Origin of the sequence: Bdellovibrio bacteriovorus, assembly GCF_001592755.1 — a bacterium.
GTDB classification, from domain to species: Bacteria; Bdellovibrionota; Bdellovibrionia; order Bdellovibrionales; family Bdellovibrionaceae; genus Bdellovibrio; species Bdellovibrio bacteriovorus_E.
In genome coordinates this window covers 348,029-573,188 of sequence record NZ_LUKF01000001.1, presented here as the reverse complement: position 1 = coordinate 573,188, position 225,160 = coordinate 348,029, and the positions used below count along the sequence as shown (strand labels likewise).

At 44.6% G+C, this 225,160-nt stretch carries 214 protein-coding genes and 2 tRNA genes; 108 read left to right on the top strand and 108 right to left on the bottom strand.

Annotation, left to right across the window (positions count from 1 at the left end):
* The 4 genes from AZI85_RS02845 to AZI85_RS02830 form a co-directional block, all read left to right on the top strand.
* Positions 1-972, top strand: a 972-nt coding sequence (locus AZI85_RS02845; protein WP_253720806.1) for a peptidylprolyl isomerase, incomplete at its 5' end; no start/stop codon positions are given.
* A complete protein-coding gene (locus AZI85_RS02840) occupies positions 965-1,909 on the top strand; it encodes a peptidylprolyl isomerase (protein ID WP_063242619.1) in 945 nt (314 codons plus the stop codon). The genes AZI85_RS02845 and AZI85_RS02840, both read left to right, overlap by 8 nt.
* Positions 1,902-2,858 carry a 4-hydroxythreonine-4-phosphate dehydrogenase PdxA gene (locus AZI85_RS02835; RefSeq protein ID WP_063242618.1) on the top strand — a complete coding sequence of 319 codons (957 nt, stop codon included), beginning with the start codon at positions 1,902-1,904 and terminating at the stop codon, positions 2,856-2,858. Before AZI85_RS02840 ends, AZI85_RS02835 begins: the two co-directional genes overlap by 8 nt.
* A 45-nt stretch (positions 2,859-2,903) precedes the next feature.
* A complete protein-coding gene (locus tag AZI85_RS02830; RefSeq protein WP_063242617.1) occupies positions 2,904-4,274 on the top strand; it encodes a phosphomannomutase/phosphoglucomutase in 1,371 nt (456 codons plus the stop codon).
* Between the two features lie 435 nt (positions 4,275-4,709).
* On the opposite strand, the gene AZI85_RS02825 is transcribed toward AZI85_RS02830, so the two are convergent.
* The 10 genes from AZI85_RS02825 to dnaA all read right to left on the bottom strand — a co-directional run bounded on the left by AZI85_RS02825 (position 4,710) and on the right by dnaA (position 15,984).
* Entirely contained in the window at positions 4,710-5,030 is a 321-nt protein-coding gene (locus tag AZI85_RS02825) for an ATP synthase F0 subunit C (protein ID WP_041875746.1), read from the bottom strand.
* A 37-nt stretch (positions 5,031-5,067) separates the two neighbouring features.
* Positions 5,068-5,757 (bottom strand): F0F1 ATP synthase subunit A, encoded by a 690-nt coding sequence (gene atpB / locus AZI85_RS02820; protein ID WP_041875744.1) that lies wholly within the window; start codon positions 5,755-5,757, stop codon positions 5,068-5,070.
* Positions 5,747-6,103 (bottom strand): hypothetical protein, encoded by a 357-nt coding sequence (locus tag AZI85_RS02815; protein ID WP_063205777.1) that lies wholly within the window; start codon positions 6,101-6,103, stop codon positions 5,747-5,749. Before AZI85_RS02815 ends, atpB begins: the two co-directional genes overlap by 11 nt.
* Positions 6,104-6,109: 6 nt before the next feature.
* On the bottom strand, positions 6,110-6,334 hold the full coding sequence (locus tag AZI85_RS02810; protein ID WP_063205775.1) for an AtpZ/AtpI family protein: 225 nt from the start codon (positions 6,332-6,334) through the stop codon (positions 6,110-6,112).
* On the bottom strand, positions 6,334-7,131 hold the full coding sequence (locus tag AZI85_RS02805) for a tetratricopeptide repeat protein (RefSeq protein ID WP_063205773.1): 798 nt from the start codon (positions 7,129-7,131) through the stop codon (positions 6,334-6,336). The genes AZI85_RS02810 and AZI85_RS02805 overlap by 1 nt, the downstream gene beginning before the upstream one ends.
* 1 nt (position 7,132) lies before the next feature.
* On the bottom strand, positions 7,133-9,616 hold the full coding sequence (gyrA, locus tag AZI85_RS02800; RefSeq protein ID WP_063242616.1) for a DNA gyrase subunit A: 2,484 nt from the start codon (positions 9,614-9,616) through the stop codon (positions 7,133-7,135).
* 26 nt (positions 9,617-9,642) lie between these two features.
* A complete protein-coding gene (gene gyrB / locus AZI85_RS02795) occupies positions 9,643-12,060 on the bottom strand; it encodes a DNA topoisomerase (ATP-hydrolyzing) subunit B (protein ID WP_063242615.1) in 2,418 nt (805 codons plus the stop codon).
* A 47-nt stretch (positions 12,061-12,107) separates the two neighbouring features.
* Entirely contained in the window at positions 12,108-13,235 is a 1,128-nt protein-coding gene (gene recF, locus AZI85_RS02790) for a DNA replication/repair protein RecF (protein WP_063242614.1), read from the bottom strand.
* Positions 13,235-14,341, bottom strand: coding sequence for a DNA polymerase III subunit beta (gene dnaN, locus AZI85_RS02785; protein WP_063242613.1), 1,107 nt, complete (start codon positions 14,339-14,341; stop codon positions 13,235-13,237). Before dnaN ends, recF begins: the two co-directional genes overlap by 1 nt.
* A gap of 227 nt (positions 14,342-14,568) precedes the next feature.
* Positions 14,569-15,984, bottom strand: a complete 1,416-nt coding sequence (gene dnaA / locus AZI85_RS02780) for a chromosomal replication initiator protein DnaA (RefSeq protein ID WP_063242612.1) — start codon at positions 15,982-15,984, stop codon at positions 14,569-14,571.
* Between the two features lie 184 nt (positions 15,985-16,168).
* Between dnaA and rpmH the strand changes: the two genes are divergently transcribed.
* From rpmH to rsmG, 8 genes are all read left to right on the top strand, one after another.
* Entirely contained in the window at positions 16,169-16,318 is a 150-nt protein-coding gene (rpmH, locus tag AZI85_RS02775) for a 50S ribosomal protein L34 (RefSeq protein WP_011166211.1), read from the top strand.
* A complete protein-coding gene (gene rnpA, locus AZI85_RS02770) occupies positions 16,308-16,667 on the top strand; it encodes a ribonuclease P protein component (RefSeq protein WP_063205761.1) in 360 nt (119 codons plus the stop codon). Before rpmH ends, rnpA begins: the two co-directional genes overlap by 11 nt.
* Positions 16,636-16,902 carry a membrane protein insertion efficiency factor YidD gene (yidD, locus tag AZI85_RS17995; protein WP_367613628.1) on the top strand — a complete coding sequence of 89 codons (267 nt, stop codon included), beginning with the start codon at positions 16,636-16,638 and terminating at the stop codon, positions 16,900-16,902. The genes rnpA and yidD overlap by 32 nt, the downstream gene beginning before the upstream one ends.
* Positions 16,886-18,526: a membrane protein insertase YidC gene (gene yidC / locus AZI85_RS02765; RefSeq protein WP_063242611.1), complete on the top strand. Its 1,641-nt coding sequence runs from the start codon at positions 16,886-16,888 to the stop codon at positions 18,524-18,526. Before yidD ends, yidC begins: the two co-directional genes overlap by 17 nt.
* 50 nt (positions 18,527-18,576) lie before the next feature.
* On the top strand, positions 18,577-19,137 hold the full coding sequence (locus tag AZI85_RS02760; protein ID WP_063242610.1) for a protein jag: 561 nt from the start codon (positions 18,577-18,579) through the stop codon (positions 19,135-19,137).
* Between the two features lie 70 nt (positions 19,138-19,207).
* A complete protein-coding gene (gene mnmE, locus AZI85_RS02755) occupies positions 19,208-20,650 on the top strand; it encodes a tRNA uridine-5-carboxymethylaminomethyl(34) synthesis GTPase MnmE (protein WP_063242609.1) in 1,443 nt (480 codons plus the stop codon).
* 2 nt (positions 20,651-20,652) lie between these two features.
* Positions 20,653-22,581, top strand: a complete 1,929-nt coding sequence (gene mnmG / locus AZI85_RS02750; RefSeq protein ID WP_063242608.1) for a tRNA uridine-5-carboxymethylaminomethyl(34) synthesis enzyme MnmG — start codon at positions 20,653-20,655, stop codon at positions 22,579-22,581.
* The gene (gene rsmG / locus AZI85_RS02745; RefSeq protein WP_063242607.1) at positions 22,532-23,197 is read left to right on the top strand and encodes a 16S rRNA (guanine(527)-N(7))-methyltransferase RsmG; all 666 of its coding nucleotides are present in this window, start codon (positions 22,532-22,534) and stop codon (positions 23,195-23,197) included. Before mnmG ends, rsmG begins: the two co-directional genes overlap by 50 nt.
* A 25-nt stretch (positions 23,198-23,222) precedes the next feature.
* Here the strand turns inward: rsmG and AZI85_RS02740 are convergent, their stop codons facing one another.
* The gene (locus AZI85_RS02740) at positions 23,223-23,723 is read right to left on the bottom strand and encodes a hypothetical protein (protein ID WP_155723895.1); all 501 of its coding nucleotides are present in this window, start codon (positions 23,721-23,723) and stop codon (positions 23,223-23,225) included.
* Between the two features lie 121 nt (positions 23,724-23,844).
* On the opposite strand from AZI85_RS02740, the gene AZI85_RS02735 reads away from it, so the two are divergent.
* The 10 genes from AZI85_RS02735 to atpC all read left to right on the top strand — a co-directional run bounded on the left by AZI85_RS02735 (position 23,845) and on the right by atpC (position 32,005).
* Positions 23,845-24,678: a ParA family protein gene (locus AZI85_RS02735; protein WP_063242672.1), complete on the top strand. Its 834-nt coding sequence runs from the start codon at positions 23,845-23,847 to the stop codon at positions 24,676-24,678.
* Positions 24,671-25,696 carry a ParB/RepB/Spo0J family partition protein gene (locus tag AZI85_RS02730; RefSeq protein WP_063242606.1) on the top strand — a complete coding sequence of 342 codons (1,026 nt, stop codon included), beginning with the start codon at positions 24,671-24,673 and terminating at the stop codon, positions 25,694-25,696. The genes AZI85_RS02735 and AZI85_RS02730 overlap by 8 nt, the downstream gene beginning before the upstream one ends.
* Complete coding sequence (locus AZI85_RS02725; protein WP_041875711.1) at positions 25,687-26,052, top strand: bactofilin family protein; 366 nt, start codon at positions 25,687-25,689, stop codon at positions 26,050-26,052. Before AZI85_RS02730 ends, AZI85_RS02725 begins: the two co-directional genes overlap by 10 nt.
* Positions 26,053-26,146: 94 nt before the next feature.
* Positions 26,147-26,578, top strand: a complete 432-nt coding sequence (locus AZI85_RS02720; RefSeq protein ID WP_063205747.1) for an ATP synthase F0 subunit B — start codon at positions 26,147-26,149, stop codon at positions 26,576-26,578.
* A 10-nt stretch (positions 26,579-26,588) separates the two neighbouring features.
* Complete coding sequence (locus AZI85_RS02715) at positions 26,589-27,137, top strand: ATP synthase F0 subunit B (RefSeq protein ID WP_063242605.1); 549 nt, start codon at positions 26,589-26,591, stop codon at positions 27,135-27,137.
* A gap of 3 nt (positions 27,138-27,140) precedes the next feature.
* Positions 27,141-27,689, top strand: coding sequence for an ATP synthase F1 subunit delta (gene atpH, locus AZI85_RS02710; protein WP_063242604.1), 549 nt, complete (start codon positions 27,141-27,143; stop codon positions 27,687-27,689).
* Between the two features lie 2 nt (positions 27,690-27,691).
* A complete protein-coding gene (gene atpA / locus AZI85_RS02705; RefSeq protein WP_063242603.1) occupies positions 27,692-29,215 on the top strand; it encodes a F0F1 ATP synthase subunit alpha in 1,524 nt (507 codons plus the stop codon).
* A 12-nt stretch (positions 29,216-29,227) separates the two neighbouring features.
* Complete coding sequence (atpG, locus tag AZI85_RS02700; RefSeq protein WP_063242602.1) at positions 29,228-30,115, top strand: ATP synthase F1 subunit gamma; 888 nt, start codon at positions 29,228-29,230, stop codon at positions 30,113-30,115.
* Positions 30,116-30,126: 11 nt separating this feature from the next.
* Positions 30,127-31,533: a F0F1 ATP synthase subunit beta gene (gene atpD / locus AZI85_RS02695; RefSeq protein WP_063205738.1), complete on the top strand. Its 1,407-nt coding sequence runs from the start codon at positions 30,127-30,129 to the stop codon at positions 31,531-31,533.
* Positions 31,534-31,591: 58 nt separating this feature from the next.
* On the top strand, positions 31,592-32,005 hold the full coding sequence (gene atpC / locus AZI85_RS02690) for an ATP synthase F1 subunit epsilon (protein WP_063242601.1): 414 nt from the start codon (positions 31,592-31,594) through the stop codon (positions 32,003-32,005).
* A 73-nt stretch (positions 32,006-32,078) separates the two neighbouring features.
* On the opposite strand, the gene AZI85_RS02685 is transcribed toward atpC, so the two are convergent.
* A complete protein-coding gene (locus tag AZI85_RS02685; RefSeq protein WP_063242600.1) occupies positions 32,079-33,041 on the bottom strand; it encodes a hypothetical protein in 963 nt (320 codons plus the stop codon).
* A 235-nt stretch (positions 33,042-33,276) separates the two neighbouring features.
* Complete coding sequence (locus AZI85_RS02680; RefSeq protein WP_253720804.1) at positions 33,277-34,821, bottom strand: glycoside hydrolase family 3 protein; 1,545 nt, start codon at positions 34,819-34,821, stop codon at positions 33,277-33,279.
* Positions 34,822-35,002: 181 nt separating this feature from the next.
* On the opposite strand from AZI85_RS02680, the gene AZI85_RS02675 reads away from it, so the two are divergent.
* Positions 35,003-35,758: a hypothetical protein gene (locus AZI85_RS02675; RefSeq protein ID WP_063242599.1), complete on the top strand. Its 756-nt coding sequence runs from the start codon at positions 35,003-35,005 to the stop codon at positions 35,756-35,758.
* Here the strand turns inward: AZI85_RS02675 and mfd are convergent.
* On the bottom strand, positions 35,755-39,279 hold the full coding sequence (mfd, locus tag AZI85_RS02670) for a transcription-repair coupling factor (RefSeq protein WP_063242598.1): 3,525 nt from the start codon (positions 39,277-39,279) through the stop codon (positions 35,755-35,757). The genes AZI85_RS02675 and mfd overlap by 4 nt on opposite strands.
* Positions 39,280-39,400: 121 nt before the next feature.
* Here mfd and AZI85_RS02665 point away from each other — a divergent pair, with 121 nt between their 5' ends.
* The 10 genes from AZI85_RS02665 (at position 39,401) to AZI85_RS02620 (ending at position 50,606) form a co-directional block, all read left to right on the top strand.
* Entirely contained in the window at positions 39,401-39,769 is a 369-nt protein-coding gene (locus tag AZI85_RS02665) for an NADH-quinone oxidoreductase subunit A (protein ID WP_063205729.1), read from the top strand.
* 3 nt (positions 39,770-39,772) lie between these two features.
* Positions 39,773-40,930, top strand: a complete 1,158-nt coding sequence (locus tag AZI85_RS02660; RefSeq protein WP_063242597.1) for a complex I subunit 1/NuoH family protein — start codon at positions 39,773-39,775, stop codon at positions 40,928-40,930.
* A 10-nt stretch (positions 40,931-40,940) separates the two neighbouring features.
* The gene (locus AZI85_RS02655; RefSeq protein WP_063242596.1) at positions 40,941-41,477 is read left to right on the top strand and encodes an NADH-quinone oxidoreductase subunit J; all 537 of its coding nucleotides are present in this window, start codon (positions 40,941-40,943) and stop codon (positions 41,475-41,477) included.
* Positions 41,467-41,790: an NADH-quinone oxidoreductase subunit NuoK gene (gene nuoK / locus AZI85_RS02650; RefSeq protein WP_041875668.1), complete on the top strand. Its 324-nt coding sequence runs from the start codon at positions 41,467-41,469 to the stop codon at positions 41,788-41,790. The genes AZI85_RS02655 and nuoK overlap by 11 nt, the downstream gene beginning before the upstream one ends.
* A gap of 28 nt (positions 41,791-41,818) precedes the next feature.
* The gene (gene nuoL, locus AZI85_RS02645; protein WP_063242595.1) at positions 41,819-43,732 is read left to right on the top strand and encodes an NADH-quinone oxidoreductase subunit L; all 1,914 of its coding nucleotides are present in this window, start codon (positions 41,819-41,821) and stop codon (positions 43,730-43,732) included.
* 3 nt (positions 43,733-43,735) lie between these two features.
* Positions 43,736-45,289 carry a complex I subunit 4 family protein gene (locus AZI85_RS02640; protein ID WP_063205722.1) on the top strand — a complete coding sequence of 518 codons (1,554 nt, stop codon included), beginning with the start codon at positions 43,736-43,738 and terminating at the stop codon, positions 45,287-45,289.
* Positions 45,289-46,749, top strand: coding sequence for an NADH-quinone oxidoreductase subunit N (locus AZI85_RS02635; RefSeq protein ID WP_063242594.1), 1,461 nt, complete (start codon positions 45,289-45,291; stop codon positions 46,747-46,749). The genes AZI85_RS02640 and AZI85_RS02635 overlap by 1 nt, the downstream gene beginning before the upstream one ends.
* 137 nt (positions 46,750-46,886) lie before the next feature.
* Positions 46,887-47,801 carry an AAA family ATPase gene (locus AZI85_RS02630; RefSeq protein ID WP_063242593.1) on the top strand — a complete coding sequence of 305 codons (915 nt, stop codon included), beginning with the start codon at positions 46,887-46,889 and terminating at the stop codon, positions 47,799-47,801.
* Entirely contained in the window at positions 47,737-48,681 is a 945-nt protein-coding gene (locus AZI85_RS02625; RefSeq protein WP_063242592.1) for a DUF58 domain-containing protein, read from the top strand. Before AZI85_RS02630 ends, AZI85_RS02625 begins: the two co-directional genes overlap by 65 nt.
* Positions 48,678-50,606 (top strand): transglutaminaseTgpA domain-containing protein, encoded by a 1,929-nt coding sequence (locus AZI85_RS02620; protein WP_063242591.1) that lies wholly within the window; start codon positions 48,678-48,680, stop codon positions 50,604-50,606. The genes AZI85_RS02625 and AZI85_RS02620 overlap by 4 nt, the downstream gene beginning before the upstream one ends.
* Here AZI85_RS02620 and AZI85_RS02615 read toward each other — a convergent pair.
* Positions 50,603-51,802, bottom strand: coding sequence for a patatin-like phospholipase family protein (locus AZI85_RS02615; RefSeq protein WP_063242590.1), 1,200 nt, complete (start codon positions 51,800-51,802; stop codon positions 50,603-50,605). The two genes, AZI85_RS02620 and AZI85_RS02615, sit on opposite strands and share 4 nt — an antisense overlap.
* A gap of 271 nt (positions 51,803-52,073) precedes the next feature.
* On the opposite strand from AZI85_RS02615, the gene AZI85_RS02610 reads away from it, so the two are divergent.
* On the top strand, positions 52,074-52,565 hold the full coding sequence (locus AZI85_RS02610; RefSeq protein ID WP_063205710.1) for a hypothetical protein: 492 nt from the start codon (positions 52,074-52,076) through the stop codon (positions 52,563-52,565).
* Here the strand turns inward: AZI85_RS02610 and AZI85_RS02605 are convergent.
* Positions 52,555-53,856, bottom strand: coding sequence for an MFS transporter (locus AZI85_RS02605; RefSeq protein WP_155723894.1), 1,302 nt, complete (start codon positions 53,854-53,856; stop codon positions 52,555-52,557). The two genes, AZI85_RS02610 and AZI85_RS02605, sit on opposite strands and share 11 nt — an antisense overlap.
* A 65-nt stretch (positions 53,857-53,921) precedes the next feature.
* Positions 53,922-55,043 carry a hypothetical protein gene (locus tag AZI85_RS02600; protein ID WP_063242588.1) on the bottom strand — a complete coding sequence of 374 codons (1,122 nt, stop codon included), beginning with the start codon at positions 55,041-55,043 and terminating at the stop codon, positions 53,922-53,924.
* Positions 55,044-55,163: 120 nt separating this feature from the next.
* Between AZI85_RS02600 and AZI85_RS02595 the strand changes: the two genes are divergently transcribed.
* Positions 55,164-55,787: a L,D-transpeptidase gene (locus AZI85_RS02595; protein WP_253720802.1), complete on the top strand. Its 624-nt coding sequence runs from the start codon at positions 55,164-55,166 to the stop codon at positions 55,785-55,787.
* 88 nt (positions 55,788-55,875) lie between these two features.
* Here AZI85_RS02595 and lon (AZI85_RS02590) read toward each other — a convergent pair whose 3' ends face one another.
* The 7 genes from lon (AZI85_RS02590) to hemW form a co-directional block, all read right to left on the bottom strand.
* Positions 55,876-58,281, bottom strand: coding sequence for an endopeptidase La (gene lon, locus AZI85_RS02590; RefSeq protein ID WP_063242587.1), 2,406 nt, complete (start codon positions 58,279-58,281; stop codon positions 55,876-55,878).
* Positions 58,282-58,421: 140 nt separating this feature from the next.
* Positions 58,422-58,793 carry a TraR/DksA family transcriptional regulator gene (locus AZI85_RS02585; protein ID WP_063205704.1) on the bottom strand — a complete coding sequence of 124 codons (372 nt, stop codon included), beginning with the start codon at positions 58,791-58,793 and terminating at the stop codon, positions 58,422-58,424.
* Between the two features lie 117 nt (positions 58,794-58,910).
* Positions 58,911-59,282 carry a TraR/DksA family transcriptional regulator gene (locus AZI85_RS02580; protein WP_063242586.1) on the bottom strand — a complete coding sequence of 124 codons (372 nt, stop codon included), beginning with the start codon at positions 59,280-59,282 and terminating at the stop codon, positions 58,911-58,913.
* Between the two features lie 108 nt (positions 59,283-59,390).
* Complete coding sequence (locus tag AZI85_RS02575; protein ID WP_063242585.1) at positions 59,391-61,067, bottom strand: penicillin-binding protein activator; 1,677 nt, start codon at positions 61,065-61,067, stop codon at positions 59,391-59,393.
* Entirely contained in the window at positions 61,064-62,074 is a 1,011-nt protein-coding gene (locus AZI85_RS02570; RefSeq protein WP_063242584.1) for a DnaJ C-terminal domain-containing protein, read from the bottom strand. Before AZI85_RS02570 ends, AZI85_RS02575 begins: the two co-directional genes overlap by 4 nt.
* Positions 62,075-62,083: 9 nt before the next feature.
* Positions 62,084-62,608, bottom strand: a complete 525-nt coding sequence (grpE, locus tag AZI85_RS02565) for a nucleotide exchange factor GrpE (RefSeq protein WP_063242583.1) — start codon at positions 62,606-62,608, stop codon at positions 62,084-62,086.
* Between the two features lie 73 nt (positions 62,609-62,681).
* Positions 62,682-63,854 (bottom strand): radical SAM family heme chaperone HemW, encoded by a 1,173-nt coding sequence (gene hemW / locus AZI85_RS02560; RefSeq protein WP_063242582.1) that lies wholly within the window; start codon positions 63,852-63,854, stop codon positions 62,682-62,684.
* 16 nt (positions 63,855-63,870) lie between these two features.
* Here hemW and AZI85_RS02555 point away from each other — a divergent pair, with 16 nt between their 5' ends.
* Complete coding sequence (locus AZI85_RS02555; RefSeq protein WP_063242581.1) at positions 63,871-66,474, top strand: M16 family metallopeptidase; 2,604 nt, start codon at positions 63,871-63,873, stop codon at positions 66,472-66,474.
* Here AZI85_RS02555 and AZI85_RS02550 read toward each other — a convergent pair.
* Positions 66,469-67,524: a hypothetical protein gene (locus AZI85_RS02550; protein WP_155723893.1), complete on the bottom strand. Its 1,056-nt coding sequence runs from the start codon at positions 67,522-67,524 to the stop codon at positions 66,469-66,471. The two genes, AZI85_RS02555 and AZI85_RS02550, sit on opposite strands and share 6 nt — an antisense overlap.
* Before the next feature lie 228 nt (positions 67,525-67,752).
* Here AZI85_RS02550 and AZI85_RS02545 point away from each other — a divergent pair, with 228 nt between their 5' ends.
* The 7 genes from AZI85_RS02545 to AZI85_RS02510 all read left to right on the top strand — a co-directional run bounded on the left by AZI85_RS02545 (position 67,753) and on the right by AZI85_RS02510 (position 73,761).
* Entirely contained in the window at positions 67,753-68,322 is a 570-nt protein-coding gene (locus AZI85_RS02545; RefSeq protein ID WP_253720801.1) for a hypothetical protein, read from the top strand.
* Positions 68,323-68,355: 33 nt separating this feature from the next.
* Positions 68,356-68,661 carry a Sec-independent protein translocase subunit TatA/TatB gene (locus AZI85_RS02540; RefSeq protein ID WP_081110890.1) on the top strand — a complete coding sequence of 102 codons (306 nt, stop codon included), beginning with the start codon at positions 68,356-68,358 and terminating at the stop codon, positions 68,659-68,661.
* Positions 68,658-69,419 (top strand): twin-arginine translocase subunit TatC, encoded by a 762-nt coding sequence (gene tatC / locus AZI85_RS02535; RefSeq protein ID WP_063242577.1) that lies wholly within the window; start codon positions 68,658-68,660, stop codon positions 69,417-69,419. Before AZI85_RS02540 ends, tatC begins: the two co-directional genes overlap by 4 nt.
* Before the next feature lie 71 nt (positions 69,420-69,490).
* Positions 69,491-70,180, top strand: a complete 690-nt coding sequence (locus tag AZI85_RS02530; protein ID WP_063242576.1) for a hypothetical protein — start codon at positions 69,491-69,493, stop codon at positions 70,178-70,180.
* A 77-nt stretch (positions 70,181-70,257) separates the two neighbouring features.
* Positions 70,258-71,859 carry a hypothetical protein gene (locus AZI85_RS02525; RefSeq protein WP_063242575.1) on the top strand — a complete coding sequence of 534 codons (1,602 nt, stop codon included), beginning with the start codon at positions 70,258-70,260 and terminating at the stop codon, positions 71,857-71,859.
* A gap of 419 nt (positions 71,860-72,278) precedes the next feature.
* The gene (locus tag AZI85_RS02515) at positions 72,279-73,208 is read left to right on the top strand and encodes a hypothetical protein (RefSeq protein ID WP_063242573.1); all 930 of its coding nucleotides are present in this window, start codon (positions 72,279-72,281) and stop codon (positions 73,206-73,208) included.
* 148 nt (positions 73,209-73,356) lie between these two features.
* Positions 73,357-73,761 (top strand): hypothetical protein, encoded by a 405-nt coding sequence (locus tag AZI85_RS02510; protein WP_063242572.1) that lies wholly within the window; start codon positions 73,357-73,359, stop codon positions 73,759-73,761.
* A 192-nt stretch (positions 73,762-73,953) separates the two neighbouring features.
* On the opposite strand, the gene AZI85_RS02505 is transcribed toward AZI85_RS02510, so the two are convergent.
* The 7 genes from AZI85_RS02505 to deoC form a co-directional block, all read right to left on the bottom strand.
* Positions 73,954-74,481, bottom strand: a complete 528-nt coding sequence (locus AZI85_RS02505) for an acetyl-CoA carboxylase biotin carboxyl carrier protein subunit (RefSeq protein WP_063205676.1) — start codon at positions 74,479-74,481, stop codon at positions 73,954-73,956.
* A gap of 1 nt (position 74,482) precedes the next feature.
* Entirely contained in the window at positions 74,483-75,985 is a 1,503-nt protein-coding gene (accC, locus tag AZI85_RS02500; RefSeq protein ID WP_063242571.1) for an acetyl-CoA carboxylase biotin carboxylase subunit, read from the bottom strand.
* Between the two features lie 24 nt (positions 75,986-76,009).
* Entirely contained in the window at positions 76,010-77,578 is a 1,569-nt protein-coding gene (locus AZI85_RS02495; RefSeq protein WP_063205673.1) for an acyl-CoA carboxylase subunit beta, read from the bottom strand.
* Between the two features lie 138 nt (positions 77,579-77,716).
* On the bottom strand, positions 77,717-78,946 hold the full coding sequence (locus tag AZI85_RS02490) for a S8 family peptidase (RefSeq protein WP_063242570.1): 1,230 nt from the start codon (positions 78,944-78,946) through the stop codon (positions 77,717-77,719).
* A 229-nt stretch (positions 78,947-79,175) separates the two neighbouring features.
* Positions 79,176-79,991, bottom strand: a complete 816-nt coding sequence (locus AZI85_RS02485) for a purine-nucleoside phosphorylase (protein WP_063205669.1) — start codon at positions 79,989-79,991, stop codon at positions 79,176-79,178.
* Between the two features lie 27 nt (positions 79,992-80,018).
* Complete coding sequence (locus AZI85_RS02480) at positions 80,019-81,338, bottom strand: thymidine phosphorylase (RefSeq protein WP_063242569.1); 1,320 nt, start codon at positions 81,336-81,338, stop codon at positions 80,019-80,021.
* The gene (deoC, locus tag AZI85_RS02475) at positions 81,338-82,000 is read right to left on the bottom strand and encodes a deoxyribose-phosphate aldolase (RefSeq protein WP_063242568.1); all 663 of its coding nucleotides are present in this window, start codon (positions 81,998-82,000) and stop codon (positions 81,338-81,340) included. Before deoC ends, AZI85_RS02480 begins: the two co-directional genes overlap by 1 nt.
* A 60-nt stretch (positions 82,001-82,060) precedes the next feature.
* Between deoC and AZI85_RS02470 the strand changes: the two genes are divergently transcribed.
* Positions 82,061-82,435, top strand: coding sequence for a hypothetical protein (locus AZI85_RS02470; protein WP_063242567.1), 375 nt, complete (start codon positions 82,061-82,063; stop codon positions 82,433-82,435).
* Between the two features lies 1 nt (position 82,436).
* Here AZI85_RS02470 and AZI85_RS02465 read toward each other — a convergent pair whose 3' ends face one another.
* The gene (locus tag AZI85_RS02465; RefSeq protein WP_063242669.1) at positions 82,437-83,534 is read right to left on the bottom strand and encodes a type IV pilus twitching motility protein PilT; all 1,098 of its coding nucleotides are present in this window, start codon (positions 83,532-83,534) and stop codon (positions 82,437-82,439) included.
* A gap of 118 nt (positions 83,535-83,652) precedes the next feature.
* Between AZI85_RS02465 and AZI85_RS02460 the strand changes: the two genes are divergently transcribed.
* Complete coding sequence (locus AZI85_RS02460) at positions 83,653-85,173, top strand: Rne/Rng family ribonuclease (RefSeq protein ID WP_063242566.1); 1,521 nt, start codon at positions 83,653-83,655, stop codon at positions 85,171-85,173.
* Here AZI85_RS02460 and AZI85_RS02455 read toward each other — a convergent pair.
* Positions 85,133-85,444: a helix-turn-helix domain-containing protein gene (locus AZI85_RS02455; RefSeq protein WP_063242565.1), complete on the bottom strand. Its 312-nt coding sequence runs from the start codon at positions 85,442-85,444 to the stop codon at positions 85,133-85,135. The genes AZI85_RS02460 and AZI85_RS02455 overlap by 41 nt on opposite strands.
* Before the next feature lie 158 nt (positions 85,445-85,602).
* On the opposite strand from AZI85_RS02455, the gene AZI85_RS02450 reads away from it, so the two are divergent.
* The 6 genes from AZI85_RS02450 (at position 85,603) to AZI85_RS02425 (ending at position 90,856) form a co-directional block, all read left to right on the top strand.
* A complete protein-coding gene (locus AZI85_RS02450; RefSeq protein ID WP_172795290.1) occupies positions 85,603-87,078 on the top strand; it encodes a hypothetical protein in 1,476 nt (491 codons plus the stop codon).
* Positions 87,079-87,286: 208 nt separating this feature from the next.
* Entirely contained in the window at positions 87,287-87,844 is a 558-nt protein-coding gene (gene rplU / locus AZI85_RS02445) for a 50S ribosomal protein L21 (RefSeq protein WP_063205655.1), read from the top strand.
* Between the two features lie 26 nt (positions 87,845-87,870).
* Entirely contained in the window at positions 87,871-88,131 is a 261-nt protein-coding gene (rpmA, locus tag AZI85_RS02440; protein WP_011166148.1) for a 50S ribosomal protein L27, read from the top strand.
* Positions 88,132-88,319: 188 nt separating this feature from the next.
* Positions 88,320-89,351, top strand: coding sequence for a GTPase ObgE (gene obgE, locus AZI85_RS02435; RefSeq protein WP_063205651.1), 1,032 nt, complete (start codon positions 88,320-88,322; stop codon positions 89,349-89,351).
* Entirely contained in the window at positions 89,351-90,382 is a 1,032-nt protein-coding gene (gene nadD, locus AZI85_RS02430; protein ID WP_063205649.1) for a nicotinate (nicotinamide) nucleotide adenylyltransferase, read from the top strand. The genes obgE and nadD overlap by 1 nt, the downstream gene beginning before the upstream one ends.
* 3 nt (positions 90,383-90,385) lie before the next feature.
* Entirely contained in the window at positions 90,386-90,856 is a 471-nt protein-coding gene (locus AZI85_RS02425) for a 23S rRNA (pseudouridine(1915)-N(3))-methyltransferase RlmH (RefSeq protein WP_063242563.1), read from the top strand.
* Here AZI85_RS02425 and AZI85_RS02420 read toward each other — a convergent pair.
* On the bottom strand, positions 90,853-91,677 hold the full coding sequence (locus AZI85_RS02420; protein WP_063242562.1) for a protein-glutamine glutaminase family protein: 825 nt from the start codon (positions 91,675-91,677) through the stop codon (positions 90,853-90,855). The two genes, AZI85_RS02425 and AZI85_RS02420, sit on opposite strands and share 4 nt — an antisense overlap.
* Positions 91,678-92,424: 747 nt before the next feature.
* Between AZI85_RS02420 and AZI85_RS02410 the strand changes: the two genes are divergently transcribed.
* Together AZI85_RS02410 and rimO are read left to right on the top strand one after the other, a co-directional pair.
* Positions 92,425-93,072: a LolA family protein gene (locus tag AZI85_RS02410; RefSeq protein ID WP_063205641.1), complete on the top strand. Its 648-nt coding sequence runs from the start codon at positions 92,425-92,427 to the stop codon at positions 93,070-93,072.
* A complete protein-coding gene (gene rimO / locus AZI85_RS02405; protein WP_063242560.1) occupies positions 93,069-94,442 on the top strand; it encodes a 30S ribosomal protein S12 methylthiotransferase RimO in 1,374 nt (457 codons plus the stop codon). Before AZI85_RS02410 ends, rimO begins: the two co-directional genes overlap by 4 nt.
* Here the strand turns inward: rimO and AZI85_RS02400 are convergent.
* On the bottom strand, positions 94,439-95,815 hold the full coding sequence (locus tag AZI85_RS02400; protein WP_063242559.1) for a tetratricopeptide repeat protein: 1,377 nt from the start codon (positions 95,813-95,815) through the stop codon (positions 94,439-94,441). The genes rimO and AZI85_RS02400 overlap by 4 nt on opposite strands.
* Before the next feature lie 82 nt (positions 95,816-95,897).
* On the opposite strand from AZI85_RS02400, the gene AZI85_RS02395 reads away from it, so the two are divergent.
* The 3 genes from AZI85_RS02395 to AZI85_RS02385 all read left to right on the top strand — a co-directional run bounded on the left by AZI85_RS02395 (position 95,898) and on the right by AZI85_RS02385 (position 98,813).
* The gene (locus AZI85_RS02395; RefSeq protein WP_253720800.1) at positions 95,898-96,710 is read left to right on the top strand and encodes a hypothetical protein; all 813 of its coding nucleotides are present in this window, start codon (positions 95,898-95,900) and stop codon (positions 96,708-96,710) included.
* A gap of 133 nt (positions 96,711-96,843) precedes the next feature.
* Entirely contained in the window at positions 96,844-97,197 is a 354-nt protein-coding gene (locus AZI85_RS02390) for a DUF2203 domain-containing protein (protein ID WP_253720807.1), read from the top strand.
* Complete coding sequence (locus tag AZI85_RS02385; RefSeq protein WP_063242556.1) at positions 97,194-98,813, top strand: NAD+ synthase; 1,620 nt, start codon at positions 97,194-97,196, stop codon at positions 98,811-98,813. The genes AZI85_RS02390 and AZI85_RS02385 overlap by 4 nt, the downstream gene beginning before the upstream one ends.
* Positions 98,814-98,865: 52 nt before the next feature.
* Here AZI85_RS02385 and AZI85_RS02380 read toward each other — a convergent pair whose 3' ends face one another.
* The gene (locus tag AZI85_RS02380) at positions 98,866-99,480 is read right to left on the bottom strand and encodes a 3'-5' exonuclease (RefSeq protein WP_063206602.1); all 615 of its coding nucleotides are present in this window, start codon (positions 99,478-99,480) and stop codon (positions 98,866-98,868) included.
* A gap of 129 nt (positions 99,481-99,609) precedes the next feature.
* Between AZI85_RS02380 and AZI85_RS02375 the strand changes: the two genes are divergently transcribed.
* The gene (locus AZI85_RS02375) at positions 99,610-99,861 is read left to right on the top strand and encodes a 2Fe-2S iron-sulfur cluster-binding protein (RefSeq protein WP_063242668.1); all 252 of its coding nucleotides are present in this window, start codon (positions 99,610-99,612) and stop codon (positions 99,859-99,861) included.
* On the opposite strand, the gene AZI85_RS02370 is transcribed toward AZI85_RS02375, so the two are convergent.
* The 10 genes from AZI85_RS02370 to AZI85_RS02325 form a co-directional block, all read right to left on the bottom strand.
* Positions 99,851-101,062, bottom strand: a complete 1,212-nt coding sequence (locus AZI85_RS02370; protein WP_155723892.1) for a hypothetical protein — start codon at positions 101,060-101,062, stop codon at positions 99,851-99,853. The genes AZI85_RS02375 and AZI85_RS02370 overlap by 11 nt on opposite strands.
* Positions 101,059-102,372 (bottom strand): ArnT family glycosyltransferase, encoded by a 1,314-nt coding sequence (locus AZI85_RS02365; RefSeq protein ID WP_063242555.1) that lies wholly within the window; start codon positions 102,370-102,372, stop codon positions 101,059-101,061. Before AZI85_RS02365 ends, AZI85_RS02370 begins: the two co-directional genes overlap by 4 nt.
* Before the next feature lie 2 nt (positions 102,373-102,374).
* A complete protein-coding gene (locus AZI85_RS02360) occupies positions 102,375-103,484 on the bottom strand; it encodes a helix-turn-helix domain-containing protein (RefSeq protein ID WP_063242554.1) in 1,110 nt (369 codons plus the stop codon).
* A complete protein-coding gene (locus tag AZI85_RS02355) occupies positions 103,484-104,230 on the bottom strand; it encodes a tetratricopeptide repeat protein (protein ID WP_063242553.1) in 747 nt (248 codons plus the stop codon). The genes AZI85_RS02360 and AZI85_RS02355 overlap by 1 nt, the downstream gene beginning before the upstream one ends.
* Positions 104,231-104,253: 23 nt before the next feature.
* Positions 104,254-105,435 (bottom strand): class I SAM-dependent RNA methyltransferase, encoded by a 1,182-nt coding sequence (locus AZI85_RS02350; RefSeq protein ID WP_063242552.1) that lies wholly within the window; start codon positions 105,433-105,435, stop codon positions 104,254-104,256.
* A gap of 27 nt (positions 105,436-105,462) precedes the next feature.
* The gene (gene ndk, locus AZI85_RS02345; RefSeq protein WP_063242551.1) at positions 105,463-105,888 is read right to left on the bottom strand and encodes a nucleoside-diphosphate kinase; all 426 of its coding nucleotides are present in this window, start codon (positions 105,886-105,888) and stop codon (positions 105,463-105,465) included.
* A gap of 13 nt (positions 105,889-105,901) precedes the next feature.
* Positions 105,902-106,204 (bottom strand): hypothetical protein, encoded by a 303-nt coding sequence (locus AZI85_RS02340; protein ID WP_063242550.1) that lies wholly within the window; start codon positions 106,202-106,204, stop codon positions 105,902-105,904.
* A 92-nt stretch (positions 106,205-106,296) separates the two neighbouring features.
* Complete coding sequence (locus AZI85_RS02335; RefSeq protein WP_063242549.1) at positions 106,297-107,046, bottom strand: hypothetical protein; 750 nt, start codon at positions 107,044-107,046, stop codon at positions 106,297-106,299.
* Between the two features lie 123 nt (positions 107,047-107,169).
* A complete protein-coding gene (locus AZI85_RS02330; protein WP_063242548.1) occupies positions 107,170-108,840 on the bottom strand; it encodes a hypothetical protein in 1,671 nt (556 codons plus the stop codon).
* 104 nt (positions 108,841-108,944) lie between these two features.
* Positions 108,945-109,307, bottom strand: coding sequence for a hypothetical protein (locus AZI85_RS02325; protein WP_063242547.1), 363 nt, complete (start codon positions 109,305-109,307; stop codon positions 108,945-108,947).
* A 159-nt stretch (positions 109,308-109,466) separates the two neighbouring features.
* Here AZI85_RS02325 and AZI85_RS02320 point away from each other — a divergent pair, with 159 nt between their 5' ends.
* Positions 109,467-110,204, top strand: coding sequence for a substrate-binding periplasmic protein (locus AZI85_RS02320; protein WP_063242546.1), 738 nt, complete (start codon positions 109,467-109,469; stop codon positions 110,202-110,204).
* 15 nt (positions 110,205-110,219) lie between these two features.
* On the opposite strand, the gene AZI85_RS02315 is transcribed toward AZI85_RS02320, so the two are convergent.
* The 4 genes from AZI85_RS02315 to mdh form a co-directional block, all read right to left on the bottom strand.
* Positions 110,220-110,600, bottom strand: coding sequence for a hypothetical protein (locus AZI85_RS02315; RefSeq protein ID WP_063242545.1), 381 nt, complete (start codon positions 110,598-110,600; stop codon positions 110,220-110,222).
* A 209-nt stretch (positions 110,601-110,809) separates the two neighbouring features.
* The gene (gene sucD, locus AZI85_RS02310) at positions 110,810-111,679 is read right to left on the bottom strand and encodes a succinate--CoA ligase subunit alpha (RefSeq protein WP_063242544.1); all 870 of its coding nucleotides are present in this window, start codon (positions 111,677-111,679) and stop codon (positions 110,810-110,812) included.
* 5 nt (positions 111,680-111,684) lie between these two features.
* Positions 111,685-112,848 carry an ADP-forming succinate--CoA ligase subunit beta gene (gene sucC, locus AZI85_RS02305; protein ID WP_063242543.1) on the bottom strand — a complete coding sequence of 388 codons (1,164 nt, stop codon included), beginning with the start codon at positions 112,846-112,848 and terminating at the stop codon, positions 111,685-111,687.
* A 66-nt stretch (positions 112,849-112,914) separates the two neighbouring features.
* The gene (mdh, locus tag AZI85_RS02300; RefSeq protein WP_063242542.1) at positions 112,915-113,859 is read right to left on the bottom strand and encodes a malate dehydrogenase; all 945 of its coding nucleotides are present in this window, start codon (positions 113,857-113,859) and stop codon (positions 112,915-112,917) included.
* Between the two features lie 136 nt (positions 113,860-113,995).
* Here mdh and AZI85_RS02295 point away from each other — a divergent pair, with 136 nt between their 5' ends.
* From AZI85_RS02295 to AZI85_RS02230, 13 genes are all read left to right on the top strand, one after another.
* Entirely contained in the window at positions 113,996-114,751 is a 756-nt protein-coding gene (locus AZI85_RS02295; protein WP_063242541.1) for an ABC transporter ATP-binding protein, read from the top strand.
* Between the two features lie 73 nt (positions 114,752-114,824).
* A complete protein-coding gene (locus AZI85_RS02290) occupies positions 114,825-115,220 on the top strand; it encodes a DUF2784 domain-containing protein (RefSeq protein WP_063242540.1) in 396 nt (131 codons plus the stop codon).
* A gap of 43 nt (positions 115,221-115,263) precedes the next feature.
* On the top strand, positions 115,264-115,995 hold the full coding sequence (locus AZI85_RS02285) for an ABC transporter ATP-binding protein (RefSeq protein ID WP_063242539.1): 732 nt from the start codon (positions 115,264-115,266) through the stop codon (positions 115,993-115,995).
* On the top strand, positions 115,992-116,771 hold the full coding sequence (locus tag AZI85_RS02280; RefSeq protein ID WP_063242538.1) for an MlaE family ABC transporter permease: 780 nt from the start codon (positions 115,992-115,994) through the stop codon (positions 116,769-116,771). The genes AZI85_RS02285 and AZI85_RS02280 overlap by 4 nt, the downstream gene beginning before the upstream one ends.
* On the top strand, positions 116,768-117,487 hold the full coding sequence (locus AZI85_RS02275) for an MlaE family ABC transporter permease (RefSeq protein WP_063242537.1): 720 nt from the start codon (positions 116,768-116,770) through the stop codon (positions 117,485-117,487). Before AZI85_RS02280 ends, AZI85_RS02275 begins: the two co-directional genes overlap by 4 nt.
* 8 nt (positions 117,488-117,495) lie before the next feature.
* Complete coding sequence (locus AZI85_RS02270) at positions 117,496-118,272, top strand: MlaD family protein (protein ID WP_063242536.1); 777 nt, start codon at positions 117,496-117,498, stop codon at positions 118,270-118,272.
* A 21-nt stretch (positions 118,273-118,293) separates the two neighbouring features.
* Positions 118,294-119,127 (top strand): hypothetical protein, encoded by an 834-nt coding sequence (locus tag AZI85_RS02265; protein ID WP_063242535.1) that lies wholly within the window; start codon positions 118,294-118,296, stop codon positions 119,125-119,127.
* Positions 119,128-119,828: 701 nt separating this feature from the next.
* Positions 119,829-120,320, top strand: coding sequence for a hypothetical protein (locus tag AZI85_RS02255; protein WP_172795289.1), 492 nt, complete (start codon positions 119,829-119,831; stop codon positions 120,318-120,320).
* Complete coding sequence (locus AZI85_RS02250) at positions 120,308-120,745, top strand: hypothetical protein (protein WP_063242533.1); 438 nt, start codon at positions 120,308-120,310, stop codon at positions 120,743-120,745. Before AZI85_RS02255 ends, AZI85_RS02250 begins: the two co-directional genes overlap by 13 nt.
* A 27-nt stretch (positions 120,746-120,772) precedes the next feature.
* Positions 120,773-120,985, top strand: a complete 213-nt coding sequence (locus AZI85_RS02245) for a hypothetical protein (protein ID WP_063205586.1) — start codon at positions 120,773-120,775, stop codon at positions 120,983-120,985.
* A gap of 6 nt (positions 120,986-120,991) precedes the next feature.
* Positions 120,992-122,038, top strand: a complete 1,047-nt coding sequence (locus tag AZI85_RS02240; RefSeq protein ID WP_063242532.1) for a PLP-dependent cysteine synthase family protein — start codon at positions 120,992-120,994, stop codon at positions 122,036-122,038.
* A gap of 8 nt (positions 122,039-122,046) precedes the next feature.
* Positions 122,047-123,210, top strand: coding sequence for a cystathionine gamma-synthase (locus tag AZI85_RS02235; RefSeq protein ID WP_081110880.1), 1,164 nt, complete (start codon positions 122,047-122,049; stop codon positions 123,208-123,210).
* Between the two features lie 53 nt (positions 123,211-123,263).
* Positions 123,264-123,339, top strand: a tRNA-Phe gene (locus AZI85_RS02230).
* Between the two features lie 101 nt (positions 123,340-123,440).
* Here AZI85_RS02230 and AZI85_RS02225 read toward each other — a convergent pair.
* From AZI85_RS02225 to rpsB, 15 genes are all read right to left on the bottom strand, one after another.
* Positions 123,441-124,541: an alkaline phosphatase D family protein gene (locus AZI85_RS02225; RefSeq protein ID WP_253720798.1), complete on the bottom strand. Its 1,101-nt coding sequence runs from the start codon at positions 124,539-124,541 to the stop codon at positions 123,441-123,443.
* 86 nt (positions 124,542-124,627) lie between these two features.
* Entirely contained in the window at positions 124,628-125,263 is a 636-nt protein-coding gene (gene trhA, locus AZI85_RS02220; protein WP_063242531.1) for a PAQR family membrane homeostasis protein TrhA, read from the bottom strand.
* A 137-nt stretch (positions 125,264-125,400) separates the two neighbouring features.
* Positions 125,401-125,982, bottom strand: a complete 582-nt coding sequence (locus AZI85_RS02215; RefSeq protein WP_063242530.1) for a DNA-3-methyladenine glycosylase — start codon at positions 125,980-125,982, stop codon at positions 125,401-125,403.
* Positions 125,979-126,677 carry a peptidoglycan editing factor PgeF gene (gene pgeF, locus AZI85_RS02210; protein ID WP_063242664.1) on the bottom strand — a complete coding sequence of 233 codons (699 nt, stop codon included), beginning with the start codon at positions 126,675-126,677 and terminating at the stop codon, positions 125,979-125,981. Before pgeF ends, AZI85_RS02215 begins: the two co-directional genes overlap by 4 nt.
* Complete coding sequence (locus AZI85_RS02205) at positions 126,674-127,687, bottom strand: RluA family pseudouridine synthase (protein ID WP_253720796.1); 1,014 nt, start codon at positions 127,685-127,687, stop codon at positions 126,674-126,676. Before AZI85_RS02205 ends, pgeF begins: the two co-directional genes overlap by 4 nt.
* Positions 127,677-128,303 (bottom strand): helix-turn-helix domain-containing protein, encoded by a 627-nt coding sequence (locus AZI85_RS02200; RefSeq protein ID WP_063242529.1) that lies wholly within the window; start codon positions 128,301-128,303, stop codon positions 127,677-127,679. Before AZI85_RS02200 ends, AZI85_RS02205 begins: the two co-directional genes overlap by 11 nt.
* A gap of 8 nt (positions 128,304-128,311) precedes the next feature.
* A complete protein-coding gene (locus AZI85_RS02195) occupies positions 128,312-129,283 on the bottom strand; it encodes a P-loop NTPase (protein ID WP_063242528.1) in 972 nt (323 codons plus the stop codon).
* Between the two features lie 10 nt (positions 129,284-129,293).
* Positions 129,294-129,983: a tRNA (adenosine(37)-N6)-threonylcarbamoyltransferase complex dimerization subunit type 1 TsaB gene (gene tsaB, locus AZI85_RS02190; protein WP_253720794.1), complete on the bottom strand. Its 690-nt coding sequence runs from the start codon at positions 129,981-129,983 to the stop codon at positions 129,294-129,296.
* A gap of 11 nt (positions 129,984-129,994) precedes the next feature.
* On the bottom strand, positions 129,995-131,668 hold the full coding sequence (gene rseP / locus AZI85_RS02185) for an RIP metalloprotease RseP (protein ID WP_063242526.1): 1,674 nt from the start codon (positions 131,666-131,668) through the stop codon (positions 129,995-129,997).
* Positions 131,669-131,743: 75 nt separating this feature from the next.
* Complete coding sequence (locus AZI85_RS02180) at positions 131,744-132,577, bottom strand: phosphatidate cytidylyltransferase (protein WP_063242525.1); 834 nt, start codon at positions 132,575-132,577, stop codon at positions 131,744-131,746.
* The gene (locus AZI85_RS02175) at positions 132,549-133,280 is read right to left on the bottom strand and encodes an isoprenyl transferase (protein ID WP_063242662.1); all 732 of its coding nucleotides are present in this window, start codon (positions 133,278-133,280) and stop codon (positions 132,549-132,551) included. Before AZI85_RS02175 ends, AZI85_RS02180 begins: the two co-directional genes overlap by 29 nt.
* An 18-nt stretch (positions 133,281-133,298) precedes the next feature.
* Positions 133,299-133,859 (bottom strand): ribosome recycling factor, encoded by a 561-nt coding sequence (gene frr, locus AZI85_RS02170; protein WP_063205563.1) that lies wholly within the window; start codon positions 133,857-133,859, stop codon positions 133,299-133,301.
* Between the two features lie 30 nt (positions 133,860-133,889).
* Complete coding sequence (gene pyrH, locus AZI85_RS02165) at positions 133,890-134,603, bottom strand: UMP kinase (RefSeq protein ID WP_063242524.1); 714 nt, start codon at positions 134,601-134,603, stop codon at positions 133,890-133,892.
* Between the two features lies 1 nt (position 134,604).
* Positions 134,605-135,531 carry a translation elongation factor Ts gene (tsf, locus tag AZI85_RS02160; protein WP_063242523.1) on the bottom strand — a complete coding sequence of 309 codons (927 nt, stop codon included), beginning with the start codon at positions 135,529-135,531 and terminating at the stop codon, positions 134,605-134,607.
* 134 nt (positions 135,532-135,665) lie between these two features.
* Positions 135,666-136,598, bottom strand: coding sequence for a 30S ribosomal protein S2 (rpsB, locus tag AZI85_RS02155; protein ID WP_063205557.1), 933 nt, complete (start codon positions 136,596-136,598; stop codon positions 135,666-135,668).
* 223 nt (positions 136,599-136,821) lie between these two features.
* Here rpsB and AZI85_RS02150 point away from each other — a divergent pair, with 223 nt between their 5' ends.
* Positions 136,822-138,234 (top strand): sensor histidine kinase, encoded by a 1,413-nt coding sequence (locus AZI85_RS02150; RefSeq protein WP_253720792.1) that lies wholly within the window; start codon positions 136,822-136,824, stop codon positions 138,232-138,234.
* A 49-nt stretch (positions 138,235-138,283) separates the two neighbouring features.
* Here the strand turns inward: AZI85_RS02150 and AZI85_RS02145 are convergent, their stop codons facing one another.
* From AZI85_RS02145 to galU, 5 genes are read right to left on the bottom strand one after another with little or no spacing between them, the layout of a single operon-like run.
* A complete protein-coding gene (locus AZI85_RS02145) occupies positions 138,284-139,408 on the bottom strand; it encodes an NAD(P)-binding protein (RefSeq protein WP_063242522.1) in 1,125 nt (374 codons plus the stop codon).
* A 55-nt stretch (positions 139,409-139,463) separates the two neighbouring features.
* Entirely contained in the window at positions 139,464-140,300 is an 837-nt protein-coding gene (locus tag AZI85_RS02140; RefSeq protein ID WP_063242521.1) for a CFI-box-CTERM domain-containing protein, read from the bottom strand.
* Positions 140,301-140,344: 44 nt separating this feature from the next.
* Entirely contained in the window at positions 140,345-142,384 is a 2,040-nt protein-coding gene (gene priA, locus AZI85_RS02135) for a replication restart helicase PriA (protein WP_063242520.1), read from the bottom strand.
* On the bottom strand, positions 142,381-143,229 hold the full coding sequence (locus tag AZI85_RS02130) for a hypothetical protein (protein ID WP_063242519.1): 849 nt from the start codon (positions 143,227-143,229) through the stop codon (positions 142,381-142,383). Before AZI85_RS02130 ends, priA begins: the two co-directional genes overlap by 4 nt.
* Before the next feature lie 9 nt (positions 143,230-143,238).
* Positions 143,239-144,123 (bottom strand): UTP--glucose-1-phosphate uridylyltransferase GalU, encoded by an 885-nt coding sequence (gene galU / locus AZI85_RS02125; RefSeq protein ID WP_063242518.1) that lies wholly within the window; start codon positions 144,121-144,123, stop codon positions 143,239-143,241.
* Positions 144,124-144,275: 152 nt separating this feature from the next.
* Here galU and AZI85_RS02120 point away from each other — a divergent pair, with 152 nt between their 5' ends.
* Positions 144,276-145,535, top strand: a complete 1,260-nt coding sequence (locus tag AZI85_RS02120) for a hypothetical protein (protein ID WP_063242517.1) — start codon at positions 144,276-144,278, stop codon at positions 145,533-145,535.
* On the opposite strand, the gene AZI85_RS02115 is transcribed toward AZI85_RS02120, so the two are convergent.
* On the bottom strand, positions 145,532-146,638 hold the full coding sequence (locus AZI85_RS02115; RefSeq protein ID WP_063242516.1) for a M23 family metallopeptidase: 1,107 nt from the start codon (positions 146,636-146,638) through the stop codon (positions 145,532-145,534). The genes AZI85_RS02120 and AZI85_RS02115 overlap by 4 nt on opposite strands.
* Here AZI85_RS02115 and AZI85_RS02110 point away from each other — a divergent pair.
* Positions 146,637-147,461 carry a hypothetical protein gene (locus AZI85_RS02110; protein ID WP_063242515.1) on the top strand — a complete coding sequence of 275 codons (825 nt, stop codon included), beginning with the start codon at positions 146,637-146,639 and terminating at the stop codon, positions 147,459-147,461. The genes AZI85_RS02115 and AZI85_RS02110 overlap by 2 nt on opposite strands.
* A gap of 36 nt (positions 147,462-147,497) precedes the next feature.
* Positions 147,498-147,626: a hypothetical protein gene (locus AZI85_RS17915; RefSeq protein ID WP_291516163.1), complete on the top strand. Its 129-nt coding sequence runs from the start codon at positions 147,498-147,500 to the stop codon at positions 147,624-147,626.
* Between the two features lie 130 nt (positions 147,627-147,756).
* On the opposite strand, the gene AZI85_RS02105 is transcribed toward AZI85_RS17915, so the two are convergent.
* From AZI85_RS02105 to AZI85_RS02070, 8 genes are all read right to left on the bottom strand, one after another.
* Entirely contained in the window at positions 147,757-149,106 is a 1,350-nt protein-coding gene (locus AZI85_RS02105) for an energy transducer TonB (RefSeq protein WP_063242514.1), read from the bottom strand.
* Between the two features lie 148 nt (positions 149,107-149,254).
* Entirely contained in the window at positions 149,255-150,229 is a 975-nt protein-coding gene (locus AZI85_RS02100; RefSeq protein ID WP_063242513.1) for an SDR family oxidoreductase, read from the bottom strand.
* 91 nt (positions 150,230-150,320) lie between these two features.
* A complete protein-coding gene (pdeM, locus tag AZI85_RS02095) occupies positions 150,321-150,974 on the bottom strand; it encodes a ligase-associated DNA damage response endonuclease PdeM (protein WP_063242512.1) in 654 nt (217 codons plus the stop codon).
* Complete coding sequence (locus AZI85_RS02090; RefSeq protein WP_063242511.1) at positions 150,943-153,384, bottom strand: ligase-associated DNA damage response DEXH box helicase; 2,442 nt, start codon at positions 153,382-153,384, stop codon at positions 150,943-150,945. The genes pdeM and AZI85_RS02090 overlap by 32 nt, the downstream gene beginning before the upstream one ends.
* Complete coding sequence (locus tag AZI85_RS02085; RefSeq protein WP_063242510.1) at positions 153,381-155,003, bottom strand: ATP-dependent DNA ligase; 1,623 nt, start codon at positions 155,001-155,003, stop codon at positions 153,381-153,383. The genes AZI85_RS02090 and AZI85_RS02085 overlap by 4 nt, the downstream gene beginning before the upstream one ends.
* The gene (locus AZI85_RS02080; protein WP_063242509.1) at positions 155,000-155,992 is read right to left on the bottom strand and encodes a ligase-associated DNA damage response exonuclease; all 993 of its coding nucleotides are present in this window, start codon (positions 155,990-155,992) and stop codon (positions 155,000-155,002) included. The genes AZI85_RS02085 and AZI85_RS02080 overlap by 4 nt, the downstream gene beginning before the upstream one ends.
* A 66-nt stretch (positions 155,993-156,058) precedes the next feature.
* Positions 156,059-157,174, bottom strand: a complete 1,116-nt coding sequence (nagZ, locus tag AZI85_RS02075; RefSeq protein ID WP_063242508.1) for a beta-N-acetylhexosaminidase — start codon at positions 157,172-157,174, stop codon at positions 156,059-156,061.
* Positions 157,175-157,177: 3 nt separating this feature from the next.
* Positions 157,178-158,056 (bottom strand): hypothetical protein, encoded by an 879-nt coding sequence (locus tag AZI85_RS02070; RefSeq protein WP_063242507.1) that lies wholly within the window; start codon positions 158,054-158,056, stop codon positions 157,178-157,180.
* Positions 158,057-158,177: 121 nt separating this feature from the next.
* Here AZI85_RS02070 and AZI85_RS02065 point away from each other — a divergent pair, with 121 nt between their 5' ends.
* The 3 genes from AZI85_RS02065 to AZI85_RS02055 all read left to right on the top strand — a co-directional run bounded on the left by AZI85_RS02065 (position 158,178) and on the right by AZI85_RS02055 (position 163,148).
* Positions 158,178-160,406, top strand: coding sequence for a Tad domain-containing protein (locus AZI85_RS02065; protein WP_063242506.1), 2,229 nt, complete (start codon positions 158,178-158,180; stop codon positions 160,404-160,406).
* A gap of 93 nt (positions 160,407-160,499) precedes the next feature.
* Complete coding sequence (locus AZI85_RS02060; protein WP_063242505.1) at positions 160,500-162,104, top strand: hypothetical protein; 1,605 nt, start codon at positions 160,500-160,502, stop codon at positions 162,102-162,104.
* A gap of 9 nt (positions 162,105-162,113) precedes the next feature.
* Entirely contained in the window at positions 162,114-163,148 is a 1,035-nt protein-coding gene (locus tag AZI85_RS02055) for a hypothetical protein (RefSeq protein WP_063242504.1), read from the top strand.
* Between the two features lie 56 nt (positions 163,149-163,204).
* Here the strand turns inward: AZI85_RS02055 and AZI85_RS02050 are convergent, their stop codons facing one another.
* From AZI85_RS02050 to AZI85_RS02005, 10 genes are all read right to left on the bottom strand, one after another.
* Positions 163,205-164,209, bottom strand: coding sequence for a sugar phosphate nucleotidyltransferase (locus AZI85_RS02050; protein WP_063242503.1), 1,005 nt, complete (start codon positions 164,207-164,209; stop codon positions 163,205-163,207).
* On the bottom strand, positions 164,206-165,240 hold the full coding sequence (locus AZI85_RS02045; protein WP_253720790.1) for an aminoglycoside phosphotransferase family protein: 1,035 nt from the start codon (positions 165,238-165,240) through the stop codon (positions 164,206-164,208). The genes AZI85_RS02050 and AZI85_RS02045 overlap by 4 nt, the downstream gene beginning before the upstream one ends.
* A 32-nt stretch (positions 165,241-165,272) precedes the next feature.
* Positions 165,273-166,142: a hypothetical protein gene (locus tag AZI85_RS02040; protein WP_063242501.1), complete on the bottom strand. Its 870-nt coding sequence runs from the start codon at positions 166,140-166,142 to the stop codon at positions 165,273-165,275.
* Positions 166,143-166,408: 266 nt separating this feature from the next.
* Positions 166,409-167,965 carry a sigma 54-interacting transcriptional regulator gene (locus AZI85_RS02035; RefSeq protein WP_063242500.1) on the bottom strand — a complete coding sequence of 519 codons (1,557 nt, stop codon included), beginning with the start codon at positions 167,963-167,965 and terminating at the stop codon, positions 166,409-166,411.
* Positions 167,966-168,103: 138 nt separating this feature from the next.
* Positions 168,104-169,822, bottom strand: a complete 1,719-nt coding sequence (locus tag AZI85_RS02030) for an ABC transporter ATP-binding protein (protein WP_063242499.1) — start codon at positions 169,820-169,822, stop codon at positions 168,104-168,106.
* A 12-nt stretch (positions 169,823-169,834) separates the two neighbouring features.
* Positions 169,835-172,780 carry an excinuclease ABC subunit UvrA gene (uvrA, locus tag AZI85_RS02025; protein ID WP_063242498.1) on the bottom strand — a complete coding sequence of 982 codons (2,946 nt, stop codon included), beginning with the start codon at positions 172,778-172,780 and terminating at the stop codon, positions 169,835-169,837.
* A complete protein-coding gene (locus tag AZI85_RS02020) occupies positions 172,777-175,437 on the bottom strand; it encodes a penicillin-binding protein 1A (RefSeq protein ID WP_063242497.1) in 2,661 nt (886 codons plus the stop codon). The genes uvrA and AZI85_RS02020 overlap by 4 nt, the downstream gene beginning before the upstream one ends.
* Before the next feature lie 83 nt (positions 175,438-175,520).
* Positions 175,521-176,945, bottom strand: coding sequence for a hypothetical protein (locus AZI85_RS02015; RefSeq protein WP_063242496.1), 1,425 nt, complete (start codon positions 176,943-176,945; stop codon positions 175,521-175,523).
* Between the two features lie 149 nt (positions 176,946-177,094).
* Positions 177,095-177,529 carry a large conductance mechanosensitive channel protein MscL gene (gene mscL, locus AZI85_RS02010; protein ID WP_063242495.1) on the bottom strand — a complete coding sequence of 145 codons (435 nt, stop codon included), beginning with the start codon at positions 177,527-177,529 and terminating at the stop codon, positions 177,095-177,097.
* Positions 177,530-177,544: 15 nt separating this feature from the next.
* A complete protein-coding gene (locus AZI85_RS02005) occupies positions 177,545-178,270 on the bottom strand; it encodes a DUF481 domain-containing protein (RefSeq protein ID WP_081110879.1) in 726 nt (241 codons plus the stop codon).
* A gap of 114 nt (positions 178,271-178,384) precedes the next feature.
* Here AZI85_RS02005 and AZI85_RS02000 point away from each other — a divergent pair, with 114 nt between their 5' ends.
* The 7 genes from AZI85_RS02000 to AZI85_RS01970 all read left to right on the top strand — a co-directional run bounded on the left by AZI85_RS02000 (position 178,385) and on the right by AZI85_RS01970 (position 183,847).
* Entirely contained in the window at positions 178,385-178,639 is a 255-nt protein-coding gene (locus AZI85_RS02000; RefSeq protein WP_253720788.1) for a hypothetical protein, read from the top strand.
* Between the two features lie 82 nt (positions 178,640-178,721).
* On the top strand, positions 178,722-179,384 hold the full coding sequence (gene ftsE, locus AZI85_RS01995) for a cell division ATP-binding protein FtsE (protein ID WP_063242493.1): 663 nt from the start codon (positions 178,722-178,724) through the stop codon (positions 179,382-179,384).
* Positions 179,381-180,274 (top strand): cell division protein FtsX, encoded by an 894-nt coding sequence (locus AZI85_RS01990; RefSeq protein WP_063242492.1) that lies wholly within the window; start codon positions 179,381-179,383, stop codon positions 180,272-180,274. Before ftsE ends, AZI85_RS01990 begins: the two co-directional genes overlap by 4 nt.
* A 2-nt stretch (positions 180,275-180,276) precedes the next feature.
* Positions 180,277-181,392 (top strand): murein hydrolase activator EnvC family protein, encoded by a 1,116-nt coding sequence (locus AZI85_RS01985; RefSeq protein WP_063242491.1) that lies wholly within the window; start codon positions 180,277-180,279, stop codon positions 181,390-181,392.
* A 6-nt stretch (positions 181,393-181,398) separates the two neighbouring features.
* Positions 181,399-182,778, top strand: a complete 1,380-nt coding sequence (locus AZI85_RS01980) for a S41 family peptidase (protein WP_063242490.1) — start codon at positions 181,399-181,401, stop codon at positions 182,776-182,778.
* Positions 182,779-182,849: 71 nt separating this feature from the next.
* Positions 182,850-183,413 (top strand): hypothetical protein, encoded by a 564-nt coding sequence (locus AZI85_RS01975; RefSeq protein WP_063242489.1) that lies wholly within the window; start codon positions 182,850-182,852, stop codon positions 183,411-183,413.
* Positions 183,414-183,511: 98 nt separating this feature from the next.
* Positions 183,512-183,847, top strand: coding sequence for a KH domain-containing protein (locus tag AZI85_RS01970; RefSeq protein ID WP_063242488.1), 336 nt, complete (start codon positions 183,512-183,514; stop codon positions 183,845-183,847).
* Here the strand turns inward: AZI85_RS01970 and AZI85_RS01965 are convergent.
* Together AZI85_RS01965 and AZI85_RS01960 are read right to left on the bottom strand one after the other, a co-directional pair.
* Positions 183,844-185,028 carry a helix-turn-helix domain-containing protein gene (locus tag AZI85_RS01965; protein WP_155723889.1) on the bottom strand — a complete coding sequence of 395 codons (1,185 nt, stop codon included), beginning with the start codon at positions 185,026-185,028 and terminating at the stop codon, positions 183,844-183,846. The two genes, AZI85_RS01970 and AZI85_RS01965, sit on opposite strands and share 4 nt — an antisense overlap.
* Positions 185,029-185,039: 11 nt before the next feature.
* Complete coding sequence (locus AZI85_RS01960) at positions 185,040-185,336, bottom strand: hypothetical protein (protein ID WP_063242486.1); 297 nt, start codon at positions 185,334-185,336, stop codon at positions 185,040-185,042.
* 89 nt (positions 185,337-185,425) lie between these two features.
* On the opposite strand from AZI85_RS01960, the gene AZI85_RS01955 reads away from it, so the two are divergent.
* The gene (locus AZI85_RS01955) at positions 185,426-186,283 is read left to right on the top strand and encodes a LysR family transcriptional regulator (protein WP_063242485.1); all 858 of its coding nucleotides are present in this window, start codon (positions 185,426-185,428) and stop codon (positions 186,281-186,283) included.
* Positions 186,284-186,333: 50 nt separating this feature from the next.
* Here the strand turns inward: AZI85_RS01955 and tig are convergent, their stop codons facing one another.
* The gene (gene tig, locus AZI85_RS01950; protein ID WP_063242484.1) at positions 186,334-187,647 is read right to left on the bottom strand and encodes a trigger factor; all 1,314 of its coding nucleotides are present in this window, start codon (positions 187,645-187,647) and stop codon (positions 186,334-186,336) included.
* A gap of 115 nt (positions 187,648-187,762) precedes the next feature.
* Between tig and AZI85_RS01945 the strand changes: the two genes are divergently transcribed.
* From AZI85_RS01945 to gshA, 4 genes are read left to right on the top strand one after another with little or no spacing between them, the layout of a single operon-like run.
* Positions 187,763-188,629, top strand: a complete 867-nt coding sequence (locus tag AZI85_RS01945; RefSeq protein WP_063242483.1) for an ArsA family ATPase — start codon at positions 187,763-187,765, stop codon at positions 188,627-188,629.
* Positions 188,626-189,705, top strand: coding sequence for an ArsA family ATPase (locus tag AZI85_RS01940; protein ID WP_063242482.1), 1,080 nt, complete (start codon positions 188,626-188,628; stop codon positions 189,703-189,705). The genes AZI85_RS01945 and AZI85_RS01940 overlap by 4 nt, the downstream gene beginning before the upstream one ends.
* Positions 189,702-190,826, top strand: coding sequence for a tetratricopeptide repeat protein (locus AZI85_RS01935; RefSeq protein WP_063242481.1), 1,125 nt, complete (start codon positions 189,702-189,704; stop codon positions 190,824-190,826). Before AZI85_RS01940 ends, AZI85_RS01935 begins: the two co-directional genes overlap by 4 nt.
* A 23-nt stretch (positions 190,827-190,849) precedes the next feature.
* Positions 190,850-192,109, top strand: a complete 1,260-nt coding sequence (gene gshA, locus AZI85_RS01930) for a glutamate--cysteine ligase (RefSeq protein ID WP_063242480.1) — start codon at positions 190,850-190,852, stop codon at positions 192,107-192,109.
* A 3-nt stretch (positions 192,110-192,112) separates the two neighbouring features.
* Here the strand turns inward: gshA and AZI85_RS01925 are convergent, their stop codons facing one another.
* Entirely contained in the window at positions 192,113-193,369 is a 1,257-nt protein-coding gene (locus AZI85_RS01925; protein ID WP_063242479.1) for a hypothetical protein, read from the bottom strand.
* Positions 193,366-194,115: a TIGR02147 family protein gene (locus AZI85_RS01920; RefSeq protein WP_063242478.1), complete on the bottom strand. Its 750-nt coding sequence runs from the start codon at positions 194,113-194,115 to the stop codon at positions 193,366-193,368. The genes AZI85_RS01925 and AZI85_RS01920 overlap by 4 nt, the downstream gene beginning before the upstream one ends.
* Before the next feature lie 247 nt (positions 194,116-194,362).
* Between AZI85_RS01920 and AZI85_RS01915 the strand changes: the two genes are divergently transcribed.
* The gene (locus tag AZI85_RS01915; RefSeq protein WP_063205509.1) at positions 194,363-194,995 is read left to right on the top strand and encodes a hypothetical protein; all 633 of its coding nucleotides are present in this window, start codon (positions 194,363-194,365) and stop codon (positions 194,993-194,995) included.
* A 77-nt stretch (positions 194,996-195,072) separates the two neighbouring features.
* On the opposite strand, the gene AZI85_RS01910 is transcribed toward AZI85_RS01915, so the two are convergent.
* Positions 195,073-196,569, bottom strand: coding sequence for a leucyl aminopeptidase (locus tag AZI85_RS01910; protein WP_063242477.1), 1,497 nt, complete (start codon positions 196,567-196,569; stop codon positions 195,073-195,075).
* 152 nt (positions 196,570-196,721) lie between these two features.
* On the opposite strand from AZI85_RS01910, the gene AZI85_RS01905 reads away from it, so the two are divergent.
* Both AZI85_RS01905 and clpX read left to right on the top strand, forming a co-directional pair.
* Entirely contained in the window at positions 196,722-197,327 is a 606-nt protein-coding gene (locus AZI85_RS01905; RefSeq protein WP_063205507.1) for an ATP-dependent Clp protease proteolytic subunit, read from the top strand.
* A 6-nt stretch (positions 197,328-197,333) separates the two neighbouring features.
* A complete protein-coding gene (gene clpX / locus AZI85_RS01900; RefSeq protein ID WP_063205506.1) occupies positions 197,334-198,626 on the top strand; it encodes an ATP-dependent Clp protease ATP-binding subunit ClpX in 1,293 nt (430 codons plus the stop codon).
* A gap of 89 nt (positions 198,627-198,715) precedes the next feature.
* Here clpX and AZI85_RS01895 read toward each other — a convergent pair whose 3' ends face one another.
* The gene (locus tag AZI85_RS01895) at positions 198,716-199,162 is read right to left on the bottom strand and encodes a hypothetical protein (protein WP_063242476.1); all 447 of its coding nucleotides are present in this window, start codon (positions 199,160-199,162) and stop codon (positions 198,716-198,718) included.
* A complete protein-coding gene (locus AZI85_RS01890; protein ID WP_063242475.1) occupies positions 199,159-200,961 on the bottom strand; it encodes a DeoR family transcriptional regulator in 1,803 nt (600 codons plus the stop codon). The genes AZI85_RS01895 and AZI85_RS01890 overlap by 4 nt, the downstream gene beginning before the upstream one ends.
* 99 nt (positions 200,962-201,060) lie before the next feature.
* On the opposite strand from AZI85_RS01890, the gene AZI85_RS01885 reads away from it, so the two are divergent.
* The 4 genes from AZI85_RS01885 to AZI85_RS01870 all read left to right on the top strand — a co-directional run bounded on the left by AZI85_RS01885 (position 201,061) and on the right by AZI85_RS01870 (position 203,986).
* A complete protein-coding gene (locus tag AZI85_RS01885; protein WP_063242474.1) occupies positions 201,061-201,744 on the top strand; it encodes a hypothetical protein in 684 nt (227 codons plus the stop codon).
* Positions 201,745-201,753: 9 nt separating this feature from the next.
* Complete coding sequence (locus AZI85_RS01880; RefSeq protein WP_063242473.1) at positions 201,754-202,320, top strand: YceI family protein; 567 nt, start codon at positions 201,754-201,756, stop codon at positions 202,318-202,320.
* Positions 202,321-203,412 carry a hypothetical protein gene (locus AZI85_RS01875; RefSeq protein ID WP_063242472.1) on the top strand — a complete coding sequence of 364 codons (1,092 nt, stop codon included), beginning with the start codon at positions 202,321-202,323 and terminating at the stop codon, positions 203,410-203,412.
* 151 nt (positions 203,413-203,563) lie between these two features.
* Complete coding sequence (locus AZI85_RS01870; RefSeq protein ID WP_063242471.1) at positions 203,564-203,986, top strand: cysteine rich repeat-containing protein; 423 nt, start codon at positions 203,564-203,566, stop codon at positions 203,984-203,986.
* A 52-nt stretch (positions 203,987-204,038) separates the two neighbouring features.
* Here the strand turns inward: AZI85_RS01870 and AZI85_RS01865 are convergent, their stop codons facing one another.
* Together AZI85_RS01865 and AZI85_RS01860 are read right to left on the bottom strand one after the other, a co-directional pair.
* Complete coding sequence (locus tag AZI85_RS01865) at positions 204,039-204,431, bottom strand: response regulator (RefSeq protein ID WP_063242470.1); 393 nt, start codon at positions 204,429-204,431, stop codon at positions 204,039-204,041.
* Positions 204,431-205,882: a sensor histidine kinase gene (locus tag AZI85_RS01860; RefSeq protein ID WP_253720785.1), complete on the bottom strand. Its 1,452-nt coding sequence runs from the start codon at positions 205,880-205,882 to the stop codon at positions 204,431-204,433. The genes AZI85_RS01865 and AZI85_RS01860 overlap by 1 nt, the downstream gene beginning before the upstream one ends.
* Before the next feature lie 406 nt (positions 205,883-206,288).
* Here AZI85_RS01860 and lon (AZI85_RS01855) point away from each other — a divergent pair, with 406 nt between their 5' ends.
* Positions 206,289-208,793: an endopeptidase La gene (gene lon / locus AZI85_RS01855; RefSeq protein ID WP_063242469.1), complete on the top strand. Its 2,505-nt coding sequence runs from the start codon at positions 206,289-206,291 to the stop codon at positions 208,791-208,793.
* Between the two features lie 77 nt (positions 208,794-208,870).
* Here the strand turns inward: lon (AZI85_RS01855) and AZI85_RS01850 are convergent, their stop codons facing one another.
* Positions 208,871-209,350: a hypothetical protein gene (locus AZI85_RS01850; RefSeq protein ID WP_063242468.1), complete on the bottom strand. Its 480-nt coding sequence runs from the start codon at positions 209,348-209,350 to the stop codon at positions 208,871-208,873.
* 251 nt (positions 209,351-209,601) lie between these two features.
* Positions 209,602-210,864, bottom strand: a complete 1,263-nt coding sequence (locus AZI85_RS17605) for an SUMF1/EgtB/PvdO family nonheme iron enzyme (protein WP_155723888.1) — start codon at positions 210,862-210,864, stop codon at positions 209,602-209,604.
* 355 nt (positions 210,865-211,219) lie between these two features.
* Between AZI85_RS17605 and AZI85_RS01830 the strand changes: the two genes are divergently transcribed.
* The 7 genes from AZI85_RS01830 to AZI85_RS01800 all read left to right on the top strand — a co-directional run bounded on the left by AZI85_RS01830 (position 211,220) and on the right by AZI85_RS01800 (position 216,951).
* A complete protein-coding gene (locus tag AZI85_RS01830; RefSeq protein WP_063242464.1) occupies positions 211,220-212,323 on the top strand; it encodes a winged helix-turn-helix domain-containing protein in 1,104 nt (367 codons plus the stop codon).
* Positions 212,324-212,332: 9 nt separating this feature from the next.
* Positions 212,333-212,911 (top strand): hypothetical protein, encoded by a 579-nt coding sequence (locus AZI85_RS01825; protein WP_063242463.1) that lies wholly within the window; start codon positions 212,333-212,335, stop codon positions 212,909-212,911.
* 65 nt (positions 212,912-212,976) lie between these two features.
* A tRNA-Val gene (locus AZI85_RS01820) sits at positions 212,977-213,052 on the top strand.
* Between the two features lie 157 nt (positions 213,053-213,209).
* Positions 213,210-213,737 carry a hypothetical protein gene (locus AZI85_RS01815; RefSeq protein WP_155723887.1) on the top strand — a complete coding sequence of 176 codons (528 nt, stop codon included), beginning with the start codon at positions 213,210-213,212 and terminating at the stop codon, positions 213,735-213,737.
* The gene (locus AZI85_RS01810) at positions 213,731-214,930 is read left to right on the top strand and encodes a PilW family protein (RefSeq protein WP_063242461.1); all 1,200 of its coding nucleotides are present in this window, start codon (positions 213,731-213,733) and stop codon (positions 214,928-214,930) included. The genes AZI85_RS01815 and AZI85_RS01810 overlap by 7 nt, the downstream gene beginning before the upstream one ends.
* On the top strand, positions 214,914-216,260 hold the full coding sequence (locus tag AZI85_RS01805) for a hypothetical protein (RefSeq protein ID WP_063242460.1): 1,347 nt from the start codon (positions 214,914-214,916) through the stop codon (positions 216,258-216,260). Before AZI85_RS01810 ends, AZI85_RS01805 begins: the two co-directional genes overlap by 17 nt.
* Positions 216,261-216,411: 151 nt before the next feature.
* Positions 216,412-216,951 carry a hypothetical protein gene (locus AZI85_RS01800; RefSeq protein WP_155723885.1) on the top strand — a complete coding sequence of 180 codons (540 nt, stop codon included), beginning with the start codon at positions 216,412-216,414 and terminating at the stop codon, positions 216,949-216,951.
* Between the two features lie 34 nt (positions 216,952-216,985).
* On the opposite strand, the gene fghA is transcribed toward AZI85_RS01800, so the two are convergent.
* Together fghA and AZI85_RS01790 are read right to left on the bottom strand one after the other, a co-directional pair.
* Positions 216,986-217,822, bottom strand: a complete 837-nt coding sequence (gene fghA, locus AZI85_RS01795; RefSeq protein WP_063242458.1) for an S-formylglutathione hydrolase — start codon at positions 217,820-217,822, stop codon at positions 216,986-216,988.
* A gap of 12 nt (positions 217,823-217,834) precedes the next feature.
* Positions 217,835-218,947 carry an S-(hydroxymethyl)glutathione dehydrogenase/class III alcohol dehydrogenase gene (locus AZI85_RS01790; protein ID WP_063242457.1) on the bottom strand — a complete coding sequence of 371 codons (1,113 nt, stop codon included), beginning with the start codon at positions 218,945-218,947 and terminating at the stop codon, positions 217,835-217,837.
* 82 nt (positions 218,948-219,029) lie between these two features.
* Here AZI85_RS01790 and AZI85_RS01785 point away from each other — a divergent pair, with 82 nt between their 5' ends.
* Entirely contained in the window at positions 219,030-219,926 is an 897-nt protein-coding gene (locus AZI85_RS01785) for a LysR family transcriptional regulator (RefSeq protein ID WP_063242456.1), read from the top strand.
* Positions 219,927-219,962: 36 nt separating this feature from the next.
* On the opposite strand, the gene AZI85_RS01780 is transcribed toward AZI85_RS01785, so the two are convergent.
* Positions 219,963-221,165, bottom strand: coding sequence for a hypothetical protein (locus AZI85_RS01780; protein ID WP_172795288.1), 1,203 nt, complete (start codon positions 221,163-221,165; stop codon positions 219,963-219,965).
* Between the two features lie 268 nt (positions 221,166-221,433).
* On the opposite strand from AZI85_RS01780, the gene AZI85_RS01775 reads away from it, so the two are divergent.
* Both AZI85_RS01775 and AZI85_RS01770 read left to right on the top strand, forming a co-directional pair.
* Complete coding sequence (locus AZI85_RS01775; RefSeq protein WP_063242454.1) at positions 221,434-222,174, top strand: L,D-transpeptidase; 741 nt, start codon at positions 221,434-221,436, stop codon at positions 222,172-222,174.
* Between the two features lie 102 nt (positions 222,175-222,276).
* Positions 222,277-222,912: a hypothetical protein gene (locus AZI85_RS01770; protein ID WP_063242453.1), complete on the top strand. Its 636-nt coding sequence runs from the start codon at positions 222,277-222,279 to the stop codon at positions 222,910-222,912.
* Positions 222,913-222,983: 71 nt separating this feature from the next.
* Here the strand turns inward: AZI85_RS01770 and AZI85_RS01765 are convergent, their stop codons facing one another.
* The 3 genes from AZI85_RS01765 to nadA form a co-directional block, all read right to left on the bottom strand.
* Entirely contained in the window at positions 222,984-223,376 is a 393-nt protein-coding gene (locus tag AZI85_RS01765; protein WP_063205485.1) for a hypothetical protein, read from the bottom strand.
* A 66-nt stretch (positions 223,377-223,442) separates the two neighbouring features.
* Entirely contained in the window at positions 223,443-223,973 is a 531-nt protein-coding gene (locus AZI85_RS01760) for a 4'-phosphopantetheinyl transferase superfamily protein (RefSeq protein ID WP_063242658.1), read from the bottom strand.
* Between the two features lie 23 nt (positions 223,974-223,996).
* On the bottom strand, positions 223,997-224,962 hold the full coding sequence (nadA, locus tag AZI85_RS01755; protein WP_063242452.1) for a quinolinate synthase NadA: 966 nt from the start codon (positions 224,960-224,962) through the stop codon (positions 223,997-223,999).
* Positions 224,963-225,160: the final 198 nt, after the last annotated feature.

Below are 225,160 nucleotides of genomic sequence, written 5' to 3'. Positions count from 1 at the left end.
CTTATGAAATTTCTAAAGAGCCCCGCAAGTACGGGGCTTTTTATTTTAATGGCCTTCACCTTGGCGGGTTGTCCTTCCAGTTACCAAAAGATCTCTACTAAACCCGTAGAGAAGGTGAATGATCACGTTTTAACTTCAAAACAGTTCGCCAATCAGTTAGCCCGTCGTCTGCGAAACTTTGATGCTTTAGCGGCCAAAGATCCCAACAATATTCATCGTGTGAAAGAAGAAATTTTACGCGATTTCTTAGTGAAAAGTTTAACTCTGGATTGGGCTCGCTCACAAAGCATCGTGATTTCTGAAAACATGCTGGATAAAGAAGTCGACAAGCTTCGCGCGAATTATCCCGATGATCTTTCCTTCCGTCGTGCTTTAGCCTTAGAAAACCTTTCTTTCTCTGAGTGGCGCGAAGAACTTCGTTACGGTTTGGTTGAAAAAGAAGTTTTTAAAAAACTGAATGAAAAAATTAAAACTCCCACCGATGAAGAGATCAAACGCTACTACGAAGACAATAAAGACCGCTGGAAACGTAAAGAGCGCATTTACATTCGTCAAATCGTGGTCGATGAAGATGCTAAAGCCGATGCTATCAGAACTGACTTAAAAACGTCCGATTTTGGTGAACTGGCTCGTAAGTTTTCAATCACTCCTGAGGGTAAAACGGGTGGTGTCGTTGGTTGGATTGAAAAGGGCAGTGTGGATTACTTTGACCCGTTATTTAGCGCCGGCGCTGGCTTACAAACCGTGAAAAGCCCCTTTGGTGTTCACCTAATTCGTGTAGAAAAAAAGGCCCCTGCAACGACTCAGCCCCTAGAAGAGGTCAAATCACAGATAATTCGTGCACTTCGTGCTCAACGCGAGCAGGCGGAATATGTAGCTTGGCTTGATGCTCAGCTCAGAAGTAGTAAAGTCCTAAAGGACTACGATTTAATGAACTCGATTACGGTTGATACGCGAGGACCCAATGATTAGTTTTCTTTTTCCATTTTTGATCGCTACACCTGTTCACGCTGAGCTTGTGGAAAAAACTGTGGCTATCGTGAATACCGAGCTTGTTTTGGAATCCGATTTTAAAGAACTGCAAAATCGTATCGGCAAACCAGGCTTAATCGATGAAGCTTTGCTCTTTGATAAATCACCAACAAGTCTTAAGGGTGATCGTAAAGCTCAACTAAATTATCTGATTAACGAAAAGATTTTGGAATCTGAAGTAAAGCGTTTGAATCTTTCAGTCACTTCAGATCGCGTAGAGTCCGAGCTGAAGAGCATGGCGAAAAGAAACAATGTCTCTGAGGCTGAGCTTTTAAACATCATTAAAGGCCAAGGAATTTCAGCAACTGAATACAAAACTTTCCTAAAACACAGCATTGAAAAACAATCTTTAATGGATTCAGAGATCATTTCAAAACTTCGTATCTCTGACGAAGATGCTTTGAACGAATACTTAAAAACAAATCCTAGCAGCCGTCCTTCGATTGACGAGTTCTCCGTTTCACACATTTTCTTTAACCCGAAAAAGGGTGGCGCTGAAGCGGCTCTGCAAAGAGCGCAAGCAGCCGCGGGTAAAGTTCGTGGCGGCGACAACTTTGAAACTTTGGCCCAACAATTCAGCGAAGATCCGAATTTTTCTTCTGGCGGAAGTTTAGGTACATTTAAATCCGGTGAATTCTTGCCAGAGATTGAAGAAGCCATTTCAAACTTGAAAGTGGGCGAGACAACTCCGGTGGTTAAATCGCGCATGGGTTATCACATTGTGAAGCTCACTGGTAAAAAACTGACGACAGATCCAAAGTTTGAAAGAGCGAAAGATCGCATCAAAGCTCAACTTTTAGAAGCGAGCTTTAAACGCCAACTTAAAACTTGGCTGCAAAGCAAACGCGACGAGATCTTTGTTCGTATCAATGAGTAGACTTAGAATCGCTCTTACCACCGGAGACGTCGATGGCATTGGCTTTGAGGTCACTGCTAAAGCTCTTCATCACCTTGGCCCACAAAAAAACGTTCAATTTATTTTGTGGCGCCCAGAAGACGCCGATAAAAAATATCTCCGTCTTATCGACAAGAAGTTCGAACGCATTACTGTCGACTCTCTTCAAGAGGCCTTGAAGATCGATGGCCCTTATTTAATCGATATCGCTTCTGATGAATCTCCAGCTCAATGGGTGGAAACAAGTGCTGAAGCCTGTCTAGAAAAAGTTCTGGATGGGATCGCCACAGCTCCTCTTTCAAAAACCAGTATAAAAGAAGCTGGATTTAAGGATCTGGGGCATACGGATATTTTAAAAAGACTTTCTGGTGCTAAATACGTGAACATGGGTTTTGTTGGAGAAAAATTCAGTGTGGTTCTTGCCACCGCACATACGCCCATCAAGGACGTAACGAAGCATCTTAGCTTTACGGTGCTTGCGGAAACATTAAAAAATGCCAATGAACTACGTAAGAAACTTCCGGCAGCGCAAGCCAAGCGACCGATTGCCGTTTTGGGATTAAATCCTCACGCTGGCGAAGAAGGCCTTATCGGAAAAGAAGAACTTCTGCTTTTCCCTCAGCTTTCAGCCTTTGCGAAGGAAAATAGAATCCCGGTGGAAGGTCCTTTGGTCCCCGATGCCGCATTTTTCCCTTCAAATTGGCAGCGCTATTCGGTTTATGTGGCGCTTTATCATGACCAGGGCCTCATTCCGTTTAAAACAATTCACGGGCAAGATAGTGGCGTTCATATTAGTTTGGGCATTCCCTTTGTCAGAACCAGTGTCGATCACGGGACGGCGAAGGATATTTTCGGTTTAAATAAAGCCAATCCGCACTCGATGATTGATGCCATTCGCTGGGCTATAAAATTAGCTCGACTCTCGCGTTAAAAAATCATATTTCTAAATACTTCCACTTATTTACAGAGGTGACTTATGTTTCAACCGGTTATTTTTAGAGAGTACGATATCCGTGGGGTTTACAACGGACAATTCGACGATAATTTCGCATACCTCTTAGGCCGCGCTTACGTTGTTTACATGAAACAAAATAAAGGCCTTACAAATCCAACAGTGGCTTTGGGTTGTGATGCGCGTGAAAGTTCTCCAGCAATCATCAAGAATCTTGCAAAAGGTATGATGGACTCTGGCGCTAAAGTTATTCACTTGGGTCTTGTTACAACACCTGTTTGTTATTTTTCAACTTTTGAATTGAAAGGCGTTGATGGCGCGATTCAGGTTACAGGTTCGCACAATCCTCCAGAGTACAACGGCTTTAAAATTTCTGTAGGCAAAGGCACAATCTTCGGTGCGGAAATTCAAAAACTACGCGAGATTATCCAAAAAGGTGAGTACATCGATGGCAAAGGTTCTGAAGAACACTTCGACATCAAACCGATGTACTACGAGCGCTACAAAAAAGAATTCGGCACAATCAAAGACACAAAAGTCGTTCTTGATTGCGGTAACGGCGCTGGTGGATCCGTAGTTCGCGGACTATTCAATGCTGTTGGTTTAAATCCAACAATTCTATTTGAACAACCAGATGGAACATTCCCGAATCACCATCCAGATCCAACTGTAGAAGAAAATCTAGAAGATCTAAAAAAACAAGTCGCTAAAGAAGGTGCCGTTTGCGGTATCGGCTTTGATGGTGACGCCGATCGTATCGGTGTTGTCGATCACACGGGTCGCATGGTTTACGGTGACGAGTTGATGGTGATCATCGCTCGCTCTATCTTGGCTGAACAAAAAGGCGCGAAAATCATCGGTGATGTTAAATGTTCGGATCGCTTGTACCACGATGTTTCTGAACACGGCGGTCAACCGATCATGTGGAAGACAGGTCACTCTTTGGTAAAAGAAAAAATCAAAGTAGAAAAAGCTCCCTTCGGTGGAGAAATGTCAGGTCACGTCTTCTTCGCGGACCGCAACTACGGTTACGACGATGCTCCTTACGCAGCTTTGCGCTTGGTAGAGATCTTAGCAAAAACTGGAAAAACAATTCCGCAATTGCTTGAAGGTTTACCGCCAGCTTTCAACACGCCAGAAATCCGTATCGACACAACTGAAGAGAAAAAAGTTTTGATCGTAGAAAAAATGATCGAAGCCTTCCCGAACAAACCAGACGCCGACTACAAAGTGGACTTCACTGATGGCATCCGTTTATCTTTCGAAGACGGTTGGGCTCTATGCCGCTCATCAAACACACAACCGGTTGTTGTCGTACGCTACGAATCCACAACTCAAGCCGGCCTCGACAAAATCCGCAGCCGCGTAGAAGCCGTAGTAAACAAGTACCTCTAAAAGGTACCTGCTTCCCATCGCTTCAAAAAAGTACCAGGTTAAAAAAAGAAAAGCCCGTTCCAAAAGAGCGGGCTTTTTTATTTGGAGCCTTCACCAGACTCGTCCGTGTTTCACTCCTGCCGTGTTAATAGCCCGATTCCCAGTCACCGGTCCTTAGGCTATGTATACGTTGGAGGTATTACTTCAGATACCTAATACTTAAAAATAGTCAGGATCAGCAAAATAATCACAAGGATTACTTTAGTAATCTCAAGAATACGCCGAATACGTAAGTACGTGTTTTTACGCATCGGATACCTCCTGTTTTATCGGACAGGAGATCCACCAAAAGCGAGTCTGGCAAAGGCCTGATTCGCTTTTGCATTTTTTAAGCCCTGAAAATAAAAAAGGCCGGGGGATACCCAGCCTTTTTATTTGATCGGTCTTGTTAGACGATTACGCCAAACGCAATGCGATGATCAACGCGTAGATAACCAATGACTCGATAAGAGCTAGACCCAAGATCATTGGGATCAATAGTTTACCAGAAGCTGCTGGGTTACGAGCGATACCATCAAGAGCTGTAGAAGCTGTTTTACCTTGAGCCATTGCACCTGCGAATACAGACAATGCGATAGCGATAGCAGCTGCGATAGCAACCAAACCGCGGTCAGTAGCAACAGAAGCAGCAGCTTCAGTAGCAGCTGGAGCAGCTTCTTGTGCGAATGCAGATACAGAAGCCAACAAAGCAACCATAGCAACGATCATTTTTTTCATGTGATTTCTCCTCAATATGAGTGGTTAAGTTTGCTCTCTAGTGATCGTGTGCAATCGCGAATGCCACGTAGACCATTGAAAGCAATGTAAATACAAAAGCCTGAACAAAACATACGAACAATCCCATGATGTAGAATGGGATAGGTACACCAATTGGTACTAGATCCAAGAACACAGACAATACTGTGTGGTCACCCATCATAACGTTCGCAAGACGAAGACCCAAAGAGAACGGACGAACAAAGTGTGAAACTAGTTCGATCACGAACATCAAAGGAGCAAGGAAAAGAACCGGACCCATGAAGTGTTTAAGATAAGCGAACACGCCGTTTTCTTTCACACCTTGGAAGTTATAGAACAAGAACATCAAAACACCGAAACCGAATGTCGTGTTGATGTTTTCAGTTGCAGGAGTCATCCCTGGAATCATCCCGATCAAGTTGTTCAAAAGAATAAAGAAGAAAACAGAAGTGAAGAAAGGAACATAGTGTTTACCGTGTTCACCGATAACCATCTCTGCAAGTCCATCCATCATTTCGGTCAACATTTCCATGATGCCACGAAGAGAGAATTTGCTTGCTGGAAGAACTGCCGTTTCACCTTTACCAAGTGAAGCGCGAGCTGCCATACCGATAGCCATTGTTGCTACTGTAGCGGCACCAAGAGTTGCAACGTGTGCGTACTCGTGACCAACACCAGGAATGAGTTGTGTCCAGTTAAATGACATGGTCTTTTCCCTCTCGTAAGGCTTCTTTCACCGCATACACAAACGCTGAAAGAATAAAACTAGCAACCCCCATTGCGAACCATAAGGTATCGAACCATGGCATGGCTGTTAGCTTAAAGATAATAATCCCTAAAATCGCGTACTTAAATACAATGATACCGATAGACAGGGCAACCAATTTCTTCTGGAAGATAAGGCTCCAGCCCCAACCCAGTAATAAAAAGCTAAGAAAGATGGTTGAAGACCCCGCCACAAAGGATAGCGCGTGTTGCGGTGCGGAAAAAAGATGCAAAAGCAGGCCGCCAAGAACGATCACAAAGATTTGCGCTATTAAAATAGGTTTCATGGCTTCCTAGGGTTTGTCGGAATCTGAATTCTTCTCATCCTCTTTTTGCAGCTTACGAAGAAGCCAGATGACTCTCCATAACCAACCAATCAAAGCCGCAAAGGTCAAACCCACAAAGATAAGGCCTTTTGTTTGATACTTTTGATCGAGGAATTGCCCTAGGTAAAAACACCCCAAGATCAAACCGACAAGTTCAAAGCCCATGGATGCAAAAATTATATACTTCTTCATTACTTCCTAAAGCCTTTCGCTCCCGGAGCATTTTTCATGCGCTCTTGCATGCGCTTGATTCGAAGTTCGATGTATTCAGGTGGATTGTATTTTTCTTTATGGGCTTCAAGAACGGCAATGGCACTCTTAAAATCCAAATTTTCTTCATAACAAACAGCCAAAGTCAGCGCGACGTTTTCTTGAATCGCCTTTTCAGGATACTTTTGAATGAGCTCTTTAAATATCTCTGCTGCTTTTGCGAAGTCTTTGCGCGCGACCAAGATATTTCCTTTTAACATCAAAGCACTAAAGCGAGTGTTTTCATCACCTTTAAGTTTTAAGAGTGAATCAATCTCGGACTCAGCTTGAAAGAAATTATTCTGATAGTACTGAGCACGCGCGATGTTCATCTTATATTGAGCCGCCTCTAGATCCGTGTGAGGCATCTGTTGAAGCTTACTATATTCAATGATCGACTGCTGATAGTTCTGAAGATTATTAAAATAAATCGCCGCTATTTGCTTTTGCGATTCTAGGCGCTCTTTTTCGTCGGTGGAATGCAAAACAATGAAATGATGATAATCAACGGCTTTATTGAAATCTTTGATCTCAAAAAACGAAATGCGTGCAGCTTCGCGAGCGGCTTCTAAAGGATATTTTGTCGGAGCATTTCTTTTGATGACTCGATCTAAATAGCTCAGGCCAATACGGTAATGTTCCTGAGCTATTTCTTTTTGGGCTTGCTTATAATCCGCCTCCTCTTGGGAAGAGCAGGCGGTGAGGGCCAGCACTAAGACAATCAGAAGGCCTCTGACCATCTTAGTGAGTGACTCCTGCCGGAGCCGGTGTTGATTCTTCAGTTGCATCATCTTCTTCAACGACTGCAACACCTGTCACGGTTTCTTCTTTTTCATCGATATTGATCAAACGGACACCTTGAGTGTTGCGTCCTAGAACAGAGATGTCCGTCACTTTCATGCGGATAACTTGTCCTTTATCAGTGGAAAGAATAAGTTCCATTTTTTCTGAAACTTTCTTCGTACCGATAACCACGCCCACTTTTTCCGTCGTTTTCTGAGTGATAATACCAACACCACCACGAGATTGGATGCGGTATTCGCCTGTTTCAGAGCGTTTACCGTAACCTTTTGATGTCACCATCAAGATAGTGTCTTTCGTGTTTTTCTCTAAAACTTCCATCGCCACAACGATGTCGTCTTTAGCTAAAGTGATAGCTTTCACACCACGAGCCGTACGACCCATTTCGCGCACGTCGGCTTCGTTAAAGCGGATCGACATACCTTCTTTAGTCGCAATGAAGATATCACTTTGACCGTCAGAGATCTTAACGTCGATAACGCCGTCTTCAAGATCTGTCGTCAAAGCTATGATACCAGCGGCTCTTGGATTCGCGAATGAATCTAAAGATGTTTTCTTAATCACACCTTTTTCAGTCAACATAACAACGTATTTGTTTTCGCTGAATTCATCCACCGGAAGAATCGCACGAACACTTTCACCACTTGCTAGCTGAACGACGTTTGCCAAAGATTTACCCTTAGAAGTGCGGCTTCCTAGAGGAAGTTTATGCACTTTACACCAGTAAACTTTACCCTTGTCCGTGAAGACAAGAAGCATAGTCTTAGTCGAAGCGGAGAATAGATCTGTAACGTAGTCTTCTTCTTTCGTTTCCATGCCTTTTAAGCCTTTACCACCACGTTTTTGCACGCGGTATTCAGCTGTCGGCATACGTTTGATAAGACCTGTGTTGGTAACAGTGACAACCATGTCTTCATCAGCGATCAAATCTTCGTCTTCAATATCATCAAGGTTACCTTGGATTTGAGTACGACGAGGATCTGCGTAACGTTTTTTAATATCTTCTAGTTCGCCCACGATAATTTTGTAAATTTCGCGAACATCAGCAAGAACGAACTTCAACCAGTCGATTTGTTTCATCAACTCTGCAAGTTCTTGGATGATTTTATCACGTTCTAAACCCGTCAAACGTTGCAAACGCATTTCAAGAATCGCAACGGCTTGGCGTTCTGAGAATTCAAATTTCGACATCAAGGCTTCACGAGCCGTCGTCGCTTCTTTGGAAGCGCGGATCGTTTTGATCACTTCTTCGATGTGATCCAGGGCTTTTTTCAAACCTTCCAAAATGTGCGCGCGCTCTTGGGCTTTTTTAAGTTCGAAGATACAACGTTTCGTAACAACGTCACGACGGTGATCAACGAAAGCTTCAAGCATGCCTTTAAGATCGAAAGTAACCGGTTGGTTTTTCGCATCCAAAGCCAGCATGATGATACCCAAGCTGATTTGCATTTGCGTATATTTGTAAAGGCGATTCAAGATCACGCTGGCGTTTTCACCGCGTTTCAATTGAATCACGATACGCATACCTTCACGAGAAGACTCATCGCGGATATCAGAGATACCTTCAATTTGTTTGTCGCGAACAAGGTCTGCAATGCTTTCGATCAATTTTGCTTTATTAACTTGGTAAGGGATCTCAGTAACGATGATCTCTTCACGGTCTTTACCCGGTACAATTTCCGCAACCGCTTTCAGTGTGATGATACCACGGCCTTTTTTATAGGCCTGCAAGATACCTTCACGACCTGCGATCACACCGTAAGACGGGAAGTCCGGGCCCTTAATGTGAACCATCAAGTCTTCAAGAGTACATTCAGGTTTATTGATAAGTTCAATACAACCATCAATCACTTCGCCCAAATTGTGCGGAGGAATATTTGTCGCCATACCAACGGCGATACCGGAAGAACCGTTCACCAAAAGATTTGGGAACTTCGCAGGAAGAACTAGAGGAATCTGCAAAGAGTCGTCGTAGTTCGGTCCGAATGGAATAGTTTCTTTATCGATATCTTGCAGAAGTTCTTCCGCAAGGTGAGTCATACGGATCTCAGTGTAACGCATAGCTGCCGCGCTATCACCGTCGATAGAACCGAAGTTTCCTTGTCCATCCTCAAGTGGATATCTCAAAGAGAAATCCTGGGCCATACGAACCATAGTTTCGTAAACCGCAGAGTCACCGTGAGGATGGTATTTACCGATTACGTCTCCGACCACACGAGCAGACTTCAAGTAAGGTCTGCCAGGTCGGTTGTTCATTTCACTTTGTGCAAACAAGACACGGCGATGAACAGGTTTTAGACCGTCACGAACATCGGGTAGGGCACGACCCACGATAACGGACATCGAGTACTGAAGGTAGGCATCACGCATTTCCTTACTGACATCGACGCGGGTTACGCCTTTTTCTTCATTATTATTTTCCATAACTTCACCAACTTAAAAAACTAAAATTAAACGTCCAAACTACGAGCAAGAAGGGCATTGTCATGGATGAACTGACGACGCGGTTCAACCATTTCACCCATCAAGATTGAGAATGTCTCATCCGCTGCAACAGCATCATCGATATTTACTTGAAGAAGAGTGCGGTTTTCCTTATTCAGCGTAGTTTCCCACAACTGCTCAGGATTCATCTCGCCCAATCCTTTGTAACGTTGGATGTACATTCCTTTTTTCGTAGATTCCATCACGTGAGTGTAGAATTCGTTGTAGTTATCGAATTCGATTTCTGTTTCACCTTCCAGGATTGTCATTGGAAGAGTGCTGACACCTTGGATGTCATTCCAGATTTTACGAAGCTCGATGATTTCCGAAGAACGCAAGCTTTCAAGACTGAATTTCGTCGTCATGCGATCTGCGTAACGAACAGTGTAGATGTCAGCATAAGGTTTTCCTGTAGCTTCATCTGTTTTAACTTCGCCTTTGTATTCAGTGATACCCAGCTTTTGATTTCCTTTAATCCAGTCGCCTAGATCATTCAAAGATGTTTGGATTTTTCCAGCATCTGCAAAAGTCTTTTCGAAATCACCAATTTTGCTTAACAAGAAATACAAAACGTCTCTGTCGTATTTTTTCGAAGACACACGTAAAAGATCGTTGAATCTTTGGATGTTCAAAATCAGTTGGCGAAGATCTGCTTCTTTCAAGCTCTCTTTCCCTTTGATTTTGAAAGCATTAAGACCAGAACTCAAAAGGAACTCAGTCAATGCCGCTTCGTTTTTCAGATAAGTTTCTTCTTTACCTTTTTTCGCACGGTAAAGAGGTGGCTGAGCAATGTAAACATAACCGCGCTCAAGAACTTCTGGCATTTGACGATAGAAGAATGTCAAAAGCAGAGTCATGATATGCGATCCATCGACGTCGGCATCGGTCATGATGATGATTTTGTGATAGCGGATTTTATCCACGTTCACGTTGTCTTTGCCGATACCCGTTCCTAAAGCCGAGATGATAACTTTGATCTCTTCAGAAGAAATAATTTTATCAAAACGCGCTTTTTCCACGTTCAAGATTTTACCTTTCAAAGGCAAAATCGCTTGCGTACGACGGTCACGTCCTTGTTTCGCGGATCCACCGGCAGAGTCTCCCTCCACCAGGTAAAGTTCGCAAAGTGCAGGATCACGTTCTTGGCAGTCCGCCATTTTACCTGGCAAAGATCCACCATCCAACGCCGTCTTACGACGAGTTAAATCACGAGCTTTACGAGCGGCTTCACGGGCACGCGCTGACTCCACACACTTAGAAATAATATTTTTAGCAACCGAAGGATTGCGATCCATCCAGTCGGCTAATTTTTCATTTACCAGAGCTTCAACGATACCTTTGACTTCCGTGTTACCCAGTTTGGTTTTCGTTTGCCCTTCGAATTGAGGTTCACGAACTTTCACCGAGATAACCGCTGCCAAACCTTCACGAATGTCTTCACCCTCAAGGTTTGCTTTCAAATCTTTCAAAAGATTTTTTTCAGTCGCGTAAGCATTCGTTGTACGAGTTAAGGCCGCACGGAAACCCACAAGGTGAGTACCACCTTCGTGAGTGTTGATGTTGTTACAGTATGTGAAAATGGATTCCGAATAAGAGTCATTCCACTGCAAAGCGATTTCAACATCGACGTTGTCTTTTTCACCTCGGAAATAAACAACTTCATTGTGAAGAGATTTCTTAGATTGATTCATGTACTGAACGAATTCAGCCACGCCATTAGCGTATTGGAAATCTTGTTTTTTACCTGAACGCTCATCTTTCAAAGAAATATGAAGACCTGCATTTAGGAACGCAAGTTCACGAAAACGATTCGCAAGGGTTGCGAAATCGTAGATGACTGTTTCGTCTTTGAAGATTTGACGATCTGGTTTGAACGTCACTGTCGTTCCAGTTTTAGCGGAAGCTTCACCTTGAGCAACCGGCGCCACAATACGGCCGCGCTCGTAGTTTTGTCTCCATACGAAACCTTCACGATGAACTTCAACAGAAACACGATCAGAAAGCGCATTTACGACGGAAGCACCCACACCATGTAGACCACCGGATACTTTGTAACCACCACCGTCGAATTTACCGCCGGCGTGAAGTACGGTCATAACGATTTCAAGAGCAGATTTTCCATTTTTATGAGCGCCCACAGGAATACCGCGGCCATCATCTTCCACTGAAACTGATTCATCGGCATTGATCGTGACGTAAATGTGTTTGCAATGACCTGCAAGATGTTCGTCTACCGAGTTATCCACAATCTCATACACAAGATGGTGATAACCTTTGAAACCGGTATCACCGATATACATCCCTGGACGTTTACGAACCGCTTCAAGTCCTTCAAGAACCTGAATCGAGTCGGCGGAATATGTTTTTTGTTCTTCGACTGACACTGTGTACCCCTCACTGACTGCATACACTCTGGAAACCCAGAGCGAAGTTATTCATCGAGGATGTGACCATCCTTGATGCGCAAAACGGAAAGCTGATCGAGGCTGAAAGATTCAGGCAATGTGAAATCTGTCGTCGTCACAAAAATCTGCGTATTGATCTCGTGTAAGAACGTAATCAGTGCATCTCTTTTGGCTTTATCGAGTTCAGATAAAACATCGTCTAACATCAAAACCGGATAGGTTCCGTGAGCCTTCCTATGATACACAATTTGGGCCATTTTGAAAGACAATATGATGGCTCTTTGCTGCCCTTGGCTACAATAAAATCTTGAGTCTTTTTGCCCATATAGGAACACAATATCGTGCTTGTGAGGGCCTACCAGACTGGTTCCAGATGAGAGCTCCGCATCATGCAGTTCATTCATCCTTTTTTGCAGAGCAAATTGGACTTGTTCTCGGGAAAAACCCACCGCATTTTGATCCGAAATCACGTATTCCACCGAGATATCCACAGCGTCATTCTTCGAAATGTACTGCATGGCATTATTAAAGTCTTTGGAAAGACCAGCCAGTGCCGTGATCCGGGCGTAGCTTAAATCGGCCGCTAAACGCAAGAATTGGGGGTTTAGAGCGTCCAAAAGGTTCACCGTGACCGTTTTGTCGTTCAAACCCTCCAAATAGTTTTTAAGGATCTTATTGCGCGTTTTCAAAGCTTTGCGATATTCCGCGATCAAATCCGCATTTTTTCGTTCAAAGGTGATGAGCAACTCATCCACAAGTTCGCGGCGATGATCCGCACCTTCTTTGATCGATGCTAAACTTTCAGGACTGAACACGACACTAGCAAAAATTTTGCGAACATCGGTTGAAGAAACCTTCTTGTCATTCAAAGTTAAAACTTTGCGACTTTTGCTTAATCCAAGTTTGAGTTTGTAGTGAAGATCATTTTGAGTAATCAGCGCTTGAATCAATGCCTCTTGGTTATTCGAGTTGATCAAAGTGCGATTGTCACTGTAGCGGAAGGAGTCTCCTTGAGAAATTAGATACATCGCCTCAAGAAGATTTGTTTTACCCTGACCATTTTCACCGACGAACACATTCACACGCGGAGAGAATGGAACCACTACGTCCCGATAATTACGAAAATTAACAAGACGTAGCTTTTCAAAAATCATCAGATTCTCATAGGCATCACAACGCAAGTGTAAGACGTGTCGTTGTGAGGACGGATCAATCCCGGAGAAAGATGATCATTCAATTCGAAATCAATTTTGTCTTGGCTCATGCTCGTCAAGATATCAGTCACATACTTCGCGTTGAAACCGATTTTGATTTCTCCGCCTGCGTATTCAACTTCGATTTCTTCTTTCGCATCACCAAGCTCTGGGTTGTTTGAAGAAATTTCCATGCGGCCGTTTGAAAGATTCAATAACACCGCTTTGGATTTTACGTTCGCTAAAAGTGATACACGTTTTAGCGAAGTCAAAAATGCTTCACGGTGGATCATCACTTTTTGCGGAAGTTTCTGTGGAATAAATTGTTGATAATTCGGGTACTTTCCTTCGATCAAACGAATCATCAAAATTGTTGATGAATGTTTAAGTACGAATTGAGAACCTTCAATCGCGATTTCCACATTGCCATCGATGCCTTCTAAAATCTTTTTGATTTCATGAAGACCTTTACGAGGAATGATAACACCTTGAGTAGCTGCCACTTTCACTTCCGAAAGTGGTTTATTCACTAGACTCATACGGTGACCATCTGTTGCCACCATTTTAAATCCGCCTTGAGGTGAAAGTTCAAAGAACACACCGTTCAAGTGGTAACGAGTTTCATCGTTAGAAACTGAGTAGATTGTTTTATCAATCATCTCTTTCAACACACCGGCACTGATGCTGATGAAACCTTGAGAGTTGTATGTTGGGAAGATCGGATATTCTTCAGCAGAGATACCTACGATTTTTGAAGTGTACTTCCCTTGCTTGATTTCCAACCAGTTGTTTTCTTTTTTGATTAAAGTAATGGGACCTTCAGAAAGTTCTTTTGCGATTTCAAAAAGACTTTTTGCAGATACTGCCACTTTACCTGGCTGATGAACTTGAACCTTGGTTTGGTCAGTAAGGCTGACTTCCAAATCTGTGGCAAAGACTTTCAAAGCATTTTGGTCAGCTTCCAAAAGAACGTTGATAAGAATGGGCATTGTATTGCGCTTCTCAACAATGTTCTGTGTCTTTCCGATAAGGCTTAATAAATCTCTTTTATCAATTTCAAGTTTCATACAACCTCTTGAGCCCTCTTATTAACTATTACTATTAATATAAATAACTAGTAGTAGTAGTAGGGGCGTGGAAAACCTAACAAATCCCCTAAACCCATGTAAACACTAAAAAACACTTGTGGATAAAGACTCTGCATAAATCGTCTTAAACTCGGTTGATTTTGGGGGTAACTTGGATCCACATTTTAAGCCCCAATTTTTTCCTCAACCTTATCCACAGTCCACATTCACACCCCTGTGATATTGTGGATTCTCTGTTCTAAATCTTCGATATCTTTAGAAATATCTTGATCCGTGGATTGTAGATTCTTGACGCGTTCTAGGGCATTCATCACCGTAGTGTGATCTTTTCCGCCAAAAGCCTTCCCGATATCCACCAAAGATTTATCTAAGAACTTCTTTATCAAATACATCGCAATTTGACGTGGAACGACAATTGGTTTGGCGCGAGTCGAGGATTTAAGATCCAAAACACGCACTTTAAAATGATCAGCCACAAGCTTCATGATCTCTTCAACAGAGATCGTTGATTGCGTTTCATGGTGCGAAAGAATGCGTTTAACGAGCTCATGATCAATCGGCAGGCCTTGTAGTTCCGAGAACATTTTGACCTTTTTAAGATTGCCTTCAAGCTCTCTGATTGAACGTTTCGAGATTCTTGCGATGTAGTTCACAACATCTTCCGGCAAACGAACGTTAAATTTTTCGGCTTTATAACGCAGAATCGCAATACGCGTTTCTAAATCAGGCATGGTGATATCAGCAATCAGACCACGCTCAAGACGGGTGCGACTGCGGTCTTCTAAACCATGGATATCTTTCGGCATACGGTCGCTGGCCAAAATAACTTGCTTACGACTATCGATGAAGCTGTTGACGGTGTGAAAGAATTCTTCCTGAACCGCCTCACCGCGAGCAATAAATTGGACGTCGTCCACCAAAAGGATGTCTGAATTTTCACGGTATTTTTGACGAAACTTATCCATTTCGTGGCGGCGAATCGCTGAGATACATTCATTCATAAAGCGTTCAGCCGAGATGTAGGTAATTCTAAGTTGCGGATATTGCTCACGAATATGGTTCCCAGCGGCGTGAAGTAAATGCGTTTTACCCATTCCGACCGGTCCATATATATAGAGTGGATTGTAATCATCAGCTCCAGGATTGCGGGCGACGTTAAAACAAGCCGCATGGGCGAACTCAGAGTTTTTACCCACAACGAATGTGGAGAAGGTGAGTTCCTGATTAAGCGCATCTTGCCCGGACCTTGGTTGAGTAATCTGGATATTCTGAGCACGAGCTAGCTGAGCTTGAAGGATTTCAGTACCACCCATGACCTCATCAGGGATGTGAGAAGTCTCGATATGAGTATTTACTTTGTTCCCCGTAATACTAAACTCGACTTCGAAAGGCTTACCGTAAGTATCGGAAATCTCTGTGTAAATTTTATCTTGTAGGTTCTCAATCACAAAATATTGGTGAAGAGCATTTGGGACCCCAAGTATTATTCTGGGACGCTCTTGAGTACCCGCGGTATTCACGTATTCAATAGGGTCTAGCCAGGTATCCAATAACTTATTGTTATCGTTCCGGCTTTTCATCTTGGTTTTGATTAGTGTCCAAAAAGACGAGTTTAACTCCACGTGATTCCCCTCAAGCAGGGCAGGTCTTAACAAGGGGAGCTGAAGTTTTCAACAGTTGACCTTATTGCCGCAACGTGCTTTATTAGTGCCCCACGTATCTAGTTGTGAACAACTTTGTGGCATACATATATAGATGTAACTGACGTCATTTAGCGTCGTAATTTTCTGTCCGGGGAGAAGAGTAATGAAACGTACATACCAACCTTCAAATAAACGTCGTAAAACTACACACGGTTTCCGCGCTCGTATGGCTACAAAAGCTGGCCAAGAAGTTCTTAATCGTCGTCGCGCTAAAGGAAGAAAGCGTTTGACGGTTTCTACAGGTGGAAAATAGTTCTCCACTAGTTATTAAGCGAAGTTCTGATTTTCTCTCTCTAAAACAAACGGGAAAAAGATACTGGCCTACTAAATGGTTGCTTCTGAATTATCAGAAGAACTCTGTGGGTCAGTTGCGTTTCGGAGTTACGGCCAGTCGTAAAATCGGCTCGGCAGTTGTTCGAAATAAATTGAAACGTTGGTCACGGGAATATTTCAGGGCTTCACTTGTGGCGGGAAAACCTATTGAAGCCGACATCAACATCATCTTTAAACCTATTGATACAAACTTTTATAAAGGCCTCCCACACGAGGAATTTGTCAAAGCTTTGGATCGTGGTTTGGAAGTCCTTCGAAAAAATATCTAAGGCCGTGCTTTGGTTATTTATCGGGGCTTATCGAACATTAGGGACTACTCATTTGGGTGGTTCTTGTCGCTTTGAACCTAGTTGTTCCGCCTACGCATTAGAGGCCATTCAAACTCATCATACTCATAAAGCTCTTTGGTTAATCACGAAGAGAGTATGTAAATGTCGTCCGGGCGGGCCTTATGGGTACGATCCGGTTCCTCAAAAAGGAAGTATCCATGCAACAAAAGAATGACAACCCCTCCTTCTTTGATCCTAAAACACTTATTGCCGTAGCCGCTGTTGCTATCGTGTACTTCGGTTGGCAGACATATCTTGGCAAAAAATATCCAGGATATAACCAACCAAAAACTGAGCAAACAGAAGCTCAGAAAACAGAATCAGCTGCGACTCCTGCAGCAACTGCCACTCCAGGTAGCGCGATCGAAACTAAATCTGAAGTCGTAGCGGCTCCTGAAGCTCAAGAACAAATCTTCAATTTCAAAACTGATAAAGTCTCTTTTGCTCTGACTAATCACGGGATGGGTCTTAAGAACTTCACGGTGAATAACTACCAGGATAAAGAAAAGAACAACATCAAGATTGGTCAATCTGACAAACTTGCGATGTTTGAAATGCGTTGGGCAGGGGATGAAAAACCTGTGACTTTCAACGTGGTTGAAGAAGCTCCTGGCCACTATGTTGGAACTGCGGCTGTCGGTGCAACAACAGTGAAAAGAGAATTAAAATTCAATCCAGAAAATTCATCTTTCACAAATACAATCACTGTTTCAAATCCAACTGAAGACTTTAAAAAGGGCTTCTCTTTGATGATTCCTGAAACTGTGCACGTGAAAGGTTCTTCTTCATTCTTCTTCCCATCATACGAGCATCAAGATTTCTTCATCGTTCATTCTGGTGGGACTCATGAGACTGTGAACTTTAGCAACGCAAAAGAAAACGTTGTTCAGCAGTTCCAATCTACTTCTATCTTGTCAGTAAGCTCTCAATACTTTGCAGCTGCGATTCTTGATAAATCAGAAATCATTCCTGAAGTGAAAGTTTCTTCTGAGGTTGCAAATAAATCTGCTCTGGCAGAACTAGTTTATAAGCCGGTACAATTGAAGTCAGAGATGAATTTCTCTGAAATTTTCTATGCGGGTCCTAAATCCATCGACGCTTTAAAAGCCGTAGATCCAGAACTTGCGCAGATCATTGATTTCGGTTTCTTTGGTTTTATCGCGCGCCCTCTTCTTTATGTGATGAAGGCTTTCCACTCAATGGTGGGTAACTGGGGTTTTGCGATCATTCTTCTGACGCTTTTGGTTCGTCTGTGTGTTCTTCCTTTCAATATCATGTCTTTCAAATCCATGAAGGCGATGCAAAAGGTTCAACCTATCATCCAAAACCTTCGTGAAAAGTATAAAGACGATCCAATGCGTTTGAATACAGAGATGATGGCTGTGATGAAACAAAACGGCGCGAACCCACTAGGTGGCTGTTTGCCGATGCTTTTGCAGATTCCGGTTTTCTTCGCTCTATATCGTGTTATCGGTTCAAGTATTGAGCTTTATAATTCTCCGTTCGTGCTTTGGATCCACGATCTAAGTGCGCATGACCCGTTCTATGTATTGCCAGTATTGATGTCCGTGTTCATGTTCATTCAACAAAAGATCACGCCATCAACGATGGATCCGATGCAGGCAAAAATCATGTTGTTCTTGCCGGTTGTGTTCTCATTGTTCATGTTGCAGCTTCCAAGTGGTTTGACTCTTTATATGGTTGTCTCCACTTTGTTCGGTATCATTCAACAATGGTTGATTATGCGTGATAAGTCGCCAGCTCCTGCACCTGCAGTTGTTGCTAAGGCGAAGAAGTAAGAGCTTTTAAGGGCTCTGTTTGAAATAGACTTTTATACCTAGGAGGTAAAATGGGTTTTTTTAGCAAGCTTTTCGGGGGAAAAAGCAAAGGTGCTAACAGCGAAGTTGAGGCACTTATTCAAAAGACCTTAGAGGGGATCATCGAAAAAGCACAATTCGATCTTACTTTCGAACTCAGAACTGAGAAGGAAGAAGACGGCGGATCTACACTAGCTGTAGAATTCAACGGTGCTGACGAAGAAATCCTTAAAGATAAAAAAGGTCAGATGCTAGACGCTTTCCAATTGTTCCTTAAGCGCGTCGTTCAACACAATTTCCCAGAAGACAAAACGAACATCACAGTAGACTGTGGTGGATACCGTGATGAGTCTGCAAATGCATTGATTGAGCGTGCAGAAAACTTAAAAGCTATCTGCATCGAACAAGGTAAATCAGTTTACTACCGTGCATTGCCACCAAAAGATCGCAAAGTTGTTCACCAATATCTTGCGAAAGATCCACGCGTAAAAAGCCGCTCATTAGGTGATGGCCTTTACAAAAAGATCAAAATTTATCCAGCAAAAGGACAATCTCAAGGCTCTGCAGACGACTCTGCAGTAGTACAGGATTAATCGGCGGCAGCCGGCAGAGCTGAAGCGCCTTCGGGCGCGTAGGCTGAAGCAGTAATCAAGAGGAGTTTCAATGTTTCGTGGGGATCGTGATAAAGACACAATTTGTGCGGTCTCCACTCCTCACGGAGTCGGCGGTATTTCCGTCATTCGTGTGAGTGGTCCCAACACTTATTCCATCGTTTCAAAAATCTGTTCTTTTTTGCCTGAACATCCTGAGTCTCATAAAGCTTATTTTGGTAGTTTAAAATCCCTTGCTCAAGGGAACCAAGAAGCTGAAGAGATTGACGAGGTTTTGGCAACCTACTTCAAACACGGCCGCTCTTTCACTGGCGAAGAAGTTATCGAAATTTCCTGCCATGGAAGTCCGGTGATTTGCCAAAGCATTCTTCAACAGTTAGTTCTTCTTGGCGCACGTCCCGCAGATCGCGGTGAGTTCACTTATCGTGCGTTCATGAATGGAAAATTAGATTTAGTTCAGGCGGAAAGCGTTCTTTCTTTGATTGAAAGTCAAAGTCAGCAAGCGGCTCGCCTGGCGCTTCGTCAGCTTAAAGGATCTGTGTCGCAAAAACTAGAAGTCATCGAAGATGATATGACTTGGGTTCTGGCATTGGCTGAAGCAGGAATTGATTTTTCGACTGAAGGTATTCAGGTTGTTGAAGACAGCGTTGTGATCGCACGTCTTGAAAAAATTCAAAGTGGACTTGAAGAATTGGTTTCTACTTTCAAGGTGGGACGCCTTTTAAAAGATGGTTTCCGCGTTGTTTTAACGGGTCTTCCGAACGTGGGTAAATCGAGCCTTTTAAATCTTTTCTTAGAAGACGAAAGAGCTATCGTCACAGATATCCCAGGAACCACTCGTGATGTGATTCATGGAGACACAAGCTATAAGGGCGTGAAATTCACGTTCCTAGATACGGCCGGTCTACGCGAATCCGTGTCGGACTTAGTTGAAAAGATCGGTATTCAAAGAAGCCGTGAGGCCACTGGTGAATCGGATGTCGTGTTCTTCGTCTTTGATATTGAAAAAGGGATTTCGCCAGAAGAAGTCACCATTTTGGATGGTTTAGACCCTCAAAGAACTTATATTTTAGCTAATAAAACAGACCGTTTATCGGGTCTTCCTGATAGAAAAACTGTCGAAAATGCCCTTAAAAACAGTAAATTTTTCCAAAAAATCGGGGACTTAGAAGGCTTCTTCAAAAGAAAAGTGTTCTTTGTAAGCGCTCTTGATAAAAAGGTGCGTGCCCAAGTCCTTGATGAACTCGTGAATGAATTTGCAGACTTGCAGATGGAAAACACTGTTTTGATTTCCAACTCTCGTCATCTCGAAAATCTTTCGCGAGCTCTTGAGAACACAAAGCGCGCTAAGAGTGTTGTTGAAGACGGCTTAGGTGAAGAGTTCCTGGCATTGGAATTTAAAGAAGCCTTGATCGCCATCCAAGAAACTTTAGGCAAACGCTTTGATGATCAAATCATGGATCGTGTGTTTAAAGAGTTTTGTATCGGGAAGTAACTATGAATTCTAAAAAGTATGATGTGATTGTCGTCGGTGCAGGACATGCAGGCGTTGAAGCTTGTTTGGCTTCAGCACGCCTTGGACTTCAAACATTGATGATTACTTCCAACATCAACCGCATCGCTTACATGAGCTGCAATCCTTCTATCGGTGGTTTAGCAAAAGGCCACATGGTTCGTGAACTTGATGTGTTGGGCGGACAAATGGGTGTGGCGGCCGATGAAACCACGATCCAGTACAAACGCTTGAACTCTTCTAAAGGCCCTGCGGTTCGCGGAACTCGTGTTCAAAACGACAAACATCTTTATTCTCAATTTCAAACCGACGCTTTGAAAAACCAACCGAACTTGGATCTTCTTGAGGGTGAAGTAAAACGCCTTATCCTAGAAAAAGATCTTTGCGTTGGTGTGGTTCTTCAGGACGGATCTGAAATTTTCGCCAAGGCGACCATCATCACAACTGGCACCTTCATGAATGGTGTTATGCATATCGGTCTTCGCCAAGAGGCGGGCGGCCGTGTGGGTGATAAGCCTTCAATTGGTCTCTCAGATCAGTTGGCGCAATTCGGTTTTGAAGTGAAGCGCTTAAAAACGGGAACACCAGCACGTCTACATAAAGACAGTATTGATTGGGCTAAAACGATTCCTCAAGCAGGCGATGAAAAGGTTTATCCTTTTAGCTATCGCTCTTCCAATCAATTAAAGCTTCCGCAAATTCTTTGTTATCTGACTCGTACAACCGAACAAACTCACGAAATTATTCGCGCGAACTTAGATAAATCTCCTATGTTCTGCGGAATTATTGAAGGAGTGGGGCCTCGCTATTGTCCTTCGATTGAAGATAAGATCACTCGTTTCGCAGAAAAAAACAGCCATCAGACTTTCTTAGAGCCTGAGGGTTTAAATACGGATCTTATTTATCTTCAGGGAATTTCAACTAGCTTGCCTGAAGATGTTCAAGATGCGTTTTTAAAGACTATCCCTGGTTTAGAAAACGTAAAGGTAGTTCGTTACGGATATGCTGTTGAGTACGACTATATTGAACCGACACAGATTTGGCATCGCCTTGAAACACGCACGATTCGTCAGCTCTTTTTAGCAGGTCAAATCAATGGAACTTCTGGTTATGAAGAAGCGGCCGTTCAAGGATTTGTTGCCGGCGTAAACGCGGCTCACAGTATTTTGGGTCGTGATGAGTTTATTTTGAACCGCGACGAAGCCTATATTGGCGTACTTATCGATGATCTTGTGACGAAAGGAACGCGCGAACCTTATCGCATGTTCACGTCACGCGCAGAACATCGTTTGGTTCTGAGAGAAGATAATACTATCGACAGGTTAGGGGCTATCGCTTCAAAGATCGGTATTGTTTCTGAAGCTTCTTTGCAAATCTTGGGTGATCTTCAGTCGAAACGTAAAAACTTGCTTGAAAGACTGCGCTCTGAAAAGGTTTATCCAACTAAAGATGTTCAAGAGTTGTTGGCGACATTTCCGACTCCAGAACTAACAAAGTCTTTAACTTTCGAAGAGTTGCTGCGCCGACCTGAAATTTCTTGTTCGCACTTAGAACAGCTTAATTTCACCGTGGATGCGGACCCAAATGTCAGCGAACCTGTTGAAATTGAGGTGAAATACTCTGGTTACGTAAAAAGACAGATGGAGCTCATCAATCAGTCGAAAAGATTAGAAGAAATGGTGCTTCCGGAAGATCTTATTTATGCCGATATCCGCGGTCTCTCTAATGAAGAGAAGGATAAGCTGCAACGCGTTAAGCCACGTACCTTAGGCCAAGCCCAACGCATAAGTGGTGTCAATCCATCTGCAATTCAGGCTATAATGATCCATCTAAAAGGTCACAAAAAGATCAAGGAGATGGGACTTGAACAACAAGGATCAGCAGGACGCTCCGACCATATATTGGCGAATTGATGAATGGTTTCCAGATCTAAGTCCTGAGGTTAAGACTCGACTTAAGGCTTATCACGAAGAGCTTCTTAAATTTAATCGTACGCTCAGCTTGATTTCACCGAAGACGGTGTTTGTCGCTGATGCCATTCATTTCGCAGACTCTATCTTGGCGTCGCAAGCAATTCATAAATCAAATGCGAAGATCGATAAGATATTTGATCTTGGAAGCGGTAATGGATTTCCGGGGTTGGTGTTTGCGATTCTGAACCCACAAGTTCAGGTCGTTCTGGTCGAAGTCGATCAAAAAAAGTGTGAGTTCTTAAGTCACGTGGCCTCATCGTTAAAACTCTCGAATGTGTCCGTTGAAAATAAAACGGTGGAGTCTTTGGCGGAAAACAGTGTGAACTTTGCTATCACTCGTGGATTTGCGAATATTTCCCGTACGATTCTTCTTGCTCGTAGATTTATGCCAAAAGGTGGTTCTTTGTACCATTTAAAGAGTGAAGAGTGGGGTATTGAGGTCGGAGAGATTCCAACCCAGCTTTGCTCTATATGGACGCCATCACTTGTGGGCGAATACAAACTTCCAGTGGGAGCGGTGAAGTTTTCGGTCGTTAAAACAGAGAAAATCGCCTAAACGCCAATGTTCCACGTGGAACATTCTAATGTTGAGCCTCAGCCGGTGCCGCTGGGGCTTTTTCTTCTCCAACACCCAGCTCTTGCATTCGTTGTTTCACGTCCCAGGTTCTTTTGGCCTCTCGAAACTTCTTTTCGGCCTGATAATCTTCGAATTCTTTGGGATTGGGCCAGGATTCACCCTTTTTAAAGGCCGCCATATAAGATTTCCTCGATGATTTCTTTCGAGCTTCGATTTTTAGTTCGTAGTAGTGCTGTTCTTGTTCTAGGCGTGCGATCTTTTGTTGAGAGTCGAAAACTCTCTTCTGCGCGTACTTGATTTGCCCCGTTTGCGGAACTACTTCAGACAGTTCTTTCTGAAATCCCTCAAGAGCTTTCTTTTCAGCTTCAATCGCTTGAGTTGTTGCTGCGAGAGTCGCTGATAGGTCTGAATAAATAGGATCCTTCAGCTCGGGGTTTGGATCCGGCTTATTACACGCAGAAAGTGCGAAAGAAAGAATGATTAGGCAGATAATTCGTAAAAACATGGTTGTTCCACGTGGAACATCGGCTGATTTTCAAAAAATCATAAGGTGTGGCGCGAAAAACTAGTCTTTATTCTTGCAAGTTTTTCCAAAAAGTCCGACTTTTGAGTCTCAAGGAGGAAAAATGGCAAAAACGATCTGTATAGCTAACCAAAAAGGTGGCGTAGGCAAGACAACGACGTCTGTTAATATCTCTTCTGCCCTGGCTACTCTCGGAAAAAGAGTTCTTTTGATCGATATGGATCCTCAAGGTAATGCTTCGAGCGGTTTGGGTATCAAAAGGTACGAAAGCCAGGATGCGAATAGCTACCACGTACTCATCGGCGAAAAAACTTTGACCGAGGCTACTCAAAATACAGCAAATGGTAACTTGAAGGTATCCACGGCTAATCCTGATCTAGTCGGAGCAGAGATTGAACTTGTTGATATGCCGCATCGTGAATATCGCCTTAAACAAGCGATCGCGACAGTGGCTGATCAATATGACTTCGTGATTATCGACTGCCCACCATCATTAGGTCTAATTACTTTAAATGCTTTGAATGCGGCAGATAGTTTCTTAGTACCACTTCAGTGTGAGTACTATGCACTTGAAGGATTGAGCCAACTTCTAAATACAGCGGGCTTAATCAAAAAGAATTTGAATCCGCAATTGCATATCGAAGGCATCGTTCTAACGATGTTCGATAGCCGTAACAATCTTAGCCATCAAGTCGTGACTGAGATTAAGAACCACTTTGGCGATAAAGTATTTAACGCCATCATTCCAAGAAATGTACGCCTCAGCGAGGCACCGAGCCATGGTCAATCCATCTTCGAATACGACAGCAAATCCATCGGCGCGACAAGATATTTGGAGCTAGCTAAAGAAGTCATTGCGCGTTCTGTGCAAAAAACGACTTCAGAAGTGGCGCCACAGACTGAACAAAATGCTTACGAAGGGGAAGTAAATGTCTGATTTTGCTGTTGAATCTTCAAACAAAAAGAAGGGTTTGGGTCGCGGCCTAGGCTCTTTATTGGGTGGACCTGCTCCGACAGAAATTCCAGCCAAAACTCCTTCGGCATCAGCTCCGGCTGGTGCGACAGCATCTAATAATGTAGCAACTTCATCAACACCCACTGCTCCTGTGAGCTCTCAACAAGCGACACCCGTCGCCCCTCCCGTAGATCCTGAGAGCAAAATCTGGAAAGTGGGAATTGATAAACTTTCTCCAGGTAAGTATCAGCCGCGTACTTCATTTGAAAAAGAGCCGCTTCAAGAGCTGTCTCAGTCTATTAAAGAGAATGGAATTCTTCAGCCGATCGTGGCTCGTCGTACGACGGCAGGAAAACTTGAAATCGTAGCCGGTGAACGTCGCTGGAGAGCGGCTCAGCTTGCGGGACTTCATGAGGTTCCAGTTATCCTTAAGAATTACGATGACAAACAAGCCCTTGAGTTGGCGATTGTTGAGAATATTCAACGTGAAGATTTGAATCCGATTGAAGAGGCAGAAGGTTATTCTCGCCTCATCACAGAGTTTAAATTATCTCAACAGCAAGTAGCTGAAAAAGTAGGTAAAGATCGTGCGACCGTCGCAAATGCCGTGCGCCTTCTTTCTTTATCTGAAGAAATCAAAAACATGATTTCTGAAAACACTTTATCTGTTGGACACGCAAAAGTTCTTTTGGCTTTGCCGGATCCAAAGAAGCAGCTTGAGTTCGCGAAAAAAGTTGTGAACGAAAAAATCGCGGTTCGTAAGCTCGAGAAAATGGTGCAGGCCGTTGTAAAAGGAACAGAAGAAAAAGAGGAGCCAGTTTCCTTTGATTCTAATGTTACGCAACGTTTGATTGCAGGTCTTGGCGACGAACTACAAAAGATCCTGGGCACGAAAGTGAACATTGATTATTCCAACTCAAAAGGTAAGATTAGTATTCACTTCTATTCAGACGATGAACTTACTAACTTAGTAGATAGGCTTAAAGAAGGATGGCAGTAGCATTTCCTCCGTCATTACAAGAAGATCTCCTCTCTGGTCATGTCACTGCGATTCTTGACCAGGGTACGCATTTCGAAGGAAAGCTCAGCTTCGAGGGCACCGTGCAAATCGGTGGGGATTTTAAGGGGGAAATCTTTACTAAAGATACCATCGTTATCAATGAGGGCGCTTTTGTAACCGCCCAAATTGAGGCTGATACTATAGTTATTAGTGGCCGGGTTGAGGGAAATCTCTTTGCCCGCCGCAGAGTTATTATGCACCCACCCGCTGTGTTTAAAGGCACGGTGACAAGCCCTAGTTTGCGTATCGATGAAGGGGTTGTTTTCGAGGGTGCGTCCTATATGCCTAAGTCTTAGGCACTAACATTATCAAGTAGTAAAATTACGTTGACCAGTTCCAAGCGCGAATGCTAATCCCAAAGCTCAAAAAATCAGTAGGGATTTCAACCAAATGGACATTTTTGGACAATTAGGTATCAATACCACAGCAGCCTTTCAGTTTGTTCTTTTTGCTATTGCTTTGATCTTTCTAAGCAAAGTCGTGTTCGCACCATATGCACACGCTTTGGACGAAAGACAAAGAAGAACAAAGGGGGGCGAAGATCTTGCTCTTGAATATCAAAATAAATCCGTAGAGTTACAAACAGAGTACGAAACAAAAACTCGTGACCTGAACTCTCAGATTAAGAGCATCGTGGATGCTGCAAAATCTCAAGCAAACAAAGACTATGAAGCTCTTGTTGCTAAAGCTCGTTCTGAATCAGAACAGCTTGTTCAATCCAATCGCACAAAAATCACATCTGCAGTTCAAGCAGCAGCGTCTGAGTTAAAAACTCAAACAAGTGCTGTGGCGATGGCAATTACTACTAAGTTGTTAAAATAAGAGGGCAGACATGAAGTTGCTTGTATCACTTTTTATTATCACAGCTCCTGCGCTAGCGCTTGCTGCTGGCGGTGGTCACCATGATGGCATTCCATCAGCGGTTATGTACCAGGCTATCAACGTAGCTATCTTGGTTGCGGGTCTTATCTATTTCACTAAAGACGGAATCGTTTCTTTCTTCTCTGGAAGAAAAGCTGCTTACCTAGAGGCGGCTCAGAAATCTGCATTCGCTCGTGAGCAAGCAGAAAAAGAATTCGTTGATATCAAAAACAAACTTGCGAACTTGGATGCGACTCGTGAAGAGTCTCTTCGTAAAGCCCAAGCTCATGCTGATGACATGAAAAAACAAATCTTAGACGAAGCGAACGAAGTTACAAAACGCATTCGTCAAGATGCCGAGCTAACGGCAAAGCTTGAAGTTCAACGTGCCCAAAACGAATTGCGCACGCAACTTTTGAAAGACTCTATGGAAGCGGCTCGCACTGTTTTGACAAAAGACATCGGTTCCGCTGATCAACAAAAACTTCAAAAAGATTTTATCAACCACGTTGGAGTGTAGCCGATGAGAATTAGTGAAGTAGCAAAAAGTTACGCGAAAGCCCTTTTGGCCGTAGCAAAACAACAAGGCACACACTCAAAAGTGTTCGGTGAATTGAAAGCAATTTCTGAAGCTTTCAAAATGGACACTGCTGTAAAAAGTTATTTTGCAAATCCGATGATTTCGTCTGATCAAAAAGTCGCGGCTGTAAAAGCGGCCTTGACTGGAAAAGGCGTTTCTCAGGAAGTCCTTAACACATTGGTATTGATGGGTGAAAAAGGTCGTCTTGAGGCTCTTGATCAAGTTGTTCACGCATTCCAAGAAATGTTGGACCTTGAAGAGGGCATCACTCGTGGTGTGATTCGTTCTGCTCAGCCGCTGTCAGCTGAAGCGCAAAAAGAAATCGAACAAAAGATCAATAAGGTTCTTAATAAGAAGATCGTATTGACTTACCAACAAGATCCGAAGCTTTTGGGCGGCGTTGTTGCTCAAGTGGGCGGATGGACTTTTGATGACAGTATCGACACGCACTTAAAAAAATTGAATGAAGAATTAAACAGGAGAGCCAACTAAAAATGGAAACACAAATCCGTGCCGACGAAATCAGTCGCGTTCTCAAAGAGCAAATCAATCAATACAATAAAAAGATTGAAGTAAGTGAAACAGGTAGCGTTCTTGCAGTAGGGGACGGGGTTGCTCGTATCTACGGTCTTGAAAACGCAATGGCTGGTGAACTTGTTGAGTTCCCAGGCGAAGTATACGGAATGGTATTGAACCTTGAAGAAGGTCACGTTGGTACCGTTTTGTTCGGTGAAGATCGCCAAATCAAAGAAGGCGACACTGTTAAAAGAACTAAAAAAATCGTTTCCGTTCCAGTTGGTGAAGCTCTTCTTGGTCGCGTGGTAGACGCTCTTGGTAACCCGATCGACGGTCGCGGTCCTATCAACACGCCTCACTCTCGTATCGTTGAAACTAAAGCTCCTGGTATCGTATACCGTCACCCAGTTGAAGAGCCTCTTCAAACAGGTATCAAAGCTATCGACGCTCTAGTACCAATCGGTCGCGGTCAACGTGAGTTGATCATCGGAGACCGTCAAACTGGTAAAACGACTATCGCGGTTGATGCTATCATCAATCAAAAAGGTCAAAACGTTCATTGCTTCTACGTAGCTATCGGTCAAAAACAATCGACTGTTGCTCTAGTAGTTGAAAAATTGCGTGCAGCGGGTGCTCTTGAGTACACGACTGTTATCGCGGCGAATGCTTCTGATCCAGCTCCACTTCAATACCTTGCTGCTTACTCTGGTACAGCAATGGCGGAATACTTCCGTGATACTGGCAGACATGCATTGATCGTTTATGATGACTTGACGAAACAAGCTCAAGCTTACCGTCAATTATCTCTTCTTCTTCGTCGTCCTCCAGGACGTGAAGCTTACCCAGGCGACGTGTTCTATTGCCATAGCCGTCTTCTTGAGCGTGCTTCTAAATTGTCAGCTGATAAAGGCGGCGGTTCATTGACTGCATTGCCAATCATCGAGACACAAGCGGGCGATATCTCTGCTTATATCCCAACGAACGTGATCTCTATCACTGACGGTCAGATCTTCCTTGAATCAGATCTATTCTACAAAGGTGTGCGTCCAGCTATCTCTGTAGGTAAATCAGTTTCTCGCGTGGGTGGTGCGGCTCAAATTAAAGCGATGAAACAAGTTGCGGGTTCTTTGAAACTTGAACTTGCTCAGTTCCGTTCTATGGAAGCATTCGCGGCGTTTGCATCTGACTTGGATAAAGCGTCTCAACAACAGTTGGCGCGTGGTCGTCGTTTGATCGAAGTGTTGAAACAACCTCAATACTCTCCAGTAAAAGTTGAAGAGCAAATCGTTATGATCTTCGCAGCTGGAAATGCGTTCGTTGATGCTTACCCAGAGACAGACGTTAAGAGATACGAAAAAGAGATGATCGAGTTCTTGAAAAACAAGCACTCTGACATCATCAAAACTATTAGCGAGAAGAAAGCAATTGCGGACGACACTAAAAAAGCGTTGTTGGCAGCTCTTGAAGAGTTCAAAGCTATCTTCCAACCTTCTAACAAGTAATTTGGTGCTTAAATGGCAAGCTTGAAGGATATCCGGGCTCAGATTGAGTCCACTAAAAACACCCAGCAGATCACGAAAGCGATGAAGCTCGTGTCTGCTGCGAAGTTGAGAAAGGCGCAGAATAACATCGTTAATATGCGTCCTTATGCTCTGACTTTGCGTAAGGTGATTGCGGATATCGCTGTGACAAACAAGGTGACGCACCCGTTGATGGAAAAGAAAGAACAAGTAAAGAAAGTTTTGCTTGTTGTTATCACTTCTGATCGCGGTCTTTGTGGCGCCTTCAACAGCAATATCAATAAATTCACTGAAGCTTATTATAATAGTAATAAAGCAAACCTTGAGAAGATTGATTTCCTTTTCGTAGGTCGTCGTGGTCATGACTACTTCGCCAGAAGAGGTATTAAGCCGGTTGATTACATCACGAAGCTTGATAAAGACATCTCTTATGAGTTGGCTTCTAAAGTTGCGAATCGCGTGATGAATGACTACCTTGAAGGTGCATACGACGAAGTTCGTGTGATTCATAACGAATTCAAATCTGCAATCTCTCAAGTTGTAACGGCTGAAACTCTTCTTCCAATTGATCTTGGATTGACGACTTTCAACACAGAAGCTGAGACTGCATCGAACTTTTCTGTAGATATGATTTTCGAACCAGCTCCAGAGCAAATCATTAAAGAGTTGCTTGAAAAGCATTTCGATCTTCAAGTTTACAGATGTATGTCCGAGTCTGTTGCGGGTGAACATGGTGCTCGTATGAGCGCGATGGAAAACGCGACAAACAACGCGAAAGAGATGATCAACAAGCTCACTCTGACGTACAACAAATTGAGACAAGAAAAAATTACTACAGAATTGATTGAAATCGTATCTGGCGCTGAAGCGCTTAAAGGATAGGGAGCTGAATAATGGCATTCGGTAAAGTAAAACAGGTAATGGGTCCCGTAGTGGACGTAGAGTTCGAAGGTGGAGAACTTCCAGCGATCAACTCTGCTCTTCGTGTATCTAATAAATTTATCTCTGACGTTGAATACAACCTAGTTCTTGAAGTTGCTCAGCACTTGGGTGACGGTGTTGTAAGAACGATCTCTATGGACCAAACTGAAGGTTTAGTTCGTGGTGAAAAAGTTAAAGCATTGGGAACTCAAATCACAGCGCCAGTAGGCCGCGAAGCTTTGGGTCGTATCATCAACGTAGTTGGTGAGCCTATCGACGAAATGGGTCCAGTAAACGCAAAAGAACATTGGGGTATCCACAGAACGGCTCCTAAGTTCGAAGACCAAGCAACTGCAGCTGCGATGTTGATGACGGGTATTAAAGTCGTTGACCTTCTTGCTCCATACGCAAAGGGTGGAAAGATCGGTTTGTTCGGTGGTGCGGGTGTTGGTAAAACAGTTCTTATCCAAGAACTTATCCGTAACATCGCTACTGAGCACGGTGGTTTCTCTGTATTCGCCGGCGTAGGTGAGCGTACTCGTGAAGGTAATGACTTGTGGCAAGAGATGAAACAGTCTGGCGTATTGGCTAAGACTTCTCTAGTTTTCGGTCAAATGAATGAACCACCAGGAGCACGTGCGCGTGTTGCTTTGACTGGTTTGACTGTTGCTGAATACTTCCGTGACGTTGAAAACCAAGACGTTCTTTTCTTCGTTGATAACATCTTCCGCTTTACTCAAGCGGGTGCCGAAGTTTCCGCACTTCTTGGTCGTATCCCTTCTGCCGTTGGTTACCAACCAACATTGTCTACAGAGATGGGTACTCTTCAAGAGCGTATTACTTCTACTAAAAAAGGTTCGATCACGTCAGTTCAAGCGGTTTACGTACCTGCCGATGACTATACGGATCCAGCTCCTGCAACTACATTTACTCACTTGGATGCGACTACGAATCTTGACCGTGATATCGCAGCTATGGCGATCTTCCCTGCGGTTCACCCATTGACGTCAACTTCACGTCTTTTGGATCCAAGCGTAATTGGCGAAGAACACTACAGATGTGCTCGTGACGTTCAAGCATTGTTGCAACGTAACCGTGAGCTTCAAGATATCATCGCGATCTTGGGTATGGACGAGTTGTCTGAAGCAGATAAACTTGTTGTATCTCGTTCTCGTAAAATTCAACGTTTCTTGTCTCAGCCATTCTTCGTTGCTGAGCAGTTCACTGGTTTGCCAGGCCGTTACGTTGATATCAAAGACACTGTTAAAGGTTTCCGCGAGATCCTTGATGGTAAACACGATGCTCTTCCAGAGCAGGCGTTCTACCTTGTTGGAACTATCGAAGACGTTATCGAGAAAGCGAAGAAGTTGCAGGCGTAATACCTGCGCTTCCCATCGGCAGGCTGCCTAAAGCGTCTGCCGCTTGAAAGGGCGAGATATGTTTAAATTAACGATCGTGACTCCGGAAAAGCGCATCCTCGTAGGCCAAGAGGTTGAAGAGGTGACTGTTCCTGCATTTAAGGGAGAGCTTAATATTCTTCCTGGTCACGCGCCTTTGATCACGACTTTGGAAACAGGCGTGATGAAATGGAAACTTAAGGGAAAAGAAAGGCAAGAAACGGCTGTTATCAGCTGGGGCTATTGCCAAGTAAGTCCTGAAGGCGTGAACATCTTAGCGAATATCGCTGATTTGCCAGAAGAGATCGACCTTGAAATGACTAAAGCCTACCTTGCGGAATCAGAGAAGAAAGTGATGAATGAAGTCATCACTGACGAAGACTGGGTAGAGTTCCAACGTGAATGGGCTCGCGCAAGAGCGAAAATCGAAGTTGCTTCTCAAGCTAAGAAGTAATCGAAGTTTCAAATTGAAAAATAAAAAAGGCTCTCTGAAAAGAGGGCCTTTTTCTTTTTCTAAGACATGAAGACTATCTTAATCCGCGTGGACGCGCCGCCGGCGCTGGGATCTTCATTTCCGAAAGCGGAACTGCGGCTTCTGGTGGAGTTACCGAGTAGTCGATATTTGAGAAACGTGGGTTCTCCGCTGGAACTGGTCCCAGCTCTGGAAGAAGCATTTTGAAATCATTGCTCTCATCAATTTGCTCTTCATCTGAATCTTCAACCGCGTTGATGTCATCATCTTCGTCATGCTCTAAGATAGAATCTGGATCTTCACACGATACATTTAAATCGTCTGAGTTTCTAAAAAGCTTATTCTTAAAGTAAGCATATGAATCCGGGCAGTGCTTAGCCAAGAAATCAGGATTCACCACATAGGCTTCGAAAACTTCCGCGAATTCTTCATTCAAGCTTTTTCCACAATAAGTCGTGATCATACATTTTTTCCCGCGCATGTGCTTGCGGTACTCGTTGTAGTTTTCGTTGTTGTTAGCGTGACCAAAGCGATGACCCAACTCATGCATCATGCGGCCCGTAAGCTGACCCTTAAGAGATCCGCGAGGGCGCTTTACAGTCACGAAACCGCGACGAGAAATTCCAGAGTTCCAAGGGCCTGAAGCTTCGATCCATTGATAGTCATATTGATAATCGCGGGGAATCGGTTGACCTAAAAGGCGCTCGACTTGCGCGACACCTTTAGCCAGCGCGATTTTTTCTTTGTCGTTAGCCTTAACGGTGTCAATTCCGTTGCGATCTAAAATCGTGTCGGCAGATTCAACCAGACGAGGTAAGCATTTTCCGTAACCAAAAACAGGGTTTTGATAAAGGGCAAAAACTCCTGCCGGAGTTCCCTTATTACGAACAGCTCGGGCCGCTGATTTGCGTGTTTGTTTGCGAGCCGCTTCGGATTCCACCGCGTGAAATGTTAGGCCCGCAGAAAGAAGTAGCGCTAATGCCAAAAGACTTTTTGATACTAGTTTAATTCCAGACACGTTACCGCCTCTCTAAATCTATAAAGAGACAATGCAAATTCAGACCCATTCATACCGGGATTTAGACCCTTGAAGACGAATTAAATTCGTCTCCAAGCCATACATATTAAGCTCTCCCGAAACGTCGACCTCCAGAGCGACATCCCGCGCCCTTACTGTCAAAAGTTTAGTCACCCAAAAGGTGCCAGGGGGACTTTTGGTAACCCGGTACCTTTTAGAAAGGGAAGCTGGTACCTTAGCGGAGGACGTAGGATGCGGCGGAGGAGGCTAAGATGTCGTCGAGGTGTTGGGCTACTTTTTGGCCCGAGTCTTTGTGATTGAAGTAAAGCTGAAGGACTCGGAGGTAGCCTTTTTCTTTGGTTAATAATTTAGGTGCACCTAGATTCACGACGATGACGGATTTCTTTTCTTGTGCGGTCAGAGACTTTACGAGGGCTGCGGTTTTCGGACCGGTGATCGCAATGACAGAAAGGGGGCACTTCATTGTGGTCATCCAATCTGTCGCAAGATCTTTATTAAAATCGCCAGTTAGATATTTTGATGAGACCGGTCTACCAGCCGATTTTTTAAACGAAGAGATGAAGGCGCTTGAGGGTGCCAGCACGCACACCTTATTTACGGAAGCGACCTTTCTTTTCTGTGGCTCCTTCTTGCCGGGCAGAGCGCGCGGAATTAAGTTTGTGCGAAGATTCTGATCAAGAATATTGGCTTCAACCTCAGAATAATCTTTCGAAGTTAATGTCAGACCTTGAGTCAACGAAGGTAAGGCTGGGTTCTTTCGGTACAGATTAGCGAAGGCCTTAACTGTTAAGATGCGATGAAGCTTTTCATTCAAAAGATCTTCTTTGAAATCACCAGAGCGCACCGCTTTTCTAACGAACTCGAAAGCTTTTCCTTGATCTGCAAAAGACCAAGTCAGCATAACGATATCAGCGCCTGATTGAAGTGCCTTTAAAGCCGCGACTTCAGGCCGAAGAAGTTGTTTTGATCCCTGCATCTGAAGATCGTCAGTAATTACCAAACCTTTGTATTTCATTTCCTCACGCAAAAGATCTTGAGCAATGGGTTTTGAAAAACTCGCAGGTTCGCGAGATTTATCTAAAGCCGGATAGATCAGGTGCGAAAGCATTAAAGCAACTTTATCACCCAGTTTCGCGTAGGCTTCAAAGGGCTTAAGATCTGTTTGTTTTAAAGCCTCTAAAGAAGAATTATTCTGAACCACACTAAGATGTGGATCGGCTTTAAGATTACCCGTACCTGGAAAATGCTTGGCCGTAGGAATCACGCGCGCTTTTAATAAACCTTTAGAGTAGGCAACACCCAGCTCACTCACAACATCGGGATCTGATCCAAAAGATCTTACACCGATGAAGCTCCCACTTAAGGGATCGGTCACATCTAGCACCGGTGCAAGATTCATGTTGAATCCGACTTCGCGCAAAAAGAGTCCTGTTTGATAACCCATTTCTTCCGCTAGCAACGGCGACTGTGTTTGCCCAATGGCCAAAGCATTTGGTGGAGCGGGATAAATAGGTAAACGAGAGACAGACCCACCTTCTTGATCGATAGAGATCAAGGGCGGAAGCTTTGAATACTTAAAGCTTGTTCGATACAACTGCGTATTCAAATTTCTGATTTGTTCAATAGAAAGAATGTTTCTTTTGAAAAGTAAAAATGAACCCGGCTTATTGGCAGCGATGAATTTTTCCAAATCAGGAGTGACAGTTTTCTGTGGAAATCCAACGATAAAAAGCTGTCCCACTTTTTCTTCAACCGTCATGGCGGCAATCTTTTTATCGATTATTTGTGTAAGGGTGGTCGGGGCAGCTAGCACAAGGTAGGGAAAGAGAAGCGCGAGCAGAGTAACACTCAAAATTCGATTTAAATCTCTGATATACTTGCTCATAGATAAAAGAATATCATTCGCCACTTTTGAAGGTAGGCGATATTTGCGAGACAACATGAAATTGCACCTAAGTCTGATATCCAAAGTCTGCTTCGTTCTTGCCGTCCTTGCGGGATCGTTGTCTTTCGCTCAAGAAGAAGCTCTTCCGTCGACACCTCAAGATGAAAATGTTCCGTTAGTGGAAGTCGAAGTTGTTCAAGACAACCTTGCGCCTTACAAGGAACGACGCGAGACCCACGGCATGTATTTCGGTGTTGATTACGAAGGCCTGGATCTAAAAAACTATATCTCGACTTTAGATAATTTAAGTTACGGCGATCTTTTTGGGACTGATCCCATTCCCCTGATCCGTGTGAGTATTGATTATAAATATAATTTTGCCTTAGGCGCATTGGCGCTGGGTTTAGACTATGGCATGGGTAAAATTGAAGACAATCGTTCGGGCTCTGATCGTTCTTTAGAAGTTACTAAGTACGGAATTGGATTAAAATTTGTTGCCGATAACTTTATGGCCGAGCCCTACGTAGCCCCTTATCTGGGACTGAATATCTGGCAAATGGGTCTTTCAGAGTCATCGCCAACAGATTCTTTTTCGGCGACAACACAAATGGGATTTAATTACACCATCGGATTTTTGTTGCAGCTTGATTGGTTGGATTATCAAACCGCAAAGCAAACCACATTTAACTGGGGTTTAGAAAATACTTTTATCGATGTGTACGCCACACAATATGCCGCCACTTCAGCAGAAGATGATCCCGACACGACGACGGATTTTCTTTACGGCGCCGGTCTTCGCTTAGAATTTTAAATTAGCTTCAAAAGAGTCTCGAGTTCTTCGTGAACGGCAGACCATGAGATATTCGGCAGCTTGATATTCAAGCGATTGTCCGGAGTTAAAGAATATTTCTTACTTTCACGAACCGCCAATTGAATTACCGTCTCTGGTTTCAATTTTGTTTTTTCAGTGAAGATCAACGAAACAGATTTTACGCCAGCGCTGATATCGCGTACACCCAACTCTTTACATTGACGGCGAATTAACATCAAGCCCATCAAGTTCACAGTCGGTTCAGGGATAGCGCCGAACTGATCGCGCAATTCTTCTTCGATGCGATCCAAATCTTCGTTCGACGTAATATCTGCCAAGGCCTTATAGTAGCTAAGGCGGATGCGAATATCTGAAATATAGTTATCAGGAATCATCGCAGGGATGCGCAAGTTGATTTCTGGATCTAGTTCCATGTCGTCGACGGCTTCGCCTTTAGCTTCAGCCAACGCTTCATTTAGAAGATCCATGTACATTTCATAACCGACAGAGTTGATATGACCGGATTGTTCTTCGCCCAGAATATTTCCGGCGCCGCGAAGCTCAAGATCGTACTGCGCAATCTTAATACCGCTACCCAAAGCGGTGTTCTCTTGAATGATCTTTAAGCGCTCTTGCTGCTCTTTATCGAGTTTGCGATTTCGCGGCATCATCAGATAACAATAAGCGCGCGTTTTGCTTCGACCTACGCGGCCACGCAATTGATAAAGCTGAGACAGCCCAAACATGTGCGCGGAATCGATGAACATCGTGTTCGCTCTTGGCACGTCCATTCCTGATTCGACAATCGCAGTACAAATAAGGACGTCGATTTCGTGATGGAAAAAGGCAAGCATGGTTTTTTCAAGCTCGTGCTCTTCCATCTGGCCGTGACCGATACGAATACGTGCTTCGGGAACGATATTGCGAATTTCATCCGCCAACCCGTAGATAGATTCAATACGATTGTGAATAAAATAAATCTGGCCACCACGAGAAATTTCAGCGGTGATCGCTTTACGAATCGTCTCTTCATCAAACTTTGTGACAAAGGTACGCGTTGGCAAACGATCGACCGGAGCCGTGTTAATCAAGCTCAAGTCGCGAATTCCCACCAAGGCCATATTCAAAGTTCTAGGAATGGGCGTTGCCGACAAGGTCAAAGTATCAACGCTGACCTTCATCTTTTTAATTTTCTCTTTATGAGTAACACCGAACTTTTGCTCTTCATCGACAATCAGAAGACCTAAGTCTTTATACTGAATTGTTGATCCTAATAACTTATGTGTTCCGACGATGATATCAACCTTGCCGTCTTTAAGATCCTGCAAAGTCTTTTTGACTTCCGATGGAGTTACGAAGCGATTTAAAACTCGGATATCCACCGGCCAACCTTCAAAACGTTTTTTCAAAGTTTCAAAGTGCTGGAATGTAAGGACAGTTGTCGGAGCGAGTAAAGCGACTTGACGACGAGCTTGCACAGCAAAGAAGGCCGCGCGCATAGCGACCTCGGTTTTACCAAAACCCACATCGCCGCAGACCAAACGATCCATCGGTTTTGTGGATTTTAAGTCGCGCATGATGTCGTTGATTGCGCGCATTTGATCGTCAGTTTCCTCATATGGGAAACTGTTTTCAAACATCTGAATTTCACTATCTTTAAACACAAAAGGCGGACGATGAAGCTCAGCCCGTTTCGCATAAAGAGCCAAAAGATCAGCCGCGATATCGCGAACGTGGGCTTTAACCTTTGCTTTGGTCTTTTCCCAAGCGGTGCCACCCAGTTTATCAAGAATTGTTGTGCTTGCCGCGCCAGAGAATTTCTGTAGTTGGCCCACACGGTAAACAGGAAGATAAAGTTTATCCTTATCCTTGTAGCCGACCTGAATGTACTCAGACTCGACCCCGCCAATATTCATGATCTTAAGACCTTCATATTGACCCACACCATGTTTAACGTGGGCAACAAGATCGCCCGGTTTTAAATCACCGAACGCCAGGCGCTTGGCTTGCTTTTGAAAGTCTTGCGCACCGGAAGATTCACGAGAACGCTGCTTCTTTCCGTAGAAGTCTTCATCGCGCAGGAAAATAACTTTTTCTTCGTCTAGACGAAGGCTTTCAGTCAGATAGCGAGGAATAACGTGAACAAGATGAGTGGCACTGTCTTGCTCCATCAACCAAGAATCCCAACGATACTCATCTTCATTCGCGCGTGCGACCTTCAGACCCAGCTTATCAAAGATTAATTTTAAGCGCTCAATGTGGGATTGATTTTTCGTACCAATGAAAATGCGATAACCGTCGTCACGCCATTTGTTCAGCTTGTTGGTAGCCGCCTGCAGCCACATCTCAGAGCCAACGGCGTTATTTAAACTTAGGTTCGTGAAGTCTTGAGTCAGTGCCGTACGATATTCGACTCTGCCATCTTCGCTGGTCTCGGCGTTTTCTAAATATTCTAATGAAGAGAAATAAACTTCGCGCGATCCGGCAGGGAAACTTAAAGTTTCAAATGGAGAGTAAAGTAATTCCAACTCAGGTCGAATCACGTGTTGCGTGCTTGAAGCGTAGTCCGCTTTAATCTCGGCCCAAACTTCATCTGTCCATCTGGAAATTTCAATCGGATCTAAAAACCATACATTCACCGCAGATGAAAAATGTTCTAGCGGACTAGCAAGTTCTCCATAAAAGTAGGGAAGTAAGAATTCAATTCCAGGGAATGAGTTTTTTAAAACCAAAGAGCGCAGAGTTTCTTCGGCCTCGGCCTTATCAACCTCGCGGCCATCAATCATCGCGCGGACTCTTTGCAAAAGTCTTTCGTGATTTTCATCGCGGAAAAGAATCTCGCGCGCTGGAGTTAAGACGAATGAAGCAACTTCATCGGTGCTTCGTTGATCTGAAACATTGAAGTGACGAATAGACTCAATTTGATCGCCGAATAAATCTAAGCGAACCGGTTCATCTTCTGTCGGCGGGAAAATATCAACGATACCTCCGCGCAAAGCATACTGACCTTTATCTTCCACCATCGGTGCTGAAGAATAGCCAAGCGAGTTTAAATACTCTGCGATGTCTTCAGGAAGTTCGTCGCTGGGTTTTAGAAGACGCGAATATTCTTTCAGGATTTTCACCGGCAAAGTCTTTTGTGTCAGCGCGTCAGAAACAGATATGAAGATTTCTCCAGCCTTCGCTTGTTGGGCTCGAGACAAGAATCGAACGCGATCACTAACGACTCTCGAGTTTGGATAAAGACCGGAATAAGGTGAAACATCGAAAGCAGGTAAAATCGTGCTGTGACGAGATGGGTCAAAGAACTCTAAAAGCTGCTGAAGTTTGTTCGCTTCGGAAAGACTGCTAACAACAACTAAGTGCGGCAAGCTGTTGATTTTTTTAGAGTAAGTCTGCGACAAAAAGTAAGCAAGCGCGAGCGGAGATGCAGCTCCGGTCACTTGAATTTTTCCGCGTGTTGTTTCGAAGGCCCTTTCCAGGATGGATTCAAGCCTTGTATGAGTCATTTCGGCTTTCATTCGGTGGGCTCATCTTGCCATGCTTATCGCCTTGTTTCCATTCATATTTCTTGGTTTTCACAGACGACACATATATAACTAATTGAAATCCAAATAATAACGACAACTTTGGAGGGGTACAGTGCCACTCGGTGGAGTCATTTTCATCGTCATCTTCATCGCTCTATTCGGAGCATTTTTAGTATGGGTCGCGTCCAAAACAGGCGGCAAACCCGTTTATAACTCTATCAAGTACGAGCCTTACGAGTGCGGTATTCCTGCTCTTGATAAGAAAGATACAAAGGTTTCAGTAAAGTATTATCTTACTGCGATCCTCTTCATCCTTTTCGATATCGAGATCATTTTCATGTATCCATGGGCAACTTCTTTCCGTGATTTCTTATCATCAGGACAAGGTCTGTTCGTGCTTATTTCGATGATGGTCTTCATCGGAATTTTCATCTTCGGACTTTTCTGGGAAGTAAAATCAAAAGCATTGGAATGGGACTAATCAATGGGAATGGGTAAAGATCTTTTTGAAATTACCGTTAACGGTTTAAAACTTGTCGTCATCTTTTTGATGATGGTTCAAGCAGTTCCTATTCTTGTATGGCTAGAGCGCCGTGGTTCCGCATTCATTCAAAATCGTTTGGGACCCAACCGCGTAGGACCTTTGGGCTTGATGCAACTTTTGGCTGACGCTGTGAAATTCTTGACGAAAGAAAACTTCGTTCCAGATACCGCAAAACCATTGTTGTACTATGCAGCTCCGGTATTTGCGTTGATTCCAGGTGCGGTGGCGTTCTCTGCCATCCCAATGTCGACACCGATTCAAGTAGGAACATTTGAAATGTTTGGATCTACTTGGGGTCCGTACACTTTCTTGGTTCAAGGTTATGATATCGGCGTTGGTATCGTATTCATCTTGGGTGTTTCTTCTTTGGCTGCTTACACTTTGTTGATGGCGGGTTGGGGTTCAGGAAATAAGTACTCTTTGATGGGTGCTCTTCGTGCTTCGGCGCAAACAATCTCTTACGAGTTGGCTTTGGGTCTTTCTATCGTGGGCGTGATCATGCTTTACGGTACGTTCAACCTTCAAGACATGACGGTGGCTCAACAAGGTCCCCTTCAATTCGTCTTCTTGGGTCACACAATCACTGCAAGTTGGCTTCCAAACTGGGGGATTTTCTATCAACCATTGGCAGCTCTTTTGTTCTTCACAACAGCATTTGCCGAATCAAATCGTCTTCCATTCGACTTGGCAGAGGGTGAATCTGAACTTGTTGCCGGTTTCCATACAGAGTACGGCGGCTTCAAATTCAACATGTTCTTCATCGGTGAATACGGTCACATGATGATCGCCTCAGGCTTGATGGCTTTGTTCTTCTTCGGTGGTTACGGTATTCCGTACGTATCCGTTGAACAAGTTCAAGAGTGGGCGGCTTCGGTAACGTCTTCTGCGGGCTGGGCAAGTGCTTTGGTGGCATTGATCCACTTCCTTGTTTTCAATATCAAGTTTGCATTCTTCTTGTGGGTTTTCATCTGGGTTCGTTGGACGCTTCCACGCTTCCGTTATGACCAATTGATGGATTTCGGTTGGAAGACTTTGCTTCCTTGGGCGCTAGCAAACACGATCATTACCGCGTTTGTGATCTACATCGCATCTTTGTGAGGAGAATAACGTGACAGCAGATGCATTTCTTTTTTGGTTCTTAGCGATTGTCACTCTGGTCAGCGGCCTGAGTGTCATTCTTTTATCTAACCCGATTTATTCATCGCTTTGTTTGGCGATGACGATGGTGGGTATCTCCGCGTTGTTCGTGACTTTGAATGCTTACTTTATTGCAGGTGTTCAGTTGATCGTTTACGCCGGCGCCGTGATGGTTCTTTTCGTCATGGTGATCATGCTCTTCGACTTGAAGAAAGATCTTCAAGCTTTCACGAAGGGAAAGTTTTCTGGAGCAGTTAAAATTGCTTCCGTAGGTTTGTTGGCAGGCCTGGTTGTCGGCGCCATTGCGATGTCTGTAGGTCTTTTGACTGAAAAAACTACGGACAACCCAGTGACTGCGGGAACAGGCATGGAAACAACAAAACAGTTGGGCCAGATTTTGTTTTCTAAATACATCTTCGGCTTTGAAGCATTGGGCGTTCTTTTGCTAGTGATCGCAGTTGGTGCGGTGGCTCTAGCGCGCAGTAAAGGTGGAACACATGAACACTGATTTCATTAACAACATTGGCCTGACTCACTATTTAGTTCTGGCAGCACTTTTGTTCATGATGGGTATGGCCGGAGTTCTTCTTCGCCGTAACGTGATCGTACTTTTGATGTCTGTAGAGTTGATGTTGAATTCTGTGAATTTAACCTTCATCGCATTCAGCAAGTACTTAGGCATTCTTGATGGTCACATCATGGTTTTCTTTGTCATGACAATCGCCGCGGCAGAAGCGGCGGTAGGTTTGGCATTGGCCGTTTCAATCTTTAAACGCTTTAACGAAGTGAATATTCGCTTCTTTGAACACTTGAAAGGATAAGGGAGCAGCCGTGAATCATTCTCTTTTAATGGCCCTTTTGATCCTAGCTCCGTTCGTTGGTTTCTTGATCAACGGAGTTCGTTATAAAAAGCACTCTGCAAACGTGGCGGGTGTGATTGCCACATCAGCAATTGCGATCTCTTTCATCAGCGCGATCTTATTGGTGTTAGACGTTGTTGCGATGCCAGCGGAATCTCGCAAAATTGCGGTGAGCTTCTTTGAGTGGATGGCAGTTGATAAGTTTAAAGTTAATGCCGGATTCGTTGTTGATCAAATCAGCTCTATCATGATCTTGGTGATCACGGGCGTTGGTACTTTGATCCACTTATTCTCGATCGGTTACATGCACCACGATAAAGGTGCGGCAAAATACTTTGCTTACCTGAACCTTTTTATCTTCAACATGTTGTTGCTAGTTCTTGGCGACAGCTTGCTTGTGATGTTCGTGGGTTGGGAAGGCGTTGGTCTTTGCTCTTACTTGTTAATCGGCTTCTGGTTCACAGACAAAGAAAAAGCTGCAGCTGGTATGAAAGCCTTTATCACAAACCGTGTGGGTGACGCTGCTTTCCTACTTGGAATGTTCATCCTTTTCATCACTTTCGGAACTTTGAATTTCTCTGAGTTGAATGCTTTGGCGCCAACAACAGCAGAGGCTTCTTGGTTGGGTGCGGTGACTTTGGGAACTTTGTTCCTCTTCATCGGCGCAACAGGTAAGTCGGCACAGATTCCACTGTATGTTTGGCTTCCAGACGCGATGGCCGGTCCAACACCCGTATCCGCTCTTATCCATGCGGCGACGATGGTAACTGCCGGTGTTTACATGATCGTGCGTTTGAATCCGTTGTTCATCATGGCTCCGAACACAATGATGGTGATTGCTATCATCGGTGCGGCGACAGCCGTTTTAGCAGCGACAATCGGTATGACCCAATGGGATATCAAAAAAGTACTAGCGTACTCAACAGTCTCTCAACTTGGTTACATGTTCTTGGCTTGCGGTGTGGGTGCTTTCGGAGCAGCGATGTTCCACTTGATGACTCACGCATTCTTTAAAGCCCTGATGTTCTTGGGCTCGGGTTCAGTGATCCATGCGATGCACGAAGAACAAGATATACGTAAGATGGGCGGACTTAAAAAGTACATGCCAATCACGCACGTGACGTTCTTCTTGGGATGGCTTGCGATCATCGGTATGCCGCCGTTCGCGGGTTTCTTCTCTAAAGATGAAATCTTAGCTTACACGTTCAACTCTCCACTAGGTTCTCCGATCTTGTGGGCGATGGGGGCGTTGGGTGCGACTTTGACAGCGTTCTACATGACTCGTTTGATGGCGTTGACATTCTGGGGTAAGAGCCGCGTTCCAAGCGATGTTCACCCGCATGAATCTCCAGCGCTTATGACGATTCCATTGATCGTTTTAGGTATTCTTTCTGTGATCGGTGGTTGGATCGGTATTCCTCACGTGATCGGTGAACATTTGGGTCACCTTCCAAACGTGTGGGAGCACTGGTTGCATCCAATGATCTCTCCAATCCCAGGTTGGACAGCGATTGATCACACGACGGAATGGACTTTGATGGGTGTTTCTGTTGGTTTGGCTTTGATCTCTGCGATCGTAGCGTACCAATTCTACGTGAAGTCTCCAGAGACTCCGAAGAAAATCGCCGACAGCATCAAGCCTGTGTACAACCTTGTGTATAACAAATATTTCGTTGATGAAGCTTACTTCGGATTCATCATCAATCCACTTGTTAGCATCAGCAAAAACACTTGGTATTACATCGATGTGAATTTCATCGATAAAGCGACTTACTTGGCCGGCGACTTAGCTCGCGGTATGGGCTCGTTCGTTCGCTCTATCCAAACTGGTAATATGCAACAGTACGCGATGTACATCGGTATCGGTGTTGTTGTGGCTCTTTCATTTGTGATCATGAGGTAATGTATGATCCTGAGTAGCATTGTTTTCCTACCTCTTTTGTTCGCGTTGATCGTCGCTGTTTGGCCAAAGTCGAATACAATTCGTCACTTGGCCCTAGGCCTTTCAATCGTTGAATTCATTTTGAGCTTAGCATTGTTCAGACAGTTTGATCCGAACTCTGCAGGCCTTCAGATGGTTGAAAAGTTCATGTGGATTGAGCGCTTCGGCATTCAATACTTCATGGGTATCGACGGTATTTCGTTGTGGTTGGTTCTTTTAACGACGTTCCTTACACCGATCATCATCTTGGGTTCTTGGACGTCGATCACAGAAAGAGTTAAAGGCTTCCACGTCGCGATGTTTGTTCTGCAAACAGCGATGCTTGGAACGTTCTTGGCAATGGATGCGATCTTCTTCTACGTGTTCTGGGAGCTTTCTCTGGTACCAATGTACTTCATGGTTGGTATCTGGGGTGGTGCTCGTCGTATCTATGCAACCGTGAAGTTCTTCATCTATACATTCGCTGGCTCTGTGATGATGCTCGTTGCGATCATCTATATGATGTACCTAACTCAAGAAGCGACAGGCACAATGAGTGCAAGTCTTCTTGATTTCTACAAACTTAAAATTCCGTTTGTAGGTGGGACATTCTTCAGCCTTCAAACTTTATTGTTCTTCGCGTTTGCTTTGGCCTTTGCGATCAAAGTTCCGGCATTCCCAGTTCATACTTGGTTGCCTGATGCCCACGTTGAAGCCCCAACACCAGGTTCTGTAATTCTAGCCGGTGTGATGCTTAAGATGGGTACTTACGGTTTCATGCGCTGGGTGATTCCATTATTCCCAGAAGCTTCTGAATACTGGGCATGGTTGTTCATGTTGATCGGTACAGTCGGAATCATCTACGGAGCCCTGGTTGCGATGGTTCAACCGGATGTGAAAAAACTTGTGGCGTACTCTTCGGTGTCGCACATGGGTTACATCTTAGTCGGTCTATTTGCATTCAATGCTTACGGGATGTCCGGTGGTCTTTATCAAATGTTGAACCACGGTATTTCTACAGGTGCACTCTTCTTGTTGATCGGTATGATCTACGAAAGAACGCACTCTCGTGAAATCAGCAAGTACGGTGGATTAGCAGGAGTTCTTCCGCTTTTCACAATCTTTTTCTTTATCATCACTTTGTCTTCGATCGCAGTTCCATTGACGAACGGTTTCGTGGGTGAGTTCTTGATTCTTCTTGGCACTTTCCAAGCAGAACCAGTATTTGCTTACTTCGCGGTGTCAGGTGTGATCTTGGGAGCCGTTTATATGCTTTGGATGTTCAAACGCGTATTCTTCGGCGAAAAAGGCGAGTTGGTGAAAGACGAACATCACCCACTTCACGACTTGAATGCGCGTGAAATCGCGGTTCTTGTTCCTCTTGTTATCATGGTGTTCTGGATGGGTCTTTTCCCGAATCATTTCTTGAACTATTCAAAGGCAAGTATTGATTATCTAGTGAACAACAGAAGTAACTATAACCTGACGATTGTAGAGCCTGGCGCAACTTCCACTCAGCACGCGCAAGGAGGTAACTAATGAATATGAATATCGGTCTTAGTGACGTTTTGTTGATTTCTCCGATGATCGCCTTGTTCCTAGTAAGCTTGATTCCGATCACGGCTAAAGTTCTTCGCGGCAACCGCGAACAACCTCATGCTGTGACTTTGGCGCAAGCCCTTATCGGTATTGTGATCGCGATTGGTCTTTTGATTGTGTTTGGTGGCGGCGGTAAGACAGCGTTTAATAACGGTCTTATCTTTGACGGTGTGACTCAGTGGATGGGTATCATTGCTTTGGGCGCTGCGGGAGCGGCGATGGTGATGATGTATGAAAATCCATCGACGACAGGAAAACAGTTCTCTGAGTTGATTTTCTTAGCGATGAGTTCTGCTGTAGGTATGTTGATCCTGGTTTCTGCTGTGGATCTTTTGATGGTTTTCATCGGCCTAGAGATGATGTCTTTGGCATTGTATCTGATGATTGCGATGAGCCACGAAGAGAAGCTTTCTAAAGAAGCCGCTTTGAAATACTTCATCTTGGGTTCTTTTGCTTCGGCATTGTTCCTTTATGGTGTGGCATTTATCTTCGGTTCAACGGGTGGAACAAACATCCTGGCATTCATGGATAGCGCGGCAGAGCTAGTACAAACTAGTCGTCTTTTCTTGTTTGGTATCACTTTCGTTATCTTGGGCTTCTGCTTTAAGGTTTCGATTGCACCATTCCATGCTTGGACTCCAGATGTGTATCAAGGGGCTCCAACTCCGCACACGGCTTTCATGGCGACAGCGGTTAAGACAGTTTCTTTCGCCGCTTTCTTGCGTGTGATTGCAACGAAGTCTTTGATCGGTTCAGATCACTTGTTTGATATCTTGCAATGGTTGGCTGTGATCACAATGATCTTGGGTAACACGGCAGCGATCATTCAGAATAACTTTAAGCGTATGATTGCGTATTCATCAGTAGCGCACTCTGGTTACTTGTTGATCGGTATCATCACGGCCGGCGTTAGCGATAACGGTGCGTTCGGTGCTTCGGGAGTTATCTTCTATCTTCTAAGCTATGCTTTGATGACTTTGGGTGCGTTCGCGATTGCAAGCATGCTTGAAAAATCAGAGAACCACATCGTGAACGTGGATGACCTTGCTGGCTTTGCGAAACAAAGACCAATGTTAGCTCTTTGCTTAACGGTGTTCTTGTTATCGTTAGCAGGTATTCCGCCGACTCTTGGATTCTTCGGTAAGTTCTATCTGTTCAACGCGGCTATCGGTGAAGGTCTGTTGTGGTTGGCGATCTGGGGTATGATTAGCTCTGTGATTGGTGTTTACTACTACCTGCGCCCGGTCGTTGTTATGTACATGAAAGAAGGTAACGCGGAAGTTGCAAGTCATTCACTGAATGCAACAACAGTGACGACTGTGATCATGGCTCTAGCGATTGTGATCATGGGATTTGTCTCTGGCCCGATTTTCTCGGCTGTAGAAAAAAGCTTGTTCTAAGCTGACTGCACTTCGATAAAAAACATACTAAGCCCTGGCAACTACCAGGGCTTTTTTATTTGTAAATCGCTAGTCTTTCATCGGGACTTCGGGGAATAGCTACTCCCGTGCAGTAAGACCTAATATCCTTATTGAGCATGAATCAGAAGTTTCACGAACTCATTGCTCAGGCCTCGAAGGTCGTTCTGGATAAGAATGTTGAAATTCGTTTGGCCATCACCTGCCTTCTGGCGGGCGGCCATTTGCTTATTGAAGACTTGCCCGGAGTTGGAAAAACCACTCTTGTTCAGGTGCTAGGGAAGCTCACCGGATTAAAAACTCGTCGCGTGCAATTCACGATTGATCTTTTACCAGCGGATGTAATTGGCGGACAGATCTATCATCCGCAAGAACATAAATTCGTTTTTCATCAAGGGCCGTTATTTTCACAGATGGTGATGGCGGATGAGTTGAATCGCGCAAGCCCGCGCACCCAAAGTGCTTTGCTACAAGCGATGGAAGAAGGCGAAGTGTCTGTTGAAGGTGTGACCTGGCCACTGCCGCATCCATTCTATGTGATCGCAACTCAGAACCCGCATCAACAGACCGGCACCTTTCCTTTACCAGAAAGTCAGCTAGATCGTTTTCTAATGAGTTTAGAACTACATCCGGCCTCTAAAGAAACCGAAGTGCGCATTTTACAAGGTGATGATCCTCGACATTTGCTGCAAAAAATTCATCCGCTATTTAGTGAAACTGAAATTGCAGAAGCTTTGATTGAAGTTACAAAAGTGCAAGTGTCCGCTAATGTCGCTCAGTACATCGCGGATCTTTTAGAGCGATCTCGTCGTCCCGGATTTGAAGGAGCACCACTTTCAACTCGTGCAGGAATGGCTTTAGCGAAAGCCGCGAAGGCTTGGGCCTTTATGGATGGAAGAAACTATTTACGACCTGAAGATGTTCAACAAGTTTTGATTCCTGTATTAGGACATCGTCTTGGAGGCAATCATGGCATCAAACGCGGCCGTGAGTGGGCAGGGGCTTTACAAAAAAGCACGCCAGTTCCTGTCTAAAAAGAAAACGCGAACCTATATTCTGCCGACAGGATTTGGCGTCGCCTTTGGGTTGATGTCGCTAGTTCTATTTTTTATGGCGGTTGGATACTCCAACAATTTGATTTACATTTTCTTCTTTTTCTTAATCTCTGTGGCTTTCACAGGAACTTTTATCACCAATAAAAATGTCGATGGCGTTGATGTTATTGATGTTCACATTGACGAAGCTTTTTGCGACGAGACATCGGCCTTAAGCGTAACATTGAAAAATAATGCAAAGTCGCCGTGTTTTCAGATCGAAAGCTATTTCGAAAAGTATCCTGAAACCTCTTCGCGCACGGATCTTGAGCCACAGGAAGAAGACGTGGTTCTTGTTCCCTTTGTTTTTAAAAAACGCGGCCGACATCTTCTTCCCAGAATAGCGGTTCAAAGTACATTTCCTTTTTCTTTGTTAAGAGCGTGGAGAGTCTTTAAAACTCCTCGAGAAATCACAGTTTATCCGGCAAGAAAAGGCGAAGAGGCTTTTCCACAAAACTCTTATGCGGAAACAGACAGTGAAAATACAGGCTTATTCAGGGAGCATCGTACTTACCAAAGCACGGATTCTTTAAGGCGAATAGATTGGAAAGCGACAGCACGCAGGCAGGAACTGCTTGTAAAAAATTTTGAAGAGTCCGAGAAGCCTTCGCTGCATTTTTCTTGGAAACAGACAGCTCATTTGCATGATGAAGAAGCAAGAATTTCGCAACTGTGTTTGTGGATTGATGAAGCACACAAGCTAGGCCATTCATTTTCTCTCGAAGTCGGAAAGCATCATATCGCTAAAGATCAAAGTTCTGCTCATCGCAAGATGTGCCTAGAGGTCCTTGCTCACCTAAGCAGGGAAGATCTTTTATGACAAAAAGGTTCTACTCTCAGAAAGCACTCGCCGTTTCATTTATTATCGCCATGGCGATGGTAGCGCTTGAGGTTTCAGCATGGATAGCTGTTTTCAGCTTCGTCATGCTTTTTTGGAAGTGGGGCGTAGAAAATCTTCAGTGGAAACCTTTATCTAGAAAGGCCACGGGAATCCTAAGTGTTCTTTTGTTAATTCAAGTGCTTGTTCAATTTCGCACTTTGATTGGCCAGGAGCCCGCGTATACATTTTTGTTAGCTCTTTCTTCATTAAGAATCATGGACTATCAGAACGAACGCGATCATAAATTTGTGATCCTTCTGGGCTTTCTTTTGATTTCAGTGAAGGCGCTTTTTAGTTTAGATATATATTGGATAATTCCTTCCGTTTTGGCCTTTGTCGGGCTTTGGTATTCGCTCTTGCCTGAATCGCTGCCGGCTCGCGCGAAAGTACTATTAAAGATATTCATTCTTTCAGTGCCGATGGCTGTGATTTTATTTTTTGCCTTTCCGCGCTTTGTTTTACCGTGGGCGATGTCGCGCGGTTCTGCGCAGTTCGGAGAAATTGGCTTTACCGATGAAATAAACCCCGGGATGGTGGCGGAACTTGCAACGAACACGGCAACAGCATTTCGGGCCAAGATTGAAAATCTGCCGATAAATAAATCGGTAGATCTCTATTGGCGTGGATCGGTTTTGACTCAATCGCGGGGTTTGAGCTGGCGTCCGCGACGCTTGGGATTTAGAGCTCCTTCAACAGAAGACTATAAATCTTTGCCAACTTATGAGGTCGCAATTGAGCCCACATCTCAGCTCTATCTTTTTGTTTTAGAGGGAACAAAGCATGTCGACTTAGACGTGAATCAAGTTCTAGCGCTTCCTCAGAACATCTATCGGTCAATTCGGCCATTAAATAAATCTTCAATGTATCGGGGATATTATGAGCATGACTATAAGGACAGAGCGACTCCGCAGGATGAAGATCTTCAGGTTCCTCCCGTACAAGGACGTGTTCACGCATGGGTCGACGGTGTCTTAAGCAGAAATCTTTCTATTCCCCAAAAGGTCGAAGAACTGCAAAAACTTTTTGTAGATAACGGATTCGTCTACACGCTATCTCCCGGCGTTTATGGTCCAAACGATCTAGAAACTTTTCTTTTTGAAAGAAAACGAGGGTTTTGTGAGCATTTTGCGGGAGCTTACGCGACTCTTGCAAGATCCTTAGGAATTCCCGCGCGAGTGATCGTCGGATATCAAGGCGGCCGTTTTAATCCTTTGGGCAACTTTTGGAAAGTTTCGCAAAAAGATGCTCACGCCTGGGTTGAAATCTTTAATGAAGGACAGTGGCAGCGAATCGATCCAACTTTATGGGTTGCGCCTCTTCGTTTGGTGATCGGTGCAGAAGAATTTTTTGGACTTTCGGAAGAAGATCAGCGGGCCTTTGCGCGCGCCGTGGATTGGCGTCCGCCAGCGAAAGAAGATTTTCTTCTATGGGATGAAGTCAGTTTTTGGGTGGAAGATATCAACTATCGATGGACTTATTTCCTTATCGATTTTGATAAAACGTCTCAACAAAGTTTTTGGAGTGCTTTGTTGAATTACAGAATTCAATCCACTTTCTTACTTGTCGTTGTTATTGCCGCACTTGTTTTAATTTTCCGCAGTCTTTTCAAACAGAAAAGAAACCTTAATGAAGCACAAGTTCTGTTGCAAGCCGTGGAAAAGTGGGCCGAAAAAAAGAATATCCAGCGCGAAAATTCAGAGCCTCCGCTGGAGTTTCTAAAAAAGCTGCAGGCACAGTTTCCTTATTTGAAAATGATTCTTCAAGAAATCGAAACGTTTTATGACGAACAAACTTATGCTGGTAAAACAGCTTCGTCGGGCAAAGAGCTTTTAACAAACTGGAAAAATGAAATTCGCAGCCACTAAACGTCGTAGTGGCGAAGAACGTTGATCGCGGATTTAAATCCGATACGCACAATGCGCGCTAAAATCTCTGGATTTAAACTGAAGTGATCAACGAAAAACATTTCATAGTTGTTCGGGCGTGGAGCAATATAGATGTAATCCACTTCCGGGCGATAGTTCACACGATTGCGAATGATTTCAAGCAGTTTGTCGCGATGCTCAGCCGGCAAGTTCATCTGTTTGAAGTAACCATCTACGGCGTTATAGATACCGCGAATGTCATTCTTGTATTGAATATGGCGCATGATTTTTTGCTGAACGACTTGGTAAAGAGCCTGATTTGCGATCAGTGGAATTCCATAGTCATGCAACGAACCCATCTCTTCCGTGTAGTGATAAGGCTGAATTGAAAAAGAAGAAATCACCAGATCCGCGCCATAATCTGCCGCCACGTGCGTGGAAAGAGTGTCGCGAATTTCGCCGTCATAATAATACATCTCTTTTCCGTCGGGACGTTTGATTCCGTAAGGAGCAAAGACCGGAGGCAAGGCCGTTGAACAAGCCACGGCATCACTGATCGTTGCGTAGTTGATGTATTTCGTGTTTTCCGTTTTATAGGATTCCGGGAAGTTACCAAAGATGGCTTTGCGGGTGTGGTTTAACTGGGTTCCGATAATAAAAAGACCCACACCCAAACGAGCGAAGTCATTGTCCAGCAAAACCTCTTTGCGCAAATAGCCTTCAATACCCTTGGTTGAAAAAAGGCCGTTTAACTTAAGACCGTTTTTTAAAAGGGATTCAAGACCACCGGTGACCAAGGCCTTTTCCATCAAAGTGCGCGGAATAAACTTCAACAAACCGCTGGAGTTTAAATTAAAAATATCGCGGTAGCTGATGGGTTTTAAATACCGTAAATCCGACTTATCAAAAGAAGGATGACTGCCCGAACCGATTTGGAATGCGTTGACGAGGGACTCAATCGGGTAGCCAGCGGCAAGGATTGAAGCTACGAAAGCGCCGGCGCTAGAGCCTACATAAAGACGGATTGTAAATGGATCGTCTTCACCGAAGTTCTGACGCACCATCTCTTTGGTACCTCCGGCAAAGCGAAAGCCTTTTTCTTGTAAAGCTAAGCAAACCCCAATGTGAAAGGCCGCCGCTTTAATGCCGCCTCCACTTAATACTAGGGCCACTTTTTTCTTATCTCTAATCCGCATAGTGTTATCTTTAAGTATGAGAGTTCTTGGACTTTCGGGCAAAGGATTCTTTGGAACTTAAGAAAATCCATGACTTAGGGTTGCTTAGTCAGACGAAGGTCTAGTTGGATAGGCTAAAAAAGTTGTGGATAGCCAGATCAAGGTCCTGAATTTTGTTGAATTTGGATAACTACTCACACAAAATTTGACAGACCGAAGTCGTGTGTTAATGTTGGATACGCAAGCTGAGTAGGGCGACCACCCCGAAAAGTTTGGCTAGTAAGGAAATTTGATGAACGTTGAAGCAACTGGTTCATGGTTACCGCTAACGGATTACTCTACTAAATACAAAATTAGTGTGAGCACACTCCGCCGTCGAATCAAAGCTGACGACATCAAATTCCGATTTGAAGACGGCAAGTACTTCATCATGGACGAACCGATGGGTACCCATCAACGAGTACATCGCCCCTCCCAAGACAGCGACGCCTTGGTGGGTGCTCATCATGGAATGATGAAAGGTAACGACACTATGTCCGCTTCTTCAAAAGACGACCTTCTGAAAGCTCAGGACCTTCAAGATAAATCAATGAAGGCCAACAAAGATGAGCCCATCTTAACCGCTGCCAACAAACTTCTGAACGAACTTAAAAAAGCCTACACCCAAATCCTTCAAGACAAAGAAGAAACTATTCTTCAACTGAAAGACGAAGTGGCAGATCTAAAGACTCTGGTTCGTGTTTTGGAATCTGAAAACGACCGCCTTAAAGGTTTTAAGCAGTAGTTCTTTTGGGGCGAATCAGGTAGCTGATTCCGCCTGCTAAAGTAGCGACAATCAAAGCCGCATAAATTCCGCCATAGATCGAAGCATTCTTATCATAGAAATAGCTCCCGGCGATTTGCAGCAGGGACGGTATAAACGAAAAGCCGATATTGTAGATAACGCCGAAAGAGACGGCTCTATAACGAGGCTCCACAGAATCACAAACTAAAGCGACAACGGGGGCGTAACTAAGTGTGATTACAAATCCGGTGAGGACCATAATTATAATCAGCGCTGCTTTATTGGCGCCGATCCCGCCAACACCCGCGAATTTCTGCATAAAATAAAAGTAAGGAAAAATCACCGCAATTCCTAAAAAGGCCCCGGCCAGGCACATTTTTGTTCGACCCACTCTATCAGAAATAACTCCGAAAAGAGGATAAAGCGGCAGCAGAAACAAACTTGAGATCGCTACAATAAATCCGATGGCATCGGATGGGACTTTTAACAGAGGGCCTAAGAAATAGAGTCGGTAAAGATTAAAGAAATAAGCAAGAACACCCACGTTAATGGCGATAAAAAGTGCAAACGTAAAGATTCTTTTAAGCGCTGATTTGTCGCTCAAAAGATTTTTTAGATGGCTGATCGCTGAGGTCTCACGGTCATAGGTCAAAGGTACATCGGGAAATTTTCTGTCGATGTAAACTGCGAGGGGATAGATAAGACCACTCAACAGAAAGCAAACTCTCCAGCCCCATATTCCCAAATCTTCAGCAGACACAAATAGCTTAAATAGAATCACAATGGCCATCGCAATCAAATAACCAGATGGAGCTGCCATTTGAAGCCAAGAAGTAAAACGTCCTTTTTCTAAAGTGGGCGCCAAATCATAGATGTAGGCAATAGCACATGTAACGGTTCCTGCGGTCGCAAATCCTTGCAGTAAGCGAACAATGATCACGAATACTGAGACTACGTTTGCTGGCATGTACGATTCGTGAAGCAAAGCCATGCATAAAGAAACAACCCCTAGCATCTTAAAGGATTTCACCAAGGCGCGTTTTTTGCCCGCGGTGTCCGCTAGAGCACCAAAATAAATCGCACCTAAAGGCCTAAATATAAATCCCGTAGCAAAGCTTAAGTAGGAGGCGACAACGCTAAGGCCTGATGACGATTCTTTTGTTTGCGAGGTTTCAAAATGAAGAATTCCCGTCAGATAGTAACAATAAAAAACAAGAATCACTCCGAGAGAAACCATCCCGGTAACGTCCCATAAACCTTTGACTGTTGTTTCGTATTTGTATTTATCCAAGCGGACTCAATTTATCTCATGAAGGAAGCAATGGGGATAGTTTCAATTTGTATTGTGTTAACGCATTACTTTGTGACGACAGCTTTGCTTGTGTACCAGTACGCACCAAGTTTTCCTTTTTGAAGTTCATAGTGATAGAAGAGGTTCGACATAGATCTTTTTTGCTTCAACTCATTACAGAACTCAGGATAGTAATCCTCGCGCAATATCTTTTGGGACTCGACGGGATTCTGACTTTGAACCATGCACACGTATCGAGATGAATTTTTAGATTTACGAAGCACGACTTCGAACGAATAGATAGGAGCATCGACGGATTTGAAGAAGGTCGACTCCGCATAATTAATATACTTCGCACCAGAATATACTAAAGCCGGAGAGATAAATAACGACAAGATCAGAAACGGAATAAGAAATCGTAAGGTCCACGATGAACCTCTCATCCATAACAATCCTAGGCCTATCAAGATAACAAAAGTGATAAGACTGGGTAAAATACCATAGACAAAAAACTGAAGTGAGTCGACGAGATGTCCGTATTTATCCTCAATAAGGAATTTATTTAAAAAATACATTAAGAGCAGTGCAGAGGTGACGCCAATGGCATTTAATATAAGACCCTTGGCGATACCTCTTCCATCCCAATTGAAAGCATCGTGTCCCCAGTTGTGAAGCAGAATTTCTCTAAATTCGATGAGATTTGTAGCTGTGGTTTTGTAGCACTCAAACTGATATGAAAAATCAATCTTAGGAAATATTGCGCCCCAAGCGCCCTCTGTGTTTCGCTGTTTTCCATAAGCTCGTGTGCGAAGAAATACCTGTCCATCTTCAACTTCAACAGATTGAACTTCTTCATTGGCAAGCATGTTTCCAATAGCCTGACGCAAAGAAGAGTTGCTTTTAAGAAGTCTGTGGATATGCGGGCTGTCGGTATTAATATAGACCAAATCATCAAAAGTTTTATCGCCGGTTTGGCATTCTACGACGCCCAAACCTTTCACGAAATCAGACCAGCCAGATTCTCTTACAAAACGCAGTCGAACATTTTGGTGAGGAAATTCCAGCGCGATCTTTAGTTTTACGTACGACCCTTGGTGTTTATCCTGACCCGTACTTCCTGATAAAATCCAGGTTTCCCCAAGGGATTCCACCGCATTTTCGCCGCGTGCTGGTTTCGTTCTGCTCATTATTGAATGCTAAATAAAAAGGTATGTTGTGTCATCAAAGAGCGGCGCGTTCCTTACAACATCTTCATTGCCAAACCGTAACACAATCGATATTTCGACCTCTGACTTGAAGGGGGTCAAATGTTTAAATCTTTAATGACAGCGTTCTTCTTAGTTTCTTCGTTGGCAATCTCTGCGCAAGCCCAAGAGGTGGAAGTTGCGGACAACGAAAACGTGATGGATGAACTTAATCCGTTTGATGCCAATATCGAAGAAACTCTTCAACAAATGGATCAAATCTATTTCGAAGAAACAGGCTCTTCTCCGTTTATTGAAAACCTGATCGGCCCGATGGGTCCTTCTTGTTATCGCAGTTCTTGCAAAGTGTGGGCGCAAGTTTCTAGATCACAACAAAAAATGTATTTGTATATCGATGGTGTTCACACGAATACGTGGGCAGTTTCTACAGGAACTCCAGGTCATGGAACTCCGAACTTTGATACTCATCCTAACGGACGTATCTATGACAAATACACTTCTACGAAATATCCGGGTGGGGATTACAACGGTCTTGGCAACATGCCTTACGCAGTATTTATTTCTGGTGGATTTGCGATTCATGGAACGGGCACTAGCAACTGGAAAAAGCTAGGTTCTAGAGCTTCTCATGGTTGCATTCGTGTTCATCCAGACAATGCTTTCAAGTTCAACCGTCTAGTGCGCGAACATGGCATCTACAAAACTTGGATCACGGTTCACGAATAGATATTTAAATTCTGATTTTGAAAATAAAAAAGGACCGATTTCTCGGTCCTTTTCTATTTTTGGGAGGGGCGATGGGCTTGGGCTACTATTAAGCAGCCAAGCTCTTCGATTTTTTTGGATCTTTTTTCGTTGCTGTCTTCTTGTCTTGGCTTCTCGCTTCTTTATCGAAAGCGACCGCGAACACCTCATCTAAGTTTTCAGCGAAGATGAAGTTGATCTTGTCTTTGAAGACCTTAGGGATATCAGCGATATCTTTCTTACAAGCCATCGGGATGATGATGTTTGTAATACCTAGGTTCAAAGCTGCCAAACACTTCTCACGGATACCACCGACTGGAAGTACGCGACCTTGTAGAGTCACTTCACCAGTCATCGCGATATCGTGACGAACTGGAGTTCCTGTCATCAAACTTACAAGCGCTGTTGTAAGAGTGATACCTGCAGAAGGACCGTCTTTAGGGATTGCACCCGCTGGCAAGTGAACATGCACATCGTACTTTTCAAAGAAGTCTTCAGGGATACCCAATTCTTCTTGGTGAGCACGAGCATATGACATTGCTGCGTGAGCTGACTCTTTCATCACGTCGCCAAGTTGGCCCGTCAATGCAAGATGTCCTTTACCTTTCATTTTCAAAGCTTCGATAGTAAGAACTTCACCACCGGCTTGTGTCCAAGCAAGACCTTGCACAACACCTACTTGAGAGTCGGCAAACTTGTCGTCACGTTGGAAGCGTGGAGGACCTAACAACTCTGGAACCACTGCTGGAGTGATTTCGACAAAGTTAGCTTCACCCATCACAACCATTTTAGCCACTTTACGGCAGACAGAACCGACTTCACGCTCGAGGTTACGAAGACCTGCTTCACGAGTGTAACCCGCGATCAAGTACTTGATACCTTCGTCAGTGAACTTGATGTTCTCTTCAGTGATACCGTTGGCTTCAATTTGTCTTCTGATCAAATGTTTCTTCGTGATCAAAAGTTTGTCGTTCTCTGTGTAACCAGGAATGTTCAAGATTTCCATACGATCGCGAAGAGCTGGTGGGATATTTTCCAACACGTTAGCTGTTGCGATGAACAACACATTTGAAAGGTCGAAATCGACGTTCAAGTAGTTGTCACGGAAAGTTGCATTTTGTTCTGGATCCAAAACCTCAAGCATTGCTGCTGATGGGTCACCACGGAAGTCCGAACCTAATTTATCAACTTCATCTAGAACGATAACTGGGTTGTTTGTCTTAGCTTGGCGAAGTGCTTGGATGATTTTACCAGGCATTGCACCAACATAAGTTCTTCTGTGACCGCGGATCTCTGCTTCGTCTTTCACGCCGCCAAGAGCGATACGGAAGTACTCACGACCCATCGCACGAGCGATAGATTTACCAAGAGACGTTTTACCTACGCCCGGAGGACCACCGAAGCAAAGGATTGGGCCTTTAAGGTTCGGCTTTAATTTTCTAACCGCCAAGAATTCCATGATACGGTCTTTAGCTTTTTCTAGTTCGTAGTGATCTTCGTCCAAAATTTCTTTGGCACGTTTAAGATCAATCACGTCGTCAGATTTTTTGCTCCAAGGAAGATCCGCCATCCAGTCTAGGTATGTGCGAACCATTGTAGCTTCAGAAGCATCTGGATGCATACGCTCCAAACGTCCAAGCTGTTTCAAAGCTTCAGCTTCTACTTGTGGAGGCATTCCCGCGTTCACAAGTTTTTCGCGAAGTTCGTCCATCTCTTCAGATTTAGAATCGCCTTCACCAAGCTCATTCTTTATAGCCTTCATTTGCTCGCGCAAGAAGTATTCGCGTTGAGACTTGGACATGTCTTCCTTGCCACCAGTGCGACCTTTTTGCTGAGTCTGCATGACTTCAAGTTCTTGAGCCAAGATCTCGTTAACAAGTTTAAGTCTTTCTGTAGCATCAGAAGTCTCAAGAACTTTTTGAGCGTCTTGAACTTTGATACCCAAGTTAGAAGCGATAAGGTCTGCGATACGACCTGGATCAGAAACATCATCCAACACCAATAAGATGTCTGGAGAAAGAGGGCGACCTAAAGCGATGATACGCTCGATATGCTCTTTCGCTGTTCTGATAAGGGCTTCATTTTCAACAACAGTTTTTTGTGTTGGGATTTCTTCGATTTTTTCTACAGCCACTTCGAAAGAAGGAGATGTTTTCGTGAAATTCTTAACACGACCCTTAGCTACACCTTGGATCAAGATTTTCACGCGACCGTCAGAAAGTTTTCTCATTCTCATGATCATCGCCACAGTACCTACTGTGTAGATGTTGTCAGGAGACGGATTCTCTTCGGAAATGTCTTTTTGGGAAGCTAAAAAGATCAAACGATTCTTCGCCAAAGCTTCTTCCACTGAGCGGATCGAGGCGTCGCGGCCTACGAACAACGGAATAATCATATACGGAAATACAACGATGTCTCTCACAGGTAACATAGGAAGTGTCTGTGGGATTTCTAGGACTTTATCGTCAAAACTCATACCGCTCCTCCGCGTAATGCGGGCATTTATGTTTCTAGTATGAAACTTCTCGGCATGAGACAGTGGGAGCTTGAATCAAAAAATAAAATTTGGACTGACATCCATGTCAGCGGACCTCGTCCAATGAGTGAATTCAGAAATTATTGGAATAGATTGGAATGGCTCTCTTGTTCTTCCATACATTCAATACAAAGAGCGGTGAACGGTCTGGCCTGAAGTCGACGTGCCCCGATGATTTCACCACAAGACTCGCACTGGCCGTACGTCCCGTCAGCGATTTTTGAAAGAGCTCTTTCAATCGCGTAAAGTGCGGTGCGATCTCTTTCATGAAGATGGATAGAGATATTATTAGAGATATCTTGAGAAGCCGCTTCAGCTTCATCCGCAACGTTTCCGATGCTGGATTGTTCGGCTTTAAACTCGTGCGTTTTATTAAGAATCGAGCTCTTTTGGAAAAGCAAAGATTCACGCAAATTTTGAAGTTCTTGTTCTGTAAGTTCGGTTACGTTCATCTCACCCCCCGATATGATGATCTGGCCGAATGTGGCTTCCTTATTACGGGGGTTTGAGATCATGTCATCAAAAAAGCGCTGCGTGACGTTTTAGTAAGCAGGCTCTTGGCGCGGCGCCTATCGAGCGAATTTACGACCTACTGCTTCTCGCATCTCGGCACCTTCGATACTGAGGCGTGTCCAAGGAATCGCAAGCAAGCGATCTGTCTCAATCATTTCTTCCGTTTCTTCGCAGACTCCGAAAGTGCCTTGTTCGATGCGAGCCAGGGCCATCTCGATCTCGACAAGTTGGTTTCTCATGCGCTCTTGAGTTACTAAAAAAGAATGCTCAGCCATATGAGCGACAGATTGATCGGCTTCGTCTCCGCCGCGCTCGGCGTGAACAAGTTCGCGTTGGGCTGTTCTGAATCTATTCAAAACATCCTGTTTCGCAATAAGAAGTTTCTTTCTACACTCCATCACTAAGTTTTCAGAAATACGACTTGTCATAACAACCCCCTTCTTTAGATTTTTGCGACTGCGTCGTCGCTGGTGTACCTATGACAGGCACACCCCAGGGGGAGGTTAAAAAATCGTCATTAATTTATTTTATGGAAGCTATTTAACTTCAGATTTAAAGGGAATTACTTCGCCTTTTTCGATAGTTAGGGCGGTGACAGGGCGCTCGATTTCACGCTCTGCATTCATGGAAAGAGGCCCTAAGGCGCCAGGGAAGCGGCTGAGCTGGCTTAGCTTTTGTGTGAGTTCCTCACGACTGTCGGCTCCGGCAACGATAAGTTGGCGCAAAATAAGGCCTGCATCGTAAGCCTGAACTTCGATCAAAGAAGGATCTTCATTATACAAAGCTTTGTATTCAGCAACGAAGCGCGACTTGTCTTGAGCTGTCGGAGTTAAGCTATCTACAAAAAGCAGATTGTTTGAAAAGTTCCCCGCACGGCGAGCGACGTCTTTTGTATTCCACAGATTTGTGCCCATCAATTTCACGTTTTTAACGTCATTATATGAAAGCATGGCAGAGATCTGACCCATGGCTTTTACGCTATCGGGAATGAAGATCGCATCAAAGTCGGTGATAGGAGGAAGAATATTTTCTAGATTCGACTGACGCACGGATCTTTTTTTATCACTGTGTTGAAGCTCTTTCAGGCGAAGATTGAACTCGTCTTGGCGTGCTTCGCCAAAGTAAGTTCCCACAAGCCTTTGCACGACCAGACGGAAATCCGTTTCTTTCGTCGAATAATTCTGAACCGCGGTGATTTGTCCCCCGCGAGCTAAAACTTCATCCCAGAAGATGTTTGCAAACTCAACACCGTAAGCATCATTAGGATAAAGAATTGCGAACTTCTTCATGCCTAAGTTATCCATTGCTGTGCGGACCAAAGCGCGTACTTGCATGCCACTTGTCAGAGAATTTCTAAATACTGTAGGGCCGATCTCAGTAAGACCAGATCTTTGCGAAAGAGCGACCGTAGGAACACCCAGCTCATCTGATTTCGCCGCCACCGCCGGAGCAGTTTTACTTAATAAGCTTCCAACAATGGCGATGACATTGTCTTCTTTAACTAGTCGCTCAACACCGCGGCGAGCAGAGTCGGGGTTGCCTTCACTGTCCATGACCGCAAGCTTAAATCCAGAGCCAGGAATATGAAGTCCTAGACCCATCTCCAGTCCGCGAAGCGCGCGTTGACCGACGGGAGCATTTCTTCCGCTTAAAGGAAGAACAACTCCGACCGTTTCTGTGTGCACGTTTTTAGAGGCGTCTAATTGCTGGATCATTTCTTGTGCGCGAATGGCTTGATCTGTACCGGGAACGAAATCTTCAACCGCGGCGAAGTATTTCTTTGCGGCGGAAGTGTCTTTTCTATCTAAAGCAAGTTCGCCCAAGCGATACATGGCGTGTGCGCGCAGAAATCCGAAGTCAGAACTATCTGCCACATCTTCAAGTTGATCTTCGTTTAACTTATTCTCGACAATATCAATGGCATGAAGACGATTGGCATCTTGTTCCGCCTTAGTGGGGGCTTGCACAGATTTATTTACAAGAACTTTTAAATACTCAAGCGCATCTTCTGTTTTTGGTTGCTCTGGTAAAGTCAAAGTCTCGCTTTGAATTTGCTCTGGAGGACGACCCGCCGTCATGCCTGCCATCGACTTAGGTTTTTTTGTCGTTGTCGTCACCGGAGTCGGTTTGTACGGAGGACGCTTTTTTGTTGCGACCGTCGTGCAAGAGGCTAAGAGGCAGGCGCTTAACAGAAGTGCGAATCGAGATGTCATTTTCTATTCCTCATAATTTGCGAGACTTTTTCTTGGAAGGCTTTTACTAGGGGCGAGGACTCGGTCGACTTCGCAAGCTCTTCAATAAGTTCTTTTTGTCGAGATGAGATATGATGAGGCGTATCCACGAGAACCTTCACCAACATATCTCCAGAACCAAATCCACCCAATTTTGGAAAGCCTTTGCCTTTAAGGCGGAAAGTCTGACCAGAGTGTGTTCCTGGCGGAATTCGAATCATTGCCTTACCTGTGAGTGTTGGAACTTCGATATTAGTTCCCAAGATCGCATCCGTATAAACGATCGGAAGGTCCAAGATCACATCGTTTTCGTTTCGTTTAAAAAGAGGATGCTCTTGAATATTGATAATGACGTAGAGATCACCGGCAGAAGCGCCAGCAGGGGAGTCTCCCTCTCCTGCGAGTTTAAGTCTTTGACCCTCTTTAACGCCGGCAGGGACGTTGACAGAAAGTTTTGCAGTCTCTTCCTTGCCGCCCTTTTGGCGAACAAAGCTGATTACTTTCTCTGCGCCTAAAGCAGAATCTTCAAAAGAAATATTTAAAGTGTAGCGAAGGTCGGTGCCTTTAGCTTGTTGACGACGTCCGCGAGTATTCGTACCACCGCGAGCGTTGCCAAAAATTTCCCCGAAGACATCACCAAAGATATCTTGAAACGGATCGCCACCAGTTTGTTGGCCGCCTTGGTTGCCAAAACCACCAAAGCCTCCGAATCCACCTGCACCTGCACCACCGCCAAATCCGCCGGGTCCAGCACCACCGAACCCTTGGGCTCCGGCGTGACCGAACTGATCGTACATTTCGCGTTTTTTCGTGTCGCTTAGAACATCATAGGCCTGACTGATCTCTTTGAATTTTTCTTCGGCTTTTTTATCGCCGGGATTTTTGTCAGGATGATATTGCATCGCAAGCTTGCGATAAGCTTTTTTGATCTCGTCTGCCGAAGCGGATCGAGAGACACCTAATGTGGAGTATAAGTCTTTTTTAGACAATCAACCCTCTTATTCTGGTTTCTTAGCAACCACCACTTGGCCTGTGCGAATCACTTTATCATGAAGCTTGTAAGGCTTTTTAAATACACGAACAACGTGACCTGGCGCCACTTGTTCTGTCGCCTCGCTGCTTAAGGCTTCATGAACATTAGGATCAAACGGAACACCCTGTGCAGGTATTTCTTGAACAGAATGACGTTGCAGCAAAGATTTTAGCTCCTGTGCGGTCATATCAACACCTTGACGGAATGTTGCAAAGTTTTCGGCCGTGACATTTGTTTGCAACGCACGCTCGAAATTATCCACCACCTCAAGTAAGTCGCGGATAAATCTTTCGCCGCCGTATTTCACAAGATCTGAGCGCTCTTTGATGGCATTACGTTTGTAATTCTCAAACTCCGCACGAAGGTAAAGGAAATCGTTTTTAAATTTTTCCGCTTGTTCTTGAAGTTTCTGAATTTCAGAAGAGCCGTTCGCGGCTGCAGTTTCTGGATTGGCAGAATTGGAATTTTGAGAGTTATTTTCTTCTGACATGACAGTTCCTTTCGCAATACTTAAGATTGTGTATTCGTTTGGGATTGTCAATGTCCGGTGCCCTAGCAGGCCCTTAAATATCCTCTGGCAGGAAGGTCAATTCTTGAAAAACTTTGTTGCTCAAAACTAAGCCATCACGAGTGAGCGACCAGTGCTCGTTGTCATACTGAACCCAGTTCTTTTTGATCAGGCCGTTTAAAAGAGTTTGTACTTTGCTTGAAATCTCTGGCGGGAATTTTTTAGAGAGCTTTTCCTGGCTGAGCCCGCGCATTAAACGCATTGAAGTATGACAAAAGTCTGTGAGAGCTTGATGCATTTCTAGAACTTCATGTTGTGCAGCAGGCAAATGCTTTGCGGGCGAATCAAACTCTTGTCCATCAAAAGCTAAAATTTGCTTTTGGTATTCGTTGATAGAATTGATGTTCCAATAGCGAGTGCCCCACGCGGATTCAAGACTGTAAGAATGCGCGCTGAGTCCTAAGCCCCAATAAGGTTCGTCCACCCAATAAAGCATATTGTGGCGCGATTCAAAACCGGGAAGAGCGAAGTTTGAAATTTCGTATTGCTTAAAACCTTTTGCCGTCAGTTCATCGGCGATGATGTCAAACATCTCTACTTGCTCATCATCCAAAGGGCGGCCCTTAGAAAGGGGATGACCATCTGGAACAGTCAGGCAGTAGGGGCTGATATGTTTTGCGCCTTGTTCAATGGCGATTTTCACATCGTTTTTCAAACCGGCGACAGTCTGTGACGGCAGCGCAAAAAGAATGTCGAAGCTGAAGTTCAAATTGTGCGCTCGCAAAAGGTCCAGGGTTTCCAATGTTTGTTTCGCAGAGTGTTCGCGATGCACCATTTTCAACAAACGATCATCAAAGGTTTGAGCACCAACACTGAATCGGTTCACCCCATGATCCAAATACATTTTTAGTTTGTCTTCGTTGATTGTTGCCGGATTGATCTCGATAGTGATTTCAGTATCGGGTCTAGTTGTAAATCCGTATCTACCCAGCTCTTTTATAATCGATACAATGAGAGGAGCAGGGATCAAGCTCGGCGTTCCTCCGCCAAAGTAAAGGGTGTCCAAACTTTGCGGGGTGTAATAGCGATGCTTCTGGCGAATTTCTTTAAACAGCAATTCGACGTACTGATCCGGAGGCAAAATCTTACTTTGCTCATAAGTCGCGAAGTCACAATAAGTGCAGCGCTGAATACAGTAAGGAATGTGAACGTAGACACCAAATGCCATGGGAGTTATCTAGAGTATGTCTAAAAAATTTCAACTAAAAAACGGTATGAAAGTCCTTTTCTTAGAGAGTCATAAGTCACCTGTCGTCTCAGTTCAAATGTGGGTGAAAACAGGCTCGGCCGATGAAAAAAAGGGTGAAGAGGGTCTTTCACATTTCATCGAGCACTTGGTCTTTAAAGGGACTCGCAAGTACAATGTCGGCGAAATTGCAGCCACAGTGGAAGGATCCGGCGGGGAGCTTAACGCCTACACTTCTTTTGACCAAACCGTCTTTTACGTGACTATTTCAAAACAATTTTCCGACGTCGCACTGGATGTAATTAGCGAAATGATGGGTTTTCCCACTTTCGACCCTAAAGAAATCGATAACGAACGTGAAGTCGTTATTGAAGAGATTAAACGCGGGCAAGACAGCCCGGGCCGTCGCGCCAGCCAGTTGTTATTCACAAACGTGTTTAAAAAACATCCTTATGGCCGCCCGGTGATTGGTTACGACAAAGTCGTTAACGGAGTGTCTCCTAAAAAAATTCTTCAGTACTACCACAGTCGCTATGTCCCTTCGAACATGTTCCTGGTCGTGGCCGGGGATTTTGAGTCGAAAGACATGAAGAAAAAAGTCGAAGAACTTTTTGGTGCGTTTGCGCCTTACAAACTAAAAAAAGTAGCGCGCACGAAAGAACCTGCGCAAAAAGCAATTCGCATTAAAGTTGAGCAAACTAAATTTGAGCAAACGACAGGTTATCTGACTTGGCGTATTCCCAGCGTAAAGCATAAAGACATTGCAGCCCTGGAAGTCTTGTCGGCGATTCTGGGACAAGGGGACTCCTGCCGCCTGATGCAAAGCCTGCGTATCCGCGAGCCGCTAACAAACTCAGTAGGTTCTTTTAGCTATTCCATGCAGGACGACGGACTTTTTGCGGTTTCATTTAATCTTGAAAAAGAGAACCTCGCGAAGGCGCTTACTAAAGTAACGCCAGAGCTTGTGAAATTGATCGAAGAACCGCCGACATCCGCAGAAATGCAAAAAGCCATTACGAATTTTGCAAGCCACGAAGTTTATTCGATGGAGACTGTGGATAACATTGCCAGAAAAGCCGGAAGTAATGAGTTCTATTACAACGACCATGACTACTACCGCAAATACATGAAAGAAGTTTATGCCCTAAAGCCTGAAGACATTCAGAAAGTGGCAAAAAAATACTTTAAGCCAGATAACTTCGGCCTTTCATTAATGACGAACATGGATAAAAAAGAAGCCGAGCAGATTTTGAAGTCCTTCGCGAAGGATCTAAAAAAAGCCCTTCAAGGCGCGAAGCTTTCTAAAGACACCATGAAGTTTAAGGCTAAGAAATTTAACATCAACGTCGGAGCGGTTAAGCACACGCCTGAAACTGAAAAAATCACTTTATCTTCAGGCGCGACTCTTTTGATTCGTGATCAAAAAGACACTCCTTATGTCGCAATGAAAGCGGCGTTTTTAGGGGGAACTCGAGTTGAGGAAGAAAATCAGACCGGATTAACAGAGCTCTTTTCTCGTAACTGGCTTTCAGGTTCAAAGAACTTTACGGAAGATGATATCAACTTAAAGGTGGATGAACTGGCGGCTGGCTTTGGTGCCTTCGGGGGCAGAAACTCGGCCGGTCTTTCGATGGATTATCTTTCTCCATTTGAAGATAAAATGCTTGAGATCTATGCCGACTCGCTTTTACATCCGCTTTTCCCGCAAGACATTCTTGAAAGGGAAAAAGTCGTTATCAAAAATCAGATCAAAGCCCGTAATGACAATCCGGCACAGCTGTGTGTTCTTAGTTTCCTTCAAGAAATTTTTAAAGGGCACCCGTACGCGCGTGACATGATTGGAACGGAAGCTTCCATCAACGCGATTAATTCAGAACATTTAATGGCCTATTACAAGAAAATTGCCCACGCAAAAAATCTGACTTTCTGTGTGGTGGGTGATGTGAATAAAGATAAATGGGTCAATAAGCTTGAAGAAATCACTAAGCTTTTACCGAAAGGCGAAAGAGTTGCTAATAAGTTTCCAATTGCCGAGCTTAAAGAAGGTAAGAAACTTTACCAACCTCTTAAGAAAGAACAAAGTCACATCATCGTAGGATATCGTGGTTTGACCTTGAAGGATCCGAATCGTTTCACGCTAGAAATTATTCAATCCATTTTGAGCGGCCAGGGTGGACGACTCTTTATCGAACTTCGTGATAAAAACTCTTTGGCTTATTCCGTGTCGCCTATGCACATGGAAGGTTTAGAGTGTGGATATTTCGGTGGATATATCGGTTGCTCTCCTGAAAAATCCGAAAAGGCCATTCAGATGTTGAAAGCGGAGTTTCAAAAACTTGCTGACACAAAAGTCAGCGAAGAGGAGTTGGGACGCGCCCAAAGATATTTGATCGGACGTCACGATATCGAATTGCAAAGAAAAAGCACTATCTGCAATGCCCTTTTATTCGATGATATCTATGGTCTTGATTATAAAGACACGTTGGATGTTGCCGATAAATATTTCGCCGTAACACCAGAAGACGTGCAAAAGCTTGCACAAAAGATTTTCTCTCAGCCTTCGGTTATCAGTCTTGTGGGACCTTCGGACGTTGAACTATAGTTCGCGTCTGAAGTCTTCGATGATTTGATCGTTCATGCGTTGAATATCTTTAAGGCCCGTGGGACCCACAGTTTCCGGGCTGAGCGCCAACGACTCGGATAGATTTCTTTCAAGAATTGAAAAGACTTTATAAGGAAGTTCCTTTCGATAGTTTTCACTGTCGATTTTATTCTTCACAATATTCCAAAGTTCCCAACGTGCCGGTAAAAATGAGTAATACACATCGGCCGCGAACTCCGTATAAAAAGGATGTTCTTTCTTCCACGTCTGTTCATTGCGGTGATGGCGACCATCGGTGAAGTCTCGCAGAATAATATCATTTGAACTAAATTCTTTATTCTTTTCTTCTTTTGATTTTAAAAGAGTAGCAATGCTTTTGGGGTCGCGTGTGTATGTCAGCGCAACGGAGTCCGCAAAGAGTTCGTGAAAGGCCGTGCGGATAATCCAATAGCGTTGAAAGGCTTTGAACTCTTTTTTTAAAGATTTTGATTCCAGCATCTTTTCGATGGCTTGCCACTGAAGCTGTTGCTTCTTCTTTTTGTCAAACGTGACGTCGGAACGATACACTAGATTTTTCGACTCACGAGCTGCCGCCTCGACTTGTGCTTCCAGATTAACGGCTTTGTTGCGAAGTGATTTATAGCTTTCTAGATCTTTAATAAGGTTGTGTTCAAAGATCGCGTGGGCGTATTCATGCGCCATGGTTGTTTGATTGACCTTGGGGTTCATCTTTCCCATAGAGTCGGGACGTACACCGATGTAAATAGAGAAATCACCGGCGTTGAAGTGCGAAAACTTAAAAGCCGTACCGACAGATACTTTTACCTGACCAGGAATTTCTAAGGGAGCGATTAAAGAATTTATTTCGGTGATCGTATTTGCGTATTCGGTAGCTGTTTTTGCGCTACGAACTGCAGGAAGGTCCACCTCCACCTTGCCATCTAAAGCGTATTGCGAAGAAAAAATGCTTGAGCATTTCTGCGCAAATGCAGGCTCGGCACAAAATGCGCCGATCGATGACAAAACTATAGCCAGAAGAAGGGGCTTCAAAGCGGGCTCCTTGCCTTTCAAAAATTCAAAAAGGCCTTTAGGACGATGAATTCAAGGGGTGTGCCGGAAATATGTTTCAGAATGAGACATCCTGAGACTTAGGCCTAGAATACAAAAAAACAATTAACCGTATCCCCCCTCAGTTTTGTTAAACTCTTAGGTATGAGGGAAAAGCGTTCGACCGACTCAGTAGAACTTTTTGTAAGTCCTGAGGGCTATTTCCAAGAAATGGTCCAAAAGGGTTTAAGCCAAAGAAAGATTCAAACCTTTCCTTTGGTGGAAAACTATCTTGTAAATCTTCTGCAGCATTACTTGGATGCTCGCAATCTTTTTGAAAGCGAATACGCCAACGAGGCGGGCCAGAAGAATCCCACCACACTGGCTGAAATGTATTTAACAGCGCAAAATTCTGATGCTGTAACCAAGACCGAATTACTTAGAAAACTAGGTGATCGCACTCTTTACATCAGCGGTTTTTTTGGAGACTCCCTTTCACGTAAAATAGTGGATGTGGATTACTATGCGGAAATCGGCGGAGCTGCTTACGCCTCGCTAGCTCACTGCACACGCGAAGATACTTTGGCTAAAGTTTATAATACGTTCTCTAGACAGTTTTTGGATTTCGTGGACGTACTCACATATATCAGCCACCACTCATTTATTAAGAGCGATGAAAGTATTCTTCGTCTCTATGACCGCTATATGCGAACGGGGTCGGAACTGGCGCGTGAAAAACTCGTCGAAATGGGTGTTTTGACTCTGCCGCAAGACCAAGTAAAGCTTGGCAAGCAAGGCTGATTCCACTATGCTGACGCCATGTTTGGCTTAGGCATGTCAGAACTCATTTTCCTTGGTGTATTGGCCCTGATCGTAATCGGGCCGAAAGAGCTTCCAGAGTTAGCTCGCACCCTGGGTCGTTTTATCAACGAGCTTAAACGCAGCACGAATATTTTGGGTGAAGACCTAAAACAGCAAGCGCGTTTTGATCGCATTGATTTCAACGAACCGCCTAAGAAACAATCTCAGCCACCTTCTTACGATCACCATCCCACTATCAGTGAAGAAGCTTCCGATCCTCAACAGATGGAACTTACTGAACAAAAAAACACCGAAGATAAAGAGCACAAACCCTCATGAGAAGCGAAGAATTAGATTCACGAGCGCAATCGTTGTATGAGCATTTGGCTGATTTGCGTAAGCGTCTGATCAATTGTGCTTTTATTTTGGTGATTGCAACGGGAATTTGTTACGGCTTCAGTGATCAGATTTTTAACTTCGTGCGCGCCCCGATTGCGCCGTATTTGCCAGGTGGCGGTCTGATCTACACGGGTCCGTTAGACAAGTTCATCGCGCATCTTAAGCTTGCCTTTGTTTGCGGTATCTTGATTTCATGCCCTTTCTGGCTTCATCAAGTTTGGCTTTTTGTAGCGCCCGGTCTTTATTCTAAAGAGCGCAAGTATACTTTAGGTTTTATCGTCTCTGGCACTGTCCTTTTTGTTTTGGGTGCCGCCTTTTCATACTACATCGCTTTGCCGATGGCGTTTGAGTTTCTGATGCACTTTGGTGGCGACGTCGATAAGCCGATGATTTCCATCGATCAATACATGGGTTTTTTCACGCAAATGTGTTTGATGTTCGGTGTGGCGTTTGAGTTGCCATTAGTCATCGTGGTGCTTGGCATGTTGGGAATTGTTTCCCAGTCTTTCCTCCGTAAGAACCGTCGTTATGCGGTAATGACTATCGCCGTGATCGCGGCCATTATCACACCTCCAGATCTATTAAGCATGGTGATGATGCTTACACCCATGTGGGTGCTTTTTGAAATCGCTGTGATTATCGTAGGCGTTTTTGAAAAGAAGCGAGAGTTCACTGAGAGAGTGAACGAGCGCGAATAGATTTTCAGGACCCGTCGTCCGTCAAATTGACAAGTGTTCCGCCATAAGGTCAGCTATTTCCAGGGGGATCCATGTCATTCTTGTTAAGTCTTATTTTATCTGTAGGAATAGCCCACGCTGCGGATCAGGCAAGCTGCCCTGACATCGCTGAACGCCGTGATGGAACAAAAATCCAACAAATGTTGTCAGGAAATGGAGAGTGTTTTTTCTCTGTCACGCCAGACGACGCCTGGAAAGACTTGATCTATCGCGACCATCTTTTCACTTCAGAAGGCATGTTCATGGTCTTTAACTCATTTGGGCCAGGTGACGAATCCCAAACAACGGGGGCTCGTGAGTTCTACCTTTTCCCAAGAAATACCGAAGCTTTTTCCTACGAATGGAAAGACGACACCCGTGAATTGATCGTCACCCACGTGACGGGTGACAAGTTCGTATTTGAATCCAAGAAAGCTCGTTTAAAAAGCATCACGCGCGCAAATGTTGTAGTGGCTGATTATGTCGAGCCCTCCAACCGCGGTGGCATTGAAATCACAAACTTCCAAGGGATTGTGTTGGATGGTGGATTTAAATTAGGTTCTCCTCCCACGTCGAATTCAAACGCAAATTCTGTTTTTAAAGATGTGAACAACACGTCATGTTCCGTGAAGAACTCAGAACTTTTTAAGTACACAAGCGATGGCGACATTTATCTTAAGTACAATGACAAAGCGATGCTGACGTTTATTCAAAAACGTTGTCCAAAGCTCAAACTCCCATAGATAAAAAGAAGGGCGCCTAGACCAGTTCTTTTGGCGCCCTATTCCTTACACTATCTCCCTTCGATATTCTAAAAGGGATGAAATCTATTTTTTCGATATTGCTGACATTCTGGTGCGTTTCTTCATTTGCTGGCGATAAGGTGGCCGTGCTTTTTGTCGGAGACTCCCATCCAGTATTAAAAGAACGAGAAGCATCCGCGATTAAGTTCTATGAAACCTACGGCTATAAAATCGTACGTCTTTCTCCCGGTGCGAAAACCAAAGCAGAGAAATCTAATTTTGAAAAAAGCTTAAAACAATTAAAGAACGTGGATTCACTTCACGTTGAATTTTTAGGCCACGGGATTGTAAAGGATGACAAGTATTACCTGGCTGTTTCAGACGGCATTAATACAGATTATAAAAAATCTATTGAAGTCCAAGATCTTAAAAATTCTCTCCAAGCTTTTCAAAAAAGCAACCCCCAAGCAGAAACTACGGTTTATGCACTGAACTGTTATAGTGGCAAGATACCTGAAGCTCTTTCCGATCTTCCTAAGACACAAGCCTTTGCTTCCACAAGATCGGACTTAAAAGCTTGGACCATGAAAGTGGCTGGAGACGAAGTCATGGCTCATGACTTTCCAGTATTTTTTCAGCGTGCGCTTGATCAAGGCAGCAGTTATGAAGAGGCGTTCTTAAAAGCTAGCGAAGACTATAAAAAAATTCAGATGGGACATCCGGCGCAATTTCCATTCACGAATCCGGCCGTATTCTCATTACCACGTAGTCAGGCCCAGGCGTTTGTCGAAAACCGGTGCCGTGACTCGAAAGAAAATTCATCACTAAAAATCAGCGAGAAGCGAGGGAAGATTGTTAAAAACCTTCTGTCGCAGAACACTTTGAATTTGAAATACCTCAGTGATTTAAAAAATAAAACAGGTTGCAGTAAAAAGGAAATGGTAGAGGCCGAAAAGAACGAACTTAAAAAGAACCGGTCCGCTTTTGAGGCCGCGGCCATTGAACAGCTGAAGGCCTTGATTCAAAACGGAAATATGGAAACCGACCTTCCACGCATGATTGAAAATCTTCAAGGGGAGATGGATTTTTATCGCGAAAGTGATGATGAAGCTTCGGAGTTACGTAAAGCAGAAATACGCAATCGCTTGGAAGAACTTTATGCGATTAACGATGAAGCGGGATTTGAAGAATATAAGAAAAGAAAAATTGAAGATTTAGCTAAAGACTTAAAGGCCTGTGATCAGAAACCGGTTCCGTCGGCATGTGCTCAAGGAAAAGCAGCCTACATGGAAACGGTATTTATGGATTGGTCGAAAACTTCACTAAATCCAAGACATGTCATAAATAAGTGTGCTCGTCCAATTCCCGCCTTAGCTAGCGCCGAACAAACATTTAAAGAGTCACAAAGAAGACAAGATTGCTTCAAGCAGCATGTAGGAAAAAACGCGGTTGATACTTATCTGGCGTTTACAAGCAATTCAAAACCCATTGCTAGCTATTGCGAGATGATTAAACCGCACGAAGATTTTTATTCTGAAGAAGCTCGATGTATAGAAAAGTTCGCAGCGGGGGCTTCCGAAAAATCCTGGGCGCGACTTGAAGAAATCGCGCAAATGGGATTTGAGAAAATAAATGAACAAAGCTCCAGTCGTGAAAAAAGTAAGTCGGGGGTACGATGAGGTCAATAATCTTTACTTCGATATTGCTATTTTCGGCTTCTGTTTTCGCTAAGAACACGAAGGTGGAAGGATATGTCTTTCAAGAAAATGGAAAGGTGTGGTTAAGTCAGGCCCCGACATCCACTGATCCCCGCTATCGTATTAACTGGCACGCAAAACAGCGCCAGGGGCAGATTTGCTATTACGAAGAAAACCAAGCGTGTCCAAAATATATCTTAGCTTGCGGCCAACAAAAGACGGTCAAACACGTGGTAGAGCTTTCTAGTTGTCGGATTGTTTCGCGAATTAAGCCCTAAATTTCCTGAGGAAAACACTTTAAGGTCCAGATTTGAAGGTATGGGAATGTAGAACCACAGTATTCCCATTATCCTAATTAAGTTCGTATTTCAAAAAATTTACTGGAACTATCGGGAGGAACAATGTTTAAAACAGTTCTTGGCTTGGTCATGTTAGCAGGTTCTGCGCATGCAACAACAATGGGTTATTTTGGCGATAAGTGTGTCATGGCTGCTAATGGTGCTGTCCAAGATTTTACTTATGGAATGGATGCCGACGGCTCATCACTCTATTTCGATGCGAATGGCGCTACTCAGGTTTTGCGCCCGGAAAACATCGTGTCTCGTAACAACAAAGATGGCGTAGAGACCATCGTGTATAAAACGAAACAAATGAAAATGGGCACTGGCATGGGAAAGCCAGAGTTTGAAACTGTTCAGCGCGTAATTCACGTAAAAAGACAGGACGGAAAAATCGTTTCTGTGAATAAAGAATTCGACATCACTGAACAAAAGAAATACCGCGAAGAAGCTAAGAAGAACGGCTGGAACTTGCCAATCACAAAAGCCACCGAGACTACTTTTGAGCGCAACGGTTCTGAATGCGATATCAAGCAAAGTCTGATGTATCAAATGCCTGACGATAAAAAAGTGGAAGCGAAAGTTACTTACGATAAAGACTTCTGCGCAAAAATCGAACCGATGATGAAACAAATCGGCAGCCAGAACGCAAGCCAATGCGTGGGTTTGATCGCTTCCGCACAGATGGCCTTTGATCAAAGAAAAAAGGAACTAGCTAAAGAAGGAAAATCTTTTGCCACCTTTGAATGGGCGGGAAAACCAAAACAAGAAATCGGCGGCAACATGGACGTCTCAGGTTTCATCACAGCCTGCGCAATGGGCGGTCAAATGTATCCAGGAATGGGCGTTTACGGTGGTGGCATGGGTATGATGATCGGCGGTGGCGGTACAGGTGCTATGATGGGTGCTACCGGCGGTATGAATGCTGGCGGAATGATGGGGAACCCCGCAAGCCCCGCACCGAAAGAGAAAAAATCCAGCGGTACGAAATAAGCGCTAACGAATATAGAAATAAAAAAGGGGCTTCATTAGCCGCGGCGGTTATGTGTGCTGCGGTTACAGCGGGAATAACTGCGATCTTGTTGAAAATTACGATCCAAAAAGATGCTTTGGATAAGCTAGCTGACGAGCAAGGCAAGTAATGATGAAATCTATTTATCATAGAAAACAGACTACAGTAGGAGTTATTCTTATTTCTCTGATCCTTTTCTTTAGTGCTTTGCCAGAAGAAAATTTAACATACAAGGCAATTTACATCTGCTTGGGAGTGGTACTTTTAACATTTTCTTTATGTGCAGTTAGAATTCCTGCAGTTAAAATTGAAGATTTGCATATATATGTACGCCACTTTTTTAGTCTTAACTTCAAGGCGATTAAGAAGACTAGTTTTTCTTCTTATAAAAAGATCGGCAAATCAAGATTGTTTCTCTATCGAAACGATGGTCTTCCAATGTTAAAGCTGGGTTTTTTAAATGAATCTGACCTCAATTACATTTTACAGTCGCTCAACTTAAAGCCACATGAAGTTGAAGATGGAAAGCCTTAATAGAGCAACGGTAGGATATTTGCGCACATGCTCTCCCTACTGCTGGCGCATCGGCACAAAGGGATTGTTGGTTAATGGTCAGAACCAAAACTCAGATTCACCAGTTGAAGTTAATAGACCTAATTCTCTGCTCAGAAATACAATCAAATTCTAACAAAAAAGGGGCTTCATCAGCCCCTTTTTCTTTAAGCCCTAAGGCTCTTCAAACTTAATCAACACAGCCCCGGATTCAACCGAGTCGCCTTGCTTAACTTTGATTTCTTTGATCTTCACGTCGCGAGTGGCGCGCATTTCGTTTTCCATTTTCATCGCTTCCATAATTAGAAGCGGCTTATTGGCTTTAACGATTTCGCCTTCTTTTGCAAAGATCTCGATGATCTTACCAGGCATGCCGGATTTCAGCTCTTGGTCGGCGCCGAAGTTGCCGCCCTTTTTCAAAGATTCATGCAGAAGCATTTCATCATTGAACACCTTGATTGTACGGAATGAGTTACGAGTAAACACAGTGTATTCAGTGTCTTGCCCGATCACGTCAATCAAGTAAGATTTCCCTTCAAAAAGGAAGCTGATGTATTGCTCGGCCTCTTTAAAGTCACGTTTAGAAATGTCGTAGTGAAGCCAGTTTTTACCTTCTTCTTGTAAAGAAACTTTCCAAGTAGAGCGCTGTTCAGTCACGTCGACTTTATATTTTTTGCCGTTAAGTTCTGCTTCAAAATACATGTTACGTCCTTAATTGAAGTTTACGACCGACGCGTTTCCAGTTTGAAGTCAGGTTCAACTGACGAACATCTTTGGATTTACGGTCATTGTAAGCAGTGATAGCCGCTGCAATCAAAAACACCGGATCTTCAACTTCTTTAAAGAGCTGTGGTTCGATCACTTCAAAGTTCTTTTCAATAAACTGAGTCGTATAAGATCCATCGCGGAATTTCGGATGATCCAAGATCGTTTTATGAAGAACGATGTTGGTTTTAATTCCGGTTAGAACAAACTCTGACAACGCACGCTGCATTCTATCGATAGCTTCGTCACGCTTATCACCCCAAGTGATGACTTTCGCGATCATTGGGTCATAGAAGATAGGAACTTCGTAACCAGGATATGCGTAAGAATCCACGCGCATGAACGGACCTTGCGGATGGCGACAAGCGCGAATCACACCAGGGTGAGGTTTATACGTGATAGGATCTTCAGCACAGATACGCGCTTCGATCGCATGACCTTTTTGTTTGATATCTTCCTGTTTGAAAGAAAGAGGTCTGCCGGCCGCTACATTGATTTGTTCTTTTACTAAGTCAAAACCAGTCACGATTTCAGTGATCGGGTGTTCTACTTGAAGACGAGTGTTCATCTCCATGAAGTAGAATTCCTTTGTCGTGTTATCGAAAATGAATTCGATAGTACCCGCACCCACGTAATTGATCTGCTTAGCTGCGCGAACAGCCGCATCACCCATGCGCAAACGAACATCGTTCGGCACTGAAGGGGATGGACATTCTTCAATGATCTTTTGGTGACGACGTTGAACCGAGCACTCACGCTCAAACAAGTGAACGTGGTTGCCGTGTTGATCGCCGAACACTTGAATCTCGATGTGTTTTGGATCGTTGATGAATTTTTCGATGTACACGGTAGGATCTGCGAAATAGTTCTGACCTTCAGAGCGGCACGCACGGAACGCACTTTCAAGTTCATCCATCTTACGAACAACACGCATCCCTTTACCACCACCACCGGCAGAGGCTTTGATGATGACAGGTAGACCGATTTTTTCAGCAATAGCTTGCGCCTGCTCGACCGTCTCAACACCGCCGTCACTGCCTGGAACCGTCGGAACACCGGCTTTTTTCATCAAGGCTTTTGCTGAAAGCTTATCACCCATGGATTCAATATTAGAAACCGTAGGGCCGATGAATGTAATGCCCGCTTCTTCCAAAGCTTTGGCAAAAACAGTGTTTTCAGAAAGAAAACCGTAACCCGGGTGAATCGCATCCACGCCAGCTTGTTTTGCCACTTCGATGATTTTTTTGTAGTTCAAATAGCTTTCTTTCGAAGGAGAAGGCCCAATGTGATAAGCCTCATCCGCCAAGAAAACGTGAAGACTGTCACGATCCGCATCAGAGAAAACCGCAACAGATCCGATACCCAACTCACGACAAGCGCGAGTGATACGGATAGCGATTTCTCCACGGTTCGCAATCAGAATTTTTTTAAATAATGCCATATAAAGCTTTCCTTCACTCTCTCATTAAAGAGGAATATTTCCGTGCTTTTTAGCCGGCATAATGTCGCGTTTATGTTTCAACATCTCGAGTGAATCAATGATGCGTTTACGAGTCATAGCTGGCTCGATCACTTCATCTGTGTATCCAAGTTCTGCAGAAACATATGGATTGCTGAACTTCGCTTCGTACTCTGCTGTGAGGCGAGCTTTTTCTGCGACAGGATCTTTAGCTTTCGAGATCTCTTCGCGGCTGATGATGCTAACGGCACCTTCAGCACCCATCACCGCGATTTCCGCAGATGGGTAAGCAAGATTCACGTCAGAACGAAGAAGTTTAGAGCCCATGACGATGTAAGCACCACCGTAAGCTTTACGAGTGATGATCGTGATCTTAGGCACAGTCGCTTCGGCATAAGCGTAAAGAAGTTTTGCACCGTGAGTGATGATACCGTTCCACTCTTGGTCTTTACCCGGCAAGAAGCCCGGAACGTCGACGAAAGAAACGATAGGAATGTTGAAAGCATCACAGAAACGGATGAAACGAGCCGCTTTACGAGAAGCTTCGATATTCAAGCAACCTGCAAGTACGTTCGGCTGATTTGCGACGATACCTACAGGGCGTCCGTTGAAGCGTGCAAAACCCACGATCACGTTTTGCGCGAAGTGCTTATGAACCTCAAGGAAGTAACCTTCATCCACACACTCAGTGATAACACCCAACATGTCATAAGGTTTTTTTGGATTTTCTGGAATCAATGTATTCAAAGATTCAGTCACGCGGTCCGGACGATCATTCGTCGGAAGAACGGGAGCATCATCCAAATTATTTGAAGGAAGGAAGTTCATCAATTCACGAATCAACAACAAGCAGTGCTTGTCATCTTCGGCTGCGAAGTGAGCCACACCTGATTTCGCAGAGTGAGTCGTTGCGCCACCCAAGTCTTCTTTCGTCACTTCTTCGTGAGTCACAGTCTTAATAACGTCAGGGCCTGTCACAAACATATAGCTTGTGTTTTTAACCATGAAGACAAAATCAGTGATGGAAGGGGAGTAAACGGCACCACCCGCACAAGGGCCCATGATCGCCGTGATTTGCGGGATCAATCCAGAAGCCATTGTATTGCGAGTGAAGATGTCCGCGTAACCACCCAAGGATTCAATACCTTCTTGGATACGAGCTCCGCCGGAGTCGTTGATAGAGATAAAAGGCGCACCATTTTTCATCGCCAAATCCATCACTTTACAGATTTTATTAGCTTGAGTGCGCGACATAGATCCACCGATGACAGTGAAATCTTGAGAAGAGACATAAACGAGTTTGCCGTTGATACGACCGTAACCAGTGATAACACCGTCACCAGGAACAACAGTTTTATCCATACCGAAATTAGTACAACGGTGAGTAACAAAACGGTCCATCTCGACAAAGCTGCCTGGATCGACAAGAACATCAATTCTTTCGCGGGCAGTAAGACGTCCACCTTGTTTGTGTTTCGCAATACGTGCAGCGCCACCACCGGCCATTGCAGCTTCATTACGTTTTTCAAGATCGTTGAGGCGAGCTTGAATGCCAGATGAAATTTCTGTGCTCATATGATTCCTTTTTATGAAGGGGAAGACCCTTAAAAAACAAGGGACCAATCTATCATGAGGTTGTTAGGAATCACCTTAAAATTAGAGACGCGCCGCCTACTATTTATGCGACGCGCGATTGAGGCTATGTTATTGAATTTATGGAACTAACTGCTTTAAGACTTCAAACGCCTTTTCTACGTTAATGCGTCCTTGAGTTTTTACTTTAAATTCGTGTCCTGGAACGACATCGACGGACTGCAAAATCGACTGCTTAATTTGCGCTGCCGAAGCGGTCGGGCGAGCACTCCACAAAAGCGCTGCCGCACCAGAAACCATCGGAGCTGCCATGCTTGTGCCGTCCATATAAGCTGTCGAGTTACCAGGAACCGTACTTAGAATTCTTTCTCCCGGAGCCGCGACGTGAACAAGATTGAATCCACTGTTTGACCAAGAGGTCATGAAATCAGACACCGAAGAAGCAGCGACTGTGATTTGATTTGCTAAACCAAATGAAGCGGGGAACTCAGGGTAAACATCGACATCACGTCCATCATTACCAGCGGCAACAATAACTAAGATGCCTTTTCCTTGAAGTTCAACGAAGGCATTTCTTAGAGAAGCCACACACGGAGCTCCACCCCAGCTTGCGTTAATAATTTTAGCTCCACGCGAAGCCGAGTATTGCAAAGCCAGAACCGCATCACCTAACGAACCACCACCATCATTGGCAATAAATTGCGCAGGAATCAGTTGCGATCGAGGAGCGACACCTTGGACAGAACCATAGCGTTCGTCCGCAGCGATAATACCTGCCACATGAGTTCCATGCGAGCTGGGTGTTGGATTGTTATTTGGAATAGAGACAAATGAAGCTCCATAATAGTCATCAACAATGCCGTTACCGTCATCGTCTTTGCCATTATTGGGAATCTCTGCCGTGTTCACAGCAATACGCGGTTTGATTTGCGGATGGCTTGTGTCGACGAACGCATCAACAACGGCGATTTTAACATTCTGTCCTTGAATGCCTTGAGCCCACAAAGAAGGCGCACCTATCTTTGTCTGCCCCCAACTATCGGAATAGGCATTGGCTTGAATTTCATCAGTTTTAGATGTTTGAATTTGACGGTCGAACTCCACATAGCGGATCTTCTCTAGCTGTGGCTCGATAAAATTTTTCGTAAATTCGTCAGCGTTTGCGGCCTGTTCCACCGTAAATTTTCCATCTTCCCATTGGACGATGAATTTATTCTGGATTGCTTGGCCCGTGCATGCGCTCGAGTCCATCGCTCCATTTTCCGGAAATACGGTGCTAGGCGATTTGTTGCCACAAGATGCTAATACGAAGATGCAGACAACCGCCGAGAGAATTTTTTGAACATCCATGTTCACTCCCTGTGCGGGCCATCCTGGTCCCTATTAGTGAGACGCAATCGGTTGGCCCAATCGGTTAGCTCTTCGGTAATTATATGTCTTAATTTGAGGCTAGAACGGTTTAAACTGGACCTGGACCCAAGGATCTAAAGGTAAGCCTAGTGCTGAAAAATTACGGCTCCACAGTCACTAAATAATGACATTAAGAAGCCTCATGTTTTGTAGGGAAATAAGACCTGATTTAGATCTGTCCGATAAATTCTTTTAGGAAAGATAAAAACTGAATTTCGACACGTTTTGCGGTCTCAGTCACTTCATCGTGCGAAAGTTTTTGCGATGAAATTCCCGCCGCCAAATTCGTGATACAGCTTAAAGCCGCCACGCGAAGACCCAAGTGGTTTGCTGCAATTGTTTCTGGAACCGTACTCATACCGACAGCTTTGCCGCCAATAAGTTTCAAGTAACGGACTTCAGAAGGCGTTTCATAAGTAGGGCCACTCACGCCACAGTAAACACCTTTGTGAAAGCGTGTGCCTTGCTTTAACAAAACTTGCTCCATGATAGAGATCAAACGCTTGTCATAAGCTTCTGTCATATCAGGGAAACGAGGACCCAGTTCTTTAATGTTCGGGCCCATCAAGGGATTCGTACCCATCAAGTTGATGTGATCTTCAATAATCATGAAGTCACCAGCTTGCATGTTTTCGCCAAAACCACCGGCAGAGTTTGTCAGGATCAAAGTTTCAATACCCAACATCGCTAATGTACGAGTAGGGAACACAACACTTTCCATGCTGTGTCCTTCGTAATAATGATTGCGACCTTGAAGAATCACAATCTGTTGACCGTTCACTTTACCGAAAATCAAATTTCCAGAGTGGCCTTCAACTGTCGGGGGAGAAAAGTGCGGGATGTCTTTGTAAGGAAGTGTGATTTCAACTTCCACATCCTTCACGAAAGCACCAAGACCGGAACCTAAAACAACACCGATCTTCGGTTTAGCCGAAGTTTTAGTACGGATATAGGTGATGGTTTCTTGAAGCTTATTTAATACCAAAATTTTCTCCTCTGCGTCCCTCGAGTATTAGCTCAAAGTCTTCAGTATCAAACTAGGCTTTGCAATTTTTGGCAAGGAAATATTCACCGCTGATTTCAACAGGGGAACTGCCGATTGCAGCAAGTCTTTGTCATCGCCGTGCAACGTGAACACAGTGTCGCCAGCCTTCACTTCGTCGCCGACTTTAACATGAAATTCTATCCCGGCTGTAGGCGCGATCACGTCGGTGGTCTGTGCACGTCCGGCTTTAATAATAATGCCCGCAATACCAATGCTTTCTGTGTGGAAGCCGTGCACATAACCGGCCTTTTCTGCGGTAATAGTCATTTTGTGTTGTGGTTTTGGAAGGGCTTTCAGATTTCCGCCATGGATCCCGCAAAGCTCTTCAAACTTCGCCATCGCCTTTCCTGAAGTCAGCATATCTAAGGCAATTTTATAAGATTCTTCAGCCGTGCGGCCAACTCCTGCCAAAAGCAGCATGTGAGCAGAAAGCTGAAGGCTGAGTTCGCGCGTGTCCTCATAAAGATCGTAACCACCCGGCCCCATGAACTTTTCATTCTTCATGATTGCAACGCATTCTTCGACTTCCAAAGAATTTCCGGCAAAGCGACCCAAGGGTTGGTCCATATTCGTTAGCAAAGATGTAACTTTCTTTCCATAACCTTTAGCAATCGCCATCAAATTCAAAGCGAGTTCTTCTGCTAAGGCTGGAGTTTTCATGAAAGCGCCAGAGCCGAACTTCACGTCCAGCACCAAACCATCAATGCCTTCGGCCAATTTCTTAGACATGATAGAAGCACAAATCAGTGGAAGGCTTTCCACTGTCGCCGTCACGTCACGAAGAGCATAGATCTTTTTATCCGCAGGGCAGATTTCTTTTGTTTGACCGATAAAACAAATCGCATGTTTGCGAACAAGCTCTACGAATTCAGGCAAAGATTTTTGCGTATTGAATCCAGGAATAGATTCAAGCTTATCTAAAGTTCCACCGGTATGGCCTAAGCCGCGGCCGGAGATCATCGGTACGGGCACACCAGCTGCGGCAACGATGGGACCAAGGATCAAACTGGTCTTATCACCCACGCCGCCAGTAGAGTGTTTATCGACTTTAAATCCCGGTACGGAAGAAAAATCCACAACTTCACCAGAGTGAAGCATGGCTTTCGTGAGTGAGAGAGTTTCCTCCGTCGTCATGCCCTTAAAAAAGGTCGCCATCAAAAGCGCCGACATTTGATAATCAGGAATCTGACCGCGCGCATATCCTAGAATAAATTCATTGATCTCGTCGTAAGAAAGTTCGCGACCGTTGCGCTTCGCTTTAATAATTTCTGCCGGAAGAAATGCCATTAGTAACCTCCTTGAACGGTGCCGCCCTGTACGATGATGATTCCAGAGCTTGTTCCCAAGCGAGTTGCCCCTGCATCAATCATCGCTTTGGCTTGAGCGATATCTTTAATGCCACCAGAAGCTTTTACTTCCAGCGCATCACCAACAACTGATTTCATGAGTTTGACATCATCGACGGTCGCACCACCACCGCCAAATCCTGTGGATGTTTTCACAAAGTGAGCCCCGGCTTCCATCGCCGCTTTGCACGCCAACACCTTGTCTTCGTTATTAAGAAGGGATGTCTCGATGATCACTTTCACCGTGCGACCTTGCGCCGCTTTCACGACGGCTTTGATATCATCTCGCACATAGTCTAAGCGACGGTCTTTCAAAGCGCCGACATGGATCACCATATCGATTTCGCCAGCACCGTTTTTAATAGCCGTTGAAGTTTCAAAAGCTTTGCTTTCTGTATCCATCGCTCCCAAAGGAAAGCCGACAACGCAGCAAACTTTGACGGAAGAGTCTTTCAGAAGTTCCGCACATGCTGGAACATAGGAGGTATTCACGCAAACGCTGAAAAAGCCGTGTTCTTTGGCTTCTGCACAGAGTTTTTCGATTTGCGCTAACTGCGCTTCAGGTTTCAAAAGAGTATGATCAATATAACGACTTAGTTGCACCGGGCACCTCAAGAGTGTTTAAATAAGAAAAGTTATCTTAGTTCGTTGCAGGAGGCAATCATGACGCCACAGAAGTGGACCTCAGTTTTATTAACATCCGTGATTTTGTTCACTTCCTCAGCTTCTTTTGCGCAAGCAGACAGAACGGTAAAAAGAAGTATCGCCACTGTTTTGTTTTCCAGTCTTGGCGGAGCCATCCTGGGGCTGAGCACACTTTCATTCTACGGTGAACCCGAAGAGCACACGAATAATATTACGACCGGAGCTTTGATCGGATTTGCGGCGGGCTTGGGTTACGTTGTTTATGACTCCTCGCGCCCCGCAGCTAAAACTTATGATTATTCCAATGTGTTTGATCAAGAGTTGAAAAGCAGAAGAGCCCTGGCAAATCTTGCCAAGGCTCCCTCAATAGTTCATTTTTCTTACGATTTCTAAATTAGCCAACTTTGGTGCGTGGGGCAGAGCCTCCGGCCATAGTTCCTTGAATCGTCGTATCTCCACCGCCAGCTTGACCCAAGAAAGTTTTTGCATCGGCTGCAGAAACTTTTCCTTTGCGAACCAAGTCTTCGATGTATTTTTCGAAAAGCACCATACCCTGACTTGAGCCTGTTTGCATGGCTGAAGGGATTTGATGGACTTTACCTTCACGAATCAAGTTCGAGATGGCTTTTGTATTACGCATGATTTCGTAAGCAGCCACACGACCTTGTCCATCGGCGCGCGAGAAAAGTGTTTGCGCGACAACTCCGCGCAAGCTTTCCGCTAGCATCGTACGGATTTGTTGTTGTTGGCCTGCAGGGAAAACGTCGATGATACGATCGACAGTTTTCGCGGCACTGTTCGTGTGAAGAGTACCAAATACGATGTGACCTGTTTCCGCTGCCGTTAATGCTAACGAAATAGTTTCTAAGTCACGCAACTCACCGACCAGCAAGATATCTGGATCTTCACGCAAGGCCGCTTTCAAGGCGTTCGCGAAACTTTTCGTGTGACTTCCCACTTCACGTTGATTCACCAAGGCTTTTAAGTTGGGATGCACGAACTCGATCGGGTCTTCCACCGTGATGATGTGCGCTTCACGAGTGGCGTTGATCTGATGGATCATCGCTGCAAGCGTTGTTGATTTACCGGAACCCGTAGGACCCGTAACTAAGATCAAACCACGATCGCAATCAATCATATCCATTACTGCTGGAGGTAAACCCAATTCTTGTGCCGTTTTAATTTTTTCTGGAATGATACGCATAACGGCGCCAAGACCTTTTCTTTGCATAAAGATATTGCAACGAAAACGTCCAATGCCTGAAAGAGTGTAAGCGAAATCCAGTTCCCATTTTTCGACAAAGGCTTTTTTCTGCTTCTCAGAAAGAATCTCGAAGAGCAAACCTTGTACGTCTTGGTTCGTCAATTCGCGATAGTTCAACGGAATCATGTTTCCATGGAGACGCAAATACGGAGGTGCACCGCTTGTAATGTGCAAGTCGGAGGCTCCTTGTTCCACCATGAGTTTGAACAGTTCATCAATTGTTGCCATCGTAATCTCCGGTAAAGGCTCTATTTCCATGATCTTTTCGGCCAGATGTGTTTCAATATTAAATATTATTTGCTCTCGGTCTTGTTTCTGGACTAATGAACTAGGGTAGGAGGTTGTTGTGTCAGCTGAAATTCTCATCAATGTGAGACCTCAAGAAACTCGTGTGGCCTATGTCGATGGCGGCATTCTTTCTGATTTAAAAATTGAACGTAAAACTTCGCCGACCTTGGTCGGGTCGATCCATCGCGGGACCGTCTTAAGAGTTCTTCCTGGTATGCAGGCGGCTTTCGTGGATATTGGTTTAGAAAAAGCGGCTTTCCTTTATGTGGGCGACATTCGTGAAGACGTGGACGACAACTTCCTTTCTGACGTCGATCGTGAGGAACCCTTGGAAATGGAAGGGGACGACGACAAACTTCCTTCTCACCAAAACAAGACTCCGATTCAGGATTTATTGAAAGAGGGTCAGTCCATTTTAGTTCAGGTGGCGAAAGATCCGCTGGGCACCAAGGGCGCGCGTTTAACGACACATCTTTCACTGCCCGGCCGTTTCGTGGTGTTTTTACCGACGGTGCGCCACTTGGGAATTTCTCGTCGTATCGAAGATGAAACAGAACGTGAACGTCTGCGTAAGCTTGTTCAAAAAATCAATCCTTCCGGCGGCGTGATCGTACGTACGGCAGGGGAGGGCGCATCGGAAGAGATGTTGAAGGCCGACATCGAATACCTAGATCGTCTTAGCAAAGAGATTTTCAAAAACTACGAAAAGAAAAAAACACCAGGCATGGTTCACACGGAGCTCGATGTTGAGTTGCGTGCGCTTCGTGATTTGATGTCCGAAGATGTGACAAGCGTGTGGGTTGATAGTATCGAGATTCATAAAAAAGTTGTGAAGTTCGTGTCCCAGTTCATGCCTAAGTACAAGCAGAACATCGTCCTTTACGAAGAGCAAAAACCTCTTTTTGATTTGTACGACATCGATATTGAAATTTCTCGCTCGATGGAAAGAAAAATCTGGTTAAAGTCCGGCGGTTACATTGTGATTGATGAAGCCGAAGCCCTTGTCGTTATCGACGTAAATACCGGTAAATTCGTCGGTAAAAAAGACCTGGAAGACACCATCTTAAAAACCAATCTGGAAGCGGTTCGCGAGACGGCCCACCAACTGCGCATTCGTAACTGCGGCGGTATCATCATCATCGATTTCATCGACATGGAAAAAGAATCTCACCGCGAAAAAGTTTTAGAAGCTTTAGCGGAAGAGTTGGGTCGCGACCGTGCACGCACAAATATCGTTTCAATGTCGCAATTGGGACTTGTGGAAATGACTCGTAAGCGCATTCGTCCAAGTCTTATTAAGACTTTGTGTGAGCCTTGCTCTTACTGTGATGGCAAAGGTTATATTAAGCGCAAATCAACTGTCGCGAATGAAATCTTCCGTGAGCTTGAGCGCGATGCCGACATGCTTATCAATAAGAAAACAAATGTCGTCATTCATTGCCATAGTGGCGTGGTGGATTGGATTTATGAAGTTGAGGGTGAAAGTCTTGAAAGCATCGAGAAAAAACTCGGTCGTTCAGTGGCTTTCAAGATCGAGCCTAACTACCACTTAGAGCAGTACGAGATTTTCTTTGTTTAGAATATTTTAGATTCTCTTCCTCAAATTTTTGGCGAAGAGATTCTGCTGTTTGTTCAAGGTGCTCTTCCAAAATCATTTGAAAAAGTTCGTCAGCATTTATTTTGTAAAGTTTTGCGAGGCTTTTTAGAGTGGTGACGGGGGGAAGAGAAAGACCGCGTTCCCAATTTGAGATGAACTGAGGGGTGTTGTAGCCGAGGTGGGTGGAAACATCTCCCTGAGAGAGATTTCTAGCCTCGCGAGATTTTTTCAGAAACTCCCCAACCTTCTTCATCGAGAACTCCTCACCTTGTTTTCAATAACCCTAAAATTTCTTTTTAGAGATTGCATCACGCGCAGCAGTACCTACCTAGCCTAGACCGGGTTACCTTCCGTCCATAGTTATTCCATAAAAGCGGTTTAGAACCATGATCAAATGCCGATGTAATGTTTATGAAGGCGATTCAACTCCTTATTCTAACTTTGCTTTTTCCATTGTCGGTGCTTTCTGCCGACATCAGTTTGTCATGTTCGAAATTTTTAGGAGATTGCGAACGAATTCCTGAACCCTTAAAGCTGGCCTCGGAAATGTGTAAGGCCGAGCAAAAGCTTGCGGGCTGCGAAAACCTGGCGAAGTCCGACCCCGAAGTCGCTTCTTCTATTCGTTCATGCTCCCCAGGTGCAGTTTGTGATTCAGGTCTAATGAGACCCATAGATCAGTTGAAGGGATGTTTTTCCGGCGCTGTCGAAGTAGGTAAAGATTTTTGGGAAGCTCTTTCTTCAATCCCTGATTTAGCAGGAAAGGGAGCAGCCAATATTCGTGAATGTTGGAACAGTCCCGAGTGCCGCTCAAGCACGTTTGATTCATCAATCAAAACATATTCAAAGGCTGTGATGTTCTCAAATCCGATTTTAGCACCACTGGCTTTATGGAGAATGCGCCAAGATGGTTCGCTTAGCGACGCCGACCTTAAGAAGATGTCTGAGGTTTCATTAAACCTTTTAGAAAAAGGAAAGCAATACCTAGAAAAGCAAGGTGTGAAGCTTGCGTGTTTTAATAACGAAGCTCAAGCCGAGATGCTTTGTTACGGTGTTCTTTCTGTCGTGAGCCCTGGAAAAGCAGTGAATGTTTTAGCGAAAGCGCCGAAGCTTGCAAAACTTCTGCAAGCGGGTGGATTGGCCGCTAAAGAAACGGCGGTCGCAAGTAAAGCAGGCGAAGCGGCCGTGGATTTAGCAAAGATGGCCAAGCTTTCAAACGCCGAACGTATCGCAGAGGCTGAAAAATCTTTGGGCCGTGCTTTGACAGCGGAACAAAAAGAGGCCTTGGTCAAAGCTCACGAAATAGCTTCAGAGACCGGGCGTGGTTACGGAACTTATTCTGCAGCCGACTTAAAACAGAAAGCAGATCTTTTAAAGGCCGCAGGTTTTTCTGATGTTGAACGAAATCAACTGATGCGCCAAGGAATTGCCGGCATGTATGGCGATAGCTATAAAGCTCGAGTCTACTTCAATCAAACACGCTTGGAAGCCGACAAGCTTCGCACGTCCAATAAGATAGAAGAAGCGACGAAGAAGTATAAAGAGTCTGCTGATTCTTATGAAGTCTATTTGAAAGATGCGAAAGTGCAGAAGTCTGAACGGGATTATCTAGTAGGTTCAGGCATTAATGCCCAGGCCGGCCGTTACGATAAAGCGGCGGAATATTTCCTGGAAAGCAAAAGTGCCATCAGAAACAGCAGTGAGAAGGCCGAAGTCATCTTTGAATCTTTGCGCCGAGAAAAAGATGAGCTGCGCGTTATTGCCGCCAAAGCTCGTACAGCGGGTACTGAGAAGGCATATAAAGATCACATGGAGATGATTAAAGCTCTTGTAAACAACCCGAAGGTGCAACTGAGCGACGCGATTAAGCGTGAACTTTTAAGGCCCTAAAAGTAGCTAAGTTGCTGAAAAAACAGGCTTTTCTTTTAACCCTAGACCCCTCTAAAAAACTGCAACAATGATTTGCATTTAAGGGGGGCCAAAGCTATTCTCTTTTTCTCCCTTTTAAAGCTGAAAAAAATAGCATGTATTAGGTTGACAAAACCTAGTGCGAGGTGGCATTTACCATTGGCTTAATTCGGGTAGCTGGAGGTATTTCATGTACGCGATTATTCGTACAGGCGGTAAGCAATATAAAGTTCAAGCTGGTGACGTTCTTCAAGTAGATAAGCTTGAGCAAGCACTTGGCGCAGAGTTTGAAATCAACGAAGTTTTGATGGTTGGTGGTGAGTCCACTGCTGTTGGTCAACCTCTTGTAAAAGGCGCGAAAGTAACTGTTGTAGTTACAAAACAAGCTAAAACAAGAAAACAAATCGTCTTCAAAAAGAAGCGTCGTCAAGGTTACAGAAAGTTTGCAACTCACAAACAAGAGTTCACAGAGCTTTTTGTTAAGGCGATCTCTTTCGACGGTAAAACTGCGAAAACAGATGAATCTGCAAAAGTAGTAGACGTAGCAGCAGTTCGTGCAGAAAAAGCACAAGCTCGCGTAGCAGCTCGTAAAGAGCGCGCAGCGAACAAAGGAACTGCAGAAGTTGTTAAAAAAGCGGCTAAAAAAGTAGCGAAAAAGAAAGTTGCTAAAAAAGCAGTTAAAAAGACTGCAAAAAAAGCAACTGGCGCTAAGAAAAAAGCAGCTAAGAAAACTTCTAAGAAAGCATAATTTTTAATTCTTAAGAGAGGTTAGTCATGGCAAGTAAAAAAGCCGGTGGTAGTACAAAGAACGGTCGTGATTCACAGAGTAAACGCTTAGGTGTAAAACGCTTTGGTGGTGAAAAAGTTCTTCCGGGAACAATCATTGTTCGTCAACGTGGAACAAAATTCCACTTGGGTAACAATGTTAAAATGGGTCGCGATTACACGATCTATTCTGTTGTCGAAGGTCTTGTTAAGTTTGAACGTTTCTCTAAAGAGCGTTTCAAAGTTAGTGTTTATCCAAAAGCTGTTTAATCGTTTCGATTAATCAGTTCTGATAAGCATCAAGAATTTTTCATACTGAAAAGGAGCCACCTCAAACTGGCTCCTTTTTCTGTTTGGGCCTCACCCCACATCTTTTCCCCCTATAACGCTTTCAATGTCCTTACTCTGGCATGCCCATCTCAGTGAATCTGTGATACAGCCGTGACCGTTGGTGCTATATGAAGTTTATCGATGAAGTAAAAATATCTCTTGCGTCAGGCCGAGGTGGTCCTGGTTGCGTCAGCTATCGCCGTGAATCGCTTATGCCTCGCGGTGGTCCTGATGGTGGTAACGGCGGAAAAGGCGGCGACGTCATTATCCGCACGTCTAAACATATCAATTCTCTTGTCGATATTCGTCAGAACAAAAGATATGCGGCACAAAATGGCCAGATGGGTATGGGTCGACAAAAATCCGGTCACAACGGTGAAGACCTTGTGATGATTGTTCCTGAAGGAACAGTGATTCGTACTCTTGAAGGCGAAATCATTGTCGATATGACGGGAATTTCTGAATACGTTTTGCTTAAAGGCGGACGTGGCGGAATGGGTAACGAGTTTTTCAAAACAAGTGTGAATCAAGCTCCGGACTACGCACAACCTGGCGAAGACGGTGAAGAGATTGAAGTTAAGCTTGAGTTGAAATTGATCGCCGACGTGGGAATCATTGGTTTTCCAAATGCTGGAAAGTCCACTTTGATTTCGCGCATCTCTGCGGCTCGTCCGAAGATCGCGGATTATCCTTTTACAACTTTGACTCCGAACTTGGGTGTCGTCAAAGCCGGTGACTACACGTCATTCGTCGTTGCGGATATCCCAGGATTAGTGAAGGGCGCGCACGAAGGTGTGGGATTAGGAATTCAATTCCTAAAACACATCGAACGCACACGTCTTTTCATTCACTTGATTGATGCTTCCGGGATGTCGGGACGTGATCCAGTGGAAGACTATTTAGATATTAATAACGAGCTTAAGATGTACGACACCAACAACGAAGACAAAGAAGGATTCTTCCCTCTTGCCACGCGTCCTCAGTTTGTTGTGCTCAACAAGATCGACACATTAAGCGAAACACAACTGATGAAACTTAAAAATAAGTTCAAAGATATTTCGGGCCAAGAGCCTTACGCAATCTCGGCAGTGACGGGCAAAAATATCAAAGAATTTATTCAAGAACTTGCTCGTCAAATCATGCAAGAGGAAGAAGAATAATGAAAATAGGTATTTTTGGTGGAAGTTTTAATCCACCGCATATGGGCCACATCAACGCTATTCAAACAGTAGCGAAAAAAGTCGGCCTTCAAAAAGTTCACATCGTTCCTGCAGCTCAAAATCCTTTGAAAACTCCGGTTGAGGGTCCAACAGCAGAACAACGTTTGGAACTAACTCGCCTAGCCTTTGAACAATATGGCGAGACTTACTTCGTAGACGATCAAGAAATCAAACGCGGTGGCATGAGCTACACGATTGATACAGTTTTGAATCTTCGTAAAACTTACGATGCGAACGATCTTTATTTGGTTGTTGGTGCAGATAAGTTCGAAGAGCTTTCGCAATGGAAAGACTATCAAAAGCTTCTTTCAGAAGTGAATTTGGTTGTAACAACTCGTCCTGGTTACGAAACTCCAGAGTCTTTGGATGAAATGCCTGGCTACTTAAAGCCAATGGTTTCCGACTTTGACTTCAACTTTATCGAGTTGAACACGGGTCGTAACATTCAGTTCATCACTTTGCGTGATATCGAAATTTCTGCAAGTGAACTTCGTAAGTGGTTGCGCACGGGTAAACCGGTAGAAAAATATCTTCCGCTAGCCGTTGAATCTTATATCAAAGATCACAAGCTTTACCGTAACTTGGGTGACCGTATCGGAGACTTCAAAAAGTTCTCTGAATTCTGCGCGAATGTTTTGTTCGCAAAGAAAGGCATCAATGTACGTGGTTTTGATTTAACTGGTATTGCCGCGCCAAGTGAATACACTTTGATTGCTTCAGGTACTTCGACTCGTCACGCGGCTGCTATGGCTGAAAACATCGTGATGGCGGTAAAAGAAGAATACAACGTGCATCCACAAAGTGTGGAAGGTATCGACGAAGGACGTTGGGTTCTTGTGGACTACGGTTCTTTGATCGTTCACATCTTCTATGATTTCGTACGTCAGGAATACAGTCTTGAAAACCTTTGGAGAGAAGGCAAAGACCTTGGTTTCAAAGATCCTTACTTGGGTAAGGGCGAGGCTCAGTAATCTATGAAATTCATTTTGTACAATCTCGCGACGGCCAAAGAGGCTTGGGCTGATGAGGTCAGCGAGTTGTACAAAAAGAAGATCTCTTTCTTTATTCCTTTTGAAATTCAAAGTTTGAAAGCAAAAAAATCCGCGCGCGAAGATGCGGATTTTAAACGCAACGAAGAATCCGAACTCATTCTTAAAAATATCAATAGCGATGACTTCGTCGTTCTTTTTGACGAACGCGGCTCTGCTTTTGATTCGATTCAGTTTTCTAAAAAAATCGAAAATATTCTGGGAAGCTCTAAGAAGCGCGCTATTTTTATTATTGGTGGCGCTTTCGGTGTGAACGAAGACGTTCGCAAAAGAGCCGATCTGAAGGTGGCTTTGTCACCGATGGTGATGAATCACTTAATGGCGCAGGCGATGAGCTTAGAGCAAATCTACCGCGCCTTTACGATCATCAAAAAAATTCCATATCACAATATCTAGTGAGCTACCGACCAAGGCGGGAATTCACCCAATTCCTTGTAAGGATCACGACCCAACTCTTTTACGCGGTCCCATTCGTATTCCAAGAAGGAAACTTGTTCGCTCACAGCTTCTTTTTCAGTCAAAGCATGAGGCTTCACGCAATCTTGCGAAGGATCGAAAGTATCTTTGTGACAGATTGTATACTGAACGTTGGAGCGGCTGCCGCCGACTTTGTCGTTCCACTCTGTTAATTTCAATGGACGGGATGGCTCAATTGCAGGATCAAAAACGTAGGCTTCGTTGCCCACTCTGTAAGTGACAGCTACGTGATACCACCACATAACATCACCGGTGGGTGAGTTCTTAGTGATTGCGTGCAAATTTCCGAATACGAAAATCTTCTTAGGTGCCGGGAAGTTGTGCTCAACCAATCCGATCTTTGCCATTTCCGCGCGAGCATAACAGCCGTCATCAGGATACATCCAAGTCAAACGACGAGGGAATGAGGGATCTTCTGTTTGAAGAAAACGAGTGTCGCGAACATACTTGAATTCACGCTCAAGATCCGCGTAAGAACCCACGTCCGGGATTTCGCTAAGATCCAAATTCTTCAAAGGTTTTTTATATCTATCAACCGGAGAACCAAAAGACATCTCCTCTTGATGATCATCAAACGGCGATGGAAATGGAGATGGAATTTTGAAGTTCCAATTGAAGAGATGGCGATCACGAGCTTGTTGATAAGTTTCACCGGACTTGCGCACTGGCGAAAGACCACGATGAGCCGCGAAGGCTTGAAGTGAAAGACCTAAAGTCAGAATCAGAGCAAAAAGTTTCATGATTTCCCCTCTAGTCAGTTTCTAGGCCTGGCCGCAAAAGCTGTCAAAGAATTTGCAGTAGAAGCACTGTGATGAATCCAACATTTAATTTATTTAAGAAACACCTGTCGTGCTGTCTGAATTGCGGATCTTTCTTGGTCACGAAGGGAAGGTTTTGTAGATATTGTGCTCTAAAACTCGATCGCTGGGAGCAATCCACTCCGATTTTGGTGCCGCCATTTCAAGTGCGCGCTCACTATAGTTGGGATCCAGGAAGAAGTGACATTCTTTCTCAACTCGTTTTATCGCTGAAGGGAACCGGAAACGAAGAGGCTTGGAGGTATTACGCCCAAGATTTCGCTCGAAAAAATTTATCGAACCTCACTTCCAACCGTCGTATCCAAGTGGTGCCTGCCCCGGCAAAACGTATCGATCAAAAGGACCACTCTTTTGCCTGGGCCCAAGGGCTTGCGGAGTCATTGGGAGCGAGTTTGCACCCCTGTTTGGAGAAGCTTTCCAAGCACCACCAGAGGGGTGCGGACCGTGCCGAGAGGGCTCTCATCGAGATGAGGCTTCGTGAAAAATCTACAAGCCCTGTGGACTTTGCGCCTGAGACGCTTTGGATTTTTGCCGATGATGTCTTAACTACGGGGGCTACAGCGAGGGCGGCTCACATAGCCTTGGGGTGCCCGGCCCATTTTGAGGTTTGGGTGCTAGCCCATAGGAGGCTCTCTTGCGGAGCGTCCAGACATCTGCTATAAATCGCGAATGTTTAAAAGAATCAGTATCTTGTTTTTCCTTATGACCTTTTCCTGGGGTGTTTTTGCAGCAACGGGGAATGGGACTCTTCAAAAAGTATCTAAGAAATATCGTAACGCCAAGCTTGTGGAAATGAGCGTGGAAAAGTCTGTGAAGTCAGAACTTCTAGGCAAAGAAACAAAGCACGAAGGAAAAATCTTTTTAGCAAACGGTAAGTTCCGTTGGGAAAACACGAAACCAGAGCAAACTCTTTTGGTTTTCGATGGTTCCACAATTTGGAGCGAGCAAACTCCTCCAAAAGAATTCGGCGGGCCTGTCCAAGTAGCTAAAGGCAAGGTCGATAAAAAAACCAGGTCGCATATTTTGATTTCTTCGCTTCTGGGAACGGATCTAGAAAAGAACTTCAAGGTTCAGAAGGAAGAAAAAGCGGGCGACCTTGTAAAGCTCGATGTAACCCCGCTATACGACGATCTGACGGTGAAGTCGATGCAAGTCGTGATAAACCCGAAAGACAGCACACTGAACGAGATTTCTTATAAAGACGATATCGGAAATCTAACGACGCTGAAGTTTTCGGACATCGAGTTTAAGAAAAAAGAAAAGAAAAGTTTATTTAAATACCAACCGCCTAAAGGTGCACAGGTGACGGATCTATGAAACAAGAGACAACTCAAAACAACAAAGTTCATTTTATCTCTTTAGGTTGTCCAAAGAATCTTGTCGACAGTGAGATCATGGCTGGCACTTTGATGAAAGACGGCTACCAAGTTGTTGGCGAGGCTGAAGATGCGGACACCGTGATCGTAAATACTTGTGGTTTCATCGAAGATTCTAAAAAGGAATCCATCCAAAGAATTTTGGATATGAGTGATCTAAAGCAAGAAGGCAAAATTAAAAAAGTCGTTGTCGCTGGTTGCTTAACTCAGCGCTATAAAGACGACCTTGTTGAAGGTTTGCCGGAAGCTGATCTTTTCGTAGGTTCGGGTGAATTCCAAAATATCGCTAAGATCCTAAAAAATTCAGAAGCTGGTGACACGAAGAAAACTTTCTTCAACCTTCCTACTTATCTTCAAGAGGAAGCGACTCCACGCGTGAACTCGCAACCGGGTCATCGTGCTTATTTGAAAATCTCTGAAGGCTGCATGAAGCGTTGTGCTTTCTGTGCCATTCCTTTGATTCGCGGAAATCTTCAATCTCGTTCTATCGACGCCATCGTGGCCGAAGCAAGGCTTCTAGTTGCGGGTGGTGTGAAAGAGCTTATTATTATCAGCCATGACTTCACGGACTACGGCTGGGACATCCGTCGCAAAGATCCAACGCGCAAAGAAAGCCCGGTTGAGTTATTGAAAGCTTTGGATCAAGTTGAAGGTCTTCAGTGGATCCGTTTGATGTACTTGTATCCAGATGGAATCACTCCAGAGATGGTTCAAGTAATTAAAAATAGCAAAAAGATCGTGAAGTACTTCGACATGCCTTTGCAGCACATCAACGACGCTGTTCTTAAGAGCATGAACCGTAAGATGACTCGTGACGAAGTCGAAACGGCGTTGATGAATATCCGCGAGCACATCCCTGAAGCTGTGATCCGCACTCAGTTCATCGTAGGTTTCCCAGGCGAAACCCAAGAACAGTTCGAAGAACTTTTGCAATTCGTCGCTGAACAACAATTCGACCGCGTAGGTTGCTTTAAGTATTCTCCAGAAGAGAATACTCCAGGTGGCCGCATGGAAAATCAAATTGATGAAGAAACAAAACAGTATCGTCACGATGCTTTGATGGAAATTCAGCAGAATATTTCTCGCGAAAAACATGCGGATTTCGTAGGTAAAACTATCGACGTGATCGTTGAAGGTTTTAGTGAAGAGACAGACTTGCTATTGCAAGGCCGTTTCTGGGGTCAAGCTCCGGATATCGATGGTGTTGTGCTTATCAATGAAGGTGATGCGCAAGTCGGCGATATGGTTAAAGTTCACATCACCGACAGCATGGAATACGACCTTTTAGGTGGTATCGTTACTGAAAACTAGAACGTACAGGTTTCGGAAGCGTCTTCAAACTTTCCGATCCACTGAGAGTTCTTCTGGTTTCTTAAAATTGTCGTGGCTTTTCTAAAGGCCACGGCATTTTTTTTGTCATACTTGCAGGCGTTCTTAAACGCGATCAAAGCCAGATCAAATTTGCGAATTTCAAACGACGAAGTAGCAAGTCCCAACCAAGAGCGGGCCGCTTGCGGATCTGCCTCTGTACCTGCCTTATACTGTTTCATCGCATCGACATAGTTCTTTTGATCTTCTAAGAGCTTTCCATACTGATATTGCGCCAACTCTGACTTAGGAAAGTCTTTAGAAGCTTTCTTGAGCGTTTTTAAAGCCACGTCGTCTTCACCCAAGGCCTTCTGGCTAATCCCAAGGTAAACGTAACCGTCAGCGACTTTAGGGTCTTTACGAATGGCTTCATTGCAGGCATGAACCGCTGGCTCATAAGTAGCATCCATCGTATTGATTTCGCAAAGTTTGCGCAGATATTGAGGACGAGGTCCGATGTTCTGAACCATGTCTTGATAAAGGATGCGCAACTCATAAAGATTTGGCGGCTCTCGTTTTTCGTAAAGGTCAATCAAGCCATCATAAGCCGGCTCATACTGGGGATTCAGTTCGGTGGCTTTTTTATAGCTTTCCATCGCGTCTTTGGTTTTGCGGCTCATGACATAGGCATTACCCATGAGTGAATAAGCTTCAAAATCTTTTTCGTCTTTTCCGATAAGGACATTCAAAGCACGCAACATCTCGTTCGGTTCTTTGCGTTTTTCATGGGCCTTTGCTAGCAGAACCAAACCTTTGCGATCAATTTTATCGACGTGTTTCCACAGAAGCAGCGTCGCTTTTTCGTAATCTTCTTTTTTGTAAAATTCTTCTGCTAGTTGAACGATCAAAGCGCCATTTTTAGGGCCGCTGCGGATTTCCTTTTTTAAGCGCTCAATCTTTTGATCTGAAGTTTCTTCGCTGGAATTTGTAGATACGGTAGCCGCCACGGTTTCTGGGATTTTCGCATCAACCGGAGTGGGTGTAGTTTGCGTTTGAGCCGCAGGACTTACTGGAGCCGGAGATTCTTTAGTTGGTTGTAGGGCCGTCTTAGCTGCGGGTGCTGGTATAGGCGACGGAGCTGGAGTGGCTTTCGCTGCCGGAGCAGAAATTGCTTTCGCCGGAGTCGAAGTCTTTTTCTCTGTAGACTTCGGCGCCGATGAAGGTTTTACCTCCGCAGAAGAGTTTGCGTCGAGCTCTTTTTCGAAGAGAGAGAATTCATCCTTACTCTGGCCTAAAGCCTGGGGAGTGTATGAATATGAGACAAAAGCCAAGAACAGGATAAATAAGGAACGATTGAAATTCAGTCCAGTCATCATATGTTGTATTATGACCTAAATGCTCGTACGAGTGAAGAAATCTCAATTTACTTCTAGACTTGGGAATAAACAAGGTCAGGCCGTGATCGAATACGTTCTGATGTTGGTTATTACTGTCTCTCTGATTTTGATGTTAGCAAATCAGATCTTCAAACCGTTTGGGCAATTTGTTGATAACTACATGGGAAAATACGTCGCCTGTCTTCTTGAGTACGGCGAACTTCCTACTCTTGGCAGCGATACACCCTCTGTCGTTGATGAAGATTCTGAGTGCGATAAAAAATTTCAGCCGGGGACCCTGACTAGTGGAAGACCCCCTAGTAATAACAACGGCGGTGGCTCATCGGGCGATGGCTCTTCATCCAAGAACAACTCTAGTTCGAGCAGTTCCTCTGATGGAAGTAGCGGCGGATCTGGTGGAACATACGCCGGTTCTTCTTCTCGCCGCGGCAGCTCCTACATGAACCGAGGACGTCGTCCTTCTTCTGGTGTGGAAACTGGGGGGAATGCGCAAGGGGGCGGTAAGGTCGTTGAAATCGCCTTGGACAATGGTGGTAATGGGGGCTTCTTTAGAGCGAGCAATGGGGGCCGTTACGTCGCTCCTCAAAGAAAAAGAATGTCTGTGGGCATAACCGGTCTGACAGAGTCAGAAAGAAAGAAACTTGAAAAGAAGGCCGACGGCACAGGGGGGCGTATTGTTGCCGGCGAATCCGTAAAGCCACCACCTAAGAAAATTCTAGTTAAAAAGCCCGAAATTAAAACGACGGTCCAAGAAGATGAACCCATGACGATTGGAAATTTTATACGTTATTTGTTCATTGCGGCGTTGGTCATTGCGCTTGTGATCTTTATTGGCGGTCAGGCACTGCAAATGTCTAAGAGCGATTCCGGATAATCTGCGTCGCGTTTAGAAATTCTTCATATAAATTCTTAAGTTATCTGTCTTTGCTTTAATTGCTTGAAACACTCCGATCTTTCATGGATACAGCCTTCATCGACATAAGGGTGGGGGATCGTCTTTGGAAAATGTGGTTGAAATCAATCGCAAAAAAACATTCACGTTGCAGGAAGCGCGACGTCTTTTGCCGCTGATCTATCGCATGACTGATGAGGCAAGCCGCCAAGTCAAAACTCACCTGAATCGCATTGATGCCTTTTCCGACAAGTCGCATCCATCAGTGGGAGCTATCGAAGCTGAAATCAACGTCATTATTGACCGTTGGCAAGTCAAAGTCGAAAAGTTGGGAGCCGAACCGAAGGGTCTTTGGATGGCGGACTTTGACAACGGCGATGGCTTCTATTGCTGGAAGTTTCCAGAAGTCGAGATTAATCACTGGCATGGCTACCAAGACGGGTTTTCTGGGCGTATAGTGATTGAATGAGAATCGCTATTGCCCAAATAAATCCGACACTCGCCGACTTCCAGTTTAATAAAGAAAAAATTTTAGACTTCATTCGCCAAGCGCAACAGCGCAAGTGTGATCTTGTCGTATTTCCTGAGTGCGCATTGTTCGGCTATCATCCTTTCGATCTTTTAGAGCGTTCAAAGGTCGTTGCTAAACAAGAACAAGAATTAAAATCCCTGCTTTCAAAAATTCCCAAAGACATCGGCGTTATTTTTGGATTGATTACGAAGAATCCGAAAAAAATGGGACGTCCCTATTTCAATAGCGCTGTCTTTGCGGCAAAAGGTCAAAAACCTCGATTTTTCCACAAACAACTTTTGCCTACAGGCGATGTTTTCGACGAAGCCCGCTTCATTCAACCCGGTGATCTTTCTAAGAACTACTTCACTTGGAAGGGGAAAAAATTCTTTCTTACAATTTGTGAAGATATTTGGGGCTGGCCAGACAAAGAAGGTCGTTCGCCGTATGTGGTGAATCCATTAGCGCAGGTAAAAAAACAAAAGATCGACATGGTGATCAACCTTAGCGCGTCTCCTTATTTTGTCGGCAAGATGAAGCAGCGGGAATATGTCGTCAGTAAGACAGCTCGGTATTTCAAAGCACCGATGATGTATGTGAATCTTGTAGGTGCTCAGGATGAAATTATTTTTGATGGCGCAAGCTTCGTTATCGATAAAAACGGAAAGAAAGTTCTAACGTGTCAGTCCTTTGAAGAAGATATCAACGTTATTGATATCGACACGATGGAAGTGTGGAATAAAACGCCGAAAATAGATGTGACAGAAGAACTTCGTCGCGCACTGGTATTAGGCATTCGTGATTTCTGTGCAAAAACGGGAATGAAAAAAGTGCATCTTGGACTTAGCGGAGGAATCGACTCTGCGGTTGTTGCCGCATTGGCAGTGGATGCGCTAGGTCCGTCGAATGTAACAACGATTGGACTGCCTGGTCCTTTCAACGCTGAAAAAAGTCTGACTTTGGCGAAAGACTTAGCAAAAAACTTGGGTGTTGATTTCAAGGTTGTCGAGATCGGCCCTATGTATGATCAGGTTGTCAAAGGCCTTGAAAAAGGAATCGATCTAAAAGATTTCGGATTGGTTCATGAAAACCTGCAAGCTCGCTTGCGGGGCTTAACTTTGATGGCGTTTTCAAATAAAGAAAACAGCATGCTTTTAACAACGGGAAATAAAAGCGAATACGCCGCGGGATATTCCACATTGTACGGAGACATGTGTGGTGGTTTAGCTCCTCTGGGAGATCTAACTAAAGAACAAGTCTATGCCTTGGCTCGTTATTACAACCAACAAGGTGAAGTGATTCCAGAAGAGATCATCACGCGCGCTCCTTCCGCAGAACTTCGTCCAAATCAAAAAGACCAAGACAGTCTGCCGCCGTATGAAGATCTTGATAAATCTGTGGCTTACTTAGTGGAAAGATCAGGTCCGGCGAAGACGGAGACCGACAAATGGTTGTTGCCTGTACTTATGCGCACGGAGTTTAAGCGTTGGCAGGCTCCGCCCATATTGAAAGTATCACCACATTCTTTTGGTCGCGGTCGTCGCTATCCGATTGCTCACAAAGCTAAAGAATAAAAAAAAGCCCTGATCACTCAGGGCTTTTTAGTTTTAAATTTTCAAAGAAAAATTAAACGCCGAAGAAATCCATTTGTTTTGGCTGGCGCACGATTTGTGGGAAGCGAAGTTCTGGTTTGCCTGTTAGTGCCACAAGGTTTGTCACTTGTGGAGGTTGGCCGCCGATAGAAATTCTTTTCACCATTTGGTGGAACAAGTGACCGCAATAAGAGGCATCTTCTTCTGCTCTATGGAAATCCGTTGTCGGGATTTTCAAGTGCTGAACCAAAGTTCCAAGTTTGTAGTTTGGAAGACCCGGGAACACTTTTCTTGCGATAGGAAGTGTATCAAGGATCAAACCTTTAGGAGCCGCAGCTTCATACTTTTTGATATCCGCAGTTAAAAACTGAGAGTCAAACGGCGCATTGTGCGCGACAAGAATATCGTCACCACAGAATTCTGCAAACATCGGCAAAAGACTTTCAATGAAAGGCTTACCTTTAACCATGTCGTCACTAATACCATTCACCGCCGAAGCGCCTGGAGGAATAGGACGTTGTGGGTCTACAAGTGTTGCGAAGATCGCCTCAGGTTGGCCGTCAATGAAGCGAACAGCCCCGATTTCAACGATTTGGTCTACGCCAGGAACAGTTCCAGTGGTCTCTAAGTCAAAAGCTATGAATCTCATGGATTTATTGATACAAAATGGAGAGAGCGGTTTCAACAAAAGAGTCGTTCTTTGAAGGAGTTCCTAGCCGTGAAAGGCACTAAGTCTGGAATATATATAACCTTTTTACCAGACCACCCAGATGTCCCGGTGAGTCATAAGGATGAAACCGTCCTGGAAGTCGCTTTGCGCGCGGGAATTAAGATCAGCCATACCTGTGGCGGCAATGGAACTTGTGGAACATGTTTAGTCCATGTCCGTAAAGGTCTTTCGGACGTCGGTCCTCGTAACGAAATAGAAAGCGAAATGGCGGAAGACCGAAAATTTTTAGATGAGGAGCGCTTAGCCTGCCAAACTCCACCGATTCAGGGTTTGGAAGTTGAAATAAGACTTAAGGAGTAACGTAAAAAGGATTCGTGTAAATCCAAGTGATCCATTTTTTGGCGTCAGGAAGTGGTAGCATCGGGCTGACACGCACCTGCACTCGGTAAACTCCCGGCTCGGGGATCTGATAAACAGTTTCGGGATCGTTGATTCGTGCCGCCACTTCGCCGTTCTTAATTATGATGATTTCAAAAAAATCTTTGGGTTTGACCGGCAAGCTCACTTTCAAAGACATGTTTTTTGAAAACTTTATTTCCGAACCCATTAAGTGAGATTTGTTTTCGCTCTCGATGGTAGCGACGAATCCTTTGGGATCTCCAAGCATATCAAGAGCGATATAAAAATTCCCGCTTTTTAAAGCATTGAAAATTTTCGTGCGATCACTGTTGAAGCTACCGGTGAGCTCCGACTTCATTAAAACGTGATTGCTCATAAATTCAAAAGAGCGCTTGTAGCTAGGAAAGCGAATGAAATAATTCGCGAGTGGAATAACTCGGGCTGAAGCTTCGGTTCCGCCATAGACGATAATGCGACGTTGCTGACTCATTTTATCTAACAACGCGATTTCATCTGTGGGCTCAGTGTAAAGCCGAAGGAATGACAAGCGTGGATTAAATGGATAGATCAATAAACTCCAGATCGTGGAAATTTTTGATTCTTCCCAGGCACGATTCACCAAGCTCTTCATATTTAGAAGTTCAAAACCATCAAGGCCTTCGGGAATTTCACCACTCCAAGAATAGCCGGCTTTGTAGGGATGAGTGAGAATCGTTAATGATTCTTTGCTGGCGCCCGTTTTTTGCGAAAGCAGATCGGCAAGTTTTACTTGAGCTTCGCCCAAATTACTTCCGATGCTTTCTTGATTTAACGAATAATAAATTAAACGAGAATCAAGATAACTGTACTTACCAGCAGAAAAAACCAAAAGATTTCCGTGATAGGATTCAAACGTCGTCGGCATATTGAAGATGTTCAAGTCGGTGAACATCAAAAAATCCAAGTTCGCTAATTTTGCAGAGGCGATAACGAAACTTGCCGGGGCTGAACCACTGCTTAAATCTGTGTGAACATTCATCACGCCTTTGTAGTCATTTAAATTCTTGGCGTGCTCACGCGTGATCTGTTGGGGCACGACGGAAACTTCGTACTGATTTATATAAAATCCGTAAAGGAAGTAAGTAACAAGCAAGAATGAAAAAGCACCAAAGAGTTTGATCATTTTGTGAATTCCAACAAGACAAAATCTGGAGATATCTTTTTAATCTCTTTCATCTGCCATTGTTGTTCGGAAATCCAAGAAGGTAAACCATTTCTCTCGCGCTTCACTAAATAAAATCTGCCTGATGTGGGTTGCGCTTCAGGAAGAGTGTCAAAAAAATCAAAACGACTGATGTCTTTTAATTTAAATGTTGGAACTTTGCTGAAATACCATAATGAAGCCGCCATTTGATAGGAGCTTGCGTACAGCGGGCTGTATTCGCGAGCCACGGCACTGAGTTCTTGAAACTCATAAGGTTCGTTAACTTTATCATTCATCTTGCGAAGTGTGGGTGTAAAAAGTGTTGCAAGCACAATAGCGATAATGCTTCCCCAAAAAATGACATAATACTTAAGCCACTTCTGAATTTTTTCGTGAAACAAGGCTAGGCCTAAAACCGCAGGATAACCGATGATCGGCCAATTGGCTTCCACAAGGGCGCGGAAAGAAGTCAGAAAGAAGAACAAAAGAGGTCCCCAACCGAAGTAATAAAGCCAACGCAAACTTGCAGGAACTTTTGAACGCAAAGCCGCCCAGAATACTAACGGGAAAAGAATCAGTATTTGGCCAAGGACGTAAGAAAGCGTCCATTCAGGATTATAGCTGCTTTTTTCTAAGCCGTGTTTCAACTGAAATTCAAAAGAGGCGAAGTTGTTTTGAACGTTCCAAAGAATCACTGGTGCACAGAAAATTAAACCCGTGATGACCGTAAGTACCACACCTGAAATGCGCACGTCTTTCCATTTTCTTTCGGCAAAGAGATAAACTAAAAGGCAGGGTACAAAGAGAACGATGTGATATTTTGCGCAGAAGCCTAAGCCTAAACTTGCCCCTAAGGCGGCGTAAATTCCCAGTGATTTTCCTTGAAGTGCTTTGAGTGCCAATAAAATCGATAGCGACCAAAAGAACATCACCGGCAAGTCGGGCGTAACGATCAAAGATCCAAATCCTAAAAGGGGAGAGAATAAGGCCAGATAAACCCACACCTTGATCTTTTCAAACGGAACATGATCTTTCAGGATGTAATACCAAACCGCCAACATTCCATGACCTAAAATCACGGCGGGCCAACGAACGGCGTGCATGAAAGGTTCAAAAATTTGACCTAGATAAAATAGCCAAGCGACCATCGGCGGATGATCGAAATAACTTAGCTGAAGTCTTTGTGACCAAACCCAGTAATAGGCTTCGTCGGCACTTAGCGGAATAAGTGCCGCCAGAATCAGTTTTACAATAAGGCTGATAGCCCAAATGCGGCGGAAGTCTTTCAAGTTTAGTAGCTCAACTTAATGGGCTTACCCAAATCACCTGGGATGCCGATTTCTCTTCCATTGTGGATCAAGTTGACAGCGCCACCGTTAGAAAAGCTGATGCGAAGGCCACTTTTGCTTTTAAAAGTATGAACTTGCTCAGCAGATAGACGGATCTTTTGCGGCTTGCCGTTTGGAGCAGAGTACTCAATTTCCACTGTATCCAAAGCTTCTACGATAAGTTCGACGGGTTTATTCGTCTCTTTCGGTGTGGGCGACGGAGTCGGCGAAGGACTTGGTGTTGGACTTGCCGTCGCTACCGGAGTAGCCGTCGGGCTTGGCGTAGGACTTGCCTTCGGAGTCGCTGTTGGAGTTGGTGATGCCGCAGCAACCGGTGTTGGTGAAGGCGTTGGAGTTGGCGTCGACACAAGAGGCGAGGCTGTTGGTGTTGGAGAAGCTTGGCTTGATGGCGCTGCTGGAGTTGGGCTTGCCGTTAAGTTCGTCAGGGGACTTGCATCTCCATTGGTATCAACATCAGTCACTGTCGGCGTTTCAGCCGTTACCGGTGTTGCACCTTCCATTGTTTGCGCAACTTCACCGCTTGGAACTTCAGCTTCTTTTGAATACTTGTCGATCATCTTTTTTGTGAAAAGAATAAGACCGATAAGCACGACCCCTACGCCAATAATAGCGATGGTCTTCGTGGACTTATTTTCTTGAAGGGATTTTAAATCCGATTTTCCAGACGAAGCAGGCGCGGTACGACGAATCGGCGTGACCGTGGCTTCGGCATCCGTCTCTGCTGGTTTCTCAGTGCTTGTAACACTTGAACTAGTACGTGTTTCCGTAACTTCAGATTTAGGAGTTTCTACTTCACGGATATAAGGTTTTGGTTTTGTTGAACCCATCTCTTCATAGAACACTTCCAAAACCTTGTCTGAATCCAGTTGCAGGAAATTTGCGTAACTTTGTACGAAACCGCGCAAGAAAGTTTTCGCAGGCAATTGAGAATCATCACCTTCTTCGATGGCTTTTAAAACCTTGCTGTTGATTTTCAAAGAAAGACCAATTTCATGCAGAGACAGGCCTTTTTGCTCACGGGCTTTCTTTAAAATTTCACCGGTTTTTTTCATTAATGTCCCTTTCGAATCAAGCTGAGCATGCCTTTGGCTTTTTCACGGTATTTCCCAGTAGGGTAATACTTTATAAGCTCTTCAAAGCGAGCCACCGATTTGGATTTGTCTCCAAGGCGGTAGTAAGCCAAAGCACTGTAGTAGTGAGGTTCATCATAAAGGCTTTTTTGACAGAAGCCGATCGCGCGATCCAAAGTTTCTGCCGCGCGAGCATAATCTTCAGTTTCAAAGAACGTACGGCCGAAGTAAGTGTTCCCAATGCAGTCATCGGGATTTACGTTGAGTACTTTTGTGAAAGCACTGCGCGAACCAGTGAAGTCCTTTTGATTGAATTTCGCCAGACCCAAATTAATGTAGGCTTTTTCTGGTGTCGGGTAAGTGAGATCTGCTAAAACAACGCGAAGTTCTTTTTCCGCATCCGCATATTTTCCTTGTTCAATTAAGACGCGAGAAAGATTGTTGCGGGCTTCAGTGTACTTGGGCTCAAGCTCTAAAGCTTGGTGCAAATGTTTTTCGGCTAAATCATAACGTTCACGGAAAAAGTAGACGAGACCCAAGTTGTTCTGAGTCGCCGCATTTTTAGGATCAAGTTCTTCTGCTTTAAGAAGGTCGCGAAGCGCATACGGATAGTTACCGCTTTCCATTTGAGCAGCACCCATTCGCAAGTACAAATCAGCTTTTTGCTTGTCCTGACTGGCACATCCAAGTGCAGATAAAAGAGTCAGTGCGAGAATCCATTTACGCATGTTAAAAAGGTATCATTTGAAGACTAAGAGTCAACCCTGAGCTCTGCAATAGTCTCAACATGGTCGGTCTGAGGGAACATTTCAAAGGTTTGCACCCTTGCTAACTTCGCCGATTTTCCTAGCTTCTGCGCCCAAGCAAAGAACCAGTTAAGATCGCGGGCCAAAGACACCGGATGACAGCTGATGTAGATGATTCTTTTCGGAGCCGCCGAGGCCAGGGCTCGCATGATGTATTCACTGGCTCCCGCACGAGGAGGATCCAGTAAAACCAAGTCTTCAGTCCCGATTTGAGCGCGTCGCATGTAGTTTTCAACGTCGGAAAGGAAGTACTTCATACGTTTTTCTTTGATTTTGCTTTTCGCGCGTTCAACGAGCTTGGGATTTAGCTCCACTCCGGTGATCATGGAAGACGAATACTTTTGTGCCAAAGGAAATGTGAAATTTCCCGCGCCGGCATAAAGATCGAAAACATTTTTGAATTCATAATCACCAGCCCAGTCTAGGGCGGTGCGAACCAGGTCTTCGTTCTGAAAGCGATTCACTTGAGAAAAGCCAATGCCGTCGTCCTCATCCGTGATAAGGCCGTGGCGAACTAGACCTTCCTCCGAGATGTACATTTCAAGACGAAGCAGTTCTTTGGTATTCTTTTGCTGAGCCCAAGCTTTCACTTCCGCGAACTTTTCGGTCAAGGCCTCTTCAGTAATCGGACAGTCGGTGATTTCAACAATATCGTGAGAGTTTCGTGCAAAGAAACCAAAACGACCGTGTTGGAACTTTGGTTGAATGCGGTTGCGATATCTTAAAGAACGGGGACTTTTTTGAATTGGCAGATATTCAAATTCCAAAGAGGGATTGAACTTTTTTAGAGTTTCAAAAACCAATTTCTCTTTTTGTGCGAGCTGTTCTTCTTCGGTGATGTGCTGCCAGTTACAGCCACCACAAACGTTGGCAACCGGGCAAGGAGGCGTTCGGCGAGATGCTCCCGGATTTAGAACTTCCAGGATTTTTGCTTCGACAAAATTCTTTTTGACCAAAGTGACTTCGGCCAAAACTTCTTCATTAGGCGCTGCTTGAGGAACGAAGACAACCATGCCCTCGTGTCGAGCGACTCCAGCACCGCCAATGGCAAGCTTTTCAATATTCAATCTGATCTTTGAACCAAGAAGGGGAGCTTGCGCTCCCCCCTTGTTTGATTTTGCAGACATTTAAAATCGCAATTTCAGTTTAAATAATTAAACGTTGCAGATTTCTTGTTTTTCGAAGAACAAAGCAAGTTCGCGAGCTGCAGAAGCTGCAGAGTCAGAACCGTGAACTGCGTTTTCACCAACGTTGTCGCCGAATTTAGCGCGAACTGTTCCAGCGTTAGCTTTTTTAGGATCAGTAGCACCCATGATTTCGCGGTTTTTCAAAACTGCGTTTTCGCCTTGCAAACACATCAAGCAAACGGGGCCTGAAGTCATGAAAGAAACTAGTTCGCCAAAGAAAGGACGTTCTTTGTGTTCAGCATAGAACTCTTCAGCTTTAGCTTTAGAAAGAATAGTGATTTTCGCAGCAGCGATTTTCAAGCCGTTTGCTTCAAACATGCTGATGATGTCGCCGATAGCGTTTTTCTTCATTGCATTTGGCTTGATGATTGAGAATGTTTGCTCGATAGCCATGGTATCTCCTTGTTTATTTACAATCTGTTTTAGAAACGTCAAAGAACCTAGGAGTTTTAACGAATTGAGTGACACATGTCCACTCTTGGTTTTGGCTCTCGCGGACATTCTTTACGTTGAGCTTGGTTTTCACCGCAAGGTCAAATCCTTGGTCCGGCGTTGTGAAATCCTGATAAGTGATTTCATACGTTTTATCAGCGTTCCAAAGATCCAAAGTCTCTTCCACGCTTTCAGTCGTCATGATCACGATTTCATCAATACGGCCGGCGAAAGCAGGGCTTGCTGCCAACAGAATAAAAATTAATAGTTTCTTCATCTTAGCTCCCAGAGTTGGGGCTTTTAATAGGATTTTTGCTGCAAATAGTCAAACGAAAATTGGGCGGAAATAATCCCGCCCTCTGCTTGATTTTAAAAGCGAATCACGACGCTTAAACCGAGGCGAATAACATCTTCATTAGGACAGAAGCGATTGGCATCGCAAGCATCTGGAGGAACGAAGACATCTAAGGAAACACGCGGCGAAGTGATATTTTGAACGGCACCATTGATGGCATCAATAATGTTCGAGGCTTTGGTGGCGATGGATTTGTACTGTGACTGAGTTAATTCCGTCGCACCACGATTGTAGACCAAGCGACGATCAATGGAAGAAGCCACGCGCTGATCCTGCAATCCCTGAGAGCCCGTATTTTTCATCACGAAAGACATGATAAGAAAGCGTTCGCGACGCTCATCCATCGCACCAAAATCACTTTCGCGGAAGACCGTGATCGACATGCGATCGCGGCGTGCAGAAATGCGAAAGTATGTTTCCGTGTCGCGATCATGCGGCAGAGTCATAATCACGGACCTGTCAGAGCGAGCCGCGCGCGCATTCGAGCCGTGTTTATTTGTGACTTCAGAAAGAAATTCGAATTCATCAATAGGAACGGTGATCACCGCCACGGCAAAAGGATTACGGCCGTCTTGAGCACACAAGCTTGAGATTTTCAGGCCGGTGGCGCCAGAAACTCTTAAGAAGGCTTGTTCACACGCTTTGTGATCGCGGGTGTCGACAGCAATAAGGAAGCCTCGGGCAAACGACTCTTCAGAATTTGCAAATGAGTTGAAGGCGCAAAGGACGATAGCACTAATAATTAAAATGCACGTTCTTTTCATGAGGTCTTTTTAACATAAGCCAGGTGCTCATGTGGGCCCCGAAATGTTTTCAGAAAAGAATTCTGAAGCTGTCGAAAGTATCGACAGCCTTGAATGTGGATAACCCCGTGGAATTCGCGACCACTAGAGAGTTTGCAAGAAAAGGATCAAATTGCGCTTATCCGCACTAGACAGAATTTCTTTTCCGTCTTTAAGGAAAATGCGCTCGTCATGACCTTTGTTACTCATGCCCTTTTTTCGAGTGTCAAAATAATGGTCACGCGTTTGCCATGACTTCGGAGTTTTATCTCCCAAAGGATAGCCATTGCACTCTAAATCGAAGTCTATGGCAGGATTCAGAGCGTCTCCGGAATAGTAAGCGACCGGACGACGATCCGACGGAGTCAAAAGAGCACAAAGGTTCGGAACCGAGTTGTTATGCAGGTACGGCCAACGAGCCCAGATACCTACAAGCGGTGGCGGTACATATCCTTCTTGGGCTTTAATCACGATGCCGTTCTTTTTTGAAATCGCAAGGTCATTGAGTTGCTCTAAAGACTTCATCCCCAGACGACGATAGGGATCTGTTCCCACATCGACAACAGGTGTGGATTGTTTGTAGCGAACTTGCACCGTTTTAAGCTGCTCTTTAAGCGGCAAGTTTTCTGAGCCTGCAAGGCTCCAGGCTTTATCGTAATTTCCATGGCATTTTGCGCAGTTCGTATTGAAGATTTGTTCTCCCAATTTCGCGCGGCCAAGATCAATTTTCTCTGCAGGAATGAAATCAGTAATCAAAGGTGCTTCTGAAGAAAACACAGCTGTTGTTAGCTCTTCGATAACGGCGCTGTTTTCTGCAAGCCATTTTTCTAATTGAACGAGATCTGCACCACGGCCTACCTCATTCCAGATGATATTAGTGAAAATAGGATTTCCACTTAAAACACTTCCGTCGGAAAGCCAGCGATTTTTGTATTTTAAATTCCACCACACAGCGGGCTTCGAATCGGCTGGATTATTATCTAAGATCGCATCATGACGAGGAAAGCGGGCATACCACTCGCTATAGCTTGCATAAGCATCTTTAGATCGACGATTTAATGACAAAGCCACTTGCGCCAAAGACGTATCTAGCCCCAAAGCAACAGGCTGCTTTAAAGAGACAAAACGCAGATGATCTTGCGCCTCAGATAGTAATTCGCGCTCGGCGTTCGTCGCTCCAGTATAGGCTTGGAAAAGATACGGATCTGTCACGGCCATCAACTTTTTAGCTTTGATGAAAAACTCATTCGCTTTTGGAAAACGATTGGTCATTCCTAAAACTGTTTTACCAAAAAGATTGCTCGAGTGGCAGGCGGCGCAACTGAAAGTGAATCCTTCAGCTCCATTTCGCTGAATTAGTCCCAAACCCATCAGATCATCAGGGCCGATGTTGTCTGGATAAGGAACGGCGTAGACTCCTTCATCCGTCTTTTTTGGATAGGGATGCAGGCCAAGGTTTTTTAGAACGTCGTTAAAAGAATCAAAGCCACTGACTCCGTGAAGAATGGACTGCACCCATTTTTTAAATGGATTCTTACTATCCTCTTCAATCAACCGCACCGTCGGCCAATAGGGCGGTAGCATCCCAGTCACTGTCACGGGATAGATCTGCGTATGGAGTTTTCCACGGTTTTTAATTTGGACAAAATCTTCATCCGGCCATTGATAGATGTTGTGGCGTCCATTTGTCGGGATGGCCACGCCGGCGGACCAATCTGGAGAAGACGCGAATGAATGGGAAGAAAGAATCAATAACAAGATCGTAATGAACTTCATGGCCCCAAGTTTATTCCTTGGGGACCATTACAAGACAATAATATTCTGAGCTTTTACAAAGATTAGCGGACGCTTTTTTGAAAATACTTCAGGGTGAGGACGACCTATTCGCCGTCATAGTTCGCAGTTACATTTCCTGCGCAATCAATTTCGTAATAGCCCCAGCAACTTGCTCCCGCGGCACAATAGCCTTCGGTCACTGCCGTAGACTGGTAGTTGAAGGCTTTTTGATTCCATTTCAATGAGCGAAGTGCGCGAGTCACGTCTTCTTGTGTAACTTCTTCGTCAGCCCACTCGAAGTCGTCAGAGGGCACAGTGCCAATGAGGGGAGTTAGGTAGTTGTTCAAAGCAACTGCGGCTTCTTGAACTGAAATGCATTGTATAGGTTGAAGAGGAAGTTCCAATTGTTGGGCAAAGCTTGTAGTTGAAAAAAGAGATACTAATGCCGTGAAAACCAACTTTTTCATGAAAGACTCCTTAATTTTCAGAGGCTTCTATCATGACCTTTAGGTGCAACCTAGTCTTTATCGAAGCCTTAATGGAATCTTAAAGAACAGTGAAATATTTCAACGCCAGCTGCAGTATGCTTTTGATAAACACCCTGTTTTGCAGCAAGCTCAAACTAAATGCGCCTATTTATAATTGCATCCATACTTTTCGCAGCGGCAAAAGCTTTTGCCTTCGATGTTCAGGAAGTTCGAATCGGAATTCCTGCGGGACTAGCTCCGCCTTTGCTTTTTGATGAAAAGTCCCCCGAAACAAAAGGACTCGTGGCTGAATACGCGGCGGCCTTGGCGCAGGCTATGGGGCGAACCAGCACCTTTAGCATTATCACGCGTTATCGTCTGGACAGCTATTTGCTGAAGGGCCAAGTGGATATGATGTGCTACACCAGTAAGGTGTGGGCGAGTAATCAAGATCAAATGGATTTCTCTAAAACTTTGTTTATAAAACGAGAAATTATTCTTGGGCCCGAGACTATGCCGAAAAAGGTTTCGGATCTAAAAGGGAAAACTATCGGGACCATGCTTCAGTACGTGTACCCGAAGTTAGATCCTTTGTTTCAGTCTAAACAACTTTTTCGGGAAGACAGCCTCAGTGAAGAGGCGAATTTAAAAAAGCTCCTCAACGGTCGTATCGACTATATTGTCACCGATGAAATTTTTGTGGACTATTTTAAGTTAAAGCATCCAAAAATCGATCGCAATCGCCAGCGCTTTTTTATGCAGGAATATCCGATTTCGTGTGCGGTCAGTCGCAAGGGGCGGGTGAAAGAAAAAGAAGTGAATGCCGCCGTTGATAAAATAAAATCCGACGGCACTCTACAGACGATCTTTAAAAAATATGGAGCGACATTAAGATAAATCCTGACGAAGGATTTATTCTTCACCATCCATACGCGCTTCGATTTTACCAGCGCAATCAACAACGTACCAACCCCAGCAAGAAGCACCCGCTGCGCAGTAACCGTCATAGACTGCGGAAGATTGATAGACTAAACCACGAGCGTCCCACTCGAGGGATTTAACTGCGTGAGCGACGTCTCTCGCTGTTAGAGGAACGTCGTCTTCTTTCAACCAGTTAAAATCATCAACAGGCACTGTACCCACAAGCGGATTCATATATTTTGCTAAAGAAGATTGCGCGTCTTGCAGGCTAATACACGCTCTAGGCTCAAGAGGAAGCTCAAGCTGTTCAGCCAAAGAAACTTGAGAAAAAGAAACCAAAACTGCCAAGAAAAGGAAAGCCACCGATTTCACAAAAGACCTCCGTCTAATTAGTTATATGGACGGGGAAGGGTGTACCAATACTTCCTGGAAATTGAAAGAGCAGCCTGTCAAGATTACATGCTGGATTTGGTTTAGATTTGGTTAAGATGGGCTCTTAAGAAGTAGGTTCTATTTGGAAGAAAAAAAACCCACGATGTTTTCACCGTGGGTTTTGATTTTTAAACCTAATCGCGAAGAAATTACTTCAACATAGATTTCAAAGTGATTCCCATCTCTGCTGGAGAGCGAGAAATCTTACAGCCTGCAGACATCAAAGCTTCGAACTTCGCTTCTGCTGTGCCTTTGCCGCCGCTGATGATTGCACCAGCGTGACCCATACGTTTACCTGCTGGAGCTGCTGCACCTGCGATGAACGCTGTCACTGGCTTTTTGAATTCACGTTTGATGTACTCTGCAGCTTCTTCTTCTGCAGATCCACCGATTTCACCGATCATGATCACGGCGTCAGTGTCTTTGTCTTTGTTGTACATCTCTAGAACGTCGATAAAGTTTGTTCCATTCACTGGGTCACCACCGATACCTACGCAAGTAGATTGGCCAAGGCCCAACGCCGTCAATTGACCAACAGCTTCGTAAGTCAATGTGCCAGAGCGTGAAAGAACGCCGATACGACCTGGTTTGTGAATGTGACCAGGCATGATACCGATTTTACATTCACCTGGAGTGATCACGCCCGGGCAGTTCGGACCCACCAAGCGAGTCTTTTTACCTTGCATGAATTTTTTCACTTTCACCATGTCTAGAACAGGAATGCCTTCAGTGATACAGATCACAAGGTCCAATTCAGCATCAACGGCTTCCATGATAGAGTCCGCTGCAAATGGAGGCGGAACGAAAATCACAGACGCATTACAGCCTGTTTTTTCTTTCGCATCCGCCACTGTGTTGAACACAGGAAGACCGATATGAGTTGTGCCACCTTTACCCGGAGTCACACCACCCACCATTTTTGTTCCGTAAGCAATAGCTTGCTCAGAGTGGAAAGTACCTTGAGCACCAGTGAAACCTTGGCAGATAACTTTAGTGTCTTTGTTAATAAGAATTGCCATGTCGATTATCCTTTTACCGCAGCAACGATCTTTTTAGCTGCATCTGTGAGGTCGTCAGCAGGAGTGATGTTCAATCCGCTTTCTCTCAACATTTTTTTACCAAGTTCTACGTTTGTACCTTCAAGACGGCACACAAGAGGAACTTTCAAGCCCAACTCTTTAGAAGCCGCGATCACACCTTCCGCGATGATGTCACATTTCATGATACCACCGAAGATGTTCACCAAGATCCCTTTTACGTTTGGATCTTTAAGGATGATTTTGAAAGCCGCAGTTACTTTTTCTTTATTGGCGCCGCCGCCAACATCCAAGAAGTTCGCCGGAGAAGCTCCGTGAAGTTTGATGATGTCTAGAGTTGCCATCGCAAGACCCGCACCGTTAACCAAGCAACCGATGTTTCCATCAAGCTTGATGAACGCAAGATCGTACTTAGAAGCTTCAATTTCAGAAGGTTCTTCTTCGTTCAGGTCACGAAGTTCGACGATGTCTTGGTGTCTGAAAAGAGCGTTGGAATCGAAGTTCATTTTCGCATCCAAGCAAAGAACTTCGCCTTCTTTAGTCACAACAAGCGGATTGATCTCTGCGATCGAACAATCTGTTGTGATGAATGCGTTGTAAAGACCTTGGAAGAACTTAACCGCTTTATTTACGATCTCTGGAGACATACCAATTTGGAAAGCCAACTGGCGAGCTTGGAAAGGCATCAAACCTACAGTAGGGTCGATGTCGACTTTTTTGATCGCGTTTGGATTGTGTTCAGCAACTTCCTCGATATCCATACCACCTTCAGAAGAAGCCATCATTGCAGCTCTTCCTGTAGCACGGTCGATCAAGCATGCAACGTAGTATTCTTTAGCGATGTTGCAACCTTGCTCGATGAAAACTTTTTGAACTACTTTACCTTCAGGACCTGTTTGGTGAGTCACCAAAGTCATGCCGATCATTTTTTTAGTTAGATCTTCAACTTCTTGCAAAGTCTTAGCAATCTTAACACCGCCGCCTTTACCGCGGCCACCAGCGTGAATCTGAGCTTTTACAACCCAAATATTTCCACCGATTTCTTTTGCAGCAGCCACTGCCTCTTCAGGTGAGTGCGCGACTTTACCTTTTAACGTCGCTACGCCAAATTTTCTGAGAATCTCTTTGGCCTGATACTCATGAATATTCATTTTATCTCCAATTCTAATTCAGAAAAGGCCTCTTTTGGAGGCCTTTAATCTTGGGCTGAAGCCCGATTACTGTACGTTTTTAAGAGCAGACACAAGCGCGCGAACGGCGTCTACTGACTTTTTGAATTCTTCTTGTTCCGCTGGGTTCATTTCGAACTTGTGAACTTTTTCGATACCTTTGCCACCGATAGTAGCAAGAACACCAACCATCAAACCTTCGTTCACACCGAACTCACCAGTCAACTCAACAGCCACTGGAAGAACGCGTTTTTGGTCTTTCAAGATAGCTTCAGCCATTTCGATCGCACCACGTGAAGGAGCGTAGTATGCAGAACCTGTTTTCAAGTGGCCGCCGATTTCAGCACCCGCTTGTTTCGTACGAGCTACGATGGCTGCGATTTTGTCAGCAGGAAGAAGCTCTGTCAGAGGAATACCAGAAACTGAAGCGTGACGAACTAGAGGCATCATCGCATCACCGTGGTTACCGATAACGATACCGTTGACGTCTTTAACAGACACGTTCAACTCTTCAGCGATGAATTCGCGGAAGCGAGCTGAATCCAAGCAACCGCCCATTCCGATAACGCGCTCACGAGGGAAGCCCAAGATTTGTTTTGCGTAAACGGCCATAACGTCCATTGGGTTACAAACTACGATCACGAAAGAATTTGGAGCGTATTTTTTTACGCCTTCACAAACATCTTTTACGATTTTCGCGTTGATACCAACAAGCTCATCGCGGCTCATGCCTGGTTTACGTGGCATACCTGCAGTGATGATAACAACGTCAGAGTCTGCGATATCTTCGTACTTGTTTGTGCCTTTGATTTTAGTATCGAACATTTCGATAGGACCTGCTTGAGCTAGATCCAAAGCTTTACCGATGGCTGCACCTTCATTGATGTCCAAGATAACAACATCGCCAAGTTCTTTTTGTGCTGCCCAGTGAGCAGTAGTTGAACCAACGAAACCCGCGCCGATAACGGCAATTTTATTTCTTTTGTGAGCCATGTAAATCTCCTTAAGGCTTCAAAACGAATGGAAAAAATTTAAACTTGCGTTCGATCACACATTCAATATCAAATCGTATTTAGAGACAACACTTACCGCTCGGCGCAGAGGCGTCGGCAGAAGAACTGGACGAAGCATGAGTATGATCCGCCTGCAAGACATCAAGGTCGCGTTCGACAATCACGTGGTGCTAAAAAGTGTCAGTCTTGATATCGCAATCGGTGAGTGCTTCGTCATTGTGGGTCCCAGCGGGCAGGGGAAGACCACCTTATTAAAAACCATGTCAGGACTTGTAACCCCTCAGAATGGCAAAGTTTTTATTGAACAAAAGGACTGGTTAACGCTAAGCAACAAAGAAAAGCTCCCGCTGCTGAAGCGCATGGGAATCTTGTTTCAAAAGAATGCTCTTTTTGACTCCCTGACTTGTGTTGAAAACATCTGCTTTCCTTTGCGCGAAACAACGAAACTGACGGATTGGGAAATTACAAAGAAAGCAGAGTATTTCTTGGATGCCGTGGGGATTCCTCACGCGCGTGATTTGTACCCCGACGAAATCAGCGGCGGGATGCAAAAACGCCTCGGAATTGCTAGAGCGCTCGCTCTAGACCCCGAGATCATTTTCTATGATGACCCAACGGCGGGGCTGGATCCCATCACGTCAAAAAAAATCATCGAACTGATTCTAAAACTGAAAAAAGAAAAAAACTCGACAGTCGTTGCAATTACAAACGACATGAATCGCGCTTATCAAATGGCCGATCGAATCGGAGTCGTTGTTGATCAGGAGCTCATCATTACGGGAACGCCTGAAGAAACACAGAAGCATTCAGATCCACGTGTGCATCAATTTGTCAGAGGCTTGCTGGACGGGCCTTTGACAGCGATGAACTGATTTTCTTTTTCGTAACAATCTGTATTCATTCACTGGATCTTTTGCGTTTCGTACGAGTGCGTATTCTAAAATCATGATTCAAGAATACAGTGCCGACTTCGTTCTTTATTGCCATTTTCTTTATGTTCTAGGAGTGCTTGTGCCTATTCCGCTCATTCTTATAGGTGGATGGCTTGATTGGCGTTGGGTTCGCAATCTGTGGCTTCGTCGCTTGCATCTTGCGATGATAGGAATCGTCGTTATCGAATCTGTTTTTGGAATTGCGTGCCCATTGACTGTGTGGGAAGAGCATTTAAGACAGGGAACCGGCGCTGAAGTGTCTTATCCTTCTGGATTTATCGCGGAATGGATTTCAAAAATTCTGTTTCAGGATTTTGAACCATGGGTGTTCATAGTTATGTACTTAGTGGGAGCCGCAGTGATAGCTGGACTCTACTTAAAAGTTCCTCCGCAAAAGCCCCAATACTAAATGCAGGTTGACCCGCTAAGTTTCCGACAACTAACATTGAGTTGTGATCGAATTTAAGAACCTCGTTAAGAGATTTGGAACAAGAACGGTGCTCAACGGATTAAGCTTGAAAATCCGCGAGGGCGAGATCATCTTCATTCTGGGGACATCCGGGACAGGAAAATCAGTTCTATTGAAAAATCTCGTAGGTCTTTTAACTCCCGACGAAGGTGAAATCTGGATCGACGATCAAGAGGTTTCTAAATTCACTGAGGAACAATATCTGCCGATTCGCAAAAAATGCGGCATGGTTTTTCAACATCCTGCTCTTTTTGATTCGTTGACTGTCTTCGAGAACGTGGCCTTCGGGCTTCGTCGCCACTACAACTTTGATGAAGCGACGATACAGGAAAAAGTAACGAAGGCTTTACGTCTTGTAAACTTGCAGGGAATCGAACAAAAAACTCCAGCGCAAATTTCTTATGGAATGCAAAAACGCGTGAGCCTCGCTCGCACCGTCGCTTTAGAGCCGCGCATTCTTCTTTTTGACGAACCTACCACGGGACTAGATCCGGTAACGACAACGGCCGTGAACCAACTGATCTTGGATCTTTCCCGAACTTTAAAAACAACGTCCTTAGTGGTCAGTCACGATATGAATTGTGCGCTTTCCATCGCCGACCGTATTGTGGTTTTAGATAAAGGGCAGATTGTTGCGCAAGGAACGCCGGATGAACTAAAAAAATCCGAAATCCCCCTCGTCAAAGATTTCTTGTCTGAGGTTTTAAGCGCATGACGGTCTTCATTTCTATTTTGGATGAAGTCGGGGGAGCCCTTCTTTTCCTACAGAAAATTCTCAGATCTCTTTTTTATAAAAAGATTAAAACCCATGAAGTTTTCGAACAAATATGGAAAGTCACGGCCGAAAGTTTTTTCACAACAGCGATGGCGGGATTTTTCGTCGGCGCAATTATGACTGTCCAGTTTGCCTTGCAGATGAAAGAGTTCGGCGCTTTAGGATATCTGGGTGGACTTGCAACCAGTGGAACATTCCGTGAAGTCGGGCCGTTACTTATCGCCTTTATGTTGAGCGGAAAAGTGGGAGCCTTTACTTCCGCAGAGTTAGGAACCATGCGTGTTACCGAACAAATCGATGCGGTTCGCTGTTTGGGCGCTGATCCCATGCAAGAAATCATCGCACCCAGATTTTTAGGGATCATCATCTCCAGTTTCTTCCTGCTGGGCGGCGGTCTTATTATGTCCGTGTTCGGTGGAATGTTGATGGGTTACGCGTTTGCTGGTGTGAACTTTGAAGAATATCTTCGTCATGTTCCCATGATCGTCAGTCCGGTTTCTATTTTAAGTGGTGTGATTAAGTGCGGCGCCTTTGCCCTTGTTTTAGCAACCATCTGTACTTTCAAGGGGTTCACTACTGCGGGCGGAGCCAAAGGTGTGGGTCGCGCGGTGGTCGCAACATCCGTTAGCACCATGATTTGCATCGTCGTTGTGGATTGGATGACAAGCTTTTTAGGCGAAGTGATCTTGCAAATGGTTCGAGGATATCGCTCATGATTACTTTAATCGCCGAAACCATGACAGGTGTTTTTAGTCCTCCTTTCCGCAGAAAAGAGTTCTTTCAACAGCTTTATTTCGTAGCGAACAAAAGTTTGATCATCATTCTTTTTTGCGTTTCTTTTGCCGCCATCGTAACTATTTTGGAATCATCATTCCACATGAAGCTAGTTATCCAAAATGACTCGATGGTGCCAGGCTTCGCAGCACTGCTTATTCTGCGTGAACTGGGAGCTATCCTTACCGCGCTTCTTCTGACATCGCGAGTGGGTGCGGGTTACGCCTCGGAAGTAGGTTCAATGCAAATCACTGAGCAGGTGGATGCATTTAAAATGCTGGGTATTGATCCCGTGAACTATCTTGTTGTACCGAGATTTCTGGCGTGCGTGCTGGGTTGTATGATGTTGACGATCATCGCGAATATGACGTGCATTTTTTCTGCTATCATCGTCAGCCAGCAATACTTAGGCTACACACCTTCCATGTTTCTAGCTTCGATGGATCGCTTCGTGCAATTTCAGGATTTGGTTTTTGCCGCCATAAAAGGTGCTTGCTTCGGTGGAGTGATTCCAATTGTAGCTTGTTACTTCGGGTTCCGGTGTCAACAAGGTGCCGAAGGTGTCGGGCGAGCGACGACGAACACCGTGGTCGTGGCTTCGATCGCAATTATTGTGATTGATTTTATTTTATCCTATACTTTTAGTTATCTTTATTAGGAGAACGTATGAAGGTTGAAACCAAGGTAGGTTTGCTGGCTCTTGTCTCTGTAGCGCTCATTGTGGTGTTCGCTTACTTTATGGGTTTCATTTCTCCTTTCTCAAACGCTAAAGAACTCAATGTCATGTACAACTATGCTGGCGGAATCGAAGAAGGATCTCCGGTCCGCGTGATGGGTATTAAAGTGGGCAAGGTAAAATCAATCCACTTCGACCCTTCTTATAAAATGGCGAACGGTGAAGAAGTGAAACTGCGTTTGACGATCACCGTGGATAAAAAAGCCTGGACTAGCGTCCGTAAAGATTCCAAGTTTTTCATCAACCTTGCAGGTGTGATCGGGGAAAAATTTTTAGAAATCTCTCCGGGAAGTGGTGAAGCGGCTGAATTTTCTTCGGGTGACTATGTTCGTGGAGAAGATCCTCCGCGTATCGATCAGTTGATCTCGCAAAGCTATGGTTTAGCGGGAAAGTTAATTGATCTTGTAGAAAAAAATGAAGGTTCGGTCAGCAATATGATTCAGCAGTTGGATAGACTGACGACAAACTTCAACAAAACGCTGGTTCTTTTGGATAAAACCACCAAGAATCAAGATGTGGCAAGATTGCTTGATAACGCGGTCAAAATCAGCGATGACATGGCATATTTTACTCACAATATGAGATCTAAGAAAGCGGAAGAAACTTATGACCTTGTTCATAAGCTCCTTTTTAGATTGGAACCATTAGATGGTCCCGCGATTAAAAAGTTCTTTCAGGAAGAAGGCGTAAGAGCCCGTATTTTTTAGATCTCCCAATAAGGAGGTCCTATGTTAAAAGTTTCAGTGTGTTCCTTGGGAGCACTCCTTTTCTTGAGCTTTGTTCAGGCCCATGCGGCGCCGTTGAATCTAGGCTCTGATGCCGCAACTATTAAATCCAAATCAAAATCTATCGAAGCGGAATATGCGCGCGACATTCGCATGCAACATCAATCCAATGCCTTCGAAGAACGCCCGCAACAAGGGGCTTTGGTGATCGAACAGGGAAATGTGGAAGAGGAAGAAGCGCCCGTCGCAACAGCGCCGACGATGCACTCAGTCCCGCAAAGATCCACTTCAAGTGACGTGATCCATTCAATTCCAGGAGCCGCGAACACTTATTACTCAGGCTCAAACGGTTATTCTTACGACACGACGTTAAAGATGCGTGCGGAAAGAAAAGTGGGGGCAGGAGTTGCTATCGGCGGCACATTAGGAGTTGCCGGCTTCAACATGGAACTTAATTTTGAAGAAGCAGATGGAGTTGTTGCGGGATTTGGCACAGGACCTGGTTACAACACCTTTCAAGTAGCGTGGAAACATGCTTTTGATGGAGATTTCTTGGCGCCTTACACAACAGTGGGCTATTCGCGCTGGTACAACTCGCGCGGAAGATCCAGCGACTACGAAAACTCTGACATCCTGGACCGTGTTTTGACCGAAAGCGAGAAAAAAACCGGTCGTTTTGGCACGGATTTTGTTAATGCGTCAGCAGGTCTTCAATACAATCAGTTAAACGGAGAGTTCGCCGGATTGTCTTTCTTTGGTGAGTTGACCGGTATGTGGGAAGTAAAACGTTCAATGATTTTGCCGAACGGTTCAGTTGGCGCCATCTACTATTTCTAGTCCGCGAAATTTGAAAATTTAAAATGTGTTTCTTAGAAAAATCCTGAAGGTGAAAGCTTTCGGGATTTTTTATTTGCGGAGTTTATAGAAAATATCCGTCGACCGGAAATGCGCGTCCAGAGCGGGTTTCAGGGCATAAAAAAACCCCAGAGTTTCCTCTGGGGTTTCCGTTAAGAACTAAACTAGTTCCGTAAGAATTACTTCTTAGAAGCTTTTTTAGTAGCTTTCTTTGTAGTTTTCTTAGCGGCTTTCTTAGTAGTTTTTTTAGCTGCTTTTTTTGTAGCTTTTTTTGCTGCTTTCTTTGCCATGTGCTCCTCCTAGGATGCAAACGTTGTTGTTGTTTCTAACATAAAAACTTTTCTTAACTTAAGTCTTCAACAATTAGACCAGCCTCGTCAACAAAAAATTTACCTTGCATATTTTTTGCGAACATCAAGATCCGGTGGAGGTGCCCTTTGCTCATCATTTTTATGATTTCGCTGATCGGACATGTGCTCGTTCATCGAATTCTTTCATCGATGGCGCGTGAATTCGCTTTCTCTCAACGACTTGTTCGAAATCTTTCGATCTTGAACCTTGTTGTGATCTGCTTTTTCACCGCGAACATGCCAACCGCACCTTCACTGTGGCTTTTCATCGGCATTCTTTTGATAACTTTAAAGTTTTTTCCGCGAATTTTGCGTTTTTTCCTGATGAAACGAATGCGAAGCGCACTGATTCCACTGTTGGATGCGGTGATTTTGGGTCTGCAAACGGGAAAATCTTTCCGCTCATCGTTGTATGCAGCCATCGAAAATCAATCAGGTTGGATGCGCCATCAACTGATGGAGCTGTATCAATCGTTGGCGATGTCGGAAAATGTCATCGCCATGAAATCCGCTCTGCTACAGGATTTCCGGGATGAGATTTTAGAAATTGATCGTTCGCAAAGTCGTTGCATCGATCAAGTAAGGGCGCTTCGACGAGAATTAAAAATGCACGAAGATTTTCGACGTAGGTCTGGACAGGTGAGTCAGCAACTGAAGATGCAGGCGATAATTGTCACCGCTCTTTATGTCGCGCTTCTTTTCTTTGTGATCATGCAATTTGGATTCAAAGAGCACGGAAAACTTATCTTAATGTCGTGTTTAATCTTTTTAAGCGGACTAATTTGGATATTTGCGATGGGAAGGAGATTGAAATGGAAGGTTTAGCGCCGCCGTTGGAGCTTTTAAGTTCCGTTAAACGAGCTATCGAAAAGGGACAATCGGTCAAACAAGGTGTTTTGCATTATATTAAAAAGCACGACGGGGAATTTCCGCTGATCGTGACGCAATGGCTGGCTCTTTTACAGCAGGGACAAGATCCTAAAGAGTGCATTCAAGGCCTTTCTTCCCTGCATCGGCGCACACTTTTGCAGATTTTAGAGCGCGGACTGCGCGGTGAGGCCATCCACGGTGTCCTTGTTCGCTTAGAAGAGGAGCTGATCGAAGCCTGTAACGAAGAAATCACAAATAAAATTGCGCGATTGCCATTTATAATGCTGGTGCCCCTCTTAATCTTCCAATTTCCCGCATTTTTGATGCTCCTTTTTGGACCGCTTCTGCAAAATTTTTTTCACTCTTTAGGAGGGGGGTGATAGAGTGGCCGTGTTGGAGGAAAGCCCATGGCACAATCAGACAAAAAACAGGCTGCTTTAGAAAAATTGGTGGACGAATTGATGAAAGATCAACCGAGCCGTCAACTTGTAAAGCAACTGACGACTGAGCTTGGCATGGACTATTCCGTAGATCCTTTGACTCAAATGAATACAGTTTTGCAGTCGATGAATTCAGTCCTTCTTCGTCCCAACAGAAGAAGAAATGACTTAGAAAGATAGTAAATCATGTCACACATCTATAATTCGATTTTGGATACTGTCGGCGACACGCCGATAGTGGCTCTTCACAACGTTACGAAGGGTTCTAAGCATAAATTCTTCGCGAAAGTGGAATATTTCAATCCAGGCGGCAGCATTAAGGACCGCGTTGCGGTTGCGATGATTGAAGAAGCCGAAAAACGTGGCGATCTAAAACCAGGTGGCACCATCGTGGAAGCAACTTCCGGGAACACCGGTGTGGGCCTGGCTTTAGCGGCGGCAGTTAAAGGTTATAAGTGTATTTTCGTGATGCCTGAAAAGATGAGCGAAGAAAAACGCGCCTTGTTGCGTGCTTACGGAGCTCAAGTTGTAATTACTCCGATGGTTGAGCCAGAAGATCCCCTCAGTCATTACTCTGTCTCAAAAAAGATCGCAGAACAGACTCCGGGAGCTTTCCTGGCGAATCAGTTCTTCAATCCGGATAATCCAACTCGCCATTACAAAACAACAGGTCCAGAAATCTGGGAACAGATGGATGGAAAAATTGATATGTTAGTCGGCGGAGCTGGCACGGGTGGAACTCTTTCAGGTTGTGCGAAATTCCTTAAAGAGAAGAAGTCTGATGTAAAAGTGATATGCGCGGACCCGATCGGAAGCATTCTTTACGATCTTTTCTATCATAAAAAGATCGTGGATCCGCCAGGATCGTACAAAGTGGAAGGTATCGGCGAAGATATGCTTCCAGGAAACGTGCACTTGGATATTTATGATGGGTTTGTTCGCGTCAGTGACCCTGAAGCTTTTGATATGACACGTCGTTTGGTCTCTGAAGAAGGTTTGTTAGTCGGACCTTCCAGTGCCACAGCCCTTGTCGGCGCGTTGAAAGCCTCTGAAAAGCTTGAGAAACCTTCGAACATCGTCGTGATCTTCCCAGATAGCGGTCGCCAATATCTGAGCAAAGCCTTCAACGACAAATGGATGATTGAAAACGGTTTCCTTAAAGAAGCTGATGTGAAAACTGCATTTAATCGCGTGATCAGTGCTGAAGAGGCATTGAAGAATCTAAAAAAATAGGTGTCGCTATGAAAAAGACAACAGAGAACTTGGGTTTTGCAACAAGAGCTATTCATGCCGGTCAATCGCCGGATCCAACAACCGGTGCCATCATGACGCCTGTTTATTTGACCTCGACTTATGTACAAGAATCTCCGGGTGTGCATAAGGGGTGGGAATATTCACGCACACACAATCCCACTCGTCGCGCTTACGAAAATTGTATGGCGAGCCTTGAAAGTGGTAAGTACGGATTCGCCTTTGCTTCCGGTTGTGCAGCGACAACAACCATCCTGCACATCCTAAAAGGTGGCGATCATGTGATCGCTATGGATGACATGTACGGCGGTACTTTCCGTCTGTTCGACAAAGTCCTTAAGCATGATGGAATCGACTTTTCTTATACGGATTTGACGAAGGTAGAAAATTTCGAAAAGGCGATCAAAGCCACTACGAAAATGGTGTGGTTGGAAACTCCGACGAATCCTACTTTGAAACTTGTTGATATCAAACGCATCTCTGCGATTGCGAAATCTAAAGGTATCATCGTTGCGGTCGATAATACGTTTATGAGCCCGTACTTCCAACGTCCTTTAGAGTTGGGAGCTGACATCGTCGTTCACTCTGCAACGAAGTATATCGGTGGCCACAGTGACGTGGTTGGTGGGATTGCGGTGACCTCTCGTGATGACTTGGCAGAAAAATTGGCTTTCTTAAGCAACGGTATGGGCGCGATTCAAGGACCTTTTGATTCGTTTATGTGTTTAAGAAGTTTGAAAACTTTGCCATTGCGTATGAAGGCCCATCAGGAAAATGCGATGGCGATTGCGAAGTTTTTGGAAAACCATCCCAAAGTGGACAAAGTCATCTATCCAGGTCTTGAGAGCCATCCTCAACATGCTTTGGCCAAAGAACAGATGCACGGTTTTGGCGGAATGATTACTTTCTACATCAAGGGAGGCATGGATTCTGCCCGCAAGTTCCTTGAAAATGTGAATGTTTTCTCTTTGGCAGAGAGCTTGGGGGGCGTAGAGAGCCTTATCGAGCATCCGGCGATTATGACGCATGCCTCCGTTCCAGCAGAAAACCGCAAGGCTTTAGGGATCGATGATTCGTTGATTCGCCTCTCTGTAGGGGTGGAAGACTTGAACGATCTACTAAACGACTTAAAAAACGCCTTCGATAAAGCCTAGTTGTTGACATCAAAGAGGCCAAAAGATACACATTTGGTCTCTTTGATTTCCGTGGCTTGGTAGCTCAGTTGGTAGAGCAGAGGACTGAAAATCCTTGTGTCGGCGGTTCAATTCCGTCTCAAGCCACCATTTTTCTTTCGAATCTTCAATCCCGCTTCTTCAGCGGGATTTTTTTTGCCTAAAAGGTACCTGCTTCCCATCGTTGGGAAAAGGAACCAGGTTCTTTCTAGTTAAATATTGATACGAAGGTCTTTAGCGAGCTTGTTGTCGCGATCAAAGATTTTTAAGTGCAGTGTCTGACGTTTCCAATCCCATTCCAGCATTCCAAAATTTCCCGAGGCCACAGAATCGCCGATGTAGTGGCGATCTTTTTCAGAACTCATAACGGATTCATTGAAAGGTCCCACAGTTAAATCATACAGAGGACCATAGTTTTCCATATCGACTTTACCTAAAGCACCAAAGTTACGATTGCCACTGACGACAACGACTTTTTTTGCTCCGGCATTGCGAATCGTATCAAAAAGTTTTTGGCGATCGTGAGGATAAAGTCCCCAGCGCTCTCCTTCATCGGTGTTTGCAGCAAGTTGAAGGGATGAAACAATCACTTTGAAGTCGGAATCTTTTCTAAGCTCGTTCGCTAACCAATTCCATTGTTGAGCACCTAACAAGCTTGCGGATTTAGACCAATTCTTTTTGAACTTTCCATCAGAACCGTTTTCGGTCCATGGTGTTGCATAGTAACGAGTGTCGAGCACGATGATTTGCACACGTTTTCCAGCTGGGCCCAGAATGATAGAATGCTCAATGCCTTTTGCGGATTTTGGTTGAAGCTTCGGGATGTAATTCCAGTACTTAAGAAAAGCATCACGGCTTTCGTTCTTACTTTGAAAAGAAGAGTCTCCATGGCGTATTCCGAAATCAAGCTCATCCCACGTTGCCATGAATGGAACGCTCTGACGGATTTTGCGATAGTCTTCGTTTTCATCCAATTTCTTGTATTGGGAAAGCAAAGGTTTTTCGAAAGCTTTCGTAGAATGAACAGTATTTCCTGTTGCGATGACCAAGTCGGGTTTGTGAGATGCGATGGAATTCCAAAAACTTTGATCAGCAGATTGATCAATACCTGAAACCAAGGCGACTCTTTGCACACTCTTTACGGACGCAGGATTTTGAACGATGTCTGTTTGATAATTTGCTTCGGCTTGCATTCTAAGAAGCTTCAAGTTCATTGATTCTGGAGCCTGACTTTTTTCTGCGCACGAAAGATTTAAAACAAGCAAAGAACCAATAATGGAAACAGCGAAGAAATATCTCAGTTGCATCATCATACCCTTCCAGACATCGACCTGAATTCAGTTGTATGATTAAATTGTATGGAATGCGAAGGAACTGTCACTTACTAATGACAAAAAGGCTAGGTCAGATAGATTAAAACGCAGAGATATTGAAAGGCTGTTCCAGCCATCACGCACAGGTGCCACATTCCGTGACCGTGTTTGATTTTAGTATCATTGAAAAAGAAATAAACGCCGACAGCGTAAGAAATAAAACCCGCCATGATCATCGCAAAACCCATTGGAGGAATTGCATCCATCAGTTGTTTCAAAGCAGGTAAAACTGTGACACTCATAATCCCATAAAGCGCGAAAGAAAAATTGCGATTCTTCGAAGTGGCAACAAGCTCCCACATAATTCCTAAGACTGCCAGTGCCCACACGACACCTAGAACAATCCAGCCGGTATTTCCTCGCAAAGCTAAAATCGCGTAGGGAGTATAATTGCCGGCGATCTTTAAATAAATGCCGATGTAATCAAGCTTGCGATAGAAGTCTTTCTTCTGTCCCTGGGATCCGTGATACATCGTCGAAATGCAGTAAAGACCCACGGTTGTAAAGGCATACACCGAGAAAGAAAACAGTCGCCACGTATCTTGTTTTGAAGCGGCAAGTCCGATTAAAAGAACAGAACCAAGAAGGGCAAGAAACGCACCCAAAGCGTGCGAAAAAGTATTGAAACGTTCCCCATATTCAACTTGCTGTAAGACCTTCATGCTTACAATATTAGCATTGTTCAGAAATGAGGACCAAAGAAAACTTTATTTTCGGCGCGCACTTATCACTACGCTTTCAAACATTGGTCCTGCTATTTGCTTCGAAATGAAACAAGCGGTCAGAGTGTCATCCTGAATTAGGGGCGTGAAATAAAAAGATTATCTTTAAGATAGAAGCGAAGCGGCCACTGGGCGGCTTCTCCCGCATAGTCGACTCCGATACGGGGTCGTGCGATAATCTGTTTGGATTTTACGATATGATCATCTTCACTCACAAAAAGGGGAGATGTGTTCTTCCAGAGCTTTAAACCGTCATGCTCTTTAGTAATTTCATAGTGCTTACAAAGCTTTCCGGGTCCATTCGTTTTAATATCTTTTTTCTTTACGTGTGTGTCGGCGTTAAGAGGCTGCACACCGCGAATCAAAACGGCTTCTGGAAATTCTTCTGTGCGAGTGACGAAGTTTAAGCAATAGTACATGCCATAGATCATGTAAACGTAGCTATGTCCTCCGTCGAGATACATTGATTTTGTGCGGGGAGTTTTTCGATCTCCGAAAGTGTGGCAGGCAGGATCTTCAATTCCTAAGTAGGCTTCGACTTCCACGATACGCGCTTTAAATTCTTCTTTGCCTTTTTTGACATGCAAGATTTTTCCCAACAGAGCCTTAGCTACAGTCGTAGTGTCTTCCATGTAAAATTCTTGTGGCAGGATTTTCATGATGTTCGGCAGATAAAACTAATTTGTCTTCCCGATTTATCTTTATCGCGACGATAAGAGTGAAATCTTGAATCGGTCACCGTGTCGATGTGTAAAAGGAATACATTGTCGGCAGGAACACCTTCTTGCTGAAGCTGCGTTCGGACAACTTGGTTAAGGTCTACAAGAGCTTTATTATCAGGAAGAGTTTCAAAATAAACCGCGCGCTCTTCAGGACTTAAAGGCCCTAAGCTAGAAAGAATTTGGTCACGAACATCGATACCCACTTCGAAGCTGGGTTTTTGAATGTGAGGCCCCACCACGACGTGAAGATTTTGAGCTTTTGCTCCGGCAGCGATTAACTTTTCAATGGTTTTAGGGATAATGCGGGAGGCGACTCCGCGCCAACCGGCATGAATGCCCGCAATTAAGTTTGTCGTTGGATCAAATATAAGGGCCGGCACACAGTCAGCGGTGATCACACACAACGCCAAGTTCTTTTCGCGAGTGAAGTGCGCATCCGCGATGGTCTGATAGTCAAGCTGAACATCTTTACTTTCGACAACGGCATCGCTGTGAATTTGCTTAACGCGCACGAAGTTGTATTGAGGATACGCCGCTTTGAGCTGAGTTAGCTGGGCATTAACGCCACCTAGAAAAACCGTGAAATGCGGGGTGCGCATTTCATATCCAAGTTCGGTTTGTTCTAGATTCATCGCAATCCCCATTTATTAATTAAAACTAAAACATCCTCTGGCCAGTCTTGTTGAAAGAACATTCGTTCTTGAGTGCGAGGGTGAGTAAACCCTAACTCTGCAGCGTGCAGCAAGAACCTATTCAAACTGCGAATAGATTCTTGCGTTTCACGAGCTTCGATATTTTTTGTCTTCTTATCCGCACCGTAAAGAATATCGCCCGCAATCGGCAGACCATTTTCAGAAAGATGCACACGAATTTGGTGTGTTCTTCCAGTTTCTAGTTTTAGTTTTAGATAACTGAGGCCACTTTTGCGATTTAAAACTTCGTAATGAGTGACGGCCCACTTTCCGACAGTGGGTGGATCGTCTTTATCGGTGTAAGGTTTTCTTTCATCATCTAAAACGGAAGCATAACGTTTTCGATCTGTTGGATGACGGGCCAAGAAGCTCTTGATTGTTCCAGATGACAATGTTCTTGCAGTTCCAATAGCCACTGCATAGTAAATGCGATGAGTGCTGCGTTCTTTGAATTGCGCGGTCAAAGATTCATGAGCTTTATCGTTTTTTGCAATGACGATCACGCCGCTGGTTTCTTTATCGAGACGATGGACGATTCCGGGACGCTCTTCCCCAAACTTCATAGATAAGTCTTCGGTGTGCGCAATCAAAGCATTTACTAAAGTATCATGAGCGTGTCCCGCAGCCGGGTGAACCACAAGACCTGCGGGTTTATTGATGACGATCAGATCTTCGTCTTCAAAAAGGATGTCCAATTTAAGATCGTAAGGCTGAAGTTCGGTAGGGACGGGCTCGGGTAAGGTGATTTCAATTTCATCACCTTCTTTAACTGAAGCAGAAGCTTTGGCGGTCTTTCCATTGAGCAAGACGGCAGAAGCATCAATTAAGTGAGAAGCGCGCGAGCGTGTTCCAACATCCTCAATAAGTGCCAATGCCTTATCCAGGCGAAGCCCATGCATGTCCGATGTCGCGGTGACATTGATTTTTTGCAAAGTGGATTTACTTTCCAAGACCGTTCTTGAAGTTCTTCATGTACGAGTCGGCGACTTTTTTATCGTCCAAACCCAAAGCTTTAGCGATTTGAACTACGTAACCACGAACGAACACAACAGCTGGAAGACCCGATGGATCCATACTTTCTACAGCGGTAACATAGTAAGAATTGATCTTTGTGATCTCGCTCATGCGTTGCACAGAGATCTGTTTGTACTCACGTACTTTTTGTAAGAAAGCTCCGTCCCAGTTTTCTTTCGCAGCGATCTCTTTTTCAAAAGCTTCGTCTTTTTTGAAAGTAGGAATAGGCTTTTCAACTTTTTGCTCGGGGAAGACTTGTTTGCTCGCTTCAATAATCGAAGCGTAAGTCAGATCGTTCAATGAAGCTCGACCACTGAGCAGGCGTTGATCGTAGATGTTTCTAAGAATTTTATTTCCAAGAACTTGGTAAGCTTCCTCGATCAAAACCAAAAGCTCACGGGCTTCTTGTTCAGAGAAGATTGTATAGATCGCAGGATTTTCACCGGAGTACGTTGTGCGCGCGCGTTCATAGGCAGCACTCACCTCGTGTTGAGGTGCATTTGCTGTCAGCTCTAGAATCTCGTAGTAGTTATACCGTGACGTCGCTTGCATCGTAGCTATTATACTACGGCGCGAAGCTCCTCGGGATCAATAAGTTGTTTGCAGGTAGTTAAAAATTGTCCCGCTAAAGCAGTGAAAGGCTGAGCTACCAAGACATGTTCGCGTGAACGAATCGACTGCCACACAGCGTTGTCGAAGTCGATCGCACCCGCAAAATCAATACCTAAGTCGTAGTACTTATTGCAGACACTCTTAATGGAATGACCCAAATCCGCATTAGATTGGCTGCGAGCAGAGTTCACAATCAAGCGAACGGGAGTCGATGAAAGAGCTTCAAAGAAGTCATATTGAAAACCCGTTTGCTCTTTCAAATAAGATCTAAACGAAAAAGGTTTTTCCAAAGTTCTTTGGCGGTGATTTCTTAAAGTGGAAATCATATTGCCGTAAGCATCCGGAGTCGAACTTTGGCGCAATGAATGGCAGACAAAAGCTTCGATAAAACGATACGTCTTTTCGATGCTTGTCGGTTCAGGAGTCGTAATCAGAAATTTTTCATCAGCGGCTTTGAAAAGTTCCAAGTGCGCTTCTAAAGCACCGGCACCCATGTCAACGATCACGTAATCAGCGCGCAATTTCTTAAGCTCAGGCAAAAGATTTTGAACTTGGGCATAAGAAAAATCTGTCGGAGTCCAAGAATCCCAAAAACCCTGAACATAAGAAAGATGCGGGAAAGGTGTTGGAATCACCAGCTCTTGAAGCGTTTTAACGCCTTCAAAAAAATGGCGAACATTCATGTGTGAAGGTGGAAGACCCAAAGAAGTGTGAATATTGGCGCCACTCAAGTCAAGATCAACGATGACAACCGAGTGACCAAGTTTTGAAAGAGTGATTCCCAAACTGGAAGAAACAAAGGTTTTACCTACGCCACCTTTACCGGAAGCAACAACCCATAATTTGGTGTCTGTGTTTTCACTCGAAGTTTTTTGAAACTCCAAAGATTCCAAATAGGCCTTATGAAGATCTCTTTCCATGATGCATCCTCTACTTAAGCGGCGAGATTAAAATTCCTTTTTTTGTCTCTTCGGCTTCGGAGGCACGGATATAAAGGGGAACAAAAGATTTCCAGTCCAAGGTTTGGCCCGATAAAGCACGGCGTTCCGCCATCAATCCCAGTGTCGACGCCAAAGCGTGATCGGGAAGTTGCGGATCGCGAGAAAACTTTTTCATTAATTCTTCAGGGAAGTATTCGCTGTAGGCTTCCCACCCGTCGCCAACAACCAAACAATCTGAATGGATGTGGTTCTTAAGTTCACGCACGGGAACAGCGTCTGGACCTTTGATATAAGTCGGCTCAGCACCGGTGATATCGAAAAGACCCATGTACACCATGTTTTTATAAGCGTTGATAATGGAAAGAACGGGTTTGCTTTTGTCTTTCACCTGAGCCGCTAACAACATCAAGGTGTCGATAGTGACCATGGGTTTATTAAAGCTATAGGCAAAAGTTTTTCCGGCATTGGCGGCGACACGAATTCCAGTGAAGCTGCCAGGCCCCTGGCCCACGGCAAAGACGTCGATATCTTCAAGTTTTAAGTGGGCTTTTTTTAGACAATGATCAACAAAAGGACTGATGTTTTCGCTATGGGTTTTCTGGCGCAAGGAAGATTCCTCTGCAACCACTTGTCCATCGATGACAACAGCAACTCCGCCAAGCAGAGTGCTGGTTTCCATAGCTAAAACCTTCATAGACCAAGAATACGAGTGAAGTCGTTAAATAGAGCAAAGATCATGAGGCTCATCAGTAACGCAAGACCCACTTGTTGAGCAAGCTCCATCTTACGCATGCTCAGCGGCGCACCTTTCACAACTTCGATGGCATAGAACACCAAGTGTCCACCATCCAAAACTGGAATCGGCAACAAGTTCAGGATGAAAAGATTGACGGAAATAATCGCCATCATTTGCAAGAACTGAGTCAAACCGATCTTGAAAGTTTCGCTAGCCGCTTGACCGATAGAGATCACGCCACCGATGTTTTTTGGAGAGATCTTCGCTTGGAACAAACGAACGAAACTCATCACGGTCATTACCGACACGTCCCAAGTTTTTTCCACTCCGCGAACGAAGGCTTGTCCAAGATTCTCTGAACGAACCACCATCAACTCAGGTGCCGCGATATTTGCGATCGGTGCAATTCCGATCGTATAGCGTTTTTCTTCAGTACCTGTTGGAAGCATCTGAGTCGTCATCTTAGGGGTGATGTTCAAATTCAAATTCTGACCATCACGCAAAACCGTTACTGCAACCGGGTTTTTGCCGTCGAAGGACTTGATGTTGTTGATAACATCTTCCCACTTTTTCAGTGTCACATTGTTGATGGAGACCAAACGATCCATCGCATGCAGACCGGCTGCTTTCGCTGGAGAGTTATCCATCACTTTGCTTAGGTAAAGCTCAGAGCTTTCAAAACCCAGGCTCGCCATCGAATAAGTTTTGATTGATTCCGTTGGGGCCAAAGTCACCGTGATAGGTTTTGCTTCCTTATCACCTTCACGCATCCCCAGAACTTCTAACGTCAAAGCTTCCTTGGAATTTTGCTTAGCCAAAGTATCTTCCAGCTGACGCCAGTAAGCGACTTTTTGGCCATTGATTGAAGTGATGGAGTCACCTGTTTGCACACCCAAGGCGGCTAGTGGCGAACCTTGAAGCACACCAATAGTTGTTCCCGCAGAGTACGGAGTCAGTCCATCAACATTTGCCACATATTCATATGAACTGAGGACATTCGGGTTTGGCTCTGCTTTCGCATCCGTCGCAATTTTCGTAGTTTCTTCAGAACCCTCACGTTGAACGACAACGTCGATGTGAAGATTGTGATTTTCTTTAAGGCTTAAAGCGCGTTGCAAATCTTCCCAAGTGTTCACTTGAGTTTCATTGATAGAAACGATTTTATCGCCCGAACGGAAACCTGCCGCGTAAGCGGGAGTATTCTGAGCAACGTCACCAACCACTGGCGTCTTAGCGTCTTCACCAATCAAAGCCACCGCAAAGAAGATCAGGACTGCAAAGAAAAAGTTCATCAAAGGACCCGCGATCACAACCGCGATTCTTTGCCACACATTTTTGTGAGTGAATGAGTGCTTCTTATCTTCTTCAGAAATATTATCGCCCGGCTGCTCGCCAAACATTTTCACGTAGCCGCCTAGTGGGATCAGTGAAAGCGCATAAGTCGTGTCGCCTTTTTTATATTTCAAAAGCTTTTTGCCAAATCCCAAACTGAAAACTTCAACACGAACGCCACACCAACGAGCGACAAGGAAGTGTCCAAGCTCATGCACGAAAATCAAAATTCCGAGCAAGATAACGAAGGGGATGATTGCTGATAAACCTGATTGAAGATAAGAAAAGATATTCATTCGAATATTCTAGAGTTTCGATGAGTCGTGAGCTAGGAAATAAAAATGTTAATGCTCGAGGGCTCGACCTTCCGATTACGACAAAAGATGAGACAAAATCAAAATTCCCGCAAGAACAACAGGACTTGCGAATAGGACACCATCAATACGATCGAGGACACCGCCGTGACCCGGCATAATTTTCCCAGAGTCCTTAACATCGGCGACTCGTTTTAAGAGAGATTCAAAGAAATCACCAAACTGTCCCACGAATCCAGAAATGCCTGCAAGTATCAAAAAGAGACCCAAAGGCTGTTCTGAAAAGAGAAATTGCCAGCAAATATATCCCGCAATCATCGAACCGATGATACCACCCACAGAGCCTTGCCAGGTTTTCTTCGGGGAAACTGAAGGCATGACTTTATGTTTTCCGATCAAGACACCAAAGACGTAAGCCATTGTGTCGCCGGCAAAAACAACCGCTAACAAATAGACAAACCAAGCAATGCCATGCGCTTGATCTAAAATGCGAAACGCAAATGCTGGCAGAAGTCCCATGTAAAAGAATCCCAAAGCAGCTTTAGCTTGAGCGTCCGCCATGTAACTCAAATTACCTTCTTTGTGCGCTGACAAAAGAACGGCTATAATCATAATGATCAAAGCGATTGAATAAATAATTCCACCGGTGCTTAAAGAAGTTAAAGTCGCACCGAAAATCGCAAGCGTCAGAAAATAAAAAAGGCCTTTTAATAGAATTGATTTTTCGTTCTTAAAAAGAATCGTGATCAATTCCCAAGTGCCAACAGCAACAACGAAAGCGATCGCGATTTTCAGCCCTTGAACATTTAAAGTAATATAAAGGCCGATAATCAGTGCCAGAGCCACTGCAGCCGAAACAGCTCTAGTTTGAAAGCTTTTCCACGTTGTCATTCGCTGTAACCTTGCCAAAGCGGCGTTGTCTCATCGAAAAAGCGTTCAAAGCTTCCTCTAAATGAGACTCAGTGAAGTTGGGCCATAACACATCAGTAAAATAAAACTCTGAATAGGCCGCTTGCCACAACAAGAAATTTGACAGTCTTTGTTCGCCACTTGTGCGAATGATCAAATCCGGATCCGGAGTAGGATACGTGCTGAGCGCTGAATTGATAACAGACTCGTCAATATCTTCGGGGTTGATTTCACCGGCCGCCACACGTGCAGCAATATCGCGAACGGCTTCTGTGATCTCTTGTCGAGAACCATAGCTCAACGCAAAGACCAGGTTAAGGCCTGTGCACTGAGCTGTAGCTTCGATAGATTTACCAATGGCTTCAGCAACGTCCGAAGGAATGCGCGACATATCACCAATGACAGAGAAACGGATATTCTCTTTAACTAGGTTTTCGGTCTCGCGCTTAAGGTAACGACGAAGAATTTGCATCAGCAAACTGACTTCAGCCTGAGGGCGAAACCAGTTTTCAGTGCTGAATGCATACAATGTTAGATTTTTGATTCCGCGTCGCGAACAATCGGTGATGATTTTTTTCGCGACACGAGTTCCTTTGATATGTCCGAACGTGCGAGGACGACGTTTGAGCTGAGCCCAACGACCGTTACCATCCATAATAATAGCTATGTGTTTCGGTAGAGTCATCGCAACCAATACAAAGGCTTAGATAGTCAAAATGGACTTTTCTTTTTCATCAGCCACTTGGTCTACTTTTTTGATGAAATCGTCAGTCACTTTTTGAACATCTGCTTCTGCTTTTTTGCCTTCGTCTTCGCTGATAGCTTTATCTTTTTGAAGTTTTTTAACTTCGTCATTGGCATCACGACGAGCCATACGAACAGCCACACGTGCTTCTTCAGCGATTTTCTTAACTTGTTTTGCGAGGTCTTTACGACGCTCTTCTGTTAAATCTGGAACTTTCAAGCGGATCACTTTACCGTCGTTCATTGGAGCCATGCCCAACTCAGACTTGATGATAGCTTGTTCGATATCTTTAAGAATTGAAACTTCCCAAGGAGCGATCAAGAATGATTTTGCATCCGGAGTAGAGATAGACGCTACCTGAGAAAGAGGAGATGGAGTGCCGTAGTAGTTTACGCGGATATTATCAAGCATAGACACTTGAGCACGACCTGTACGGATTTTTTTAAGCTCTTCGCCTAAAGCCGCCAAAGTCTTTTCCATTTTTGCTTGAGCATTCTTTTTTACATCTGCTACTGACATAGTTGTCTCCTTTTTGCTCTATGCGGGGTTCTAGTGAACCAATGTTCCGATACTTTCACCTTGAACAGCTTTTAGGATGTTGCCTGGCTGAGTCAGGTCGAAAGTGATGATTGGAAGTTTGTTATCCATACACATGCTGATCGCTGTAGAGTCCATCACCTGCAAACCGCGGTTCAGAACGTCAATGTAGCTGATCTTATCGAATTTTTTTGCATCCGTATGTTTTGCAGGATCTTTATCGTAGATTCCGTCGACCTTTGTCGCCTTCATGATGACCTGTGCATTGATCTCCATAGCGCGAAGAGAAGCAGCAGTGTCTGTCGTGAAGAATGGATTTCCCGTTCCTGCACCGAAAATCACAATACGCTCTTTTTCTAAATGGCGGATAGCTCTGCGACGGATGTAAGGTTCTGCGATTTCAGCCATTTCAATAGCTGTTTGTACGCGAGTAGGGACGCCTTCTTTTTCAAGAGCGTCTTGAAGGGCCAAAGCATTGATACAAGTCGCAAGCATACCCATGTAGTCAGCACTTGCGCGATCCATGCCTTCAGCAGAAGCGGCAACACCACGATAGATGTTACCGCCACCGATGACGATACCCATTTGAACGCCTGCTTTATAAGCCTCTGCTACGTCTTGCGCGATTTGTTTAATCGTCGCTGTATTGATACCAGTCCCTTGCTTACCCGCAAGAGCTTCACCACTTAACTTTAGCAAAATGCGTTTATAGACAGGCTCTTTCAAACTAGTGTCCTTTCATTTGAGCTGCAACTTCAGCTGCGAAGTCATTAGACTTCTTTTCGATACCAGCGCCCAATTCATAACGTACGAAACGTTTGATTGTAACGTCAGCGCCGATCTCTTTACCAACAGTTTTCGCCAAATCAGACACTTTCATGTCCGGATTTTTAACGAAAGCTTGGTCCATCAAGCAGTTTTCAGCCAAGAATTTACGGATTTGACCTTCAACGATCTTTTCGATCATTTCTGGTTTTTTACCTGATTCAAGGTTTTTAGCAGTCAAAATTTCTTTTTCTTTAGAAACAACATCCGCAGGGATTTGATCTGAAGAAATAGCCATTGGGTTCATAGCAGCGATGTGCAATGAAACGTCTTGAGCGAAAGTTTTCAAAGCTGGGTTCGTTACAGCTTCTGGTTTAGAAGCAGCAACTTCGATCAATACGCCGATTTTACCTTCACCGTGGATGTAAGTGTGAACCAAAGTGTTAGCAGAAGCCGTGTACTTCTCTGAACGGCGAAGAACGATTTTTTCACCGATAGTAGCAGTAGCTTCAGTGAAAAGGTCTGCCATTTTTTTAGAAGGATCTTTAGTGAAAGCTTGTTCCAAAACGTCGCCAGTAGCTGTCGTTTTAACCAAGTGTTCAGCAACGTCAGCAACTAGAGCTTTGAAGCCATCGTTACGTGCAACGAAGTCAGTTTCAGAGTTGATTTCAACAACAACACCTGTGTTACCCACAACTTGTGCGAACACTGTACCTTCAGCAGCGATACGGTCAGCTTTCTTTGCAGCAGCGCCAAGACCTTTTACGCGCAACCATTCAACAGCAGCATTGAAATCGCCAGAAGTCGCCTCAAGCGCCTTTTTGCAATCCATCATACCTGCGTTTGTTTTTTCTCTTAGCTCTTTAACAAGAGTAGCGGAAATAGACATTAGGAAGTCTCCTTACAATAGATTTTAAAAACGAATTCGATCAGACACGAAGAAACCGCCGTTGCGGAAAAGCGAGAGCGGCTACTTATGAAAAAGGTGGCTAGGCCACCTTTTTCATTTCAATTACAGAGGAATTACTCCGCTGAATCGTCTTCTTTGTTCTCAAGCTCAGCTTGGATTTCAACTTCTTCTGCTGTACCAGCAGCAACAAGTTTACGACCTTTAGTTGCTTTAACAACTGCAGGACCCGCTGATTTCTTAGGAGCATCTTTCGCGCCACCACGAGGGCCTGCGCCACGACGCTTAGGAGCTTCTTCTTTACCTTCAGAAGCTTCTTTAGCAACGTCAGATTGTTTGTCTGTCATTGTGCGAAGTTTTTGTTCCCAAGTTTTAGCACCTTCTAGGTAAGCTTCAGCAACTAGGTTTGCGAACAATTTGATTGAACGGATCGCATCGTCGTTACCTGGAATCGCGTACTCAACAGACTCTGGATCAGAGTTTGTATCAGCGATAGCAACAACTGGGATGCCCAAGCGTTTAGCTTCAGCAACAGCGATGTGTTCTTTAGGAAGGTCTACTACGAACATAGCAGATGGCATTTCCTTCATTTCACGGATACCAGACAAGAACTCAGTCAAACGAAGGTATTCTTTTTCAAGCTTCGCGCGCTCTTTCTTAGTCAAGTAGTTGAATTCGCCTTTTTCTTTCATTGTGTCGATTTTGCGAAGACGATCGATAGAAGATTTGATCGTTTCGAAATTCGTCATCATACCACCCAACCAACGCTTAGTTACGTAGTACTGACCGCATTTTTGAGCCGCTTCTTGGATAGGCTCAATAGCTTGCTTTTTCGTTCCAACGAAGATCAAACGACCACCGTTAGCAGCAACTTCTTTTACGAAATCAGCAGCTTTGTTAGCGCGTACAACAGTCTTTTGAAGGTCAATGATATGAATGCCTCCGCGAGCTGTGTAAACATAAGGTTTCATTTTTGGGTTCCAACGCTGAGTTTGATGTCCGAAGTGGACGCCAGCGTCTAACATTTCTTTCATGGTCACTTGTGCCATGGTAGTACTTCCTTTCTGGTTAATCGTCCCCGCAGGTAGAGCCAGCTTTTTTTGATTCGCCGGAAGACCCCCTTTTTCAGTACTTGGGGGACCAGTTAGTGCCTACGAGTGCTTATTGTTTGGAGTTTGGGGATATCACAGGGTGACATGGCACGCAAGCAGTCTTTCGTGGACTCCCCCTTTGATACATCAGGATTACATTAGAAACCTCGCGTATTAAGAAATGTTTAGACGCGATGGATTGACTCCGATAAATAGTCTAGCCAATCCCAATATTTATGAACGTGAGCGTGAGGGAATGACAGTACAGGACGACCCAAGATTCCACTCTGAGGTGGAGAAAATCTTTAAAAATCAGGCCCAGGATATCTGCGTCCGCGTAGATCGCGGTTTTGCATATCTCATGTTATTTCAATGGGTTGGCTGCGTGCTCTTAGGGGCTTTTGTCACTCCGTCGACTTGGCTGGGACAGATGAGCGGCTCAAAGGAAAACGCCTTCATCGGCCTTATCTTTGGCGCTCTTTTCGCGGCTCCTCCTATCTATGCGGCTTGGATGTTTCCTGGAGAAAAGGTCACTCGTTGTCTGATCGCTCTTGGTCAGATGTTGTTTTCGACCCTTATCGTCTACCTTACCGGCGGAAGAATCGAATCGCATTTCCATATCTTCGTCTCGTTGGCGGCGTTGGCTTTTTATATGGATATTTCCGTCCTATGGGTGGGAGCTTCCATCGTTATCGTGGATCATCTTCTGCGCGGTTTTTATATTCCAATGTCTATATATGGAGTCTCTGCCGGGGTTGAGTGGCGGTGGATTGAGCACACGGCTTGGGTCATCTTCGAAAACTTCGTTTTAATTCTGGGAATTCAACGCCATCGAAAAGAACTGCGCGAAGTTGCAAATTCAAAAGTGCAAATGATGCACGCTCGGGAAGAGGCTTTGCGCCTGGCTTCGGTGAAATCCAGCTTCTTAAGCAATGTCAGCCATGAAATTCGCACACCTTTGAACAGTATCATGGGATTTTCAGATATTCTTCGCGACACGAAGCTCGATGAAGAACAACAAGAGTACGTGAACACTATCCATCGTTGTTCGGAGTCTCTGCTGCATCTTGTGAATGACATTTTAGATGTTTCAAAAATCGAAAATGGACTTTTACAGGTCGATAGTCATCCCTTTGATCTCAAAGAACTTCATAGCGATATTCAAAAAATGTTTTCAATCAAGTGTCAGGAAAAAGGTCTATCGCTAGAGTTACACATGGATGAAGACATCCCATCGAAAGCCAAAGGTGATTCGCATCGTTTGCGCCAAGTTTTGATGAACCTTGTCGGCAATGCTGTGAAGTTTACTGAAAAAGGCAAAGTGCGGATTGAAGTAAAGAAAGATTCTATTGCGAAGACTTATTCATGGCACATTATTGATACAGGTCGCGGCATTAAACGGGAAAATATCAAAAAGCTTTTCCGCAGTTTCTATCAAGAAGATCCCTCCATCGCCCGTCAGTATGGTGGTACCGGTTTAGGCCTTATGATCTCAAAGAACTTGGTAGAGATTATGGGCGGGCAGATTTCCGTCACCAGCAATTACGGTGAAGGAACGACCTTTTCATTTTCACTTCCCTTAGAAGAAATTTAATTTTTTAAGTAAGAGTGAAGAAGGGTGCTTTGCGCACCCTTTTTGTATTTTAAATTGTAGCTTCTGTCGTTGGTGCTTCTTCCGAAGCTTCGACTTTAAATCCTAAAGACGCGACGATCATCTCCGCTTGAAGCAAAGAACCGACAAGATTCTTTTGTTCATTCACTGTTGATGAAGCAATCCAAAGGTTTTCAAGCTCTGGAATTGTCATATTCGCGCTCAACTTGATATCGCCGTTGCCAGCGATGATCGGAGCGACGAAAATTCTTTCCAATTTCAAATTGTCCAAAGCTTCAGGGTAGGCGCGTTTGATTTGACGTTTGATTTTTTTCAAAGCCATACCAACGACTTCAGAATCTTCAGTCACTTCTTGCTCGATGAAAGTCATCCATTGTGAAGCTTGAAGTGGACCATTTTCTGTTTCTACCGAAGGCAGGAAACGACCTGCGCATGGGCCGATTTCATCTTGTGTGGTTCCATTCAAGATGTGCATCGCTGTAGATTCGGTCACCGGTTTTGCGTGACAGATGTCCAGGCATAAAGCCGTCCAGTAAGTATTCTTAGAAAGTTTTGAACGAGCGCGAATAGAGATGGCGTCATCTGGAAGAAGAATCGCCAAGTCTTTCACAGTGCCTGCAAAAATAAAGTTGTGAGCATGCAATGTTTTAGAACCATTGATCGTCACGTGAGTGACCTTTTCACCTTCTTGATGAAACTTCGTCACGTAAGAGCGTTGCATGAACTCGCCTTGAAATTTTTCAAACAAAGCTTGAGTCCACTCGTAAGGCTCCATCGCTAGATCCAAACGCTTGCTCGATGTGAAGTAAGCAAGCTCTTCGTAGAATGCCGGAGGGGTATCTCCGAAACCTAAGAAAGTTTTAAAGCCGCCAGATTCGTACGTGATCGGAGCTTCCTCAGAAACTGTGTCGACAACTTTTGTATTCAAAAGATTTTCTAAAAAGCGCAAAGCTTTTTCGGACAACACTGAATCAGGAACAAAACGCAGGCCATTGTTCATCGGGCCTGTAGGGAAGTTGACTTTCTTGTTCACGCCAAACGGAACATCCGCACCTTCAATAAGCGCGATGTTTTTTGTTTCACGGCTAAGAGCCGCTGCGATGCTGAGACCAGTTAAACCGCTACCAATAATTGCATAGTCGTAGATATGAGCCATGCAAATACCTTCCCTTAAAACGTAGCCGCTTTGCAAGCATCAAAGCGTGGGAAACTTAGCTAACGCATTTAATCAAAAGACGGAGAAGTGCTCTGACTGCGGGTTTCATGCGCGGTTGCTTATCGAGTAAGCAAGCAATGTGAGGAGAGAACTTATAGTAAATGGCAATAAATTTACGTCCCCATGCTGACTGACGAAGAGTGAAGTCACGGAAAGCTCGCAAACTCATCACCTCAGGTGCCTGAGAATTTTCAAAGGCCGCCGTGGCGATGAAACAGCGAGGACGTTCTTTATCGGACATCTTCAAGAACTGTTTCACGATATGCGGATTGCGTGCGGTTTTTTGGAAGGACTCTGCCTTACGAATGATGTCTGGGTAGATCGGCGTGAATTGAATAAACATCGCCAGTTGTTTTGCGGCATTCGTCATACGGTCCGCGTATTTTTCGTGGGTATCGTAAATACGCATTAAGTCCCAGTACACAGAGGCCACTACGGTCAGTTCTGTCGTACGAGCACTGTCTTTGAAAGCTTCGGGCTTAAGACGTTCGCCTTTTTTGATATCGAAAACGATGTCGAGAATTTTTAAATACTTTTCGTACGACATCGCCGCTTCAGAATAAAGCTTTTGAGTCATGCACAGGCGCGCTTTCTTAATCAGCATCACGCGACTTTTCCAAAGCTGAAGACGATGTTGTTCTTTGGCGCGTTCTTGCGCCATAAGAATACCGCCGCTGCTTGAGGCGACTGTGCGGCGTAAATCGGAAATACATCCTGCGCAGACTTGTGGAGGTAAATTAGCTTCACCAATAGATTGCAACTTCGTGATGAGGTCAGCATCTACCGGATGAAGTTCAGTAACTTGTATTCCACAGCGGGGACATTGGATCATGAATCAAGGTTTCCTTAACTTCCCATTTTAGGAAAGTAAGGGAATTAAAGCAAACTCATTGGGTCGATATCGATCAAAATTTTTATGCCGGAGGGAATCCACTCTTGGTCGCCCAAAAGTTGTCTTGAAAAGGGATTGGCCGCTGCGACCTGAGTCGTTTTTATGAGCAGATGAAATCGGAATTGTCCTCTTAATTTCGAAAGCGGCGCCTCGGCAGGCCCTAAAATCTCAATGGAGTTGTACTGCGGAAACTGAGCTTTCAAAGCATGCGCTCGTCTCGCTAAAAGTCCGGCTGTGTCTTCCACTTTTCCTAAATGCGTGCCTTGAATTCTAAAACTCACCAAACGTCCAACAGGTGGATAGCTAAGCTGCCCGCGAATATCGAGCTCATGTTTGGCGAAGCCTTCGAAGTCGTGATTTCGGGCGAAAGTGATGCTGTCATGTTCCGCATTGAATGTTTGAATAATCACCATTCCCGGAGCTTCACCTTCTTGAACGTGGCGACCCGCGCGACCACTCATCTGCGTGATCAACTGAAAGCTTCGTTCGGTCGCACGAAAATCGGGAAGATTAAATCCCACATCAGCCAGGACAAGTCCCACCAACTTCAATTTTGGAAAGTCTAAGCCTTTTGCGATCATTTGAGTTCCGACTAAAATGTCGATCTCTCCTGTTTCCATTTTTTGAACTAGGTCTTCAAGATCGGCGCGGCTTTGAATCTCATCGCGATCGGCACGGGCAATGGTTTTACCAGGGAATAGACGAGTCAGATCTGTTTCAACAAGTTCGGTGCCAAGGCCGATGGCTTCTAGTTGTCCTTCTTTGCAGTCAGGACATTTCGTTTTAAAATTTTCGTGATAGTCGCAATAGTGACAGATCAAATGAGAATGCGCATGCAAGGTCAGTGAAATATCACAATTAGGACATTCTCGAGTGTGACCACAGGCTGGGCACACCACCATTTGCGCGATTCCACGACGATTTAAGAAAAGAGCTGCTTGATCACCACGATCTAAAACTTCGTGCATGCGCTCATAAAGTTTTGGACTTAACCAAAACGGAAGGTGCGAATACTTTTCGATGATTTTTTTCTGTTCATCGCTGTCATCTTTTTGCTTACGAAGATCAATGACTTCAATTTCAGGTAAAGCGCGATTAGCGACACGATGACGAAGAGTGTGCAGATGGTATTTCCCGTCCACTGCGTTCTTCCAAGTTTCAAGGCTTGGCGTTGCAGAACCTAGAACGACGGGGCAATTCATCATTTTACCCATCATCACGGCGGCATCACGTCCGTTGTACTTTAATTTTTCATCTTGTTTAAAGCTGGGCTCGTGCTCTTCATCGACAATAATAAGTCCCAAGTCTTCAATCGGACAGAACAAGGCCGATCGAGCGCCGATCAGAATAGATTTTCTGCCCTCGACAATATCCCACCACTGATTTGTGCGTTCGCGATCCGTCAGTTGAGAATGAAGAGCTGCAATCTTATCACCAAAGCGTCGAGCAAAACGTTGAATCAATTGTGGCGTCAAAGAAATCTCGGGCACCAGCACAAGGCCGCGCTTTCCTTCACTAAGAACTTTTTCCAGCAAGCGCAAATAGACTTCGGTTTTTCCCGAGCCCGTCACGCCAAACAGAAGATGCGTTGAAAAATTATGATGTTGCGAAATACTTTCGAAGCAAGCGCTTTGCTCTTCCGTTAAGTTTAAATTGGTATCACTTTCCAACTTTGGAATAACGGGTGGGCGCTTTGACTGACGTTGTTTATCTGTCTTTTTCAGAGGAGGAAAAGCGGACTGCACAACTTGTCCAATGGGATGGATATAGTACTGCGCCAGCCACTCTAACCACTTCATAAAGGGTTCTGGAAGGGGAGAGTACTCTTCGTCAATCGAATCTATGCTTTTGATTTCAAAGTCAGGAACTTTATCCGTTGGACCTAGAACAAGGCCTTTAACTTTTCGACGGCCGAGGGGAACATTCACAAGCTGGCCGCGTTTTAAAGGATGTGCAAAGCTGTACGTCAAAGCCTCTGGGAGAGGAGCGTCGACGGCCACTCTCCACAGTTGAGCATCACTCATCTAAACCTCGTGTAGAACTCCGTAACGACATCTTTGGCGGGAAGGCCGTTAATGCCATCCCACTTCAGGTTTGTATCTAGTGAAGAAGGCTGAAACAAGCTGACGGCCGTTTGTGGACGAGCCGAAGCACTGATCAAACGAATGGTGACAGTGTTGTTTCCCCAGCGAATGGTGCGCGCACGAGGATAAGAAAGATTCTTGGCAAATTGATTGTAGTTATCTGCACTCATTTCAACCTGGCTAGGCAGGCGGAGCTTGCGAACCACGAACTGATCTTGCTCAATCCACAATCCAGGATAGTTGATTTCTTTTTCAACCGGAGTCGGGATTCCCAAGGCGTAATTTACCACGCCCCCTGTGCGAGAATAACGAACCCAAGTTTCAGGTTCGTACTTGATTTCAGCGCCCGTGCGAGCCAAGGGCTTTTTATTGTAAGCCGTTGTCGGAATAATTTTGAAATGCGCTAAGGTGTTGGCGAAAATCTCTGCGTTGCGGAAGTTCAGATACTTTTCAAGGAAATCATCGGGAGACTTTTCACTCTTGCGATTGTTGCCGACCATGCTCCACTTTTGCCCGCCGTTATAAAGAAACTGCAAGCGAAAGCTGTTCTGCAAATCTTTTCCACCGGTCACCGTCAGGCGCATAGTGCGATCGCTGTCGATCAACCAAGTTTCTTTTACAGATAAAGTGTCGTCACCGTTTGAAAACTGAACTTCCTGTTCGATGGCGTAAATACCCGATCCCGCGTTTTCCACAGTTTTTTGCAGAATAGTGCGAGTGGGTGGAATGTAAGCCCAAGCTTGAGCTGAAACTAAAACGGACAACAAAAGGATGAACTTTTTCATGTCTTGATCCTAATTCAATTTTTGCGCGAGTTGCAAAATATAGTGCTTCATCTCAGGCCCAAGCTCCGGGTTTTGCAAGGCCAGCTCAATATTTGCCTGAAGATAGCCCAACTTATCGCCTGCGTCGTAGCGTTCAGCCGTAAACGTCATGGCGTTAAGCCCTTTGTCATTGCAAAGCACCTTCATGCTGTCTGTCAGCTGAATTTCGCCATTTAAAGAAGGCTTCGCATTGTGAAGAATATCCATAATGTGATTATCAAAGACATAACGACCCGGCAAAGCCCAGCGGCTTTTCGTTTCGGTGGGTTTTGGCTTTTCCATCAGAGAAGTCACCTGGAAATAACCTTTGTTCGTGTCTTCAACTTCGGCAATACCGTATTTTGAAACATCTTTGTCTGAAACTTTCATCACAGAAATTGTGGATGTCCCAGTTTCTTCAAAAGACTTTACAAGTTGAGAAGTCACGTTCGGCTGTCCGTGAAACCCCATAGTAATTTCATCGCCTAGTAGTACGGCGAAAGGCTCTTTCCCGATAATCGGTAAGCCGCAATGAACGGCGTGACCTAAACCCAGCGCGTGTTTTTGGCGGATGCTGATGATGTTGGCTTTGTCGCGGATTTTTATCACGCGTTCAAGAAGCTTTTCTTTTCCGTCTTTGTGAAGCTTGTCTTCAAGCTCATAAGATGTATCGAAGAAATCTTCGATCGCATATTTATAGCGACCCGCAATCAAAACGATGTCTTCAATGCCTGCCTGCACAGCTTCTTCGACGACATACAGAATGATGGGAGCGTCTACGATGGTAAGCATCTCTTTAGGAACTGTTTTCGTCGCGGGAAGAAAACGTGTTCCAAGTCCGGCAGCTGGTATGATGGCTTTTTTAATTTTAGACATGCTTAATTGATCTCAAACGTTTCAATTTAAGACAAGTCTTAACGGGGCCCGGCTTCATTAAAACAATGTCCGTTCCAGAGTGAGAATCCTTGTTAATTTTAGTAAATCTGCCGAAAAGTTGTGTGATAGCCTTGTGTTTGGGGGAGTAATCCATGAAAGTACGTTTGAATAAAACGGCGTGGCGTGCAGCAGGTGGCATTCTTGCCTCATTTGTGCTCGTAGTGTCGTTTCAAAACTGCGGTAAAGCGGGCTTTGATGCAGAACTAGATAGTACTCTGGATTCTGGAATGTCAGATGCGGCTCTTGCTGCAAAATATGGTGAATCCACAGCGGCGAAGGTTCAGGCGATTCCTTTTGCCTTTGAATCGACGATCGACACAATCACATACAATTCCTGTGCGGATACGAGTTTACGCAATAACACGGCTTTTTCTTCCCTCAAAGTCGGTGCGTTTACTTCCGGTGGTATCAAAATTAAGGATGAGTTTTTTAATTACGCAGATCAAAACTTTAAACCCGTTTATCCAGAACCTACTTTGACTGAAAATCAGTACAAAGAATATTTGGCGGATTCTCCAGCAAACAACGGTGCTGTGGCGAATATGGCGATCCGTGTGAAAAACAGTCTGACGGATGTTTACACAGCAACAAACAACGTTGTTTTGTGGACTGACATCGTTCCTTTAGTAGGAAATTTGACAGACAGCTTGGTGATGGATGCTTACGGCACTAAAGGAGTGACGGCGAACTATTTCCCATTCTCTCCAGAAGCGCGTGTTATGGAAGCGGCTTTGAACTTCAACACGAGCGAAGAATTGGCGGAAGAGTACCGCAATATTTTCATGTCTTCAGGTGTGCTCGCTTTAACTTACATGGCAGACAACGCCGAAATTTATAAAGTGCGTGCAGCGACAGATGCTTATCCAGTGAAATCTGCTTACGGTAAGGGTTATTCATTGGCATTCGTGCCGGGCTCTTCGGCTGCGGGTGTTCACTCGGGAAATCCAAATCGCGTCCTAGCTTCTGTTTTGGAAACAGATCTTTCTGGTTCGGGTGTTGGTGCGAAGAACTGGAATTGCAGCCGCGCCTATCGCGTGGTTCGTAAAGAAGACCGTGCTTCGTATTGCCCAGAGCATTCATTTAACGATCTTTCCGTAAAGGCAATTAGGGATGAACTAGCAGTCATGCGCCGTCATCTTCGCGCGGACCAATGGGATGTGAACGTCTCTTACCGTTGTGTAGTTCCTAAGGGAGCCACGTCTTGCTACAAAGAAGAAAACATGGCGGCTAAAGGCTTTGCGGAAGTTGAGTACGATACGACAAAAGAGTGCTTCAGAACCAACGGCACTTACAGTGGTGCTATTCCCAGCAGTAAGTGCATGCACTACGTAACTGTGTGTACGCGTGACTAGTTACTAGCAACGCGCGCTTCTAACAGCTGCTCCATTTGGGGTGGAAAAGGTTTAATGTATTTCACAGGGTCGACCATTCGGCCCTTTTTCTTTACTGCGAAGTGCAAGTGAGCACGCGTGCAGTACCCAGTGCAACCGACCTCTCCGATTCTTTCGCCAGCCTTTACCGACAAGCCACGACGAATGCGCTTATCAATGCGATGAAGATGATTGTAAGCCGTCTCCATGCCGTTTGAGTGCAAAAGAATTATATAATTTCCAGCGGCGCGATTGTGACCGTAGCGAACCACGATACCTTTGCGTGGCGCAAAGATCGGTTCACCCACCGGAAGTTCAAAATCAATCCCCAAGTGAGGTTGAAGACGTTTCGTAATCGGGTGAAGGCGATTGGGTTTAAAGCGACTTGCAACTTTGATGTACTCAACAGGGGCATAAAAAGGGCGATCTTCCAAAAGATCTTGGGCATTGAAGAAAACCCCGCCGTCTTTATAACGAACAAACTTTTTTTGAACTGGGGCGCCATCAATCTCTAGCGAAGTCTGCAGAACTTCTCCATATTTTACAAACTGACCGGCTTCAAATTTCTTTTCAACTGTAAACCAAAAACGCGCACCGCGGGCCACGTCGCGTGAGTTTTCCATATCAAAAACATAAGCGTCCATAAAGCGGGTCGCCACCCAGTTGGAATTGATTTTCGCTAAGATACTTCCCAGCAAAGAACCGTACACGCGGCCGTCAATGCGAATCAAAGAAGTTTTATACTCTGGATTGTAGGGAAGAGCCGTCACTTTCTTGCCTGATTTTAGAATACGAAAGGCATCTGAAGTTTGCGAGTCGAACATGCGCAACTCAGTTTCGCCCGCCGTACGGCGCACTAAGTATTTCGTATCTAAGGTTAGGAAAAGGTGGCGCAGTCCTTTGTGTGAAGCAAGAACTTGCTCGCGCTCTTTTTCAGAAAATCCGTTTTGACGAAGAATTGAAAGTAAGTTGTCGCCAAGACGAACAGGTTTTGCAGTAAATGTGTTGGCGGCAGCCTGGACCGATTGATAGGATGTGAATGCTAAAACGAACGCACTCACGATGCTTGCGAGGTGAAAAATCATGTTGCCCCATCCTTTGAGCTTAAAAAAACTTTCTGTTTTCTTGCTTGTCCAGCTTATCGCGAACCTGGCCGCAGCCCAAGTTTATAATTCATCAATTTCCGCAGCAACGGGAGGAACTGGACGTGCGACGGTAGAAGCCGGTGATTCTACTTTCTTGAATCCCGCATCCCAAGTGCATCTTAGAGGACATTACTTCTTTGCTTCGGGTGCTGAAGACGAATTTGCAATCACGTTAAGTGACAATACGGAAGAGAGTATGTTCCCTGCAACATTAGGCTACGTGCAAAGAACCTCTGACGTTGCACAAGGTGAACTGAAACAAAGTGATATCATGTTGTCGCTTGCAGAATTCATCGTCGACAAATGGGCTTTCGGAATCACAGGGCACTACATCGAACAAAAACTCCCAGAATCTTCCTACCGTCAGCCCAATGCCGACATCGGAATGATGTACACGCCGAAATCCAATATCGGGTGGGGTTTGGTGGTTTATAATGTGTTCGGTGAAAACAAAGACGCGCCAGAAAACATTCGCCAAAAAACCTCTGTGGGCGGAGGTTTCAACTATATCTACAAAGAGGCTATGAGGTTCCGCGTGGATGCTACGTCAGAGTCTGTTTTTGGCGCCGGGCTTGAGACTTACGTGAACCGCTTTCTAATTACCCGCATTGGTTATTCTAACGATACGGACGACGAAAGAGAGCTTTTAACGGCCGGATTTGGTTTTAAAGGCCCTAGATTCGCTTTAAGCTATGCTTATCAAGGAAATCAGAAATTCTCGGGAGATTATCGCCATTCGGTTGACTTGGAGATTCCGTTTTGATAATTAACTCGTTCCGTTAAAAACGCAGGAGATACCATGGCTTCTAAAACAAAACGTACTGAGTACATTCGCGAAAAGAAAAAAACGACAAGCGGCAAAAAGCGTAAAGCTTCTGTTCGCACTAAAGGTACGACAAAATCAGCTAAAGCTCTTTTCAAAGACTAGTTGCTTAGTTATTTCAAGTAGTTAGATTTAAGCCCTGCGGGAACTCCAAAGGGCTTTTCGTTTTTCTGTCGACTGCGGAAAAAGAAAAAGGGCCCTTTCAAGGCCCTTTTTTTCGTTCTAAGATCAAATCTTATCTGCGGCTTACGCTTCGACGAAGCAGACCACCGTCTTCCTGAACTCCGCCTTTAAGGTCCCAGCGGAATGGAAGCTCAACCCAACCTTCTTGGCCCGGATAAAAGCGCCATTTTTTCAATGCCGCTAAGGTTTTCGAATCTAGGTTTCTAAATCCTGTCGATTTCAACATTTTGAATTGGGAAACGTAACCTTGCTTATTGATATAAGCGACGAAAGCAATTTCGCCTTGGTCACCGCGACGACGTTCTTCACGATCGTATTGAGGTCTTGGGTTGCCTGGCATTTGACGAAGTTGATCAAGACTACGAACACCCGATGGCATTCCTGAAAGCTGTGTGCCCGGTCCTTTTGAACCCGAGTTCCCAGCACCTTCGCCATCTTTCATTCCAAGGCCGTTGCCATTACCACCAAGTCCACCTTTTTTTGCGGCTGCTTCGCGAGCTGCGGCTTGTTTGGCAGCGGCCGCTGCTGCTGCCGCTCTTTCAGCTGCCAAAGCCGAAGCGATCGATTTTGCATTTCGTTCACGCAAAGAATTTTGAGCTGCCGCCAAACGATCGGCCTCTTCCTGATTTGCATCCGCTAAAGCGTTAAGGTCTTCATCCTGCTCTGCTGCCAGTGCCGCCGCCATAGCTTCCATAGAACGCTTTTCGCCTTCGATTGCAGATCTTTGCGAACGGTCGATGTTTTCGAAATCTTCGTTGAAGTCTTCGTTAAGGTTTGAAGCGACAGCGGCTTTTGATAATTCACCCTGATCTAGCTCCGGAGCTTCAATATCATCGATTGTCATTGGGACAGCTTTGAAGGTTGTCTTAGGTGCGATGCTGCGAGCCGCTTTTGGAGCTTTTGCGGGTAAAGATTTAGCAACGGATTTTGCGGCTGCTTTTGCTTTAGCGGGAGCTGCCGGTTTTGCAACGACGATATCACCGGGGCTTCCAGCCTCTTCCATTTTTTCAACACGGGGAGTGTCTTGATGAACTGGAGTTCCGCCTTGAGTAGGAGGAACACGCGCCCCACGAGGAGCTTTCATCACCGGAGTTGGAACGTCTTCAATTTCAATTGTGATGGTTTCTGTTTTTGCGGTTTCAACAAGTGGTACTGTCATCACGGCGATGGCTAAGATCGCAGCGGCGTGAACGGCCGCAGACAAAGTCACGAACTTCGGTGTTTTGCTAACTTCAGGCTCTTTATGTGCGAGCATCCACATGTCGAAGTCGACAGCCGTATTTTCGCTGCGAGATGTTTTCGGAGTTTCATTTGCGAAGTCCGCCTTCGGCATTTGAAAGTCAAAGAGACTTAGCTGATCATCAGCCTTTTTTGACTTATCATTATCAAAGTTAAAACCCATAAAAACTCCTGTCCTATCAAGGAGTGCACTATCAATTCCCAGGCCACCTCAGAACTATCCAGTGCCACCTGGAGAGGTCCCAGCAGGAATATTTTTCAGGGCTGTACGGGCGATTGTCAGGCCCTCGTAGAGAGGGCCCAAATTAGGATCAGTGGTGCGAGGGGCGAGGATCCGAGATATGGGGTTTCTTCATCTCGTCAGTCGCTTTGATTTTCTTTTTATGGTGTCCTTGAATTTCCCCCTCTTGCACGGGAGCTGCAAAAAGACCTTCGTTCTCTGCACTGTGCGGAACAGAGGTTCCTTGGGATTGATCTTTGAATGCAGATTTTTCCATCATCTTATCGGCCATTTCGGGAGCCATAAATTCCATGATGGCTCGGATCTTAGATGGAGCTCCGACCCACACATCTCGCTCAGGCTTTTCACAGCATTTCAAAATAGCTTCTGCTGCATAATCGGGATGATAAACAGGATCGGGCAATGAAGGCTCGCCGGATTTCAAATGATTTATTGCATGATCGGGGAATGGGGTATCAATTGCCGTTGGTCGTACCAAGCAAACTTGAATCGGAATTTCATCGTGCTCTAATTCCATCCGTAAAGCATCGGTATAAGCTTTCACCGCATGTTTACTTGCGGAATACATACCTTGAAGGGGAATAGATCTTAGGGAAACTTCGCTGCCAAGATTGATAAGCACGCCACCATTTTCCTTGAGGGCTTCAACCGCGACGTGACAGCCGTGACGAACACCCCAGAAATTCATCTCAAAGAGTTCTCGCTCTTCTCGTTCCGGGATTTCTAAAAGAGGTCCGTAGATAGATCCACCTGCATTGTTAATCCATGTGTCGATTGAACCGAAGGCCATCTTCGTTTGTTCACACAGTTCTTTTAATTCTTCGATTCTGCGAACGTCGGCCTTAACTCCGATAACGTTGTAACCCTGTTCTTGCAGTCGACGACAGATTTTCTCTAGATCATCTGTGTTGCGTGATGAAAGGGCGACACGAGCGCCGCGTTTAGCAGCCATTTCGGCAGTCGCAAGACCGATACCGCTCGTCGCACCCGTAATAACGATGGTCTGTTGGTTGAGTGGTTTTGGTTTGAAATCTTTGAGTTTCATGAAGCACCCCCTCAGCTTCAAAGACTACTCCTTTAATAAAGGTGTGGCGGAGAAGATGCATTTCCTTGCCTACAAGCAATGCTGACTCTTTCTAAGGTCTCGTCCGTACTTCAAAAATTTCATTTTCGGCAACAGCAAAAATGCGGTCTGACTTTTTAGGACGAATGACGTAGCCTCCAGTAAGGCTACCGAAGGCAGGAATAGTCAGACACTCTTTTTCAAGGTGAAAGCAGGGAAGTTTCATTCGTAAAGGACCTTCATGAATCGAGACAAGCGGGTGAGTGTGCCCTTGAATTTGAAAGAAGGCAGAGCTTCGATATTTATGCCCGTGCGTAAAAAGAAAGGGTGGATATTCCAAATCCTCACTCACTATGTGGAAGGGGAACTCTTTTAAAAGCTCAAAGGCATTTCCTTCGTGATTACCAAGAAGCAGTGTCCAATGCACATGGCTGTGCCTGTGGAAAAATCTGTGAAGATCTCTAAAAACAAGTTCGCTAATACTGTGTTGAGTGTGAATCCAATCACCCAGAATAACGACTTTTTCAATGCGATGTTTTTCAATCAAGAAAGTCATTTTTTCTAAGTCTTCACGGTGGGCACCGGATGGTAAAGGTACGCCCGCGTGCTGGTAACTTTCGGCTTTACCAATGTGGATATCTGAAAGTCCTAAAAGTCTTTCTTTGTGCCAGTGAAACGCTTTCTCTGGAAGAAGCTCAATTTCTTCGTTCGTGAGTTGAATCTTCATTTTTCTTTTCCCAGGATTTTTTTAGTCGCGCAATTTTTGCTTCAAGACTTTCGTTCGATAACTTTCCGATTGCCAGATTTTCCACAATCAACGGAAATGCGAGAGGTGACGGAGACTCTAAGCGCACCCATACTGTTTTCATCGATTGTAGTCGCCGCAAAGTTTTCTTAATCCGGCTGCTTTCTAACGAATTTGAAAGTACTTCGTCCAGGCTTTGCTTAATAAGAAGATTGTTCGGCTCGTGTTTTTTAAATACTTCATACAGAAGGGACGAGCTGATCTGAAGCTGTCTTCCTGTTTTTGGAGAGCCCGGAAATCCCGTAAAGACAAGACCTGCGATTTGCGCGATTTCTCGAAATTGTCGCTGAGACAACTGTCCAATCTGAAGAGACTGGCCAATTTCTTCGATGAGTTGATCTTCACTATAAAAATCATCATCGAATAGATCTTGGAATCCATAATCAACAGGGCCGACAATTTCAAATCCATAGTCGTTCACTGAAAAAGAAAACGTCGTGGGTTTTCTTTGCGCGAATCTATATCCCCAAAGTTGCGCCAGACCTTCATGTACGGATTTTCCTTCGAAAGGATAAACGAAAAGATGTTCCCCTTCTTTTGAATGCCAATGTTCAATTAGAAAGGTATCTGCGTCTGGAAGAATCGATAGATCTTTTTGTGTTCCTAACAAGGGTTGTAATAAGCGATCTAAACCGGGATGCTTCATCGTTAAAACTTCGCGAAGAGCTTGGCCCAAAGTTTCTGAAATTGGAAAGCGTCCTCCATCCCAAGAAGGAATGACATTTGTTGTCGCCTTACTGGCTTTCACATACGCCGTCATGTCTTTCAGTAAGACGAACTCGAGTTTTTTGCCGGCAAACTGAAAGACGTCGCCTTTTTTGAGTTTAGAAATAAAATTTTCCTCGACAGATCCGATGCGCGATCTATTGGTGTATGAGACTCTTACGGACTCTCTAGAGACAATAGTTCCAATACTCATTCGGTGGTGGCTTGCGACGCGAGAATTTGCGGGCCGGTATTTGCCGGTCTCTTCCTCGTAAACAAGTTTATGAAACTGCTGATAGGACTGAAGTGTTTCGCCGCCTTTCGTAAGAAACTGGCGACACCAGTTGAGTTCCTCAGGTGTGATGTCCGAGAAAGAATAGGTTTCTTTCAATGACAGCCAGAGTTCATCTAGTCTAAGTCCGGGTCCGCATGCCAGAGTCATCATATGTTGCAACAAAACGTCGATTGGTTTCTTTAAAGGCCTTCTTGGTTCAATGCGCTTGTCTTTCAGGGCTTTTTTTACCGCTTCTAATTCAAGAATTTCCCAAGAGTTCGTAGGAACAAAAAGAAGTCGACTTTTTCCCCCGGGCCGGTGTGCAGAGCGACCCGCTCTTTGAATCATGCGAGCGACCATCTTGGGACTTCCGATCTGTACGACGCGTTCAACGGGTTGGAAGTCGACGCCCAGGTCTAAGGACGAAGTACAGATCACCCACTTTAAAATTCCTTCTTTAATGCCTTCTTCAACGGCCTCGCGCTCTTCTCTTTCTAAAGAGCTGTGGTGCAAAGCCATTAAAGGCTCCATTTCGGGTTTCATGGAAAGAATTGTTTCAAACCACTTTTCCGCTTGTGAGCGAGTGTTTGTAAAAATCAGAGTCGAAACATCGGGATCAAGCTCCTCTAAAAGAGATTCTTTCAAACTTAAACCCAAGTGCCCTGCCCACGGAAAGCGGTCGATTTTTTTAGGCAAAAGCGTATCTAAATCTAAGTTGCGATCAGAGCCTCCAGAAATGATGACGGGCTCTTGTCCGCGGCCGACGGCAACTTGGGCCGCTTCACTAAGATTGGAAATTGAAGCCGACATGGCCCACGTCTGAACTTCTGGGTTCAGACTTCTTAGATATGAAAGTGAGAGTTCAATAAGACTTCCACGTTTGCTGGACATTAGTTCATGCCACTCATCCAGGATGACGACTTCGACGTTCTTCAGAATTTCTTCGGCATCCAGCTGAGAAATAAGTACCGCCAGGGATTCGGGTGTGGTCAGCATTAAATCCGAAGGATCTCGCAATTGTTTTTTCTTTAAAGAGAGGGAGGTGTCCCCGGTTCGTGAAGCAATTTTCAAGGGCCATTGCTCTTGTTGAATGGGTTCTAATAGCGCAAGTTCTAAATCGCGAGTGAGAGCGCGAAGCGGTGTGATATAGAGTGCCTTTAAACCTTTGCGCGGTTTGTTTAAAAATTTTGCGAAGGGCCCCATGGTGGCGGCGTAAGTTTTTCCGGAACCTGTAGGAATGTGCAAAAGTCCCGATTCCCCTTTTAAGAAGGCTTCCCAGGCTTGCACCTGAAAGGGAAAAGGCTTCCATTTGCGGTTTTTAAAAAAATCATTGATGGGTTTTAGTTCCTTCATGATCTTCCTGCCGCATCTAAAAGTTCTCGCGCTGTTTTTAGTGTGTCGGCATCATCTGGCTTTTTATCTTTACGCCATCTTAAGATACGCGGAAAGCGCACCGCTAAACCAGATTTATGCCGAGTGGATTCGGATATTCCTTCGAAAGCAATCTCAAAAACATGAAACGGTTGGACAGATCGTACGGGCCCGAATTTTTCAACGGTATGTCGACGAATCCAGTTATCCAATTCATCAATCTCGGTTTGATCTAATCCAGAGTATGCTTTGGCGAAGGGAGTGAGTTCATGTTGTTCATTCCAAAGTGCGAAAGTATAGTCCGTGTAAAGATTGGATCTGCGGCCTGTTCCTGCTTGGGCGTAAAGCAAGACTGCATCCAAAGTCAAAGGATCCACTTTGTACTTCCACCAGTTTCCTGTTTTTCTTCCTACAGTGTAAGAGCCGTTCCAATGCTTAATCATCAAACCTTCAGCATCGTTTTCTCGGGCATTGGCGCGCAGCTGATCTAAGGCCGATACGTCTTCTGCGTGCAGTACGGAAGATATGCGAATATTCGGATGATTGATTTTGGCCAAGGCTTTTTTTATGAATTCTTTTCTTTCTTTTAGGGGGCGATTCCTAAGATCCACGCCCTCATATTCAAGGCAGTCATAAACGATGTAACCAGCTGGTTTTTCTTTCAACAAAGTAGGACTGACTTTTTTTCGTCCCAGTCTTTTTTGTAAATCCTGAAAAGGCATGATGCGCCCTTCGGCAAAGACAAGTATTTCTCCATCAAGAACTGTTCCTGGCTCAAGCTTTTGTAGTTCCAAGGCGACGTCGGGAAAAGTGTGGGTGATTTGCTCTTCACCTCGCGACCAGATCCACAATTTGTCTTCGCGACGAATGACTTGAGCGCGGATGCCATCATATTTCCATTCTAAACACCAATCTTCAGCATTGTATGAGCTCTCACTTCGATCACTCCATGCGTGCGCCAAACAAAACGGATAAGGTTGAGAAAAGTTTAATTCGGTGGGTTCTGCAGAAATCAACTGCGCAAACGTGTCCTTTCCCGGTTTTATATCACCGGTCAGTCGATGCGCTACTTGATCCGTAGGTAGGGAATATACTTCGGCTATGGAACGGATCACAAGCTTGTCACTGACACCGACTCGAAAAGCGCCAGTGATAAGTTTATTTAGAATGAAAACTTCTTGGTAGGTTAGATCTTGCCACCATTCCAGCAGTTTTTCTGTTTGCGCCGGATCGTCTTTGAGTGCCGCTAAATTCGGAATTTCTTTTTCTAGCCACTTGGTTAAGGATTTTTCCTTTGAAGACGATTCTTCTCTGCACAGGTTGAGCGAATGAGCCAACAAACTTAATGTTTCGGCAGTATCCCCCACGTGATGGTAACTTTCATCATAAAGCCATTCAGGGTACCGCGTGGCTTGTAGAAAAAGATTTCTTAAATCTCGCGAAGTCAGAACACGTTTTGAAATTTTTCCGGTAAGAACCAGAATGGCCCACATCGCATCATCCGCTTTGGCCTTTTCGAAATATTTTTTAAGAGCAGAAACTTTTTCGTTCGTCGAAGTCGTTGAGTCCAATTCATCGTAAAGTTGCGCGAAAGCTTTCATGAAGCCTCCTCTTCGGCGGTGAATTGTGTTTCGAAGAAGCGAACGCTCTTACCTTTTTCTTCTAGGTAGCGTGCAAGGACGTCGGTTCTTCCATGAGTTAGGAAGATATCTGATGCTCCGGTTTCTTCAATTGTTTGATTGAGTTCATTCCAGTCAGCGTGATCAGAAAGCGCAAAACCTTTTTCGTACCCTTTTCTTCTGCGCGTTCCACGCACTTGCATCCATCCAGACAGGAATGCGGTTTGTGGTTCTTTAAATCTTTTCATCCAAGGTGAACGATGTGCCGAGGGCGGCGCAATGATAAGATCCCCTTTGAAGTTATATCCTTTTTCTTTAGACATAACCGAAAGTGTCGGCAGCATATCGATTCCGGCATCCCGATAAATCTGAGTCAGACCTTCCACCGCACCGTGAAGATAGACGGGTTGATCGGTGAATCTTTTAAGTTCCGCCAGAATTCTTTGCGCCTTTCCTAAGGCATAACAAAAAATCAGTGTCGGACGATCTAGATCCGCTTGCCACCAGTTATAGATTTTCTTTGCGGTGACTTCTCCTTGATCCCATTTATAAACGGGTAAGGCGAAAGTGGCTTCAGAAATAAAAGTGTCACATTGTTGTACTTCGAAAGCATCGCAAGAGGGATCAGGTGTTCGTTTATAATCCCCGGAAGCGACCCAAACATGATCTTTGTATTCTATGCGCACTTGAGCAGAGCCTAAGATGTGTCCCGCCGGATGGAAGCTCACCCAGACAGAGCCCATGCGAAACTTTTCTCCCCATTTTTTTCCAGCGACGTGCAGACCTTCACCCAATCTGGATTTGAGTAAAGCGAGGCCTCGTTCCGGAGCGTAATAGATCTTTGAGCCCCAGCGAGCATGATCGGAATGTGCATGCGTAATCAGTGCATGGCGCACAGGGCGCCAGGGGTCTATATAGAACTCGCCTAAATCACAATAAAGTCCTTCGGGTGTTACGCGAATAAGATCCATTCATTAAGCGTAACATCGTCAAAGAAAACGTCCTAAGGAAGGACGCCTGTGTTTTAGCAGCAGTATTTATTCAGGAAGAAGTCCGTCAGGAACCTGGCCATTTGCGATCGCTTTTGCAATTTTAAGATGGTCTGGGTGTCCTACGATGTTCACCACTTCGTTAAGTGGCAAAGGTTCTGGATTTGGGATTTTGGTTTTTTTCAAATCCATAATACGACGATAACTATCCTCAAGACGTTCCTTAGATAAAGAACCTTGAGCTGTCGCTTCTAGCACGGCTTCGTAAGCTTGAGGAGGAACTTCTGGGTCATTGCAATAAAGAAGTAAGTCGACACCAGCTTGTAAAGCACGCACTGGAACCTCAGTGATTCCATAGTGCTTCGTCATGGCCTTCATGCCTAAGTCATCAGTGATGATCAAACCTCTATATCGGCACTCATCACGAATGATTTTTTGAATGAAAGTTTCAGACAAAGTCACGGGCCAATCTGGATCAATTTTTGGGAACTTAATATGCGAAGTCATCACCATGTCGACGCGGGCTTTGAAGCTTTTTCTGAATGGAATAAGTTCGCAAGCCTCTAATCTTTCTAGGTCTAAATTTTCTACCGGGAGATCTTCATGGCTGTCCACGATCGTGTTGCCATGACCTGGGAAATGTTTTGCGCAAGTGATAATCTCAGATTTGATATAGCCACGCACCAAAGCGGAAGCATGTTTTGCCACGAGCTCAGGATCACTGCTGATAGAGCGGTCTCCGATGACGGTGTTTGCTTGGTTTGTGAAGATATCTACACACGGGGCGAAGTCTAAATTAATGCCGACGGCCTTCATTTCTTGACCCATGCGGTTGGCGAAATGAAAAGAAACGGTGGGCGCATCAAGATCACCTAGCTTACGAAGGGGAGGCCAAACTGTGAAAGGTGACTTCAGACGGTGAACGCGTCCACCTTCCATATCAATGCCGATGAATAACGGTGCTTTTTCGGCTTGCTGGTGACGCAAAGATTGAATCTCGGCACAGAGTTCACGAACTTGTTTTGGTTCTGCTACGTTTCGCCCGAAAAGGCACACGCCACCAATATTGTTCTCGACGATAAACTTTTTTTCTTCTGCAGTCAGAGCATGTCCGGAGATTCCAATAAAAAAGTGCTGACCAATGATATGACTGATGCTGCTCATGAACTAGTTTCCTTTATTTTCCGCTTTCTCGGGCTGAGCCTTAATAATAATTCCTTGTCCCTGAGGAACACCCATTTGTTTGGAAGGAGCTGGCGCGTTGGCTTCAGCCTCTTTGAGCTTCAAGGATCTATAAACAACATTAGCCTGACCCACCGGTACATTGCCAAACAAAGTTTTTAATAATGTGGCGCTGTAAGGAAGATTTGCTGTGGCCTCAGAAGGATTCGCAACTAACTCTGTAGTGATCCCTTGTCCCATAGCGTTTGTTCCCAGAACTTCTCCACGGTCATTCACATAGCTTAGAAACTTCATGTCCTTAAACGTGTTCAGGATTTTAAATACTTTAAATCCATTAAAAGTTTCTTCTTTGCCAACCAAAGCTTGTCCTTTAGTGATCGCGGCGTCCTCTTCGGCAATGGCTTGGTACTCATAGTTGGTTTCCGAACGAAGACCTTCTTTACTTTTTAACATCAAATAGACCAGGAAAGTGGAAAGAAAGGTTCCTTTGGGAATTTTCTTTTCAATTCGCTGGGTTTTTCCTCCGGAAAGGATGACTCCGCTCATCGTGCCGTTCTTGAACTTGGCATCAATAGTCTTACTTTCTTTGCCGGCAAGATTTGTGTACTCGTAAGAAATAGGTGCTAGTTCGGAGTCCGCTACGGCCTTCAAACTTTCAGTGACTTCTGTCGGTCCTTTTCCTGTTTTCAGGAAATAGGTAGAAATAAAGTGCTTCTTTTTAGCGTCGAACTCGTAACGGCTGATCACATACCCAATATGCTGATCGTTCGAAAGAATTTTCGAGTAACCTTCAAACAGAATTTCTGCTCGTGCCGCTAAAGAAAAAACGGACACCGCAACGGCAAGGAGAATGGATCGGACCATCGTCGAGTTCCCTCCATAGAACTATGTCCAAAAGTCTGTCATCTCACTATAGAACAAGTCAAAGTTTTAGAGGTCGAGTTATTGCTTCGAGACGCCGACTAAGAGACAATGTTTAAACACAATGTTGAACAGACGAAGCACTTTTAATCAGAATTTAAAAAACCGCAAAGGTCAGGTCGCACTTTTCGTCGCGTTGATCTTTCAAATTCTGTTTTTATTCTTCGCGATGGTCATCAACGTGGGCCTTTTAGTTCATCACAAAATCAATCTGCAAAACTCTGTGGATCTTGCTGCCTACTACGCAGCTTCAAAACAAGCAGAGAACATGAACTCGATAGCGCACATGAATTATCAGATTCGTCAAAGCTGGAAACTTCTAGCTTGGCGCTATCGTATGCTGGGCAGTGCGGGGGAGTGGTATCAGCATCCCTACGATAAAACAACTCGACAGCTAAAATCGGGAATGCTTGATGATATTGTCAATACGACGAATCCGATCGCTCGTGATTATCAAATAGCACCACCATTTTGTATTACCTATATTCCGTTTAAGCCGATGCCACCGGGAGAGAATACTTGCCGTAACATGGCTTCGATGAGATCGACTCGCCTGTGGGACGCTCCTGGCGTTATCGCGGGCCACCAAGCTTTCTCGCGACAGATTAACAATGCCAGTAACGTCTTAAAAAATAATGCGATTCAACGTTGCATGTACTTTGGTTCCTATAACTATTTGATGCTGGCGAAGTTCGTGGTCGGTTACAATCTGGATCAGAACAACCGTATGGAAGCTATCAAGCATCTTTCTAGAGCGACAAGTGGGACGAAGTCGGACTTCTATGATATTGATGGACAAAGCGTAAAGACGGGTGTTGAAAAAACGTTGGCAAATAATTTGACGGCGGCGAATCGTTCTACAGTCCGTATGGATATGTTCAACTCTTTAGGCTCCGGCGAGTGCAATGCCGAAGGCTTAGCAGATGGAGCACCCGCGAAGTGGTTAACGCCTATTCGCATTTATCCCGGCTTTCGATACATCGACACCATTTGTGGTGTGAATAACGAAATTAAAATCGTAGCTAAAGAGCATTCTAACAATCCGTATAGTTTCCCCCACCACAAAGGAAACACCGAGATGAGTGGCTCTATTGATAAGATGGCAGAGTGGATCGGGTATCGTACTGACCTGAATGACAATTTCAACTTTTCAATCGGTGTTGAAAAGAACCCTTGGTGTATGGCCTATACAGGCGTGTCGGCGACGACTCAGCCTAAAATTCCTTTTTCTCCTTTAGGTGCTATCACGCTAAAAGCGCGCGCTTTCTATAAACCGTTCGGGGGCCGAGTCGGTCCGTGGTATTACAAAAATTGGAATCGGGGTTCACGTTGGTCAGAGGGAAATCCTAACGATAAAACGGACCCGAATATGGCTCCTCGTGTGACAGACACGGCGGCTCTTTCAACTATCAGTGAAAGTTCTGAAGGTGTTGAAACTCGTGCAGCGAACTTCAGTCGTTTTGTGGGCGATAAGTTTGGCCTTAAAACTTATAAAATGCTTGGTCATTATGGTAAAGCCATCTACGAATTGGATTCAGGCTGGAGAAACGGTACGGCTCCGAGTGACGATTCGAGTGGTAACTCTGTTTATGACGGTGTGGACGCTCCTAACTTTGCTCACTGGGATGATCTTCCATTTGATTTTATCAATAGAGGCGGATCTGGTGACGTGATGGCCTTTGATAGAGTCGCGAACCGTCCGTCACCGATGAGAATTTTGGAAATGGCCGCGATTCTTCCAGACACTTTTGATACCGCTTACTATTCGATAGAGCCGGATTTTTATCATAACTATTATCTCCGTTTAAAAAATGGTTTCTTCGCAGGCCCAGGAACTGCTTTCAGCAGTAGCCAAGATTTGCGACCCGATCTTGGATATCGCAGAGGATACAAGCAGGGCTCCTACGACTATGAGAAGTTTAGTGTTAAGGATCAGTTTCAGGTTATCAATGACCCCGGAGACCTCGTGAACACTAGGGGCCTAGTGAAAGATCAATTCACATTTACGCTCAGTGATTGGAAGCATGTTCTGACTTCGTGGGCTCCTGTAGGGTTGAATAATTACTCGTTGGATACAAATAAGTTCGGAAAGTGCACGGATCTTCCTAAAGGTGCTGATAATAATTCTCCGAATCCACCCACTCCGGGCAACTGTATTATTGGTGGGACGACGGGATACGCCGTTAAAATGGTCTCTTCAGACTATTTGCGTTCAGCAGATCTAAAGCTGGGCGGTGAAGCCGCAGGTGCAGGACCCTTGTTAAATCCGCCTCCTGGCGACGACGAATTCTAAATAAATTTAGCTAGAGCGTCTCATTCTGATACGCCAAGAAAATACTCAAGAACGGTAGACCTTTGTCCGAAAAGTGAGACATAGGGGAATCTCATGAAAAGTCTATTTATCACCTATATATTATTGGGCTCGATGAGTCTCTATACTCCTCATTCTTTTGCAGCAGAGCTTTGGGATGCTCCAGGCGTAGTTGCAGGTCACCCGACTTTTGCAAAAAATGAAGCAGCAGCAGCTAAGCCTGCTGAAGCAAGTGCAGGTGGTGGCGGCGGTGACCCTTGCGCTGACACCGATGATGATAAAGCAAATGCGGCACCGGCTGGATCCGGGGTCACCTCAGGTGGTGTTACAGGTTCAACTCCAGATAAAGACTTAGCCGGTAAAGGCAAAAAAGAAACCTGCAACCAGATGAAAAGTATGATGGAGAACCTGAATGCCAATATTCAGGGTTACAAGCAGGGCGGCCTCGTTAATGATCAATATGAGCAAATTAAAAAGGGTTTTGAGCAGTACACGGGATGGAGACAATCCTGTTTAAACAATCACTCTCGTGCTTCAACTGTATGCCTTGAAGAGTACAGTCCTGATCTTGCATCTACCGCATCTAATATTAACATTCTGCTTTCAACTTTAGGTGGGATGGCAGTTAACGATGCTTGTAGTGGTTTTGCTAAAGCCATGGATATCGCAAAAGCGGGTTTGACTGCTTATACATCTGCTTGTGGTGTAATGAAAGCGGGTTGCGGCGTTTCGTGTGTAAAAGCCCGTTCAGGCTTAGAGGATATGCAAAAGTATGCGGCGGCTGCAGAAAAAAGTGCGCAGTGTGCTCCCAACCCTAATCCTGGACAAACTCAATTATGTGAATCGTATAAAGCCTCTTATCACAATGACCTAAAAAATATCATGCAATATGTGAAACAAGAGCAAGAGAAGGGTGACAAACGCTCGATCTCTGGAAAGGTCAGTCTTTGCACTGGCAAGTACGCTCAGCTTTTAGCTTCAGCAGGAGCGGGTATTATGTCTCTTGCAAATTCAATGAAGCAAGGTCAGAAGTGTGACGAAGATACAAGTGGTAGTACAACTCCAACCACAACAGCATCCACTGAAGAAAAATGTAAAGTCGCTGCCAATGCAAATTTGCCAGAGTGTATTTGTTTGGCAAATCCCAGAACTCCGGGTTGTTCTAACAACTACGAAAAGCCAGGTGAAAGTTCTGTCGCGGGTGGCGTAGGAACAGGTTCGACTGATAAATCAAATATCTCAGGTGACCGCAGTGTTGCCGGTCTTGGCGGCGGAAGCATTCCAGGTCTTGATTCACCAACAGGTGGAGCAAGCGGTAGCGGCGGTGACAGTGGTGGTATGCCTGGCGCACCTTCAGGCGGTGGCGCAGGTTTAGGTGGCGGCGGTGGTATCAGTGCCAGCGGCGATAAACCTTCTGAGGCGGCAGCAAAAGGTCTTGATGCAAATATTCTTGGCGGCACTGGTGGTGGCGGCGGAGGCGGTGGCTTCGGCAGCTTCGGTGGTGGCGGCGGAGATAAATATCGCGCCTACCTTCCAGGTGGAGCGAAAGATCCAAGCAAAGGTGTTGCAGGGCAACAGCAAGCTTGGAAAAACGAAGTGACTGGCCAGGGTGGTAAATCCAACTGGGAAAAAGTCAAAGAGCGCTACCGCGATAATAAAAACACTCTGTTAAATAACTAGGGGGCACGAATGACTCAAACATTCTTAAAATACATCTGTGCATTAAGTGTCGGGCTCTCGTCGAATTTTGCCTTCGGTGGTGCGGCAACTGTAACTCCCTCTGCGGCAACGCAAAAGGGACCAGGTACCGGAACTAAAACTACCTCTGGTGCTTCAAACGGTATTGAAACAACGGGTGGTGGACAGCCTTCCGTAAATAATTCTGCCGACCAGACCAAGGATTCAAACAGCGATGGTAAGGCCATGTCTTTCCTTACGGGCGGTATGTTTATCGCAATGGGAGCTGCCGATATTCAGGCGGGTACAGCTTGTTCTCCATCTCCTTGTAGCGCCTTAATTGCAAAAGGTGTGATGGAAGTGATGTTGGGTCTTCTTTCTATGAAGCAAGGTAAGTCCCACGGTAATTCTGCAAATATGGCCGGTCTAACAGGCTTTGATACGGATGGTCTTGGAGATTTAAACACCGGCGGTGGAACTTATGATCCGAGTGATCTAGGTGAAACGGCTAAGGATCCTCACACTGCCGCAGCGGCAAACAACATTAAGAAACTTGAAAACATGGGCATTATCGATGCCAAAAAAGGAACGGCGAAGATCGGAGATAAAACCTATAAACTCTCTGACTTCTCTTCCAAAGAGTCTATGGCAGCAGCTGGAATTCCTTCCGGCGCAATTGATGGTTTGATGTCACTAGCAGGTGCCATCGAGAAAAAAGCCGCAGAGAAAATGGAAAAGCTAAAAATCGGTTCTAAAACGGCAGCGAACGGCTTTGAAGAAGGCGGTGGCGGAGGTGTTTCTGGCTCCGGGCCTTCGGATTCAACAGACGACAGCACAGGGGGCGGAGCTTACGCGAGCGCTGACGGTGCCGGTCGTGGTGCTTTAGATCGTGATCCATCAAGTCTTGCGGGTATGCAGAAAAATTATAACGGTGAACCGATCGGTGTCGCTGCTGACAGTATCTTCTTGATGATGACTCGAAGATATAAAGTGAAAGAAAGCCAAGAGTCTTTCTTCACGGATGCGGAATTAGCACTGCAAAAATAAATGAAGAAAATCAAAAATAAAAAAACGGTGCTCTGAATAAGCACCGTTTTTTTATTTTAAATACTCTCGAGTAACAAAGTATTTGCGATCTGAGTTCCGGCGCTGACTTGAACGCCGTCGCCAACAATCACATTTTCTAACTGACAACCCGACGCGACGGAGCTTCCACTTCCAATACAGAAAAGACCTTGAATCTTTGAAGAGATATCAATCTTTGCACCTTCAGAAATGACTCTTTGTCCGCCAAATTCAGAAGTCACATGAACCGGTTTTGGAGCATAGTCTTGAATATTTGCGTTTAACGCTTTCTTTTGAAAAGAATCTTCCGTCGCTGCCAAATAAGAAAAACATTTTCGGCTGGCTTCCAGAAAGTCCCCGGGATTTCCTGTTTCAAACCAACTGCATTGAAACGGAAAGACTTTGACGATGTGACCTTTCTGAATAGCGACGGTCAAAGCATCATAAAGAATGTTGGATTCACCCTCTAATGGAATAAACGAAAATACTTCTTCAGAAAGAATTTGAACACCTACAAAGTGCCAAGCCTTCACGCTTCCGGGAATGGGTTGCTTTCCAAAACCTAACACGTTGTTGTTAGCATCTGTCCAGACGCCGCCAAACTGGGTTCCAACTCCTGGATGATCCATCACCATCAATGTCGCGATGGCTTTCGATTGGGAGTGCAAAGAAATGGCTTTATTAAGAACGCCCGAATCTTGCGGAAGAATGACTTCATCTGCGTTCATCATAATAAAGTCGCCGCCACCTTTAAAGTGCTCGCGAGCTTTACCCAACCCACCACCACTGCCAAGAATGGCTCCGACTTCGTTAGAAAAATGCAGGCTCTTTGCTTTGTGTGGAAGTCTGTGGAAAAGTTCGTGGATTTTCTTTGGCAGGTGATAAGTATTCACCACGAGCTTCTCAATACTAATTTCTCGCAGAAAACCTAACGAGTGAGCTGCCAAGGGAATCGTTAGAAACGGAATCGCGGGCTTAGGTAAAATAGTGGTATAGGGGCGAAGACGAGTGCCTTCGCCCGCCGCGAGCAACATCACATTCATAGTGATTCGTACTTTCTTTCCAATGCGCCAGAATCAATTAAGACATCCGCAAATGTTTTGTATTCTGGGAATTCATTGATCGCTTTCATCACACGACGAAGAGTTCCTGAAAGATATTTCAAGTAACGGCGGTCTTGGCGCAAGTGGAAGAAGCTAGCGAAACTTCCACAAGCTTTGAAGCAACGTTGAATCGATTGAAGCTCATAGATGCGATCAAAATGTTCGCGCGAGAAATCTTTAGGCAGATATTGCTTTGATTGGTCCAAGTAATAATTAATAAGTTTATTCGCCATTTCGTCGTTCATGTCGACGTAAGAATCGCGCATCAGGCTGACAAGGTCATATTGAATTGGGCCCAAGCGTGCGTCTTGGAAATCAATCACGCTCATTTGATCCAACTTAATCATCAGGTTGCGAGAATGATAATCGCGATGAGCAATGCGCTTAGGCTCTTTATCCAAACGCGTGCAGACATCTAAAAAGATATCAGAGATTTCTTTTTGTAGCTTTTCGTTGAATGAAAACTTCAGAACACCATGGATAAGGTTGTCCTTACCATAGTTCATTTCCCACAAGAACTTCTCAGTATTGAATTCGATTTTAAAAGCCGTGCAGTCCGATTTATTCAAAGTTGCTGGGTGATGAATCTTTACGATCTCATCAACGGCCATCTGATAAAAGTCCATCGAGGCTTCTTGATGCTGGCTTTCCCAGAACTTTCTTTCCAAAGTGAGATCACCTAGATCTTCCAGAAGAACCAATCCCTCTTCAGGGGACATGGAAACAACCTGAGGTACGTGAACTCCGTTTTTAGCAAAATGATTTAGGACGCTTAAGAACGGATAGTTGTCGGGCTGAAAAGGTTCCCAACGCATGAGGACCCATGATTGATTGTCCAGAACCACGCGGTAATAACGACGGTTGGAAGCATCTCCAGCTAAAGAGAAGACTTTATAGGAATCGCTTTGCAGCGAGCGAGAAAGAAATGGAACTAAGTATTCATCATGAGTGACCATAAGAAAAATTCTCACAGACACTCAGATGATTATCAAGAACTAAACTTTTAGGCGTCGATCGTGGAATCTTTCATAAAAAAGAGTTCCAGGACTTCCTTAAGACCCTGAGTCGTCAGAGGAGCACGGTCCACTTCAAAACAGTTCACGGAAAGTTCGTCGACAAGATCTGAGGCCAAATCAGAGCGAGTCAGCTCGTCCAAAGTGACTGCGGAACTCGTAATTAATAGAGGCTCTTCTGAAGAGCGCTCTTCAGCGATGTAATCCATCAAGAGTTCTTGTTCAGCCGCATTTAGCTTCTCAACATTCTCTACAAAGATTGTCATCGCACCCATTTTCGCAATGTCTTGCGCAGAGTGCAGCTGCCCTTTGATATCGTTGAAAGGAACAAAAGCCCAGCGTCCCGTGATTTCGTGAAGTTGAAGAGCGACTTTCTTATTTGTATTTTCAGAACGACCTTCAAGATGGATAAGCTGAGAAATCAGTTCCGTAGCTAGACCTTCGTTGAGGTCTAATTCGGTATCACTTAAAATCTCATCAATAGATGGCAAAGGATCTTCGCCAAACAAAGCCACGTTATCCAAAGTCAGGTTGGCTTTGCTGAGTTCTAAAAGATTCGACTCTTTTTGATCGAGGTACCACTTGTACATCGCAGGTTCTAAAACCATGCGTACTAACTGCGCCACCCCTTGACGCTTTTCTGCGTTGAGATCATCGGCGGAAGGAACAACGGCTGTTCCTAAGATAGATCCGTTCACACGAATCGGAATGTGAAGATCACGCCCCCGCGTGAACACATCTTCCGCACTAAGCTCTGCCAGATCCATCAACTGACGAACCTGTAAACCCTTCCCATAGCGGCTGGCGAGAATTTGCTTCAATCGATTTACGAATGAGCTATCCAATGTTGAGTTCTGCATACCCACGTACCCCTTACACTCAAAATCCATTAATACAAGACTAGTGCCAAGTTTTGGCGCTCAGGTGATTTGCCCGTAATTTCGTGGGCTTAAGTTATCAAGGTGATTAAAAAAATGGCGGCAAAAAGAGGTCTTAAAACCCGCTAAGTTTCGATCATACCAGTAAAATATTTAGGGTGGGTGCGGGGAGTGTCACTGTCGTTTCAGAAAAGAAAAGGACTCTGTTTTTAGCAGAGCCCTTTTTGATTCATTTAGAATTTCAAGAGTTAGCGAGCAAGCTTACGTTTATCAAGACCGTATTTTTCAACTTTCATGATAAGACCAGCGCGGCTGATACCCAATTCTTTAGCAAGTTTGGATTTGTTCCAACCTGTGCGGCGAAGACCTTCACGGATCATTTCGCGCTCTAGATCTTCCAACGCATCTTTTAACTTACCTTGCAAACGAGAACCTTGAACCTTGTTCTTTTCGCCAGCTTCCAAAACTTTTGGAGAAAGCAATTCTGCCATCAATTTTGTTTCGTCGCCGGAAAGAACACAAAGTCTTTCGATTTCATTTTGCAATTCACGCACGTTACCTGGCCATGGATAATCATACAGTTTTTCCAAAGCACGTTTTGTGATCTGACGTTTTGGTCCGCCTTGTTGATCGTGGATTTTACCCAAGAAGAAATCCACTAGGAATGGAATATCTTCTTTTCTTTCACGAAGAGGCGGAACGCGGATGTTGATAACATTCAAGCGGTAGTACAAGTCTTCACGGAAAGTACCTTGTTCAACCATCTCTTTTAAGTTGCGGTTTGTTGCCGCAACGATACGCACGTCGACTTTTCTTTGCTCAGTCGCACCCACCGGAGTGAATGTTCCCTCTTGCAATACGCGAAGAAGCTTTACTTGCATTTGTGGAGAAGTATCACCGATCTCATCCAGGAAGAATGTTCCTTTGTCAGCCATCTCGAAAAGACCTTTTTTATCTTTAAGAGCGCCTGTGAACGATCCTTTAACGTGACCGAAAAGTTCTGACTCCAAAAGGTTGTCATTGAATGCAGAACAGTTTTGGATGATGAAAGGTTTGTCTTTGCGGTTTGAGTTGTAGTGGATTGATTTTGCAATCAACTCTTTACCCGTACCGTTTTCACCTTGCACAAGCACTGTAGAATCCGCGCCTTTGATTTTATCCAAAAGAGCATACAGTGATTGCATTGGTTTTGATTTACCAATCATGTTGTCGTATTTAAAACGATTGCCAAGTTCTTTGTTCAATTCTTTGATGCGGTCTTCACGAGAAGAAATCTCTAAGTGAAGAGTCACGATCTCTTGAGCAACCAGTTCACAAAGCTCGCTGAAGTGGGCACGTTCTTGATCGTCCAAGAATTTCAATTTGCCCAAACATTTTTCGATAACTTCGCCAGACAAGCCGAAAGCTGCCAAACGGTCACGAATCTCAGACAAGCGAGAAGTGAAGTTTGAGTCGCGGAAGAAACCCATCGCAACCACAGTACCCACACAGTCATTGTCGATCATGATTGGGAAGACACCCGTGTCGAAACCAACCATGTCCCACTTGCGAAGGCTGTAGCGATTTTGTGAAGTGCGAAGATCATCCAAAGATTTTGTAACTAGCTCAGCAATGCTAGCTTGACCCGCTTCTTTTTTAACAAGAGCTGTGATAGCAGGATTGTTGAAAGTGACTTTATCAGAGTCATAACCTTTCAAAGCACCGCGCTCGTCAGTGAAGACAACGTCAATGTTCCACCATGCGCTGAGAATCTGTTTGAGCTTGTTGATCACATGTATATGTTCAAACTCATCCCAATTAATCATAAATCCGTTCCTTTCAGTTCAGTGACGAAAAAAGTGTCAAATCTTTTATCGTCAAGAAAGTAGACGAACTTTAGGTGGGACTGTCTAAAATGAGTGCGAATCTGGCAAAAGGCCAGATCGCGTGTCTCAGAGTGAGATTTATGTGTGTTGCAGGCTGTGAAAACGGAAGTATTCGCCCTGCTGGCCCAGAAGATGAGTATGATTTCCAACTTCGACGATCTCACCGTTCTTCAAAACGACGATCTTGTCAGCTTTTTGGATAGTCGATAGACGGTGAGCAATCACCAAGGCTGTACGGCCTTCCATCAAATGATCCAAGCCTTTTTGTACTTCGATCTCACTCGCTGTATCTAGAGCACTGGTAGCTTCATCTAAGATCAACAACGGAGCATCTTTAAACATGGCACGAGCAATGCTGATACGCTGTTTTTCTCCGCCAGAAAGAAGGTTTCCGCGATCGCCCACACGGCTTTCATAACCTTGAGGCATCTTCATAATGAAGTCGTGGGCGTTAGCCAATTTTGCCATCGCTAAAACATCGGCGCGGTTTCTATTGTAATCACCCGCCCAGATATTCTTTTCGATCGTGTCGCTAAATAGGAATACATCTTGAGTGACAAGTGCCACGTTACGACGCAGATCTTTTAGGTTCAAATCTAAGATATTAATATCGTCGATCAAAATTTCACCTGAAGTCGCATCAAAGAAGCGCTCAAGCAAGTTCACGATTGTGGATTTACCGCTTCCGCTGGCGCCAACAAGAGCGACAACTTCACCGCGATTGATCTCAAGATTGATGTTCTTAAGAATCATATCTTTACCGTAAGAGAAGCTGACATTGCGGTAAGTGATTTTTTTCCAGTTTTTTGGGAAAGGCTTATTCAACGGGCTTTGTGGAACTTCTGAAGGATCTTCGATAATAGAGAAGATACGCTGTACAGAGATTGTAACCTCTTGAATACGAACGTAAGCCTCTTGCACACGCTTGATCGGCTGATTGATCATCAACAATGAAGTTAAAAATCCAATGAATGTACCCGGCGTCGCTCTTCCGGCAGCCACTTCAAAGCTTGTGTAAAGAAGAACGCTTAAAAGTATGATCGTCGCGATAAATTCAGTTGCAGGACCCGCAGCTTCCTGGCGCTTGTAAATAGTCTTGCGAATGTCCAAGTATTTATTGGAATCATCGATAAGGCGTTTAGCCATATCTTTTTCAAGGTTGAAGGATTGAATGATACGAACCCCATCCAAGCTTTCCTTGATTGTCGAAGTCATATATTCCAAAGCGTCTCTTTCCTGTGGAATATATTTTCTCATACTGCGAGAGATTGATTTCAAAATCGCCGCGATGAAAGGAACCGCTACCATTGTTCCCAACGTCAACTTCCAGTCGATGCGGAATAGATTCGTAATAAGCGCGATCAATAAAAGAGGATGCAAGAAAATATCGGCAACAACTCGCAAACCATCCTGAATAGTACGGATGTCATTCAGGATACGGCTGATTAAGCCGCCGGAGCCTGCGTGGTAGTTATTATGGAAAGACAGATTTAAGCTCATGAATTTTTGCTGAAGCTTTTGACGGATGTTTTGCACCACGCACTCAGCAACGTAATTCATAAGATAAATATGATAGTAACGACCGACCGCCATCACTAAGGCTAGCCCTAGTGCTAACGGAACTAAGTTCATGATCTCATCATGTTTTGAGCCAGAAAGAGCATCGAACAAAGACTTTGTGAGGAAGGCAAACTTAGCAGCTGCTAATGCGTACGCAATCCCTGTGACGGCCACGATGGCGATTGTTTTTTTGTACGGTTTCAGCTCGGCAACTAACTTCTTAATCTCAGGTAACATCTTATTCCAACTTTAAGGACTTTTTTGGTCTTCTAAATAGCGCTTTAAATACTGGCCGGTCAGACTTTTCTTGGTCTTCATGATGTCCTCAGGAGACCCCACAGCCACTATGTTTCCGCCTTTTTTACCCGCTTCAGGCCCCAGGTCAATGACATAATCAGAACCACGAATAACATCCAAATTATGCTCAACCACGACGACGCTGCCGCCAGTTTCAATGAGTTTGCTTAGAACCTTCATCAGAAGGTCGACTTCACGGAAATGCAGCCCGGTTGTCGGCTCATCTAGAATGTAGAGCGTTGCCTTCTGATTTACCTGAGAAAGCTCTTTAGCAACTTTCAAGCGTTGAGATTCCCCACCACTTAAAGAGTTCGCTGGCTGGCCCAATTGAAGGTAATCCAAGCCGACTTCCTTAAGGACACTCAAAGGCTTACGAATGTTCGGGTGAGCCACGAAGAAATTCATAGCTTCACTCACGGTCATCGAAAGGATTTCGTGAATATTTTTATTTTTGTACTGAATTTCTAGAATTTCAGGGCGGTATTTTTTGCTATCGCAGACATCACACGGAATAACAACGTTATCCATGAACATCATATCGATCTCTTCATAACCCGTGCCTTTACAAGCAGGACAGCGTCCTCCATCCACATTCAAGCTGAATGTTCCAGGAGTATATCCACGAGCTTGCGCTTCTTGCGTGCCAGCCATGATTGTACGAATGGCATCAAAAGCTTTAAGATAAGTGATCGGCGAGCTGCGCGCAGATTTACCAATCGGAGATTGATCAATCAAAAGCACGTTCTTAATATGCTCTGTGCCTTCAAGGCCTGCGTACTCTTGCGCCGGAAGATATTCTAAATCCAAAGCGCGCGCCAATGCAGGGTAAAGCGTCTTAGTTACTAAAGTCGATTTACCAGATCCACTGACGCCAGTGACTGTTACCAGGCGGTTAAGTGGAATCGTCACATCCAGGTTTTTTAGGTTGTGACCTTTCGCGCCTTTTAGTTCGAGCTTCACTTTATAGGAATCAACATCCACCGGGCGGGACACGCGAAGTGGAGCTTTGTTTTTATCTGGTTTAAGATAAGGAACCGTAACAGACTTTTCAAAGTCATAGAAGTCTTCGGTCGCACCAGAGTAAACGACCTCGCCACCCAGGTAACCAGAACCAGGTCCCATTTCAATAATATGTTCACTGGATTTAATAACATCATGATCGTGTTCAACGATCACTAATGTGTTACCAAGTTCTTTCAAGTCCTTAAGAATAGAAATCAAACGATCATTATCGCGAGGGTGAAGGCCTACGGTCGGTTCATCCAGGACATACAAGGCTTGCGATAAGCCCATACCCAGTTGATTGGCTAAAATCAAACGCTGGTATTCACCACCAGAAAGAGTTCTAGTTTCACGACTTAATGAAAGATAGTGAACTCCCACGCGCATCAGGAATTCAAGACGTGAACGAATTTGTTTTAAGACTTCGCCGGCAAGTTCTTGATGATGAGCGGACACCTCTAGTTTTTGGAAAAACTGATGCAAGTCTTCGATCGTCATCGTTGAAAGATCATTGATATTCGCATTCGCCACTAAAACGTTGTTAGCTTCAGGACGAAGGCGCGCTCCTTTACATGTCGGACACAAGAAAGGACTGCGAAAGCGCGAGATGAACACGCGCACGTGCATTTTATATTTAATCTGATCTAAGTATTCAAAAAGACCGCGCACGCCGAAGAATTCTTTATTCCCATTCCAGATAGTATCGCGTTGCGCTTTGGGAAGATCCTTCCACGGAGTGTGAACATCAATCTTCGCTTTTTTACAGTAGCTAAGAAGCTGTTTCTTTTCATGAGCTGCACTAGGCATCCAGAAAGGACTCAAAGCCCCTTGCGCCAAACTCATATTTGGGTTTGGAATCACTTTGCCTTCATCAATATCCAGCGTGTTTCCAAAACCCTTACATGTCGGGCAAGCCCCGATCGGAGAATTAAAACTAAAAAGACGAGAGCTTAGCGGTGGTGGAGTGTATCCACAAACAGGACAAGAAGATTCTTCGCTCACTTGCAAGCGTTGACCTTCAGTAGTCAAAATTGTCGCGCGACGAGTGATGTTTGTCGTATTGTACTTAATACTTGCTTCGTAAGCTTGAGTTAAAGAGTCCGCGATACGCCCACGTTCATCTTCGTTAAAGCTCATACGATCAATAACAAGATAGAAAGTTTCTTTCGGAAGACCTTTTTTTATGGCCGTCGCATCACCAATTTCAACAACAGTTCCCATTTCTTCGTGAGTCAATCCGCTGGGAACAACGGGAGCCGCCGGCACAAATTCAGGTGTCGCGCGTTTTGAAACTTTTTTGGCAGATTTTTTTGTCGCGGCTTTTTCAGGAGCAGGTTTCGTATCTGTTCCTTTCGGAATATAGATACGCAAGTAACCATCTTGCAAAAGAAGAGAATGAAGTTTTTTACCTTCAGCAACACGTCCGTCTTCACTGATCTCGACTAAAATGTAACCGCGCTTGCCGGAAAACTCTTTGATCGTTTTCGCTGTGGCTTCAGTCACACTTTCTTTTTCAGTCGGACAGTGATGAGTCGGGCAGTAAGACTTCCCAATTTTTTCGTAAAGCAGACGAAGATAGTCGATGATCTCGGTCGTTGTACCTACAGTAGACCGCGAACTCTTCACCGTGTTTTTTTGCTCAATCGAAATAGCTGGTGGAATATTGCTAATGCCTTCGATGTCAGGCTTTGGCGCTTTATTCAAAAACTGTCGAGCATAGTTCGACATACTTTCGATGAAGCGGCGCTGGCCTTCGGCAAAAAGAGTTTCGAAGGCAAGCGAAGACTTTCCTGAACCACTGGGGCCGCAAATCACTGTCATAGATCCGACAGGAATTTTAACCTCAATGTTTTTTAGATTGTTCTGTTTCACCCCCCAGAGGTGAATATCTTTCATTCAGAGAGATCCTGTTTGTAAAAGTCTGTTGCTTCTTCCGCTTTGCTTGAAGAAAGAGTTGGTTCTGTCCCTTCAACAAAGGCCTGACGAATAATTTTTTTAGTAGAAGCTGAAGCCAGTTTTCCGGTGTCAGCGTCGATATTAGCAAATACGATACCTTCAGGAACTGGGAAAGTCATCTGAGGAAGTCCCTCATGAGCGGCTTTCATGTAATCTACCCATATAGGTAACGCCGCACGTCCACCGACCTCGCCTTTACCGATACTCTTTTCTTTGTCAAAACCCACCCAAACACCTGTCGCGATTTGTGGGCTGTATCCGATAAACCACGCGTCATAGTAGTTGTTGGTTGAGCCGGTTTTTCCAGCGACTTCACGACCGACTGCGCGGGCTCTTCCACCTGTACCGCCAGCATCTTCAACGACGCCTTTTAACAGCGTCGTCATTACGTAAGCTGTTGTGGGACGAATCAACTGATCTGCATCTTGAAAGAAAATGCTTTCATCTAGTTTCGCGTGCTTAGGGTCTTTCTTTTTAAGCTCTTCGACTTTGGCTGGATCGTTCACGATCTCCATATAAGCCTTGCGACGAGTTTCGAATTCATCGTTAATCGCTTTGATCTCTTTTTCAAAACGAGTGTCCAGGCTCATAGTGTTTAACAATGATTTACCTTGAGCGTCTTCCACTTTGTGAATCAACAGCGGAGAAATTCTTTTTCCAAGGCGACCGAACTCAGCAAAGACTTTTGTCATTTCATATAAAGTCACGCTGCTTGAACCCAGTGCCAATGTGAAGTCTGGATTCAGAGGAGAATAGATTCCCAAGCGTTTGGCATAATCCATCGCCCAAGGAACACCAACGTCTTCAATAATTTTCACCGTCGGGATGTTCAAAGATTTCACGAGGGCATTACGGAACATGATATCGCCACCGAAACTTTTCGAGTGGTTGGAAGGTTTCCACACTTTTGGGTCTCCTTGACCTTCAGAATCATCCGCTGTTCCACCTTCTTCAAAGACAATCGGCGCATCCATGATGGGAGTTGCCGGTGTATAGCCTTTCTCTAAAGCCGAAGCATAGACAATGGCCTTAAACGCCGAACCTGTTTGGCGGGGGGCTTGAATTGCACGGTTGAATTCGCTTTTCGCAAAGCTAGAACCGCCGACCATCGCGACCACATCTTGAGAATCCTGGTCAAAAGAAATCAACGCGCCTTCTACGAGGGGTTCTTGATCTAATTCTAACGCAACAAACTTATTGAAATCAGGAAGTGCTGCCGTAGGTTTTTTCTTCGCATTTGCTAAACGGTTTGAAGAGAATTTTTCAGCGACAACTTTAACTAAGATCACGTCACCTTTACTCAAAGCCTGTGACGGCTTTTTAATTGCGCCTAAATCATAGCGAACTTCCGTGTCAGGCTTACGAGCCCAAGTCATCGAGTCAATATCAATAAGACCTTGACCCTCAGGCAACTTTACCGTCACCAGACCGGTGTCATCATTCACATCTTGAACTACACCTTGCACAGTGTCTTTCACCTTGATGTAAGACGGAAGCAGTCCTTCTTTTGTGTCTTTAGGCGGAACGATATCCGCGAACTTCCCATCAGGCAGAATAGTTCTTTCCGGAGTGAAGTCAGAAATTAATTTTTTCTGAGTTTCTTTTAAGAACTCTTCAACATCTTCAGCATCAGTGATGTTTTTGATCGGACCACGATAACCTTGACGCTTATCTAAACCCTTTAGGCCGGCAAGAACTGATTCTTGAGCTGCCAATTGTTTTTCTAGATCCAAGCTAGTGTGAATGCGAAGACCTTTATCAAGCACCATGTCTTCACCCAATTGAGTCACTAGAAGCTGACGAACTGTTTCTAAAAAGAACGGCGCATACTCTTCGTAATTTTCACGAACGAAAACTTTCACGGGTTCTTTGATGGCCGCTTCGGATTCTTCTTTTTTCACATAACCGACTTCGGCCATACGACGAAGTACGTAAATTTGACGTTCTTTCGCACGCACCGGATTGCGAACGGGGCTGTAGGCACTCGGTGCTTTAGGTAAGCCGGCAAGGATTGCAGTTTCAGATAAAGTCAATTTACTCGCAGGCTTATGGAAGTATGTTTGAGCCGCTTGTTCAATTCCGTAAGCGCCTTGTCCGAAGTAAATTTGGTTCAAATAAAGGAACAGGATATCTTCTTTGCTTAAGTTCTTTTCCATCTCGATCGCCAGAAGGATGTCGCGAACTTTACGAGTCAAAGTTTTTTCGTCCGTCAAAAGAAGCGTCTTTGCCACCTGTTGTGTGATCGTCGATCCCCCTTGAACGGAACGACCTGCACGTAAGTTGGCTAAAGCAGCACGGAAGATGGCTTGAGGATTGATCCCTTTGTGTTCAAAGAACTGATCGTCTTCCGCTGCCAGAAAGGAATTCACGACATGCTTAGGAATTTTATCGTAAGGAATGAGTGTTCTTCGCTCGCGAAAGAACTCGCCAATCTTTTTGCCGTGACGATCATAAACCTGACTCACCAAGAGCGGCTGATAGTCTTTGACAGTAATCAGTTGTGGAAGACCTGATTGAACGGATTTAACAATTAGATAGGCGCTAAGAATTCCGATGAGGCCAAGCGCGACAATAAACAGGGCGATCTTTTTAAACACGAGTGGGGGCTCCTTTAATAAGCCCCCATTCTAACAGTGTGACCCGTGAGGGTCTAGGGATACTAGACTAGTCGGAAGACGGGTTACTTCACGCCTAAGTTTTTCAACTTCTCTTTAGACGTCGCCACTTCGTTCGTGCAAGACGGGAAGTTTCTTTGGATGCTCGAAATGATATTGATCTGTGATGAAATCTCACTTGAGGCCTCATCTGCAGTGTCCTCGGCGCTACGCTTAGGAGCCGGGCCTAAAGTCATCAAAGATTGATTTGCACGATTCAAAGCTGCTGTTAAGCTGGCTTGCTTCGTAGCTAAAGTTTTTAGGTTTTCTTGCATTTTAGTATAAGCCGTTTGCATTTGAGTTTGCGAACGAGTTCCTAAGTCGATCACACTTTGCAGAGCATCTGATTTTTCTTTCAAAGAAGATTGTTTCATCTCTTCAAGTTGAGAAGAAGCGAGGTTCAAGCTGTTTTGAATTTCATCATAGCTAGATTGAAGATCGGCGATTTGGCGATTCAATTCATCTTGCTCTTGCTTCTTAGACTCATTCAAAGCGATACGTTGTTGGTCAAAAGCATCCATACAGTCATTATAGATGTTGATCAATTCTTGACGTTTCTTCTTTGCCTGAGCGATGTGGTTTGAGCTCGTGCTTGCCGAAACGCTTTCGTAAGATTTCTTAGCTTCAGTCACGGCCTTCATACAAGCGCGTTTCCCGGAAGCATCTGTCATCGCGATCAGCTTCAAAGCTTTATCGCGTTGGGATTGAGTCACCTGACCACGCAACTTTAAGATATCCGCACCTTTTTTGCGCATCTCTTCTTTGGCTTGGTTCTGACTGTTATTAAATTCCGCAATACGCTCGCGCTCTTTAGAGTCAATTTCAAGTGATTTGGCTTTATAGTCCTCTTGAGCTTTTGTTAAAGTCTCTTGGATCTTATCCATCTCTTTTTGATAGTCTTCTTGGATTTGAGCTTTATCATCATTCAGCTCCGCCAACTCTTTTTCAGTGTCTTTAATCTCTTTTTGGATGTTGTTCTTTTCAGTGAAATAGTCGCGACCATTCATCTGAGGGCAGGCCTTACTGATATTTTGAAGTCCTGATGCCGCTGTTGATGAAAGACCTAGTACTGTAGCAAAAGCCGCCGTTGTATCGAATGAATCTTCACCTGAAGATGCGCCACAAGACTTCGCCTTAGAAATACAGTCTTTTGCAGACCCTAAGCCCGCCTTTTTACAAGCTTCACCGATTTTTTCCTCAGCTCTATCCATCTTATCACGAGCATCGCGACACTCATTATAACTTGGCGCTACGTAAGGATAGCCTGTCGTTTGAACCTGCTGCTGTTGCTGCCCCTGCGAGTTATTATTATTGTTGTTGTTCTGATTGTTATTATTTCCACTGCCAGTATTCTGAGCCGAAGCTACAGAGGAAAGCAAAGATGCGGTGGCAATGATGTTGATAAAGATTTTGACAACTGTTCTATCTGTTGTGCTTGAAATCTTATTCATTTGATTCCTCCCCGATGAAAATAGGTGGTGCAATACCAGTACCAATTATCGGCAGGGATGAACAAAAGGTTTACGTCTCAAATTGAGATGTTAGAGCGGTGCTTTATTAGATTGGATCTGACAAAGCACCGAAGAATTTATCTTATATATTAGACGGCCTGAGCGCTTCCACATTGTGCGCACTTACGGGCTTTAAGTGGAATATTGGAAAGGCACTCCGGACACTCCTTGCTATTCGGCGGTGGTGGAGCATCTTCTTTTTTTAGACGATTCGCCACACGAACAATCAAAAAGATTGCAAAGGCGACAATTAAAAAGTCCAAAACGACGTTCATGAATAAGCCATAGTTGATAGTGGCAACGCCGGCTTTTTTCGCTTCTTCTAAAGTGCCGTACTGTTGACCATTCAAGGCCAAGAACAGATTTGAAAAATCCACTTTTCCTGCACCGATACTAATCACCGGAGTCAGAATGTCTGAAACAAACGATGAAACGATCTTTCCGAAAGCGGCGCCGATAATAATACCGACTGCCAGATCCAGAACGTTTCCTCTCATGATAAAGGCTTTAAACTCTTTAAACATCTGTCGAGTCCTTGGTTAGAATTTTGCGACAAGGTTCATTGTCGTTGTTGTCGTTGTGTACTTTCCACCTGCTGGCGGCACATTTTGATATTGTAGTAAGTAAGCCAACTTCAAAGAGAAGATGGAATTTAACATAATGTTCAAAGAAGCTTCTGTGTTTGCCAAGTAAGCGTCTGAATCAGTGAAGTTCGGTAGATATTCCACCCAGTATTTGAATGATAGAGTTTTATCCAAGGCCTTATTGAATTCAGTGTAAGCGCGGCCCAAGTTGTCATGTGTGACGCCACCAACAGTTGGAAGAGTTTTTTGGTAACGATAACCGGCCTCAAATGTCCAAGTCATCTCGTCGGCTTTGATAAGGAAGTATTTAAGACCGGCGTCTGTTGAGTCCCTTTGTAAGTAACCGTTAAAGATGTCACTTTCTGATTTTTGTCCGACGTAAAGGCTGAGATAGTCCGTCAACTGATGCTCAAAACGAACGCCGATTTCCCAGTTGCGGGCACTTTCAACACCTAAAGAATTTGTTTTCAGGTATCGACCAAAAGCGGCATAAAGATTTTTATCTACGGTGTATTCTGTTTTTGCTTTTGCGTTGTAGCTTTCAGAATCGTTGTTGCCACTGACGACAATCGCACCAGCCTCTGCTTCGCCTTTCCAAGGTGGTGGCGGATTTTCTTGCGCCATCACAGAAACAGAAAATAATAATGCCAAACTTGCGAGCGTGAAACGTACTGCATTCATTGTAAATTCCCTTCGATTTAGACATCACTTTAGTTTCAATTCACAATGACACCAAGAAAAATTTGATGAGTACGCGAAGAATTTCTGTTAACTTCTTGGCCGAGGTTTGTAGAAGTGCAAAAAGGTTTTAATTCAGACATCACCGTGCGTGGACAGAAATATCATGTGCAAACGGAAGATTGGGGCTTGCAGAACCCCTATTTAGTCAGCCGTATTTTCTGCAACGGCGCCGTGATGAAAACTATCAAAACACCTTACGATTCCGTGCTACGAATGGGATCCAGTCAAACTGAAGAGGCCATAAAATTGGCTCTGCGTCGTCAACACTCGACGATTATTGATACTTTGATGGCTGGAGGAATGCCTTAATCCGGCGAAAAGTTTCAGTTCGATGCAAAACCTCGACTTCCGGCGAGTATTCATCCCAGTTACTCTTTCATAAGATAGAGGGATGATTGAATTCTCTCATGTTTACAAGACTTACCCGGGCCCGGTCCATGCTTTGAAGAATGTCGACTTGCGCATCGACAAGGGTGAATTCGTTTTTCTTACCGGTCCCAGTGGTGCAGGTAAAACAACTCTTTTTAAAATGATTTCCGCCTACGACATCGCGACTTCGGGTGACGTGAAGGTTGCGGGACATGATCTTGTATCAATCAAAGAAGGTCAGATTCCTTTATTTCGAAGAAAGATCGGCGTGGTCTTTCAAGATTTCAAACTTCTAAAAGATAAAACTATTTTTGAAAATGTGGCTCTGCCTTTAGTTGTCCGTGGCGACAAAACTCCAGCGATTGCCCGTCGCGTGTCTGAAGTTTTAGAACAAGTGGGCCTTGCACACAAACATGATCAGTATCCTGATTTTGTTTCAGGTGGAGAGCAACAGCGAACGGCGATTGCTCGCGCCATCATTCACCAACCCGGCGTTTTGATTGCCGATGAGCCGACGGGAAATTTAGATCCGCGACTCAGTGAAGAGATTATGGATCTGCTTGAAAGAGTTTGCGCCCAAGGTACAACAGTCTTTGTGGCGACTCACGATCATGAAATGGTAAAACGTCGTAATAAACGCACCTTAGAGCTTCGCGACGGAATGATTGTTGGAGACAAAAAATGAGATCTCCACAAAAAAACTGGGCGCTAAAAATTTCTACTCTGGTCGTTGTCACGGCTTGCTTTGCCGTGATGGGATCCGGTCTTCTTATCTCTCAAAACTTTAGAAATATTCTGACGTTGTGGGGAGAAGACGTGCAAATGACGGTTTATCTTTCCCAAGATATCTCAGACCAAGGCCGACAGTTCATAGAAAACAAGCTTAAAGATACAGGTAAGGTTGGAGCCATCCATTTGGTTAATCAAGAAAAGGCTCTCAATGATTTCCGTGCGCAGATGGCTAGTTACGCACCGGATATTTCTCAAGACGAAGAACTTTTAAAACTGATTCCCGCAAGCCTTCAAGTCAGCTTAGCTTCCAATGTCAGCACGTCCGATCAAATGCAAGTGCTTAAAACTCTTGCGGCTGAAGTTAAAGGCTTAGAAGGTGTGGACGAAGTCAGCTATGGTCAGGATTGGGTAGAAAAGTATGCCTCTCTGGTCACGACGATTGAGACGACGTTGTCTTTGTTAGGCTTTGTGATTTTGGCAGCGGCTCTGTTTGTTATTTCCAACGCGATTCGTGCTTCGATTCAAAACAGAAAAGACGAAATCGTAGTTTTAGAAATGATTGGCGCTACAGCTGGGATGATCCGCAAACCTTTTATGATCGAAGGGGCTATTCTAGGTTTAACTTCCTCTATTTTTGGTTTGGTGTTCTGTCTTCTTTTGTACACGGCTCTTAAAGGTTTTTTAGTCACGAAACTAAGCTTCTTGCAGCTAGGTGAACACATTCATTTCATCAGCATCCCTGCATTAATACTTTTTGTCGTGGGTGGAACTTTCTTAGGTGCTCTGGCTTCCTATCTTTGCGTTCGTCGTCTTAACGATGGATATGCAGGAAGTCGGGTGTAGATTTGAAGCTCTTTCAAGTGCTCTTAGCTGTGCTTCTTTCTTCGGCGATGACGACCTCTGCGCTGGCATCGACGGCGGCGGATACCATTGCTAAAGACTTTGAAGCTCAGAAGAAGAATCTTGAAGACGCCGAGCTTAAGCAGCGCCAAGTGCTTTCAGCTCTTTATCAGCTCAATAAAAAAATCAAAAAGATTGTCACGGAAAAAGGGGACTTATCCCAGCAGCGTGCGTTCTTAGAAGTGAATATCAAAAATCTTTCCCAAAAAGTCGATGAGTTGGATCAGCGCTCAAAGTCGCAAAAAGCTTTGCTGGCAGAAAGATTAAGAGCCATCTACAAGCTAGGCGGACCCTCGGTTGCGCGTTTCCTGTTTTCATCCGACAGTTCAGCCTCCTTAGAGCGCAATCTAAAAATCTTGGGAATTGTGGCGGCTCGCGACTTAGACCTTATTAAAAATTACGGACGCGATCTTAAAGAGCTTCAAAACAAGAAGAAAATGTTAGCGCAACGTTTGGAAAGCCTTAAGGCTATAGAAAACAAAATCGTCGCCCAAGAAAAGCAATTTCGTAAAGAACAAGAACTTAAAGGCAAGCTTCTGGACGGCATTCGTAAAAGCAAGCTTTTTGCGATCAACAAGATCAACGGCCTTCGCGAAAAATCTTTGCAATACAATATCGAAGACGCTGGACTTTTTGATTTGCTCTTTAAGCCTTCCTTCGCAGATCAAAAAGGGGCGTTGCCTCAACCACTTCCGGGTGTGGTTACTCGGAAATTTGGACTTATGAAAGGGGAGGATCACCCCTATACTATTTCACACAAGGGAATTTTTATTTCCGCAGCTAAGGGAAGCCCTATCAAATCTGTTTTTGAAGGACGCATTTCTTATGTGGGTGATTTGCCGGGATTTGGAACCACATTGATCGTGGATCACGGAGATCATTACTACACGGTTTATTCTCACGCTGAAGAAGTGAAGGTCGGCGTCGGTGATGAGATCACCCAGTCGCAAGTGATTGCCCAAGTGGGTGAATCGACTCGCGAAAGCAACCCTGGACTTTATTTTGAAATTAGACATTTTTCCGAACCCTACGACCCGCAGCAGTGGATGAAAGGACTCTAAAACACTATGCAATCGATTAAACGTTACTGGAAAACCTACATCCTCGGATTCGCTCTTTTACTAACGATCTTTATTATGGCTGAAACGGGTTTTCAGGTTCGCGCTTTCGCTCAAGAGCGATACGCAGATTTGCAGAACTTCTCAAAAGTTTTAAATCTTATTCAGCAATACTACGTAGAACCCGTTGATACTAAGAAGTTGGTCTACGGAGCTATCAAAGGAATGCTGCGCGAATTAGATCCCCATACGAACTTTATGTCTCCAGACATCTTTAAAGATTTCGAAACAGAGACCAGTGGAGAGTTCGGCGGATTGGGAATTGAGATTTCCATTCAGAATGGTGTTTTGACGATCATCTCGCCAATTGAAGACGCTCCTGCTTGGGAAGCCGGAATCAAAGCCGGTGATAAAGTGATCGCGGTCGATGGGCACAGTACAAAAGGTGTCAGCTTAGTTGAAGCCTCGCAATTGATGCGCGGAAAACGTGGCAGCAAAGTCATCCTTCGTGTGGTTCGTGAGGGCGAAGAAAAACCTCGTGATATCACTGTGACTCGTGGAAGCGTGAAAATCAAATCTGTGAAGTACACGGATTTGGGTGATGGATTTGCTTACGTGAAAATCACAAGCTTTATCGAAAATACGGCGAAGGATTTGCAAAAAGCGATTGAAAAACACATGAAAGAAAACAACGGCAACACCGCGGGACTTCTGATCGACTTGCGCAGAAACCCAGGTGGTTTGTTGGATCAGGCCGTGAAAGTCAGCGATATGTTCTTAAAAGAAGGAACTATCGTCAGCACAATTGGTCGCAACAAGAACGATAAAGAAGTGGCAGTGGCGACTCGTCGTGGTCAGTACACGAACTTCCCGGTTGTGATCTTAGTTAACGAATACACGGCAAGTGCCAGCGAGATTGTTTCTGGAGCTCTTCAAGATAACAAACGTGCTTTGATCGTAGGTCAAAGAACTTTCGGAAAAGGCTCTGTGCAGTCTGTTATTAAGTTGGGTGATGGCAGCGGTTTGAAATTAACAGTGGCTCGTTACTACACTCCAAGTGGCGTTTCGATCCAAGCAGAAGGAATCCATCCTGATATCGAGATTGATGACGTGGATCCAGAAGCCTTCTCAAAAGCCGTCGTAAAATCGCAAACGACTCGTGAAGGCGATATCGCAGGTCACTTAAAAGGCGACCGTGAAAAGGCGGCAGAGAAACTTGACACAAAACAAGGAACTGAAGAAGGTGCCCTTGCTTGGTGGAAAGATGTCGGTTCAAAGAAGGAAGAAAAGCTTTCTCCGCGCGAAGCATTATTTAAGAGAGATTATCAAGCATATCAGGCATTTAGCTATCTTAAGGCGTGGGGTACTTTGAAGGCCTTGACGCGCTAGTTATTGCTTCTGAAAATTAGAGGCCCTACTCTACGCCCACTACAAGATGTGGCAGGCAGAGGGGGCCTTTCATGTTGAAGGTGATTGCTTCAATTTTATTATTCTCATCCATGGCATCGGCCGAGTTCGTGGGTTTTTCTCACGGAAACGAATTATCGGCGACAGCTATCTCTGGCACAGTCAAAGTTATCTGCAGTGGTTTTAACGGAAGCGGCTCTGCTATCTATACTTGCCGTGATATGGCTTTAAACCCCGCAGCTTATGATCATTTCGTGGGTCCTCAAGATTCTCGCACAGATCGCGTTGAGTTGGTTGCAACTCATGCTGATGGATCTTCCCGCTCAAAAACAGCGGAGTACGATGGTTATCGTGGAAAAAGCAAAGAGGCTTTCAATCTTTGGATCTCTACCATTTTTCAAAAGCCTTTGTTAGAAGCGGGAACAAACACAATTCGCTACAGAATTTACAGTCGTAATATTGAACCAATGGTCGAAGGAACTTTTGTTGCGAACGTTAAGCGAGGAGCTCCTCGCCAATGTCCAACAGCTCAGTATACATCCTCGGATATTAGCGACTGCAATTCGCAATATTCCATCTGTCAGAGATACTTCGACGAATATAATAACTGTCAGTAAAATCGGACATGCAGGACTGCATCAGTTTTTAGACTAGCCCTTGCATCCTTAGATTGTTGCTCCCTAGTTTTCATTTTTGAATGAGGGCAGGAGTAATTATGTCTTCATCTGAGAAACCACTTGTTATCAAACGTCAAAGCCGTGATCCATGGATGCCCGAAAATCCTTCTAAGGAAGGAGTGCTTAATCAGTGCCGCGATCTCATCGAGGGATTATTGAAGCTCAATGCCGATGTTCCAGAGGAAATGTCCGTCATGGTAATCCCGGGTGAAAGAACCACGACATTCAAGGTGGACTGCTGCCAACGAAATATGGCGCGTTTAATTGGTCGAAACGGAAAAACTATCACAAGCATTCGCAATATCGTGACGGCCGTGACTTCCAAGTATGGCTTGCGTGCCATTGTCGATATTCCTTTTTATCCTCAAGACTAAACGGCAGGAATGCCGTTGCGCTTTAAAGTATCCCGCGCTTTAGCTAGCAGGCTTTCGCGCAAAACATAATTCTGCGGATTTTTTGCTGAAAGAATATGAGCATCCAAGATCGCGTAAGCAAAGTGCAAAGGAGTTGCGCGGGATTTTTTAATGCGCGCTAAAACTATCTTATTGGCACTTTCGATATCTCCGTTCAACAAGGCTCCTTGAAATAACAGATCTTCAAGGCGGCCATCAACCTTGGTATTTGCAACCATCAAATTCTTCGTGAGCTGAGGGAAGCGAGTTTTCGCTTTAATACTGTGAATTAGATTTAAGCCTACTCGGGCGACAGAAATCCCATGAGCCCACCCGCTGATTTGCGCATTTTTAAGTGCACGCTGAAAAGACAAAGTGGCGTGCTTGTAAAAACCAAACTTAAACTGCAAGTAAGCTAATTCTGTATAAGTCACTGCGGCACGGGTCGTAAGTTTCTGTGTCACAGATATCAGAAGACTTTTTCGAAATGCAGTTCTGGCGACGTGAAAGTTGCGAAGATGGGCGTGGATTCGCCCATAACAAAAATGAAGATCCGCTTCTAAAGAATAAGAAGAAGTGGATTTTAGAAAAGACTGCGCTTTTTCCAAGTGCAAAAGGGCAATACTTAAGTTTCCAGCCTGCTCTTCGCGAAAAGCGGACCAAATATGGCTTCTGGCAAGCGCTTTTGAATCATTCAATGTCACCGCAAGGTCATGGCCTTTTTGCAAATAAAACCGGCTGGCACGCATTTGTCCCACGTGAAGAGTCGCAATACCCATATTTAAAAAAAGACCCAGCGCCTGAGAACTGGGAAGGTCTTCGTTTTGAAACGAGCGTAACATTCTTAAATAGCCGTCCCAGTTGTCGGTAGCACGGATCATTTGTAGATACGAATCATGCAAAAGCTCCTCAAGCAAAGGGTCATGAGGGCGCATCTTGAAGCTTTCCGTATTTTTAATTAATTGCTCTGCGGGAACTTCTAAAAAAGCCGCAAGATCCGTTAAGAGTTCAGCACGAATTCGCCGAGCCGTACGGTTCGACCAGCGTTGAACGGTTTTAGTAGAAATATGCAGCTTCTCGGCTACCGCTATTTGCGACAAGCCTTTTTCTCGAAAGAGACTGTTTAAAGTATCATGACAGAGTGAAAAGGATTCGGTAGCCACGGGTCACCTAATTATGGGCACTGAATAGCGAATTCTGTGTTAGCAATTACGTAAGAGTTATTAATCTTTTCGCCCTGAACAAGGACCGACTGACCTTCTTTTTTAATTGCTAAAAAATAGTTTCCATCCACTTCGGCGATACGAACATATCCGCCAGAGACAGCTCCTTCAAAAACATAGCTTGCGATATCCGCGCGAGGATGAACTTCGGGAAGAAGGTCTACCATTGTGCCGTTGATTGAGCATTGTGGATAAGAGGCAAAAGCGTTGACTGAAAAAAGTGTGATTACAACCATCAAAGATTTCATAAGATCTCCTGTTGGCGCGCAACCTAACGCGACTAGCCTAATAAGTAAAATTCATTAAATTCAATATAATATTAAGTAATACTTAATCTATGGAGTTGAATTTAAACCATCTTAGATACTTTATTTCCGCGGCTAAAGCCGGCGGCTTAGGAGCCTCGGCAAAGGCTCACAATGTCAGCCAATCCGCAATTAGCCAGGCAATCCGCAAGCTTGAAGAAGCTTTAGGGTGCGAGCTTTTGATTCACAACCGCAACTCTTTTAAGCTCACCAAAGAAGGCGATTACCTTGTAGAAAATTCAGAAGGCCTTTTTAAACAGATCGATTTTTTAAAAGATCAAATTCAAAGCCTAAATAATGAAGTTGCGGGTAAAGTGCTTCTTTCAACTTCTTCCACAGTGGCCCAGTTTCTTCTACCATCCATCGTTAAAGACTTAAAAGCGCCATATCCCAAGCTTCAACTTCATGTCAGCGTCGGGGATGTAGCCTTTATCGTTAGTGAGGTAAAAAGCGGTCGCGCTGAGTTGGGCATCGTCATTGATGATGGTCATTTCGCGGGACTTGAAAGAAAGCTTTTAAAAGAAGGAAGTTTCACCTGCATCACTAGTAGCGAAGTTAAAGCTTCGATTAAAAAGCCTGAATTCCTTGTGACGCGCGAAAGTCCGGGGGTTGAAGAGCTACGTCAGGTCTATAAAAGGAAATTTCATAGTGAGCCTGCTATCGCCGTTGAGGTCGAAAGCTGGGAGGCTATTGTTTCGATGGCGCAGATGGGTTTAGGTGTGGGTTTTGTTCCTGAGTTCATTTTGGATTACCACACGAAGATCAAAGTGGTTCCTCAACTTGAGGATTTGGGAAAAAAAATCCGCTATAAGATGTTTGTCGTTCACAAGGGCGCGCATCAGCTGTCTCGGCAAGCCGAAGCCTTCTTAAAAGTCTTGGTTGGAAAATAAAAAAGGCTCCCCTGGGGAGCCTTTTTTATTCTCAGAATTGAGAGATAAGCTTAGTTGCCTTCTTCTTTCAAAGAACCAGCAGGCACTTCTTTAACCTTTACTGATTTTTTCAAGAAATCGATCACTTTTTCTTCTGTGATCATGTAAGTCAAACGGCTTGCTTGCTCTGGACGACCGTAGAATTCACGGATGCGTGCTTCTTCAATGTTCGTTTGTTGAGCGTATTCTTGGAATTTCGCATCTAGATCTTCTTTTTTCGCGAACAAATCATGTTTCTTCGCAATAGCATCAACTAGGAAAGAAGATTGAATCATTTCCGCCGCAGTTTTTTCGAAATCGCTGTCCCATTTATCAACGTAAGACGCGAAGTCGTTAGGTCCCATGCCTTGTTCAGTCATGCGTTTTTTGAAGTCTTCAACCAATGAAGCTTTTTGTTCTTTCAACAAAGATGGAGGAACTTCAACTGGGTTTTCTTTAACCAAAACTTTCAACAAACGGTTTTTGAAAGCGTCGTCGATACGTTTTTGCTCTGTTTGTTCAAGATCTTCCTTGATTGTTTTTTTCAAAGCTTCTAGATCGCTTGGGCCGCCCAAAGTTTTAATGAACTCATCGTTCAACTCAGGCAATACTTTTGCTTTGATTTCATTCAAAGTGACTTTGAACTCAACTGGTTTTCCTGCAAGGTCTGCAGAGTGGTATGGATCTGGGAATTTCAAAGAAAGAGTTTTAGTCTCTCCTGCTTTCATCCCTACGATGCCTTCTTCAAAACCTTCGATGAATTGTTTTGCGCCCAATTCAAGATGGTGATTTTTACCAGAACCGTTTTCAAGTGGCGCGCCACCCATGAAGCCTTCGAAATCGATAACCGCGATGTCACCCATTTTAACGGCGCGACCTTCAGTCACTGTTTCAAAAGTAGCACGTGAAGAACGGATGTTTTCCAAAACTTGGTCTACTTTAGCGTTATCAAGTTCGAACTTTTCTTTTTCAACTTCCAAACCTTCGTACTTCTTCAAGTTGATATCAGGGCGTACGTCAAAGTTTGCAGAGAAAGAAAAATCTTTATTCTCTGTTGGATCTGCGAATTCAAATTCTGGATAGCTGATAGGCTCAAGTTTGTGTTCGCTCAAAGCCATCGCGTAGTGTTTTTGAACAAGTTCTTGGACAACGTCTTGTTTTACGCGGTCACCATAAATGCTTTTGATTGTTGCCAAAGGTGCTTTACCTTTGCGGAACCCTTTGATTGTTACGTCTCTTTGGATGCCAGAGTAGATTTTATTGAAAGCTGATTCAACGGCAGCCGCTGGAACTTCGATGCTCAATTTGCGGGAAAGATTAGAGACTTTTTCTACATTCGATTTCATGTCTTTTTCTCCTAATATAAAAACCGATGGATATTAGAAGAGTCCCTGACTGAAGGCAACGCTATCGCACCGCGTAATGCCTATATTTCGGAGGTCAGCGACACTCTTAGAACGTATGAAGCAAGAGATTCACTTTGTGACCGGAAAAGGGGGCGTGGGAAAGTCCGTTATAGCGGCGGCCCTGGCTCTCAAGAAAAGTCGAGAGGGGAAAAAGGTCCTTTTAGTCGAACTAGGGGATCAAAGTTTCTATAAGGACTTTTTCGACCTTCCGGACATTGGCTTTAAGCCTACTGAAATCAGAAAGAATCTATCCATCGCTTTGTGGACGGGGGAAGCCTGTTTGCAGGAATACGCACGCCATCTGATTAAGGTGGACAGCCTGGCGAAACTTTTCTTCGAAAATGCGGTCATGCGCGCATTCATCAATGTAGCCCCGGGACTTCCCGAGCTTGCGATTTTAGGAAAAGTAACAAGTGGACCTCGACAGCATGGGCCTGCCTTGCCGTTTGATGTTCTGGTTGTGGATGCTTTTGCGACGGGACACTTCATTGCTCTTCTGGAAGCTCCGAAAGGCATGGCGCAAGCAGTGCAATTTGGTCCGATGGGAGAACAAAGCCGCAGCATCGACGCGTGTCTGCGAAACCAGGATCTTTCTAAATACCACATTGTCACTTTGCCCGAAGAGCTTCCAGTGAAAGAGGCGACGGAACTTCTGCAAAGATTGAAAGCCGAGTTTTCGATTGAAGCGAATCTGGTCGTGAACAAGATGGTGCAAACATCCATTTCTGAAGCGGAGCTGAAATCCACTCAGAATGAAAATTCCGATTTAGGAAAATTCGCAGAGTATCTGGAGCATCAGATCACTCATCAAAAAGAAATGTGGGACAAAGCTCAAGAAAAAGCCACTTCGATGAAGGCGATTCCTTTATTCTTTGAAACCGACGCGTGGACCCTCACAGAAAAAGTGGGGGACAGCTTATGAGTCTTGAAATTTTTAAAAACACGCAAGTTCTTATCTGTGTCGGTAGCGGTGGAGTTGGTAAAACAACCGTCGCGGCCTCTTTGGCGGTGATCGCTGCGAAAGAAGGAAAAAAAGTTTTAGTTCTGACCATCGATCCCGCAAAACGTTTAGCGCAGACACTGGGAATTGAAGGAACAAAAGACATCACGAAAGTTCCCAACCAAAATTTCAAAGGCGAAATTTACGCTTCGGTCATTGATCATAAAAAAACTTTCGATGATTTCGTGGCTCGAGCAGCAAAGAAAAGTGAAGCGGTTCAAAAAATTTATCAAAACCGTCTTTATCAGCAGCTATCAACGAATCTTAGCGGTTCGCAAGAGTTCACGGCTTTAGAAAAACTCTATTCCGTCTATGAATCCAAGCGGTTTGATTTGATCATTCTGGATACGCCTCCGACAAAACACGCGATTGATTTCCTGCAGGCACCTCAAAAACTTTCGGCTTTATTTAACGAAGGTGTGGCTAAATGGTTTCGCGATCCTGAAGGAAAAAAATCAGGATTCTTCGGCCAGCTTTTGCAGACGGGCACGCGCCAAGTTCTAAAAATTTTAGAAACTCTGACGGGTTCCAACTTTATTCGTGAATTAGGTGATTTCTTTCTGAACATCGAACAATGGCAAAGTCAGCTTTTAAAAAGAACGGTGGATGTGCACCGCATGCTGGTGTCGCCGACAACCCATTTCTGTCTGGTGACGGCGTTTGATCAAGCAAAGTTAAAAGAAGCAGAGTATTTTTCTAAAGAGATTAAAAAAGGCGGCTATCATCTGACAACTGTGGTTTTGAACCGCGTTTTTCCGTATTGGCTAGACCTCCGTTCGGCACAGAAAGATCAAAACGGGCATGAAGAACTCCTTCGCTTGTACTCGCAAATGCGAAGCTACTACAATCAAAAGGAAGTTCTTTATTCAAAGTTTGAATCGAGCATCAAAAAAGATGCGCGTGTCTTTCGTATTCCCGATTTAGTGAAAGATATTTCTGACTTAAAAGGGCTTGAAGAATTAAGTGCGTTGATTGTCGAAGGGGAAAAGCGAGCATGAAAAAATATTTGATCCTTTTACCATTCATGCTTGCAGGATGCGCGACTATTTTAGGAAAGCGTTCTGCAACTGAAGACGAACAAGCCGTCATCCTTGCCAAAAGGGCGGCTGAAGAAGCTGAACTTAAAAATGCCGAAAGAGTTCTAGAAAAAGGCCGCTTTAAAGAAGCGCAAATTCTTTTTAAAGATTTTTATGGTCGCCACCAACAATCTTCCTTTTATCAAGCCGCGCGCCTAGGCGAAGCGGAAGCACTTGATGGCATGGAAGAGTATCAACAAGCGGCGTCTCTTTATCGCGATGTTTATTTGCGCACTATTCAGGGGCAGCCGGAAATCGCGGCTTTGGCACTTTATAAAATGTCTTTCACTTATGAAGCTTTAGGCGATGACGAAAAAACCATTGCCGCTCTATTGGATGCAAGAAAGTTAAGTGAACATTTGCCTTTAGAAGTTGCTGAAGCCGAAATCCCGGCGCGTTTAGCGGCGATCTATGGCCGTCAAGGCCGCGAACAAGAGACCGTGGATTATCTTAGCCAGGCGGATAAAGGTATTGCCAAAGTTCTTCAAGAGCAGCGGCCTCAGCTTCAACCGGGCTGGTTAGCCAAAACTTACTTCCAAATGGGACTTGTCTCGACGAATCAGATATCCGAAGAAAATTTTTCGGAGTTCGCGCAAGGGCAAAGATGGATTCAAGTTTATCTATTTAAGGCCATGAAGCAAAACGATGAGACCTGGTCGCAGCGTGCGCAAGAAGAACTACAGAACGTCTATCGCAATTTGTTCACATTGGTAGAGTCCTCACAAAATCGTGACGTACAAAGTCGCCTGGGCGGAGATCTTTTAGACTTGATGGATCAAGCAGAGCTCTATAAGCCGATTCTGGGTCAAAAAGAAACAACGTACGAAAAAAACTTTTTTAGCTATCTAGCTGAAGTTAGAAAGAAATTAGATAATGTTTTATATGGCAGTGGCGAAACCATGTCGCTCACTGAAGAATCACAACGACTGAACAGCATCAAACGAGCAGGGCGAGTCAAACCCGACTCTCTCTTGCCAGAGGAACAGAAGTCGCCTATACCTCTTCCTCCCAAAGTTGTTCCTGAAGAAGATCCTAATCTGTAGGAAAAGATCGAAGGAGAAAATCCATGGCGAAACTCACGCTACACAAACAAACTCTCGCCAACATGAATGAAATCTGCGCTTGGTTTTCTTCAAAGACCGCGAATCTTTCATATCCCATTTATTCAAGCTACGACATTCGTGACTCTGGCTATAAAATATCTAATGTCGATGCGAATATTTTTCCCGCGGGCTTTAACAATATCTGCCCCACGGATAAAGAGACGTCGATCGCTTTGATGAATAAATATATCGTGAAGCACTACGGAGCTGGCGTGAAGAACATCATGTTAGTGACGGAAGAGCATACGAATAATGCGTTCTATTGGGAAAACGTACATACCATTCGTAACTTGATTGAGGCCAGCGAACGCACGGTGAAGGTTGCGATCCCTCGTGATTTGCCAGAACCATTGAAGCTGACAAGCTCAGCGGGTAACGAAGTGGTCGTGCATTCCGCGTTAAAAGAGGGAGAGCTTCTTAAGACTTTTAAACCCGATCTTATTATCAGCAATAATGACTTTTCTGAAGCTTATGAAGAATGGGCCCAAACCGTCACCGATTTCCCCATGAACCCGCCCAGAGAACTTGGCTGGTATCAGCGTAAGAAAAGCACGTATTTCAAATACTACAACGAACTCGTGAATGAATTCGCGGCGATCACAAAGATTGATCCATTCTTGCTTCGTGTAGAAACGGAACTTTTCGAGCACTTCGATATCGGCGATGAAAAAAGCCGTGAAGAACTTGCCGCCAGAGTGGATGCGATGTTGGCCCACTTAAAAGCGGAATATCAAAAGCGCGGCATCAACCAAGAGCCTTTCGTGTTCGTTAAAAACAACGCGGGTACTTATGGCTTGGCGGTTATCCGCGTAGGTTCTGGTGCGGAAGTTAAAGAATGGTCTTATAAATCTCGTAAGAAAATGAAAGCCGCTAAAGGTGGTCGCGACGTTGAAGAAGTGATCATTCAAGAGGGTATTCCTTCTGTGGTCCAAGCAGACGGTGCGAGTGCCGAACCAGTGATTTACATGATTGGCAGTGAGCTTGCCGGTGGTTTCTTAAGAACCCATGCTGAAAAAAGCTCTACGGATAGTTTAAACAGCCCAGGGGCGGTTTACAAACGTCTGTGCGTTTCGGATTTAGCGATCAACACACCGGGATGCCCGCAAGAAAACGTCTATGGTTGGACAGCGAAGTTGGGATTGTTAGCGATTGCTCACGAGGCTCAAGAGCTGAATGCCGTTTTCAAAGGATATCAGCCCTCAAGTATGTGCGATAAAAAGTAAAAGCTAGAAACAGACAGGCGGTTCAATTTCCAATTGGCCCGCAGCTGTTAAGCTTACGATCGTATCTGTGCCGTACGGTTTAGGATTAAATTGTACGGTGTTATTCAAAGGATTTCTGCAAGCGGCGCCACCAAGACCCAGCGCTCGCAAATTCAAATCTGTATCAAACTCGAAATAGCTTTCTACTGATTTTTGCATGAATGGATTCCAGAAGGATGCATACGTCACGCCTGCATAGTTGATTTGTACTTGGGAGGAAAGGCTTAAGCCCCCTTTTACGACCCATGGTAATCCATTGTCATGGAATGTCCAATCTGTTCCAGAAACGGTAAAGCTTCCATGAACAGAGCTATACTCCATAAACGGAAGAGCACAAGCCGTCTGTGCCGCAAAATCTGCAGACACACGAAGAGCTTTCAATTTACCAGAAGCTTGGAAAGTCGCCGTGCCCAAATCCATGTCTGCTTGGAAGCACACGAATTTTACACCGTTCAACTCAAATGCCTGCTCTCCGGCGAGTGTCGCTTTTTCTAAAAGCGCTTCAGTATTGAAGCTTACCGAGTTGGTAGTCCAAGCTCCTGCAGAATTTGCGGAACCCAAAGACAAAAGTACGCCGTTATAGCTATAAGTCGTAAAGTGAAGCTCTTGAAGAATCGCCACGTATTCTGGAATAGTTAAAGTCGCAAACTTGTTGGCATGAACAAGTCCGTTAAACATGCGAATTCTTTCCGATGTCATTTCATTCGTGCGGGAATTCATGAACTCACGATAAACAATCTCGTGAAGCACTAAAGCCGCAAGTTGATCGGTGTCGAGTTTATTCCAAAGGCTCGTGTTGATGATGTAGCGATACTTGTTAAGTACTGATGGATTTCTTTGGAATACCACTTGTTCCAAGCGACAAGTTTGAGGCAGCGACACATAACCCAAGTCTGGCGTCTGCACGATTTCAGTCGAAGGACTTAAAGCCGTGGATTCAGCAAAGAATTCCTGAGCCCATGCACGGTAAACATTGGCGCGCTTTGGATCTAACTTATCAAAGCGAGAGATCAAGTCATAAACTTTTTCAATAACACCAAATTGATTCGAGAAAGCAATTGTATAACCATCACGCTGTTGAGCTTCGTAAAGATCTAAAACTTGTGGAGCACGATCACTACAGAAAAGCGCAAAGCCCGCGTTTCCACGGTCATACCAATTGTTCGCCCACGCAGACGACGAGAAAAGCAAAGAAAGTGTTAGAAGTTTTAAGAGTCTCATTTGCCCACCTTCGTGACTGGGAATAGTTGAACATTCAAGTTGTAGACATCGGTCTTCGGCCCTTGAGTCATCAAGGTCGCCATCTTACGACGGAAGTTGCGAATCAATCTTTTTGCTTCCGGGATTTTTTTACGATTCATGGGGAAGGTGATAGAAGTCACATCACGCAGATCCAAAGGAATACGGTCCATGTTATCTAAAACTTGCGTGATAGATTGTTTGTGAGAACGACGCAAAGATTCAGAAGGAATATTGTGTGTTGTCTCTAGCTGTTTTTTTGTGACTGTGAATTTTCCATCTTCGACAATCAAAAGACCCAGACGGCACAAGCGATCAATCGCCGCGCTGGCAACTTCCAAAGGAATGTTCAAGCGATCAGCGATCCAATTTGCATTGGGTTGGAATGTTTTAATTGGAACCAAGGCAAGAATAGCGAAGTGATACCAATCGCAGATCACACCGAACTCGTCTTCTTTCAATTGTCCTTCAGGAAGAAGCGTCTTAACTTTTCGCTTATCAAATTCGATCAGATTTTTAAGATGCTCAAAATCGGTGTCGGCCATGCCCAGACCTTTGATCACTTGGCGGCCCACAGCTTGAGTCATGATTCGGCGGCCGTTGATATAGTCACTCAAACGGCTGGAAGGGATGCCCAGGATTCTTGCGAATTGAGCATTGGTTAGCTCCGGCGAACTGGATCTTCGGCGTTGGTATTCGTTCAATAAAAATTCTGAGGTTTTGTTCATGGCCAAGGTTAAATACCAACAGCTTATAGTCAGTCAAAGGTGAAATAAGCTGACGAAAAGAGAGGCTTTATCGCGTTGGTAATTACCGTGTTTTAAGATTTTTTCACCCTCTCAAACCGAGACGAAAGAAAATTTTTCACTGTTTTTACGGTGTTGGGGACATGCAGGACCATAGACCAGAGAGGAAAAATTCAGAGGACCTCAAGGGTTCGCATGTTATCCTACAAGGAAGAGGGATAGCAAAATTATGAGAAAGTTTTACGGTGTTTTTGCATTGTTCGTTCTTTGCTTCGCATTTGGTTACGGACATATGCAGTTCCATACAGATGAATCACAAATTCACAGAGATCCCGCAGCTATCAGAAATAATTTCGACTTTTCACACCTTCGTGGCGACAAACTTCAAGAGGCCGTTAAGCAACGTTTGTTGACGGGGCTTGAATTTCGTAAAACGCAAAATGGTGCTGGCATTGGTTTAGGTCATTTCGTTTTCTTAAATGACAGCGGCGAAAAAAGATTGGCGTGTCAGGAGTTCGGAAAAGTCTCGATCAGCTTTGAAGCAGAAGGTGTTTCTGTTGCTGGTGATAAGCCTTTGATGGAAGTCGAAGGTCGCTGCGAGTTTTCACCAGACATGTCTAAGATCAATCCGTTGAATGTGCCGGTGGCAAAAATCATCGGCGAACGTCCCGGTGATGGAGAGTTTCAATTCAATGAAGGCTCGATGATCACAGTGCGCTTTACAAATCTTCCAGAAGAGTGGCCTCGCACGTGGCTTTTAAAATCGGTGAAGCTTGTGAATGAAAGAGATTCAGAGGCTTTGGTGATCGAAAGTGATGAAGTGGCAAAATACCTAGGTCATCCGATGGTGTTTGCCTGGTAGTTTTAAATAGTTTTGAAAAATAAAAAACCCCTTTTGAAATCTCAAGAGGGGTTTTTCTTTTTGTGAAATACGAATTCTTAGATGTGTGCTTTCGCGATTTCAACGAAAGTACGAACCATCACACCAGACGCCCCTTTTTTAGGGCAGTATGGAAGACGGTTACCCACCGCCCAGCCCGTGCCGGCGATATCAAAGTGAGCCCAAGGAATGCCTTCACCCACGAACTGCTCAAGGAACGCCGCGGCTGTTGCAGAACCTGCGCCTTTACCTGCAGAGATGTTTGAAAGATCCGCGTAAGTGCCCTTCATGTCTTTCACGTGGAAGTCCGTCAAAGGCATGTTCCAAACCCACTCACCAGATTGAACTGCGGCTTTTTCAATTTTGCCTTTCAATCCACCATTGCGAGTGAAGTAACCCGTGTGTGTGTTACCCAAAGCAACAACCATTGCGCCTGTCAAAGTCGCAGCATCCACGATCACTTGTGGCTCAAGTTCAGTCGCGTAAGAAAGAGCATCTGCAAGGATCAAACGACCTTCAGCGTCTGTGTTATTCACCTCGAAAGTTTTACCGTTGCGAGCCGTGTGAACATCGCCTGGTTTTGTCGCTGCAGGACCTACAAGGTTCTCTGTAGAAGCAACCAAACCGACCGCGTTGATTTTTAGTTTCAATTTAGCGATCGCAAGCATTGTTCCGATGACGTTTGCGCCACCGCACATATCGAATTTCATTTCTTCCATTCCCGCAGATGGCTTAATAGAGATACCACCGCAATCGAATGTCAGACCTTTACCTACGAAGCACACTGGCTTTTTAGAAGCGGCAGCGCCACGGTATTCCATGATGATGAAACGAGGCTCTTGTGCAGATCCGTTAGAAACGCCAAGAAGACCGCCCATTCTTTCTTTTTTAATACGAGCTTTGTCCCAAACAGTGACTTTAACGCCTGTGCCTTTAGCTGCTTCTACCGTCGTGTCAGCCAAGATCGCTGGAGTCATCAAGTTGCCTGGCATGTCACCCAAGCGACGAGAGAAGTTTACGCAAGAGCCAAGGATGATACCTTCAGCAAAAGCGGCTTTCATAGCTTTATCGTTCACTTTAGTAACTACGTGAACATCGATTTCTTTTTCTTCTTTTTTTCCAGACATCAACTCGTTGAAAACATAAGAAGTCAGCATCAAGCCTTCAGCTGTTGCCTTCGCAAAATCAGCGGCGTCTTTTTTGCCAGTAGCTACGCCATCAAAGTGGATCGCAGCTTCTTTAACGCCCAAAGCTTTAATGGATTCATAAGCGGCCGCCATAGCTTGACGAACATTTTCGTGAGTTTGTTGGTTGTCTTTTCCTAGACCTACAACAACCACGTGACGGAAACCTTTGTAGTTCATTTCACGGAAAAGAACCACCTCTTGGTGTTTGCCTGTGATTGCTTTATCTTCCAAAGATGCGGCCAATTTTTTGTGAAGCTCAGAATGAGTCACCTTGGGTGGTTTATCTTTTTGAGAAGACGCCTTTGAAAACACGACCAAAGCCGGGCAAGTCAAAGTCTCGATGTCTTTATTTAACAAGTTGAAAGCCATATGAACCCCTTAAAATGATTCGGTTTTATGCTGATCAACTAGATGTAGCACAGCAGTTTTACGGGTCAAAGGCTTTTTGATAAAGTCTTGTCTAAGTATTCCGATAGGTAGCACAGTATGACACCTCAATCACAACCACAGGAGACAGCAGAGTGGCACTCATTCCATACGTCATAGAGCAGACATCAAAGGGTGAAAGATCTTACGATATTTACTCCCGTTTATTGAAAGACCGTATCGTGATTCTCGGCACCCAAGTGACGGACGAAATCGCTAACGCAATCATTGCGCAGTTCCTGTTTCTTGAGGTTGATAACCCAGAAAAGCCTATCCATCTTTACATCAACTCTCCGGGTGGAAGCGTGTCAGCGGGTTTGGCTATCTACGATATCATGCAATTCGTAAAGTGTGATGTGGCGACATATTGCATGGGCATGGCGGCAAGTATGGGCTCGCTATTGCTAACGGCAGGTACGAAGGGAATGCGTTACAGCCTTCCGAACACTCGTATCATGATCCATCAACCTCTTCTTGCTGGAGGCGGGTTGTCAGGACAAGTGACGGATATTGAAATTCATGCGCGCGAGCTGATCAAAACTAAAGAGAAGCTCACTCGTATTTATGAAACGCACACGGGCAAAGGCTATGAATTCTTGAGAGAGCAAATGGAAAGGGATAACTTTATGGACCCTTACCAAGCGAAAGAATTCGGCTTGATTGATCATGTCGTTGAATCTCGTAAAGTGAAAAAAGGATAAGAGCAGATGACCACGAAAGACACGAACGGCGCATTGAGATGCAGCTTCTGCGGCAAAGGCCAAAAAGAAGTTAAAAAGCTGATTGCCGGCCCTGGCGTTTACATTTGTGATGAGTGTATTGACCTTTGCAATGACATCATTGACGAGGAAAAAGAGCGCGAGACCGCGGTCAAAGGAACTTTCAAAGTTCCGAAACCTTCTGACATCAAAACTTACCTTGATGACTACGTGATCGGGCAAGTTCAAGCGAAAAAGACATTGGCCGTAGCGGTTCACAACCACTACAAACGTGTCAACGCGATGTCGAACGGTAAAAAAACCACAGACGTGGAAATGCAAAAATCCAACATCCTTCTTATCGGCCCGACAGGTTCGGGGAAGACATTGTTGGCGCAAACTATCGCTAAGATCTTGAATGTTCCATTCGCAATGGCGGATGCAACAACATTGACTGAAGCGGGTTACGTCGGTGAAGACGTTGAAAACGTGGTCCTTAACTTACTTCAAGCTTCTGACTATGACGTAGAAAAAGCTCAACGTGGCGTTATCTATGTGGACGAGATCGATAAGATTTCTCGTAAGTCTGAAAACCCATCCATCACGCGTGACGTGAGTGGTGAGGGTGTGCAACAAGCCCTTCTAAAAATCTTAGAGGGAACTGTGGCGAACTTGCCTCCAAAAGGCGGTCGTAAGCATCCTCAACAAGAGTTCATCCAAGTGGATACAACAAATATCTTGTTCATCGTGGGTGGAGCTTTCGTGGGTCTTGATAAGATCATCGAAAACAGAACTTCCAATAAAACAATGGGTATCGCCGCAGATATCCGTACTTCTGAAGAAGTAGAGAAGTCTTCAAACCTACTTGCGAAAGTAGAGCCTGATGACCTATCGAAATTCGGTTTGATTCCAGAGTTCATCGGTCGTCTTCCAGCGATCGCGGTTCTGGCTCCTTTAGACGAAGAAGCTTTGATGGATATTTTGGTTCGCCCTAAAAATGCGATCACAAAACAGTATCAAAGACTTTTCAGCTTCGAAGGTGTGGAGTTGAAGTTTACAGATAAAGCTCTTCGCGCTGTCGCTCAACTTGCGTTGAAGCGTAAAACAGGAGCCCGCGGTCTGCGCGGCGTTCTTGAAACAGCGATGTTGGATATCATGTACGACATTCCTTCTAAAAATAATGTGAAGGAAGTTGTCATCGACGATAACGTGATCAACGATGGCGCACAGCCAATGTTGGTTTACAAAACCGATGAAGAAATCCAAGCCGAAGAAGAAGCAAAAAAGAAAAGCTCTGCCTAGGCCAAAAGGTGCCAGGGGACTTTTTCTAACCGACCTGCATTAAAACAAAAAAACCCAAGGTTTCGACCTTGGGTTTTTTGTTTTCAGCCCTATTTCAAGTGAATGATGCCGATAGGATCGCCTGAAAAGCGGCGAGTGACCTGCAATCTCTGTTCAATCTGTGCATGAGAAAGTTTTTTTCCTTCTAAGCGGGCACGCACTAAAGACTCATCAATAGTTAAATCATTATAGCGAACTTCGCACTTTTCCTGGAGTAAATCACAGACGAAATCACTATGTGGGCCACGAAGGCTCGCCTTGCTGTCAGAGCCAATCACGCCTTCCGCGCGGATGCGGTTTTTTGCGCCGGTCAAATCCAAAGGCAGAACGTAGTCGATGCGAATGCGGTCTTCGTCAATATCCATCTTCAGTGATTCGATTTCATAGTGAGCAAGATCGGGGTCTTCAACACCCGGAATTTCATAAACGGCGCTGGGCAAAGCCGCACTACAAATGGACGATATAAAGAAGGAAACTATAAGAACGAAAGATTTCATTTTCGATCTCCCTGAGCCAAGGTGTATTGAGTGGCTCTGCCGAACCCGATTCTTACCACATGGCCTTTTTTATTTAAAGCGGCAAGGTCGCGACAGGCCGTGATTTCTGTAGTTTTAAATAAATCCTTGTACTGACGCGTGCTTAGGAACCTGTTTTCTTGCAAATAATCCAAAGCCTGAAGCTGGCGGTAGTTTAATTCCGCATCAACAGGACGCAAAGAAGAGCTTTTTAAAACCATGCTTCCTGAATTCTTAGACTCACCTATCGAGCCTCGGAGCTGCAGGATGTTGACGTTCTTTTCTAATTGGTAGCCTGTATCCAAAGTTTGAATCCAAGTGTGTTTGCTTCCTAAGTTTCGGCGAAGCGTGCTCATGGCCGCATAAACCAAACTATCGTGGCGCAAAGGATGATATTCATAACCCCAGACTTTTTCGACGAGCATAGCTTTATCAAGCGGCCCTTGCTTTAAAACTTCAAGTATTCGCGCAGAAAAATCCGCAAGCTTTACCACTTCAATACCATCTGTAGAGAACGTCACGGCCCGATTCTTAGCAAGCCCTAAAACCAAGTAGTTCACGCCTTTTTGCAAAGGAAGGCACTTGTAGTACCACGAGTAATAGCCTGATTTATGAATCAGCTCGAAGCCCGAGTTATCACCAATTTGCGAAAGAAGCGTATGAATATGGTCATCTTCAGAGAAATCTTTTTCTTGAATCCACTGCCGGCGCGCAAGCATATTGCGATTTATTTTACTGGAAAAAGAACGACTTAGCTCAAGTAACTGTTTTTTCTTTTCCAGTGCCGAAGGATTATTTTGTTCTGTCAGAATTTTGTGTTCCAGACCTAGAATCTGAATCGCGAAATTTTTGTCGGCCTCTTGATTTAAACGAAGATTGGCTCCTCGCAAATATTGCCAGGCTAAAACGGTTTGACCGCGAAGATAAGCCAGCTCTGCCCAGCGCAAGTTTAAGACAATCTCTTGGCGACGGTTTTCACTCGAAAAAATAACGGGAGCTTGCAAGTTTAATAAAGTTTCGGCGTCTTTCCAAAGGCCTCGCAAAGTTTTTTGGCGAGCTAATTCCAGGACGACATTGGATTTAGAATAACTATCTTGAGGTTTTAAGTCGTTAAGACATTTTTCTAGATCGGGAACTATGGACTCGGGACGATGGCCGTAAGTCGCTTCATAAAGTAAAATGGAAACTTGTGTGGCCGAGGCGAAGGCGTCGTTCCCAAGTCTCAAAGCGATATCGTGGGCCTCTTTCAAAAGCTCCAAACCAGAATAAACGCGACCGGTTTGCACTAAAGTGTGCGCTAATAAATCTTGTGCTAGAACTTTGATGTGCGGATTTTCTGCGCGCACGGCAAGTCGTAAGGCTTTGGTGGCAAACTTTTCGCTGCGGAAGAATTGCCCCGTGAAATACAAATAAAACGCAATGCCTTGATAAGTGTAAAAGGAAATCTCGGCCTGATCGTGCTTGCCGAAACGCTTTTGATTCTCGCGGAAGAATCTTCGCGCCTTTTTGTATTTCGATTTACGAGCAACACCCACGCCTAAATAAAACAAAGAGGCGGCCTGTTCTTTTTCTGAAAAGCTCGCTTGCCGTGTTTTGAAAATTTCTTCGGCCTCTAAAGTCTTACCAAGAAACGAAAGTGCACCGATCAGAAACGGAATGTCTTTTTCCGCGAGGCTTAAGGGGTGGTCTTTATAGATTTGTAAAATAGTGGTGTAGTGCCCAAGAAAGAAGAGCTCTGACAGTCGCTGCTTTGATGTCTTATTTTTAGTAATTTCAGACATTTATACCTAATCCCATCAAATCCAATCATAGTTTTAAGATGGCCTTAGTTCAAACTCAAAGGATTTCTTCTAGATTGACCCTGAAGGATCGGGGGTCCTATGAAATTTTCATATCTGCTGCTGATTATCAGCATGTTTTCTGTCTTTTCCGGCTGCCATTACAAGATCAGTAAAGATTCAGCGGTGGTGGATGACGGCAACGTTGGCGCAGGACAAGTGGACTTTGCTATTGTCATGTCCGAGGTGATCGCGCCGAAATGCCTGGAATGCCACTCCTCTGCGGGAGGCAATCGTGGCGGTGTCAATCTAGAGACTTACGCCAACGTCAAAGCAGAAATCGCAGCGATCCAAAGTACTGTGGCGAATAACTCTATGCCTCTCAATCGGCAACCGCTTAGCGCGAGGCAAAAGGCGCTTCTCAATAAGTGGATTGAAGCTGGCGCGCCAGAAACTGTGACAGAAAATCCTCCGGTGCAAGCACCGACCCCTGCTCCTCCACCGGATATGCCTCCAGAAGAAGTCGTGGGACCTTCTTTAGATTGGCTCACGGTCAGGACACTGGTCGTCGAACCCAAGTGTTTGAACTGTCACTCCGCCCCCACCAATCGCGGAGGCGTAAATTTAGAAACATATCAAAATGTTCTTTCTAATATCGCCGATGTCGACGCTACGATACGCGATGGCTCCATGCCTCGACGTACGACTCTTACTCCAGAACAAAAGAAACTTATTTTAGATTGGATCGCTGCGGGCGCTCCTGAATTTTCACAAAGAAAACCTTAAGGAGGAATTATGAAATCAATCATCATCATTATAATCGCGCTTTTCAATCTGCCAGCCCTGGCTGCTATAGAAATGAAGTCGGTGCCTTCTCAAGGTTCTGTTCAGTTTGAAGCTATTGGAAAACCCAGCATGATGAAGATTAAAGGACAGGCACAGGGACCTAGTGGAATTTTGACTTTAGCAGATTCAAAAGTCCAAGGAGAGATGAACTTCGCGCTTGAGACTTTAGATACCGGTATCGATCTTCGCAATGAACACATGAAAGAAAAATATCTTGAGGTTAAAAAGTATCCTCAAGCAAAGCTGATCATCAAAGATCTTTCTTTGCCTTCTTCGTGGAATCCGCAGAATGCAAAACTTCAAGATCATCCATTCAAAGGACTTCTTCACTTGCATGGTGTGGAAAAAGAGGTGGAAGGAACCCTCAGCATTTCGGAAAAACTTAAAACCGAAGCTCGATTTGAGATTAAAATTTCTGATTTCAAGATTGATATCCCGTCTTATCTGGGAATCAAAGTGGCGGATGTCGTGAAAGTGCAAGTACTCATCAATGAATTCATCACGCGTGAGGAGTAAATGAAATTAATACTTTTTATTGCAATTTCTCTGGCGACAAAGGCATACGCTTTTCCAGAAATGATTCGTCATCATTACGTAAACTGCACGGCCTGCCACTTTTCTCCAAGTGGAGGAGGCTTGTTAACACCTTATGGTCGGGCTATCTCTAGCGAAGTTCTATCTACATGGGGGACGGAAAAAGAAGCGCGTTCCTTCTATGGCGCCTTAGATAATGAAAAGCTCAATCAATGGTTGCAGGTGGGCGGCGACGTACGTGCTTTGCAGTTTCATCATGAATCCGCGACCGTCAAAGAAGGTCGAACTATTCCCATGCAAGCGGGGATAGAACTTGCGGTGACATTGGGTAAGTGGACCCTCGATCTCTTTTACGGAAAGCTGAATTCTGATTGGAAGGTCGAACCCATCGCAACTCGTTACTACATAATGTATCAAATACTTGACGAGCTGACGGTGCGTGCCGGCCGCTTTATTCCGGTTTTTGGTTTAAACATCCCGCAACACACCATGGTGACGAGAGCCAATCTGGGTTTTAACCAGGGCACCGAGCGTGATGCTTTAGAGGGCATGTGGAGTGGTGAAAAATGGAATTTTGTTTCTACTCTTTCTAAGAGTGTAAAAAGTGCCTCGGTAAGTGAAGTGGAAACGGCGGTGGCCACTCAGCTGAATTACACAATCGCTGATTCGTATCGCGTGGGCGCAAGTTATTGGTTGGGCACTAGTGATACTCAGAATAGGCAGATCCTGGGCCTTCACGCCGTTTTAGGATTCACTGAAAAATTCTATATTCTTGCAGAAGCTGATTATCAAAACAGGCATCAAGCCACGACGCAAAGAACTCAGTACGGACTTTACCAGTTTTCGAAATATGGATACGAGTTTTACAAAGGAATTCACGCGCAATTCGTGCAAGAGTATTCGCAAAGTGACTTCAGTAACGACAAATCGAAATTCGAAAGTTACGGCCCCGGATTTCTATTTTATCCGCGCCCGCATTTCGAGTTTGAAGGCTTGTATACAAAAAAGAAGATCTCTATTGTCGGGGACGATTTCGAAGATTATGCCTACTTAATGATGCATTACTATTTTTAATGAAAAATCGGACGAAAACACCGATTTTCCCTCTGAAAATTGCGACGTCGAAATGTTTTTAAGAGTCTGTTTGTATAAAGACACGACGTCTGCTTTCTTATTTATACTCTAGAAACCCTTTTTTAAGATCAATCTCGGAAAAGGGGGATCAATGAAGGAGCAAGTCATTGCTGGCATGCTCACTCTGTCCTTAGCTCTGGGATTTATTTTTTCCATCGAAGTATTAGCACAAAACAATCGAACACTTTTGGATCCGTGCGTATCGGACCTTCAAAAGTATTGCCAGAATGCGGAGCCGGGCGGGGGAGCTTTTTTAACATGTTTAGACGAAAACAAAGACAAACTTTCACCTGAATGTCGTGCGAGAAATAAAAAACTCCACGAGATGGTGGTAGAGCTTCAAGGCGCGTGTAACAACGACCTCTTGAAATTCTGCGACGATGTCAGTGCCGGAGGTGGTCGCATGATCAAGTGTTTACGTGATCACACCACAGAGCTATCTAATGCCTGCAAAGTGGGTATTGATAATTCTCTTCAGAACAGAAAAAATCTTTTGCAAAGTCAGTGGCCATAAAATGACGGGCGGGTTCTCCGCTCGTTATCCACAGCGTTTTCCACTTTTAAAATTAAGAAGGAAGGATCGTAAGATCTTTGCGAAGCATTTCCACCAGAAGGTGGAAGTCGACGGGTTTGCTAAGGAAGCGAGAAGCCCCTAGGCTGTCTGCTTTAATACGATATTCCGGTGATTCATAGGCGCTCACCATATACACAGGAATGGTGCTATCCATCTCGTGAATTTTTTGAAGCAGCTCAAAGCCGTCCATGCCCGGCATGTTGATATCGGATAAAACTAAGTCGACATGAGGAATGTCTTTGCGTTGAAGGTAGTCTAAACACTCTTGAGCGCCCAAGAAGGATACCAGATTCAGTTCGCCCAATGTCGCAAACAGTTTTTTGAATTTTAGTTTGTAGAGAAGATGCGTATCCGCTTCATCATCCACGATCACGATATGAATCATTAGGTCAATCTTTCATGTACAAGTGGGATGGCCATAACGAACTCCGTCCATTGGCCAAACTCGCTTGTATATCTTAGAGTGCCCCCGTGTTTTTGAGCAATATTAAATGCAACAGTAAGACCCAAACCCGCACCTTCACCTGCGGACTTCGTTGTCAAAAAAGGGTCAAAAATTTTCTCGCCTAAAATGGCGGGAATTCCGACGCCGTTATCGCGAACGATGATTTCCACCATGTCCCCACGAATAGCTGTCGCTAATGTGAGTTCGGGCTCGAAATTTTTATTCGTCAGCGCCTTCTTTTCAAGAGCATGAATGGCGTTATCAATCACATTCGTCAAAGCACGCAATAATGACGTCGCATAAACCGGCACCATGATGCTATCAGCAAGGCGATAATTCACCTTAGAAGGTACGTAGGCAGAGCCCAAGGCGCGATTTGAAACCGTGTCTTGATAAGCGTGTTTCACGACTTCGTTGATGTCAGTGGTTTCTAGCACATCGCTGTCGTAACCCGACAGAATCTGCATAGAGCGCACAATCTGGTCAATGCGTTGACTGTGTTTTAGAATCACGCGGCTGACTTCTTTGACCTCATCAAGATTTTCAGAGTCCGTTAAAAGCTCACTGAAATTCAAAACAAAGTTTAAAGGATTGCGAATCTCGTGCGCGACACTGGCAGTAAGGCTTCCCAAAGAGGCCAAACGCTCTTGCGCCACTAAAGTTGCTTGCATGCGCTTGATTTGCAGCATGGCCTTTTCAAGACTTTCGTTTTTCGTTGTCAGCTGTCGCGTGCGATCGGTGACTTTTTGTTCAAGGGCGACATTCAACGTTTCTAGTTTTTCGTTGGCCGCAAGCCGCTCAGTACGAAACTGATTGATTGAATCGACAAGGACATCCAGCTCGTCTTCGCCTTGGTGGGAACGCCGTTTGAGCTCAAGGCTGCGTTTATCGCGCAGACCAATGCCTTTTAAGTAATCGGCGATATGCTGAATGTGCACTACCAGGATGCGGTTGAAAATGAAATACAGGCAGAACACAACCACCAGAGTTTTCGCGGCCTGGCGGATGAAGATAAGAAATGCCTCTTCGAAATATTTTTGGCGCAAGCTGCGGACATCAAGCTCAACATCAAGAGTACCCAGGATCTCGTTGGTGTTCTTGTGATAGATATCAAACCGTTTGTGGTTTTCTTCGGTGGGCTCAGTTTTTCCAGATTCGTAGATAGTTTTGTTATCTGCCACAAGACGAAGGTAGCTGACCCCCTGCAAACGGCTAAGTCCATCGAGCTGAATTTCTAACAGTCGAGTGTCGTAAGACCAAAGATGTTCAGCCATCGAGTCGAGGTAGGAATTTTTGATAATGACGAAGTTATTCTGTAATTTATCAAAATCTCGTTGATAGTCCATGATCAGCTGGAATGCCGTCAGAATCAATGTGGCAAAGGAACTCACAGCCCATGTCGCAATGAGGAGCTTTAGAGAGAGTGAATTTCTGCGGAACCAACGTCTGGAGTCTCTGGGTGTCACAGAGCACTTATCGAACAATTTGTTGAAAATTGGCATGAAAATCGAATGGCTCGGTATTACATTTAGGAAAGATTCTCAAAATCCGACACAAATAAGAATACTTTTCGGCTAACATCAGCCTTTTTTATGATGCCCAAAAATTAAGCAAACAAATTTGTGGCAAGGGCCAGAACTCTTTTTTTTCCGAATATATTTACTTCCCAGTAATCGTACTCATAGTTAAACTGAGTACAGGAATCTAACTTGGGTTGAAACGGATTTTTAACCGAAGTTGATTTGGCTCGAGTCTGAGAAGAACGAGTCTGCTCGTTAACCCAAGGGAGGGAGATATATGAGCGAGGGAAAAGTTCAACAACTACCACTTTTGCCCCTAAGAGACCTCATCATTTTTCCGCATATGATGATGCCTTTGTTTGTTGGTCGCGAAAAGAGTATCAATGCTCTTGAAGAAGCGATGAGCAAACAAACTGACATCGTTCTAGCGGCACAAAAAGATGCGAAGACGAACAATCCCGAGCCCAAAGATATCTTTGCAATCGGTACAGTCGGTACAATCATCCAATTACTTCGTTTGCCAGATGGAACTGTAAAAGTTCTTGTCGAAGGTAAACGTCGTGTAAAGATTAAGAATTTCGTAAACAATGACAACTTCTTCATGGTTTCTTGTGAAGCCCTGGATGAAGATTCTACGAACATCGTAGAAGCCCAAGCCCTTGTTCGCTCCGTAAAATCGACTTTCGAAACTTACGTGAAGCTGAATAAGCGCATCCCACCAGAAATCTTGATGCGTGTATCAACGATCGAGAATCCAGGTGAGTTGGCTGACATCATCGTTGCTCAATTGAACTTGAAACTAGAAGACAAGCAAGCCGTCCTAGAGATCATTGATCCTTCAAAACGTCTTGAGCACTTGTTGAATCTAATGACAGGTGAAATCGAGATCCTTGAAGTAGAGAAAAAGATCCGCACTCGCGTGAAGAAACAAATGGAGCGCTCTCAAAAAGAGTACTATTTGAATGAACAAATGCAGGCGATCCAAAAAGAACTTGGTGAAAAAGACGATTACCAAGCAGAGCTTCAGGATTTAGAAGTAAAAACTAAAGCTAAGAAAATGTCCCAAGAAGCCAAAGACAAGGTCATGAAAGAGATTAAAAAACTCAAAATGATGTCACCTATGTCTGCGGAAGCCACAGTCGTTCGTAACTACATCGACTGGGTTCTTTCTCTTCCATGGTATGACTACAATGAAGAGAAGCATGATCTTAAGAATGCTCAACGCATCCTTGATGACGATCACTGGGGCTTAGAAAAAGTAAAAGACCGTATCCTTGAATACCTTGCCGTTCTTTCGATTTCGAAAGACATGAAGGGTCCAATCCTTTGTTTGGCAGGTCCTCCAGGGGTCGGTAAGACATCTCTTGCAAGATCGATTGCAGAGTCTTTGAATCGTCCATTTGCGCGTATCTCTTTAGGTGGCGTGCGTGACGAAGCAGAGATTCGTGGTCACAGAAAAACTTACGTGGGTGCGATGCCAGGTAAAATCCTTCAAGCACTTCGTAAAGTGGACAAAGGTAATCCGCTCGTATTGCTCGATGAGATCGACAAAATGGCGAATGATTTCCGTGGTGACCCAGCAGCCGCAATGCTTGAGGTTTTGGATCCTGAGCAAAACAACAACTTCCAAGATCACTACTTGGAGCTTGAGTACGACCTTTCAAAAGTGATGTTTATCGCAACTGCGAACTCATTGCATACGATTCCACGTCCATTGTTGGATCGTATGGAGATCATCAATCTTGAAGGTTACATTGAGCAGGAAAAATTCCATATCGCTAAGAACTACCTAGTTCCGAAGCAATTGGAAAACCACGGTTTGAAAAATTATAAAGTCACGATCAAAGACGAAACGATCCGCGACATCATTCGTTACTACACGAAAGAAGCCGGCGTCCGTAACTTAGAAAGACAGATGGCGAATGTGTGCCGTAAGGTCGCTAAGGAAATCGTGATGGGTGAAACTGTTGAAAACTTCAAAGCTGAAGGCACGAAAGCCGCTAAAAAAGGCTCTGCGAAGAAAGCTTCGAAAACGACAGAAAAATCCGCAACGAACAACAAGAACGGCGGTTACGTGGTAACTCCGCAAAAACTGGTCGACTTGTTAGGTCCGCACAAGTTCAAGTTCGGTGTGATCGAGACGGAAAACGAGATCGGTTTGACGAACGGTATGGCTTGGACGGAAGTGGGCGGTGACCTTCTAGCTGTCGAAGTGAGTGTGGTGCCTGGTAAAGGTAAATTCACAGTCACAGGTCAGCTGGGTGATGTGATGAAAGAATCATGTTCCGCAGCGATGAGCTACGTACGTTCAAGAGGTCCTTTGTTCGGTTTGGATAAAGAGTACTTCTCTAACATCGACGTGCACATCCATTTGCCAGAAGGCGCTGTTCCTAAAGACGGTCCTTCAGCAGGTATCGCACTGACAACTTCAATTGTTTCGGCAATCATGAAAGTTCCAGTGAAAAGAACTGTGGCAATGACGGGCGAGATTTCACTTCGCGGTCGCGTGATGGCGATTGGTGGTTTGAAAGAAAAGATCCTGGCGGCTCACCGCGGTGGCATCAAGATCATCATCTGTCCTAAAGAGAACGAAAAAGATCTTAAGGACATCCCTAAGGAAGTGATGAAAGACTTGAAAGTCATCTTGGTAGACCACGTGGACCAAGTATTGATCAACGCTTTGGACATCAAGACTCCAAAAGAACTTTTCAAAGTTCAAAAAGAGACTGAGTTCGGCATTAAAGCTCAATACACAGGCCAATCAGTTCACCATCATCACTAAGATCAAAGAACAATTTAACTAAAAAAGGGTCGGTAGAAATACCGACCCTTTTTTTTTGGTACCTGCTTCCCTTTGTACTAAAAAGGTACCAGGTTCTTTTTGTACGGCGGCTGTTGCATTTGAGAACTTGGCTGACGAGGTGCCTCTTTCGCCGCAATGGTTTCTGGTGCCGAAGCTTCTTTCAGACAAAGCGGAGCTATGTTGTAAATCTGCGGTGGATCGTATGTCTTGTTATTGTAGGCATCAATACCCATTCCAATAATTCCACCAAATACAATGTTACCTAAAATCCCTGCTGTCGCATCGTAAGATGTTTTAATAACACCTTCGCGAGTTTCGTTATTGCAAGTCACGGAAATTGGAATGTCTTCTTTAGATCGAGAAACGAGCACCGTGGTTTGGCCGTTGAAAACTTGATATTGTCCGTCAGGAATACTGATTTGAGTTTCCCCTTTTTGCAATCCACCGACGAACTTCACTGGGATCTTTTCGTTTTTCACGATTGTCGCGCAACCACTAAGACAAAACGCAATTACTAACAGCATCTGTTTCATCATAAATGCAGGTCTCCTTTATGTTGTCTTTGAAACATCGGAGCTGTGGAATCAAACTTTATTGAATTTATGTGTCTCAAGCGGGGAATTAAGGATAACAAACGTAAAAACAACGGCTTATTTACGAACAAATTAAATTAACAAAAAAGTATTTTGAGTTTTTCACTGAAGAAACGGGTAGGTTTTCAAAGAGGAAATGGTGAGGGGAAGATACCTTACTAAAAAGTACCGCGGTATCTTCCCCCGCTAAAAAATTACTGAGGAGTGGTCACGCAACGAAAGCCTACGTTATTCATCCGTAGATTCCACGAAGCGGGTGCTTGCAAATCATCGGCGGTGATATCACCGATGTTCGCTGTAAAGATGCCAGTTGCTCCGGGAGAGTGAATACACACGGCTCCTCCACGAATGACTTTTCCGTTGCTGCCACCAAAAAGATTACCGAGGTAAACATCTTGTTTCGGCACCGATGTCATTCCTGTAAAGTCGAAGAGTTGTTTTGAGCCAGGTTTTACGTCCCAGTTATTGTTATGATAACTGCGCCCGTAAGGACTAGAAAGATCCGGTGTGTACGAGTTGCCATAGATAGTATCACTGACCCACTCCCACGCATTCCCTGCAAAATCCCAAATCACACTTCCACTCGCAAGAACAAAAGTTCTTCTTTCCGAGCCGCTGTTTTTTCCAGTGCCCGAATATGGATTTGTTATATCAGAAATTTCGATCGGCTCAGTCCAGCCTGAATAAAATCCGGTATAAAGTCTTCCCGTCTTGTGCGCATTTCCCGACCAGTTGGCAGCGTTGTTATAAATTTCTAAGGCCGCCGCATTCCATTCTGCATTTGTCGGCAAACGATATTGGGATCCCAAAGCCGCACAAGCTGCGGTTGCCGTAGCTTTTCCAGCAAGCCAAGGTTTTCCGGCCGCTTGAGTCTTCGCGATCGAGTTCACATTTTTCATTTCAAACTTCGCCAGACAGAAAGCACTTGTTCCAACGATGGCGTTCGCACTGACGTACTCATAATTCACAGGACAAGTCGTCCCCACCGGAGGCGCTGGAGTCGGTTCCGGTTGTGGAGCAGGACTTGGTTCGGGAACTGGTGTCGGTAATGGCGCAGGACTCGGCTCCGGCGTTGGTTGCGGAGAAGGGCCTGGCGAAGGCTGAGGCGTTGGAACCGGCGCTGGGCTTGGTTCTGGTGACGGAGCAGGATTGGGCTCAGGCGTTGGAGCTGGAGACGGTGAAGGATTCGGCGCTGGATTTGGTTCTGGCTCTGGTGCTGGTGCAGGACTTGGTGTCGGACTTGGCTCCGGCTGTGGTGTTGGTGTAGGTTCTTCCGGTGTCGGCGTCGGAGTGGTCGGATCCGTTGGCGAAGGACTCGGAGAAGGCGACGGCGAAGTCACTGGAGGTCTTACCGTTGAAGAATTATCCGCGGGTAAAGAGTCATCTGAAGAAGACGAACACGCCGAAAGAAAAGTTGTTAGCGTGAGCGCAAGCAGACACAAGCGAGCCGTCTTCATTCATCAGCCTTTGTTAGGAGTTAAAAATATCTTCACCGATTTTTAACGTGCTTACGAATTTCTCTTATGTTCCTTCGCAAAATTCGGACTTTCGGAACACTGTGTTTGGACAATGATCTAGGCGAACAAAAGTACAATTCCAATCTTGGCAAAGAAAAAATAACTAAAAGTGCCGGAAGCCCAGTGCGTTAACTCCCGCGCTGGAAGCGGCTTCTATTACATTCCTGAAATCAATTCTCAACATGCTTATTTAATGAGCAACTGTCTGCGTCTTACATTGACGAAATCCTGACAATCTGTAAAAACCTGTATCCCTGCGAGTAATTCGAAATTTGTTTTGGAGTTTTAGGAACTTATGAACCAACTAGATCGTGCCTTTGAGCTCGGCAAGTTATACTGTGACCGCGGAGAGTTTTCTCCAGCGGTGGAGCATCTTCAAGAGGCTTCCAAAGGATACTTTGCTGAGAAAAATTTCTCTCAATACTTAAAGTGCCTTAATTTGCTATTGCGTATCTTTGCAGAGCGCGAGCAATTTGAAGAAATCAATTCAACAAAAGAAAAACTTCAAGATCTAGTTCTTAAAGAAGGCTTCGAACTTAACTCCAAAACATATTACACACTCGCAGTGTGCGCTTCTTATAAGGGTCAACTAGAGACAGCGATGGACTATTTGCAAAAGGCATTGGCTATCGGTCTTGCTTCCGACAATAAGGAAGATATCTGTCATGCGATCTTTGGTCTGGCGATGGTTTATTCTCATCCCGCGACCGCTCGTCATTCGGATGCGCTGAAAGAAATCTACAATCTGCAAGTGTTCTTCCAAGTGTATCAAATGCCGGATCTTCAGGCGTCTTCGCTTTTCTTGAACGCGGACATCTTAAAGCAAATGAAAAAGTATGACGAAGCTATCGAAGTACTTTGGAAAGCTTATGACATCGTCAAAGAAACTCGCAACGTCGTGATGTCGAACTACCTTATGGGTGGTTTGGCAGATGCTTACTTCGAGATTGGCGACAAGGATATGGCAAGAACCTACATCACTCTTGCGCAAAAATCCGTAGACACTGAAAATCACCGTCGCTTGGGCCGTATGGTTAAAGCGTTGGCTGAAAAAATCGGTGGCGAGACGCAAACTAATTTCGATCTTATTTTCGATGAACCCAACCACTCAGTGATTGAGAAAAAGTTGGGTCGCATTGATTTCAAAAACCAATTCATTCTTTTGGATTTGTTGCGCTTGTTTGTTCAGAATCAAGGTCACATTTATTCAAAAGAATTCTTGGTTGAAAACGTATGGAAGCAACCGTACGATCCTGCAATCCATGACAATAAGATTTACGTCACGATCAAACGTCTGCGTAAATTAATTGAACCGGATTACGAGAAACCAAAATATATTTTTAGAGCCAAAAATGGATATTACATGAATAAAGCGGCTCGAGTTCATTTCGAGCACTAGGGGGGATTCATGTTACGCAGCTTATTGTTAGCAACAATGATTGGACTCATGGGATTTACAGCTTCGGCTGCAAATTACTATGAGACTACGACTGAAGAAGAACACATCATGCCAGCCGGTGATGACCGCTGGGTTCCATGGCCTTGGGCGATGGTCCAACCTTTCCCATGGTCTGATATCCAAGGCTTGTGGAAAGTAGAGCAAGGGGACTTTACTTCTTACTTCGCTTTGAAAGTAGTTCGTCAAAAATCAACAGGCATCCGTCAGCTTCAAGTGAAGCAATTCGACGGTGATACTTGCCGTGTCCTTGCGACAGGTGTGGGTATTGAAAGAAGCAACAAAGTGCTTGCACAAATGACGAGCAAATTGGGCGCGACTTACAGAGTTCAATTGTCAGCATTTAGTGAGAAGGACTTGCAGGATCTAACGATCCCACCTCTTAAAGGCGATATGCCTACAGAGGCGGTTATGGTTCTTTCAATGGGTGCGCTTGATAACAAAGGCATCGAGGGCATGGTTCATATGCAAATTATGAAGATCTCTGCCCATTTGACTCAAAAAGTCTGCCTTGAAGATATAAAAAAGTAAGAAACGTTAAAAAAGATATTGCTATTAAGAAGGACCATTGTTACAAAATGGTCCTTCGAGACGATAGGGAATTAGCTCAGTTGGTAGAGCGCCACCCTTACAAGGTGGATGTCGTCGGTTCGAATCCGGCATTCCCTACCATTTTTCTTCAAAATTTATCTCGCACTAAAAACCACCGACTAAGGTGGTTTTTTTATTTGTCACAAGCATTACAGTAAATCGGCGAACCCAGTTTATAGGCCAGAACATGAGATAGGTTCCTTTACTTCGATTTGTTCGAAATATAGGCTGTGTCTATATGTACGTTTCCGGAACAGACGCTGGGCTCACTATTATCGAAAGCCTTGTCGGCATACTCGTAGTGTCTATAGCTACGATGGCGGCCGCGGTGGTTTTCAATAATTATTGGGCGGTTTCCTCGGATCTGTCTCGAGAAGGAAAGTCCAACGATCTTTCGGTGACGATCTTCACGGATATTTTTAAATCCCCACTTTATAAAATCAGAAATCTTTGTAGCGACAGAAATGCCTGGACTCAAAAAACCAGCAGTAGTTGCGAAAGCATCACCTTAGCTAGCGAAAAGGTGGGAGTACCTATTAATGCGGATAATATCGAAGACATCCCCGCGATGGGCGAGCTCCTAGGAAAAAATTTAGCGCTCTTTATCGGCCCCCACTACGCCTCCCCCAGTTGCATCGACTTAATGTACTGCAGACATATTGTGGCAAACCAGCTTTTGGAGCTTTCGTTTAACTATTATTATTTCTCGGCGAAAACGCATAAGCTTGAAAATAAAACCGTCACAATCCGGAGAGGCCCTTGGTAGCGAATCAGCGCGGCTTTTCTTTGATTGAAATTTTAGTCGCGCTAAGTGTGACCCTTATCGGCATCTTTGCGATTACTACGGCGTTTTCAGATATCTCTAAAGATTTTAATAAAGTCTTCTTGAATAGGTCGATTAAGACCGAAGCCAATCTGCTGATGGGATTCTTGCAAAGAAATATGCTAAGGTCCGACATTCATTTTTACGGCTTTACCGCACAAACTTCGGGGCTGCCTTTGGGAAGAATTGTGATTCCCTATGAAGGACGATGCGCGAATCTTACTGAACCCTGCGAAAACTCGACGTCTTACTTATGGGTTTACTCTGATGTGAAGAGTCCGTCTCTTCCGGTTATTTGTCCCTTGGATGAAAAAACTCTCTTAATTGATGCCTCCGTCGACGACTTTGGGAATTTAAATGTGTCCGGAAACTCTGTAGAGGTCGGCGCCAACGGAACACAAATGCCGACGGGGGAAATCGATCTTTCGCAAAATACAGTTGTCGCCTTAACCGATGAACCCAATTCAGTTCTATTTTCTGTCAGCGGAAGTTTGCAAAAATTTGATCCACAATACAATGCAGAGACAGGCACATTTGCAGAACCTCGCTATGCCGGCAACTCTGACTGTATTAAGTACACCAAAAATAGAAATCAGCTTTATACTCTTCCGATAAAACCATTTCTCATTCCTGACTCTGGTGTGAGTGCTCCTGACAGTCAGACAGTTTTAAATGCGATGGGCCGGCCACCAGTGAAACTGTCGCCACTAAGACTCATGAGTGTAGGGATGGGCCTTGTCGATGGCGAAATGAACTTAGTCGTGAATGACTGCGCTTTAGATTCGACAAGCAAAATTTCCTGCACGAAAGTTTTTCTTAGAACCGAGGGCGTCGTCAGCCTACGTGCGCAGCAAATTTTCAATAAGCCCTTTGCTGGAGAGAAAGTCATTCGGGCCTCGGCGTTTTCGAAAAACTATTGCGATGGGTCTGGCTGTGAAGTGCTGCCTATTCCGTCGCCCTTGCCCGTTTCTTTAAATGGCGAGATCGATGGGCAGATTATTAAAACGTCCTTTTCATTAATTAAACAAGAATTCATCCACACCATCAGTTTTTATTTGCAAGTGAATCGCGATTACAAAGCGAAGAAAACGAATCCCGAACTTTTCAACGAGGCTTATCATGTCAGCTCGTTCTAATCAGCGCGGGAATATTGTGATGAGTTTAATGCTGATGGGAGTTTTAGGACTTATTGTTAGTGCCGTGCTGGCCATCATCAACGATCAAATTCACGAAGCCAAAAGACAACGACAAAGTTCTCAACACCGATTGACATTAAGTTCCGCCATCGAAACATTTATGGTGGCAGTACGCTTTGCAGAGGCGAAGTATATGATTGAAGCCCGCCATTGCGATGATGCGCGGCTTTTTCTTCGCGCTTTAGCAGAAGGCCATCGCTGCACGAAGTTGGGCGCAAAAAAAATTTCTGTATTTACGGTGGCGGACCTTGCAGGGCTTTCGCCTGAAGAGCGCAGTCTTTTTTCTTATGCAAATGGATGGCAAATCAATGAAGACGAACCGGCAGATGGGCCGCTGACTCGCAAAGTGATTACCATCAATATGGAACGCATCCATGTGGATTTCTTTTATAACAACACCTTCACGACAAAGGATCGTGCGGAATTCAATGCCGTTCTTTATGTGAATGGGGAAAGAACGGCTAGTAATCGTTTCTCGCTATTTACCTCGGATTCGCCCAATCGAATGCATCTTGATTCAGGAGATCTAAAAATAGTTCAGCAGTATCCCGTAGCTAATGACCCCTGCCGCAATCAAATGTGGTCTAAGTATCGGCAGTACACCGGAGTTTCCTGTGATGACATCGCGAACCTAGGAGGCGGCACGGGAGTCGCTTACTATCGTGGCGACTTTTTTGGTTTAAGAGCTAATGACGGTCAAATTGTTAATTTTCGGAATTTGAATAGTGGCTCTTACATGGTTGCTGAAAATGGAAGTTTAGCCGGGCAAAAAGTCTTTCCGGTTTATGATAAAGAAGCTTTAACTAACGTAGATGATATTGAAATTGTCGGAGAAGACCAAGGCGAAGACCAAATCGTCTCTGTCCATGGGGGCGGAGAAAACACCGTCATTAGTTACTTAGAAACTTCGACAAAGACTCTGGTGCCTATATGTAAATTAGGTCAGATGGGATGGTCTCACGGAATTTCCGGCATTGCGGGAACGACCGGCAATCACAGCTTAATATTCGATCCATCAAGCAGCTCCGCTAGCGTTTCAACATTTTTATTGAAAACGGACTCTGGGAAAATTCTTTACGTGTTGGTGAAATCGATCGCGGATTCGGGAGAACTTTCCGGACTAGAACCCGAGTTTTTAATCACGCATACGAGCGGTCGAAGATTTATTTGTGTGGGCTTTCCCGATACCTATGAGCAAGATATCGAAAACAGTCGAACGCTGGGATTGACTCGTGGAAAGCAAATCAGCAGACCATATTATATTTTTTAAAAGGGGAGTCATTATGAACGGTTTAAACGCCATATTAGGAATACTGCTAATTTTCGCTGGCTCACAAGCTTTCGCCGCGAGAACTTTGATTTCCCCACCATTGGACTTAATGTCTTATCACGACTTCAAGAAAACCGTTTGGGAAGAGCCCATGAATCTTTCAGAAGGCACTCCTATTATCTCGGGATTTGTCGTGAAAGTGACGCTTTCGAATCTTTCAAAACTTCCGCAGACGGGAACGATTTCCTTCAATAACAGTTCAGGGACGTTTGGAAACAATATGTGCTGTCCGGCTTACAGCATGAATACTACCTTAGTAGTGTGTGGCAATGTCAGTGGAACGAAAACCAGTAGTACGAGTGCCATTACGAATTATGCTGGCGAAGGCAAGTGGTCCTTGGCGCCTAATAGCTCAACTGTGGTGAGTATCGTAGCTATGGGGGAAGGAACTTACTCTGCAACATTGGGTCCGGCAAAAACCTTTGCAACTTCTATTACATTGAGTGGAACGTTGAAAGTGACAGTGAACGAAGATCGGGGAGCCATTCAGGGATCTATTTCTACTTACCCGAATTCTTCTTCCGGCGGCACCTACTGCAGCTATTCTTGGAACAATATGATGTATGGTAAATACATCAATGTCAGTGGCACCGATCAAGTCATTCAATTAAACGGGGGCAGACCCTTTTAGTTAGCGGACATGATCTGCCCGCTAACTAAAATGATTACTTCAGCGCGGCGGCGTGGTGTTTGATATGTGATTCAATGAATGTCGCGATAAAATAATAGCTGTGATCGTAACCTTCACGCAGGTTTACTTGGACAGCTTGGTTTTTTTCGCGGCAAGCACTTTCAAAGTTTTCTGGCAGAAGTTGTTTCTTTTCGTAAAACTCATCCTTCGCACCTTGATCGATTAATATCTGGTGGGGATGTTTGCTTCCACTTTTTACCAATTCTGTCGCGTCGTATGTTTTCCATTTAGACTGATCTGAACCTAAGTAACCGGCAAAAGCCTTCTGTCCCCAGGGAGCTAACATAGGATTCGCTATCGGCGCAAAGGCTGAAATCGAACGGAATTTTTCGGGATGACGAAGACCCAAGATCAAAGCTCCATGTCCACCCATAGAGTGACCCATGATCGAGATTTTATTTGCGGGAACGTTAAACTCGGTTTGTAAAATCTGGTGAAGTTCGTTCGCGACATAGCTGAACATCAAATAGTGATCTTTATAACCATCAGTCACGGCATCGACATAGAACCCTGCGCCAGAACCGAAGTCATAAGAGTCATGCTCTTGCGGAAGATTCAATCCACGCGGGGACGTATCGGGGCAAAGCACCATCAGACCTTGTTCTTCTAAATGAGCCTGCGCGCCTGCCTTAGTGATAAAATTTTCGTCCGTGCAAGTAAGACCGGAAAGCCAGATGACGGCGCCTTTTACTTCCTTAGAAGGAGTGAAAGTGGAAAACTTCATCTTCGTTTTTGTCGTTGAAGACTCATGTTCCCAGAACTGAGTCTTTCCGCCAAAATTTTTATGTGATTTCAATTCTTGAATAGCCATGAAGAACCTTCCTTATGCCATTTTAATGACAGAGCGGATGCTTTTTCCTTCGTGCATATAATCGAACGCTTTATTGATATCTTCAAGCGGCATCGTGAAAGTCACCATGTCGTCAATGTTGATTTCACCTGACATGTACTGCTCTACATAACCTGGAAGCTCCGTACGGCCTTTGACTCCGCCGAAAGCAGATCCTTTCCATACGCGTCCGGTGACCAATTGGAAGGGGCGAGTTGAAATCTCCTGTCCCGCACCAGCAACACCGATAATGATAGATTGACCCCATCCACGATGAGCACATTCTAAAGCCGCACGCATTAACGAAACATTACCTACGCACTCAAACGAATAATCAACGCCCCATTCGGTCATTTCAACAATCACTTGTTGGACAGGCTTATCAAATTTCTTAGGATTCACGAAATCAGTTGCGCCAAATTTTTGAGCCATTTCCCACTTACCGTCATTGATATCAACGGCGATGATGCGAGAGGCTCCGGCCATTTTTGCACCTTGAATGACGGAAAGGCCAATGCCGCCCAAACCGAAGACTGCAACGGTGGAGCCTTTTTCAACTTTCGCCGTATTTAGAACCGCACCGATTCCCGTAGTAACACCACAACCAAGAAGGCAGACTTTATCAAGGGGAGCTTCAGGATTTACTTTCGCAAGTGCGATCTCTGGAACGACAGTGTACTCAGCAAATGTAGAACAACCCATATAGTGATGAATCATTTTGCCGTCTTTAGAAAAGCGAGATGTTCCATCAGGCATAAGACCTTTGCCTTGAGTCGCGCGAATGCGAACGCAAAGATTCGTTTTGCCTGAAAGACAGAATTTACATTCGCGGCACTCAGGAGTGTAAAGTGGAATCACGTGATCGCCCTTTTGCAAAGTGGTGACGCCTTCACCAACCTCAACAACGATACCGCCACCTTCGTGACCTAGAATGACCGGGAAAAGACCTTCAGGGTCACTTCCTGATAAGGTATAGGCATCCGTATGGCAAACGCCTGTAGCTACAACCTTGATAAGAACTTCTCCTTTTTTAGGTCCCTCAAGATCAACTTCTTCAATTGATAAAGGGGCTCCTGCTTTCCACGCTACGGCTGCTTTTACTTTCATCCTAGTACTCCTTTTAAAGAGCCAAAATATCACGGAGCTTGTTGCCTTGACTAGAGCCGCCTGGGAACAATACTGTTTCCTTATGGAAACAATAAAGTCACTTCAAGGCATCGTAGAATTTGTGAGTGTCGGTGAAGCCGGAAGCTTCTCGGAAGCTGCTCGGCAGCTGGGCGTATCCAAGTCTCACATTAGTAAAATGATCCGCCAGCTCGAAGAGGACTTGGGCGCCACTTTGCTTTTGCGTTCAACTCGAAAAGTGCAATTGACCAACCTAGGTGAAAAATACTTCCAAAGTTGCCGGCAGTCTTTATCAAATTTAAGAATCGCAAAAAGTGAAATAACGGATTTATCACAAACGCCTGCCGGCACCCTTCGTATTTCGGCAGCGGGTGTTTTTGGTGAAGAATATATTGCACCAGTGCTTATCAAGATCGCGAAAGACTATCCGAAACTGAAAATTGAATTGGATTTCAGTTCTCGTTTGGTTGATTTGATTGAAGAAAAATTCGATGTCGCCATACGTATCGGAGAACTTAAAGACTCAAGCTTAGTCGCACAAAGAATCGCAAGTCGATTAGAATATGTCGTGTGTTCAAAAGGCTATTTACAGCAAAAAGGGAGTCTGCAAGATCTTTCAGATCTTACCCAGCACAATTGCCTGGGCGAGCGTCTTCTATGGACATTCAAAAAAAGAGGAAAGCTGATTCAAGTTCCCGTGACCGGGAATTTTAAAAGCAACAATCCACGGGTGATTCTAAAAGCCGCCCTTTCTGGCCTTGGAGTCGCTCGCTTGCCGGGCGCCTATGTATTTGAAGAAATTAAAAAAGGAAGACTTGTTTCAGTTTTGGATCAATACAGCGAAGGAAAAAAAGACATCTGGGTTTTGACTCCAGCCCGTAAGCAAAATCTGAATGTCAGAATGTTCGTGCAGGAATTGAAGAGCTATCTTGCCGAAGGATATAACGACGTTCTGTTTTAAGCGAAAGGACCCGCGAAAGCAGGTCCTTCACTTTTCTTACTTACTATCAAAAATTAAAACACGGTTATTCATTGAATCAGCCACGATCAAACTATTCTCTGCAAAGATCACTTCCCCGGGGGTCGCCATAGATCCTGCATTCGGCGGATTGGGTGCCGAGTTCGTCGTCATGCTGTTTTGTCCTAGCACTCGATCCGCAGGTTGTTGAGTGCTTGTTGGAAAGCGATCCCAGATAAGAACGCGGTTATTTCCTTGTTCAGACAAAAACATCTGCCCTGCAGGATTGGCGCTGACCGAGAACGGAAGATTCATGCTGCTCCCAGAAATGCCGCCGATGTTCGCAGTATTAGAAGTAAAGTCAGGTTGACCTAAAACAAGATCAGCGGGTTGACCATTCTGCGTAGGGAATGAGTTCCAAATAAGCACGCGATGGTTTTCTCTGTCAGCGACTACGAACTTCTTTCCGTCAGACCAGACACTCGTTGGACCATAAAGTCTTGACGCTGTAGCTCCATTGATCGTCGTAGAATCACACGTCGTGAAATCGGGTTGGCCCAGAACTAAAGAAGGTGAAGGAAGATTTCCCGTAGGAACAGAATCAAAAATCAAAATACGATGATTGCCTGTATCCGTGATAATCAGCTTTCCGTTCACGACCGTCACGTGGGAAGGAAAGTGCAAAGTGTTTGCCGCACAAACACCGGGCATTGGAGTGACAAAATCAAGGGAACCAATCACCACATCCGCATTCGGATTTCCCGTTGTTGGAATGGAATTGTAAATGAGCACGCGGTGATTAAAGGAATCCGCGACGATCAATTTCCTTCCGAAGGTTTTTGCCGAAGTGGGGCGGTACAGAGTATTTGCCGCAGGTCGACCTGCGCCCGCGCCCCCATTGGCTCCGCCACTCGTGAAGCTAGATTGTCCCAACACGGCTTCGGCTCCCGAGCCTGAGCTTGCGTGAATCGTCGCAAAAGTAGTGATGCGATTATTTAAAAACTCTGTGACCCGTAGGACTCCATAGGGATCCAAGTCCAATCCATAGGGAGTTTTCAACTTTGTTTGCGTGGTTCCCGAAGAGTCCGAAGTGAGGTTGGCTTGCCCAATCACGCGCGAGGCAAGCTGTCCGTCGCCTAGGTTCAATTTGTTGTAGTTTTGGCCGGGAGTATCAGAGCCTCCGCCTCCACCACCAGAGCATCCAATTGATACGATTGCGAATAGGGCAGGAAGAAATTTCATAACGAACTTCATTTCACACTCCATTTTTGGGATCGCGTAGATATTGATGAAATTTTAGGAAGTCTTTGATACGGGCGCAAATTTGATTCAGATGTCATTTAAAACGAGCTGACGAAGGGCTTATGTCAAATGTGGAATTATTTTCCTAATCTCTGATTTGTTACAAGATGACCAAAATTTGTACGCGCTTGGAAAAATTTTTGTTAGACCACGGGGGTATTGATTTTAACAAATGCTTAATCTTTGCCAGCTTTGATGGGGAGAATTCATGAAGGGCCTTTTGACGATTTTCTCGTTGTTGTTACTTGCGACTCTATTTTCTGTAAACTCGTTCGCTCAATCTCGTAACGAAGCTGAACGCCGTTTGATGGTTGAAGACAGCTACGAAGCTCCTCGCGGTCAGCTTCTCGACGAAGAAGCTTACTTCCGTGGCGAAACTTACTTGAACCAATACACAAACGTGATTGTGATCAACAAAGCAGCTAGTGGCCCCATGGCACAATCTCTTCGCCTTTACACAAACCGTCAGTTGATGTTGAAAACAAAAGTATCTACTGGTCGCGAAGATCTTGAATACATCACTCCGATCCGTGGCGTGATCAATAAAATCTTCAAAGGTTCTACAGAGTCTCACTGGAGACACACAACTCGTGGTTTCTACACTATTAAACGTGTTGAAAACGCTAACTACCGTTCTGGCGAAAGCAAATTCAAAATGCCTTACGCTATGTTCTTCAATGAAAAACGTGGTTTGGCTGTTCACCAAGTCCCACCAGATCTTTCTGGCGGGGAAGCTGCGGGTGAGGCGATGTTAGGTAAACGTGCCTCTTCTGGTTGCGTGCGCGTTCATAAAAACCACATTTACACGATCTATTCTTCAGTTTTGGCAGCAGATAAAGGCCAAATTCCAGTACTTGATACTCGCTCAGGCCGTCCTTTGGTGGATAAATACGGCGAAGTCAGATACGAGCGTGGTTATAAAACTATCGTTATCGTAGAGGAATATTAATCCCGACGGTCCTCGTCTTGACCCTTACATTAAATGGTCATAAAAAAGGCTGGTTCACCCGGCCTTTTTTATTTTAAAGCACCGGGGTTTTAGGAGTTTAAAATGAGTCTTCTTGAGTTGGTAAATGTCCCAGATGAGCAACGCGATCATAAATGGGAAATCGATTTTTTCATGGCAATCACTCAAGGAAACGTAAAGCTTCTGCATGAAGCTCCTCAAAAAGGTCCCGATGGTTGGCCGTATCTTTTAGTCGAAACTGGCGAAGACGCGACTGAAAACGCAAACAAAGTCATGCAATGGTCCGCAATGAAGGGCGTCGGTATCGCCGTAAACCCTCGCAAAAATTATCCTGATTACGTTTTTACTTACGGCATGCTTTGGAACTTCAAAGAGACTGGTTTGTTCTACCAATCCGCTGACGAATCCGTTGTCGGCACCGTAGAAATGCCGACAGGTCAAAAGCTACATGCCGGCCCGCCAAGCCCGCAATATCTCCCGCAATATGTGCGCAACATCTTAAAAGAATTTTTCCGCGACCAAGCCGTTCTGCGCCCACGCATCCTTGTAATGAGCACAGACCGCAAACACTACGACCTGGCATTCTCTCTAGAATCCCTAGGCAACCCGCCAACCAAAGAACACCAAGGCATCGCCGAAGCCATCAGCTGGTTCCTGCCACCACATTATTCCGTAGTGCTAGTCTCAGAAATCGGCCTCCCACCGTTCACCGACCTCTAAGGTGCCTGAAAATAAAAAAGCCTGCGTTTATCTCGCAGGCTTTTTTATTAACGAAAGAATTTAAAAAGCGATTAGTCTAATTCACCTGGTTTAGGCAATAGATCCATCAAGCATTCTCTCCAGTATTCTGGAGCTTCTTCGCTGTAGTCTACGGCCACATAGAAACCTTTTTTACCTAGAAGCTGCGTGCGAGTGATCACACCAGAAATTTCTAAGTTCATTTCTTCAAGGTGCATGAAAACGCGGTCACCAATAAGAACATCCAAGGTCAAATTCTTGCGAAGAGCCGTTGGAATCAAATCGTCACGCTTAATCAACAATAGAAGTCCCGTTGAAGAAGCTTCTACGATCTCGCAGTTTTTTGCGATCTTTGCGAAATCATCCAGTGATGTTAGATACGAAATGTGAATGGGAGAGACTTCTTTCCTTGGAGCCACTCTGCGATTGTATTTTGCTGTTCCCATATTTACCTGCCTTCGAACGAGTACATTAACATCTGTAATAAACTCTTCGGCAGGACCAGACCAAAGTTAAGAGTAAAAAATAAAAAAGCTGAACGTGTGTGAAGAAGAATGAACGATAACACCCCTGTTTTCAGAGGGAGAATTAAACTCTCGAGCATTTATGAGTCGATATGTCTCAATCTGAGAATCAATATTTTGCCAGTCCCCTATAGAAATTTTCGAAAGGACCGAGGGCTGTTCATAGGCGCGAAGCGCTTTAAAAGCAGCTTCCTTTGCGCACCACAAAGAAGAAAGACTGGGAGCAACCAACATCTCTTCTTCTTGAGAAATGCGCGCCATCACCGGAGCCGTCACACGCTCACGCACTTCAACGTCGACACCAACAGAAGAAGGCGCAATCACCGCAACACCAAGATCAGGACAATGAGAAATTGAAGTGTAAAGACAGCGGCCGTTCAAGGCCTTCATAAGTTCACTGCGAATCAAGGGGCGATTGTCAGGATTTTTACTTCCCCACTCAGTGCGCATAAGCACTTCAAGATCAGAGCAGGGAAGGTGCTTTTTCAAGGACTCGATAACGCTTTCAGAAAGTGTCATGGCTTCGAGTCCTCTTTGAGAAATTAAACCGTAAATTCTTTCGGCCAAGAAACTTCTTTGCCGCTTGTGATATCCATCATGCGATCCAAAGACGTCTTAGCTTTTAAGCGCAACTCTTCATTCAGGTGAACTTGGGGCTTGAAGGTCTCAAGCGCGTGCTTGATTTTCTCCATCGAGTTCATCTTCATGTAAGGGCAGTTATTGCAAGAACAGCCAGAATCCAAAACCGGAGCCTGGATTAATTCCACATCAGGACGCTTCTTCTGCATCTGATGGAAAATGCCAGTCTCTGTCGCGACGATAAATTTCTTCGCCGGATTTTTTTCAACTTCTTCAAGCAGGCGAGAAGTAGAACCAATCACCGAAGCATACTGAAGAACAGACTCGTCACACTCAGGGTGCGCGATAACAACCGCATCGGGATGTTGAGCAATAAGCTCAACCAATCTTTTCGCATTGAAAAGAACATGCACTTCACAAGCGCCATTCCAGTATTCAAACTGACGATTCAATTTCTTAGACAACCAACGACCCAAGTGCTGATCAGGTCCAAAAAGAATTTTGCGATCTTGAGGAATAGACTCAACAATCTGCTGAGCATTTGAAGAAGTGATAATCACGTCAGAAATAGATTTCACTTCCGCCGAAGAGTTAATGTAAGTAACCGCAATCCCATCCGGATGCTGACGACGCCAAGCCAAGTACTTATCGTAAGGAGCACCCTTCACCAAAGAACAACTGGCTTCCATATCAGGAACCAAAACCGTCTTCGTAGGATTTAAAATCTTCACACTTTCAGCCATGAAAACAACACCAGCCAAAAGAATCACATCCTGCTGAACCTGCTGCCCCATCTTAGCCAAATAAAAACTGTCGCCAACATAATCAGCCACATCCTGAATATCACCATCTTCATAATAGTGAGCCAAAATAACGGCATTCTTCTCTTTTTTTAAACGCTGAATATCAGCCACGATATCATAAGACATAAAAAAACCTCGGGCCCCAATTGTAACCCAATTGACCAACAACAGCCCTCATATACTGCCAACCAACCCTTTTGACCAGCCCAAACACACCGTAACCTGACAGGGAAAAGGCAACCAGAGTTGAAGCCGTTGCTAAAACGAAATTAGCTACCAAAACGCGACAGTTTAGAACGATTGAGGCTTCTAGGGTGGATGGGA

Bases quoted from the DNA above. Each gene is read 5' to 3' on its own strand.
- AZI85_RS02840 (WP_063242619.1), top strand. From the start codon at position 965: ATGATTAGTTTTCTTTTTCCATTTTTGATCGCTACACCTGTTCACGCT.
- AZI85_RS02835 (WP_063242618.1), top strand. From the start codon at position 1,902: ATGAGTAGACTTAGAATCGCTCTTACCACCGGAGACGTCGATGGCATT.
- AZI85_RS02830 (WP_063242617.1), top strand. From the start codon at position 2,904: ATGTTTCAACCGGTTATTTTTAGAGAGTACGATATCCGTGGGGTTTAC.
- AZI85_RS02825 (WP_041875746.1), bottom strand. From the start codon at position 5,030: ATGAAAAAAATGATCGTTGCTATGGTTGCTTTGTTGGCTTCTGTATCT.
- atpB (WP_041875744.1), bottom strand. From the start codon at position 5,757: ATGTCATTTAACTGGACACAACTCATTCCTGGTGTTGGTCACGAGTAC.
- AZI85_RS02815 (WP_063205777.1), bottom strand. From the start codon at position 6,103: ATGAAACCTATTTTAATAGCGCAAATCTTTGTGATCGTTCTTGGCGGC.
- AZI85_RS02810 (WP_063205775.1), bottom strand. From the start codon at position 6,334: ATGAAGAAGTATATAATTTTTGCATCCATGGGCTTTGAACTTGTCGGT.
- AZI85_RS02805 (WP_063205773.1), bottom strand. From the start codon at position 7,131: ATGGTCAGAGGCCTTCTGATTGTCTTAGTGCTGGCCCTCACCGCCTGC.
- gyrA (WP_063242616.1), bottom strand. From the start codon at position 9,616: ATGGAAAATAATAATGAAGAAAAAGGCGTAACCCGCGTCGATGTCAGT.
- recF (WP_063242614.1), bottom strand. From the start codon at position 13,235: ATGATTTTTGAAAAGCTACGTCTTGTTAATTTTCGTAATTATCGGGAC.
- dnaN (WP_063242613.1), bottom strand. From the start codon at position 14,341: ATGAAACTTGAAATTGATAAAAGAGATTTATTAAGCCTTATCGGAAAG.
- rpmH (WP_011166211.1), top strand. From the start codon at position 16,169: ATGAAACGTACATACCAACCTTCAAATAAACGTCGTAAAACTACACAC.
- yidC (WP_063242611.1), top strand. From the start codon at position 16,886: ATGCAACAAAAGAATGACAACCCCTCCTTCTTTGATCCTAAAACACTT.
- AZI85_RS02760 (WP_063242610.1), top strand. From the start codon at position 18,577: ATGGGTTTTTTTAGCAAGCTTTTCGGGGGAAAAAGCAAAGGTGCTAAC.
- mnmE (WP_063242609.1), top strand. From the start codon at position 19,208: ATGTTTCGTGGGGATCGTGATAAAGACACAATTTGTGCGGTCTCCACT.
- mnmG (WP_063242608.1), top strand. From the start codon at position 20,653: ATGAATTCTAAAAAGTATGATGTGATTGTCGTCGGTGCAGGACATGCA.
- AZI85_RS02740 (WP_155723895.1), bottom strand. From the start codon at position 23,723: ATGTTTTTACGAATTATCTGCCTAATCATTCTTTCTTTCGCACTTTCT.
- AZI85_RS02735 (WP_063242672.1), top strand. From the start codon at position 23,845: ATGGCAAAAACGATCTGTATAGCTAACCAAAAAGGTGGCGTAGGCAAG.
- AZI85_RS02730 (WP_063242606.1), top strand. From the start codon at position 24,671: ATGTCTGATTTTGCTGTTGAATCTTCAAACAAAAAGAAGGGTTTGGGT.
- AZI85_RS02725 (WP_041875711.1), top strand. From the start codon at position 25,687: ATGGCAGTAGCATTTCCTCCGTCATTACAAGAAGATCTCCTCTCTGGT.
- AZI85_RS02720 (WP_063205747.1), top strand. From the start codon at position 26,147: ATGGACATTTTTGGACAATTAGGTATCAATACCACAGCAGCCTTTCAG.
- AZI85_RS02715 (WP_063242605.1), top strand. From the start codon at position 26,589: ATGAAGTTGCTTGTATCACTTTTTATTATCACAGCTCCTGCGCTAGCG.
- atpH (WP_063242604.1), top strand. From the start codon at position 27,141: ATGAGAATTAGTGAAGTAGCAAAAAGTTACGCGAAAGCCCTTTTGGCC.
- atpA (WP_063242603.1), top strand. From the start codon at position 27,692: ATGGAAACACAAATCCGTGCCGACGAAATCAGTCGCGTTCTCAAAGAG.
- atpG (WP_063242602.1), top strand. From the start codon at position 29,228: ATGGCAAGCTTGAAGGATATCCGGGCTCAGATTGAGTCCACTAAAAAC.
- atpD (WP_063205738.1), top strand. From the start codon at position 30,127: ATGGCATTCGGTAAAGTAAAACAGGTAATGGGTCCCGTAGTGGACGTA.
- atpC (WP_063242601.1), top strand. From the start codon at position 31,592: ATGTTTAAATTAACGATCGTGACTCCGGAAAAGCGCATCCTCGTAGGC.
- AZI85_RS02680 (WP_253720804.1), bottom strand. From the start codon at position 34,821: ATGACGGTTGAAGAAAAAGTGGGACAGCTTTTTATCGTTGGATTTCCA.
- AZI85_RS02675 (WP_063242599.1), top strand. From the start codon at position 35,003: ATGAAATTGCACCTAAGTCTGATATCCAAAGTCTGCTTCGTTCTTGCC.
- mfd (WP_063242598.1), bottom strand. From the start codon at position 39,279: ATGAAAGCCGAAATGACTCATACAAGGCTTGAATCCATCCTGGAAAGG.
- AZI85_RS02660 (WP_063242597.1), top strand. From the start codon at position 39,773: ATGGGAATGGGTAAAGATCTTTTTGAAATTACCGTTAACGGTTTAAAA.
- nuoK (WP_041875668.1), top strand. From the start codon at position 41,467: ATGAACACTGATTTCATTAACAACATTGGCCTGACTCACTATTTAGTT.
- nuoL (WP_063242595.1), top strand. From the start codon at position 41,819: ATGGCCCTTTTGATCCTAGCTCCGTTCGTTGGTTTCTTGATCAACGGA.
- AZI85_RS02640 (WP_063205722.1), top strand. From the start codon at position 43,736: ATGATCCTGAGTAGCATTGTTTTCCTACCTCTTTTGTTCGCGTTGATC.
- AZI85_RS02635 (WP_063242594.1), top strand. From the start codon at position 45,289: ATGAATATGAATATCGGTCTTAGTGACGTTTTGTTGATTTCTCCGATG.
- AZI85_RS02630 (WP_063242593.1), top strand. From the start codon at position 46,887: ATGAATCAGAAGTTTCACGAACTCATTGCTCAGGCCTCGAAGGTCGTT.
- AZI85_RS02625 (WP_063242592.1), top strand. From the start codon at position 47,737: ATGGCATCAAACGCGGCCGTGAGTGGGCAGGGGCTTTACAAAAAAGCA.
- AZI85_RS02620 (WP_063242591.1), top strand. From the start codon at position 48,678: ATGACAAAAAGGTTCTACTCTCAGAAAGCACTCGCCGTTTCATTTATT.
- AZI85_RS02615 (WP_063242590.1), bottom strand. From the start codon at position 51,802: ATGCGGATTAGAGATAAGAAAAAAGTGGCCCTAGTATTAAGTGGAGGC.
- AZI85_RS02610 (WP_063205710.1), top strand. From the start codon at position 52,074: ATGAACGTTGAAGCAACTGGTTCATGGTTACCGCTAACGGATTACTCT.
- AZI85_RS02600 (WP_063242588.1), bottom strand. From the start codon at position 55,043: ATGAGCAGAACGAAACCAGCACGCGGCGAAAATGCGGTGGAATCCCTT.
- AZI85_RS02595 (WP_253720802.1), top strand. From the start codon at position 55,164: ATGTTTAAATCTTTAATGACAGCGTTCTTCTTAGTTTCTTCGTTGGCA.
- lon (WP_063242587.1), bottom strand. From the start codon at position 58,281: ATGAGTTTTGACGATAAAGTCCTAGAAATCCCACAGACACTTCCTATG.
- AZI85_RS02585 (WP_063205704.1), bottom strand. From the start codon at position 58,793: ATGAACGTAACCGAACTTACAGAACAAGAACTTCAAAATTTGCGTGAA.
- AZI85_RS02580 (WP_063242586.1), bottom strand. From the start codon at position 59,282: ATGACAAGTCGTATTTCTGAAAACTTAGTGATGGAGTGTAGAAAGAAA.
- AZI85_RS02575 (WP_063242585.1), bottom strand. From the start codon at position 61,067: ATGACATCTCGATTCGCACTTCTGTTAAGCGCCTGCCTCTTAGCCTCT.
- grpE (WP_063242583.1), bottom strand. From the start codon at position 62,608: ATGTCAGAAGAAAATAACTCTCAAAATTCCAATTCTGCCAATCCAGAA.
- hemW (WP_063242582.1), bottom strand. From the start codon at position 63,854: ATGGCATTTGGTGTCTACGTTCACATTCCTTACTGTATTCAGCGCTGC.
- AZI85_RS02555 (WP_063242581.1), top strand. From the start codon at position 63,871: ATGTCTAAAAAATTTCAACTAAAAAACGGTATGAAAGTCCTTTTCTTA.
- AZI85_RS02545 (WP_253720801.1), top strand. From the start codon at position 67,753: ATGGTCCAAAAGGGTTTAAGCCAAAGAAAGATTCAAACCTTTCCTTTG.
- AZI85_RS02540 (WP_081110890.1), top strand. From the start codon at position 68,356: ATGTCAGAACTCATTTTCCTTGGTGTATTGGCCCTGATCGTAATCGGG.
- tatC (WP_063242577.1), top strand. From the start codon at position 68,658: ATGAGAAGCGAAGAATTAGATTCACGAGCGCAATCGTTGTATGAGCAT.
- AZI85_RS02530 (WP_063242576.1), top strand. From the start codon at position 69,491: ATGTCATTCTTGTTAAGTCTTATTTTATCTGTAGGAATAGCCCACGCT.
- AZI85_RS02525 (WP_063242575.1), top strand. From the start codon at position 70,258: ATGAAATCTATTTTTTCGATATTGCTGACATTCTGGTGCGTTTCTTCA.
- AZI85_RS02515 (WP_063242573.1), top strand. From the start codon at position 72,279: ATGTTTAAAACAGTTCTTGGCTTGGTCATGTTAGCAGGTTCTGCGCAT.
- AZI85_RS02510 (WP_063242572.1), top strand. From the start codon at position 73,357: ATGATGAAATCTATTTATCATAGAAAACAGACTACAGTAGGAGTTATT.
- AZI85_RS02505 (WP_063205676.1), bottom strand. From the start codon at position 74,481: ATGTATTTTGAAGCAGAACTTAACGGCAAAAAATATAAAGTCGACGTG.
- accC (WP_063242571.1), bottom strand. From the start codon at position 75,985: ATGGCATTATTTAAAAAAATTCTGATTGCGAACCGTGGAGAAATCGCT.
- AZI85_RS02495 (WP_063205673.1), bottom strand. From the start codon at position 77,578: ATGAGCACAGAAATTTCATCTGGCATTCAAGCTCGCCTCAACGATCTT.
- AZI85_RS02490 (WP_063242570.1), bottom strand. From the start codon at position 78,946: ATGGATGTTCAAAAAATTCTCTCGGCGGTTGTCTGCATCTTCGTATTA.
- AZI85_RS02480 (WP_063242569.1), bottom strand. From the start codon at position 81,338: ATGGCATTTCTTCCGGCAGAAATTATTAAAGCGAAGCGCAACGGTCGC.
- AZI85_RS02470 (WP_063242567.1), top strand. From the start codon at position 82,061: ATGACGCCACAGAAGTGGACCTCAGTTTTATTAACATCCGTGATTTTG.
- AZI85_RS02465 (WP_063242669.1), bottom strand. From the start codon at position 83,534: ATGGCAACAATTGATGAACTGTTCAAACTCATGGTGGAACAAGGAGCC.
- AZI85_RS02455 (WP_063242565.1), bottom strand. From the start codon at position 85,444: ATGAAGAAGGTTGGGGAGTTTCTGAAAAAATCTCGCGAGGCTAGAAAT.
- AZI85_RS02450 (WP_172795290.1), top strand. From the start codon at position 85,603: ATGAAGGCGATTCAACTCCTTATTCTAACTTTGCTTTTTCCATTGTCG.
- rplU (WP_063205655.1), top strand. From the start codon at position 87,287: ATGTACGCGATTATTCGTACAGGCGGTAAGCAATATAAAGTTCAAGCT.
- rpmA (WP_011166148.1), top strand. From the start codon at position 87,871: ATGGCAAGTAAAAAAGCCGGTGGTAGTACAAAGAACGGTCGTGATTCA.
- obgE (WP_063205651.1), top strand. From the start codon at position 88,320: ATGAAGTTTATCGATGAAGTAAAAATATCTCTTGCGTCAGGCCGAGGT.
- nadD (WP_063205649.1), top strand. From the start codon at position 89,351: ATGAAAATAGGTATTTTTGGTGGAAGTTTTAATCCACCGCATATGGGC.
- AZI85_RS02425 (WP_063242563.1), top strand. From the start codon at position 90,386: ATGAAATTCATTTTGTACAATCTCGCGACGGCCAAAGAGGCTTGGGCT.
- AZI85_RS02420 (WP_063242562.1), bottom strand. From the start codon at position 91,677: ATGAAACTTTTTGCTCTGATTCTGACTTTAGGTCTTTCACTTCAAGCC.
- AZI85_RS02410 (WP_063205641.1), top strand. From the start codon at position 92,425: ATGTTTAAAAGAATCAGTATCTTGTTTTTCCTTATGACCTTTTCCTGG.
- rimO (WP_063242560.1), top strand. From the start codon at position 93,069: ATGAAACAAGAGACAACTCAAAACAACAAAGTTCATTTTATCTCTTTA.
- AZI85_RS02400 (WP_063242559.1), bottom strand. From the start codon at position 95,815: ATGATGACTGGACTGAATTTCAATCGTTCCTTATTTATCCTGTTCTTG.
- AZI85_RS02385 (WP_063242556.1), top strand. From the start codon at position 97,194: ATGAGAATCGCTATTGCCCAAATAAATCCGACACTCGCCGACTTCCAG.
- AZI85_RS02380 (WP_063206602.1), bottom strand. From the start codon at position 99,480: ATGAGATTCATAGCTTTTGACTTAGAGACCACTGGAACTGTTCCTGGC.
- AZI85_RS02370 (WP_155723892.1), bottom strand. From the start codon at position 101,062: ATGATCAAACTCTTTGGTGCTTTTTCATTCTTGCTTGTTACTTACTTC.
- AZI85_RS02360 (WP_063242554.1), bottom strand. From the start codon at position 103,484: ATGAAAAAAACCGGTGAAATTTTAAAGAAAGCCCGTGAGCAAAAAGGC.
- AZI85_RS02355 (WP_063242553.1), bottom strand. From the start codon at position 104,230: ATGCGTAAATGGATTCTCGCACTGACTCTTTTATCTGCACTTGGATGT.
- AZI85_RS02350 (WP_063242552.1), bottom strand. From the start codon at position 105,435: ATGTCTGCAAAATCAAACAAGGGGGGAGCGCAAGCTCCCCTTCTTGGT.
- ndk (WP_063242551.1), bottom strand. From the start codon at position 105,888: ATGGCTATCGAGCAAACATTCTCAATCATCAAGCCAAATGCAATGAAG.
- AZI85_RS02340 (WP_063242550.1), bottom strand. From the start codon at position 106,204: ATGAAGAAACTATTAATTTTTATTCTGTTGGCAGCAAGCCCTGCTTTC.
- AZI85_RS02335 (WP_063242549.1), bottom strand. From the start codon at position 107,046: ATGAAAAGAACGTGCATTTTAATTATTAGTGCTATCGTCCTTTGCGCC.
- AZI85_RS02330 (WP_063242548.1), bottom strand. From the start codon at position 108,840: ATGAAGTTCATTACGATCTTGTTATTGATTCTTTCTTCCCATTCATTC.
- AZI85_RS02325 (WP_063242547.1), bottom strand. From the start codon at position 109,307: ATGAAAAAGTTGGTTTTCACGGCATTAGTATCTCTTTTTTCAACTACA.
- AZI85_RS02320 (WP_063242546.1), top strand. From the start codon at position 109,467: ATGCGCCTATTTATAATTGCATCCATACTTTTCGCAGCGGCAAAAGCT.
- sucD (WP_063242544.1), bottom strand. From the start codon at position 111,679: ATGGCAATTCTTATTAACAAAGACACTAAAGTTATCTGCCAAGGTTTC.
- sucC (WP_063242543.1), bottom strand. From the start codon at position 112,848: ATGAATATTCATGAGTATCAGGCCAAAGAGATTCTCAGAAAATTTGGC.
- mdh (WP_063242542.1), bottom strand. From the start codon at position 113,859: ATGGCTCACAAAAGAAATAAAATTGCCGTTATCGGCGCGGGTTTCGTT.
- AZI85_RS02295 (WP_063242541.1), top strand. From the start codon at position 113,996: ATGAGTATGATCCGCCTGCAAGACATCAAGGTCGCGTTCGACAATCAC.
- AZI85_RS02290 (WP_063242540.1), top strand. From the start codon at position 114,825: ATGATTCAAGAATACAGTGCCGACTTCGTTCTTTATTGCCATTTTCTT.
- AZI85_RS02280 (WP_063242538.1), top strand. From the start codon at position 115,992: ATGACGGTCTTCATTTCTATTTTGGATGAAGTCGGGGGAGCCCTTCTT.
- AZI85_RS02275 (WP_063242537.1), top strand. From the start codon at position 116,768: ATGATTACTTTAATCGCCGAAACCATGACAGGTGTTTTTAGTCCTCCT.
- AZI85_RS02270 (WP_063242536.1), top strand. From the start codon at position 117,496: ATGAAGGTTGAAACCAAGGTAGGTTTGCTGGCTCTTGTCTCTGTAGCG.
- AZI85_RS02265 (WP_063242535.1), top strand. From the start codon at position 118,294: ATGTTAAAAGTTTCAGTGTGTTCCTTGGGAGCACTCCTTTTCTTGAGC.
- AZI85_RS02255 (WP_172795289.1), top strand. From the start codon at position 119,829: ATGCGAAGCGCACTGATTCCACTGTTGGATGCGGTGATTTTGGGTCTG.
- AZI85_RS02250 (WP_063242533.1), top strand. From the start codon at position 120,308: ATGGAAGGTTTAGCGCCGCCGTTGGAGCTTTTAAGTTCCGTTAAACGA.
- AZI85_RS02245 (WP_063205586.1), top strand. From the start codon at position 120,773: ATGGCACAATCAGACAAAAAACAGGCTGCTTTAGAAAAATTGGTGGAC.
- AZI85_RS02240 (WP_063242532.1), top strand. From the start codon at position 120,992: ATGTCACACATCTATAATTCGATTTTGGATACTGTCGGCGACACGCCG.
- AZI85_RS02235 (WP_081110880.1), top strand. From the start codon at position 122,047: ATGAAAAAGACAACAGAGAACTTGGGTTTTGCAACAAGAGCTATTCAT.
- AZI85_RS02225 (WP_253720798.1), bottom strand. From the start codon at position 124,541: ATGATGATGCAACTGAGATATTTCTTCGCTGTTTCCATTATTGGTTCT.
- trhA (WP_063242531.1), bottom strand. From the start codon at position 125,263: ATGAAGGTCTTACAGCAAGTTGAATATGGGGAACGTTTCAATACTTTT.
- AZI85_RS02215 (WP_063242530.1), bottom strand. From the start codon at position 125,982: ATGAAAATCCTGCCACAAGAATTTTACATGGAAGACACTACGACTGTA.
- pgeF (WP_063242664.1), bottom strand. From the start codon at position 126,677: ATGAATCTAGAACAAACCGAACTTGGATATGAAATGCGCACCCCGCAT.
- AZI85_RS02200 (WP_063242529.1), bottom strand. From the start codon at position 128,303: ATGCAAGCGACGTCACGGTATAACTACTACGAGATTCTAGAGCTGACA.
- AZI85_RS02195 (WP_063242528.1), bottom strand. From the start codon at position 129,283: ATGGAAAGAGATCTTCATAAGGCCTATTTGGAATCTTTGGAGTTTCAA.
- tsaB (WP_253720794.1), bottom strand. From the start codon at position 129,983: ATGGAAACCAGCACTCTGCTTGGCGGAGTTGCTGTTGTCATCGATGGA.
- rseP (WP_063242526.1), bottom strand. From the start codon at position 131,668: ATGAATATCTTTTCTTATCTTCAATCAGGTTTATCAGCAATCATCCCC.
- AZI85_RS02180 (WP_063242525.1), bottom strand. From the start codon at position 132,577: ATGACAACGTGGAAAAGCTTTCAAACTAGAGCTGTTTCGGCTGCAGTG.
- AZI85_RS02175 (WP_063242662.1), bottom strand. From the start codon at position 133,280: ATGACTCTACCGAAACACATAGCTATTATTATGGATGGTAACGGTCGT.
- frr (WP_063205563.1), bottom strand. From the start codon at position 133,859: ATGTCAGTAGCAGATGTAAAAAAGAATGCTCAAGCAAAAATGGAAAAG.
- tsf (WP_063242523.1), bottom strand. From the start codon at position 135,531: ATGTCTATTTCCGCTACTCTTGTTAAAGAGCTAAGAGAAAAAACAAAC.
- rpsB (WP_063205557.1), bottom strand. From the start codon at position 136,598: ATGGCACAAGTGACCATGAAAGAAATGTTAGACGCTGGCGTCCACTTC.
- AZI85_RS02150 (WP_253720792.1), top strand. From the start codon at position 136,822: ATGTTTAGACGCGATGGATTGACTCCGATAAATAGTCTAGCCAATCCC.
- AZI85_RS02145 (WP_063242522.1), bottom strand. From the start codon at position 139,408: ATGGCTCATATCTACGACTATGCAATTATTGGTAGCGGTTTAACTGGT.
- AZI85_RS02140 (WP_063242521.1), bottom strand. From the start codon at position 140,300: ATGATCCAATGTCCCCGCTGTGGAATACAAGTTACTGAACTTCATCCG.
- priA (WP_063242520.1), bottom strand. From the start codon at position 142,384: ATGAGTGATGCTCAACTGTGGAGAGTGGCCGTCGACGCTCCTCTCCCA.
- AZI85_RS02130 (WP_063242519.1), bottom strand. From the start codon at position 143,229: ATGAAAAAGTTCATCCTTTTGTTGTCCGTTTTAGTTTCAGCTCAAGCT.
- galU (WP_063242518.1), bottom strand. From the start codon at position 144,123: ATGTCTAAAATTAAAAAAGCCATCATACCAGCTGCCGGACTTGGAACA.
- AZI85_RS02120 (WP_063242517.1), top strand. From the start codon at position 144,276: ATGAAAGTACGTTTGAATAAAACGGCGTGGCGTGCAGCAGGTGGCATT.
- AZI85_RS02110 (WP_063242515.1), top strand. From the start codon at position 146,637: ATGTTGCCCCATCCTTTGAGCTTAAAAAAACTTTCTGTTTTCTTGCTT.
- AZI85_RS02115 (WP_063242516.1), bottom strand. From the start codon at position 146,638: ATGATTTTTCACCTCGCAAGCATCGTGAGTGCGTTCGTTTTAGCATTC.
- AZI85_RS17915 (WP_291516163.1), top strand. From the start codon at position 147,498: ATGGCTTCTAAAACAAAACGTACTGAGTACATTCGCGAAAAGAAAAAA.
- AZI85_RS02105 (WP_063242514.1), bottom strand. From the start codon at position 149,106: ATGGGTTTTAACTTTGATAATGATAAGTCAAAAAAGGCTGATGATCAG.
- AZI85_RS02100 (WP_063242513.1), bottom strand. From the start codon at position 150,229: ATGAAACTCAAAGATTTCAAACCAAAACCACTCAACCAACAGACCATC.
- pdeM (WP_063242512.1), bottom strand. From the start codon at position 150,974: ATGAAGATTCAACTCACGAACGAAGAAATTGAGCTTCTTCCAGAGAAA.
- AZI85_RS02090 (WP_063242511.1), bottom strand. From the start codon at position 153,384: ATGAAGGAACTAAAACCCATCAATGATTTTTTTAAAAACCGCAAATGG.
- AZI85_RS02085 (WP_063242510.1), bottom strand. From the start codon at position 155,003: ATGAAAGCTTTCGCGCAACTTTACGATGAATTGGACTCAACGACTTCG.
- AZI85_RS02080 (WP_063242509.1), bottom strand. From the start codon at position 155,992: ATGGATCTTATTCGCGTAACACCCGAAGGACTTTATTGTGATTTAGGC.
- nagZ (WP_063242508.1), bottom strand. From the start codon at position 157,174: ATGAGCAGCATCAGTCATATCATTGGTCAGCACTTTTTTATTGGAATC.
- AZI85_RS02070 (WP_063242507.1), bottom strand. From the start codon at position 158,056: ATGGTCCGATCCATTCTCCTTGCCGTTGCGGTGTCCGTTTTTTCTTTA.
- AZI85_RS02065 (WP_063242506.1), top strand. From the start codon at position 158,178: ATGTTGAACAGACGAAGCACTTTTAATCAGAATTTAAAAAACCGCAAA.
- AZI85_RS02060 (WP_063242505.1), top strand. From the start codon at position 160,500: ATGAAAAGTCTATTTATCACCTATATATTATTGGGCTCGATGAGTCTC.
- AZI85_RS02055 (WP_063242504.1), top strand. From the start codon at position 162,114: ATGACTCAAACATTCTTAAAATACATCTGTGCATTAAGTGTCGGGCTC.
- AZI85_RS02050 (WP_063242503.1), bottom strand. From the start codon at position 164,209: ATGAATGTGATGTTGCTCGCGGCGGGCGAAGGCACTCGTCTTCGCCCC.
- AZI85_RS02040 (WP_063242501.1), bottom strand. From the start codon at position 166,142: ATGCAGAACTCAACATTGGATAGCTCATTCGTAAATCGATTGAAGCAA.
- AZI85_RS02035 (WP_063242500.1), bottom strand. From the start codon at position 167,965: ATGATTAATTGGGATGAGTTTGAACATATACATGTGATCAACAAGCTC.
- AZI85_RS02030 (WP_063242499.1), bottom strand. From the start codon at position 169,822: ATGTTACCTGAGATTAAGAAGTTAGTTGCCGAGCTGAAACCGTACAAA.
- uvrA (WP_063242498.1), bottom strand. From the start codon at position 172,780: ATGAAAGATATTCACCTCTGGGGGGTGAAACAGAACAATCTAAAAAAC.
- AZI85_RS02015 (WP_063242496.1), bottom strand. From the start codon at position 176,945: ATGAATAAGATTTCAAGCACAACAGATAGAACAGTTGTCAAAATCTTT.
- mscL (WP_063242495.1), bottom strand. From the start codon at position 177,529: ATGTTTAAAGAGTTTAAAGCCTTTATCATGAGAGGAAACGTTCTGGAT.
- AZI85_RS02005 (WP_081110879.1), bottom strand. From the start codon at position 178,270: ATGAATGCAGTACGTTTCACGCTCGCAAGTTTGGCATTATTATTTTCT.
- ftsE (WP_063242493.1), top strand. From the start codon at position 178,722: ATGATTGAATTCTCTCATGTTTACAAGACTTACCCGGGCCCGGTCCAT.
- AZI85_RS01990 (WP_063242492.1), top strand. From the start codon at position 179,381: ATGAGATCTCCACAAAAAAACTGGGCGCTAAAAATTTCTACTCTGGTC.
- AZI85_RS01980 (WP_063242490.1), top strand. From the start codon at position 181,399: ATGCAATCGATTAAACGTTACTGGAAAACCTACATCCTCGGATTCGCT.
- AZI85_RS01975 (WP_063242489.1), top strand. From the start codon at position 182,850: ATGTTGAAGGTGATTGCTTCAATTTTATTATTCTCATCCATGGCATCG.
- AZI85_RS01970 (WP_063242488.1), top strand. From the start codon at position 183,512: ATGTCTTCATCTGAGAAACCACTTGTTATCAAACGTCAAAGCCGTGAT.
- AZI85_RS01960 (WP_063242486.1), bottom strand. From the start codon at position 185,336: ATGAAATCTTTGATGGTTGTAATCACACTTTTTTCAGTCAACGCTTTT.
- AZI85_RS01955 (WP_063242485.1), top strand. From the start codon at position 185,426: ATGGAGTTGAATTTAAACCATCTTAGATACTTTATTTCCGCGGCTAAA.
- tig (WP_063242484.1), bottom strand. From the start codon at position 187,647: ATGAAATCGAATGTAGAAAAAGTCTCTAATCTTTCCCGCAAATTGAGC.
- AZI85_RS01945 (WP_063242483.1), top strand. From the start codon at position 187,763: ATGAAGCAAGAGATTCACTTTGTGACCGGAAAAGGGGGCGTGGGAAAG.
- AZI85_RS01940 (WP_063242482.1), top strand. From the start codon at position 188,626: ATGAGTCTTGAAATTTTTAAAAACACGCAAGTTCTTATCTGTGTCGGT.
- AZI85_RS01935 (WP_063242481.1), top strand. From the start codon at position 189,702: ATGAAAAAATATTTGATCCTTTTACCATTCATGCTTGCAGGATGCGCG.
- gshA (WP_063242480.1), top strand. From the start codon at position 190,850: ATGGCGAAACTCACGCTACACAAACAAACTCTCGCCAACATGAATGAA.
- AZI85_RS01925 (WP_063242479.1), bottom strand. From the start codon at position 193,369: ATGAGACTCTTAAAACTTCTAACACTTTCTTTGCTTTTCTCGTCGTCT.
- AZI85_RS01920 (WP_063242478.1), bottom strand. From the start codon at position 194,115: ATGAACAAAACCTCAGAATTTTTATTGAACGAATACCAACGCCGAAGA.
- AZI85_RS01915 (WP_063205509.1), top strand. From the start codon at position 194,363: ATGAGAAAGTTTTACGGTGTTTTTGCATTGTTCGTTCTTTGCTTCGCA.
- AZI85_RS01910 (WP_063242477.1), bottom strand. From the start codon at position 196,569: ATGGCTTTCAACTTGTTAAATAAAGACATCGAGACTTTGACTTGCCCG.
- clpX (WP_063205506.1), top strand. From the start codon at position 197,334: ATGACCACGAAAGACACGAACGGCGCATTGAGATGCAGCTTCTGCGGC.
- AZI85_RS01895 (WP_063242476.1), bottom strand. From the start codon at position 199,162: ATGAAATCTTTCGTTCTTATAGTTTCCTTCTTTATATCGTCCATTTGT.
- AZI85_RS01890 (WP_063242475.1), bottom strand. From the start codon at position 200,961: ATGTCTGAAATTACTAAAAATAAGACATCAAAGCAGCGACTGTCAGAG.
- AZI85_RS01885 (WP_063242474.1), top strand. From the start codon at position 201,061: ATGAAATTTTCATATCTGCTGCTGATTATCAGCATGTTTTCTGTCTTT.
- AZI85_RS01880 (WP_063242473.1), top strand. From the start codon at position 201,754: ATGAAATCAATCATCATCATTATAATCGCGCTTTTCAATCTGCCAGCC.
- AZI85_RS01875 (WP_063242472.1), top strand. From the start codon at position 202,321: ATGAAATTAATACTTTTTATTGCAATTTCTCTGGCGACAAAGGCATAC.
- AZI85_RS01870 (WP_063242471.1), top strand. From the start codon at position 203,564: ATGAAGGAGCAAGTCATTGCTGGCATGCTCACTCTGTCCTTAGCTCTG.
- AZI85_RS01865 (WP_063242470.1), bottom strand. From the start codon at position 204,431: ATGATTCATATCGTGATCGTGGATGATGAAGCGGATACGCATCTTCTC.
- lon (WP_063242469.1), top strand. From the start codon at position 206,289: ATGAGCGAGGGAAAAGTTCAACAACTACCACTTTTGCCCCTAAGAGAC.
- AZI85_RS01850 (WP_063242468.1), bottom strand. From the start codon at position 209,350: ATGATGAAACAGATGCTGTTAGTAATTGCGTTTTGTCTTAGTGGTTGC.
- AZI85_RS17605 (WP_155723888.1), bottom strand. From the start codon at position 210,864: ATGAAGACGGCTCGCTTGTGTCTGCTTGCGCTCACGCTAACAACTTTT.
- AZI85_RS01830 (WP_063242464.1), top strand. From the start codon at position 211,220: ATGAACCAACTAGATCGTGCCTTTGAGCTCGGCAAGTTATACTGTGAC.
- AZI85_RS01825 (WP_063242463.1), top strand. From the start codon at position 212,333: ATGTTACGCAGCTTATTGTTAGCAACAATGATTGGACTCATGGGATTT.
- AZI85_RS01815 (WP_155723887.1), top strand. From the start codon at position 213,210: ATGTACGTTTCCGGAACAGACGCTGGGCTCACTATTATCGAAAGCCTT.
- AZI85_RS01805 (WP_063242460.1), top strand. From the start codon at position 214,914: ATGTCAGCTCGTTCTAATCAGCGCGGGAATATTGTGATGAGTTTAATG.
- AZI85_RS01800 (WP_155723885.1), top strand. From the start codon at position 216,412: ATGAATCTTTCAGAAGGCACTCCTATTATCTCGGGATTTGTCGTGAAA.
- fghA (WP_063242458.1), bottom strand. From the start codon at position 217,822: ATGGCTATTCAAGAATTGAAATCACATAAAAATTTTGGCGGAAAGACT.
- AZI85_RS01790 (WP_063242457.1), bottom strand. From the start codon at position 218,947: ATGAAAGTAAAAGCAGCCGTAGCGTGGAAAGCAGGAGCCCCTTTATCA.
- AZI85_RS01785 (WP_063242456.1), top strand. From the start codon at position 219,030: ATGGAAACAATAAAGTCACTTCAAGGCATCGTAGAATTTGTGAGTGTC.
- AZI85_RS01780 (WP_172795288.1), bottom strand. From the start codon at position 221,165: ATGAAATTTCTTCCTGCCCTATTCGCAATCGTATCAATTGGATGCTCT.
- AZI85_RS01775 (WP_063242454.1), top strand. From the start codon at position 221,434: ATGAAGGGCCTTTTGACGATTTTCTCGTTGTTGTTACTTGCGACTCTA.
- AZI85_RS01770 (WP_063242453.1), top strand. From the start codon at position 222,277: ATGAGTCTTCTTGAGTTGGTAAATGTCCCAGATGAGCAACGCGATCAT.
- AZI85_RS01765 (WP_063205485.1), bottom strand. From the start codon at position 223,376: ATGGGAACAGCAAAATACAATCGCAGAGTGGCTCCAAGGAAAGAAGTC.
- AZI85_RS01760 (WP_063242658.1), bottom strand. From the start codon at position 223,973: ATGACACTTTCTGAAAGCGTTATCGAGTCCTTGAAAAAGCACCTTCCC.
- nadA (WP_063242452.1), bottom strand. From the start codon at position 224,962: ATGTCTTATGATATCGTGGCTGATATTCAGCGTTTAAAAAAAGAGAAG.